The following is a 229,122-nucleotide window of genomic DNA, read 5'->3' as shown; positions in this document are numbered from 1 at the left end:
CCCTCGAATACGTGCCCCTCGCCTCGGGCGGCCAGGTCACGGCGGTCGACGCGAATGCCATGACCGTCGCCACCGACTTCGAGACCTACAAGGCCGACGTCGCCTGCATCATCCCGCCCCAGCGGGCGGCGCCGATCGCGAGCGCGGCCGGCGTCGCCGACCGCTCGGGCTGGTGCCCGATCGACCCCGTCACCTTCGAATCGCGGCTGGTGCCGGGCATCCACGTCGTCGGCGACGCCGCCATCGCAGGCGCCATGCCGAAATCCGCCTTCGCGGCGAACGCGCAGGCCAAGGTCTGCGCCGAGGCGGTGGTCGCGCTGCTGGCCGGGCGGACGCCGGAGCCGCCGAAGCTGATCAACACCTGCTACAGCCTGGTCGCGCCGGGCTACGGCATCTCGGTCGCCGGGGTCTACCATCCGGCGAACGGCGTGCTGGCGGACGTCGAGGGGGCCGGGGGCACCAGCCCGGTCGACGCGCCGGACGCCGTGCGCGAGAAGGAGGCGGTCTACGCCGAGGAGTGGTACCGCACCATCACCGCCGCGGTGTTCGGGTGAGGCGGGGGCTGGCCGTGCTCCTCGCCCTGACCCAGACGGCGCTCGCGCCCGCGACCATCGTCGGCGACGCGATCCCCGACCCGCTCGAGGGCCGCACCGGCGATGCCGCGCGCGGGCGGGCCATCGCCACCGACACCCGCAAGGGCCTGTGCCCGCTCTGCCATACCGGCCTCGGCGGCACGGCGCCGGCCGGCGATCTCGGTCCCGACCTCGCGCAGGTCGGTGCGCGGCTCTCCGAAGGCCAGTTGCGGCTGCGCCTCGTCGACGGGCGCGTCTTGAACCCCGCGACCCTGATGCCCTCCTATTACCGGACCGACGGCATCCGGGTCGCGGCCGCCTGGCGCGACCGGCCGGTGCTGGAGGCGGGCGAGATCGAGGACGTGATCGCCTACCTCGTCACCCTGAAGGGAGGATCCGCGACGCCATGACGGCCGTGCTCGACCGCCGCACGATCCTCGCCGGGGGCGCCGGCCTGCTCACCGTGGCGCTGGTGCGCCCGGGCAAAGCCGCGATCATCCGGCCGACCCGGGAGGCGACCGTGGAGGCGATCCGCCGCTTCACCGGCGGCGCGGCGATCCGGACCGGGCGCATCCACCTCGACATGCCGCCGCTGGTCGAGAACGGCAACACCGTGCCGCTCGCCATCACCGTCGAGAGCCCGATGAGCGAGACCGACTTCGTCCGCCGCATCGCGGTGTTCAACGACAAGAACCCGCAGCCGCACGTCGTCACGCTGCATCTCGGGCCGCGGGCCGGCCGCGCCGCGGTCAATACCCGGATCCGCCTGGCCGATTCCCAGACCATCACGGCGATCGCCGAGATGCAGGACGGCACCTACTGGTCGGCCACCGCCGACGCGATCGTGACGCTGGCGGCCTGCGTGGAAGGATCGTGACGATGGCCCGCGCCCTCATCAACCTGCCGAAGACCGCCAGGGCCGGCGCGGTGATCGAGATCAAGACCCTGATCTCGCACCCGATGGAAACCGGCTACCGCCCCGGCCCGGACGGCCGCCTGATCCCGCGCAACATCATCACGGAGTTCGTCTGTACCTACGACGGCGACGAGGTGTTTCGCGCCGAGCTGTCCCCGGCGAGCGCCGCCAACCCCTACCTGACCTTCACCGCCGTGGCGACGAAGACCGGCACGCTGCGCTTCACCTGGACGGGGGACAACGGGTTCTCGCAGACCGAGGAGATGCCGATCACGGTGACGTAAGAGGGCGCGACGCCGACCCCTCCCCCGCAGCGGGGGAAGGAGGGCTCGGAGGGCCGCGCTACCCCACCGCCTCCCCGTCCCGCAGGGCGCGCCGCAGCACCTTGCCGACATTGGTCTTCGGCAGGCTGTCGCGGAAGACGAAGCGGCGGGGCACCTTGTAGGCGGTCAGGCTCTCGCGGGCGTGGAGGCGCAGGGCCTCCGCCGTCAGGTCGGGGTCGCGGCGCACCACGTGGGCGACGACGCTCTCGCCGGTCTCGGCCGAGGGCTCGCCCACCACCGCCACCTCGACCACGCCCGGATGGGCGGCGAGCACGTCCTCGACCTCGTTCGGATAGACGTTGAACCCGGAGACCAGGATCATGTCCTTCATCCGGTCGACGATGCGGACCTGCCCGTCGGGCTCGATCAGGGCGACGTCGCCGGTGCGGAAGAACCCGTCCGGGGTCATCGCCCGGGCGGTCTCGTCGGACCGGCCCCAGTAGCCGGCCATCACCTGCGGCCCGCGCACGCAGAGCTCGCCGGGCTGGCCGACCGGCAGGGTGGTGCCGGCGGCGTCGCGGATGTAGACCTCCGTCGAGGGCACCGGGTAGCCGATCGTGCCCGACCAGTCGTGCAGGGCCGGCGGGTTGATCGAGACCACCGGCGAAGTCTCGGACAGGCCGTAGCCCTCGATCACCGGCTTGCCGGTCGTCGTCTTCCAGCGCCGGGCCACCGGCGCCTGCATCGCCATGCCGCCTGCGATGGAATATTCGAGCCGCGACCAGTCGACCTTGTCGATGTCGGGGTGGTTGAGCAGGGCGTTGAACAGGGTGTTGACGCCCGACAGGTTGGTGAAGCGGCTCTTGCGCAGGAGCGTCACGAAGCCCGGGATGTCGCGCGGGTTCGGCACCAAGAGGCAGCAGGCGCCGAGCCGCATCATGAAGAAGCAGCAGCAGGTCAGCGCGAAGATGTGGTAGAGCGGCAGCGCCGTGACCATCACCCGGCCCGGGCCCTCGTCGTCGCGCATGCCGAACCACACCCGGCTCTGCTCGACGTTGGCGGCGACGTTGCGGTGCGTGAGCATCGCCCCCTTCGACACGCCGGTGGTGCCGCCGGTATATTGCAGGAAGGCGAGGTCGTCGGGCCCGACCGCGACCGGCCGAAAGCTCGCCTTGCGACCGGTGGCGAGCACCGCCTTGAAGGCCGTGCGGCGCGAGGCCGGCAGCTCGAAGGGCGGCACCGCCTTCTTGACGTGGCGCGCCACCAGGGTAACGAGCGAGCCCTTCAGGCCGAGCCCGTCGCCGGCGCCCGCCACCACCACCCGCTCCAGGCCGGGCAGCTCCGGCAGCGCCTCGGCGACGGTGTGGCAGAAGTTCTCGAGGACGAAGAGCACCCGCGCGCCGGCATCGCGCAGCTGGTGGGTCAGCTCGCGCGGGGTGTAGAGCGGGTTGACGTTGACCACCGTGGCGCCGGCGAGCAGCGCGCCGACGAGGGCGATCGGGAAGGCCGGCACGTTCGGCATCATGATGGCGACCCGGTCGCCCTTGCCGATGCCTTGCGCCTGGAGCCAGGCCGCCACCGCCGCGCCCTCGCGCCGCAGGGCGGCGTAGGTCAGGGAGGCGCCGAAGCAGGTGATGGCCGGGCGGTCGGCGAAACGCTGCGCGCTGGTCTCGATCAGCTCGACCAGGGTGCCGAGACGGTCGGCCTCGATCTCCGCCGGGACGCCGGCCGGATAGGCGGCGAGCCAGGGCCGCGGCGGGGTGTTCGGTTCCATCGCGCTCGGCCCCTTGCCCATGAACTCCACCCTCCCCGATGCCGGATGCCTCGACGGGCCCCGGCTTGCCTCCGGGTTAGCGCCTCCCCGGGGTCGTTTCAACCGAGCGCCGGGTTCCGGCCGACGCCGGGGCGAGCATGCTCAGGGCGGCGTGCGGCAGGAACGCCGCCAGGACGAGGCCCAGCGCCAGCGGTGCCTGCCCCCCGAGCGGCAGGCGCGGGAAACCCGACAGGCCGAGATCCCGGGCCGAAGCCAGCAGCCACAGAGCCCAGGCGAGGGCGAGGACGCGCAGGGCTCCCCGTCCGAGGGCGCGCACCCAGGCGCCGCGCCGCGGCAGGCCGCGGGCGACGAGCGCGGCGATGCCGAGCGCGCTGCCGAGCACGATCGCGGCGATCACCGCCCCCAGCAGATGGGCCGCGGTCATCGTCTGGCCCGACAGGAAGGCGACGCCGCCGACCGAGAAACCGGCCCGCAGCACCAGCCCGCCATAGGTCGGGTGGAGCGACAGGCCGAGGACCAGGGCGAGGCCGAGGAGCGCACCGAGCCAGCCGCGCCACCCTGGCGCGGCGACGGGCAGCAGCGCGACCCGCGCCGCGCCGTACGCGATGGCGGAAAAGAACAGCGGGTAGCGGTCGGCGAAGAACCCGTAGGCCCACTGGCCGAACCCCGCCGCGTCGAGGCTGCGTTGCGTCACTCCCGCGGCGGCGGCGAGCGCCACCGCCGCCAGGGCAGCGGCGAGCGGGACGAGCGCCACGAGGCGCCCGCCGCCGGAGGTCGCGGAAGCGGTGCCCGGGAGGGCACCGGAGGCGGCGCTCACGCCTCGTAATGGTCGCGCACGAGCCGGTCGAGCAGGCGCACGCCCCAGCCCGAGCCCCAGGAGCGGTTGATCTCGGAGGCCGGCGAGCCCATGCCGACGCCGGCGATGTCGAGATGAATCCACGGCACGTCGTTGACGTAGCGCTTGAGGAACTGCGCCGCCGTGGCCGAGCCGCCGTGGCGGCCACCGGTGTTCTTCATGTCGGCGAACTTCGACTCGATCAGCTTGTCGAAGCCCGGCGCCAGCGGCATCCGCCACACCTTCTCGCCGGTGGCCTCGCCGGCCGCCGAGAGGCGCTGGGCCAGCTCGTCGTTGTTCGAGAACATGCCGGCGAATTCCTGGCCGAGCGCCACCAGGATCGCGCCGGTCAGGGTCGCGAGGTCGATCATGAAGCGGGGCTTGTAGGTCTGCTGGACGTGCCAGAGCACGTCGGCGAGCACCAGGCGGCCTTCCGCGTCGGTGTTGATGATCTCGATCGTCTGGCCCGACATCGAGGTGACGATGTCGCCCGGGCGCTGGGCCTTGCCGTCGGGCATGTTCTCGACGAGGCCGATGGCGCCGAGCGCGTTCACCTTGGCCTTGCGGCTGGCCAGCGCGTGCATCAGGCCGACCACGCAGGCGGCGCCCGCCATGTCGCCCTTCATGTCCTCCATGCCGCCGCTCCCCTTGATGGAGACGCCGCCGGAATCGAAGGTCACGCCCTTGCCGATGAAGGCCACCGGCGCCTCGGCGGCGTCCTCGCCCCCGTTCCAGCGCATGATGACGACCCGGGCCTCCTTGGCCGAGCCCTGCGCGACCGCGAGCAGCGCCCGCATGCCGAGCTTCTTCATGTCCTTCTCGTCGAGGATCTCGATCTCGACGCCGAGCTTCTCCAGCGCCTCGGCACGGCGGGCGAACTCTTCCGGGTCGAGGACGTTCGGCGGCTCGTTGACGAGTTCGCGGGCGAGGATCACGCCCTCGGCCAGCCCCTCGGCCCCGCGCAACGCCTTCTTGAGACCTGCATTCTCCGGCACCAGCAGGGTCAGGCGCCCGGCCCCGCCGGCCTCCTCGCCCTCGGGCGTCTTCTTGCTCTTGTAGCGGTCGAACTTGTAGGTGCGCAGGCGCGCACCCAGCGAGAACGCCGCGACCTCGTCCGAGCCCGGGGCGGTGCCGGGCCATTCGAGCACCACCGAGGCCGGGCGGCTGCCGAGCTTGCCCGCCGTGAAGCCGCCGAGCGTCGCCCAGTCGCGGCCGGCCTGCTCCTCGGCGCCGGTGCCGACCACCACCAGGCGCTCGGCCGACAGGCCGGCCGGGGCGGCGATCACGAGGGCGCTCGCGGCCTTGCCCTTGAAGCGCTCGGCGGCGGCGGCCCGCGCCACCAGGTCGGCGGCGCCGGGACCGGCGATCTCGGCCGCCCGCGGCGACAGGGCGAGGTCCTCGCCCACGAACAGCACGAGGTCGCCGCCGGCCCCGCCGGGCTTGGCCGTCGCGAGGGATTCGATCTCGATGCTGATGCCGTCCGCCATGGCGCTGCTTTCGTCCCGTCTTCTGGATCGCGTGCCTCTCGAGGGGCGCCGCGCCGGTCCTGTGTAGCGGGGGGACGCCCGCGAGCGCAACGCGGCCGGGTGTGGCGGGCCGACCGCGCCCGCCCGCAAAAGGCCGCACTTCGGGCGCTTGAGGGCGCCCGGTGCTTGTGCGGCCGGCGGGCGGCGCCTAACCAGCATCGACGCGGGAGGGGGCCCGACCGCAGCCGGCCGATGAAGCAGATCGAGCGATACATCTTCCGCATCGCCCTCGGGGCGTTCCTGTCGTGCCTGATCGGCCTCACCGGCGTGATCTGGGTGACGCAGGCCCTGCGCGAGCTCGACCTGATCACCGCCAAGGGCCAGACCCTGCTGATCTTCTTCCTGATCACCGGGTTGTCGCTGCCGACCCTGATCACCGTGATCGCGCCGGTCGCGCTGTTCATCGCGGTGGTCTACGCGCTCAACAAGCTCAACGGCGATTCCGAGCTGATCGTGATGAGCGCGGCCGGCATGTCGCCGCGCCACATCATGCGGCCGTTCCTGACGCTGGCGCTGATCGTCAGCGCGGCGATCGGCTTCCTGACCATCCAGGTCATGCCGTCGAGCTTCCAGGAGCTGCGCGACGTGCTCACCCGCGTGCGCGGCGACTTCATCGCCAACGTGGTCAAGGAGGGGCAGTTCACCAGCCTCGACAGCGGGATCACCTTCCACTTCCGCGAGCGGGCGCCGAACGGGGCGCTGCTCGGCATCTTCATGCAGGACCGGCGCGAGGTGGGTAAGACGGTGGTCTACCTCGCCGAGCGCGGCCAGGCGGTCGACCTCGACGGGCAGACCTACCTGGTGCTCGAGAAGGGCAGCATCCACCGCCAGCAGCCCAACAGCCGGGATTCCTCGATCATCACCTTCCAGCGCTACGCCGTCGACCTCGCGGCCTTCACGCCGCCGGACGCCGACACGATCTACAAGCCGCGCGAGCGCTCGACCGTGCAGCTCCTGTTCCCGAACCCGAACGAGACCTACTACAAGCTCACCAAGGGCCGCTTCCGGGCGGAGCTGCACGACAGGCTGTCGTCCTGGCTCTATCCCCTGGCGCTCGGCCTGATCGCCTTCGCGGCGCTCGGCGATCCCCGCACCACCCGGCAGGGCCGCGGTCTGGCGGTGGCGGGCGCGATCACCGCCGTGGTGGCCCTGCGCATCGCGGGCTTCGCCGCCTCGAGCGCGGCGGTGCGCAGCCAGGGCGCCGTCGCGGCGGTCTACCTCGTGCCGCTGCTCGCGATCGTGCTCTCGCTCGTCGTCGCCACCCAGGGCAACCGGGTGCGGGCCTTCAACACCGCCGTGGCGGCGCGGCTGCGCCGGCTCTCGGCGGCGCTGCCGGCACGGCGCCTGCGCATGCGGGCGGGCTGAGCCGCCATGCTGATCGGCTTCACGCTCGGCCGCTACCTGGCGGCCCGCTTCCTGCGGATGATCCTGGGGGTCTTCCTCACGGTCTTCGCCCTGGTCTACACCCTCGACTTCGTCGAGCTGATGCGCCGGGCCGGCGACGCCGAGGGCGCCTCGGCCGCCGTGATGGCGCGGCTCGCGCTGTACCGCACGCCGGCGGTGGCCGAGCAGGTCCTGCCCTTCGCGATCCTGTTCGGCGCGATGGCGGCGCTCCTCCAGCTCAGCCGCAAGCTCGAACTGGTGGTGGCCCGCGCCGCCGGCATCTCGGCCTGGCAGTTCCTGCAGCCCGGCGCGCTGGTGGCGCTCGGCATCGGCGCCTTCACGGTCGGGGTCTACAACCCGGTCTCGGCCGAGCTGAAGCAGCGCTCGACCGAGATCGAGGCCAAGATCTTCGCCCGCTCCGGAAAAGCCGCCTCCGGCAAGGAGCTGTGGATCCGCCAGCGCGGCATCGACGGCCAGGCGATCATCCGGGCCGAGACCGCGGTCGAGGGCACGGCGACGCTCGCGGGCGTCATGGTCTTCACCTTCGACGACAGCGGCGCCTTCACCCAGCAGATGCAGGCGGCCCGCGCCACCCTGCACGACGGCTACTGGGAATTGCAGGACGTGCGCGTGCAGGGGCCGGACCAGGAGCCGCAGAGCTACGACACCTACCTGATCGCCTCGACGCTCGACCCCTCGCAGGTGCGCCAGCGCTTCACCCCGCCGGAATCCGTGCCCTTCTGGCAACTCACCGAGACGATCGCCCGGACCGAGCGGGCGGGACTCGACGCCACGCGCTACCGCCTGCAGTACGACGTGCTCCTGGCGCGGCCGGTACTGTTCCTGGCGATGGTGCTGGTCGCGGCATCGGTTTCTTTAAGGTTCTTCCGCTTTGGTGGCATCGGCAAGATGGTGCTCGGCGGCGTCGCGGCCGGCTTCGTGCTCTACGTGGCACGGCAGGTGATGGAGGGCTTAGGAGCCTCTGGATTGGTCGCCGCGCCGGTGGCGGCGTGGTTCCCGGCCGTGGTAGGGAGTCTTCTCGGAACGCTCGCGCTTCTGCACCTGGAGGACGGCTGATGGCCACCCTCCGGCAAGGCGGCACGGGCATAGCGGGTGCAGGGATGGGTCGAGTCGTGCGTAAGGCCGCGGGTGCCGCGGTCACGGGATCCCTGACGGTTCTGCTGGCGGCCGCCGTGACGGTGGGCGCGAGCGAGCCCGCGCGCGCCCAGGGCACCCTGAACGACCGCCTGGCGGCGCGCACCGCCAAGAATCAGGACAAGCCCGGGGCCGGGAGCGAGCGCCTGCTCGTCGAGGCCAAGGAGCTCGTCTACGACAACGACAAGAACACGGTCTCGGCGGTCGGCAACGCCGAGCTGCATTACGGGCCGCGCACGCTGCTGGCCGACCGCGTCCGCTACGACCGCAACACCGGCCGGGTCTTCGCCGAGGGCAACGTCCGCCTCACCGACGAGACCGGCTCGGTCGTGACCGGCGACCGGATGGAGCTGACCGACGACTTCAAGTCCGGCTTCATCGATTCGCTGCGCGTCCAGCAGACCATCGAGCAGCGCGGTCGCCCGGCCCGGGTGCGGTTCTCAGCCCCGCGGGCGGAGCGGATCGCGGGCGAGACCACGACCTTCGAGTACGGCACCTACACGGCCTGCGAGCCGTGCAAGGACCACCCCGAGCGCCCGCCGCTGTGGCAGGTCAAGGCGGCGCGGATCATCCACAACAACGAGGAGCGCCGGATCTACTACGAGGATTCGTACCTCGAAGTGGCCGGGATCCCGATCGCCTACCTGCCCTACTTCTACTCGCCCGACCCGACGGTGCGGCGCGACACCGGCTTCCTGGCGCCGCACTTCGTCTCCTCGAACGTGCTCGGCTACGGCATCGGCACGCCGTTCTTCTGGAACATCGCGCCCGATTACGACCTCACGGTCGAGCCGACCTTCCTGTCGAAGCAGGGCGTGCTCGGCCAGGCCGAGTGGCGCCAGCGGCTGGCCAACGGCTTCTACAACGTCCGCGTCAGCGGCATCTTCCAGTCGACGCCGAGCGCGTTCCTGCCCGGCCCCCTCGGCTCGGGCGACCGCGACTTCCGCGGCTCGATCGAATCGGCCGGCCAGTTCTACCTCGCCCCGAACTGGCGCGCGGGCTGGGACGTGGTCGGCGTCACCGACAAGTGGTTCCTCGACAACTACCGCATCCGCAACCAGACGATCAGCACGGACTATTTCCGCGAGGCGGTCTCGACCGCCTTCCTGATCGGCCAGGGCGACCGCTCGTGGTTCGAGGCGCGGGGCTACTACTTCAAGGGCCTGTCGACCTTCGACTGGCAGAAGCAGCAGCCGATCGTCGCCCCGGTGATCGACTACGACAAGCGCCGCGACGGGCCCGACCCGATCGGCGGCGAGGTGCGGTTCCAGGCGAACTTCACCCACCTGTCGCGGGACGCGACCCAGTACACCCAGATCCCGCGCACCGGCACCTACCTGCTCAGCCCGAGCGTCAACGGAATCACCTTCCCGCTCTACAGCACCTGCTCGGTGTTCGAGCGCGGGCAGTGCCTGGTGAGCGGGCTGGCCGGCGACACCACCCGGGCGACCGCCCAGGTCTCGTGGCGGCGCACCTTCACGGACGAGTTCGGCCAGCGCTGGCAGCCCTTCGCCTACCTGCGCGGCGACGCCTTCTTCGTGAACCCGAACACGACCGGCTTCCAGAACCCGGAAGTCAGCAACCTGTTCTCGCCCGACTCGAATTTTTCCGGCCGGGTGATGCCGGCGGTCGGGCTCGAGTACCGCTATCCGTTCGTCGCCGATTTCGGGCCGCTCGGCGTACACACCATCTCGCCGGTGGCCCAGGTCATCGCGCGGCCGAGCGAGACCCATATCGGGCGGCTCCCCAACGAGGACGCCCAGAGCCTCGTCTTCGACGACACCTCGCTGTTCGCCTGGGACAAGTTCTCCGGCTACGACCGGGTCGAGGGCGGCGTGCGCGCCAACCTGGGCGCCGAGTACTCGATCACCGGCCGCAACGGCTTCTACCTGAACGCGATGGCCGGCGAGTCGATCGCGATCGCGGGCGTGAACTCGTTCCGCCGCGGCGACATCGCCAATGTCGGCCGCGATTCGGGCCTCGAGCAGACCCGTTCGGACTTCGTCACCCGCTTCCAGGTCTCGCCGAACCAGAACATCAGCTTCATCACCCGGGCGCGGTTCGACAACGACACCTTCGCGATGAAGCGCCTCGAAGCCGGCATCACCGCCAAGTTCGCGCCGTTCCTGCCGCTCGAAGGCTCGCTGATCTACGCCCGCTACGCGGCGCAGCCCGAGCTCGGCTTCGACCGCCGCCGCGAAGGTCTGCAGGCCTCGGCGCTCTACAATATCACCCCGAACTGGTTCGTGACCGGCTCGGTGCTGTTCGACCTGTCGCACTACCTCCAGGTGCGCGAGTTCTACGCCACGGCCGCGCAGTCCTATTTCCTCAACCCGGTCGGCACGGCGCCGATCTACGACAAGTCCGACAAGTTCTACGTCTCCTCGTCGGGCTTCGGCTTCGGCTACCGCGACGAGTGCACGACGATCTCACTCAACTACCTGTCCTCGCCGATCGAGACGGCGGCGGGCCTGCGCGAGCGCAACCAGACCTTCCTGCTCCGAATCGAGCTGCGCACCCTCGGCGAGGCGAATTTCCGCCAGAACCTCAACACCACCACGACGGCGGACGGCATCGCCACGGCGCGGTGACGGGTTGCCGGCGCCTGCCCTTCCGGCGGGCGCTCGCCCGGCGGGATCGCTTGGTCGGCAGGAGCGCGTGATAGGCAGGAGAACTTGCCCGACGGGAGCCGGGATGCGATGGCGCGCAGGACGAACCTGCGCAACGGCGCGCCGCCACGGACTGGAATCCCCGCGATGACCACAGCCCTCGCGCTGACACAGGGCGATCCGGCCGGGATCGGGCCCGAGATCACCCTGCGGGCCTGGCTCGCCCGCGAGGAGCACGGCCTGGCGCCGTTCTTCGTCATCGGCGACCCGGATTTCCTCGGATCGATCGCGGCCCGCCTCGGCCTCGCCGTGCCGCTCGCCGCGGTCGAGCCCGAGGGGGCGGCGGACGCCTTCGCCCGGGCCCTGCCGGTGGTGCGGCTGCCGGGCGGGCTCACGGTCGCGGCGGAGCCGGGACGGCCCGATCCGGCGAGCGCCGCCGGCACCCTCGCGTCGATCGACGAGGCGGTGCGGCTGGTCCAGGCCGGCCGGGCGCCCGCCCTCGTCACCAACCCGATCGCCAAGCACGTCCTGTACGAGGCGGGCTTCCGCCATCCGGGCCATACCGAATACCTCGCGGCGCTCGCCGCCGCGCCCGGCGCGAGCCCGCCGACGGCCGTGATGCTGCTGTGGTCGGAGGACTTGGCGGTGGTGCCGGTGACGATCCACGTCGCGCTGCGCCGGGTGCCGGACCTGCTCACCGCCGACCTCGTGGTCGAGACCGCCCGCATCGTCGATCGCGACCTGCGGAGCCGCTTCGGCCTGGCCGCCCCGCGCCTCGTGCTCGCCGGGCTCAACCCGCATGCCGGCGAGGCCGGCACCATGGGCACAGAGGACCGCGACGTGCTCGCTCCCGCGGTCGAGCGGCTGCGGGCCGAGGGCATCGCGATCACCGGGCCGCACCCGGCCGACACGCTGTTCCATGCCCGGGCGCGCGCGACCTACGACGTGGCGCTCGCCCCGACCCACGACCAGGCCCTGATCCCGATCAAGACGCTGGCCTTCGACGAGGGCGTGAACGTCACCCTCGGGCTGCCGTTCCTGCGCACCTCGCCGGACCACGGCACCGCCTTCGACATCGCCGGCAAGGGACTCGCGATGCCCGACAGCCTGATCGCGGCCCTCAAGCTCGCCGGCCGGCTGACGCGAGCCCGGGACGGAGTTGCCGCGTGAGCGCCCCGGACGGCCTGCCGCCCCTGCGCGAGGTGGTGCAGGCGCACGACCTGATGCCGCGCCGCTCGCTCGGCCAGAATTTCCTGTTCGACCTGAATCTCACCGGCCGGATCGCCCGCTCGTCGGGGCCGCTCGACGGGGTGACGGTGGTCGAGGTCGGCCCCGGCCCCGGCGGCCTGACGCGGGCGCTCCTGATGCACGGCGCCGCCAAGGTGATCGCGGTCGAGCGCGACCCCCGCGCCCTGCCGGCGCTTGCCGAGATCGCCGCGCATTATCCCGGCCGCCTCGAGGTGGTGGAGGCCGACGCGCTGGAATTCGACCCCCGCCCGCTGATCGGCGAGGGGCCGGCCCGGATCGTCGCGAACCTCCCCTACAACGTCGGCACGCAGCTCCTCACCGGCTGGCTGACCCAGGAGGCCTGGCCGCCCTGGTGGGACTCGCTGACCCTGATGTTCCAGCGCGAGGTCGCCGAGCGCATCGTTGCCGACGAGAGCGACCGGGCGAATTACGGCCGGCTCGGCGTGCTGTGCGGCTGGCGCACGCGAGGACAGATCCTGTTCGACGTGCCGCCCGCCGCCTTCGTGCCGCCGCCGAAGGTGACCTCGAGCGTGGTGCGGCTGGTGCCGAGACCCGAGCCCCTGCCCTGCCGGGTCCGGGCGCTCGAAACCGTGACCGGTGCCGCCTTCGGCCAGCGCCGCAAGATGCTGCGCCAGAGCCTGAAGGGCGCGACTCCCGACCCCGCCTTTCTGCTCGCCGCCGCCGGCATCCCGGAGACGGCCCGGGCCGAGGAGGTGCCGGTGGCGGGATTCGTAGCGATGGCCCGGGCGCTCTGACGCCCGAGCCTTCGGGATCGCCAAGCCTTCGGGATCGCCAAACCTTCGAGATGCAACCCAACGCGAAAAAGCCCCCGATCCAGACCGGATCGAGGGCTTCGCGAAGGTGGCGGGAAGCGTGGCTCCCCGCACGATCGACCGTTACCGCGTCTGCTGGATGGCCGAGACCACCCACTGGCCGCCGCGCTCGCGCAGGAACGTCCAGACCTCGGTCGCCTCGGGCGGGTTGGTCTCGACGACCTTGCCGCTGGCGCGCTCGATCAGCGCGTCGCGCAGGGTGTAGCGCATCGCCACGGTGGCGTAGTCGACCGGGCCCTCGCGCCAGGCCTCGGCGAGGTCGCCCTGCTGCAGCTTCACGTCGGCGATCTTGTTGACCACGCCGCGGGCGGCGTTGGCGCGGATCTCCTCGCCGAAGTAGCCGAACATCTCCGGCGTCGTCAGGCCGCGCAGGGTGGCGGCGTCCTCGGCGCCGTAGGCGAGCTGGACCTGGGTGAGGGTGCGCTCGAAGGCGTCGAAATCCTGCGGGCCGATGCCGACCTCGTCGCGCTTGGGCGGGCGTGCCTGCTGGGCCGCCGCGCCACCGCCGAGCATGCCGCCAAGGCCGCCGCCAAGGCCGCCCGTGTTGCCACCCGTGCCGCCGAGCGGGCCGCCGGAGGAACCGGAGGCCGGGCCGCTGCGGTTGTAGGCACCCGCCATGGCCGGCTCGGCCCGGCGACGGCGCAGGAAGCGCATCACCAGCACGACCGCGCCGACGAGCAGGCCGACCTGGATCAGCAGGCCGAGGAACGACGCGATGCCGCCGAGGCCGCCGAAGAAGCCGCCGCCGATCAGCGCGCCGAGCAGGCCGGCGCCGAGCAGGCCGGCGAAGAAGCCGCCGCCGAAGCGCCGCGCCGGGGCGGCGGGGGCGCCCATCGGCGAGCCGGGCTGGGTCATCGAGCGCTGCATCGGCGCGGGGGCACCGGGGGCGGTCGTGGTCGGGGCCGGCGCCGAATAGGTGCGGGAGCCGCGCGATCCCATCGAGGAGCCGCTGCCGGGACGCGCCTCGCCGGCCGTCGCCGCCACGGCCATCAGGGCCGCGAGGCCGAAGGCTGCAACCGTCCGGCGGCCGCGGGTGAAGGTGGTCATCATCGGTTCGTCTCGCCTCGTGCCATCACCAGTTGGGGCGCCGTCCGGGGGTCGGGGTCCCGCCCCCGCCACGCATATGGGGATGCGGGCGACGCAGTAGAAGGGAGGACTCGCCCCGGATGCCGTCCTGGTCATCACTACACAGGATGAAAAGTCACCGATCGGCGCCAGATCTGCCAAGCGATAAATTTTTGATCTGACGGGGATTAGCGCATAGTGCCACTTCGTTGCGGGCGCCGTTCCTCTGCCGCCGGGAAGGTCAGGCGGATCGACGTCCCCTCGCCGGGGGTGCTGCGGAGCGCTACGGCGCCGTTCTGGCGCTTCACCACCGCGTTGAGGATGGCGAGGCCGGTGCCGCGGCCGGGCTCGCGGGTGGTGAAGAACGGCTCCAGCGCCCGGCCCAGCACCTCCGGGGCCATGCCGGACCCGGTATCGGCCACCGTCAGGGCGACGTGGCGCCCGGCCGAGCCGTCCGCCGCCACGCCCTCGCCGCCGTGGTTGCGGGTCTGGATCGTGACGCGCCCGCCCGCCGGCATCGCTTCGGCGGCGTTGCGCAGCAGGATCTGCAGCACGAGCTCGGTCTGGACCGGATCGACGCAGGCGATCCACAGGTCGCCGGCGAGGTCGAGATCGAGGGCGATGTCTTCGCCCAGCACGGCCTCCACCCGCGACCGGTGATCCCGCAAAAATCCGTTGAGGTCGACCGGCCGCGGCTCGGGCCGGTGTTTTCGCGAGAAGGCCAGGAGGTGGCGGGTGAGCGCCGAGGCGCGCTCGGCCGCGTCGGTCGAGCGGGTCAGCGCCCGCTGCACGAAGGCGTCCGGGTGCTCGCCGAGGCGTCGGCGCAGGCCGTCGACGTAGCCGACGAGGATCTGCAGCAGGTTGTTGAACTCGTGCGCGACGCCGTTGGTGAGTTGGCCGAGCGCCTCGCGGCGCTGCGCCAGGCCGAGGGCCGCCTCGAGGTCGCGGCAGCGGGAGGTCTCGACGAGCTGGACCAGGCTGCCATCGCCCTCCCCGCTCACCGGGGAGACATGGAGCGCGGCCCACAGGGTCGCGCCGTCGCGGCGGCGCACCAGCACCTCGGCGCTGGCCGGGCTACCCTCGGCGAGGAGGGTCCGCAGGGCATCCTCGGCCTCGGTATCGGCAGCCAGCGCGGCAATCCTGCCGGGAACCGCGCCCAGCAGGGTCTCGGCCGCGTTATTGGCGAACAGGACTGCGCCCTCGGGGCCGGCCGCGACCACGAGGGAGGGCAGCGGCGCCGCCGCGAGCGCCGCGCACAGGGGCCGGAAGGCGCCGGAGCCTGAGACCTCGGAGCCTGCGACCTCGGGCGTCTCAGCCGGCACGGGCGGGGCCTCCATGATGGCGCGGCAGGGGCCGCCCGCCCGGCAGCCGCGGCGTCCGCGCGTTCTGGTGCATCACTCTAGAGCAAGTCCGGGCATGGTGAAAACCGGGGAACGGCGGGTTAACCGTCACGGATCCGTCGGCGCGGCGGCCTCGCCCCGGCCATCGTCCTCGACCAGGACCGTCGGCCCGAAGATCGCCTCGAAACGGCCGCGCAGCACCGCGTCGACCTCCGGCAGGGTGACCGGCCGTCCGAGATCGACGAGGCTCGTCACCCCGTGCTCGCGCACGCCGCAGGGCACGATGCCGGAAAAATGCGACAGGTCCGGCTCGACGTTCAGGCTGATGCCGTGGAAGGTCGCCCAGCGCCGCACCCGGATGCCGATCGCCGCGATCTTGTCCTCGACTCCCGGCCCCTTCTCCGGTCGGCGTACCCAGACGCCGACCCGGTCCTCCCGGCGCTCGCCCCGCACCGTGAACGCATCGAGCGTCGCGATCAGCCAGGCCTCCAGCGCGGCCACGTAGGCGCGCAGGTCCGGCCGCCGCCGGTTGAGGTCGAGCATCACGTAGGCCACCCGCTGCCCGGGGCCATGATAGGTGTACTGCCCGCCCCGCCCCGTGCGGTGGACCGGGAACCGCCCGGGCGCCACGAGGTCGGCCTCCCGGGCCGAGGTGCCGGCGGTGTAGAGCGGCGGGTGCTCGACGAGCCAGACGCGCTCGAGGGCGCGGCCCTCGGCGATCGCCGCCGCCCGCGCCTCCATGACGGCCTCCGCCTCGCGGTAGTCGAGGAGCGCGTCGCGCACGACCCATTCGACGGGAGGGCTGCCGGGCGCCGGCAGGAGGCTCCCCGGGGCGGTTCCGAGCCGGTCGTTTACCAAGGCTTCACCATAAGATCGGATTGTCGGGGCATCGGTTCGTGGTCAGGGTGGGTCTGTCCGTTGGCGGTTCTCGACATTCTCAAGGTTGACCTCGCGGTGGTGCTCGGGCGGACCCGGATGCCGATCCACATGCTGCTGCGCATGGGCCGCGGCGCGGTGATCGAGCTCGATTCGACCGACAGCGATATGGTCGAGATCCTCGCCAACAACCACCCGATCGCCCGCGGGCAGATCGTGGTCACGGGCAACCGCATCTCCGTGGAGGTGACCGAGCTGATCCGCAAGGCCGAGGTGGTGCGCGAGCCGGGCATCCGCATCGGCGACGGCGGCGCCGCCTTCCTGGGCGCCCTGTCGGACGCGCTCTGACGAGAATGTTTGCCAGTTCCGCATCGGGGCGCTTGCGTCCCCCGGGGGGGACTGGTATTCGCAGCCTCGCTTCGGACGGGTTTCAGCCCCGCCCCGCCGCTTCCGGCGAGACGAAGCGATCCGCGGCCGTGGCGGAATTGGTAGACGCGCTAGCTTGAGGTGCTAGTTGGGCAACCAGTGGAGGTTCGAGTCCTCTCGGCCGCACCATCTCTCCTTCGAGGTCCTGGACCGACGAGAGACGGGATGGAGACTGGCTCTGATCCGATCTCGTGGGATCGATCGGGATCCGGTTTGCGGATGCGCCGTGTTTCCTGCGCGTTCGAATATTAATGGGATTCATAGACAGTCGAACCGCTTTTGATGTTCGGCAAACTCCGCGGCCGTGGCGGAATTGGTAGACGCGCTAGCTTGAGGTGCTAGTTGGGCAACCAGTGGAGGTTCGAGTCCTCTCGGCCGCACCATCCCGCTTCTGCGCGGGATCGTGGGATCCTCACACCAGGATCATAGCTCCCCGTCTGGCGATTGGCGCGCGGAGCGAAAACCCCCAAATTTCTTCTGATTGTCCCGCGGCTCCGCGCCGTCTTCCTGGGCGCAGGCACTGGCCACCGGGCGGCGCGCCTGTTGTGCGTCGGGACGGCCCGCACCGGCCTTCCGGCGCGGGGATCGTCGCTCCCGACGATGGATCGTCTCGTCGGAGACCTGCCCGAGCTTTCTGCCCTGCCCCCCCGAGAGCCGCCGCCAGCGCCCCCGTGCATATCATCGATGACGGGGGCGACAGGCCGACCCAGATCCCGGCGGAGCTTGCCGGACGGCAACGCGCGTCCAACGGTACGCGCGCCGTCTACCCGGTGCCGAGCACGAGCGTGCGCGCCCGCTCTCAGTTGAGAAAGCGCGGCACCACGAAGCGAATGCCCAACAGACCGATCAGTGTCATCGCGCCGCTGACGATGAGGACGTACATGATGTCGGCATCCGCCCCGTAACCTGGATAGAACGCCGACCGGCACACCTTGACGATGTGCATGAGTGGGTTCCACTGCACATAATCATAAATAATTGCCGGCATCGCCTCGACAACGATGACCGTTCCGCTAGTAAAATAGATAATTAGGATAGGAACGATGACAATTATTTGCCATTGAACAAGCATTTGCGAAATAAATACGTTCAGGAATCCCATTCCAATCGCAAAAAATAGAGCAAGAAGCATGGACTCGCAAAAAGCAAATGAATTTCTGGGAATAATGTTAGCCCCGCAAAACGCCGCAATCGAGAATACCATGAAGATACTCAAGCTGCTGGTACAAAGTTCGACGATCGCGCGGGACATGACGACGTCGAAGAATTTTACCTGAGGAAAATAAATGAGCTGCCGATTCGTCATCGGGCCTTCCATCATCTTCCTGGACATGTAATTGAAGATAATATAAGGAGATAGGCCAGAAACCGCGAACAGCACGATGCTGTCACCAAGCGGCGAGGGCTTCTTTATGACGACGTAGGCGGCAGTGATGACGAGGATATGGGCGCAGGGCCACAAGACCGCGATACTGTATCCCCATATCGTCCCGCCGAAGCGGGTCCGGATGTCGCGCAGCATGAGGGCGCCGAGCACGTCCAGCTGGACCTCGAGCGCCGATTTCGCCTGATACGCCATCCACCGCTCCTGTCGGGCGATCCGCCCCCTGTCTCAGGGGCGCCGTACGCCGCCATTGCGGCAACCGGGTGACCGGTCACGCCTCGCCAGCGCCGGGCAGGTCCCTCGCCTCGCCGTGGTAGGAGCGGTTCGGCCGCATGTCGACGGCCGAGGCCATGCGGTTCGACATGTTGAAGAAGCTCGCCACGGCGGAGATGTCCCACAGGTCGCGCTCGGAGAAACCGGCGTCGCGAAGCGCGTCGCGGTCCTCCTCCTCGATCGTCCAGGGCGCCTCGGTCAGCGCCACCGCGAAGTCGAGCATGGCGCGGTGGCGGGGCGAGAGGTCGGCGGCGCGGTAGTTCATCACCAGCATCTCGGCCAGCACCGGATCGCCCGAGAGGCTGCGCACGGCGGCGCCGTGGGCGGTGAGGCAGTAGTAGCAGCGGTTCACGCTCGAGACCGCGACCGCGATCATCTCGCGCTCGAGCTTCGACAGGCCGGAAGGCGCCAGCATCAGGTCGTTGTAGAGCGCCGCGAAGGCCGCGAGCTTGGCGCTGTCGTGGGCGTAGGCCAGGAGCACGTTCGGCACGTAGCCGATCTTCTCCCGGCACTTGTCGAAATAGGCTTGCATCTCCGGCGACAGGTCGGGCGTGGGGGGAAGATCGAGGGCCATCACCCGCCCGTCGGTCTCCTGCGGGGTCGGCCGCTCCCCGGTCTCGGACTTGCCCCCCGCCGTCTTCCTGCCGCCGCTCATGTCCGTGCCCTCCCGGTGGTCGTGCCTCAGCTATAGGCAGTTTGCCTCCGGCAGGCGAGGCCGGGCTTGCGGGGGCCGAGGCGCTGTGCCACCGCTCCGCCCATCAACCTCGGCAGAGGACGAGCAGACGTGGAACCCTCGACCGCGACCGCGACAGCCGAAGCGAAAGCCAGCCGGACCGATCTGATCGCCGCCGCCGCGGCGCTGGCCGAAGACCGGGGCGGCCCCGGCGGCTTCGTCCGCGACCTCTTCGGCCGCGTCGCGCCGGAGGATCTCACCGCCTACACGCCCGAGGCCCTGGCCGATCTGGCGCTCGCCGCCCGGGCGCACCTGGCCGCCGCGCGGCCCGGCCGCACGACGAGCGCGGTGCGGGTCTCCGACGCCGAGGTCGAGCAGGGCGGGCGCCGGCGCGACCTCACGGTGATCGAGGCGGTCAACGCCAACCGGCCGTTCCTGCTCGATTCGACCCTCGCGGAAATCGTCGCCCGCGGCTACCGGCCCCGCCTCGTCGCCCACCCGATCCTCGGCGTCGAGCGCGATGCCGAGGGCGCCCTCAAGCGGGTCGTCGGCGAGACCACCGCGCAGGAGACCGGCGGCGAGGCCGGCGGGCTCGCCCGCGAGAGCTTCATCCACGTCCATCTCGACCGCATCGACGACGAGGCGGCCCGCGCCGCGCTCCATGCCAGCCTGACCCGGGTCTATGCCGACGTCGCCGTGACGGCGGCCGACCACACCGCGATGGTCGAGCACCTGGCCGAGGCGGCCGCCGCCTACACGGACGCGCCCTCCCCCCTGGCGCCCGAGGAACGGGCCGAGGCCCGCGCCTTCCTCGACTGGCTGCGCGACGGGCATTTCGTGCTTCTGGGCCTGCGCGAATACCGCGACGCGGACGGCGCCGACCATGCCGGCGTGCCCGGCAGCGGGCTCGGCCTCCTGCGCGACCCCGCCGTCGAGGTGCTGCGGCGCGGCGACGCCATGGTGGCGGTGACGCCCGAGATCCGCGCCTTCCTGGAAGGACCCGAGGCGCTGATGGTCACCAAGGCGAGCCTGCGCTCGCGGGTGCGCCGGCAGGCGCATCTCGACATGGTGGCGATCAAGCTGTTCACCGGCGAGGGCAGATCGGGCGAGGGCGGCCTGGCGGGCGAGTTGCGCCTCGTCGGCCTGTTCACCGGCAGCGCCTATGCGAGCCGGGCCGAGGAGGTGCCGTTCCTGCGCCGCAAGGTGGCGGCGGTGCTGAGCAGGGCCGGCCTCGACCCGACGAGCCATGCCGGGCGCTCCCTCGTCCACGTCCTCGAGACCTATCCGCGCGACGACCTCTTCCAGATCGAGCCCGGCCTGCTCCTGCGCTTCGCGCTCGCCATCGTGTCGCTCGCCGACCGGCCGCGGGTGCGGGTGCTGGCGCGGCCCGACAAGTTCGGCCGCTTCGTCTCGCTGATCGCCTACCTGCCGAAGGACCGCACCGACGCCCGGCTGCAGGCCCGGATCGGCGCCTACCTGGCCGAGGCCCTGGGCGGGCGCCTCTCGACCATCGCGCCCGACTATCCCGAGGGTCCGCTCGCGCGTCTCCACGTCATCGTGGCGACGCCGGACGCGCCGCCCGACGAGATCGACGCCGGCCGGCTCGAGGCCGGCATCGCGGAGCTCGCCCGGACCTGGGCCGATTCGCTGCGCGACGCTCTGTCCGAGTCCCGCGGCGGCGACGCCCGCGGCCTCGCCGCGGTCTACGCCGACGCCTTCCCGGCGGGCTACCGCGAGATGTATGCCGGCGCCCAGGCCCTGCCCGACATCGCCATCCTGGAGCGGATCTCGGAGGGCCAGCCCCGGGCGGTCGACCTCTTCCGGCGCCCCGGCGATCCCGAGACCCGCATCGGCCTCAAGGTGTTCTCCCGCGGCGCGGCGCTGCCGCTGTCCGAGCGGGTCCCGGTCCTGGAGAATCTCGGCTTCCGGGTCATCGACGAGCGCTCCTACCGGCTCAAGCCAGAGGGCGCCGGCGCCCGGGTCTGGCTGCACGACATGCTGCTGGAGCGCGCCGGCGGCGGGCCGGTCGACGTCGCGGCGGTCGAGGGGCCGGTCGAGGCGGCGCTGCTGGCGCTCGCCCGAGACCTCGCCGAGTCGGACGCCTACAACCGCCTGGTGCTGGAGGCCGGGCTCGGCTGGCGCGACGTCGCGCTCATCCGGGCGCTCGGCCGCTACCTGCGCCAGCTGCGCATCCGCTACGGCCAGGACTACCTCGCGACGACGCTCGCGCGCCATCCCGCCCTCGCCCGGCGGCTGGTCGCGCTGTTCTACGCCCGCTTCGACCCCCGCCGCGACGGCGACCGGGCGGGCGCCCAGGAGGCGGTGCGGGCCGAGATCGAGGCCGACCTCGGCCAGGTGACGAGCCTCGACGAGGACCGGATCCTGCGCCGCTTCGTCAACCTGGTGGAGGCGGCCCAGCGCACGAACTTCTTCCAGATCGGCCGCAACGGCCTGCCGCCCGGGACGATCGCGTTCAAGTTCCGCTGCGCCAAGGTCGAGGGGATGCCGCTGCCGCGGCCGCTCTTCGAGGTGTTCGTCTACTCGCCGCGCGTCGAGGGCGTGCACCTGCGCTTCGGCTACATCGCCCGCGGGGGCCTGCGCTGGTCGGACCGCCCGGAGGATTTCCGCACCGAGGTGCTGGGCCTCGTCAAGGCGCAGCAGGTCAAGAACGCCGTGATCGTGCCGGTCGGCGCCAAGGGCGGGTTCTTCCCCAAGCGCCTGCCCCCGGCCTCCGACCGCCAGGCCTGGATGCAGGAGGGCACCGAGAGCTACCGGATCTTCATCCGCACCCTGCTCTCGCTCACCGACAACATCGTCGACGGGGCGATCGTGCCCCCGCCCGCCACCGTGCGGCACGACGAGGACGACGCCTACCTGGTGGTGGCCGCCGACAAGGGCACCGCCACCTTCTCGGACGTTGCCAACGCCCTCTCGCTGGAGGCGCACCACTGGCTCGGCGACGCCTTCGCGTCCGGCGGCAGCCAGGGCTACGACCACAAGCAGATGGGCATCACCGCCCGGGGCGCCTGGGAGGCGGTGAAGCGTCACTTCCGCGAGGTCGACGTCGACATCCAGGCCGAGCCGGTCACGGTGGCGGGCGTCGGCGACATGTCGGGCGACGTGTTCGGCAACGGCATGCTGCTGTCGCGCTGCCTGAAGCTCGTCGCCGCCTTCGACCACCGCGACATCTTCCTCGATCCCGATCCCGATCCGGCCGTGGCCTTCGCCGAGCGCCGGCGTTTGTTCGATCTGCCGCGCTCGTCCTGGGCCGATTACGACCGGCAAAAAATCTCGGCCGGCGGCGGGGTCTTCTCGCGCCAGGCCAAGACCGTGCCGCTCTCGCCGCAGATGCGCGCCCGCCTCGGGCTCGACCAGGCCGAGGCGACCCCGGCGGACGTGATGCAGGCGATCCTGCGCGCGTCCGTCGACCTCCTGTGGTTCGGCGGCATCGGCACCTACGTGCGCGCGGCTGCCGAGAGCGACGACGAGGCCGGTGATCGCGCGAACGACGCCATCCGCATCACCGGCGCGGAGCTGCGCGCCCGGGTGGTGGGCGAGGGCGCCAATCTCGGCCTCACCCAGCGGGGCCGCATCGAAGCGGCGCGGCGCGGTGTGCGCCTCAACACCGACGCGATCGACAACTCGGCCGGCGTCAACACCTCGGACGTCGAGGTCAACATCAAGATCGCGCTCGCGACCCCGGAGCGCGACGGCCGCCTGAGCCCGGAGAGCCGCAACGCGCTCCTCTCCGGCATGACCGAGGCGGTGGCCGACCTGGTCTTGCGCAACAACCAGCTCCAGACGCTGGCCCTGTCCCTCGCCCAGCGCTCGGCGGCGGCCGAAACGGGCTTCGCCGCCCGGCAGATGCAGACGCTGGAGGCCGACGGACGCCTCGACCGCGGCGTCGAGTTCCTGCCCTCCGATGCCACCCTGGCCGAGCGGGCGCAGGGCGGCGAGGGCCTGACCCGGCCCGAGCTCGCGGTGCTGCTCGCCTACGCCAAGCTGTCGCTCAAGGACGCCCTCCTCGACAGCGCGGTGCCGGACGATCCCTACCTCGCCCGCGAGCTGGAGCGCTCCTTCCCGCCGGTGCTGGTGGCGCGCTACCCCGACGCGGTGCAGGGCCACCGGCTGCGCCGCGAGATCATCGCCACGAGCCTCGCCAACGCCATCGTCAACCGCGGCGGGCCGACGATCGTCAGCCGGCTCGCCGACGAGACCGGCGCCGAGGCCCCGGCCATCGCGGCGGCTTACGCGGTCACCCGCGACGCCTTCGGGCTGGTCGACCTCAATAAGGCGGTCGACGCCCTCGACGGCACGATCTCGGGCGACCAGCAGCTCGCCCTCTACGCCGAGCTGCAGGACCTGCTGCGCCAGCGCATGGTCTGGTTCATCCGCAACGGCAAGGCGACCTCCGGCGGCATCGAGGCGGCGGTGCAGCGCTACCGCGACGGCATCGCGGCGGTCTCGACGGCCCTCCCGGGCGCCCTGCCCCCGACGGCGGCCGAGGCCCTGGCCCGGCGCATCCGGTCGCTCGTCGACCACGGCGTGCCGGAGGAACTGGCCTCGCGCCTCGCCGCGCTCGGCGAGCTCGGCGCCGCGCCCGACATCGTCGAGGTCGCCGAGGCGACCGGGCGCCCGCCGGCCTCCATCGCCGCGACCCACTTCGCGCTCGCCGACCTGTTCCGCCTCAACGCCCTCGCGGCCGCCGCCCGGGCGGTACCGGTGGCCGACACCTTCGACCGCATCGCCCTGGAGCGGGCGGTCGCCGGCATCGCCTCGGCCCATCGGGCGCTCACCGCAGAGGCCGCGTCGTTCGAGGCCGAGGGGGCGGCTGCGGTCGAAGCCTGGAGCCAGGCCCGCGGCGCCTCGCTCGCCCGCATCCGCACCGCGGTCGGGGCCATCGCCGCCTCGGGCCTCACGGTGTCGAAGGTGTCGGTGGCGGCGAGCCTGCTGGGGGATCTCGCCAAGCAGGACCTGGCCAAGCAGGACCTGGCCAAGCAGGACCTGGCCAAGCAGAACCTGGCCAAGCAGAACCTGGCCAAGCAGAACCTGGCCAAGCAGGATCCGGCGCGGCCGTGACGGACCCGGCGACGACGGGTCGGTCGGTCGGCGGCCCGGACTTCGACGGCGAGTTCCGGTCCCGCTTCGCCGACCTGGTCGCCTGGCGCCGCGACGTACGGCGCTTTCGCACCGATCCGGTGCCGGACGACGCCCTGAGGGACTGCCTGGCGCTCGCGCGCCTCAGCCCCTCGGTCGGCAACAGCCAGCCCTGGCGTTTCGTGCGGGTCTCCCGGCCGGAGCGCCGCGCCGCGGTCGCGGCGAGCTTTTCGCGGTGCAACGAAGCGGCGGCGGGCGCCTACGACGACGAGCGCGCCGCCGCCTATCGCCGTCTCAAGCTCGCGGGCCTGCGCGAGGCGCCGGTGCATCTGGCGGTGTTCTGCGACGAGGCGACGGCGTCCGGCCACGGGCTCGGCCGCGCCACGATGCCGGAGATGCTGCGCTACTCCGTCGTCACGGCGGTCCACACCCTCTGGCTCGCCGCCCGCGGCCACGGGCTCGGCGTCGGCTGGATCTCGATCCTGTGCCCCGACGAGGTGACGGACGCCCTCGACGTGCCGCCGAGCTGGCGGCTCGTCGCCTATCTGTGCGTCGGCTACCCGGCCGAGGAGCATGCCGACCCGGAACTGGTGCGGTACGGCTGGCAGGCGCGGGAGGCGGACGCCGCGCTTATCGAGAGGTGAGCCGGGCGCAAGCCGGCCCTGCGTTCTTCGCATTCGCGTACATACCAGTAGGTACGATAGAAGGATCGAGGCTGCTCCCGCAGCCTCGGAGATCTCTCCCATGCCCCTGGTCACCCTCACCCTGAAGCGGAACCGCCCCGCGGAGGAGCGCCGCGCCATCGCGGACGCCGTCCACGCCGCCCTCGTCGCCAGCATCGGCATCCCGGCGGACGACCGGTTCCAGGTCGTCTCGAGCCAGTTCGACGACGTGATCTACGACCCGGCCTATCTCGGCATCCATCGCACCGACGACCTCGTGATGGTCCAGGTCCATCTCTCGACCGGGCGCAGCGTCGCGCAGAAGAAGGCGCTGTTCGCGGCCATCGCGACGAATCTCGGCGCGCTGGGCATCCGGCCCGAGGACGTGCTCGTCACCCTGGTCGAGATCGCCCGGGAGAACTGGTCGTTCGGTCAGGGCCTCGCCACCTACGCCGACGTTCCGCCGCCGCACCTGGCGGGCGCGGCCTGACGGCTGGCCGGGCGGCCCCCGGCGCGGCATATCGTGTCCGCCGGAGGGCCGTTCGGGGCGAGGCGAAGCGCAGGCTTTCCCCCGGACAGCCCCGCCGACGGCGAGAGACACGAGATGGCACGGCCAGGATCATCGAAGCGCGAGGCGATCGTCGCGGCGGCGAAGGCGCTGCTGTGGGAGCGGGGCTACGAGGCGACGAGCCCGCGCGACGTGCTCGACCGCAGCGGCGCCGGCCAGGGCAGCCTCTACCACCACTTTTCCGGCAAGCGGGAGGTGGCGGCGGCCGCGCTCGCCGAGATGGCCGAGGAGGAGATCGCGGTGATCGACGCTCTGTTCTCGCCCGATACCCCGCCCCTCGACCGCGTCGGGGCCTACCTGACCCGCGAGCGGCAGGCCCTGCGCGGCTGCCGGCTGGCGCGCCTCGCCAACGAGGCGGCGATGGAGGAACCGGCCCTGCGCGAGCCGGTCGCGGCCTATCTCGGCCATATCGAGGCGTCGTTGCGGGCGAGCCTGGAGGAGGCGAAGGCGGGGGCCGAACTCCTGCCCGGGATCGACCCCGCCAACCTGGCCGCCGCCCTGCTGGCGATCGTCGAGGGCGGCTACGTGCTCGCCCGCGTGCACTGGGACGCGGCGGCGATGCGCGCGGCGATCGACGGCGGCGTGCAGCTGCTCGCCGCCGTGAGCCGCCCTCAGGCGTGAGCCTGGGCCGCCGCCAGGATGCCGACGCCGACCGCGATGACGCCGATGCCGAGGATCATCAGCGGCGTCACCGGCTCGCCGAACAGGATCGCGCCGCCGAGCGCCGCGCCGACCATGCCGACGCCGGCCCAGATCGCGTAGACGATCCCGATCGGCAGCATGTCCATGCTGCTCGACATCAGCCAGAGCGCGGTGCCGTAGCCCAGCGCCACCAGGACGGTCGGGCCCGGGCGGGTGAGCCCGTCGGCGGCCTTGAGGGCGAGGGTCGCGGTGATCTCGGCGCCGATCGCCACCGCGAGGATCAGGAACGGGTTCATGCGCTCGCCGTCAGCGGCAGGTCCGGGGACGGGGCCGGCGCGACGAACATCTCGAGGTCGTCGGCGAACTGCTCGGCGATCTCGGGGGCGTTCTCCAGGCAGACCTTGAGGTAGTCCGTGAAGGCCGGCGGCGCCGCCAGGCCCTCGGCGAGCAGCCGCTCGTTCGAGAAGGTCAGGTCGAGGGAGCAGAAGGCGTAGTAGGCCCGCACCGCCCGCAGCATCGCCTGCTTCAGGGCACCGTCGAGGCCGAAGGTCTCGGCGAAGCGCCGGCGCAGCAGCGCCCGGTCGGCGGCGAGGTCGAAGCGGCTGAAGTCGTCGCGCGGGCCGCCCGCCGGATCGGCCGCCGCGAAGGCCTGCATCAGGTCGTCCCAGCGCGAGCGGGCACCGGCCCCGGCCGAGATGTGGTAGAGGTTGTGGGCGAGCGTCGGCTTGCGCAGGAGCCCGATGAGGCTCTCGGCGACCCAGTCGACCGGGACGATGTCGACGGCGCTCTCGGCCGCGCAGGGCACCAGGCGCAGGCGGTCGGCGGCGCGGATCACCCACAGGATGCTGGAGCTCGGCGCGGCTCCCAGCGTCGAGTGGCCGACCACGATCGAGGGGCGGGCCACGACGATCGGCAGGTCGGCGAAGCTGCCGGCGAGCGAGGTCTCAGCCGCGGCCTTCGAGACCGTGTAGGCGACGAGGTGACGGGCGTCGCGGGACGGGTAGTTCGCCTCCTCGACCAGGGACGGGGCTTCCGCGCCGCAGATCATCGCGGTGCTGACGTGCAGGAAGCGCACGAGGCCCGGCATGCCCCGCGCCCGGCGGGCGAGGGCCAGGGTGCCGTCGTGGTTGGTGCGGCTAACCCGCTCCTCGCCCCACCACGACGTGTCGGCGGCCAGGTGCAGGACGTGGGTGCAGGAATCGAGCCGAGGGTCGGCATCGAGGTCGGCGCGGGTGAAGTCGCCCGGCACCACCTCGACCGCGCGGGCGAGGCGCTGGGCGGTGAACGGGTCGGTGAAACGCGACAGCCGCGCGGCGATGCGCTGGCGGCCCTGCTCGGCGCTGGCGCAGCGCACGAGGCAGACCCATTCGGAGCCGTCGCGCCGGCTCAAGGCCTGGTGAAGAACGGCACCGCCCAGAAAGCCGGTTGCGCCCGTCAGTAATATCCGTGCCACGCTGGACCTCCCCACATTCATGGAGAGGTGCCACATATCAGCGGACAAATAACCCACTTCTGCGGCACCGAACTCGTGTTCATGCAGTATGTTGCCCGGGCGCAACCGTCTATTTCTCCTTGAGCTTAGACCATTCGTTGAAAAACCGCATCAGACATACAATAGATACAATAAGGCATAGTCCGTTCGGCCTATGAAGCGACATGCGCTGTCGTCATTCGACTGCGAGCCGGCAGGGCCGGCCGCGGCAGACATCTTTTGGAAACATTTCCGGGATGCGCGGGTGCGCGATTCAGGCGCGGCTGAGCAGGTGGGCGAGCAGCGCCCGCAGCTGGGCCGGCTTCAGCGGCTTGTGGACCAGCTCGCAGCGTGCCGCCCGGACCCGCGCCTCGACCTCGGCCGAGTGGTCGGCGGTGGTGATGACGGCCGGGATGTCGTGGCCGTGGACGGCGCGCAGCCAGGCCACGGTGTCGAGCCCGCAGGCGCCGCCGTCGAGGTGGAAGTCGGCGACGACGACGTCGGGGCTCCAGGTCGTGCCGAGGAGCCGCACCAGGCTCAGGTGGTCGCGGGCCGCGAAGGCGTTGGCGTCCCAGCCGTGGAAGAGCCGCGCCAGGGCCTCGAGCGCCGGCTTGTCGTTCTCGATCAGCGCGATGCGGGCGCCGGTGAGGCTCGTCGGCGGCACCAGCGAGGGGGCCGGCCGGGGCGGCTCGGCGGCGCAGGGGGTGAGGTGGAGGCTGAAGCGCGAGCCGTGCCCGACCCGCGATTCGAGGCTCAGGCCGTGGCCGAGCGCCTGGGCCGAGCGGCGCACGATCGACAGGCCGAGGCCCAGCGCGATCTCGCCGTCGACGCTCTCGCGCCCGCCGCGGTGGAACTCCTCGAAGATCAGCTCCTGGTCGCTCTCCGGGATGCCGGAGCCCGAATCGACCACGTCGATCCGCACCGTGTCGCCGCGCTTCCGCGCCGCCACCAGCACGCCGCCGGCCGCAGTGTAGCGGATCGCGTTCGAGGCCAGGTTCTGCAGGATGCGCTGGAGCAGCACGAGGTCGCTCTTCACCCAGGTCCGCCCGCCGCGCACCGAGAAGCGCAGGCCCTTGCGGGCGGCGAGCGGGCCGAAGCTCGCCTCCAGGCTCTCCAGCACGTCGGCGACCAGGACCGGGCGCACCACCGGCTGGATCAGGCCGGCATCGAGCTTGGAGATGTCGAGGAGCGTCTTGATCAGGTCCTCGATGGTCTGCAGACCGCGCTCGACCTGGCCGACGATGCCGCGGGCCTCCGGCCCCACCGGCATGTCGGCGAGCGCCGAGAGCGACAACCGGGCGGCGTTGAGCGGCTGGAGCAGGTCGTGGCTCGCGGCGGTGAGGAAGCGGGTCTTCGAGCTGTTGGCGCGCTCGGCCTCCTCCTTGGCGGCGGTGAGCGCCTGGTTCGAGCGCTCGAGGCTGCGCATCAGGGCGGTCAGCTCCTCGGTGCGGGTGCGGACCTGGCCCTCGAGGGTGATGGCGGTCTGGAACAGCGAGTAGGCGCTGCCGCGCTGGTCCATCCGGCGCTCGACCTGGGACATCAGCGCGGCGTTGATGCGCTCGAGCTTGGCGACGCGCACGCGCAGGGCGGCGGCCTCCGCCTCCGCCTCGGCGGCCGGGCGCGGGGGGGCGTCGTCCCGGGTCACGGGCCCGCCGGCCGGCCGATGGCGATGCCCGTGAAGGTCTGGTTCAGGTGCATCGAGCGGTACTGCTCGCCGTAGGTCTCGAAGCCGACGACGTTGTAGTGCCGGTAGAGCTCGGCGATGCTGTGGCGCGCCTGGTGGATCTCGGCGTCGAGGCGGCGCAGCACGCATTCGAAGCCGATCACCAGGTCGACGCCGCCGAGCCGCGCGTCGAGCCGGGCCAGCTCCTCGCGGGTCGCCTCGACCAGGTCCTTCTGGCGCGCGAGCGTCAGCACCACGCCGCTCTCGATCGCGCAGTGGAAGCTCAGCGACCGGTCGGGGTTGAGGTGGCGGATCGAGCGGCAGAAATAGTCGCCGCCGACCCGCACCACGAGGGGATGGGCGGCGAAGCTCGTCGGCGTCAGGGCGTCGGGATCGAGGCCGAGCGCGTTGGCGTACTCGACCGCCGCCGGCTCGGCGTTGAGCTCGCGCACGGTGCGCTGCTCCTGGTCGGTCTCGGTGACCACGAACTTGACGCCGGTCGGCTCGAAGTTGTCGTTCTTGAAGATCTCGACCGGGAAGTCGGTCTCGATCAGCAGCAGCACCGCGGCGCGGCGATGCACCTGGCCGTCGTGGATCAGCGCGGTCTCGGAGAAGGTCAGCTCGTCCCCGGCCGAGCCGCCGACCAGCGGCACCCCGTCGAGGCCGTAGCCGACCGCGGCGATCACCGACTCCTCGGCGTTGGCGAGCCCGTCGATGAGCGAGATGGCGAAGCGCTGCCCGCCGCGGGCGATCCGGTCGAGGTCGGCGCGCAGGGTGCGGATCGAGGCGGCGGCGCGCTCGGCGTCGAGGTTGTCGACCTTCTCCAGCACCGCGGAGGCGATGCGGAACCCCTCGTGCGGGAAGGCGATCACCACGAGGCCGCGGTCGAGCCCGGCCATCGGGCTGATCTCGCCCGAGGAGGTGCAGCCGGCGATCCGCACGTCCGGGAAGGCGCGGGCGAGCGCGGCGTTGAGCGCGGCCACGCCGTAGACCGGCGAGAAGAAGATCACCAGATGGGCGATGCGGCTGACGTCGAGGGAGGCGGCGATCGCCGCAACGGCAGCCTCGGCCCCGGCCGCGTCGGTCCAGGCGGTCTGGATGCCGCAGCGATGCGACCGGGTGCGCGTATCCTCGCCCGACACTGGCCGCGCAGAACTTCCCCGCGCCAAAAGCCCCCTCCCGCTCTTGCCGGATCCGGCCCGGCTTCGTTCGTTTGTCGAGTATGCGACCAGGGCGGACGGCTGGCAACGGCGGTCACCCGCGGCGTCGGGATTTAACCCTGACGGAAATCGCCCCCGTGGAACCGTCCCGCGTGCCGCGCCGGGACGAAACCGGGTGCGCAGGCGCGGCCGGTGCGGCGGCCGCGCCTGCGCGTCGGGAGCGGAAGGGCGATCGCCCCCGCGATCGGCGGCCGCGCCGCCCCACGCGACGCTGCCGCCAGATGCCCCGCGCGCCCCCGCCCACTCCGCGGTGAGGATGTCCTTCGGCCGCCGAGGTTGCCGGAGGATAGGACCGGGCCGCCGTCAGCCACCATAGGACCAAGGTGCAGGGATCGCCTGTCGACAACCGCCTCTTCGCCGCGGCTCCATACCAAAGCACGGTGGCTGCTCCGGTAGGCGGGTGGTAACTCTTTCCTCGACTTGCGGATGCGGCGGAATTGCTGCACCGCATCTACGAGTGCGTGCGCCGCACGGCGGTGCGCCTGCGAGAGGATGATCCGCTGCGATGGTGGGATTGACCGGCCGGGCCCCCGAGGTGTCTCTTCCGCGGCCGGACGGGGCGCCGCCCGTCGCGGAAGGGTCGGACATGCACCTGATCATCGTGGACGACCACCCGCTGTTTCGCGACGCGCTGAGCAGCGCGGTCCGCCTCGCCTTCCCGGCCGCCGATGTCGAGGAGGCTGACGGCATCGAGAGCGCCTGCGCGGCCCTCTCCCGCGGCCGCTCGATCGACCTGACCCTGCTCGACCTCACCATGCAGGGGGTGAACGGGTTCGACGGGCTGATCGCGATCCGCACCCGCTTCCCGCGCATCCCGGTCCTCGTCGTCTCCGGCCTCGACGACCCCCGCATCGTGCGCGAGGCCCTGTCGCACGGCGCCGCCGGCTTCGTGCCCAAGGCCGCCGGCAAGCCGGTGCTGATCCGGGCCATCACCGACGTGCTCAACGGCGCGGTCTTCGTGCCCGAGGGCCTGTCCGGCCCCGCCGAGGCCCCCGGCCGCAAGGCCGGCAAGCCGCCGATCGCCGAGCGCATCGCCGAGCTGACCCCGCAGCAGGTCCGCGTGCTGCTGATGATCCGCCAGGGCAAGCTCAACAAGCAGATCGCCCACGAGCTCGGCGTCGGCGATTCCACCGTCAAGGCCCACGTCTCCGAGATCCTGCGCAAGCTCGGCGTGATCAGCCGGACCCAGATCGTCATCGAGACCGCGAACCTCGACTACGACAACATCATGTCGACGCTGCCGTCGAACTGAGGAGCCGGCGGCCGGAATCGTCGGCGCGATCTCGCCTGCGGGTCGCCGCCCGGCCCTGCCGAAAACCCTACGACGAAAGTCGCATCCCGGCACGGCCGCCCTCTCCCGGGGCCGCATTGGCAGTGCGTAAGGTTTCCTTTACCCGAAAGTCGAAGGACGCCGCCGACGCCCGTTTCAGCCCGGCGGCACAGCCGGGAGGAACACCCCATGACTGCCGTCCGGAAGCACGGACCCTGGGCCCTCGTGGGCGCGCTGGGCGCGGCCGCGCTCGCGGTCGTCGCCACGCAGCGCGGCGAGAGCATCAACGCCCTCTGGATCGTCGTGGCGGCGGTGTCGGTCTACCTGATCGCCTACCGCTACTACTCGCTCTACATCGCCGACCGCATCATGCGGCTCGACCCGACCCGCCAGACCCCGGCGGTCCGGCACAACGACGGGCTCGATTACGTCCCGACCGACAAGTACGTCCTGTTCGGCCACCATTTCGCGGCGATCGCGGGTGCCGGCCCGCTCGTCGGCCCGGTGCTGGCCGCCCAGATGGGCTACCTGCCGGGCCTGCTCTGGATCCTGTCCGGGGTGGTGCTGGCCGGGGCCGTGCAGGACTTCATGGTGCTGTTCGTCTCGATGCGCCGCGACGGCCGCTCGCTCGGCGAGCTGATCCGCGCCGAACTCGGCACGATCCCGGGCGTCGTCGCCCTGTTCGGCGCCTTCCTGATCATGGTCATCATCCTGGCGGTGCTGGCGCTCATCGTCGTCAAGGCGCTGGCCGAGAGCCCCTGGGGCACCTTCACGGTGATGGCGACGATCCCGATCGCGCTGCTGATGGGCGTCTACTCGCGCTGGATCCGCCCGGGCCGCATCGGCGAGGTCTCGATCCTCGGCTTCGTGCTGCTGATGGCGGCGATCATCTTCGGCCAGAACGTCGCCGAGGACCCGGCGCTCGCCGCGATGTTCACCTTCACCGGCACGCAGCTGTGCTGGATGCTGATCGGCTACGGCTTCGTCGCCTCGATCCTGCCGGTGTGGCTGCTGCTGGCGCCGCGCGACTACCTCTCGACCTTCCTCAAGATCGGCACCATCGTGGGCCTGGCGCTGGGCATCCTGGTGCTGGCGCCCCACCTGCAGATGCCCGCGGTGACGAAGTTCGTCGACGGCACCGGGCCGGTCTGGTCGGGCTCGCTGTTCCCGTTCCTGTTCATCACCATCGCCTGCGGCGCGGTCTCGGGCTTCCACAGCCTGATCTCGTCGGGCACCACCCCGAAGCTGATCGACAACGAGGTCAACGCCCGCTTCATCGGCTACGGCGGCATGCTGATGGAGTCCTTCGTCGCCGTGATGGCGCTCGTCGCCGCCACCGTCATCGATCCGGGCGTCTACTTCACCATGAACGCGCCGGCGGCGGTCGTCGGCACCACGCCGGAGAGCGCGTCCGCGGCGGTCACCGCCATGGGCTTCCCGATCTCGGCCGAGACCATCAAGCAGACGGCAGCCGACGTCGGCGAGCACACCGTGATCTCGCGGGCCGGCGGCGCGCCGACGCTCGCGGTCGGCATGGCCCACATCATCTCGAACGTCATCGGCGGCAAGACGATGATGGCGTTCTGGTACCACTTCGCCATCCTGTTCGAGGCCCTGTTCATCCTCACCGCCGTCGACGCGGGCACCCGGGCCGGGCGCTTCATGCTCCAGGACCTGATCGGCGTCGCGGTGCCGGCCTTCAAGGACACCGCATCCTGGGGCCCGAGCATCGTGGCGACGGGCCTGTGCGTCGCGGCCTGGGGCTTCTTCCTCTACCAGGGCGTGACCGACCCGCTCGGGGGCGTGAACACCCTGTGGCCGCTCTTCGGCATCTCCAACCAGATGCTGGCGGCGATCGCGCTGACGCTCTGCACCGTCGTCATCTTCAAGATGAAGCGGGAGCGCTACGCCCTCGTCACCATCGTGCCGACGCTGTGGCTCGTCGCCTGCACCCTGACGGCCGGCCTGCAGAAGGTCTTCTCGGCCGATCCGCGGGTGGGCTTCCTGGCCCATGCCGACCGCTACGCGACCGCACTGGCCGAGGGCCGGGTGCTGGCGCCGGCGAAAAGCGCCGACCAGATGCGCCAGATCATCCTCAACGACCGGATCGACGCCGTGCTGGCGCTGGTCTTCGTCGGGGTCGTGGTGGCGATCATCGCCTTCGGCGTCCAGGCCTGCCTGAAGGCCTACCGCACCGACCGCTGGACCGCCGTCGAGGCGGACCCGCGGGCGATGCCGGCGGCGGCGGAGTGAACCCGATGGGCGCCGAGACCTTACGGGATCGCTGGGCGACCCTGACGCGCTGCGTCTGCGACGGGGCGCGCCTGATGGTCGGACAGGGCAACTACGACACCTACGTCGCCCATATCCGCAAGACCCACCCCGACCAGCAGCCGATGACCGCGACGGAGTTCTTCCGCGAGCGGCAGAACGCCCGCTTCGGCGTCGGCGGTCGCGGCGGCTTCCGCTGCTGCTGACGCCCCTCACCCGCGCGGGGCAGGTTAACCCTGCGCGGGCGAAACAACACGCAATTGCGGATCGGGTTCCGGCGAAGACGAAACCCGTTCATGTTTCTTTCAGGAGACACCCTTAGGCCTTGCGGCAGGAAGATGGCGACGACATCGCAAGTCGCCGCCGCCGCGACACGATCGGGTAAAGCCCGCCTTAACTAGGGCTGACCCGACAGCATGGCCGTAGCGCGCAATCGGCACGGCTTGGTTTGACGGGGCGGTGGTAATCAGAAGGCCCCTCCCCGACACCGCCGTACACGCCCGTGGCCACCCTCAGCCTTCCCGTCGCCGTCCCCTCCGCCCGCCCGGCCCTGCCGGCCCTGCTCGGCGACCAGCCGCTGCGCGGCATCGTGCTGGTGGTGCTCTCCACCGTCTTCCTGTCGAGCTCCGACGCCACGGCGAAGTACCTCACCGGACAGCTCTCCGGGATCGAGGTGGCGTGGCTGCGCTACGTCGGCTTCCTCACCGTCATGCTGGCGGCGGCCGTGGTGCGGGCGCACCTCAAGCGCGGCGCCTCGCCGTTCCGCAGCGCCCGGCCGGGCCTGCAGGTGGTGCGCGGCGTCGCCCTCGTCGGCTCGTCGCTGCTGTTCCTCGCCGGCCTGCGCATCCTGCCGGTGGCCGAGACCACCGCCATCGCCTTCGTCTCGCCGATCTTCGTCACCGCCCTGTCGATCCCGGTGCTCGGCGAGAAAGTCGGCGCCCGGCGCTGGGCCGCCGCCTTCGTCGGCCTCCTCGGCGTCCTGATCATCGTGCGGCCGGGCACCAGCGCCTTCCAGGCCGCGGCCCTGCTCCCGATCGTCTCCGCCCTGTTCTGGGCCGCCGCCCTCGTCGTCACCCGCAAGATCAACGGCTACGACGCGCCCCAGACGACCATGACCTGGTCGGCGGTGGTCGGCTTCGTGATCCTGTCGGTGCTCGTGCCCTTCGTCTGGGAGACGCCGAACCTCAACCAAGTCGCGATCGGCGCCGCCATCGGCTTCATCTCGACCGCCGGGCACTGGATCGTCACCATCGCGTACCGCCACGCCCCGGCTTCGACCCTGGTGCCGTTCTCCTACAGCCAGATCATCTGGGCCGGCCTTCTCGGCTTCACGTTCTTCGGCACCGTGCCGACCGCCTGGATGGGGCTGGGCGTCCTGGTGATCTGCGGCAGCGGCCTCTACACCGCCCACCGCGAGCGGATGCGCCGGGTGCCTGCCCCGACCGGGGTGCTGCCGGCGGGCGGGGTGCGCTGACGCCACTCCGTCGAACTCGCTCCAACCTCGAATCCATCAGGCGGCCGATCGCATCGGCCGCCTGAATCTTTCCGTGGCTTTCCATCGGCCTGCGGCCCCGCTCTCCGATTGACGCCAGGGCAGCGCAGCCGGACGATCGCCGGCGGAGGGCAGACCGGCTCTCCTGGGTGGAGGAGCGGCGTGAAGTACGTCATCGCCCTGCTTGCATCGTCCTTGACGTCCGTCGGCCTGTTCGAGGCCTTCCGTGCGATGCTGTCCGGCAGTTTGGCTCCCGCCATCGTTCCTCTGGCGGCGGGACCGGCCGCATGGGTTGTCGATGATCATTCCGCTCGTCTTGCCGCCGGTCGAGACGCACGTCACGGCCGGTCCGCGCTTCGCCTGGCTCGTCTGTGCGCAGGCGGGCCCGTCCCTGGCGATTCGTGACGGTCTCCCGCTCCGGCGCCTGCCGGGCGGCCACGGCGATCTCGTCCTCCTCGTCCTGCTATCCATTCCGATGGTCGCCGTGACCCTGGTGGCGGCCCGCTCCCTCTTCACGCGGGCGGAGATGGACGCCGCGTTCACGCGCGGCAGCCGGAACGGGCAGGTCGCCCAGGCGCGAAGGACTCCACCCGCCTGACCCCTCCCCCAGCCCTTCCAAGACGCCCCCAACCCCCGTAAGGACACGCCTCCCCGTCGCCCCGGAATCGCGGAGTCGCCATGTCCAGCATCACCCAGCGCATCGCCACCGAGCTCGGCGCGCAGGAATGGCAGGTCAAGGCGGCGGTGGAACTCCTGGACGGCGGCTCGACGGTGCCGTTCATCGCCCGCTACCGCAAGGAGGTGACCGGCACCCTCGACGACGCGCAGCTGCGCACCCTGGAGGAGCGCCTGCGCTACCTGCGCGAGCTGGAGGCCAGGCGCGCGGCGATCCTCGAGAGCGTCCAGTCCCAGGGCAAGCTCGACGACGCGCTGAAGGGCCAGTTCCTCGCCGCCGACACCAAGGCGCGGCTGGAGGACCTCTACCTGCCGTTCAAGCCCAAGCGCCGCACCAAGGCGCAGATCGCCCGCGAGGCGGGCCTCGGGCCGCTGGCCGAGGCGCTGCTCTCCCGCCCCGACCAGGTGCCGCTCGCCGCCGCCGCGCCGTTCGTCGACGAAGCGAAGGGCGTGGCGACGCCGGAAGCCGCGTTGGAGGGCGCCCGCTCCATCCTGGTCGAGCGCTTCGCCGAGAATGCCGAGCTGGTGGGCCAGTTGCGCGAGGCGTTCTGGACCCGCGGGCGCCTCGTCTCCCGGATGCGGGACGGGCAAGCGCAGGCCGGCGCCAAGTTCTCCGACTATTTCGACTTCTCCGAACCCCTGACCCGCCTCCCCTCGCACCGGGTCCTCGCCCTCTTCCGCGGCGAGAAGGAGGACGTGCTGGATCTGCGCCTCGACGAGGCGCCCGAGGGCGTGGACGCCCAGAGCCTCTACGACGGCCGCATCGCCCTCTCGGCCAGCATCCAGGATCGCGGCCGGCCCGGCGACCGCTGGCTGATGGAGGCGGTGCGCTTCGCCTGGCGCACCAAGCTGAAGCTCTCGATCGAGCTCGACCTGCGCGCCCGCCTGTGGGACGCGGCGGAGACCGAGGGCGTGCGGGTCTTCGCCGGCAACCTGCGCGACCTGCTGCTGGCAGCACCCGCCGGCGCCCGGCCGACCCTCGGCCTCGATCCGGGCTACCGCACCGGCGTGAAGGTCGCGGTGGTGGACGCGACCGGCAAGGTGGTGGCGACCGACACGATCTACCCGCACGAGCCCCGGCGCGACTGGACCGGCGCGCTGATGACGCTGGCCAAGCTCTGCCGGGCCCACAAGGTCGAGCTCATCGCCATCGGCAACGGCACCGCCTCGCGGGAGACCGACAAGCTCGCCGCCGAGCTGATCGCCAAGCAGCCGGAACTGATGCTCACCAAGGTGATGGTGTCGGAGGCCGGTGCCTCGGTCTACTCGGCCTCCGCCTATGCCAGCGCGGAACTGCCGGGGCTCGACGTGTCGTTGCGCGGCGCGGTCTCGATCGCCCGGCGGCTCCAGGACCCGCTGGCGGAGCTCGTAAAGATCGAGCCGAAGGCGATCGGCGTCGGCCAGTACCAGCACGACCTCGCCGAGGGGAAGCTGTCGCGCTCCCTCGACGCGGTGGTGGAGGATTGCGTGAACGGCGTCGGGGTCGACGTGAACACCGCCTCCGGGCCGCTGCTGTCGCGGGTCTCGGGCCTCACCGAGCGGGTGGCGCAGAACATCGTCAGCCACCGCGACGCCAACGGGCCGTTCCGCAGCCGCTCGGGGCTGAAGAAGGTCGCGGGGCTGGGACCGAAGGCGTTCGAATTGTCGGCGGGCTTCCTGCGCATCCAGGACGGCGACGACCCGCTCGACGCCTCGGGCGTCCACCCGGAAGCCTATCCGGTGGTGCGCCGCATCCTCCAGGCGACGAAGAGTGACATCAAGGCGGTGATCGGCAACGGCGGCGTGCTGAAGGGCCTGAACCCCAAGACCTTCACCGACGAGACCTTTGGGCTGCCGACCGTCACCGACATCATCGCGGAACTCGAGAAGCCCGGCCGCGACCCGCGCCCGAGCTTCAAGACCGCGACCTTCCAGGAGGGCGTCGAGAAGATCGGCGACCTCACGCCCGGCATGGTGCTGGAGGGCGTGGTCACCAACGTCGCGGCCTTCGGCGCCTTCGTGGATATCGGCGTGCACCAGGACGGGCTCGTCCACATCTCGGCCCTGTCCAAGACCTTCGTGAAGGACCCCCGCGCGGTGGTGAAGCCCGGCGACGTGGTGCGGGCGAAGGTGCTGGAGGTGGACGTGGCGCGCAAGCGCATCTCGCTCACCCTGCGGCTCGACGACGAGGTCGGCGCCCGCCCGTCCCGCGAGCCGGGCGGCCAGCACCGCGACGGGCCCCGCCGCGACGCCAGGCAGGACGCGGCCCGGCCGCAAGGATCCTCGCGGCCGCCAGGCCGCCGCGAGGAGCCGGCGGGCGGCGGCGCGCTGGCCGATGCCCTGCGCAAGGCGGGGCTCGACCGGGGGCCGCGGCGGTAACGGCGACGGACCACAGGGGGGAGGCCGCCCGGGGATCCCGGCGGCGTCTCGGCGCTCTACTGGATGTCCTCGGGCTTCACGACGATCCAGTTCTTGTCGGCGGTGACGGGCAGGCCGTTCGCGGCCTGCGCGGTCGCACTGGTCTTCATCATCTCCTCGATCTGAGTGCGGTACTTCGCCTTGCGATCGACCCAGACCCGGACGCCGCCCTTCGCGACGTCGACGTCGTGGAACAGCATCGGCCCGTCGCTCACCGGCGTGTCGCCGGCGACCAGCACCGCCTTCTTCCACGGATCGATGTAGGTCATGATCGCCGCGTACTTGCCGGCGTACCAGGTCGCCGGGGTCCACAGGTACGGCGTGACCTCGAGGGGCAGGTTGGCCTTCTCGTCGTAGCGGCCGTCAGCGACCTGCTTGCGCGTCGTCGTCAGCTCGCCGGTCATGCGGTCCTTGAGCAGCGTCGTCACGCCGATGACGTTCTCGGGCTTGACGTTGTAGCCGTAGCGCGGATCGGAGGCGACCATGCGCACGATCTCCTCGTGCGCCGCGCTCACCACGTAGACCTCGATGCCGTTCTCGCGCAGCTTGGCGTACAGCTCCTTGATGCCGGTGAAGATCCTGGGCGGCTGGACCTCGATCGTCTTGAGCGTGTCACCCTCGTAGTAGGTCGACGGGATGGCCTTCCCGTAGCTCATCAGCTCGTCGACGTAGCCCTTCAGCTCCTGGACGGTGAGACCGGAGAACGACTGCGCGATCCACGGATAGCACACCATGTCGTCGATCTCGCACAGCCGGTAATAGTAGCTGTTGAGGCTCTCCTTGACGTCGCCCCTGTCCTTGAACGGCATCAGCTTCAGCGAGGGATCGAGCTTTTCGCGGGTGAGCACGCCCTTCATCTCGAGGAAGGGCAGCAGCGACTCGGTCAGGTCGTAGCGATAGCTGGTGTTGTCCATGTCGAACACGGCGTACGCGCCCTTGTTCGCGTTCGCGGCGATCATCGCATCGATCTGCTGCGCCGCCTCCTTCGGCCAGTGATCGAGCCCGGCGGCCGAGGCCTGGCTGGCCAGGCCGAGAAACAGACAACTCACGAGCCACCTCGATGCGCGCAACATGGGACGCTCCCTGGTTCGGGATTGCAGGTCTTCGGGAAGGTTCGACACGCGTGAGCGGACAGAGACACCGGATGACGAAACAGATCTCATGTATTCGCGTGTCCAGTCCGGTCACGCGGCGTGTCATGCGAACGGCCCGTGCGGCCCTTCGTCGAGGATAGGCGGCGCCGAGATCATCGCCGGGGTTTCAGCCCCACGAATGTCCAAGCAATGAAACCCTTGGTCACGCGTCCAGCAAGCGATCGGCAATAACTTTAGGAGGTGTTGCAATTTAGCTACTTATATATAAAAAATCATACGATTTACAGCAAGCGGCCGAACATAGGTGCCAAGGTTTAATAAAAATCGTATTGCCGTGCCATTATATGTCATTCAATATTTATATAACTATGACATAGCGAGATATTTTAGGTTGTAAATTCCCGCATAAAAACACCCCAGAGGACAACAACTATATGAAATTATCCTTCGCGCACACTCTTAATCTCTAAATAAATTTGTTTCTGGCCAGCACCCTTCAGATCTGGGCTTTAACAACGAAATGCTTCACTCTGATGACAGGTAAAATTTCAGCGAGCATTCGCGATTTCGGTAGAACGGGAGAGATCACACGAATGAGACAGCAGAACTAATCTTGTCTTGCAGCAAGGCCTGCGGAGTGCAAGACCGGCAGGGCGGTAGAGCCAACTCCGTTACGGCAAGGAAAACCAAAAGACCGACGGCACCGGAGGGCGTCGATCGAGCATCGCGGCACGGTCGAGGGCGTGGCTTCGCCGGCCGAGCACAACGGGCATGCCCTGCGGCCCGGCGATGGATCGGGAGGCGCCGCCCGGCAGCACCGGACAGCTCGGCCCTCGTCGCGGGACGGGACCAGGCGAAGCCGGCGTGTCCTACTCCGCCACCGGCTCCTTCGCGCCCGTGTCCTTGGCACCCGTCTCCTTGGGCGCCACATCCTTGGCCGTCCCATCGCTCACCGTCGTGAACGTGCCCTCGAAGCGGCCGCGCTGGGTGTCGGCCGAGCAGGCGACGATCGAGCGGCCGGGTGGGGAAGCGGGGAAGCGGCAGGAGCCGACGGTCATCAGCGTGTCGCGGGTGATGCCGCCGTCGCTGCCCTTGACGGTCAGGATTACGGCGCTGACCGGCTGGAGCGCGTCGACCCCGACCTCCTCCTGCCGGTCCTGCGGCATGCCGGTGCCGCTGAAGCTGATCGTCGTGCCGTCGCTGGAGGTGAAGTCGAACGAGGTGCGCCGGCCCTGGACCAGGTTGGCGAGACCGTCGCCGCAGGTCGGGGTGACGTCCTTCCCGGCGATGACGAGCTTGTCGCAGGTGCCCTTGAGCACGTTGCGGGTCATGGGCTGGGCGTGGACCCCGGTGGCGCAGGACAGGCCGAGGAGCACGAGGACGGTGAGGAGGCGGGTCAGCATGGGTGGAATGTAGGCCTCCGCCGCGGGAAACCAACGTGGATCTAAGGGCCGAGCGTGGCGGCGATCGCCTCGGCCGCCCGCTCGCCCTCCGCGAAGGCGCCGCCCGCGGTGCCCCATTGCTCGCGCGACAGGGCCTCGCCGGCAAACCAGATCCGCTCGCCCACCGCCTCCTTGAGGAGGTCGCGGGCGCCGGTATGGCCCGGCGGCACCACCGCCCAGGAGCCGCGCGACCAGGGATCGTGGCGCCACTCGGTCACCGCCGGCACCGCGAGGTCGCGCAACGACCCGCGGCCGACCTGCTCGGCCAGGCTCTCGCGCACCAGCCGGCGCGCGCCGTCGGGGCCGGACCGGGCCGCGTCGAGGCGCGCGGCCATCGGCACGTCGAGCTCGAAATAGTGGAACGGCGTACCGTCGACGCGCGTCAGCAGGCCCGGCGGCTGGAGACGTCCGCCGATCAGGCTCGCCAGCCGGTCGCGGCCGCGGAACGGCGAAGACGGCCAGTGCAGCACGACGTGCTCGTAGATGCCGGTGGCGAACCCGTCGATCGCCGCGCGCACCGGCGCCGGCAGGTCGGGGGCGAACCGCAAGGCCGGGGCCGGCTCCTGCAGCACCATCATGGGGGCGGTGACGAGCGCCGCCCGGGCCCGCAGGGTGCCGCGGTCGCCGAGATCGAGGCTCACCCCCTCCCCGGCCCAGTCGAGGGCGGCCACCGGGGTCCCGAGCGCCACCGGCAGCCCGGCGGCGAGGCGGGCGAGGTAGGCGCCGTAGCCGCCGGCGATGAAGAAGTTGTCGCCGTATTCCATGCTGGGGAAGTCGTGCAGGCTGATCTCGGAGAGCGGCCGGCCCGAAACGAGGCCGTGCACCAGGGAGACCCGCTTGCCCCAGGGCCCGAGGCCCGGCGGCAGGGCGGTGGCCGCCGCACGATCCTCGCCGGAGAGGCGCGCGCCGTCGGTCATCGCCCGGTCGGCGACCGACCAGGCGCGGCCGAAGGCGGCCTCCTCGGCCGGACGTCCCGGGCGGCGCCCGACCCAGAGGTGGCTCTCCTGGGCGGCCCGGCGCAGGGGCTCGCCACGGGCGAGGCCCAGGCCCACCAGCGGGTTGATCGGCCCGGCATGGAGCCAGTGCGCGCCGAGATCGACCGGGTGGCCGCGCAAGGCGGTGGTGACGGTGCGCCCGCCGAGCCGCGGCCGGGCCTCCAGCACCGCGACCGACAGGCCGAGGGCGGCAAGCCGCCGCGCCGCGCCGATGCCGGCGGCGCCCGCGCCGATCACCGCCACGTCGGGCGAGGCGGGCAGGTCCGCCAGCGGCGGGACGCCGGTCGGCGGCAGGTGCTGGTGGGCGGCAGGCTCGTGAGCGGCGCGCGGCATCCGGGTCATCACCCCTTCGTCGATTCGAGGCCGGCCGCCGCCGCGATCGCGGCGAGCCAGGCGTCGAGCCGGGCGCGGCTCGTCGCCGGGACCGGGCAGCCGGCCTGGCTGCGGATGTAGAGCGCGAGGCTGGCGCGGCCCTCCCCCCGGCCGACGATCTCGACCGCGATCGTGTCGGGGCAGCGCAGCCAGGCCGTACGGGCGAGGTAGCGATCCTGCTCGCCCCAGCGGTCGGTGAAGACCAGGGCGGTGCGGGGCTGGGCCTCGGCGACCCGCCCGACGATCTCGCGCAGGCGCGCGCCCGGGACGGCGAAGTCCGGCGGCACCGCGTCGGCCTGCGCCAGAGGGCAGATGTCGGGCGCGCAGGCGAGGGCGTCGGACCGGGACGGCGTGCGGGCGAGGCGTGCGAACTCGACCGGGCCGAGATCCGGCGGTCCGAGCAGCGCGATCCACACCTCCTCGATGCCGCCGGGCTCCTCGCCGCGGGCGACCGCCAGCCCCCCGGCGGCCAGGACCGCGAGGAGGAGGGCGACGAGGACGAGCGCAGCCGGACGCCTGATCACGAACGCTCCCTCCACGAAGGTGCCCCGCACGGGGGCTCCCTCACGGCGCCGGCCGGAGGCGCCAGACCCGCAACGGCGTCTCCCGCACCGGGACCGGCTCCAGCCCGGGCAGGGTGACCTCGCCGCGCCCGAGGCGGACCGCGACGCTCGGCGTCTCGCCGGGCGTCGAGGGCGGGGCGCAGGCCACGATGTAGTCCGCTCCCGCCCGGGCGGCCACGCGCGGCAGAGCCGCGAGATCGCGAAACCCTTCGAGCGAGGCGACGAGGCCGGGCAACGCCCGGTGATACGGCGCCGCCACGACGGAATGGTGGCTGTGCAGCAGGAGGCTGGGGCCGAGGTCGATCTCGGCGAGGATCACCCCCGGCGGCAGGGCGTCGAGGGCGGAGATCGACCGGCGGGCCCCGCATTCCTGCCAGGCGGCGTGCTCGGTCGCGAAAGCCTTCTCGGTGGTGCCGAAGGCCTGCGGCACCGAGGCGACGAGGAGCCAGACCTTGCCGCAGAGCGCGAGCCCGAGCCCGATGGCGGCGAGGCGCCGGCGCGAGGACGCCCGGGAATCGCGCAGCAGCGCCACCGCCCGGTCGAGGACCGGGCCGGCGACCAGCGGCACGAAGGCGCCGGCGACGTAGAGGCCGCGGAACTGCGGCACGCCGAGCGCCACGCCGAGCCAGAGCGCCCCGGCCGCCACCGCCATCAGGCGGCGCTGCGCCGGTGCCCCGTCGCGCCAGGCCCACAGGCTCGCCACGACCGCGCCGATCAGCACCGGGACGTGGCCGGCGAGCACCGCGTCGGGTGCCAGGACGGCGAGCTGCCAGACCGGCCGCATCTCGCGCACCTTCACCAGCCACTCGTCGTGGACGAGGGCCGGCATGCCGGAGAACGGTCCGGCGGCGCAGGCCGGGAACATCAGGACGAAGCCGCCGACCGCGACCGCCCCGCAGGCGGCGAGGAAACCGGCCCGCGCGAGGCGGCCGCCGGGCACGAGAGCGGCCCCGCAGCCCGTGGCGAGCGCCGCCGCCGCGAGCCAGAGCCAGGGCGGGGAGAGCGCGTCGCAGGCCGGGACGGCCCAGGCGGCCGGACCGGTCTGGACCGCGAACAGGACCGGGGCGACGAGCCCGAGGCCGAGGCCGAAGCCGCGGAACGGCGCCAGGGCCGCGCGCCCGTCGCGCCACCACAGGCCGGCGAGCAGCAGCCCGGCGGCGGCGATGAAGGGCAGCGCCTCGAGCCCGACCGCGAGCGAGAACGCCGCGAGCGCCCCCGCCGCCGCGCCGTCCCTCGCGGTCGGGGCCGGCCGGGCGAGACACAGCGCCAGCGCCAGGACCGCGCAGATCTGGACGTTGTGGTGGTCGATGCGCCCGGGCGCGAACATGCCGGTGACGAACACCGCCTGCCCGGCGGCGAACAGCGCGAAGGCCGCCGCGCGCCAGCCGAAGGCGCGCGCCACCCCGCGATGGAGGATGGGCGCGTAGAGCCCGAGCAGCAGGAGCGGCCAGGCGGCCGCGACGATCCCGTCGGCGGCCTGACCAGCGAAGGGCCGGACCATCAGGATCAGGGCGGCGATCGGCGCATCGACGAGGCGCGACCAGTGCATCGGCGGCGCGCCGGCATGGCGGTGCTGGGCGAGGTCGAACCAGCCCTGGCCGGCGAGGAGGTCGCGCACCTGCACCAGCCGCATCGCGTCGTCGGTGTCGGGCAGGCGCAGCTCGCGCAGGACCGCCACGAGATCGGGCCAGGACAGGATCCCGGCGACGCTCGCCGCCACGATGAGCCACACCACCGCCGGCCGCTCGAAGGGCGAGCGGTCGGCCGCCTCCGGTCCGGGCCGGGCCTGGGTCAGCGGGGCGGCGGGCATGGCGGGATCCTTGACGAGCCTCGGACATCCGGTCGGACCGGGGTCGCATGCCGGCCTTACCCCCCGGTTAGCGGGCGCGGTTGAGCGGTTCTTTACCATCCGGCCGCTAAAGCATGGGGAGAGCGAGACCCGCCTTCACGCGTAGCGGCCGTGCCGGCCCCCGGAGTTGCCCGAGCGATGAGCCTTCACACCGAGACGCTGGTGATCGGCGGAGGACCGGCGGGCCTGACCACCGGCTACATGCTGACCAAGGCCGGCCGCGATGTCGTGGTTCTGGAACGCGACGCGACCCAGGTCGGCGGCATCAGCCGCACGGTGGAGTACAAGGGCTACCTGTTCGACATCGGCGGCCACCGCTTCTTCTCGAAGGCGAAGGAGGTGGTCGACCTCTGGAACGAGATCCTGCCCGACGACTTCATCGAGCGGCCGCGCCTGTCGCGGATTTACTACAAGGGCAAGACCTACGCCTATCCGCTCAAGGCCTTCGAGGCCCTGCGCAACCTCGGCATCGTCGAGAGCGGCCTTTGCGTCGCCTCCTATCTCTGGGCCCGCGCCCGGCCGATCAAGGAGCCGAAGAGCTTCCACGAGTGGGTCCGCAACCAGTTCGGCGAGCGGCTGTTCTCGATCTTCTTCAAGACCTACACCGAGAAGGTGTGGGGCATGTCCTGCGACGACATCTCGGCCGACTGGGCGGCGCAGCGCATCAAGGGGCTCGACCTCGGCGCGGCGATCCGCGACGGGGTGAAGCGCTCGCTCGGGCTGCACCGGCCGGCGGCCTCCGGCGACGGCGCCGTCATCAAGACCCTGATCGAGTCGTTCCGCTATCCCCGCCGCGGCCCCGGCATGATGTGGGATGCCGCCGCGGCCGCGATCCGCGGGAACGGCGGCCGGGTGCTGCTCGACCGGCGTGTCGACGGCCTGTCGTACGACGCCGCGACCAAGCTCTGGACCGTGAGCGCCCGGCGCGAGGACGGCAGCCGCGAGACCTTCACGGCCCGCAACGTCGTCTCCTCGGCGCCGATCCGCGAGCTCGTCGGCGCGATCCGCCCGGCGCCCCTGAGCACCTTCCAGGCGCGCAGCCTCCGCTACCGCGACTTCGTCACCGTGGCGCTGATCGCGCGCGCCAAGGACAGCTTCCCGGACAACTGGATCTACGTCCACGACCCGGCGGTGAAGGTCGGCCGGGTGCAGAACTTCCGCTCCTGGTCGCCCGAGATGGTGCCGGACGACGCCTATACCTGCCTCGGCCTCGAATATTTCTGCTTCGAGGGCGACGGGCTGTGGACCGCGCCGGATTCCGAGCTGATCGCGCTCGCCCGCCGCGAGATCGGCCAGATCGGCCTCGTCGATCCGTCGAGCGTCGTCGATGCCTGCGTGGTGCGCCAGCCCAAGGCCTACCCGGTCTACGACGACGCCTACCGGGCCCACGTCGCGACGATCCGCCGGGACCTCGAAGGCAGCTACCCGTCGCTCCACCTCGTCGGCCGCAACGGGATGCACAAGTACAACAACCAGGACCACGCCATGATGACCGCCATGCTGACGGCGCAAAACATCATCCTGGGCGAGCGGCGCTACGACGTATGGAACGTCAACGAGGATGCCGAGTACGGCGAGGCCGGGCTCTCGGGGGCGCAGGAGGCGCTCGGCAGCGAGCGGATGGTGCCCCGCAAGGTGGCGTGAGCCGGCCGGCGGCGCAGGTCCGGGGTGGTCGCGGGCGGCGAACGGGACGCACCCTGGCCGGTTCCGGGCCCCCGCGACGGCGGCGGAGCTTCACAGGACCTCGCCCCTCGACTAAGGAGCCGGCACGAGCCCCCGCACCCTCGGCCCGATGAAGACCCGCGGAAGGACCCCACGACCATGACCGGCTTCGACACCGTCGGCCTCACCCGGCCCGCCTCGCAGCTCGTGACCGTGTTCGGGGGATCGGGTTTCCTCGGCCGCCACGTCGTGCGGGCGCTGGCCAAGCGCGGCTACCGGATCCGGGTGGCGGTGCGCCGGCCCGACCTCGCGCAGTTCCTCCAGCCCCTCGGCCGCGTCGGCCAGATCGTCGGCGTGCAGGCCAACCTGCGCAACCCGGCCTCGATCGTGCGCGCCACCGAGCATGCCGACATCGTGGTCAACCTCGTCGGCATCCTGCAGGAGAGCGGCAGCCAGAGCTTCCAGCGCCTCCAGGCCGACGGCGCCGCCGAGATCGCCCGGGCCGCCGCGGCGGTCGGCGCGCCGATGATCCACGTCTCGGCCCTCGGTGCCGACGAGGCGTCCGCGTCCGCCTATGCCCGCTCGAAGGCGATCGGCGAGGCCCGGGTGCTCGAGGCGCGGCCCGACGCCGTGATCTTCCGGCCCTCGATCGTGTTCGGACCGGGCGACAGCTTCTTCAACCGCTTCGCGGGGCTCGCCCGGATGCTGCCAGTGCTGCCGCTCGCCGGCGCCGAGGCCCGGATGCAGCCGGTCTTCGCCGGCGACGTCGCCGAGGCGATCGCCCGGGCGGTCGAGGGCGGGCTCCAGGGCGGCCGGGTCTACGAGCTCGGCGGGCCGGAGATCCTGACCCTGCAGCAGCTCGTCGAGTACACCCTCAAGGTGACGATGCGCAGCCGCGTGGTGCTGCCGCTGCCGGCCCCCGCCGCCCGCCTCCAGGCCCGGATGATGGAGCTCGTCGACACCGCGACGCTCGGCCTCCTGCCCGACACCCTGAAGCTCACCCGCGACCAGGTCACCCTGCTCCAGAGCGACAACGTCGTGTCGGAGGCCGCGAAGGCCGAGAAGCGCACGATGGAGGGCATCGGCATCGCCCCGACGGCGATCGAGGCGGTGGTGCCGGGCTACCTCTGGCGCTTCCGCAAGGCCGGCCAGTTCGCCACCGGCCGCGGCACCCCCGAGATGGCGGCCACCCCGGACCTGATCGCCCCCGAGCCGATGGGCCCGGGTTCGCAGCACCACCCGGGCGACGCGAGCGGCCCGGCGATCGGCCAGCTGGCCGCGGGCGCCGGGCCGGCGCCGGGCGTGCGCTGGGGCAAGCGGCAGTAGGTCGGCGCGACAGCTTTGAAATAGAGAAGGGCGGCACCGCGGTGCCGCCCTTCTCTATTTCGTGTACGCCGCCCTGGCTGCCACCAAGGCTCTCCCGGACACGATGTGACGCGGGAAATATCCTCTCCCCGCGGGCGGGGAGAGGCCTTCACCCCCCTTTGTCGGGGGTGAGGCAGCCCGCAGGGCGAGGGTGAGGGGGTGCTTCCGAACGAGGCGTCTTCGGCACCTCCCCCTCACCCTCGCTCCGGCTTTCGCCTGCACTCGCTTCATCGACGGCAAGGTCGATGAAGCCCTCTCCCCGCCTGCGGGGAGAGGAGGGACCCGCGCCTTTTTCTCCACCGAACGGTTCATCGGCCTTGGGAAACGAGTGGGGGCGAGACGACTGTCGTCCCGCCCCACGAACCTCGTCAGATCGACCGCACGGCCCCGCCGTCGACCCGGATCATGCTGCCGGTGACGTAGGACGCGCGCTCCGAGGCCAGGAAGCACGCCACGTCGGCGAATTCCTGCACCTTGCCGTAGCGCTTGGCGGGAATCGCCGCGCGGGCGGCCTCGGCGATCTCGTCGCGCGACTTGCCCTGTGCCTTGGCGTTGGCGGTGTCGAGCTCGCCGGTGCGGTCGGTCTCGATGCGGCCGGGCAGGATCATGTTGACGGTGACGCCGTCGGCGGCGACCTCGGCCGACAGGGTCTTGGCCCAGCCGGCGATCGAGGCGCGCAGCGCGTTCGACATCACGAGGTTGGGAATCGGCTGCTCGACGCCGCTCGAGGCCACCACGACGATGCGGCCGAAGCCGGACTGGCGCATCCCCGGCAGGACGAGCCCGGCGAGGCGGAAGACCGGGGTCACCATCGCCTCGAATTGCGGCGTCCAGGCCTCGGGCTGCACGGTGAGGGCGGTGCCGGCCGGCGGACCGCCGGTATTGGCGATCAGGATGTCGACCCCGCCGAGATGCTCCTGCGCGGCCGCATGGATCGCCTCGACGTTGTCCTTCAGGGGACCCGCGAAGGCGTGGGCGCGGCCCTGGCCGCGGGCGTTGATCGCCGCCACCGCCTCGTCCAGGCGCTCGGCGGTGCGGGCGGTGAGCAGCACGTCCGCGCCCTCGGCCGCCAGGGCCTCGGCGATGCCGCGGCCGAGGCCGCGGCTGGACGACAGGACGAGGGCGCGCTTGCCCTTGAGACCGAGATCCATGGTGGGTCCTCCCGTGATGGGTCGAGCTTGTTCGAGGCAGGGACTAACACACGCACCTGTGCCCTCCCACCCACGACCTCATCCTGAGGTGTGAGCGAAGCGAGCCTCGAAGGAGGGCTCCAGGATACTCCGCGATCCCTGGAGCCCTCCTTCGAGGTCAGTCGATCTGCGATCGCCAACACCTCAGGATGAGGGGTGCGGATAGGAGAGATGGACGGAACCGCTCAGGCCGTCTCGCCGGCCAGGCGCTTGAGCCAGCCTTCCGCCTGCGCCCGCACGTTGTCCGGCGCGGTGCCGCCGTAGCTGGTGCGGCTCGCGACCGAGTTCTCGACGCCGAGCACCGCGAAGACGGCTTGCGTGATGCGCGGCTCCTCGGCCTGCATCACGGCGAGCGGCAGCGCCTCGAGGCCGATGCCGCGGGACGAGGCCTCGCCGACGAGGCGACCGGTGACGTGATGGGCATCGCGGAACGGCAGGCCGAGCTCGCGCACCAGCCAGTCGGCCAGATCCGTGGCGGTGGCGTAGCCGGAGCCGGCCGCCACCTTCAGGACCTCGGGCACGGGCTCGAGATCCCGGACCATGCCCGCCATGGCGGCGAGGCACAGCGAGAGGGTCTGGAGCGCGTCGAAGGTGCCCTCCTTGTCCTCCTGCATGTCCTTCGAATAGGCGAGCGGCAGGCCCTTCATGACGATGAGCAGCCCCGACAGGGCGCCGATGACCCGGCCGGACTTCGCCCGTACCAGCTCGGCGGCGTCGGGGTTGCGCTTCTGCGGCATGATCGAGGAGCCGGTGGTGAACCGGTCCGACAGCTTGACGAAGCCGAACTGGGCCGAGGTCCAGACCACGATCTCTTCCGCGAAGCGCGACAGGTGCACCGCCGCGATCGCCGCCGCCGAGAGGGCTTCGAGGGCGAAGTCGCGGTCGGCCACCGAATCGAGCGAGTTCGCCGTCGGCCGGTCGAAGCCGAGGCTGGCGGCCGTGGCGTGGCGGTCGATCGGGAACGAGGTGCCGGCGAGCGCCGCCGCACCGAGCGGGCATTCGTTGAGGCGGGCGCGGGCGTCGCGGAACCGGCCGCGGTCGCGGTTCAGCATCTCGACATAGGCCAGGAGATGATGGCCGAAGGTGACCGGCTGGGCCGATTGCAGGTGGGTGAAGCCCGGCATCACCGTGCCGGCATGCGTGAGCGCCAGCTCGGCCATCGCCTGCTGGAGGTCGGCGGCCTGGCCGTCGAGGGCGTCGAGGGTGTCGCGCACCCACAGCCGCATGTCGGTGGCGACCTGGTCGTTGCGCGAGCGGGCGGTGTGGAGGCGCCCGGCCGTCGGGCCGACGATCTCGCGCAACCGGCTCTCCACGCTCATGTGGATGTCCTCGAGCTCGCGGCGGAACTCGAAGGTGCCGGCCTCGATCTCGGACTGGACGGACTTGAGACCGGCCTCGATCTTCGCCACATCCTCGGCCGGCAGGATCCCCGCCTTGCCCAGCATCGCGACATGGGCGAGCGAGCCCCGGATGTCCTGGGGGGCGAGGCGCTTGTCGAAGCCGATGGAGGCGTTGATCTCCTCCATGATCTCGGCGGGGCCGCTCGCGAAGCGCCCGCCCCACATCCGGTTGCTCATGTCCTCACCTCGTCTCGCATCACCGCGAAAAGCCCGCCTCGCCCTGGTCGCGGGGGGGCTCGCCGCACTCCTCGGCCTCGGGGCTGCCCTATACGGGGTTGCGGGCGGGAGCAACGGCGGCGCCTGCCCGCTCGCCAAGGCCACGGCCGCCCGGGTCGCGCCGCTCGCCCGCGGCGAGGTCGCGGCGCTCCAGGTCGCCGCGAGCCCGAAGGCCGCGCCCGCCCTCGCCTTCACCGGGCCGGACGGGCAGCCGAAGACTCTCGCCGACCTGAAGGGCCGCACGGTGCTCCTGAACCTGTGGGCGACCTGGTGCGCGCCCTGCAAGGCGGAGATGCCGGCCCTCGACCGGCTCCAGGGTGAACTCGGGGGCCGGGATTTCGAGGTGGTGGCGCTCAACCTCGACACCCGCAACCCCGAGCGGCCGCCGCTCTGGATGAAGGAGAACGGCATCGCGCGGCTCGCCTACTACTCCGATCCGGGCGGACGGGCGCTGCCGGTGCTGCAGCAGGGCGGCGACGTGGTGGGCCTGCCCACCACCTTCCTGATCGACCCCGACGGCTGCGAGATCGGCGTGATGAAGGGCCCGGCGGACTGGGCGAGCGGGGACGCCCTGAGGCTGGTGCGGGCGGCGCTCGGGCGGGGGTGACGTCCGCCGAGTCGTGTCTCACGCGCGTTGATCCCGGGCGCCTTTCCTGGCACCCGGGCTCCATGCAGCCCTCCCCCTCCCCCCGGCGCCTGCCGCGTCCGCTCTCGGCCCTGCGCGGCCTGCTGGTCAGCAGTGCGGGCGGCGGGCTCGTCCTGATGGCGAGCGCGGTACTGGCGCTCGTCGTCGCCAACGGGCCCTTTGGCGAGGCCTATGCCCACGCGCTCCACGCGACGATCGGGCCCTTGAGCCTGCTGCACTGGATCAACGACGGCCTGATGGCCGTGTTCTTCCTGCTCGTCGGACTCGAGATCAAGCGCGAGATCCTCGACGGGGCCCTGCGCACCTGGCCCGACCGGGCCCTGCCGGGCATCGCGGCGCTCGGCGGCATGGCGGTGCCGGCCCTCGTCTATGCCGCGGTCAATGCGTCGTCGCCCGAGACCCTGCGCGGCTGGGCAATCCCCGCGGCGACCGACATCGCCTTCGCGCTCGGCGTGCTGGCCCTGCTCGGCTCCCGGGCCCCGGTCTCACTCAAGATCTTCCTCACCGCGCTCGCCATCCTGGACGACCTCGGCGCGGTGGTGATCATCGCCCTGTTCTACACCGCCGATCTGTCGGCGCCGATGCTGGCGCTGGCCGGCGCCGTCACGGCGATGCTGTTTGCGCTCAACCGCGTCGGACTTCGCCGGCTCGGGCCCTACCTGATCCTCGGCGCCGTCCTGTGGCTCTTGGTGCTGCGCTCGGGGCTGCACGCCACCGTGGCGGGCGTCGTCCTGGCGCTGGCGATTCCGCTGCGGGCGAGCCCCGGCCGGCCGGACGACCGCGAGTCGCCGCTCCACGCTCTCGAACACGCGCTCCAGCCCTGGGTCGCCTACGCGATCCTGCCGGTCTTCGGTTTCGCCAATGCCGGCGTGTCGCTCGCCGGGCTGACGCCGGGGGCCTTGCTCGCCCCGGTCACCCTCGGGGTCGCGGCGGGGCTGTTTGTCGGCAAGCAGGTCGGGGTGCTCGGCGGCGTCTGGCTCGCGGTGCGCACCGGGCTGGCCGCGAGGCCCGCCGGCGCCTCCTGGCGCCACGTCTACGGTGTGGCGCTGCTGTGCGGCATCGGCTTCACCATGAGCCTGTTCATCGGCGGCCTCGCCTTCGCGAATGCGCCGGAATTCGACACCGAGACCAAGCTCGGGGTCATCGTCGGCTCGGTGCTCTCGACCCTGGCCGGGGCGCTGGTGCTGTCGCTCGGGCCGCGGGCGACGGCGTAGCCGCCACCGCACCCGGGCAGGCCACCCGGCCCGCCACGGGGGCCCATCCCGGGCTCCGCACTCGCGGCCCCGGGATCAAACATCCAGGGCGGGCGACCCGGGAGCCGCCCTCAATTCCCCGGCTGCGAGGCCGCGACGCGGTTGCGGCCGTGGCCTTCGGTACGCTTGCCGGTCTCCGACGCCTTCTCGGCCGGCTTCGCCTCGCCCGACTTGACCTCGCCGGATTTGGCCGCCGGCTTGCCCTCGGTCGACTTGCTCTCAGTCGGCTTGCCCTCGGCCTTCTTCGCGCCCGCCGGATTGAGGCCGTCGACCTTCCCGTCGGCCTTGGCGTTCGCCGCCGCCGGATGGGCGGTCGGAGCGGTGTGGAGGTGGGCGTTCACCTTCCTGGGCAAGGGTGCGGCCGGCGAGATCGCCGCGACCGGCGCGGTCTCCGCCGCCGGCAGGGCGGCCGGCGCGACCGGGGGCGCCGCGGGCGCGCCGCCGAACAAGTTGCCGAGGAGCTTGCGGTAGGCGGCGGGATCGCCGTCGGCGCTCGCCACGGTGATCGGGCCCGCCGGGGCCGATGGAGCCGCCGCGGCCTCGGCCGCCTCGCGGGTCGGGATCGGGGCCGGATTGGTCGCGGGGGCCGCGAAGGCGAGCGCGGTCGGCTTCACCGCCCCGGGCTTGCCCTTCTCGTGCTTGGCATCGATCTTGGCGAGCAGGACCGGCTTCACCTTCGGCTCGATCGAGATCTCTTCCGGCGCGGCCGCCAGGGCCTCGGGCCGGCTGATCGTGCCCATGTTGGGCCGCGGCTGCGCCTGCTCGGCGAAGAGCTGGGTGCTCGGCGCGGTCTCGCGGAAATAAGGGTGCTGGCCGCCGTCCTGGTAGACGAGGCGGGTCGCCGCCGTGCCCTTGGCGACGAGCTCGGCTACCTCGACCTCGTCCTTCTGGCGCTTGGCGACGACGACCGGGTCGACCTTCGGGCTGCAGGCGCCGGCCGCGGCGTCCTGGCCGCCGAAGACGTAGCGGGTGCCGCACACCCCGACCCGCGGCTCCTCGTGCAGGGCCTCGAAGTAGTCCGACCCCTCCTTCAGGTTCTTCCAGAAGCCGATGTTGGGGTCGTTGCGGAACTTGGCGAGGTTCTGCGCCGTCATCCGGAACGGATAGGACTGGAACTGGAACGCCCGCTGCCCGCCCGCGAAGGCCTCGCGGGCGATGGCGTAGATCTCGGCGATCGCCTCGTCGGTCATGGCGAAGCAGCCGGCCGACGAGCAGGTGCCGTGCACCATCAGGTAGCTGCCGGTGCGGCCGTTGGCCCGGTCGAAGGCGTTCGGGTAGCCGGTATCGAACGACAGGTAGTAGGACGAGTTCGGGTTCATCTGCCCCATGGCGATGGGATAGAACCCTTCCGGCGCCTGGCGGTCGCCCTCCCGCACCTTCGGCCCGAGCTGGCCCGACCAGCGGCAGATCGGGAATGTCTTGAGGAGCGCGTACTGCCCGTCGGGCCCGCGCTTCCAGACCTCCATCTCCGATTCCTTCTTGAAGGCGCGGATCAGGATCGGGTCGCGGGGCGACATGTTCTTGGCCGTCATCAGGGCGACGGTCTTCTGGGGGATCGGCTCACGGGCGCGGGCGGAGCCTGCGGCGGAGAACCCGGCATCCTGGCACGCCCCGAGGGACAGGGCGGCGGCCAACGCGCTCGCCGCCAGCACCGGACGCATCGCCAGACGTCTCGCCAGACGCACCATGGGACAACCCCGCCTTCCCGCTCCAGACCCCGGCACCCTGACGCCGGGGACCGTTCTCCCCAACCCCATAGCTTCGTTAAACTTACCCGCCTCTTACCGCAAGAACGGTTAAGATTGCGCGGATTCGCTCAACAGGCGCGTCGGGCAAGACGCCGGCGCATGACGGCACGGGGTTCACCCGCGAAGACATCGGCCGCGTCTTCGGCAAAACCAAGGCCGGGACGTGTCTGGCACGCGCCGGTTGTGCGGAGCTGTGGATCGCGGGGATACGGGGCGAGGGATATGTGGCGCGGGGAGCGCCGGCGCTACAGGCTTCGCCCGATCTCCAGGAACTTCTGCGCCCGCTTGTCCCGCAGGGTGTCGGCGTCGAGGGACGCGAGCGGCTCGAGCGCGCCCGCGATCGCGTCGCCGGTCGCCCGGATGGCCGCCTGGCCGTCGCGGTGGGCGCCGCCGGTCGGCTCGGGCACGATCGCGTCGATGACGCCGAGGCGCAGGAGGTCCTGGGCGGTGATCTTCATCGCGGTCGCGGCGTCCTGGGCCCGGCCGGCGTCGCGCCACAGGATCGAGGCGGCGCCCTCCGGCGAGATCACGCTGTAGATCGAGTGCTCGAGCATCAGCACCGTGTTGGCGGTGGCGAGCGCGATGGCACCGCCCGAGCCGCCCTCGCCGATCACCACGGTGACGTTCGGGGTCGGCAGGCCGAGGCAGGCCTCCGTCGAGCGGGCGATGGCCTCGGCCTGGCCGCGCTCCTCCGCCTCGATGCCCGGATAGGCGCCGGCGGTGTCGACGAAGGTGAGCACCGGCAGGCCGAAGCGGCCGGCGAGCCCCATCAGGCGCACCGCCTTGCGGTAGCCCTCGGGCTTGGCCATGCCGAAATTGTGCCGGATGCGCGCCTCGGTGTTGGCGCCCTTCTCCTGGCCGATGACGCAGACCGGCCGGCCGCGGAAGCGGCCGAAGCCGCCGACCACCGCCTCGTCCTCGCCGAACACCCGGTCGCCGGCCAGCGGCTGGAATTCCTCGATCAGGCCGGCGCAGTAATCGACGAAGTGGGGCCGCTGCGGATGGCGGGCGACCTGCGTCTTCTGCCAGGGTGTGAGCCCGGCATAGAGCTCGGCCAGGGCCGCGGCGGCCTTGGCCTCGAGCCGGGTCACGTCCTCGCTGATCGCCACCGCGCCGTCGCGGTCGCCCAGCGCCCGCAATTCCTCGAGCTTCGCCTCGAGCTCGGCGACGGGCTTTTCGAAGTCGAGGTAGGAGCGCATCGGGACCTGTGTTGTGTCGGGCCGCATCGCGGTGGCTTTTTGCGCGAGGCGCGGGGTCTTTGGCACGGCGGCCGGCCCGGTCCTGACGTCCGGGCCGGGCGGCGCGGAGGGTTGGCGGAGGGGCCGGCGCATGTCAACCCGCGAGGCCCCGGCCGGGGCAGCGCCCGGCCGCGGCGCGAAAAGCAGGCGGGCCGCGCACGGCAAAGCTTGTCTCGAAGCCTTGTCTTGCGGCACTGCACCATCATCTTACGGCCGGGACGGGCGACGATTCCCTGGAGAGGCCATGGACGAGCCGGAGCGGGCGGAACGCGACGAGTGCCGGGTGCTGGTGCTCCAGGGCGGCGGGGCGCTCGGCGCCTACCAGGCCGGCATCGCCGAGGCGATGCAGGAGGCGGCGCTCTCGCCCGAATGGGTCGCCGGCATCTCGATCGGGGCGATCAACGCCGCGCTCATCGCCGGCAACCCGCCGGAGCGGCGCGTCGAGCGGCTGCGGGCGTTCTGGGACAAGGTGTCGTCCGGCATCACCGTCTCGCCGTGGTTTCCCGGCGAGCAGGCCCGGGAGGTGTTCAACGCCTGGAGCGCCGCCTTCGGGGCGGCGGTGGGCGTGCCGGGCTTCTTCGCCCCGCGCTGGCCGCCCGCCGCGCTCTACCCGCCGGGCGCCCCCCAGGCGCTGAGCTACTACGACACCGCCCCCTTGCGGCAGACGCTCGTGGAGCTGATCGACTTCGACCGGATCAACCGGCGCGAGACCCGGCTCAGCGTCGGCGCAGTCAACGTCCGCACCGGCAACTTCGTCTATTTCGACAACCACCGCGACCGGATCGGGCCCGAGCACGTCATGGCCTCGGGGGCGCTGCCGCCGGGCTTCCCGCCGGTCGAGATCGACGGCGAGCCGTACTGGGACGGCGGCATCGTCTCGAACACGCCGCTGCAATACGTCCTCGACGAGGAGCGGGCGCGCGACCTCGCGGTGTTCCAGGTCGACCTGTTCAGCGCCCGCGGGCCGGTGCCCCGCACCCTGGCGGAGGCGGCCGAGCGCGAGAAGGACATCCGCTTCTCGAGCCGTACCCGCCTCAACACCGACGACCAGATCGAGATCCACCGCGCCAAGACCGCGTTCCGGCGCCTGTTCGACAAGCTGCCGCAGGAGCTGCGCCAGGACCCCGACGTCGCGTTCCTCGCCGAGGTGAGCCACCAGAACGCGGTGACGATCCTGCAGCTGATCTACCGCGCCAAGAACTACGAGAGCGACGCCAAGGACTACGAGTTCTCGCGCGCCACCATGCTGGAGCACTGGAAGGCCGGGCGCCACGACATGCGCCGCTCCCTGCGCCACCGGCGCTGGATCGAGCGCTGCCGGCCCGACCAGGGCGTGACCGTGTTCGACCTCACCCGCGACGCGCGGGACTGAGTTTTTTGAAGGAAGGGACGCCGCATGACCCGCGACGAGATCCTGAAGGCCCCCTCGATGCCGGCCTTCAGCCCGAGCTACCCGCACGGGCCCTACCGGTTCATGCGGCGCGAATACCTCATCATCACCTACGAGACCGACCCGGAGGCTTTGCGCGCCGCGCTCCCCGAGCCGCTGGAGCCGGCGCCCGGCAACCTCGCCTTCTACGAGTGGATGAAGATGCCGGATTCCTCCGGCTTCGGCGATTACGAGGAGAGCGGCTCGGCCATCGTCGCGAGCTACAAGGGCGAGCCCTGCAACTACTCGGTCCAGATGTACCTCGACGACGAGCCGCCGATCACCGCCGGCCGCGAGATCTGGGGCTTCCCGAAGAAGTACGGCGTACCCCGGCTCAAAGTGACGAAGGACACGCTGACCGGCACCCTGCACTACGACGACGAGCGGGTGGCGATGGGCACGATGACCTACAAGCACCGCAGCCTCGAGGACCAGCTCGACAAGGTCCGCGAGGGCATCGGCCAGCTCAACGTCAACCTGAAGCTGATCCCGGACGTCGATGGCGGGGTGAAGGTGGCCCAGCTCGTCGGCTACCGGCTGCAGGACATCCGGGTCCACGGCGCTTGGGAGGGCGATGCGCGGCTGCACCTCATCCCCCACGTCAATTGCCGCGTCGCCGACCTGCCAGTGCGCCGGATCGTGCGGGCGCGCCACCAGATCGTCGACTTCACCCTGCCGTACGGCCACGTGCTGCACGACTACCTGGCCTGATACGCGATCCGGAACATGACATACGAGATCCGGAAGATGACTTGCGGATCTCGTATCACCAGCCAGCGCGGCGCCCGAGCGAAGCCGCTTTCCGCATCGCGAAGCGATCGATCGGAAAGCGTATGAGACCGTTCACCCCGAAAGCCCCCGATCCCCGGAGAGTGTTCCCATGTCGCTGCAATCCAAGACCGCCCTCGTCACCGGCTCGACCAGCGGCATCGGCCTCGCCATCGCGAAGGCGCTGGCCGGCGCCGGCGCCAACGTGGTGCTCAACGGCTTCGGCAAGCCGGAGGCCATCGAGGCGGCGCGCTCCGGCATCGAATCCGAGTTCGGCGTCAAGGCGCACTACTCCGGCGCCGACATGACCAAGCCCGAAGAGATCGCCGCCATGGTCGCGGAGGCCGAGCGGACCTTCGGCGCGGTCGACATCCTGGTCAACAACGCCGGCATCCAGTTCGTCTCGGCGATCGAGGAATTCCCGCTCGAGAAGTGGGACCAGATCATCGCCATCAACCTGTCCTCGGCCTTCCACACCATGCGGGCGGCGATTCCCGGCATGAAGAAGAAGGGCTGGGGCCGGATCATCAACACCGCGTCGGCGCATTCCCTCGTCGCCTCACCCTACAAGTCGGCCTACGTGGCAGCCAAGCACGGCATCGCCGGCCTGACCAAGACCGCGGCGCTGGAGCTCGCCACCCACAAGATCACCGTCAACTGCATCTCCCCGGGCTACGTCTGGACCCCGCTGGTCGAGGCCCAGATCCCCGACACCATGAAGGCCCGCGGCCTGACCAAGGAGCAGGTCATCGACGAGGTGCTGCTGAAGGCCCAGCCGACCAAGGAATTCGTCACCGTCGAGCAGGTCGGGGCGCTGGCCGCCTTCCTGTGCACCGATGCCGCAAGCCAGATCACCGGCGCCAACCTGCCGGTGGATGGCGGCTGGACGGCACAGTAACCGACCGGCGGGGGCCGGATCGGGGCCTTCCCGTCCGGCCGGCGCCGCGCCGCCATGCGCCAGGGACCCTCAGCGGTCGTCGTGCCGCCTGACGGCGATCGGAGCGAGCGTTCTCCGACGCGGCGGATCCCGGTTCGTCGGAGAGCGCCGTAAAGTCATAGACTTGGAACAGCTCCCAGCCGTAACGCCAAGGTGTACGACGCGGGTACGACGGTCGGGAGCGTGCCCCCTCCCCCCTCTGCGGGGGAGGGTGCCCGGCGGAGCCGGGCGGGAGAGGGGCAGCGCGACGCTGATCCAGCGGGCGCTTTTCAGAACGGTTCAGTCTTATCCGGAAGCGGTGTCCCCTCTCCCGGCCTGCTCCGCAGGCCACCCTCCCCCGCGGAGGGGGGAGGGGTTCCCCTCTCGGCCGTCGCGCCTGCACCGCATAACCTGCTGCGTCGTATGCCGTGCGGCCACTCGATCGGGCGCCGCTGTCGCGTAGAGATCCCTGAGCCGTCCTTCTCTGTCAGTCCGTCATTGACGAACCGACGCCTCTGAATGGGGTCGATGGTCGGACATAAGAATCGACGGAATATCTTATCTATCGATTTATAGAATATACGTTCCCGCGCCACCGTGGAATTTCTCTGCGCACTGCGGGCAGGCCGGCTCCGCCGACCCAACCGTCACGTCATGGGCCAGCTCTCCCTATCCGCTGGCCTGTGCGCCGCACCCCTGTTCATCGCTCGCGTCGCCCCCGGGCGATCGGGTGCACGACGGCCCCCTCCCCTTCATGCCTCGACCGCAAGTCGCCCGCCACGCGAGCGACGCTCTTCCGTTGCGTTACGGACTCTTAATGTTCCAGACAGGCAACCCAGATCCCGAGAGCGTATTATCACGATGTAGACGATGCGTTGATGTCGCGAACACAGATCGACACCAACTCAAGAGGAGGCACCATCATGTTCTCTCGCAAGTCTCTCGCCGCCGCCCTCGTCGCCACCACGGTCCTCGGCGGGGCCGCCTATGCGGCCGAGCAGGCGACCAAGCCCGCGGTGGTGCAGGAGACCGCGGCCCAGAAGGCGGTCGACAAGGATGTCGGCAAGCTGTCGAAGGACGGGGCCCAGGCCTTCCGTGACATGCACCTCGCCCGCATCGCCATCTTCGACGCCGATCCCGCCCAGGCCAAGAGCCTGATCGGCAAGGCGCAGGCCGCCCTGGCCAAGGCGAAGACCGACGACGCCGTGTTCACCAAGGCGGAGGCCGAGCTGAAGACCCCGGCCGAGATGGCGGTCGCGAAGGACAAGACCGCAACAGACAAGACGGCGGCCGCGGACACGACCGCCAAGAGCAACGACAAGGTGGCGTGGGTGCCGGTCGACGCCCAGATGACGCTGGGCGAGGACTTCGTGGCGACGCCCGAGAAGGCCGCGGCGGTGACCGAGGCGAACAAGAGCCTGGCGAAGGGCGATCAGAAGTCGGCGGTCGAGAAATTGAAGCTCGCCCATGTCGACGTGAACTTCGTCATGGCGGTGATGCCCCTCGACAAGACCGCCGCCGACGTGAACCAGGCCGCCACGCTGATCGGCCAGGGCAAGTACTACGAGGCGAACGCGGCCCTGAAGACCGCCGAGGACGGGATGCGCTTCGACGTGATCGACGCCGTCGGCCTGCCGCAGAAGGCCGCCGCCACCGGCAGCACTAAGACCGCCGCGCCGGCTCCCGCCCACGCCGACGGCAAGGCTGCCAAGTAAGCGAGCGGAAGTAAGCGAGCGGAAGTAAGGGAGCGCAAGTCAGCGAGGGGAAAGTAAAGGAGTGATGGACGAGGGCGCCCGGGACTGGGCGCCCTCCCCCGACTTCAGTCGCGGTCGAGGACGTCCTTCGTCTCGACGGTGGTGTCGTCCTTGAGCCGGTAGACCAGCGGTACGCCGGTATGCAGCTCGAGGCCCGGGATCGTCTCGGTGGTCAGCCCGTCGAGCACCATCACCAGGGCGCGCAGCGAGTTGCCGTGGGCGGCGACCAGCACGCGCTCGCCGCGCATCACCCGGGGCAGGATCTCCCGCATGGTGTAGGGCAGCACCCGGGCCACGGTGTCCTTCAGGCTCTCGCCGTTGGGCGGGGGCACGTCGTAGGAGCGGCGCCACACATGGACCTGCTCCTCGCCCCACTTGGCGCGGGCGTCGTCCTTGTTCAGGCCCGACAGGTCGCCGTAGTCGCGCTCGTTGAGGGCGGCGTCGGAATGGGTGGTCAGGCCGGACTGGCCGAGCTCCTCCAGAATCAGCGCGCAGGTGCGCTGGGCCCGGCCGAGGTCCGAGGTGAAGGCGACGTCGAACTGTACGCCCTTCGCCTTCAGCCGCCGCCCGGCCGCCCGCGCCTCCTCGACGCCGAGCTCGGTGAGCCCGGGGTCCTTCCAGCCGGTGAACAGGTTCTTCAGGTTCCACTCGCTCTGGCCGTGGCGCGCGAGGACGAGAAGACGCTCCATGATGCGATTCGCTCCGTTTCGAGGAAAAAGGGGTCAGAGGCCCAGCACGTCGTCCATGCCGTAGAAGCCGGGCTCGCGGGACTGGGCCCACAGGGCGGCCTTGACGGCGCCGGCGGCGAACAGCCCGCGGTCGCTCGCCAGGTGGGTGAGTTCGATGCGCTCGCCGGCGCCGGCGAAGATCACGCTGTGCTCGCCGACCACGCTGCCGCCGCGCAGCGTCGCGAAGCCGATCGTGCCGGGCTCGCGGGCGCCGGTATGGCCGTCGCGCACCGCGACCTTGCGGTCGGCGAGCGCGACGTTGCGGCCCTGCGCCGCCGCCTCGCCGAGGAGCAGCGCGGTACCGGAGGGCGCATCCACCTTGTGGCGGTGGTGCATCTCCAGGATCTCGATGTCGTACTCCTCGCCCAGCGTCGCCGCGACCTTGCGCACGAGGCCCGCCAGCAGGTTGACCCCGAGCGACATGTTGCCCGACTGCACGATGCGGGCGTGGAACGCCGCCGCCTTGAGCTTGGAAAAATCGTCCGGCGACAGGCCGGTGGTGCCGACGACGTGGACGATGCGGGCCTGGGCGGCGAGTTCGGCGTAGAACACGGTCGCGGCCGGGGCGGTGAAATCGAGGACGCCGTCGGCCTCGGCGAAGGCGGGCAGCGGGTCGTCGGTGACCGGCACGCCGAGCGGCGGCAGGCCGGCGAGCACGCCCGCATCCTGGCCGAGCGCCGGCGAGCCCTCGCGCTCGATCGCGGCCGACAGCGTGCAGCCCTCGGCCTCGGCGACGGCCTGGATCAGCATCCGGCCCATCCGCCCGGAGGCGCCGACGACGACGAGACGCATGGGTCACGCTCCTGATGCCGGCGGCTCCCGGCCGCCCCTTCCGGGGCCTCGTACAGGGGCGGACCGGTGCTGCCAAGGCGCCCGGGGAATATCGCGCAGGGGAAGGGATATGCGCGGGACGGCGGATGCCCCATCTTCTCCCGCAGTGCAGCATCGCGCCGGAGATCCCATGGCCTTTCGGTTCGTTCCCGGGCGTGCCTCGCGCCGCGCCGCCAGCGGCGCCGTGCGGATCCTGCGCGCCACCGCCAAGGCGAACGCCGCCGCCGCGCGCCAGACCGGCGCCCTGATGCGGCGGGGCACGGAGGCCATGAAGCCGGAGGCCCCGGCGCACAAGCCGCCGGGGCGCATCATCGAGGTCGATGGGGTGCGGGTGCACTGCATCGTCAAGGGCCGGGGCCGGCCGGTGGTGCTGATCCACGGCAACGGCACGATGGCGGAGGACTTCGTCATCTGCGGGCTGCTGGAGCAACTGGCCAAGTCCTACCGGGTCATCGCGATCGACCGGCCGGGCTTCGGCCATACCGAGCGGCCGCGGCACTGGGTCTGGAGCGCGGCCGCGCAGGCGCGGCTGATCGCGCATACGCTCGCAGCGCTCAAGGCCGAGCGGCCGGTGGTGGTCGGCCATTCCTGGGGCACCATCGTGGCGCTGGCGCTCGCTATTACAGAAGGCCTCGACCTGCGCGGGCTGGTGCTGCTCTCCGGCTACTACTATCCGGGCCGGCGCGCCGACGTGGCGATGATCGCGCCCTTGGCGGTGCCGGGCCTCGGCGACGCCGCCCGCGCCCTGGTGCCGGGGGCGGTCGGACGGGCGCTGGCGCCGCAGGTCTTCCGCCACGTCTTCAGGCCGCAACCCGTGCCGGACCGGTTCACCGCGCGCTTTCCCGTCTCGCTCTCGCTGTCGGCGACGCAGGCGCGGGCGAGTGCCGAGGACACCGCCGGCATGAACGGCGCGGTCGCCCTGCTGCAGCCGCGCTACGCGTCCCTGCGCCTGCCGGTGGCGATCCTGTCGGGGGATGCCGACGCGATCGTCGAGGCGGGCGAGCAGTCGTGCCGGCTGCAAGCCGAGGTCGCGGGCAGCACCCTGGCCCTGCTGCCGGGCCAGGGCCACATGATCCATTACTCCGCCAAGGCCCGGATCGTGCGGGCCGTCGACGCCCAGATGGCCCTTACGGGACGGACCCTGGCCTGGCGTTCGCAATGAGCGGCCCCAGGACGTCGGTGACGCCGGTCAGCGTGATCTGGGTGCCGACGCACAGCAGCAGGAAGGCGGCGAGCCGCCCGAGCACCCGGGCCCGGGCATGGCCGAGCCGCTCCACCAGCCGGTCGGCGGAGGCGTAGGCGAGGAGCACCATCAGGGCGATGACCAGGGAGGCGGCGGACGCTCCGGCGAGATAGGCGATCCGGTCGACGCCGCCATCGGGCCGCCCGGCGCCGAGCGCGATCGCCACCGCGATGGTGCCGGGGCCGGTGGTGAAGGGCAGCGTCAGGGGGAAGAACGCCACCTCGGCGAGCGCGGCGGGCTCGGGATGCGCCTCGCTGCCCTGGACCGGCTCGGCCTGAGCGGTCTTGCGCGCCTCGCGCTGCTCGGGCGCGGAGAGGAGGTTCCAGGCCTGGGCCGCCACCACGAGGCCGCCGGCGATGCGCAGCGCCGAGAGCGAGATGCCGAAGAAGCTCAGCACCGAGGCCCCGGCCCAGAGCGAGACCAGCATCACGGCGGCCGCATAGACGCCGATGCGGCGCGACAGCCAGGTGCGGTCGGCGTGGCTGCGGCCCGCCGTCACCTGCGCGAAGATCAGCGCCGCGCCCGGCGGGTTGACGATCGAGAACAGGGCCGAGAAGGCGAGGAGGAAGCTCTGCAGCGCGGCATCCGCGCCCGGGAACGGCATCGGTCAGGCCCCTCCCGGCACGGGGGCGGGCACCGGCACCAGGACCCGGGCGCCGAGCCGTGCGGTCTTGCGGGCCTGGACCGCCACCGGGCGGTGGAGCTGCTTGCAGGCCTCGACGACGTGCAGGCCCGCGAAGGGCAGCGACAGGCCGGTGCCGAGCCGCTCCCAGGCGCTGGCGGTGCGCAGCGTCAGCCAGCCCTCCACCGGGGGCACGTAGAGGGTCTCGGCCCAGTCCTCGGGGGAGAACAGGGTCTCGCGCATCAGCCGGCCGAGCTGCGAGCGGCTGTAGGGCTGGCCGTGGCCGAAGGGCGTGGCGTCGCGGCGCGCCCACAGGCCGCGGCGGTTGGGCACCGCCATGATCAGCCGGCCGCCCGGCGTGAGGACGCGCCAGACCTCCTGCATCAGCTCGGCCGGGCTCTCCACCGCCTCGACGGCATGGATCAGCACCACCCGGTCGACGGCGGAATCGGGCAGCGGCATCATGGTCGGGTCGACGAGGCACGAGGCCGAGCGGCCGGCGACCGGCCAGTTCGTCACCCCCTGCGTCGCCGGCATGAAGGCCAGCGTGCGCTCGGCGGCGTGGCGCACCGGGCCGAGATACGGCACCGCGTAGCCGAGGCCCATCACCCGCAGGCCCGAGACCGAGCCGAGCATGCGGTGGACCGTGCGGCCGACGAGCCGCTGCGCCACCTCCCCGAGGGGGCTGGCGTAGAAGGCGCGCAGTTCGGTGACGTCGAGGCTCATCGGTTCTCGCGACGTGCGGCGGGGGGCGCCGTCGGGGCCATGAATGGGGAGTGGCCCAGGCCGCGGCAAGGCGTCAACCCGCCGGCTGCCCGCACGCTCCCCGCTATTCGCCGGAACCGGCTCACCCTGCGGCGTCCCGCGCCCTATCTCCCGCTCCGAGAGACGCCGCGAAGCCGTCGCCGTGGGAACCGCCGCCATGCCCGAGACCCGTCCCCAGATCCGCACCTTCCCGTGCCGGAGCGACAATATCGGCGTGCTGATGCGCGATCCCGCCACCGGCGCCTGCGCGGCGATCGACGTGCCGGAGGCCGCCGCCGTTTTGCGCGCCCTCGACGAGACCGGCTGGACGCTGACCGACATCCTGGTCACCCACCGGCACGGCGACCACGTCGAGGGCATCCCGGAGGTCAAGGCGCGGACCAGGGCCCGGGTGACGGCCCCGGCCAAAGCCGGCAGCGCCGTGCCGCAGGTTGACGCCACGGTGCGGGAGGGCGACGTAGTGACGGTGGGCTCGCTCGCCGCCGCCGTCTGGGAGACGCCCGGGCATTGCGACGACCACGTCACCTACTGGTTCGAGGAGGCGGGGATCGCGTTCGCGGGCGACACCCTGTTCACCCTCGGCTGCGGCCGGGTGCTGGAGGGCCCGCCCCAGGTGCTGTGGCGCTCGCTGTCGCGCTTCCTGCCGCTGCCCGACGAGACCGTGATCTATTCCGGCCACGACTACGTCCTGTCGAACGCCCGCTTCGCGCTGGCCGCCGAGCCGGAGAACCGCAACCTGAAGGACCGTGCGGCGCTCGCGGAGAAAGCCAAGGCGGAAGGCCGCTTCCTGGTGCCGACGACGCTCGGCGAGGAGAAGGCCACCAACCCGTTCCTGCGCGCCGCCGAGCCGGCGCTCGCCCGCGCGGTCGGCATGGAGCCCGGCGCCGATCCGGCGGCGGTGTTCACGGCGCTGCGCGAGTGGAAGAACCGGTTCTGACGACGATGCAAAACCTGACGGCATCGGAGGTCGTGCGCCTCCTCGACCTCAAGCCGCATCCGGAGGGCGGGCATTACCGCGAGACCTTCCGGGACCCGCGCGAGATCGACGGCCGCCCGGCCTCGACCGCGATCTACTACCTCCTCGACGTCGGCGAGACCTCGGAGTGGCACCGGGTCGACGCCGCGGAGGTCTGGCTGTGGCATGCCGGGGCACCGATGGTGATCACCACGAGCCCCAACGGCCACGACGCCGAGGCGCGCCACCTCGGCCCCGACCTCGCCCGGGGCCACCGGCCGCAGCTCGTGGTGCCGGCCGGCCACTGGCAGACCGCCACCAGCCTCGGCGCCTGGACCCTGGTGAGCTGCACCGTGGCGCCGGGCTTCCGGTTCGAGGGCTTCGAGATGGCGCCGCCGGACTGGCGGCCGATGCCGCGGGGGTAGCGGCCGAAGCGCAAAGCTCAAGTGAGCGAAGGTTTAGCGTGCGTATCCGATAGCGCCACTCGCCGCTACGCTCAGTTTATTTCTATAATAAACTCGCAATATTTGAAATGAGAAGAGTTATAAACTCTGCTCATTTTTTATTTTTCAAATTTAGTTCACGATCGATCTCAGTGAGCTTGCGAATTTTTCCGCTTCTATACGATTCCTATCTTCCTCGAGCCATGCTTCAAGCAATCCTCGAAGTAGCTGATCGAACGAAAGGCCAAGATTTCTTCCGAGCTCATATATCCAGTCATGCGGATCAAGGCCCTGCAATGCGTGATTACCAATACTGAATTGCTGAGGCGTAATGCCAATATAACGCGAAGATCGTCCAGGATCGTTGAACGCCATCTGCTTCAGTGCTTCTTCCATCGGGACGTCCCCGGGAAGAAACACAGCTGGCCATAGGCCCTGCGATTCCTCCACTCGATTTTTTTGATCTCCGTCGTAAACCCCAACGACAGTAACTCGCTGTGCATACCTTGGGAACAATTCTCTCATAGACGTTATTTTTGACTCTCCTCCTATATCAAGCAAGTCAGATTTCAGCAGCAAAGCGATATCAAATTTACTTAATATATACTTTGCAAGTTCTCGACCAAGCCTATCTTCTGTTATAAAAACAGGAATAGATTTTGATTCGAGCCCTATAGTATGAAGAAGCTCCGCACATTCTTTCTTTTCTGCTAGTTGAGATCCAACTGCTGTTTGATATAATATTGCAATTTCGTTCTCAGCTAATTTTTTGACTAAATTTGGTGAGTGGGTAGATATAACGACTGATAAATTTTTTTCCACGCTTTGAACCACAATAAAATTCATGAGAGCAGCTTGAGCAACGGGAGATATATAAGTTTCTGGCTCCTCGATTATAACTAAGCTATTTTTCTGAGCCTTTCTAAGAGCTTGCATTAGTAAGACACATGAAATTTCACCAAGACTCATTGTCTTTATATCATAAAATGTACCGCGCTCACACACCTTAATATAATATTTTACTGGCAAAAATCCCTCTAATTCAAAAACTTCGACTGACGAATATGACTTACCAGTGATATATGAAAGCATAGAAATTTCTTTTTGCGAAAATTTAACAGGGTCAGTCCCATTTATAGTATCATTAATGCTTTCTATCTCGTATCTGAAAAAATTTTGCTGTGTTGTCGACTCTAACGATGTATCGACAAAAATCGCATTTATCTTTTTCTCGGGAATCTGGGCCATAACGCCGTTTGCTATATTTAACTGATAGCGCTCGTTATGGATTAACAAATCAATCGTGATTTCGCCAGAGCAAGTTCGATCGTGCGCTTTTATCTTTTCAAGATCTTCTTCTGTACTAACGAAAGCGCGTCGCATTATGGATAATATGGTACTTTTACCAACGCCGTTTAGACCACATATTGCTGTGATTGGCGCGTGAAAAGTAAGCAACGCATCAGATAGGCCCGAGATTCCCTCATATTTGATGGACATTACTCTTGAAGATCGCGCCTTGCCACTTCTAAGATCTTCGTACGCTCGGCTAATTTCTGCATGGCGCATCAGAATTTCCCCCATGCTTCGAGGTTGAGATGAGTTTCAAGAATTTCCTCGGCGCTGCAGGACTCTGGAAAGCGCAACTTATTGCACATTATTTTGAATACGTCTTGTCTAGGTAAGCTAAGAGGTAAATCTGAAATATCTATACCGATCTCAGAAGCGACAAAAAAGTTGAGAATGAAATCACGATAAATTACAGAACTTACATCTGATACACGCGAAGTAGATCTATCTGTGTATACCGATAGTAGCTCTGTCCACGTCGGCATCGACGCAAATAAACTTAACTTTTTTGCTCCTTCGGAGCTCAGTCGTGATCTTTTAGATTCAAAATTCTCCAGTAATTGTCGATCAAAATTAACGAGAAAATCTTTTTTATTGTATGATATATATGTCGCTACCAATATCATCCACGATAGCAACGAAGCTTTATTGTGTCGAACTGGCTTTGATTTACATCTCAAATCTGTAAAAACTTTTATTGTTTCAGATCCAAGATCAAAAACATTCTTATTAAATTCATTATCTGATCTGAAGCGATCTGATACAGATCCAGCGGTAAGCTTTTTTGTTAAATCTCTGGTTTCTATTGTGCAAAGCAATTTTGACAGCACATCATCGTAAGCCATTCTTGAGTTAGAAAATCCAATAGTCTCCTGTGTACTTCCCATTTTTTCAAATTCGACTACGAGTTTTTTTACCTGTTTTCTGACAGGGCCATAAAAAGCGTTTCTCTGTTCTGCTGCCGTGATACTCGTAAGAGTATTTAATCTATAAAATAGCTCACCTGGCTCTTCAGGTGCGTAGTCGCTTATGCGGATGATCCTAAGAGTAAAATTGTCAAATATCCTGCGAATATCAGCCGGTAATTGCGCATAAAACAGTCCATCTAATTGACTAATTTCATTGCTTACTGGAGCAATATAACCATCAACAGAAAAAAGATTTTGTGCGAAATCTCGAATTGCCGCTAGCCTTTGTTGTCCGTCAAGCACGTCCTGTTTATGCGTTCCAGGTATCACGATTGTATGTATCGGCGGTATATACCAATTTCTTAGAACGCTATCTATGAGTTTTTTCTTTTTATTTACAGTCCAGACTTCTCCTCTTTGAAAATCAGGTTGTAAATCTAAATCGCCTTGATTTATACGCCTAATGACAGTGTCAATATCAGGATCGGACGGAGAGAGTTTCATTTTCTTAACCCTTATTATAGCTGCTGCCTAAAAGAGAGGATAAAGAACCTCTGCAACCCTACATACATCTAAAATAGTTGCACTTCTCCTAATAGGGGAATTTACTATTCGTTAGCGAAAAATAGCTGCTTATGTATTTCGCAAATCATCTGTAAATTATAAGGTTCGTCTGAAATATGCATTGGCGTTAGAATTATTGATTATCAATATAAATCAAAATTTATTTAGAAAAATCATAAGTATTCAATAATATTTTATATGCCGTAAAATCGCACATGGCACGACAATTCAATTCGTATAAATTAAACGACAATTTTTACTGCGAAGGTGGTCAATTCACCAGCTGGATGAGGAATTTTTTCGCTGTAAGAGGCAACTAGCACGTCAGCCGATGCTCGCACTAGTCGGCGCCGGAGTATATCGGCGACCGGACCGAGCGCGCCCGCGCCTGCGGCCGGGAATAGGATTTCGGCTACCCCTCCGCCGTCTCTCGGCCGCTCCGGGTCGCCACCAGGGCGCCCGCCACGATGAGCCCGCAGGCGAGCGCCAGCGACCAGGTCGCCGGGGCGTAGCCGGCGGCGACGAGGATCAGGGTGGAGAGGACCGGGGCGGCGTAGGAGCCGACGCCGAGGAGGCGGATGTCGCCGCGCTTCACGCCGATGTCCCAGAGGTAGAACGCCGCCCCGACCGGCCCGAGGCCCAGCGCCGCGACCGCGGCCCATTGCGCCGGCCCGTCCGGCCACACCGTGCGCTCGACGGCGAGGTGGCAGATCAGGCTCAGGGCCGCGGTGGCGAGGCAGAAGCCCGCCACCGCGTCGGTCGGCACCGCGCCGACCCGGCGCGACAGCACCGAGTAGCCCGACCACAGGAAGGCGCAGGCGAGCGCCGCGGCGTAGCCCGGCAGGGCGGCGGCCTCGAAGGTGAGCGAGCCGCGGCCGAGGAACAGCGCCACGACGCCGGCGAGCCCGAGGAGCGCCCCGGCGAGGTGGGCCGCGCGCAGGCCGCCCTCCCCCGGCAGGAGCGCGGAAAACAGCACGATCAGGAGCGGCCAGAGGTAGCTGATCAGCCCGGCCTCCGCCGGCGGCGCGAGGCGGAGCGCCGCGAAGTAGAGCGCGTGGTAGCCGAACAGCCCGGCGATCCCGAGCGCCCAGACCGCGGGCGGCTGGCGCAGGGACGCGAGCCCGGACGGCCGCACGATCCAGCTGGCGCAGCCGAGGAGGCCGCCGACCAGGAAGGTCATCGCGGCGAGCTGGAACGGCGGCACCGCGCCGGAGGCCGCGGTGAAGAGCGCGAGCAGCGACCAGAGCAGGATGGCGCCGGAGCCGATCAGGGTGGCGGAGCGGATCGTCATGGGAAACGTCGTGGGAATCGTCATGCCGCTGGGGAAGACCCGAGGGAGGCCTATCATGCCGGGCCAGCCGGTCGACCGGAAAATACCGGGCCCATCGGTCCGTCGAGGGATTCCGGGCCTGCCGGCCTGGCGGGAAATCGGGTAGGACGGCCCTCCCCGCGGAGGGACCGTGCCCTGATCGAACTCGCCCCCGGCCTGATCCACGTCCCGGGCTACCTCGACGCCGAGGCGCAGGCCGCGCTCGCCGCGGATCTGGCGGAGGTTTTGCGCGAGGCGCCCGCCTTCACGCCGACGATGCCGCGCACAGGAAAACCGTTCTCGGTCCAGATGACGAATTGCGGACCCATCGGCTGGGTCTCCGACCGGGCGGGCTACCGCTACCAGGCGAGCCACCCGGAGACCGGCCGGCCCTGGCCGGCGATGCCGGCGGCGGTGCTGCGGGCCTGGGCCGCCCTCGCCGGCTGCCCGGCCGATCCCGAGGCCTGCCTCGTCAACCTCTACGCCCCCGGCACCCGGATGGGGCTGCACCAGGACCGGGACGAGGCGGAATTCTCGGCCCCCGTCCTGTCCCTGTCCCTCGGCGCGACCGCCCTTTTTCGCTACGGCGGCACCGCGCGCACCGACCCGACCCGCTCGGTGCGCCTCGTCTCCGGTGACGCGATGGTGATCGGCGGACCCTCGCGCCTGATCTTCCACGGCGTCGACCGCATCCTGGCCCCGAGCGCGGACCTCCTCTCCCCGGCGCCCGGGCCGGTCCTGCCCGCTCCGGTGCCGGCGGGCGGGCGGCTCAACCTGACCTTGCGGCGCGTCTCGGCGATCCGCCGCGCTTGACAGACCGGCGCGCGCGGCAGAGGCATCCACGTCCCGCGCGCGGCCCAATCCCCGGGCCGCGACGCGCCCCTCTTCCGAGCACCGCCCGCTCCCGGACGGTCTCCCCGCGAACCCAGAGACGAGTCTGATGCCGACGAGTCCCCTGTCGCTGCCGAGTCCCCTGTCGCTGCGCAGCCTGGCGCTCCTCACCGGCCTGATCGGCCTGCCGGCCGGCGCCCTGGCGGCCGATCCGGTCTACCCGCCGGGCTCGCGCTTCGGCTTCGAGCCGGCCAAGGAGATGGTGGTGTCGCGCCGCTTCACCGGCTTCGAGCGGCAGAGCAGCGGCGCCACGGTCTCGATCGTCGAGCTGCCGGCCCAGGCCTACAAGGACCTCGCCACCAACTTCACCGACGAAAACCTGAAGACCCAGGGCCTGGTGGTGAAGACCCGCGAAACGCTCAAGCTCGCCGACGGGCGCGAGGGCATGCTGTTCACCGGCGAGCAGCCGATCGAGCAGCCCGCCGGCGCGCCGGCCCTGCACAAGTGGGTCTTCCTCGTCGCCGACCCGACCGTCACCGGCATCGTCATCGGCCAGACCCTGCCGGGCGCCGAGAGCGACGAGGCGATGCGGACGATGCTGACGAGCGTGCGTGTGCGCCCGGCCCTGACCATCGACCAGCAGGTCGCGGCCCTGCCGTTCCGGGTCACCGAGACGGCGGGCTTCCGGCCCGTGCGGGTGCTCGGCGGCAACTCGGTGCTCTACACCGACGGGCCGAAGGACCAGATGACCAACCTCGACCAGCCGATCCTGGTGCTGGCCGAGGCGGTGCAGCCGGCCCCCTCCACCGACCAGCGCGACGCCTTCGCGAAGGCCGCGCTGTACTCGAACCAGACGATGAAGGACTTCGCGATCGAGCGGTCGCAGAGCTTCCGGCAGAACGGCGCCGACTGGCACGAGATCGTGGCCCGCGCCGTCGACGTCCCGTCCGGCACGCCGGTGGTGGTCTCCCAGACCATCCGCTTCCAGCCCGACGGCTACTTCCGCGCCGTCGGCGTGGTGCGCGCCCAGGACCGGGAGACGATGCTGCCGCGCTTCCGCAAGGTGGTGGACGCCGTCGCGTTCTGATCAGAGCCCCGGGGGCGAGGCCGGGCGGCCCCGCCCCCGTCACGCCGCGCGGGCGGGGACGCTGCGCACCGGCGCGTCGCCGGCGACGAAGTAGGGCGCGTCGCTGCGCGGCAGCGGCGCCCGGCCGCGGATGCGGTCGGCGATCTTCTCGGCCATCATGATCGTCGGCGCGTTGAGGTTGCCGGTGACGATCAGCGGCATGATCGAGGCGTCGACGACCCGCAGGCCCTCGAGGCCGTGGACCCGGCCCTCCCCGTCCACCACCGCCATCGCGTCCTCGCCCATCTTGCACGAGCAGGAGGGGTGATAGGCGGTCTCGGCGTGCTCGCGCACGAAGGCGTCGAGCTCGGCATCGGTCCGCCGCGCCGGGCCGGGGCTGATCTCGCGGCCGCGATAGGCGTCGAGCGCCGGCTGGGCGACGATCTCCCGGGTGATGCGGATCGCGTCGCGGAACTCGCGCCAATCCTGCTCCGTCGCCATGTAGTTGAACAGGATGCTCGGATGCTCCCGCGGGTCGCGGGAGGTCAGGCGGACCCGGCCGCGGCTCGGCGAGCGCATCGAGCCGACATGGGCCTGGAAGCCGTGCGCCTTGATCGGGTTGCTGCCGTTGTAGCTGATCGCCAGCGGCAGGAAGTGGTACTGCAGGTTGGGCCAGGCGAAGTCCGGGCCCGAGCGGATGAAGCCGCCGGCCTCGAACTGGTTGCTGGCGCCGATGCCGGTGCCGAGGAACAGCCACCGCGCCCCGATGGCCGGCTGGTTCCAGGGCCGCAGGGCCGGCGCCAGGGAGACGGGCTTCGTGCACTCGTACTGCACGTAGATCTCGAGGTGGTCCTGGAGGTTCTCGCCGACCCCCGGTAGGTCGAGGACCACCGGCACGCCGAGGCCGCGCAGGAGGTCCGCCGGGCCGACGCCCGAGCGCTGGAGGAGCTGGGGCGAGGCGATGGCGCCGGAGCAGACCAGCACCTCGCGGCGCGCCCGCGCCTCGGCCGGGCGCCCGCCCTGCAGGTAGGCGACGCCGCTCGCGCGCCGGCCCTCGAACAGGACCCGGTCGGTGAGCGCCCCGGTGACGATGGTCAGGTTCGGGCGGGCCCGCGCCTGGTCGAGGTAGCCCCGGGCGGTGCTGGAGCGGCGGCCCTTCGGGGTCACGCTCCGGTCCATCGGCCCGAACCCCTCCTGCTGGTAGCCGTTGAGGTCGGGGGTGCGCGGGAAGCCGGCCTGGACCCCGGCCTCCACCATGGCGGCGAAGAGCGGGTTGGCGCCGGGCTTCGCCGTCGTCACGCTCAAGGGGCCGTCGCCGCCGTGATAGGGGTCGGGCCCGGCGTCGCGGCTCTCGGCCTTGCGGAAATACGGCAGGCACTGGTCGTAGGACCAGCCCGACAGGCCCGGCAGCTGGGCCCAGCCGTCGTAGTCGAGGGCGTTGCCGCGGATGTAGCACATGCCGTTGATGAGCGAGGAGCCGCCGAGTCCCTTGCCGCGGCCGCATTCCATCCGCCGCCCGTTCATGTGGGGCTCGGGATCGGTGAGATAGGCCCAGTTGTAGCGCCGTCCCTGGAGCGGGTAGGCCAGCGCCGCCGGCATCTGGGTGCGGAAGTCGAGGCGGTGATCCGGGCCACCGGCCTCGAGCAGCAGCACCGTCGTGTCCCGGTCCTCGGTGAGCCGCGTGGCGAGCACGTTGCCGGCGGAGCCGGCGCCGACGATGATGAAGTCGTACTCGGGTGCGTCTGTCTGCGGCATGATCTCGGATCCGGTCTCGGGGGACGGGCGGCGCGGGCGGGTCGCGGCTCCTGCGTCAGAACACGGGGGCGAAGTCGCCGAGCTCGACCTGGATCGACTTCGTGCGGGTGAAGCGTTCGAGCGATTCGATGCCGTTCTCGCGGCCGAGGCCCGATTGCTTGGTGCCGCCGACCGGCATCTCGGGGGGCGACTCGCCCCAGGTGTTGATCCAGCAGATGCCGGCCTCGAGGCCGTGGACGACCCGGTGGGCGCGGACGAGGTCGCGGGTGACGACGCCGGCGGCGAGGCCGTACGAGGTGGCGTTGGCCCGGGCGAGCGCCTCGGCCTCGGTCTCGTAGCCGAGCAGGCACATCACCGGCCCGAAGATCTCCTCGCGCACGATCTCCATGTCGTCGCGGCACTCCCCGAACACCGTCGGCGCCACGTAGGCGCCGGCCGCGAGTGCCCCCTCCGGCGCGTGGCCGCCGACGAGGAGGCGGGCGCCCTGCTCGACGCCCGAGCGGATGAAGCCCAGCACCTTGTCGCGGTGGGCGTGGCTCGCCAGCGGCCCGAAATTCGTCGCCTCGTCGAGAGGGTCGCCCATGCGGATGCGCGCCACGCGCTCCAGCACCCGCGCGGTGAAGGGCTCCATCAGGTGCATCGGCACGAAGACCCGGGTGCCGTTGGTGCAGACCTGGCCGGAACTAAAGAAGTTCGCCGCCATCGCGATGTCGGCGGCGCGATCGAGGTCGGCATCGTCGAGGACGACGAGCGGCGACTTGCCGCCGAGCTCCAGCGTCACGTCCTTGAGGGTCGAGCGGGCGGTGCCCGCCATCACCTTGGCTCCGGTGGCGGTGCCGCCGGTGAACGACACCTTGGCGATCGCCGGGTGCTCGGTGAGCCAGGTGCCGATCTCGGTGCCCAGCCCCGGCAGGACGCTGAACACGCCCGCCGGCAGGCCGGCCTCGGCATAGATCCCGGCGAGCGCGAAGGCGGTGAGCGAGGTGACCTCGCTCGGCTTGAACAGCATCGCGTTGCCGGCGGCGAGCGCCGGGGCCGACTTCCACAGCGCGATCTGGATCGGGTAGTTCCAGGCGCCGATGCCGGCGACGAGGCCGAGCGGCTCGCGGCGCGTATAGGCGAAGGAGGTCTCCCGCAGGGGGATCTGCCGGCCCTCGATCGCGGCCGCGAGGCCGGCATAGTATTCGAGCACGTCGGCGCCGGTGACGATGTCGACGCTGCGGGTCTCGGCGATCGGCTTGCCGGTGTCGAGGGTCTCGAGGCGGGCGAGTTCGTCGTTGCGGGCGCGCAGGAGACCGACCGCCCGCATCAGCACCCGGCCGCGCTCGCGCGCCGGCGTGGCGGCCCAGGCCGCCTGCCCGGCCCGCGCGGCCTCGATCGCGTCTTCCAGGTCCTCGCGGGTCGTGTGCTCGACCTCGGCCAGCACGCGGCCGTCGGCCGGGTTGATCGCCTGGAAGCGGCGCCGTCCCGCCTCCGCGGCGGGGCGCCCGGCGAGGAAGGGACGGTGGATCGGAACGGACGGCATCGGTGACGACCTCGGGGAACGACCTCGGCGGAGGGGGATGTCGGGCGGGGCGCGGGCGACGGCCGCGCTCACGGATTCTGGAGCAACCCGCGATAGATCTCGCCGTGGTCGCACAGGCCGGCGAGGCGCCCGAGATCGTCCACGAAGACGATCGGGTAGGGCGAGCGCAGGCGCAGGTCGATCGCGGCCCGCAGCGGCAGGTCCACCGGGGCGACCACGAGGCCGGGGGTCTCGCCGTCGCCGGCCCCGCTGCCGTCGACGCGGCCGAGCGGCATCTCGCGCCCGCGGACCTGGGCCGAGACCGGGCGCTCGGCCCGGTCGAGGCGCAGGCGCACCTCGCCGCTGCCGTCGAGCAGCACGGCGTCGCCGTCGCGGCGCAGGGCGGCGGCGGGCGTCATCACGGCGCCGCTGTCGAACACCTCGAGGGGGTTCATGTGCTTGACGAACTCGGCCACGTAGGCGTTGGCCGGCCGCAGCACGATGTCGGAGGGCGTGCCGTACTGGACGACGTGGCCGCCCTCCATGATCGCGATGCGGTTGCCGAGCTTCAGCGCCTCCGACAGGTCGTGGCTGACGAACACGATGGTCTTGTTGAGCCGGCGCTGCAGCTCCAGGAGGTCGTCCTGCAGCTTGTCGCGGATCAGCGGGTCGAGGGCCGAGAACGGCTCGTCCATCAGCAGGATGTCGGCGTCGGTGGCGAAGGCCCGGGCGAGGCCGACGCGCTGCTGCATGCCGCCCGAGAGCTCCTGCACCATCTTGTCGGCCCAGGATTCGAGACCGACCATCGCGAGCTTCTCGTCGACGACGCGGTTGCGCTCCGCGGCCGGCACGCCGCGCAACTCGAGCCCGAACCCGACATTGTCGCGCACGCTGCGCCAGGGCAGCAGGCCGAATTGTTGGAAGACCATCGAGACGGTGTTGAGCCGCACCTCGCGCAGGGTCGCGGCCCGACAGCGGGTGACGTCGACCGGCTCGCCGCGGTGGCGCACCAGCACCGCGCCGCGGGCGACCTTGTTGAGCCCGTTGATCGCCCGCAGCACGGTCGACTTGCCGGAGCCCGACAGGCCCATCAGGACGCAGATCTCGCCCGGCCGCACGTCGAGGCTGACCTTGAACGTGCCCATCAGGACGTCGGTGCGCCGGCGGATCTCGTCGCGCGTCAGGCCCTCGTCGGACAGGGCGAGCGCCGCCTTGACGTTGCGGCCGAAGGCGATGTCGACGTCGCGCAGCGCGACGGCGCAATCGGGAGCGGGAGTGGCGGGGGCCGGGTCCGTCGGGACGGCCACCGGGGCGGCGTCCGAGAGGGTGCGCCGGTCCGTGTCGATCGCGGTCATCGGGCGGCCTTCCGTTTGCGTGGCGCCGGACGCTTGCACACGCGGTCGAGGATGACGGCGAGGATCACGATGGCGAGCCCGGCCTCGAAGCCCATCGCGATGTTGACGGTGTTGAGCGCGCGCACAACCGGCTTGCCGAGGCCGTCGGCGCCCACCAGGGCGGCGATGACCACCATCGACAGGCTCAGCATGATGCACTGGGTGATGCCGGCCAGGATGGTCGGCATCGCGCTCGGCAGCTCGACCTTGAACAGCATCTGCGTCCTCGTGGCGCCGTAGGCGAGCGCCGCCTCGCGCAGGCTCGGGGGCACCGAGGCGATGCCGAGCTGGGTCAGGCGGATCGGCGCGGGCAGCGCGAAGATCACCGTCGAGATGATGCCCGGCACCGTGCCGAGGCCGAACAGGACCAGGGTCGGGATCAGGTAGACGAAGGTCGGGATCGTCTGCATCAGGTCGAGCAGCGGCCGGATCGCCTCGTAGAACAGCGGCCTGTGCGCCCCCAGGATACCGACCGGCACGCCGATCAGCACGCAGACCGCCGTCGACCAGATCACCAGGGAGAGGGTCTCGATCGTCGCCTCCCAGTAGCCGAGGTTCACGACGAGGAGCAGCGAGGCGACGATGAAAAGCGCGAGCCCGATCGAGCGGTGCAGCAGGTAGGCCCCGAGCGCGAACAGCCCGATCAACATGAGCGGCGGCACCGCGATCAGCCCGTCGGTCAGCCCCTGCACCATCGCGCTGAGGACCGTCGAGACCAGGTCGAAGAACGACTGCGCATGGGTGTTCAGGAAGTCGACGAAGACCTTGAGCCAGATGCCGAGCGAGATTTTGTGGCCGACGATCCAGTCGTACATGGGGGGTGCACCCGCTTCATGGAATGACGGGGGACCGCCGGCCGCCGCCGACGGGCTCGGGGTGGCGGCGGGCGCCCCCCGCCGCGCGGCGTCAGTGGAGCCCGAGGCTCGCCCGGACCGCCGGCAGGGCGGGCTTGCCCTCGAGGGTCTCGACGCCGTCGAGCCAGCGCGACCAGGTGCCCGGATTGGCCTTCAGCCAGGTCTCGGCGGCCTTCTCGGGGGCCAGCCCGTCGAACAGGATCGAGCCCATCACCAGGTTCTCGGTCGGCAGGTCGAAGGTCAGGTTCCTGAAGAACCTGCCGAGGTTCGGGCACTGCTCGGCGAAGCCGGTGCGCAGGTTGGTGAAGATCTCGGCGCCGCCGTAGTTCGGCCCGAAGGTGTCGTCGCCGCCCGACAGGTAGCGCATCTTGAACTTGGTGTTCATCGGGTGGGGCTCCCAGCCGAGGAACAGGATCGGCTCCTTGCGCTGCACGGCGCGCTCAACCTGGGCGAGCATGCCCTGCTCGCTCGATTCGACCAGATCGAAGCCCCCGAGATCGTACTTGTTGTCCTTGATGATCCCGAGGATCACCCGGTTGCCGTCGTTGCCCGGCTCGATCCCGTAGATCTTGCCCTTGAGCTGGCGCTTGAACTTGTGGATGTCGTCGAAGCTCTTCAGGCCCTGGTCGTACAGATACTCGGGCACCGCGAAGGTGTATTTGGCCCCGGTGAGGTTCGGCCCGATCACCTCGACCTCCTTCTTGTCGAGGTAGGGCTTCCGGTCGGCCTCCATCGTCGGCATCCAGTTGCCCAGGAAGACGTCGATGTTCCTGGCACCGAGGGACGCGTAGGTCACGGGGACCGACAGGATCTTGGTCTTGGGCGCGTAGCCCATGCCGCTCAGCACCCGCGAGGCGAGGGCCGTCGTCGCCGTGATGTCGGTCCAGCCGACATCGGAGAACCGCACCGCCTTGCAGGAGGCCGGATCGGCCGCAGCCGCCGGCGTGGCCAGCAGGGACGCGCCCAGGAGCGCACGAGCCAGGATATTTCGCATGACACCTCCGACCACACCCCAGCCGGGCTTCCCGCCGGCCAGCCCCGTTGAACGGACATTCAATACGCTGATTTTCCCAAAGTCACGCAAAATTTTTCATCATTCCTTGCATCATCGTGCGGCTTTCGGGAGTTTTGTTGTGCGTCGCAGCATGTCAAGCGAAGTCATCGGGGGGCATGGGCATTCCCTCCTGCCACGGGCGGCCTTGTCGTCTGTGAGGTTTTGAATGATCATTCAATCCGTCGTCGGCGGTGCGGCCACCCACGGGGCGAGGGGCGGATGAATAGGCAAGAGACACGGCAAGAGACACGGCGAGAGACCCTGCAGAGCTTCGAGGCGGCCCGGCGTCGGCACCTGATCGAGGCGACGATCGAGACCCTGGCGGAGGTCGGCTTCAAGGCCGCCTCGCTGAGCGAGATCGCCCGGCGGGCCAACGTCTCGACGGGCCTCTTCGCGCATTACTTCGGCGACAAGGACGGGCTGCTCGAAGCGACCCTGCGCTTCATGGCCGCCCGCCTCGCCCGCGCGACCGCGGCGCGGCTGGCGGCGGCCGCGACCCGGCGCGACCGGCTCTTCGCCGTCGGCGACGCGGCCCTCGCCGACGAGGAGTTCGACCGGCGCACCAGCGCCGTCTGGCTCGCCTTCTGGGGCCAGATCACCCATTCGACGCGCTTCCAGCGGGTGCAGCACGTCTACCAGCGCCGGATGGTCACCAACCTGAGCCACGCCCTGCGCGGCCTGGTGCCGGAGGAGTGCGTGGCGACCTACGCGACGATGATCTCGGCGATGATCGACGGGCTCTGGTTGCGCTCCCACGTCGCGGCGGGCCGCGACGGGAGCGAGGGCGACGCCGCGCGGGCGCGCCGGACGGTCCACGCGCTGGTCGACGGGCTGCTGGCGGGCACCTCGCTCCGGCCGGGATCCGGGGAAGCGCCGGCGATCCGCGTCTCCCGCCCCGCCGACGCGGCCCCCCTCGTGCGCCACCTCAGCCCGGCGACGGGCGAGGAGATGGCGCGCTTCTCCCCGGCGCGCGCGGCCGAGATCGACCGCGCGGTCGAGGACGCGCATCGCGGCCTTTCGGCCTGGAAGGCCCTCGGCGCGCCCGGGCGGGGACGGGTCCTGCGGCTCTGCGCCGAAAGGCTGCGGGCGGACGGCGCGGACCTCGCCCGCCTGGAGAGCCGCGAGACCGGCCGTCCGTTGCGCCACACCGCCGGCCCCGACCTCGCGGAGGCGCTGCGCCTGCTGGACGCGGCCGCCGCCCTCGCCGAAGGGAGCGGCACGACCTGGACCGATCTCGGCGACGGCCGGGTGGCCCGCCTGCGACGCGCGCCCGCGGGGGTCGTCGGCGCCGCACTGCATTGGAGCGCGCCCGTCCCCGGGCTGTGCGCGCGGGCCGACGCGCTCGCCCGCGGCAACGCCCTCGTCGCCTGCGCCGATCCGCGCGCCACGCGGACGCTGTCCCGCCTCGCCGCGCTCCTCGTCGGCGCGGGCTTTCCCGAGGGCGTGCTGACGGTCCTGGCCGGCGACGCCGAGAGCGCGCGCCTCCTGCGCGGCCATCCCGGGCTCCTCGCCGAGCCGAACCCGTCGCGCGGGGCGGACGAACTCGATCTCGGCGCCGGAATCGGGGCGCCGAAGGCCGGGACGATCGTGCTGCCCGGCGCCGATTCGGCCCGCGTCGCGGCCGCGATCCTCGGCGGCGGCCGGAGCTGGACCGGCTCCACCTTCGCGAGCCAGGCCCGCCTCCACGTCCACGCGCAGGCGCTGCCCGGCCTGCTCGACGCCCTGCGGGCCGGGGCGGCCGCGAGGCGCGTCGGCGATCCGCTCGACGGGGCGACCGAGATCGGCCCCCTGGTGTCGCGCGAGATCGGGACCGGCCTCGACGCGGCGCTGTCAGCCGACCTCGCGGCCGGCGCCAGGCTGGTCGCCGGCCGGCCCCCGGGCTCGGCCTGGCCGGGATTCCTGGTGCTCGACCGCTGCACTGAGGCGATGCGGCTCGTGCGCGGCCACGCCTTCGCGTGCGTCGTGGTGCCGATCCCGTTCGACGACGAGCGGGCGCTCGCCGCCCGCCTCGCGCGGGAGCGGGGGCACGGCGGCGAGGCGCGATCGTTCGGTCTCTTCTCCGGCGATCCCGCGCGGGCCTGGCATCTGGCGGACGCCCTCGAGGCGGATCTCTGCGTCATCGACGGCGATCGGCCGGGCCGGGATGCGGTGGCCGGCCCCGTCGACCGGGCGGATGGCGGACGGGAGCTGGATCGCGCGTTGCGCGTCGTCGGCCCCGCCTTCGGTCCGGCTGGATGAGGTGCGCCCGGCCGTCGGCCGGGCGCTCGCGAGCGGACCGCGGACCGTCACCCTTCTAAATCGATGCGCTGACAGTACTCCTGGGGATCGATCTTGTTGAAGCCCTCTATCAGAGCAGGAATTTTCCATTTATATTCTATTACATCACCATCGAAATCTATGTAATAAGCGCCGATCAGTAGCATGTATCAAATTTTAGCCTTTTCGCGTCGGGGCGCCGGGCGGCGCGGTGGGTGACAGCCCGACGTCGGACAGTGAGTGTTGCACGAATACATCGACTTGCCGTACGTCACTTTTCATCCCGTTTGAACGCGTGACAGGATGCCGCTGCTGCGAAACAAATGAAGTGCTCAGGATGATTTCTTTGCCGAAGGCGAAGATCCGCGGAGCCAAACACCACGCCAGTATCTACGCCTCGATCATGGGCGACCGCTGTGCTGTTTTCCTCCAGCTTCCGGACACTCCGATGTCGACTCGCCTTTCCTTGCTGGCCGTTCCACTTGCCCTGACCTTCCCGTCGGTGAGCCGCGCGGCCGACGCGCCGGTGCCGAAACAGGCCCCGACCGTGGTGCCGACGCTGCCGGCGGTCGACCCGCAGATGGTCTCGGCGGCCTTCGGCTTCCGCTTCGTGTCGGATTACAACTCGCGCGGCATCTCGCAGACTAACCGTCATCCAGGCGCCCAGGGCTACCTCGAGTTCCACATGCTCGACGGGCTGTTCTACGCCGGCCTCGCCGGCGCGCAGGTCGACCTGCCGAACCGGCCCACGATGGAGATGGACTTTTCCGCCGGCATCCGGCCGACCTTCGGCGCCTGGTCGTTCGACCTCGGCTACCTGTTCTACAACTATCCCGGCGAACGCGCCCTGATCGGTCCGGACGGTACGATCTACACCGCCAACAACGCCGATTACTACGAGTTCGTCGGCAAGGCCACCTACGCGGTGAACGACGCCCTGACGCTCGGCCTCAACGTCTACCACTCGCCGAGCTACTTCGGCACCCACGCACCGGGCACCTACGTCTCCGGCGTCGCCAAATACACCATCCCGGAGGGCGCCTTCGGGGTGATGCCGAGCGGCTTCCTCGTCTCGGCCGAGGTCGGCCAGTACTTCCTCGGCACGACGCGCGCCTCGTTCGGCGTGTTCAAGCTGCCCGACTACACGTACGGCAACGTCGGCATCGCCTACACGGTCAAGAACTTCACCATCGACCTGCGCTACCACAACACCAGCATGACGAAGAGCGAGTGCGGGCTGATCACCGCCGACCCGCGCAGCATCCTGAACGGCACGTTCCGCTCCAACTGGTGCGGCGCCGCCGTGGTGGCGACGGTCTCGGTCGACGTGACCTCGAAGGATCCGGGCATCTTCGCCGGCCAGGCGACCCTGGCCCCGTCGGTCCCCGGCCGCACCAGCGACGCGGAAGGGCCGGCGGTGCGCTGACCGGGCGGGCCGGGCGCCGCCGCCGTGTCGCAGAGCCACGCTCGCCTTGCCGCTTGACGCAGAGACGTCACCGATCTGTAATTCTCGCGGGTCCGGCAAGAAGACCCGCGAGGATCGCGCCGCCATGCCCTATCGGAACCGGCAGATCCTGACGCTCCTGCTCGGTGCGGCGCTTGTGTCGGGACCGGCGGCGGCGGGGGATGGCCGGCTCGCCGCGCTCTACCCGCAGGACGGGCGCCGGGCGATGGCCGGGCCGGACTTCGCCCGCTTCCCGGGGGCCGGCATCCTGTTCTGCCGCGACGCGGGCGGCGTGCCCAAGCGGGCCGCGGCGGCCTGGCTGATCGCCGGGCCGCGGGTGGTGATGCTGAACGCCCATAATTTCCGCAGCCGGCGCCTCGAGGTCACCCGCGCGGTGGCCGATTGCTTCTTCCAGATCGCCGGCCGCAACCACGATTTCGAGCCGGACAGCCTGCACCTCGGCGTTGCGCCCGGGGCGAGCGCCCTGCACATCACCGACGACTGGGCGCTCCTGTCCTTGCGCGAGCCGGTCACCGCGGTGGCCGCGCAGCCGGTGCCGGATGCCGCCGCCCGGCTGCCCACCGGCGGCGGGACGGTGCCGGTGACGATGGTCTCCCCGGCCGGCCACGAGAATTTCGGCAGCGCGACGAGCCTCGAGGCCTGCGCCATCCGGCAGGTCGACCGGCCGGGCGAGGACGGGATCCGCATGGCCCGGCACGATTGCAACAACGGCTACGGCGGCTCGGGCTCCGGCCTGTTCGACGCGGCCGGGAACCTCCTCGCCATGCACAGCGCCTCGCTGTCGATGAACTCGCGCCGCGCCTACGACGGCGAGTTCCACTACGGCTCGGCCCTGCTGCTCGAAGGCCCGCTCCTCGACGCCCTGCGCGAGGCGGCGGCGCGGACCCGGTAGGTCCGGGTCAGCCCGGCCCGATCAGGCCGGGCACCACCGTACCGTTCGGGCCGAAGCGCTCCTGCGCCTGGCGGCAGCTCGCCTCCGGGTCCTTCTGGTAGGCGTGGGTGTAGGTGGCCGAGCGGATCAGCGCCTCGCCGTGCGACAGGGCCGCGAGATCGGTGCCGAGCCGCTGCACGACCTTCCGGAACCGGGCGTAGTCCGGCTTCGCGCCGGGGCAGGATTCGGCCACGAACCGGACCAGGCCCGAGAGCTTGACCGCGTCGTTGCTGACGGCGTTCGGCGTCTCGGCGGCGAGGACCGGGCTCGACGTCAGGGCGAGGAGGAGGGCGGCGCGGCGCATCGGGGCTGTCTCCGGAAGGGGGCGGATCATCGGGGCGACGAAGGGCGGAGGACTTCGGGGGGAGGGTCTTCGGTGCCGGCGGTGCTCCGCTCGGCGGGATCGGGCCCGCCCTGGGCCCCGTAGCTCTCGCGAAGCCGGTCGAGGGCGGTGCGGTTGTCGGCGCCGGCGGTGCGCAGGTTGACGTATTGCTGGCACAGGGCGCCGTAGAGCTGCCGGCGCCCGGTCGGAGCCGCGACCGCGGTGAGGCCCGAGACCAGGGTCTCGGGGTCCGGCACGCTCGCGACCATGCGGGCGACCTGCGCCGTGCGGTTGGCGATCATCCGCTCGTCCTCGATGAAGTGCGGGCGGGCGAGGGACAGGGCCGCCCGGAGGGCCGCGACCGTGGCGTCGGCGGCCGGCACCGGATGGCCCGCGGCACGGGCGGCGAGCCACAGCGCCGGGTCGGTGCGGTCGTCGGCGCCGAGCCAGTCGGAGCGGCCGGCCGTGTCGCGGCGGGCGACGACCGGGGGAACCTCCTCGCGGGCCGGCTCGTCGCCGCAGCCGGCGAGCACGAGGAGGACCGGGAGCGCCGCACGCGCAAGGATCGCCACGATACGCCTCACCGGAGCGAGGCCGCGAGGCCGCGGGGACCGTCGGCCAGGGGCAGCCGCGCGAGTTCCCGGCGCGCCTGCGGATCGACGAAGGAGAGGTCGCCCGAGAACCAGTTGGCCACGGCGACGCGGCCGTCCTCCAGCGCCAGCACGCCCTCGGGGTAGCGCCCGACCGGAACCTCGCCGAGGGTCGAAAGGCCGTCCGCCGCGATCACCGCGACGGCGCCGGCATGCTGGCGGCTCACCACCACGAGGCGGCCGTCGGCCGTCGCGGCGACGCCGTAGGGCATCGCCCCGACCGGCACGGTGGCGAGCGCCGTCAGCGTGGCGGTCGCGATCACCGTGAGGTCGCCGCTGCGCACGTTGGCGACGTAGAGCCGCGCGCCGTCCGGGCTCAGCGCCAGGGCGAAGGGCCCCTCGCCCGCCGGCACCGTGCCGACGCTCCGCATGGCGGCGGTATCGATCGCGACGACCCGCCGGTGCTCGCGGTCGGCGACGTAGAGCCGTCCCCCCGTCCGGTCGAGGACGAGGCCGGCGGGATCGGCGACCGGCACCGCCGGCCCCGTGGCCGCGCCGGTGCGGGGGTCGCGCCGCACCACCTCGCCCCGGCGCCAGTCGCCGACATAGAGCGCCGATCCGTCCGGCGCCGCCGCGATGCCGAAGGGCGATCCCGGGTGGTCGAGGCGGGCGACGACGCGGCCCGCGGGCCCGTCGATCACCGTGATCGCCCGATGGTCCGGGTGGGTGACGTAGACCCGCCCCCCCGGCCCGGTCGCGAGCCCGGCGGGGCCGGGCCCGACCGGGATCGTGGCGACGACCCGGTTCGTCGCGGGATCGACCCGCGACACCACCCCGGCCTCCTGGCCCGCGACGTAGATCTCGCCCGCCAGGGCGCCGTGTGCCCAGGCCAGATGGGCGAAGGCCGGATGGGCAAAGACCAGGACGGCGAGGAGGCGGGCCCGCCTCACCGCCTGCTCTCCACCTTCGCCTTCAGGCCGGCGAGGCCGGCCTCGAGATACGCCTTCATCGCCGCCCGGCCGGCCGCGTCGCTCAGTTCCTCCGGCGGCTCGTTGCCGGTGTCGCCGCGGTAGAAGCGGCCGAACCACGCCACCTTGCTGCCCGTCCCGTCCGGCGTCACCGTGAGGGTGGCGGAGTAGGACGACACCGGCAGGGCCTTCAGGTCGGGATCGTCGAGGCGGTAGGAGTAGCTGCGCTGGGCGGCGTCGTACTCGTCGAGGCTCTCGTGCAGGGTCCCGCCGTTCTTCAGCGTCAGGGTCCGGGTGTCGCCGTTCTTCGTGCCGTCGCCCGTGCTCGTGCCGCTCGCGACGAGCGGGTTCCAGTCGGCCACCGCCCCGAACTTGCCGGCGACGGCCCAGACCGCGTCGGGCGGCGCCGCGATGGCGACGTCGGCCTCGATCTTCTGCGGGGTCGGCCCGTGGGCCAGCGCCGCGGACAGGCCGGCGCCGATCGTCAGCACGACCAGGGCGGCGCGGCGGGGCGGGCGAATGGGGAAACGACGCATGATCACGCTCCGTGACGAAGGCGGGAGACGGCCCCGGCCAGGCGCGCGCGCCACGGCAGGAAGCCGAACAGGACGGACAGGAGGGCGAGCGCCCCGGCGCCGAGCACCGGACGCGGGTCGAGGAGGACCGGCCGCGGCCGGGGCGTCGCCGCCGCGGTGAGCGCCGCGGCCAGCCCCGCCGGATCGGCGAGGGGCGCGTAGGCGAGGCCGGTCTCGGCGGCGAGGCCGCGCAGGTAGGTCTCGCGCACGGTCGAGAGATGCTCGGTGCCGGGCGCCGCGACGCCGCCGAAGGGGGCGTTGCGCGGGTTGTAGCCCTCGCGCGTCTCGGCGCCCGGAGGCGGCGGGCCGAAGCGGTTCTCGTGCGGCACGTCCTCGGGCCCGTAGAACCCGATCTCCCGGCCGCGATCGTCGTAGCGGGGGATCGGCGACGGGACGTGGCCGCCGGCCCCGACGATCAGCCCGCGCACCGCGCCGGGTTTGCCCTCGAAGGCGGGCCCGCCCCGGGCCGGCAGGGGCGGCGCCTCGTGGCCGTCGGTGACGAAGACGAGGTCGCTGCCGAGCTCGCCCGCGAGGGCGACGGCGCGAAACAGTCCGGCGGCGATCCGGCTGTCCCCCTCCCAGCCCATGCGCCAGTCGAGGCCGGCGATCGCCCCGTCGAGGGCGGCGAAGTCGGCGCAGGTGTCGATCGGCTCGAACAGCAGGAAGGTGCGGCGCTCGGCGAACAGCCCGAGGCCGAGCCGCGAGCCGCAGGGCAGGTCCGCGGCGAGCACCCGCAAGGCAGCCTTGGCCCTGTCGAGTCGGCTCGCCGGCTTGCCCCCGAGGGTTTCGTCGCGGGTGTTCATGCTGCCGGTGATGTCGACCACCACCACCGCCTCGACCCGCCGGCCGGTCACCGGCAGGCGTGGCGCCACCGCGGTGAGGAGGGTGAGGCCGAGGGCGCAGGCGAGCAGCCGTCCGCGGGACTCGCCGAGGAGGCGCGCGACGGCACCCGACAGTGGGTTCGGGGCGGTCACGGCAGCCCCCGCGGCTGGCCCGGGATGTCGGTCCAGATCTTTTTCGGGTCGGCCGGCATCTCCTCGCCCCGCTCGCGACCCCGCTCGGGGAAGTCGCGCACCAGGCGCGAGGCGACGTCGAGGTTGAACTTGGCGTCCCAGGCCTCCGGCCGCAGGGCGAGCGCCCGGCGATAGGCCTGGCGCGCGAGGCCGACCAGGGGGGCGGCGGGGTCGAGCTCACCGGCCTCCAGCTTGGCGAAGGCCTGCCGCAGCCGCGCATTGGCGAGCGAGACCTGGGCGCGTCCGCGCAGGTCCGCCGAGCCGGTGCGGTCGAGGGCGGCGACGAGCGGCTCGGCCTCCTCGAACCGCTCCAGGGCGGCGAGGAAGCGGATGCGGGCGAGGAGCAGTTCGGGCGGCGCCTCGGCGCCCACCGCCCGGTCGGTACCGGCCTCGAGCGCCGCGATGGCCCGGTTGGCGCGCGCATCGCGCCAGGCGAGGCCCGCGCAGACGATCGCCCCGGCGGCGGCGATGAGCGGCAGCGCGACGAGGAGGCCCGAGCGGACGGGCCCCCGGGCCCGGCGCCAGAGCGCAGCGATGGAGTGAGCCGCGACGGGCTTGATCCTGGTCCTCATGCGGCGCGCCGGGTGGTCTGGGACGGGCCGGGCGCGGCCTCGCGGGAGGCGGGGCGCCGACCGGCGAGGTCGGTCTCGGCGAGCTTGCCGGCGACGAGGAGCCCGAGCGCCAGGGCGGCGAGGCCGTAGGCGAACCCCGAGAGGTCGCGCTGCGGGCGCCGCTCGACGAAGGCGATCGGCTTGCGCTCGAGCCGGTCGATCTCGCGGATCGCCTCGTCCACGGCCTGCGCGTTCTCGGCCTCGAAGGCGCGGTAGGGCACGCCGAGGCTCTTGAAGAACAGGTCGAGGTGGCGCTCGGGCGCGGCCTGCGGTGAATCCTCTCCGGCCGGCCTGTCGGCGAGGCCCGGGGAGCCGGCGGTGCGCAGGAACAGCCAGTACAGGGTCGGGTGGATCTTCGTGAATTCCTCGCGCAGGAGCGGCTGCACCCGCCGGTCGATGACCGCGGCGCCGTCCGAGACGAGGAGCAGCACGCGGGAGGCCTGCGGCGCGCCCGGCCCGAACTGCGACAGCGCCAGGCCGAGACCGCGGGCGACGTTGGTCGCCTCCAGGCCGGGCCGGTCGATCGCCCGGATCGCCGCCCGCACGGCCTCGTGCCGGTCGGTCATCGGCAGCACCGCCATCGGCGAGGTCGAGAAGGCCGAGACCGCGACGAGGTCGTGGGCGCGCCGCCCGACGAAGGCCTCGAGGATCCGCCGGGAGGCGGCGGCCTTCGATTCCTCGGCCCCCGAGGGCTGACGGCCGGCGAAGGTCTCGTTCATGCTGCCGCTGCGGTCGATCAGCAGCGAGACCTGCGCCCCCTCCCCGGTCCGCGCGACGCTCTCGCCCGCGAGCCGCGGCCCGGCGAGCGCCAGGACGAGGAAGCCGATCGCCGCCATCCCGGCGAGGGTCAGCACCGCGTCGACGAGGCGCGACAGCCCGTCCGCCGGCACCAGGGCGAGCGAGGGCACCGGCACGCGCCGCTGCGCCGTGGCGACGAGCGGCAGCAGGGCGAGCGGCAGCAGCCAGAGCCAGCCCGGCGCCGTCACGCCGAATCGGGCGAGCAGGCTCACGGTGCGGCCTCCGCCCCGCCCGGCGCCCCCGCCCGCTCTGCGGCGGCGAGCCGGCGCGCGGTGGCGACGAGGTCCGGGAACGGCCAGTGGCGCCGCGCCGCCGCGGGGTCGCGGCCGAAGAAGGCGGCGCGGGAGGCGGCGAAGAACCGGTCGAGCGGCTGCGCCAGCGCAGCGTAGGCCGGGTGCCGGGCGAGGAAGGCGGGCAGATCCTCGCCCATCACCCGCCGCCCGTCGGTGCGGTCGAGGCCGCGATGGAGCGCCAGCAGCGCGTCGCGATAGGCGGCCTCGTCGCCGGACCGGGCGGAGAGGCGGCGCACCTGCCGGGCGGCGGCCGCGAAGGCCCGGGCCGGGCGGCGATGGAGCGGCCACCAGGCCCGGTCGCGGGCGAGGAGCGCGAGGCCGGCGAGGCCGAGCGCCGCGAAGGCCCAGGCGAGGGCGCGGGCCGGCCCGGGATCGCGCCGCGGCACCGGGCTCTCGGGCCGCATGTACTCGGTGGGATCGGCGACGGGCGGCGGCTGGACCTCGCGCAGGGGCGAGACCAGGATCGGCCAGCTCGGAACCTCCGCGACCGCGCTCGTCGTCGAGCGCGCGGCCTCGCTGGCGAAGGTCACGGTGAAGGCCGGGATGTCGAGGCGGCGCACGTCGAGGGCGGCGTAGAAGGTCTGGTAGGTCAGCGAGAGCCGCCACAGCCGGTTGCCGTCCCGCAGCGGCCCGGGGGCCACCGCGACCGACCCGAGATCGAGCCAGTAGGTCAGCGGCCCGGGCTTCGGCAGGGAGGCCGCCTGCGGGGCGAACCCGTCCGCGGCCTCGATCTCGACCGTGGCGTCGAAGCGGTCGCCGAGAAACAGCCCGAACGGCCGCGGGCTGCGCACCGTCACGGTGCCGATCTGGGCGGCGGCGGGCAGGGCCGGGAGCAGCAGCGCCGAGGCGGCCAGGGCACCGGACATTGCGAGCCGGATGGACGGCCGGCTCCAGACCGGCGGCGGGGTCGCACGAGCCCTCATGCGGCGGTCCCGAGGAGGTGACGGGAAAAGTCGTCGCCGTCGAAGCGGCCGGCGAGGCGGTAGGGCGGCCGGCCGTGCCGCAGGGCGAGGCGGCGCAGGGCCTCGCGGCGCTCCGCCTCGCGGGCGAGCCAGCGCGCCCGCAGGGACGGGCGCATCAGCACCCGGCGGCGCCCGCCGCCCTCCAGGTCCTCCAGCTCGATCAGCCCGAAGGCCGGCAGGCCCGCGTCGAGGGCGCCGTCCTCGATCGTCACCGGCACCACGTCGTGGCCCTGCAGCGCCTCGAACAGGCCCGCCAGCACGGGGGCGGGCAGGCGGAAATCCGAGATCGCCAGCACGAGCTTGCGCCGGCCGGAGAGCCCGGCGGCGGCCTGAACCAGCCCGGCGGCGCTCGCCCCGCCCGGCATCACGGCGGCGAGGGCATCGGCCACCGCCTCGGCGGTGCCGCGGCGGCGGGAGGCCGGAACGAGGGTCTCGGCCCGCGCGCCGCAGGCCACCAGCCCGAAGGCGTCGCCGATCCGGATGGCGGAGCGGGCGAGCGCGGTGCACAATTCGGTCACCAGCGCCCAGGCCTCGCCCTCGCCGCGAAACCGCATCGAGGCCGAGACGTCGACCAGCGCCCAGACCTCCAGGGCGCGGCTCTGCTCGAAGCGACGCACCACCGTGCCCTCGAACGGGTCGCGCAGGGTCGCCCGCAGGTCGATGCGGCGCGCATCCGGGTGGCGCCAGAACGGCACCTGGTCGCGGAAGGTGCCGAGCCCGCCGGTGTCGCGGGCGCGGTGCGCGCCCGGCCCCGGCCCGGCGGCGGGCCCGCGCAGGCGGTAGACGATGTCGGGGCTCACGGGGCCGGCACCGTGGCGAGCACCGCGCGGCAGAACTCGGGCAGGATCCGCTCCCGGCGCATCTCGTAGACCGGCTCGAGGAAGATCCGGTGCGCCATCGTCTCGTGGAACACCGCGCGCAGGTCCTCCGGCAGCAGCACGTCGCGGCCCTCGAGCCAGGCCCGGACCCGGGCGGCGCGGATCAGGAAGGCGATGCCGCGCGGGCTGGCGCCGCCCTGGACGAGGGAGTCCATGGCGACGTCCGGCAGGACGATGCCGGACCTGGCCGGCTCGCGCACCACCGACCACAGCCGGACGACGTAGTCCTCCAGGGCCGGGCTCGCGTGGATGCCGTGCTGGAGCGCCGCCGCGATGCCGGAGACCGCCCCCTGGTCGATCACGTCCGGGGCGACCTCGGCGACCAGCGTGTCGGTGTCGTGGAACCGCGGGTCGAAGGCGAGGCGCCGGCGCAGATCCGGATCGGTCGGCGCCTCCATGCCGATCTCCATCAGGAACCGGTCGCGGGCCGCCGCCGGCAGCTCGAAGGTCTCCTCGCGCTCGACCCGGTTGCGGTCGGCGAAGACCTGGAGATGGGGAAACCGGTACTCGCGGTCGAAGGCCTGGACGCTGCGCTCGGCCATCAGGCGCAGGAGCAGGGAATGGACCTGCGGCCGCGCCCGGTTGATCTCGTTGAAGAAGAACACCGAGAGGTCCTGCGACCGGCGCAGCACCGGGCCGGGCTCGATCCGCGGGCGGCCGTCCTCGGCGAGGTAGGTGTGGTAGATCAGGTCGGCGGGCATCATGTCGACAGTGCCCTCGACGCGCTCGTAGGCGCCGCCGAGGGCTCTTGCCACTGCCCGCAGCAGGGTGGTCTTGCCGACGCCGACATCGCCCTCCAGCAGGACGTGCCCGCGAGCGAAGATCGCGATGGTCACGAGGCGGATCGCCCGCTCCTGGCCGACCACCGCCTTGGCGATCTCCGCCTCGAAGCGCAGGGCGGCCTGGCGCCAGTCGGTCAGGGCCGCGTCGGCCGGCCTGATCTGGTTCATGCGGATCGCGGACTCCGGAATCGGTCGCAGGGGAAGCGGGGTGCGGCGCGCTGGAGCATCGCCCGATCGCGCTGCGATCGGGCGATGGCTTGGATCTTCGATCCCACCGCATCGTCCACGGCGAACCGGGATCGACGTCGCCGGACAATGCTTTCGAGATTTATTGGGCCGCGATCTTGTTGACGTCGTATTCCCACTTGCCGGTCTTCTTGAAGGCCTCGACGCGCTTCTTGTTGCGCTCCTCCATCGCCTTGATGGAATCGGCCTGCTTGTTCAGCTCCTTGGGATCGTGCTTGGGATCGTACTTGGTCCCGGCGATCTTGGCCGGGAAGCCGGGCTTGGGCTCCCAGCAATCGCCGGGCGCCTTGCACTTGGTGCCGTCATAGGCGAGGGCCGGCAGGGCCGAGCCGGCGACGAGGGCGAGGACGGCGAGGGTCAGGCGCATGGTGTTCCTCCTGTCGGATTGTCGTTGGGGCCGTGCGGATCGGGGGCCGGAGCGGATGGCGGCTCGGGCCCCGTCGGCCCGGGCCGTGCGGCGGCCCGGGATCGGTCGCCGTCAGGACTTGCCGGTCTTGGCGCACATCCCGGGCGCGTCGTCAGGGAAGGTCTCGCCGAGCTTGTAGGGCGTGTACTTCTTCTTCTGCTCGTCGTTCAGCCACTCGGCGTCGGCCACCGGGCCGGCATAGAGGTGGCGCACCCAGGCGGTGACCTGAAGCATGTCGTCGAGGGTCAGGCTCTCGTTGTGCGGGCCCATCTGGCCGTTGGCGCCGCCGAAGACCGTCGCGAACAGGCCGGCATCGGTCGTGTTCTGGGGGTAGGTCCAGTAATTGTCGGCGAGGCCGGGGCCGATCTTGCCCTCGCCGATATGGCCGTGGCAGCCCGAGCAGGCGGCCAGGAAGGTCTGCTCGCCCTTCTTCAGGCAGCTCGCATCGGTGATGTAGGGGTTGTGGCCGGTGGCGAGGAACTGCTTCACGCCGGGCGTGTCACGCCCTTCCGGCAGCACGTCGGAGAGGTCGAGCTTCTCGCCGGTGACGACGTTGCGCAGGTCCACGGCGCTGCCCTGGGCCGTGGTGGGCCGCGGCAGCGCGCCGAGGCCGGCGATGACGATGACGAGCCCGAGGCTGGCGCCGAGGGCGGTCCTACGCTGGATCATGACGGAACGCTCTATGGGGGAGAGGGGCCGCGCCCGGCGGACCGAGGGGCGCGGGGAAGGCGGGGAGGATCAGGATCCGGTCGGCACCGTCGGCACGCCCTCGTCCTTCAGGATCGCCTCGATCGCCGGGCGGGCCTTGACGAGGGCCTGGTCGAGGGCGGCGAGCAGCGCCTCGTCGTCGCGGCGCACGCCCATCGACTGGTCGAACCGCATCGCGACCTTCTGGCCGTCGCCGCGGGCGGCGTCGTCGGCGACGAGCGTCATGCGCAGCGGCACGCTCGAGGCCTTGACGAAGCGGGCGACGTCGGGACCGAAGGGCACCGCGACGTCGGCCTTGCCGCTCGCGACCTCGCCGACGAGGCGGGCCGGATCGATCTGGGTGTACTGGTTGCGCGGCGAACGGAAGTTCACCAGCGAGTAGAGGTAGGCCATGTCCTCCTCGTAGCGGCCGATGTTCTTCAGCATCACCTCGCTCGGCGAGCCGAACGGCACCGCGACATGGCCGACCTGCTTGAGCCGCGGATCGGACCAGGAGGTCACGTCGAGCCCGTCCTGGGCCCGGGTCACGAAGACGTAGCCGCTGCGGTAATACGGCTTCGTCGTCAGCACCCGCGGGTCGCCGGTATCGAGCCCGGCGACGACGTCGCAGAGCTTCTTGTCGAGGAAGTCGCGCACCAGGTAGATCGCGGGCTTCTCCGACCAGACGAACTGGACCTCGCGCCCCATCGCCTCGGCGACCGCGCCGGCGATGCGGTTCTCGAGCCCGCTGCCGTCCTTGAGCGACAGGGGCGGCTGGGCGGCGGAGGCGCAGACCCGCAGCACGCCCTCGTCGGGGCGGCTCTGGGCGGCGGCCGCGGCCTCGCCGGGGCCCGTTTGCCGGATCTGGGCGGGCGGGGCGGGCGCGGGCTGGGTCTGGGCGAAGGCCGGGGCGGTCAGCGCGGCGGCGAGGGCCGTCAGGCCCGCCAGGCGCAGGCGGGATCGTCCGAACGATCTCAACATGATCGGATCCGTCGTCACGAGGTGAGGCAGCGGGACGCTCCTCCCCGCGGGGGGGAGGAGCGCTGGATCGGCGGATCAGTTCGCCGAGTACTCGCCGACGTTCGGGTCGTCGTACGGGCCCTTGCCGTCGAGGGAGAACACCGTCACGCCGCCGCCCATCTGGGTGTAGTTGGCGAGCTTCTTGAAGGCGCCGACGGCACCGAGGCCGGCGGTCGGATCCTGCAGGTCGAAGACCAGGCCGACGCCCGGCCAGCCGCCGACGCCGTAGTAGATCGCGACGTATTGCGTGCCCTTGTGGGTGTAGGTGATCGGGTAGCCGATCGCGCCGGACGGCAGCTTCGACTTCCAGAGCAGCTCACCCGTGTCGGAGTTGCGCGCCTTGATGTAGCCGTCGAGGGTTCCGTAGAAGACCAGGTTGCCGGCCGTCGCCGTGGTGCCGCCCCAGACCGCGAAGCGCTCCATCTTCTCCCATTTGAACTTGCCCGTGATGGCGTCGTAGGCCTTGATCTGGCCCAGCCCCTCGGCGTTCTGGCGGTCGCCCTTCGGGCCCGGATACATGTTCAGCGTCGCGCCGACGAAGAACTGGCCGGCCCGGTAGGGCAGCATGAAGGGCTCCCAATCCATGCAGATGTGGTTGATGCCCATGAAGAAGAGCTTGCGGTTCGGATCGTACGAATCGTGGCCCTGGTTGTGGTAGCCCATCGCCGAGGGACAGATGTCCTTGGCGAGGTGGTCCATCCGGGTGCCGTATTCGGGGTCGCGCACCGGCAGGCCGGACTTCAGGTCGACGGTCTTGAAGACGTTGACGGTGTCGTCGATCTTGTGCGCCGAGACGAGATCGCCGTTGGTCCGGTCGAGCGTGTAGACGATGCCGTTGCGGTCCGGGTGGGTCAGGAGCTTGCGCTCCTTGCCGGCGAGGTCCTTCTGGGTCGACAGCATCATCACGTTGACGCCGGCATAGTCCCACTCGTCGTGCGGCGTCTTCTGGTAGCCGAACTTGGCCTCGCCCGTGTCGGCGTCGCGGCCGAAGATCGTCATCGTCCACTTGTTGTCGCCGGGACGCATCGTCTCGTTCCACGGCGCCGGGTTGCCGGTGCCGAAGTAGATCAGGTTGGTGCCGGGATCGTAGGCGTACCAGCCCCAGTTGGTGCCGCCGCCGATCTTCCAGGAATCGCCCTCCCAGGTCGAGGTGCCGAGGCCCTTCTGGCCGTAATGGGCGTTCTGGATGTTGAAGTCCTTGGCGAGCAGCAGGTCGGAATCCGGGCCGGTCGCGTAGGCGCGCCACTTCTGCTCGCCGGTCTTGACGTCGTAGGCGGTGAGGTAGCCGCGCACGCCGAGCTCGGCGCCCGACGAGCCGATGATCACCTTGTCCTTCACCACGTAGGGGGCGATGGTCAGCGTCGAGCCGACCTTGATGTCGGAATTCTCGATCTTCCACACCGTCTCGCCGGTCTCGGCGTTGAGCGCCGCGACGTGGCCGTCGAGCAGGGTCTTGAGGATCAGGGCCGGGGTCTTGCCGTCGCCCGGCCAGTAGGCGAGGCCGCGGTTGACGAGATCGCAGCAGGCCACCGAGCGCGCGGCCGGGTTCTGCTTCGGCTTGTCCTGCCACAGGATCTTGCCCGGATCGTCGAGGCCGAGCGCGAAGGTGTTGTTCGGGAACGAGGTGTGGACGTACATCTTGCCGTCCACGACCAGCGGCGCGCCCTCGTGACCGTTGAGCAGGCCGGTCGAGAACTGCCAGGACACCTTCAGATTCTTGACGTTCTTGTCGTTGATCTGGGTCAGGCCGCTGTAGTTGTCCGAGTCGTAGTTCTTGCCCGGCATCACCCAGTTGTCGTCGCTCTTCGACAAGTCGACGAGCTTGTCGTTGGCGAGCGCGGCATGCGGCAGCGCGAGCGGCGCCAGCGCCATCAGGGCTGCCACGGAAACGGAGTTCACAAACTTGCCCATGTTCAGCGTCTCCAATCGGCGTCTCACGTTCACGCGGCCGGCGGGCCGCACGTCGGAGCGTGTTCGCATGATGAGAAATGCCGGGCCCGAGAGAGAATGGCCGAGCCTGCGGCTCGTTCATAGATTTCTCTCATCAAGATCCCTTATGAATAACTTATTACATTTGCTCACCGAAGTCACCCTAGCATCGAGTCATTCCGATGTCTTCCGCAGAGTCGATCTATAGATCGGGAACAAGCGGCAATGCATCTGGGCTATTATCTCGAACTATGTCTCGCCGGCCCGAGGCCGGACGCGGGGAAGGGGCGTCTTAGCGGCTTCACAAGCGATTGGAATCTCGGCGGATCCCGGCGCGGGACCGATCGCTCTTGCAATGCCGCAGAACCAACGCTGCACTGCAGCAAGGTCGAAATCTCGATTCGTCCCGCCTCGGCAAACTTGTAGCCTATTGACAGCAATGGCCTTTCTTGGCACCGCCCGGCCCTAGCGCGCCCGCGCACGGGAGTCCTCGAAGCGCCCCGCGCCGGATTGCGGCGGCACGGCCAAAGCAGCACGGTGACATCGGCATGGCGAAGATCGTGGCTCTCCACTACTTCGCCGTCGTCACCCGGTGCAGCTCGCTGCGCGACGCCGCCAGCCAGCTCGACATCCACCCCAACGTGCTGGCGCGCCACATCTCGCAGCTCGAATACTACATGGACGCGCCGCTGCTCGAGCGCGGTCCGCTCGGCATCCGGCTCACCGCCGCCGGGGAGCTGCTCGCCGCCAAGCTCGACCGCACGATCAACGAGCTCGACCACGTCGTTCGCCTGATCGACGACCTGAAGGGGCTGCGCGGCGGCGTCGTCGGCGTCCACGCCGCCGAGGGCATCGCCTCGGCGATCCTGGTGCCGGTGCTCGCCGCCTTCGCGAGCCGCCACCCGCATGTCCGGGCGCGGTTGCGCACCGGCACCGCCAAGGACGCGATGCGGGCGCTCGAGGACGCCTCCTGCGACCTCGCCCTCACCTTCTTCGCCCCGGCCTCCGACGCGGTCAGGGTGGTGCAGCGCATCTGGCTGCCGCAATTCATCGTCGCGCCGCCCGACCATCCGGTGACCCGGGCCGGCGGCGCGGCGCTCCCGGCGCTCGCGGGCTACCGCTGGGTCCTGCCGGGTCCGGATTTCGGCGCCCGCACCTTCTTCGACCGGGTCGCGGCCGAGGCCGGATGCCGGATCGTCCCGACCTTCGAGGCCTCCTCCCTCGACCTGCAGCGCACCCTGGTGGCGCAGGCCGGGGCCCTGGCGGTGCTGCCCCGCGCGGCGGTCGCCGACGAGCTCGCCGCCGGCACCATGGCGGCGGTCCCCTTCCCCGAGGCGATGCCCGTCGAGACCTCCCTCGACCTCTGCGTCCCGGCCGACCGCCAGCCGAGTTTCGCCGCCGAGCGCCTGCGCCGCGACCTCGAGACCGCCCTCAAGCGCCTGCGCGCCTGACTGCACCGCGGTTCGTCACCTAACGGCAGGCGTGCAACGAAAAGCGGTGCACCGGTCGCACGCTTTCGTCGTAGTCAGCCCGCACAGGCTCCCGCATCCTGCCCCGATCCGCAGCGGCAAGGTCGCGTGACTATTTCGGTGGTCTCTCCGCCGCTTTCCTAGACTTGTCGAGCGCACAGATTTGGGGCGCCGTCGATCAGCGTCGCAGGTCGCACGCGAACTGGTCTGTCGATTGCATGGTCGGCGCCGCGACGGATGCGGTCCGACGCGCTGGTTTCGCCGCCGCACCGGCGGCTCGATTGTGAGGGAGACAACTTGATGGCGTTTCGTCGGTCCGTTCTCGGCCTGGTCGCGGCAAGTGCCGCCCTGCTCGCGCCCGTCGGCGCGCCGGCGCAGACGCTCAAGGCGGTGATGCATTCGGACGTCAAGATCGTCGACCCGATCTGGACCACCGCCTACATCGTCCGCAACCACGGCTACATGATCTACGACACGCTGTTCGCCCTCGACGCGAAGGGCGAGGTCAAGCCGCAGATGGTCGACACCTACACGGTCTCGCCCGACAACCTGACCTACACGTTCACCTTGCGCGACGGGCTTAAGTGGCACGACGGCAAGCCGGTGACGGCGGAGGACTGCGTCGCCTCGATCAAGCGCTGGAGCGCCCGCGACTCCCTCGGCCAGAAGCTGATGACCTTCGTCGAGGGCATGAGCGCCGACGACGCCAAGAGCTTCACCGTCAAGCTGAAGTCGCCGACCGGGCTGCTGCTGTTCGGCCTCGCCAAGCCGTCCTCGAACGTGCCCTTCATGATGCCCAAGCGGGTCGCCGAGACCGACCCGAACCAGCAGATCTCGGACTTCACCGGCTCCGGCCCGTTCGTGATGAAGACCGACGAGTGGAAGCCCGGCGACAAGATCGTTTACACCAAGTTCAAGGACTACAAGCCGCGCTCCGAGCCGGCCTCGGGGCTCGCCGGCGGCAAGGTGGTCAAGCTCGACCGGGTCGAGTGGCTGGCGATCTCCGACCAGCAGCAGGCGGTGAACGCGCTGCTCGCCGGCGAGATCGACGTGATCGAGCAGCCGGCCTACGACCTGATTCCGCTGATCAAGGCCGATTCCAACGTCGCCCTCATCGACTACAACCCGCTCGGCCTGCAATACTCGATGCGGCCGAACCACCTGATCAAGCCCTTCGACAACCCGAAGGTGCGCCAGGCGCTGACCTACGCCCTCAACCAGACCGACTTCCTCCAGGCGGCGGTGGGCGATACCGACTACTACAAGGCCTGCAAGGCGCTGTTTGTCTGCGGCTCGCCGCTCGCCACCGAGAAGGGGATGGACGGGCTGCTCGAGTCGAACTTCGCGAAGTCGAAGCAGCTCCTGAGGGAGGCGGGCTACGACGGCACGCCGATCGTCCTCCTGCACTCGACCGACCTTCAGACCCTGACCAATCTCGGGCCGGTGGCCAAGCAGCTCCTCGAGAAGGGCGGCTTCAAGGTCGATATGCAGTCCTCGGACTGGCAGACCGTGGTCTCGCGCCGGGTGCGCAAGGATCCGGCCGACAAGGGCGGCTGGAACCTGATGAACACCTCCTGGGTCTCGGCCGACATCCTGAACCCGGTGATGTCGAGCTTCGTGAACATGAGCTGCGACAAGGCCCCGTTCGGCTGGCCCTGCGATTCCGAGATGGAGAAGCTCCGCGACGACTTCGCCCGCGAGGTCGACCCGGGCAAGCAGAAGGCGATCGCCGAGGCCGTGCAGGCCCGCTGGCGCGAGGTTGTGCCCTACATCCCGCTCGGCCAGTTCTACATCCCGATCGCCGCGCGCAAGAACGTCACCGGCATCCTGACCGCCGCCGTGCCGGTGTTCTGGAACGTCGAGAAGAAGAAGTAGGGCGATGGCCGGCTATGTCCTGCGGCGGTTGCTCGCCGCCATTCCGGTGCTGGCGATCGTCGCGGTGCTGGTGTTCCTGATGCTGCGGCTCACCCCCGGCGACCCAGCGGCGGTGATCGCCGGGGACAACGCCTCGAGCGAGCAGATCGCGCAGGTGCGCCAGAAGCTCGGCCTCGACCAGTCGCTGCCGGCGCAGTTCGCGATCTGGATCGGCAACCTCCTCCACGGCAATCTCGGCGAGTCGTTCTTCTTCAAGAAGAGCATCGGCGAGCTGATCCTCGGGCGGATCGAACCGACCCTGTCGCTCGCCGCCGCCACGATGCTGATCGCGGTCTGCGTCGCGATCCCGCTCGGGGTCGTGGCCGCCTACCGGCACGGCTCCTGGCTCGACCGGATCGTGATGGGCATGTCGGTGCTCGGGTTCTCGGTGCCGGTCTTCGTGATCGGCTACCTCCTGATCTACGTCTTCTCGATCACGCTAGGCTGGTTCCCGGTCCAGGGCTACCAGCCGCTCTCCGCGGGCCTCGGGGGCTACCTGCACCGCCTGGTCCTGCCGGCCGTGACCCTGTCGGTGGTCTACATCGCGCTCATCGCCCGCATGACCCGGGCGAGCGTGCTGGAGGTCCTGAACGAGGACTACATCCGCACCGCCCGGGCCAAGGGCCAGGTCGAGCGCAAGATCCTCTTTCGCCACGCGCTCAAGAACGCCGCGGTGCCGATCGTGACGGTGGTCGGCATCGGCATCGCGCTCCTCATCGGCGGCGTGGTGGTGACCGAGAGCGTCTTCGCCATCCCCGGACTCGGCCGCCTCACGGTCGATGCGGTGCTGGCCCGGGACTATCCGACGATCCAGGCGCTGATCCTGATGTTCTCGGGCGTCTACGTCCTCATCAACCTCCTGATCGACCTCACCTACAGCCTGTTCGACCCGAGGATCCGCCATTGAGTGCCGAGCCGACCCTGCTGGCGCCCGCCGCGGCCGCGCCCCTGCCGCCCGGCCGCACCCTCGCCGCGCGCCTCCTGCGCAACCCGGTCGTCGCGATCGGCGCCGGCTTCCTCCTCCTGATGGCGCTGATCGGGGCCTTCGCGCCGGTCCTCGGCACGCTCGACCCGGGCGCGATCAACCCGGCGACCCGCAACCGCCCGCCGGGCTTCGAGCGCACGATCCGGGCCGAGGACGGCTCGACCTCGACCTTCCGTCACCGGATGGGCACCGACAGCCTGGGGCGCGACGTCTACAGCCGGGTGCTCTACGGCGCCCGGGTCTCCCTCGCCATCGCCGTCTCGGTGGCGGCCCTGTCGCTCGCCGTCGGCCTGCTGCTCGGGCTCGTCGCCGGCTACATCCGCCCCCTCGACGGGCCGATCATGCGGCTGATGGACGGGCTGATGGCGATTCCCGGCATCCTGCTCGCCATCGCGGTGGTGTCGCTGTTCCGGGCCGGCCTGCCGGCGGTCATCGCCGCGATCGTGGTGCCGGAGATCCCCCGGGTGGTACGGCTGGTGCGCTCGATCGTGCTCTCGGTGCGGGAGGAGCCCTACGTCGAGGCCGCGATCATGGCCGGCACCCGCCTGCCGCTGCTGATGGCGCGCCACATCCTGCCCAACACCGTCGCGCCCCTGATCGTGCAGGGCACCTTCATCGCCGCCTCGGCGATCCTGGTCGAGGCGGTGCTCTCGTTCCTCGGCATCGGCATCCCGCCGGAGACGCCGAGCTGGGGCAACATCATGGCGGAGGGCCGCAACCTGTTCCGGGTCTACCCCCACAACATCCTGTATCCGGGCATCGTCCTCGGCCTCACGGTGCTGGCCGTGAACATGCTGGGCGACGGCCTGCGCGACACCCTCGATCCGAAGATGACCGGCCGATGAGCGCTGCGCCCTCCCCCGTTCTCGAGATCGAGAACCTCGCCATCGCGCTGCCGGGCGGCGGCGACCGGTCGCGCGCCGTCGACGGGGTCTCGTTCACGGTCGCCCGCGGCGAGATCGTCTGCGTCGTCGGCGAATCCGGCTCCGGCAAGTCGGTCACCGCCTTCTCGGTGATGGGTCTCCTCGCCAAGGTGCTGAAGCCCGTCGACGGCGCGATCCGGCTCCTCGGCGAGGACGTGCTGACGGCAACCCCCCAGCGCCTGCGGGCCCTGCGCGGCGACCGCATGGCGATGATCTTCCAGGAGCCGATGACGGCGCTGAACCCGGTGCTGACCGTCGGCGACCAGATCGAGGAGGTCCTGCGCATCCACACCGACCTCGGCGGCAAGGAGCGCCGGGCCAAGGTGCTGGCGATGCTGGAGGCCATGCACCTGCCCGACCCCGAGCGGATGCACGCCTCCTACCCGCACCAGCTCTCCGGCGGCCAGCGCCAGCGGGTGATGATCGCCGCCGCCCTCATCCTCGACCCGGCGCTGCTCATCGCCGACGAGCCGACCACCGCCCTCGACGTCACCACCCAGGCCCAGATCCTGAAGCTGATCCGCGAGATGCAGGAGCGCCGCGGCACCGGCGTCCTGTTCATCACCCACGATTTCGGCGTGGTGGCGGAGATCGCCGACCGGGTGGTGGTGATGCAGCGCGGCCGCGTCGTCGAGCAGGGTCCGGCCGCCCAGGTGCTGGAGCGGCCCCAGCACCCCTACACCAAGATGCTGATCGGCGCGGTGCCGACGATGACGCCCGCCCGGCGCCCGCCGGTCACCGGCGCCCTGGCGCTGGAGACCGCCGCCCTCGAGAAGACCTATCGCAGCGGCGGCCTGTTCAAGAAGGAACGCGTCGTCCACGCCGCCGCCGACGTGGCGCTGCGCATCCGCCGCGGCGAGACGGTCGGCATCGTCGGCGAGTCGGGCTCGGGCAAGTCGACGGTCGCCCGCTGCATCGCCCGGCTGATCGCCCCGAGCGGGGGCCAGATCATGGTCGGCGACCGGGACATCGCCCGCCTGCCCGAGCGCCGGCTGCGGCCGATGCGCCAGAAGATCCAGGTCGTCTTCCAGGATCCGTTCCGCTCGCTCAACCCGCGCCGCACGGTCGGGGCCTCGATCATCGAGGGGCCGGTGAATTTCGGCACCGGCCCGGAGGCCGCGACCGCCAAGGCCCGGGAGCTGATGGGCCTCGTCGGGCTCGATCCCTCGGCGCTCGCCCGCTACCCGCACCAGTTCTCCGGCGGCCAGCGCCAGCGCATCGCGCTCGCCCGGGCGCTCGCCATGGAGCCCGAGATCCTGATCGCCGACGAGGCGGTCTCGGCCCTCGACGTCTCGGTGCAGCGCCAGGTGCTCGCCCTCCTCGACGACGTGCAGCGCCGCTTCGACCTCGCGATCCTGTTCATCACCCACGACCTGCGGGTGGCGGCCCAGATCTGCGACCGGCTGATCGTGATGCAGCGCGGCCGCATCGTCGAGGAAGGCCCGACCGCCGAGGTCTTCGCCCGGCCGAAGGCCTCCTATACCCGGGCTCTGATCGAGGCGGCGCCGGGGCGGGAGTTCGGGCGGGGGAACGCGCCTCTTCAGGAAGCGGCTTCCGCCTGATGCAACCGAACGAAGATGAAACGCGGGATCCCCTCTCCCATGTGGGAGAGGGGGACGCGCTTTGTCTTGAAGCGACTATTGCAGTTCTAGCGTAAACAGAACAGGACCATACCAATGACCCTCGCCATGACCTGGGAGGAATGGGCGCAGCACGACGCCTGCGGGCTCGCCGCGCGGGTGCGCGCCGGCGAGGTGACGGCGGCGGAACTGGCCGCCCAGGCGGCGGCCGGCGTGGCGCTGACCAACCCGGCGACGAGCGCCGTGATCGAGCTGTTCGACGATTGCATCGCCGACCCGGCGACGGACGGCACCAACCTCGACGGCGCCTTCGCAGGCGTGCCGTTCCTGATGAAGGACCTCGGGCCGACCCTGAAGGGCCGGCTGCAGGAGATGGGCTCGCTCCTGATGCGCGGCAACCGCGCGACGAGCGACAGCCACCTGACGGGTAGGATGCGGCAGGCCGGCCTCAGCCTCGTCGGGCGCACCACCACGCCGGAATTCGGCGTGTGCAGCTCGGCCGAGAACCCGGCGGTCTACGTCACCCGCAACCCCTGGAACCTCGACTACACCACCTGCGGCTCCTCGGCGGGATCCGCCGCCGCGGTGGCCTCGGGCGTGGTGCCGATGGCGCACGCCACCGACGGCGGCGGCTCGATCCGCATCCCGGCGGGCGTCAACGGCAATCTCGGGCTCAAGCCCTCCCGCGGCGTGTTCTCGATCGCGCCCTACGGCTCGGACCTGACCAGCGTGGTGTCGATCCAGGGCTGCCAGTCGCGCACCGTGCGCGACACCGCGACCTTCGTCGACCAGTGCCGCGGCGGCGCTCCGGGCGAGTTCATGCCCTACTGGACCGCGCCCGAGCCCTACGCCACGCTGATCGAGCGCGATCCCGGGCGCCTGCGCATCGCGCTGTCGCACGAATGGGGCGATTACCGCGCCGCGCCCCAGCACGTCGCCGAGCTGGAGCGGATCGGTCGCTTCCTCGAAGGCCTCGGCCACCACGTCGAGTGGGCGCTGCCGGCGGTCGACATCCGGGCCGCCTTCGAGGCCCAGACCACCTGCTACATCACCAACTTCGCCCAGACCATCAACGGGCTGCTGGCCCTCAAGGGCCTCGAGCGGCCGCCCGAGGACCTGATCGAGCCGATGAACATCCGGATCTGGGAAGCCGGGCGCCACGCGAGCTACGCGGAGCGGACGGCGATGCAGGCGGCGTTCAACACCACGGCCCGGGGCTTCGGCGCCTTCTTCGAGGCGTGGGACATCATCCTCACCCCGATCACCGCCGTGCCGACGCCGCGCGTCGGCACCACCGAATACCTGACGATCAGCGACGAGCCGTCGGTCCACGCCTGGTTCGAGAACCTGTGGCGCAACTTCGCCTACACGCCGCTCGCCAACCTGTGCGGCCTGCCGGCCCTGTCGATGCCGCTCGCCTGGAACGAGCACGGCCTGCCGCTCGGCATCCAGGCGCAGGCGCGCCAGGGCGCCGACGGGCTGCTGCTCCAGCTCGCCGCCCAGGTCGAGCGCGCCATCGGGGGGAAGTGGAACGACGGCAAGCGGCCGGGCGTCCACGTGGCGGCGGGGTGAGGGCCGGCCCCTCGACAGGATCGTGGAATCAGGGTCATCCCGGGGCCGAAGGCGGGCCCGGGACGACGTCGCGAGCATGAGGCGCGCCGCCCCGATCCGGCTCCGTCTCGAAGACCATCTCCCAGAGGAGACCCATCCGTGAAGCTCTTCATCGCCGCGCTCGGCACCGAGACCAACACCTTCTCGCCGATCCCGACCGGGCGCGCCGCCTTCCTCGAGGACCTCTACGTCGAGACCGGCGCCTCCCGCACCTCGGATCACTGGTTCGCCGGGCCGCTCAAGGTCTGGCGCACGATGGGCGAGGCCGCCGGCTACGCGGTGGTGGAGAGCCTGGCGGCCTTCGCCCCGCCGGGCGGGCCGACGCGCCAGGACGTGTGGGTGGACCTGCGCGACCGGGTGCTGGCCGACCTCAGGGCCGCCGGCCCGGTCGACATGGTGCTGTTCGACCTCCACGGCGCGATGGTCGCCGAGGAGCAGGACGATTGCGAGGGCGAGCTCGTCGCCGCGGCCCGGGAGATCGTGGGCAAGGGGGTGACGGTGGGGGTCGAGCTCGACCTGCATTGCCACCTGAGCGAGCGCATCGTCGCGGCCTCCGACGTGCTGCTCACCTACAAGGAATACCCCCACATCGACGTCGACGACCGGGCGCGCGACCTCTTCCGCCTCTGCGACGACGCGCGGGCGGGCCGGATCCGGCCGACGATCGCCGTCGCCGATTGCCGGATGCTGGCGGTGTGGCGCACGCCCAACCAGCCGACCCGCGGCTTCGTCGACCGGATGAGCGCGGCGGAGGGGCGGGACGGCATCCTGTCCCTGTCGCTCGCCCACGGCTTTCCCTGGGCCGACCTCCCGGATGTCGGTGCCAAGGTGGTGGCGGTGACGGACGGCGACCCGGACCTGGCCCGGGCCACCGCCGAGGCGCTCGCCCGCGAATTGTGGGAGATGCGCGAGGCGACCACCGACCGGCTCCTGACCCTCGACGAGGCGGTGCAGGTGGCGCTGAAGCCCGCCGAGGGCGTGACGGTGCTGGCCGACGTCTCGGACAATGCCGGGGCGGGATCGGCGAGCGATTCGACCTTCCTGCTGCGCGCCCTCGTCGAGGCCGGCGCGACGCGCTGCGCCATCGGCAGCTTCTGGGATCCGGTCGCGGTCCGGCTCTGCCGCGAGGCCGGCCTCGGCGCGCGCCTGGCCTTGCGCGTCGGCGGCAAGACCGGGCCGATGTCGGGCGATCCCGTCGATCTCGCCGTGCGGGTGATCGGCATCCAGGCGGACGCGGTCCAGACCTACGGCAACGGCAAGCAGCCGATGGGCGATTGCGTGATGGTCGAGGCCGGCGGCCTGCACATCGTGCTCAACGCCCTGCGCACCCAGGTCTTCCAGCCCTCGGCCTTCGAGCAGTTCGGCGTCTCGCTCACCGACTACGCCACCGTGTTCGTGAAGTCGGCCCAGCACTTCAATGCCGGCTTCGCGCCGCGGGCCGACCGCATCCTCCACGTCGCGGTGACGGGCAGCGCCAACCCCGACTTCGCGGCGCTCGTCCTGCCGCGGGCCGGCCGGCCGCTCTGGCCGATCGTCGCCGATCCGTTCGCCTGAGCCGGGCTGGCGGCGGTCAGCGCTCGACCGCCGCGAGCCGGCCGGCCTCGTCCATCCGGCAGCGGACCCATTCGCCGTTGGCGAGGCTGCAGCCGGTGACCGCCATGATGAACACCCAGTGGCAGACGACGAGGGTGTGGGCCCAGTCCGGATCTTCGGCCATCGCCGTGCCGAAGGCCGCCACGCGGGCCTCGAACAGGTGGTCGGGCTCCTGGTCCGCCTCGTCGGCCCCGCGCCACCAGACCTCGTCCATGTGGTCGAGATCGAGATGCGGCCAGGCGCGGGCGAGGTCGGTCCGGCAGGTGCCGGTGTCGCAGCTCGCGCCCCGGCGCTCGCGCACCATCGGGGTGACGAGGATCGGCAGGCCGAGGCGGTCGGCCACCGGCGTCGCGGTCTGGAGCGCCCGGGTCAGGGGGGAGCACAGGATGCGCCGCACCCCCTCCCCCGCCAGGGCCCGGGCGGCGGCCTCCGCCTGCCCGTGGCCGAGCGGCGTCAGGGGCGCATCCACGATGCCGGGATCGACCCCCGTCGCGTGGAAATGCAGGTTGAACTCACTCTGGCCGTGGCGAAGCAGGATCATCGGGCCAAGGTAGGGCGCGCCGTCGTGCCGGCCCCGCGACGCGCAGCCGCGAGGCCGGCCGATCCCCTACTCCGACGGTGACACCGGCCGGTCCGGCGCCTCGGCCTCGCCTCCGGCCGCCGACCCCATCAGCCCGCGCAGGGTCGCGGCGAGGTCGGCCATGCCGAGGCCGGCCTTGGGCAGGATGCGGTCGGCCCGGCCGGCGAGACGGCGGCGGTCCTCGGCGGTGACGTCCTTGGCGGTCAGGACGACGACCGGGATGTCGCGCCACTCGGGCTTGTCGCGCAACGCCCGCAGGAAGCCGAAGCCGTCCATCTCCGGCATCATCAGGTCGAGGAGGACGAGGCCGGGCTTTCGCACCCCGACGGCCTCGAGGCCGGCGAGCCCGTTCTCGGCGCTCGCCACCCGCCAGCCCTCACGGGTCAGCATCGTGGTCATGCGCTCGCGCACGTCGGGATCGTCGTCGACCACGAGGACCGGACCCTCGTGGATGGCGGGGCGGAAGCGCTCCATCGCCTCCTTGAGCGCCCCCCACTCCACCGGCTTGTGCAGGTAGTCGGTCGCGCCGAGCGAGAAGGCGAGGTTCTGCTCGTCGAGCACGGTGACCATGATCACCGGCGTCGCGCCGAAGTCGGGGTCGGCCCGCAGGGCCCGCAGCACCGCCCAGCCGTCCATCCGCGGCATCGTCACGTCGAGGAGGACGACGCGGGGGCGCAAGGCCCGCGCCTGCTCCAGCCCGGCGCGGCCGTCCGGGGCGGTGGCGACCTGGAACCCGTCGCGCTTCAGGAAGCGGACGAGCAGGTCGCGGGACGCCGGGTCGTCGTCGACGACGAGGACGAGGTTCGAGCCGGCCTCAGGCCGGGGCGCGGCGGCGGGCTCCGCCGCGTCAGGTCCCGTCGGGGCAGCCTCGGCCTGGTCGCGCGCCTCGTAGAGGGCCGGCAGGTCCAGGGTGAAGGTGGTGCCCTCCCCGGGCCGGCTCGCCACCGCGATCTCACCGCCGAGCATCCGGGCGAAGGCCCGGGTGATGGCAAGCCCGAGGCCGGTGCCGCCGAAGCGGCGGGTGGTCGAGGCATCGGCCTGGGTGAAGCGCTGGAAGAGCCGCGCCTGCTGCTCCTCGGTCATGCCGATGCCGGTATCGGTCACGGCGAAGCGCAGGACGTCGCCGCCCGGCCGGTGCTCGCGCACCGCCGACAGCGTGATCCGGCCGTCCTCGGTGAACTTCGCCGCGTTGCTGAGCAGGTTGATCAGGCACTGCCGGAGCTTGGTCGCGTCGGTATGCGCCTGCCCGAGCCCGTCGCCGAGGCGCAGGTCGAGGGTGTTGCCCTTCTTGAGCACCAGGGCGTCGACCGTGGTGGCGACGTCGCGCAGGGTCTCGGCCACGTCGAGGTCCTCGGCGTAGACCTCCATCCGCTCGGCCTCGATCTTCGAGAGGTCGAGCACGTCGTTGATGAGGCCGAGCAGGTGGCGGGCATTCGCCTCGATCTTGCGCATGTCGGCGAGCAGGCTCTCCTCGCCGAGATCCTCCATCTCCTCCTGCAGCATCTCGGCGTAGCCGATCACCGCCGAGAGCGGCGTGCGCAGCTCGTGGCTCATGTTGGCGAGGAACTGGCTCTTGGCACGGTTGGCCTCCTCGGCCGCCACCTTGGCGGCTTCGAGCGCCAGCTCGGCCTCCTTGCGGGCGGTGACGTCGGCATGCGCGCCGACCCACTCGCGCACCCGCCCGTCCTCCTCCAGGATCGGGACGGCGCGGCCCTCCATGTAGCGCCACACCCCGTCGTGCCGGCGCAGGCGGTGCTCGATGGCGTAGAGCGTGCGGCCCGTCACCGCCCGCTCCCAGGCCTCCCGCGTCGCCTCGCGGTCGTCGGGATGGACCGCCGCCAGGAAGCCCTGGCCGGCCGCCTCGGCGGGGGCCTGGCCGGTGAAGCGGGTCCATTCCGAGGCGCTCTCGCGGAACGCCCCGTCCGGCGTGGTGGTCCAGACGATGGCCGAGGTCGCCTCGGTGAGCGAGCGGAAGCGCTCCTCGCTGTCGGCGCGGCGGCGCTCGGCGAGCTTGGCGAGCGTCACGTCGTCCATGACGATGCCGACGCCGTCGGCCCGCTCGGTCTCCGGGCCGCGGCCGCGGCCGCGCAGCGGGAAGAAGCTGACCTCGAAGTGGCGCACCCCGCCCGGCGCGCTCGGCGCCGGCACGCCGACCTCGATGTTGGCGGTGACGAGGCCGTTGTCGCGGGCCGCCGCGAGCTTGGGCGCCAGGGCGTCGCGCAGGGACGGCAGCAGCGCCCAGATCGGCGCGCCGACATCGGCACCGAAGCCGCGCTCGCTCATGTTGCCGAGCGCCCGGTTCATGTGGCGCAGGTTCAGGTCGCGGTCGAGGAAGCCGAGGCCGACCGGCGCGTTCTCCAGGACGCTCTCGAGGAGGTCGGCCATGCGCTGGCTCTCGCGGCGGCGCACCAGGGCGAGGCGGGCGAGCAGGCCCGCCGCCGCGAGCGCCGACAGGAGGGTGACGAGGGAGAGGATCGGCGTGCGCAGGGCATTCGCCTCGGCCAGCCGGCGCATCCCGGCCGCGGCGTCGTCCTGGACCTCCCGGGTGAGGGCGCGCACCGCGTCCATGGCGCGCTTGCCCTCCCCGGTCTGGATCAGCGCCAGGGCCGCGTCGCGCCCGTCGGCCCCCTCGCCGCCGGCCCGGCGCGCGGCGACGACGCGGCCGGCATACTCCGTCTCGGCGTCGATCACGGCACGGCGGCGCGCGCGCAGGGCCCGGTCGGGCGTGTCCGCGTCGAGCCGGTCGAGCTCGCCGCCGATCCGGCCGAGGGCCGCGGTGTAGGGGTCGAGGTAGTCCTCGCGGCCGGTGAGCACGAAGCCGCGCTGGCCGGTCTCGAGGTCCTTCATGCTGGAGAGCACGCGCTCGCTCTGCGCCAGGACCCGGCCGAGCCGCTCGGTCTCCTCGCGGTTGCGGGCGGCCTCGACGTAGTTCCAGCCCCCGGTCGCCACCGCGATGGCGAAGAGCAGGAAGGCGAGCGGCGATCCCGGGACGCGCCGGCCGGGGGCGAGGAAGCGCCACCTCTGCGTCGTCTTCGCTTGCATCGTCTCGGTCTCGAGGCTCATGACGGGGAGGGTTTCCGTTCGAGGGCGCGGCCGGGGCGGAAGCCGGGTCCTCCGGCTTGTGGCACGGTTTGCCGTGCGGGCCCTCCCGAAAAGCGCCCGGCCCCGAAACCACCCCGCCCCGAAATCGCCCCGCCCCGAGAGGCGGGGCGGGACGATCATGCAGTGTCGTCGAGGTCGCGGCCGCGGGTCTCGGGCAGCATCCAGGCCGCCACCGTGCCGACGAGGCTGAAGGCGGCGAGGTAGTAGGCCGGCGCCATCCGGTCCCCGGTCGCGGCGATCAGCCAGTTGATCACGTAGTTGGTGCTGCCGCCGAACACCGAGACGGCGAGCGCGTACACGATGGCGAGGCCGGAGCTGCGCACCGAGCGCGGCAGCGATTCCGGGATGCCGACGATGATCGCCGCCGCGTTGATCGAGGACAGGGCCGAGAGCAGGAAGGTCACCGCGTAGACCGCGAGCGGCCCCGGCGCCCGCAGGAGCCAGGCGAAGGCCGGCACCGCGAGCAGCAGGATCAGCACCCGGGGCCAGATCATCACCGGGCGCCGGCCGACCCGGTCGGCGAGAAACCCGCCCAGCAGCGGAAACGCCACCGAGGCGAGGCCGAGCGCGATCGGCACCGCCGTCGCGGCGGTCTCGGACAGGCCGAGCGTCGCCCCGGCATAGACCGGCATGTTGGTGCCGACGGCGTTCGAGACCGTCGAGGCGGCGACGACCAGGAAGGTCAGGGCGAGCAGGCGGCCGTGGTCGCGCAGGAGCCGGCGGATCACCGCGCCCGTCGAGGCGGCGGCCTGCGGGTCGGCCTCGGCGCCGCCGGTCTCCGGCAGGTGGCTGCGGATGATCAGGCCGACCGGCACGACGGCGAGGCCGACGAGGAACATCACCCGCCAGCCCCACTGCGCCATGGCGGCGTCGCCGACCGTCAGCGCCAGCGCCGTGGCGAGCAGCCCGGCGAAGAGGGCCGCGCAGCCCTGGCTGGCGATCTGCCAGCTCGTGACGAAGCCGCGGTGCCGGGGCGGCGCGGCCTCGAGCAGGTAGGCGGTGGAGGGACCGACCTCGCCGCCGAGCGCCAGCCCCTGGATCAGCCGGCCGGCGATGACGATGGCCTGCGCCCAGCCGCCGATCTGCGCGTAGCCGGGGCAGGCCGCGAGCATCAGCATGCCGAGCGCCATCAGGGCGATGGTGACCAGCATGGCGGGCTTGCGCCCGGCCCGGTCGGCGAGCGCGCCGATCAGCGCGCCGCCGATCGGCCGCATGACGTAGCCGACGCCGAACAGCGCGAGCGAGGCGAGCAAGCTGTGGCTCGCGTCGGAGGCCGGAAAGAACGCCTCGCCGATCGCCTTGGCGAAGAAGGCGTAGACGGTGAAGTCGTAGAATTCGAGGGCGTTGCCGAGCACGACGGCGCCGACCGCCTTGCGGTCGAGGCGCGGGGCCGGCGGATGGGCGGGAGCGATCGCGTCCATGCCGGGGCTCAGCGGCCGGGCTCGCGCTTGATCCCGCCCGTCACCGGCGCGGCGCCCGCCGCCACGGCGGCGTCGTAGCCGGCCAGCCACAGGGTGCGGGCCTGCGTCCCCTCGGCATACGGGCAGGCCTCGCGGGCGAGCCCCTTGCCGGGGGCGGCCTCGCCGAGGGCGCGGGCGTCGAGGTCGTCGGGCGGGGTCTGCATCGGGGGTCTCCGGTCGTGTCCGTGCAGGCGATCTAGGGCGCCCGGACGAAAGCCGAACCGCCGCGAGCGGTCCCACGCACGACCGGGGCCGGATAATCCTCGTCGCCGGCTGCCGCGAAGGCGCGTCGATCTTCTCTCGACTCGTCTCAATTAAGAATATCTCTTCAGTTGATCAGCGAGATGATTTCTGCAAAATCTCGACACGGTCGAGTTATCGAAGCATTCGACACATCTTCACAAGACGAGAGGGAGCGTGCCGGCACGACCGGGCGCCTCGGGGGACGACCATGCGCAAGACGATCGTGTTTCGCTCGAGCCTCGCCGGCGCCGCGCTCGCGGCCCTGCTGCTGCCCGCCGGCCCCACCCCGGCGACAGCCGGCGCGGCGGCCGGCGCGAAAACCGGCACGACGGCGGCGTCACCGGTCCGGGACGCCGAGGCGAGCCCGCTGGTCTCGACCGAGTGGCTGGAGAAGAACCTCGATTCCGGTAAGCTGCGCATCGTCGAGGTCAGCGTCGATCCGGGCGTCTACGAGCGCGGCCACATCCCGGGCGCCCACAACGTCGCCTGGCACACCGACCTCGTCGAGACGGTGAGCCGCGACATCGCCGGGCCGGACAAGTTCGCCGCCCTCGCCCGACGCCTCGGGATCGACCGCGACACCACGGTGGTGCTCTACGGCGACAACAACAACTGGTTCGCCGCCTGGGGCGCCTAAGTGTTCGCGCAATACGGCCTCGTCGACACCGTCAAGCTGCTCGACGGCGGGCGCAAGAAGTGGGAGGCGGAGAAGCGGCCGCTCGACACCCGCACGCCGGAGGTCGCGGCCTCCGCGTTCGCCGTCGCCCCGGCCTCGACGGCGCTCCGGGCCCGGTTCACCGACGTGCTGGCGGTGGCGCGCAAGGAGCGCGACGAAAAGATCCTCGACATCCGCTCGCCCGACGAGTTCTCCGGCAAGATCATCGCGCCGGCCGGGGTGCCGGAACTGGCGGTGCGCGCCGGCCACATCCCGGGCTCGGTCAACGTGCCCTGGGCCAGGGCCGTGAACCCGGACGGGACCCTGAAGCCCGTCGAGGAGCTGCGCAAGCTCTACGCCGAGGCCGGGATCGACGGCTCGAAGCCGGTCATCACCTCCTGCCGCATCGGCGAGCGCTCGAGCCATTCCTGGTTCGTGCTGAGCCGGGTGCTCGGCTATCCGGCCCGCAACTACGACGGCTCGTGGACCGAATACGGCAACGCCGTCGGCGTGCCGGTCGTCAACCTCGCCGGCACGGTCTGGGGCGGCAAATGACGGCGAGCGCGGCGGTCACCGCGGCCGCCCCCGCAGGCGAAGGATTCCGCGTCGGCGTCTCCTTGAGCCTCGCCGGCCTGCTGGCGGGGAGCGCCTGGCACCTCTCGGGCGAGGCGGGCAGCGGGCGGCTGGCCCTGTCGCTGATCTTCGGGGCGCTGTTCGGCTTCGTGCTCCAGCGCTCGCGCTTCTGCTTCCTCTGCGTCTGGCGGGATCTCCTCGACCGGGGCGACCCGCGCGGGGTCCTGGGCATCCTCGCCGCGCTCGCCGTGGGCATGGCGGGCTACGCCGTGGTGTTCGGGGCCTGGCTGCCGGACCCGTCGGGGACGCGGCTGCCGCCCGGCGCCCATATCGGCCCGGTCGGGCCGGTGCTGGCGCTCGCCGGCCTCGCCTTCGGGGCCGGCATGGCGATCTCGGGCTCGTGCCTGAGCGCGCATCTCTACCGCCTCGGCGAGGGCTCGGCGACGGCGCCGTTCGCGCTCCTCGGCGCCGCCCTCGGCTTCGTCCTCGGCTTCCTGACCTGGAACCCGCTCTACCTCGCGGGCATCGCCGGGGCGCCGGTGACCTGGCTGCCGCGCCATCTCGGCTATGCCGGCAGCCTCGCCGCCGGGCTCGCGGTGCTGGGGGGCGCCGCCCTGTGGCTGCTGCGGCAGCCGCTCCCCGCCGCCCCGCCGCCGGCGGCCGCCGATCCGTGGCGGGCGGTGTTCGTGGCGCGCTGGCCGACCTGGCTCGGGGGGCTCGCCGTCGGGGCGATCGGGACGCTGTCCTACCTGCGGCTCGGCCCCCTCGGGGTCACGGCGGATTTCGGCGGACGCAGCCGGCAGGGGGCTGCCGCCCTGGGGCTGCTGCCGGAACGGCTGGAGGGGCTCGACGCCTTCCGCGGCTGCGCCACGGCGCTCGGCGACGCGCTCCTCACCCCGAACGGACTGTTCGTCGGCGGGCTCGTGGTCGCCTCGTTCGCGGCGGCGCTCGCCGCCGGCCAGTTCCGGCCGGCCCGGCCCGGGCGGGGCCATGTGCTGCGCGGCCTGTCCGGCGGGGTGCTGCTCGGCTGGGGGGCGATGACCGGGCTCGGCTGCAGCATCGGCACGCTCGTCTCCGGCATCATGGCGGGCGCCCTGTCGGGCTGGGTGTTCGGGATCGCGATGCTCGCCGGCATCACCGTCACGCTCGGCCTCGGCCGCCGGCTCGGCTGGCTCGCCTGACCGGCCCGGCGTGGCGGGCGGCGCGGGACGGCCCTATACGGCGAAACGATTCCCGCCCGAGACGGAGCCGCCCCGTGCCGCCCTCCCCGCCTGTCTCCGAGACCTCCACCTCCGAGACCTCCACCTCCGAGCCCCCCACCTCCGAGAGCTCGACTCCCGAGACGCCTCTTCCCGGGGCCGGCAGCAAGCCCGCGCGGCGCGCCGGCTTCCTGGCCCGGTGCCGGCCCGCCACCCGCCGCATCCACGCGCCGATCCTCGACCTCGCGGCCTCCCGCGGCCATCTCAACCCCCGCGGCCTCGGCCGGGCCCGCGCCTGTTCGGATCTCGGCTCGCTCGGGCAGAGCAGCGTCGGCTTCGAGACGCTGGCCGACTACGCGGCCGCCGACGAGGCCGGCCGGGCGCCCTATGGCGGCGCCGAGTACGGCATCGTCCAGTCGCCGGAGGCCGACGCGGTCGGCCGCAAGTTCGCGGCCCTGCATGGCGGGGCCGGCGCGGTCGTCTGCGCCTCGGGGCTCGCCGCCATCGTGACGGTGCTCGACGCCTTCGCGCCCAAGCTCGTCCTGATCCCGGACGGGATCTACTTCCCGGCCTGGCGCTACATGAGCGAGACCGGCCGGGCGGAACTCCTGACCTATCCGGCGGGCGCCTCGGGCGCCGAGGTCGACGCCCTGATCCGCGAGGCCGGCCGGCGCGCCGCGCCCGCCGACACGATGCTCTACCTCGAGGCGCCGGGCAGCGGCACGTTCGAGATTCCCGACATCGCCGGGATCGTCGAGGCGGCGGCACGGGCGGGCCTGCGCACCGTGATGGACAACACCTGGGCGAGCCACGTCCGCTTCCGGCCCCTCGACCACGGCATCGCGATCGCGATCCAGGCCACGACCAAGCACGAGGGCGGCTACGGCGACACGCCGAGCGGCATCGCGGTGGCCCGCCACGAACCCGACCTCGCGCGCCTGCGCCGGCAGCTGCGGATCAGCGGCCACGGCGCGGTCTCGCCCCAGACCTGCACCCGCCTGTCTCACCGGGTCGACGGCACGCAGGCCCGGCTCGACCGGCATGCGGCGAGCGCCGCGACGCTGATGCGGTGGTTCGAGGGCCAGGCCTTCACCGCCGACATCCTGAGCCCGGCGCGGCCGGCGAGCCCGTGGCACGCCCGCTTCACGCGGTATTTCGGCGCCGGCAACGGGCTGTTCACGGTGGCGTTCGACGAGGCGCTGCCCGCCGAGCGGGTCCACGCCTTCGTCGACGCGCTGTTGCTGTTTCGGGTCGCCGAGAGCTGGGGCGGCCACGTCTCGCTGGTGCTGCCGGTCCATCCGCGCCGCGACTCGGCGCTGCTGCCGAAGGGCGCGATGTTCCGCTTCCATGCCGGCCTCGAGGAGGCCGACGACCTCGTCGCCGACCTCGCCCAGGCGGCGCGCGCGGCGTTCTAGCCCGGGTAGCCGTAGCGGGCGCGGGCGGCGGCGAGGAGGTGCAGGGCCTCGCCGTCGCGGCCGGCGGCGCAGGCCGCGGAGGCGTTGGCGAGGTCGGCCGAGAAGCGCTTGCCGACCGGGGTGTTGAGGTTGCCGGTGGCGACGTCGCTGTCGACGATGGCCTGGGTCCGGGCGATGGCGGGACCGCAGCCGGAGCCGGCGGGCAGGCCCGCGGCCGGCAGGGCCGCGACCGGGGCGATCGCGGCCACCGGCGGGGCGGTCGTCTTCGACTGGCAGGCGGCGAGGGCGAGAAGGGCCGCGAGGGCGAGCCCGGGCTTCAGCTGCGACACGGGTGAGGCTCCACCTTGAGGGCGCTGGGAGATTGCGCTCATGCGGCCAAGCTTGTGGCAAGCGCGGCCGGGGCGGTCAATCGTGGGAGCCGATGCCGCTCCCGACGCCGCCCATGCGCGACCGGCCCGCATCGCAGGCCCCTGCCGACCGACCGACGGGCCCGGTCCGGGCCGCGAGGCCGGGACGCGCCTACGACGCCCGGGCGGCGCGGCGTGCCTCACCCGTCGCCATCGAGACCGGGCGGTCGGGGTCAGTCGTATTCCAGCCCGACGGAGTGCTCGAACGCGGTGCCGCTGGTCGTCTTGCCCTTGGGGTCCGCGACCGAGATATCGCGAAAGCCTCGCCCCATCAGCTCCCGGACCTTGTCGAGCGCCTGCAGGTCCGTCCCGCAGGCGAAGGTCACCGCGCGGCCGGTCGGGTCGGTTCCTGTTACCTTGTACACGCTCGGTCCCCTGTTCGACGTCGAGCCCGGGGCGGATGGGATGCGCCCGCTCGTCCGTCACCTGTCGCCTTCGTGGCAGGGCCGAACCTCAGGCTCCCGGCGTCCAGTCGATCTTGGGCTTCTGCGACAGGATGCGCTCGAAGTAGTCGGCCACGGCCTGCGCGCCGTTCGCATGCATCATGGCGACCGGGTGGGCAAGATAGGCGCGGGCTAGGTCGAGGGGAATGTCGCCCGCTTGCAGCGCGCCCAGCACCGCATCGATGAACGCGTCGTTGGCCTCGTTGAAGTCCGACGAGAGCTTCTTGCGGTCGTTGAGCGCCTTGATCGGCATCGTGCGGGTCCGTGATCTTGAGGGAGGGGCCAGAACCCGAGCGCGACCGGCTCCGTCACGTCGGCGGCTGAAACCGAAAAGGGCTCGACGATTCGTGCCTCGCCATCCCGGAGGCCATGCCATCTCGGGGCGTCGACCGCCTCGCTCCGGCGACACCCAAGCAGCACCGAACCGTAGCCAGGCAGCGCTCGAACGAATGAATTGTCAAGGAAAATGGCGCACCCGACACGATTCGAACGTGTGACCTTTGCCTTCGGAGGGCAACGCTCTATCCAGCTGAGCTACGGGTGCTGACCGCGAAGCCTCTGTAGCCCGGCCCGATCCGGAGCGCAACAGGGAAAGGGTCAGCCAGCAGGGCAATCGCTTCAGCCCTCGAGCGGGTTTGAGCTGCGCGGGGATGAGGATCGTGGTTGAGCAGGGGCTTGTCGCTCTGCGAGGCCCCCATGCCATCATCGCTGTCGATCCTGGATCATTCCTCAGCCTTGGAAGACCCGCGCCAGCATTGGCGGGTGATCTACCCGCTGCCCGACATCCTGCTGCTGGTGTTGTGCGCGACGCTCTGCGGCATGGACGATTTCGTCGAGTTCCGGCTGTGGGGTGACCAGTGCCTGAGCTTCCTGCGTCGTTTGCTCCCCTACGCGCGGGGCCTGCCCGCCCACGATACCCTCACGACGTCATCAACGCGCTCGACGCCGGCCTCTTCAAGACCTCGTCACCGCTCGGCGCCGACCGCCTCGGGCCTGCCATCCGGCAGTACCGGGCGATCGAGAACGGACTGCACTGGATCCTCGACGTCGCCTTCCACGACGATCAATCGCGCATCCGCACCGCTCATGCTCCGCAGAACATGCTGACGGCCCGCCACATCGCGGTGACCGTGGCAGCCCGCAAAAAGGGCAACGACTCCATGCGCCTCGGCCGCAAAACCGCAGGCGGGGACGACGACTATCTCGTCAGGCTCGTTGCCCCATGGCACTTCGCCCAATTGCCCTGCGAGCCCCCGACCAGCGTGCCGAGCCCGTCGGCCCGCAGGCCGCGGGCGAGGTCGGCCCGGGTCACCGGCCGGCCGGTGATCTCGCCGAGCGCCAGGAACTTCCCGGTCGATTCGATCATCACGACGCACATCGTGGCGACCGGCACGAGGTGGAAGTGCGGCCAGCCGAAATGAATCGGCAGCACCGGGGCGAACCAGGCCGCCGCCGCGACCTTCTCGAAATGCATGAGCCCGAGGCAGGCCTCCATGACCGGGCCGGCGACGATGCCGGCGAGCACCGCGACGTTGGCGAGGAAGCCCCGGCCCCAGCGGATGAGCGCGAGGATCGTCAGCAGAACCAGGAGGGCGATGCCGAGGCCGCCGGCCTGCGCGTAGTTCGGGTCCGGGAAGGCGACCGGCACGCCGTCGACGATCCTCGTGATCGTCGGCTGGCCGCCGCCGGCCCAGTTGATGCCGACCCGCATCAGCGAGATGCCGATGATTAGGATGATGGTGCCGGTGACGACCGGCGGAAACAGCGGCAGCAGGCGACTGACATAGGGGCCACCAGGAGGCCGAACAGGCCGGCGGCGATGACCGAGCCGTAGATACCGAGCAGCCCGACCCCGGGGGGCGCCGCCATCGACAGCATCGGGCCGACCGACGCGAAGGTCACGCCCATCATCACCGGCAGGCGGATGCCGACGCCCGGGAACCCCGCCGACTGGATCAGGGTCGCGAGGCCGCGGGCGAACAGGTCGGCGCCGATCAGGAAGGCGACGTCCTCGGGCGGAAGACCGAGCGCGCGGCCGACGATCAGCGGCACCGCCACCGCGCCGGCATACATGACGAGCACGTGCTGCAGCGCCAGGGGCAGCAGGCGGGCCGGCGGCAGCCTCTCCTCGACGGCGTCGGCGGGCTCGACTGGCATGGGGCGTGTCTCGTCTGTGGCGGGCGGATCGGCGCGGACGGATCGACTGCGGCCCCCTTGCGGAAACCCGTGCCCTCATCATCGCGCATCCCTGCCGGCCCGCAAGCGGCGTGCCAGGGAAACCCGGCGGGCGAGGCCGGGGCGCACGCGAGGGACCGGGTTGCGCAGGGGACCGCCTGGGTATTTGTTCACCATTCCGGGCCGACATTGCCGTCGCGGCCGGCAGCCCGCGGCTCCGCGCCGGAGCCCGGGCGCGGCCGCATTCCGTCGTGACGTTCGAGCGAAGAGACCATGCGAACCATCGTGTATGCCGACGGCGGCTGCGATCCCAATCCCGGCCCGGGCGGCTGGGGCGTGGTGATCCAGGCCCCGGACGGCCCGATCGAGCTGTGCGGGGGCGAGACGCAGAGCACCAACAACCGCATGGAGCTGACCGCGGCGATCCGGGCGCTGGAGCACTTTCCCGAGGGCGCCGCGATCGAGATGCGGTGCGACAGCCAGTACGTGGTGAAGTCGGTCACCGAGTGGATCCGGGGCTGGAAGCTCAAGGGCTGGCGCACCACCACCGGCCCGGTGAAGAACGTCGAGCTGATGCAGCGCCTCGACGAGCTGGCGGCGCGGCGCGACGTGCGCTGGGTCTGGGTGAAGGGCCATTCCGGCGAGGCCGGCAACGAGCGCGCCGACCGGCTGGCGGCCCAGGGGCGGCGCCAGGCCCTCGGGCTGCCGCCCCGGGCCGACATCGCGCCGGCGCGGACATCCGCCGCCACGACCAAGACGGCTGTGCCGGCAGCCGCCCCGGCGTCCGCCGCTCCCCCGGCCGAGCCCGCTCCCCGCGGCACCTCGATCCCGGTGGACGGGGCGCTGGGCCTGCGCCTGTCGCGCGCCGCCAAGCAGGCCGGCACCACGCCGCAGGCCTATGCCGACGAGGTGCTGCGCCTCGCCGTCGATCTCGGCCCCGAGGGGCTCGCGCTCCTGCGCGACGCGAAGGCCCGGAAGCTGCCGGCGGCGTGAGGCGCGAGGGAGCCGGTCTCACGCGCTCCGGGGGAACGGCACCACCGTATCGTCGCCCGGTTCGGCGCCGCGCATGACCGTCTCGATCATCCGGGCCAGTGCCGCCTGGTCGTAGGGCTTGGCGAGCCGCGGCAGCTGGGCTCCCTCGCCGGATCCGAGATCGGCGTAGCCGGTGGCGAGGATGACCTTGAGGCCCGGGCGTTCGGCGAGGATGCGCGCGGCGAGCTCGACGCCGGTCATCTCCGGCATGGCGTGGTCGGTCAGCACCAGGTCGAGGGTGCGGGCGCGGCGCATCAGCGCCAGGGCTTCCCGGCCGGACCGGGCCTCGATCACCCGGTGGCCGAGGTCTTCCAGCATCGCGGCGCTGTTCTCGAGCACCAGGGGATCGTCGTCGACGACGAGGACCACCTGGGATGGAAGCAAGGCCTGGGACGGCGGGACGCGGGGGCCTGCGGCGGAACGCGGCGACGGATCGGCGACGGCCTGCGCCGCCACCGGCAGCCAGATCTCCGCGGTGGTGCCGGCCCCCGGCCGGCTGCGCAGCGCCAGGCGGCCGTGCGACTGGGCCGCGAGCCCGTGCACCATCGAGAGGCCGAGCCCGGTGCCCTTGCCGACGCCCTTGGTGGTGAAGAACGGCTCCTGCGCCCGGGCGAGGACGGCCTCGTCCATGCCGGTGCCGGTATCGGCGACCGACAGGCACAGCATCGTGCCGGCCTCGTCCGGACCGGCTCCCTCCCGCTCGGCCCCTTCGTCCTCGCCCGCCCGCGCGGCGATCGTGACGGTGCCGCCCCCCGGCATCGCGTCGCGGGCGTTCACCACGAGGTTGAGGAGGGCGAGTTCGAGCTGGTGGGCATCGACCAGGGCGGGCGGCAGCCGCAGCGGGAAGCGCGTCTCGATCCGGATTTCCGGCCCGATCGAGCGCTGCAGGAGGTCGGCCATCCCGCGCACCAGCCGGGCGAGGTCGACGGGCTCCGGCCGCAGCTCCTGGCGCCGGGCGAAGGCGAGCATGCGCTGGGTCAGCGCCGCGCCGCGCTCGGCACCCTGGACGGCGTTGTCGAGGAGGCGCAGCAGGCGGGGATCGTCGGGCAGGCGCTTGCGCATCAGCTCCAGGCTGCCCAGCACCGCCATCAGCAGGTTGTTGAAGTCGTGGGCGACGCCGCCGGTGAGCTGGCCCACGGCTTCCATCTTCTGGGCCTGGGCGAGGGCTCCTTGCGCCTGCGCCAGGGCCTCCTGGGCTCGGCGGCGCTCGGTGATGTCGCGGGTCACCTTGGCGAAACCGACATGCGCCCCGTCGCCGTCGCGGATCGGATCGATGACGACGCTGGCCCAGAACCGGGTGCCGTCGCGGCGCAGGCGCCAGCCCTCGGCCTCGAACTTCCCCTCGGCGAGCGCGGTCGCGAGCGCCCGGGCCGGAACGCCCTGCGCCCGCTCCTCCTCGGTGTAGAAGCACGAGAAATGGGTGCCGACGATCTCCTCGGCCTCGTAGCCCTTGATCCGGCGGGCGCCGGCATTCCAGTTCGCCACCATGCCGTCGCGGTCGAGCATGAAGATCGCGTAGTCGGTCACGCTCTCGAGCAGCAGGCGGTAGCGCTCCTCGCTGGCCCGCAGCGCCGCCGCCTCCCGGGCGGCGTTCTGGGAGAAGCGCCGGTCGATCGCGGCGGCCGAGAGCGCGAGGACGAGGACCAGCACGGTCACCGCGGTGACGCCGACGGCGAGGCGGGCCTGGCCGAACCCGGCCGCGGCGGCGTCGGGCAGCGCCGCGGCGTGATGCGCGACCGTCAGCCCCTGCATGCCCGAGAAGTGCATGCCCGCGATGGCGAGCCCCATCACCCCGGCCGCGGCGACCCGCAGGCCGACGCCGCTCTCGGCGAGCGCCAGCCGGATCGCCGCCGTGGCGGCCACGACCGCCACCACGACGGAGGCGGCGACCCAGGCCGGATCGTACCGGAGGGGGCCCGGCAGGTGCATCGCCGCCATGCCGGTGTAGTGCATCGAGACGATGCCGAGCCCGGTGACGAGGCCCGCGAGCGCGATCCGCGCCGTCCGAGGCCGGGTCCCGTCCCCTCCCTCGCGGCCGGGTCCTTTCGCGATCGAGAGGCCGAGCGCCGTCACGGCGACCGGCACGGCGAGCGACAGGAGCGTGAGGCCGAGGTCGTAGGTGATCTCGATGCCGGGCAGGCGGAAGGCCAGCATCGCCACGAAGTGCATCGACCAGACGCCGCCGCCGAGCACCAGGGCGGCGGCCATCAGCCAGGCGCGGCGCGCCCAGCCGGTCGCGGCCTTCATCCGGTCGGCGAGGTCAAGGGCGACGAAGGCGGCCAGCATCGCGATCGCGACCGAGAGGCCGACGAGAGCGGGATCGTGAAGGCCGGCATGCGCCATCGTGCACCTCGGGGCGGGCGCGGACGTTCCCGGCTCGGCGGAGCCGGGAACGTCGATCGGGTTACTCTACTTCAGGCTGCGCGGCCGCGCGACGGACGGGGCCGGCCACCCACCCCTATCTCGAGGCCGATTTCTCCGGGAAACTACCAGGTCGTCGGCTTCGGGTTGCGCTCGTCGAAGCCCTTCTGGTGCCAGTACGGGTAGATCGGGGTCTCGTGGCTCGCCGCGTCGAGGCGGGCGATCTGGGCCGGGTCGAGGCTCCAGCCGACGGCGCCGAGATTCTGCTTCAGCTGCTCCTCGTTGCGGGCGCCGATCACGATGTTGGCGACCGTCGGGCGCGAGAGGAGCCAGTTGAGCGCCACCTGGGCCACGCTGCGCCCGGTCTCGGCGGCGAGTTCGTCGAGGACGTCGACGACCCGGAACAGCGCCTCGTCGGAGACCGGCGGCCCGCCCTCGGCCCCGCCCGCCGCGATGCGCCCGCTGGTGTCGGCGCCGCGGCGGATCTTGCCGGTGAGGCGGCCCCAGCCGAGCGGGCTCCAGACCATCAGGGCGACGCCCTGGTCGAGGCCGAGGGGCATCAGCTCCCACTCGTAGTGGCGGCCGACCAGCGAGTAGTAGCCCTGGTAGGCGACGTAGCGGGCGAGCCCATAGCGCTCGGAGGTCGAGAGCGCCTTCATCAGCTGCCAGCCGGAGAAGTTGGAGGCGCCGATATAGCCGATCTTGCCCGCGCGGACGAGGTCGTCGAGGGCCCGCAGGGTCTCGTCGACGGGGGTGAGCGCGTCGAAGCCGTGCATGAAGTAGACGTCGATGTGGTCGGTGCCGAGGCGCTTCAGGCTCGCCTCGCAGGCGCGCACCAAGTGATAGCGCGACGACCCCTTGTCGTTCGGGCCCTCGCCCATCGGGAAGGTCGCCTTGGTGGAGATCAGCGCCCGGTCGCGCTTGCCCTTCAGCGCCTGGCCCAGGATCTCCTCGGAGGCCCCCTGCGAGTAGATGTCGGCGGTGTCGAAGAAGTTGACGCCGGCCTCCAGGCAGAGATCGACCATCCGGCTCGCCTCGGCGACGTCGGTCCGGCCCCAGCGCTGGAAGAACTCGTTGCCGCCCCCGAAGGTGCCGGTGCCGAGGCTCAGGATCGGCACCTTGAGGCCGGAGCGTCCGAATTGGCGGTAGTCCATGGAGGAAGCCCTCGTCCGTGGGCCGGGCGATGCGCCCGGATGCTCGTGGGATGAGGGGGTGTCTTAGGTCTCGTGCAGGCGACGACAAGCCGGGCCGATGCCGGGCGGGGGCGCGTCAGGCCGCGGTCACGCGACCTGACGCAGGCCCGGCCCCGCGATCACCACCCGGTCGCGGCCCTGGGCCTTGGCCTGGTAGAGCGCCCGGTCGGCGAGTTCGAGCAGGGTCTCGAAGTCGCCGTCGCCGCGGACGACGCCGACGCTGACCGTGACCGCGAGGCCCGGCACCAGGTCCGGACGCATCGCCGCCACCGCTTGGCGCACGGTCTCGGCGATCCGGGCCGCCTCCCCGACGGTGAGGCCGGGCAGGAGGCAGGCGAATTCCTCGCCGCCGAGGCGCCCAAACGCCGCGTCGCCGGGCAGAACCTGGCGGGCGGCGGCGCAGAAGCCGACCAGCACCGCGTCGCCGACCGCGTGGCCGAAGGTGTCGTTGACCCGCTTGAAGTGGTCGAGGTCGAACAGCAGCAGGGCGGTGGGCCCGGCCGCCAGGATGCGGCGGGCCTGCCCGGAGAGCGCCCGGCGGTTGGCGATGCCGGTGAGCGGGTCGGTCTCGGCGGCGCGGCGCTGCTCGGCCTCGAGCCGCTCCTTGGCGAGCGCCATGAACAGGACCGCGACCGCCACGGTGTAGAGCAGGGCGACGAAGCACAGGGCCGCGACCCAGAACGGGTCGGTCGGGGTCCCGACCGGCGGCACCGGCAGGACCAGGGTGGCGGGAATCCGCGCCCAGGACAGGAGCGCCTCGCTGGCGAGCAGGATCGCCGCCGGGGCCCGCGAGGGCAGCCGCTCGCCGCGGTGGTGCCACAGGGTGCGGGCGGCGAGCCCGCAGTACAGCCCCGCCACCGCCGAGGCGAGGATCACCCGCGCGCCGAGCGAGGCGTAGAACGGCGGCACCAGGCAGGCGGCGAGCCACAGGACGGCACCGGCGCCGGTCTGCCGAACGGCGACGCGGCGGCCCTCGAACGAGCGCGCGCCGGCCCAGATCAGCCCGAAGGCGAGCAGCATCGCGGCGTTGGCAAGGCCGATCGAGAGCCAGTCCGGGATGTGGCCGCGCAGGCCGAACAGCGCGACCGCGCCGGCGCCGACGATCTGGGCGGCGCCCAGGAAGCCGAGGGCCCGGGTCTGCCGGGACTGCGACCAGGACAGGAGGTAGAGGCCGCCCATCACGACCATCACGAAGATGGTCACGGTCACCAGGGTCGGCGCGTCCAGCTTCATCCCGTCCGCGCCCCGCCCGACCTCGATTCCGGCGACCCTACCATGGCCGCGCGTCCGGTTGTTGCCGATTCGGCCGGTACAACCCCCGAACGGGGGATGACGGGTACTTTTTCCCGATGGTGGGCCTAGTCGGCGAGGCGGCGGAAGCGCCAGGCGACCCGGGTGCCGTCGCCGACCGTCAGGTGGAGAACAATCTGCTCGGTGCGGCGGGCGCCGTTGAGGGCGGCGAAGAACACGCTCTCCTCGATCATCGGGTCGATCTCGTCGGCCTCGAACAGCCAGGGCGCACCGGCCCCGGTAAGGCGCACGCCGCGCCCGACCCGGCTCGCCCGCACGCTCGGGTGCAGGTGGAAGCGGATCGCGGCCTCGACCGGCTCGCGCCGGCCCTTGCCCTCGTGCGGGCCGGTGGCGCGCACGAAGCCGTCATGACCCTCCAGCAGGGCGCCGTCGGGGTGGAGGCGCCAGCGCCGCTCGTGCAGCAGACCGAACACCGGGGCGTAGCCGTCGTGCCGGGCGGCGAGCACGTCGACGCCCGCCGCATCGGTGCCACGCTCGACCGCGACCTCGGCGGGCCCGCGCACGACGATCGATCCCATCCGGGCCTTGAGCCAGCTGGCCAGGGGATGGATCAGCCCGGCCTGCTTCACGCCGAGGAAGCGGCAGGACGAGCTGTCGGCGAGGCAGGCGGTGGAATGGGCCGCGGTGGTGCGGGACAGCGCGCGCAGCTCCTCGCCGGTCGCCGGCATGCCGCAATTCACCACCAGCCGCTGCGGGCCGCAGGACAATTCGAACGACAGGCAACCTGCGCCGGCCCGGGCCGAGAAGGCCGGCGGCGGGGCGGGCCCGACATCGGCGACGACGAGGGTGCCGCCCCCGCCCTCGAGGCGGGCATAGCCCGAATGGGGCGCGTGCATCAGCGGCCGGGCGAGCGCCCCGTCGTAGACCAGCAGGGTCGCGAGCTGGTCGGCCGCGGTCGCCCCCATGCCGTTGTGGTGGCCGAGCGAGGCGTCACCGTGGCGCAGGAGCCGCAGGAGCGGCAGCATCCGGTCGACGGCGTTGAGCAGGGCCTCCGGCGGGGCGGTGTCGCGGCTGAGGAAGCTCTGGCGCAGCGGCAGCAGGTCGAGGAGCAGGTCCTTGGCGAAGCCCGGATCGCGGCTGCGGTGGCCGCCGTCGGGCAGGATCTGGCGGGTCAGCTCGCGGTGGAGGAGCCGCGTGCCCCGGCGCAGCACCGGATCGAACCCCTCGCAGCACAGACCCGCATAGGCGAGCGCCACCGCGGCGAGCAGCCGGTCGCCCGGCAGGATGCCGCGGCGCAGCGCCCGGTCGAGGGCGTGGGTGCAGCGCCCGATCTGGCGCAGGAACGCCTGGTAGAAGGCGTGGTCGGCGCCCTCCAGCACCAGGGGCGACTGGCTGAGCAGCGAGATCAGGCGGCGCGCCACCACCGCCGGGCGCTCGGCGAGATCGCGGTCGCCGCGCCCGGCCATGAAGTCCTGCACGAAGGCCCGGGCGTTGGCGCGCGACAGCGCGCTCTCGGCGGCGCGCAGGTGGCGCAGCCAGCCGAAGCCGTAGAGCTGCTCGCCCCATTCCGCCGAGGGCGGCGCGAAATCGAACGGCGAGCGCCCGCCGGTGGCGAGCGCCCGGCCGGCGAACACGAACAGGCCGGCATAGATGTCGGCCGCGATCGTGGCGTCGCTGGTGCGCAGGTCCTGCGGCGCGATGACGAGGCCGGTCGGACGCAGGCGCGTCAGCGCCGAGGGCCGCGAGGTCGCGCGGGCCGCGACGCGGCGCAGCGAGCGGCCGGCCGCGCGCCCGACGAGCCGGTAGAACCGCCAGCGGTCAGGCCCCCAACCCACGCCACCTCCTGCCCGGCCGCCGCCCCGCGGCGCCGGCCCCCGTCAAGGAATGGTCAAGGATCATCGTGGGGTCAAACCACCGAGTGGCGCCGTGAACAGGGATTCCGGTCGGGCCGCCGCGTTCCGGCCCTCACGCGTCCCGGCGCTCCAGGCGGACGGCGTAGAATCCGTCGAGCCCGCCGCGGCTCCCGGCCCCCTCGCCGGGCCAGTGCGACGGCAGCGTGCGCAGGTCGCCGGCCGCGGTGACGAAGGCAGGATCCCCAGCCTCCCCGGCGGTGACCGGGCGGCGCACGAAGGCGGGGTTGCGCTTCAGGAACGCCTCGGCCTGGGCCTCGCCCTCCTCCGGCTCGAGCGAGCAGGTGCAGTAGACGAGGCGCCCACCCGGGCGGACGAGCCGCGCCGCCTTGTCGAGGAGCCGGCGCTGGAGCGCGACGAGGCGCAGGAGGTCGTCCTCGCGCTTGCCCCAGGCGACGTCCGGGTGGCGGCGCAGGGTGCCGGTGGCGCTGCAGGGCGCGTCGAGCAGCACCGCGTCGAACAGCCTGGCCTCCGACAGGGTCAGGGCGTCGGCGGCGAGCACCTCCGCGGTCAGGCCGAGGCGGGCGAGGTTTTCGTTGAGGCGGCGCAGGCGCGCGGCCGAGCGGTCGACCGCCAGCACCTCGGCGCCCGCCGCGGCGAGCTGGGCGGTCTTGCCGCCGGGCGCGGCGCACAGATCGGCGACCTGCTCCCCCGGCCGCACGCCGAGGAGGTGGGCCGGCAGGGCCGCGGCGGCGTCCTGGACCCAGAAGGCGCCCTCGGCAAAGCCCGGCAGCTCCGGCACCGGCGTGCGGGCGTCGTCGAGGCGCAGGCTGCCGGCGCCGGACAGGCGCTGCCCGACGAGCCCCTCGGGCACCGGCACGCCCGGGCGCAGGGTGAGGTCGAGCCCGGCCCCGCGGGCGTTGGCCGCCGCGATGGCGCGGGCCGTCTCCTCGCCGTAGGCGGCGACCCAGCGCCTGGCGAGCCAGGCCGGGGTGTTGAGGGCGAGCGGCTCGGCGTCGCCCTCCTGGCGGATCGCGTCGCGCTCGCGGGCGATCCGGCGCAGCACCGCGTTGGCGAGACCGGCAAGGTGCTGGAGGCCGGGCTCCGACTTCGCCAGGCGCACCGAGAGGTCGACGGCGGCGTGGTCCTGGACGTTGAGGTAGAGGATCTGCGCTGCGCCGGTGGCGAGGAGGGCGACGAGGCCCGGCTGGTCCTCGGGCAGGCCTTTGGCCAGTCGCGCGTGCAGGGCGTGGCGGATCACCCCGAGATGCCGGAAGGTCGTCGCCGCGATGGCGCGGGCGAGCCCCGCATCCTGGGGCGGCAGGGCGGCGCGCTGGGTCGCCGGCTCGATCGCGTCCTCGAGCGCGGTGCCGCGGTTCTTGCCGATGAGGTCCGCCACGGTCTCCCAGGCGAGGCGCCGCGCCGGCAAGCCGGCGACCGCGTTGTCAAATCCGTCCATCCCCACTCCACCCGCGCCGGGGCGGATCGTCGCCCGCGCCCCGACCTTGACGCTGCCCGCCGCGCCCTCCACCTCGGAGGGATCGCGCGGCCTTTCGGCCGGGGTGGCATCCGGCCGCCCGAGATGCAAGCGCCGCGACACGAGAGACCGACCGATGAGCGAGAGCGACGCCCCTTCCCCCGAGCCGGTCGCGAGCGGGCCCGAGGCCCCGTCCAGGGTCCTATCGCCCGCCGCGCAGCGCGCCCTGGCGGAGGCCGAGGCGCGCCGTGCCGCGATCGACGCCCACGCCGCCGAGATCCGGAGCGAGCGCGAGATCAACGGGCGCGGCGGCCTGGAGCCGGTGCGCTACGACGACTGGGAGGTGAAGGGCCTGGCGTCGGACTTCTGACCGGATTTCATTCGAGGAGACGCGACGATGGGCTTGCTCGACGGCCTGCTCGGCCATGGCAGCGACGCGGCGCCGGAGGCGGTGGCGCAGGAACTCGACGGGATGCTCGTCCCGGGCGAGACCGTGCAGGTCGCCTTCCGGGTGATCCGCGACCTGATGGTCTTCACCGACCGGCGGATGATCCTGGTCGACAAGCAGGGCGTGACCGGCCGCAAGGTCTCCTACCTCACGGTGCCCTACCGGGCGATCACCTCGTTCTCGATCGAGAATGCCGGCAGCTTCGACATGGATTCGGAGCTGACGATCTGGGTCTCGGGCCGGCCCGAGCCGATCGCCCGCACCCTCAAGCGCGGCGCCGACATCCGCGGCATCCAGCGGGCGATCGCCGCGACCCTGCGCTGACCCACCAGGCACGGGAACGCCGTCCCTCCGCTTCCGTTGGGGTCGCGAGACGTCCCCGACAGGAGCAGGATCATGGGCGACACGACGATCGACAAGGTGTCCGGCGCACAGGCGCCGCAGGGGCCGGACGGCCAGCGTCGCCTCGCGGCCGGCAAGCAGGTCGCGATGCGGATGTGGGTCGACGAGGCGCCGACCGACGACAAGCCGAGCGCGGCGCGCCCCTACGAGACCGTCGGCTACGTGGTCTCGGGCCGGGCCGAGCTGGTGGTCGAGAGCCGGACCGTGCGGCTGGAGCCCGGCGATTCCTGGCTGGTGCCGGCGGGCGCCGAGCACACCTACCGCATCATCGAGCGCTTCACCGCCATCGAGGCGACCTCGCCGCCCGCGTGAGGCACGGGGCGCGAGGGCCGGGACGCCCTCAGCGCGTCACCACCACGGTGGTGCCGACCTGGACGCGGCCGTACAGGTCGGCGACATCCTGGTTGAACATCCGGATGCAGCCGTAGGACGCGAAGGTGCCGATCGAGCCCGGACGGTTGGTGCCGTGGATGGCGTACTCGCCCCGGTCGAGGGTGAGCGCGGCCACCCCCATCGGGTTGCTCGGCGAGCCGCCGGCGATCACCTCCGGCAGGCGGGGATTGTCGCGCTTCACCTCGTCGGGCGGCGACCAGGCCGGCCGCAGGTACTTTCCGTCGATGCGGGCGTAGCCGGTCCATTGCTTGCCGGCCTTGCCGACCGCGACGGGATAGCGGATCGCCGTCCCGTCGCCGTTGACGAAGTACAGCCGCCGCTCGGCGGTGCGCACCACCACCGTGCCGGCCTCCGTCGCCGCGTCGAACGCGACCAGTTCCCGCGCGGCGGCCGGGCCGGCCGCCAGCACTGCCGCGGCGAACGCCGCCGCGGCCCATCCACTCTGCTTGTGCATCCCTGCGGTCCTCGAGCGTGACCTTCATCAGCCAAGCGACAATCCGCCGGGAAACCTGTCGTTCCGGTTGGCAAAGATGCTTGCCGACCGGTGAAGGACCGGCCGGCGCGCGGGAGCGTTAAGGGGCGGTTCGCGGGATCGGTCGAGATCGCCGCGATCCGGTCACGAAGAATTGGCGACGGCGCCCGGCCTCACGCGACATCCGATCGATTGCGTCGCCATGCGGCTTCCGGCGTCGCTCGTGCGCCGCGCCGGCAGCCGGTACGAGAATCCGGACGCAATCGTCCGGATCCCGGATCACACCACCCGCAGGGGCTTCTCCAGCACCCGCAGCACCTGGGCGAGGTCGTGCCCGCGCTTGAGGATGCGGCCGGTCTCGGCGATCACCGCGTAGGCGCCCTGGCGGCGGGCGAGGCGCGGGTCCTTCTCGATCCGGTAGAGCGGCCGCTCCGAGGTGCGGCGGTGGATCGCGAACACCGCTTTCTCGCGGTTGAAGTCCATCGTGTAGTCGCGCCACTCGCCCTCGGCGACCATCCGTCCGTAGAGGTTCAGGATGATCCGCAACTCGTCGCGATGGAACGACACCTGCGGCGGCACGGCCCGGGGGAAGGGCACGACATGCGCACCGGACGGGGAACCGGTGCTCCGGCTATCGGCAGTCTCTCCCTCGCTCATCGCTTCTCCTGCCTGTCAGGGTGATTCGCCCGTCGGGATGATTCGCGAACCCGCCCGGTTCACGGGAATCCGACCGGGCGCCGGGTGGTGAGCCGGCGAACGGCCCGCCTCCCGCCATGATGGGAGTCCGAAATCCGCCCCGCAAGGGTTGCGTCCGGGCGACACCGGTCCGGGAACACGCCAGCACGCAGTGAAAAACCCGCTCGGCGGGGACGTGCCGGCCACAGAACCGCCCGAATCACGCCCCGCGCCGGCCTTGATGCGCGCGCAAGACGGTATCGACCTCTCGGCCCGGCCTGGCGGCCGCCCCGGCCCTCGCGGCCGCCGCGGTGACGACGGGCAGGGCATCCTCCTGAGGTTTCGAGACCCAAACGACTTCAGGGCCGCCTCCTCGGAGCGCGGTCCCTTTTTTGCGCCGGGGCCCGCAGGGCCGTCAGGGCTGGGACCACATCTGCGCGGTGAGCGCGCGGGCCCGGGTGATGCGGATCTCGTCGAGGGTCCAGAAGCCGATTGCCAGGGCGCCGGCCAGGAGCCCGATCGGCAGCGCGAGCGCCAGGTAGTGGTTCTGCCGCGGCGGCGTGGTCATGCATCCTCCTCGTGTCGGGCGTGAGGCTTACCACGAAAACGCCCGCAACGGCCTCCGGTGCCGATGCGGCACCCGGCGCCCGGGAGGGATTTCGAAACCCCAGTTGCGGCACACCTCGCCCATGCGCCCGTTCGATGCCCGCCACGCCACCCGCTATCCCGTCGTCATCGGCTGCGACGAGGTCGGCCGCGGCGCGCTCTGCGGTCCGGTGATCGTGGCGGCGGTGCATTTCGACCCCGCCGCCCTGCCCCCGGACCTGCTCGAGGCCCTCGACGACAGCAAGCGCCTCGACGCCGCCACCCGCGAGCGCCTGGCGCCGCGGATCATGGAGGCGGGCCGCGTCGCGCTGGCCGGCGGCTCCCGCGACCTGATCGACCGGATCAACGTGCGCGCCGCGACCCTCGACGCGATGCGCCGGGCGGTGGTGCGCCTCGGCATCGAGGCCGAGGTGGCGGTGGACGGGCGCGACGTGCCGCCCGGCCTGCCCCTGCCGTGCCGGGCCTTCGTCGGCGGCGACCGGCTGGTGCCGCAGATCGCCGCGAGCTCGATCGTCGCCAAGGTGGTGCGCGACCGGCTGATGCGCGCGCTCGCCCGGCGCCACCCGGCCTATGCCTGGGAGCGCAACGTCGGCTACGGCACCGCCGCGCACCGGGCCGCGATGGCGAGCCTCGGCGTCACCCGCCACCACCGCCTCAGCTTCAAGTCGCGCGCCTCGTAGCCGAGCGCATGCGCGTCGCGCGCTTCCGCTGCGGGGTGGGGGCATCGTAAGCTTCCCCCGACGCGCACGGGCCGAAGGCCGACGCACCGAGGGAGGATACGACGTGACCCAGACGAGCCGGAGGGCTGCCCGATGAGGCCGATGTCGCGCCGGGTGATGAACCTCGCCCACTCGCTCACCCAGGCCGCCGCGCGCCACCCGGACCGACCGGCGATCGTGTGGGGCGAGCGGAGCTGGACGTGGCGCGCCTTCGACGCCCGGGTCTCGGCGCTGGCGGCGGCGCTTCGGGCGCGCGGGATCGCCAAGGGCGACCGCCTGCTGGTGCACGCCCGCAACGGCAACGCCATCCTGGAGATCATGTACGCGGCGTTCCGCCTCGGCGCCGTGTTCGTGCCGACGAACTTCCGGCTGATGCCCGGCGACGTGTCGTACCTCGCGAGCCAGTCGGGCGCGACCGCCTTCCTGTGCCACGCCGACTATCCCGAGCACGTCGCGGCGGTGCGGGAGGCCTGCCCGTCGCTGCGCCACGTCGTCGTCATCGGCGAGGGACCGGCCGAGGGCGAGGCCTACGAGGCCGTGGTGGCCTCCGGCGAGGGGCAGACCGTTGCGAATGAGGGCGTCGAGCACGACGACCCGTGCTGGTTCTTCTACACCTCCGGCACCACCGGCAAGCCGAAGGCCGCGGTGCTGACCCACGGCCAGATGGCCTTCGTGATCACCAACCACCTCTGCGACCTGATGCCGGGCACGAGCCCGGAGACCGACGCCTCGCTGGTGGTGGCACCGCTCTCGCACGGGGCGGGCGTGCACGCGGTGGCGCAGGTCGCCCGCGCGGTGACCTCGGTGCTGCCGGGCTCGGAGCGCTTCGACGCCGCGGAGGTCTGGGGATTGGTCGCGCGCCACCGCGTCACCAACATGTTCACCGTGCCGACGATCCTGAAGATGATGGTCGAGCACCCGGCGGTCGACGCCCACGACCACGCGTCCCTGCGCTACATCATCTACGCGGGCGCGCCGATGTACCGCGAGGACCAGAAGCGGGCGTTGCGCAGCCTCGGCAAGGTGATCGTGCAGTATTTCGGCCTCGGCGAGGTTACCGGCAACATCACGGTGCTGCCCCCCGCCCTGCACGAGGCCGAGGACGGCCCGGCAGTGAAGATCGGCACCTGCGGCTTCGAGCGCACCGGGATGCAGGTGCAGATCCAGGACGGCGAGGGCCGCGAGGTCGCTCCCGGGGAGACCGGCGAGATCTGCGTCTGCGGGCCGGCGGTCTTCGCCGGCTACTGGGAGAACCCGAAGGCCAACGCCGACGCCTTCCGGGACGGCTGGTTCCGCACCGGCGATCTCGGCTTCCTCGATGCCGAGCGCTTCCTCTACATCACGGGCCGCGCCTCCGACATGTACATCTCGGGCGGCTCGAACATCTATCCGCGCGAGATCGAGGAGAAGATCCTGGCCCATCCGGCGGTGGCCGAGACGGCGGTCCTCGGCGTTCCGGACCCGACCTGGGGCGAGATCGGCATCGCGGTGTGCGTCCCGCGCGAGGGCATGGCGCTGTCCGAGGACGACGTGATGGCGTTCCTGTTCGACAAGGTCGCCCGCTACAAGCTGCCCCGCCGGGTCATCCTGCGCGAGTCGCTGCCGAAATCCGGCTACGGCAAGATCACCAAGAAGATGGTGCGCGAGGAGCTGGAAGCCGCCGGGCTGCTGGGCGAGAGGGCGCAGGCGTGAGCGGCGCCGATCCGACGCGGCCCGGTTTCGCCACCCTGGCTCAGCCGGGCCCGGCCCGGCCCGAGCGCTGGCTGGCAGCCGGCGGCGCACGCCTCCACCACGCCTTCGCCCTCGCACCGGGGCGGACCCTCCTCGAGGCCGTCGCCGGGCCGCTCGGCGAGACCGGGATCCGCGGCGGCGTGGTGCATCTCGCGAGCGGGAGTTTGTCTCCCTTCGCCTACGTGATGCCGGCGCTCTCCGCCGACCCGCGCTTCGCCGCCTATTACAGCGAGACCCACCGGCCCGACGGCGAGACGCGGCTCGAGCGCGCCAGCGCCACCTTCGGCGAGCGCGACGGCGCGCCGTTCCTGCACGTCCACGGCACCTGGATCGAGCCGGACGGCCGCCGCCGTGCCGGCCACCTGCTGCCGACGGAAGTCGTGATCGCGGACGCGGTCCGGGCGGAGGCCTGGGGGACGGCGGAGGCCGCCTGGCAGGTCCTGCCGGATGCCGAGACCAACTTTCCGCTGTTCACTCCCGTGGCCTCCGGTGACGCGCTGTCCGCCTGCCTGCTCCTGAAGATCCAGCCGAACGAGGAGATCCACGGCGCGATCGAGGCGGCATGCCGGGCGCACGGGCTCGCGGCGGCGCGGGTGCGCGGCATCGGCAGCATCGTGCGGCCGACCTTCGCCGACGGGCGGGTGATCCCGACCGATGCCAGCGAGGTGCTGATCCGCGACGGGACCGTGCGGGACGGGGTGGCACGGCTCGACATCGCGGTGGTGGACGTCGCGGGGGCCATCCACGAGGGCGTCCTGCACCCGGGCGCCAACGCCGCCTGCATCACGTTCGAGCTGTGCCTGACGGCGGAGTGAGGCCGTCGCGCTCGACGGCGTAGACCCGCACCAGCTCGTCGCGGCCCCTCGCCGGCGCGTGGATCACCGTCTCGCGCCGGAACGTCAGGCCGCAGGCCCGCATGACCGCGAAGGAAGCGGCGTTCTCCGGGTGCGCGCTGGCCTCGATCCGGTCGAGGTCGAGCCAGTCGAACGCGGCGGGCAGCACGGCGCCCGCCGCCTCCCGCAGGAATCCGCGGCGGTGATGCGCCTCGCCGAGCCAGTAGCCGAGGATCGCGGTCCGCGGATCGGTCCGGTGCAGCATGATCCAGCCGAGGAGTTCGCCCCGCGCCGTGATCGCGAGCGACAGGGCGTGGCCCGCAGCCGCCTGCTCTCGCGCCGTCGCGATCCGCTCGCGGGCCATCGCGACGGTGTAGGGCAGCGGCCAGGAGGCGAGCCAGCGGCTCACCGCCGGGGTCATCATGGCGCTGGTCGCCTCCGCGTCCTCCGGGGCGACGAGGCGCAGGTGGAGGCGGGGCGTGTCGAGAGCGGGCGGGGCGAGGCGGGTCATGTCGCCAGGGTAGCAGACTTTGCCCTTGGGTAAGCAGCGAACGAACCACGCTACGGGCCGCCGGGTCGTCCGAGGAAGGACGGGGTGCGAAAAAATCCCGGGATCGGGATCGGCGCGGATCGGTGGTTTCCGCTCGTGTCTCGGGGCGAGCGCCAGATCGACTCGAGAACCTCCTTATCGCCCTTGCCGTCCGTTCCCCATCCGTCGTGTCAGGTCGGCCGGCACGCCGCCTGGCCGGGCGCCGGCAAGACCAGGTGGCGACAGATCGGCGTCGAACGCGTCAGGGGCACACCTGCGAGCCCGCTTGGAATGAATTGAAGATATCATTCCACTCTAGGTCTTAAACCTGTCCGTCGGGCGGGCTCAGATACTACGCCCATCGCAAACACGAACTTGATTAACAGCCATATCGAAGGAACTCGGCATGCTCGCTCGATGCCGAGTTCCCTGTCGACGCGTCAACGGCGGCGACGCATCACGGCCTCACTGCGTCAGCGGGCAACCGCTGGCCTTGGCCGACAGGAAGGCCTTGTCGCCCGGAATCGTCGCCAGCAGCTTGTAGTAGTCCCACGGCGCCTTCGACTCGGCCGGCGACTTGACCTGGAACAGGTACATGTCGTGGACCATGCGGCCGTTGGCCTGCACCGTGCCGCCGCGGCCGAAGAAGTCGTCGACCTTCAGTTCGCGCATCTTGGCCGCCACCGCGTCGGTGTCGTCGGTGCCGGCGGCCTTCACGGCCTTCAGGTAGTGCAGCACCGAGGAATAGGTGCCGGCCTGGATCATGTTCGGCATCTTGCCGGTCTTGGCCATGAACCGCTTGGCGAAGGCCCGGGCCTGGTCGTCGAGGTCCCAGTAGTAGCCCTCCGTCAGCACGATACCCTGGGCCGCCTTGAGGCCGAGGCCGTGGACCTCCGAGAGCGTGAACAGCAGGGCCGCGAGCCGCTGCCCGCCCTGGACGATGCCGAATTCCGCCGCCTGCTTGATCGCGTTCGAGGTATCGAGCCCGGCATTGGCGAGCCCGATGATCTTGGCGCCCGACCCCTGCGCCTGCAGCAGGAACGAGGAGAAGTCCTGGGCGCTGAGCGGATGGCGCACCGCGCCCACCACCTTGCCGCCCTTCTGGGTGACGTATTGCGTCACGTCGGCCTGCAGCGCCGTGCCGAAGGCGTAGTCGGCGGTGAGGAAGAACCAGGTATCGCCACCGGTCTCGACCAGCGAGCCGCCGGTGCCCACCGCGAGCGCATGGGTGTCGTAGGCCCAATGGAAACCGTAGGGCGTGCACTGCTTGCCGGTGAGATCGGACGTGGCGGCGCCGTCCACGATGGTGATCTTGCGCTTCTCCTTCGACAGGCCCTGCACGGCGAGCGCCACCGAGGAGGTGGTCAGCTCCATGATCGCGTCCACCTTGTCGGTGTCGTACCACTGGCGGGCGACGTTCGAGGCGATGTCGGGCTTGTTCTGGTGGTCGGCGTCGACGATCTGCACCGGCACGTCGAGGACCTTGCCCCCGAAATCCTCGACCGCCATCCTGGCCGCCTCGACCGAGCCGCGGCCGCCGAAATCGGCGTAGACGCCCGACTGGTCGTTGAGGATGCCGATCTTCACCACGCCGTCGGAGGCGCCCTTCGGCGCGGTCGTCTGGGCCTGGGCGGCGACGGCGAAAGCCAGCCCCGCGGCGAGGGCGGTGGTGCGGGCGAGCGCCCGGCTCGAGCGTGTCATCATGTTCCTCCCCGGGCCGCGGTTGTTTCCCCGCCGGCCGTCGTCCTTGCTGATCGCAGCACGGCAGCTAGGGCGGTGCCGGGGCGGGAATCAAGCGGCGTCGTCCGCCCCCTCCCCCCGTCTTTCGCAGCACGGCCACGCTCGTGCCGGGCGATGGCTGCCTTTTGGGTGCACGGCTCCCTATATGGGCCTATAAGGCGCCCGCGGCGCGCGCCACTACCGCTACGATCGATCGCAGGTTCACGATGCTGGGTTCCCTTGCCAAGAAGATCTTCGGGTCGTCCAACGACCGCCGGGTGAAGGGATACCGACCCCGCGTCCAGGCCATCAACGCCCTCGAGCCCGAGCTGGCCGCCCTGTCCGACGAGGCCCTGCGCGCCCGCACCGACGCGCTCAAGGCCGAGCTCGCCGCCGGCAAGACTCTCGACGACATCCTGGTCCCGGCCTTCGCCACGGTGCGGGAGGCGGCCAAGCGCGTGCTCGGCCAGCGCCACTTCGACGTGCAGATGATCGGCGGCATGGTGCTGCACGAGAGCGGCATCGCCGAGATGAAGACCGGCGAGGGCAAGACCCTGGTGGCGACGCTCGCCACCTACCTCAACGCCCTGTCGGGCAAGGGCGTCCACGTCGTCACGGTCAACGACTACCTCGCCCGCCGCGACGCCGAGTGGATGGGCCGGGTCTACCGGTTCCTGGGTCTCACCACCGGCATCATCGTGCACGGGCTCGACGACGCCGAGCGCAAGGCGGCCTATGCCTGCGACATCACCTACGGCACCAACAACGAGTACGGCTTCGATTACCTGCGCGACAACATGAAGTACGAGCTGGGCCAGATGGTCCAGCGCGGCCACAACTTCGCGATCGTCGACGAGGTCGATTCGATCCTGATCGACGAGGCGCGCACGCCGCTCATCATCTCCGGCCCGATCGACGACCGCTCCGACCTCTACACCACGATCGACGCGATCATGCCGCGCCTGGTGCGCGAGGATTACGACCTCGACGAGAAGCAGCGCACCGTCTCGCTGACCGAGAACGGCAACGAGCACATCGAGGAATTGCTGCGCGAGGCCGGCATCCTCAAGGAGGGCGACCTCTACGACGCCCACAACGTCACTCTAGTCCACCACGTCAACCAGGCTCTCCGGGCCCACACCCTGTTCACCCGCGACAAGGACTACATCGTCCGCAACGACGAGGTGGTGATCATCGACGAGTTCACCGGCCGCATGATGCCCGGCCGGCGCTACTCGGAGGGGCTGCACCAGGCGCTCGAGGCCAAGGAGCGGGTCGAGATCCAGCCCGAGAACCAGACGCTGGCCTCGATCACGTTCCAGAACTACTTCCGGCTCTACAAGCACCTCGCCGGCATGACCGGTACCGCCTCGACCGAGGCGGACGAGTTCCACGAGATCTACAACCTCGAAGTGGTCGAGATCCCGACCAACAAGGAGGTCGAGCGCGTCGACGAGGACGACGAGGTCTACCGCACCGTCGACGAGAAGTACGCCGCGATCATCAAGGAGATCGACAAGGCGCATGCCCGGCTGCAACCGGTACTGGTCGGCACCGGCTCGATTGAGCGCTCGGAGCACATCGCCGGCCTTTTGGTGAAGCACGGCTACACGCCGCTCGACTACAGCGATCCGTCGGCGCTGGAGGACGTCTACGCGGCGGCCCGCGAGGGCCGGGTGACCAAGCGCTTCGCGGTGCTGAACGCCCGCTTCCACGAGCAGGAAGCCTACATCGTGGCCGAGGCGGGCGTGCCCGGCGCGATCACCATCGCCACCAACATGGCCGGCCGCGGCACCGACATCAAGCTCGGCGGCAACCTCGACATGCGCATCGAGCAGGAGCTCGCCAACGTCCCCGAGGGGCCGGAGCGCGATGCCCGCATCGCGACCCTGAAGGCCGAGATCGATCAGAACCGCGCCAAGGTCCTGGCCTCGGGCGAGCCCGCCGACCCGGAGGCGGGACGCAAGACCGCGCTGCCCGGCGGCCTCTACATCGTCGGCACCGAGCGCAACGAGAGCCGGCGCATCGACAACCAGCTGCGCGGCCGCTCCGGCCGCCAGGGCGATCCCGGCCGCTCGAAGTTTTACCTCTCGCTTCAGGACGACCTGATGCGGATCTTCGGCTCCGACCGCATGGACGGCATGCTCCAGCGCCTCGGGCTCGAGGAGGGCGAGGCGATCATCCATCCGTGGATCAACAAGGCGATCGCCAAGGCGCAGCAGAAGGTCGAAGCCCGCAACTTCGACATGCGCAAGAACGTGCTCAAGTACGACAACGTCATGAACGACCAGCGCAAGGTCGTGTTCGAGCAGCGCCGCGAGTTCATGGCGCAGGAGAGCGTGCGCGAGACCGTCGACGAGATGCGCCAGGGCGTGATCGACGACGTGGTGGCGCGCCACATCCCGGAGGACGCCTATCCGGAGCAGTGGGACATCGCGTCCTTGCGCGAGAGCGTGACCCGCGACCTCAACCTCGACGTTCCGGTCGAGGACTGGGCCAAGGAAGAGGGCATCGCCGACGAGGAGATCCGCGAGCGCCTGCGCAAGGCCGCCGACGAGGCCTACGCCGAGCGCACCGCCCGCAACACCCCGGAGGTGATGGCCTACGTGGAGAAGCAGGTGCTGCTCCAGAGCCTCGACCACCTCTGGCGCGAGCACCTCGTCACCCTCGACCACCTGCGCCAGGTGATCGGCTGGCGCGGCATCGCCCAGCGCGATCCCCTCAACGAGTACAAGTCGGAGGCGTTCGACCTGTTCAACAGCCTCGTCGGCTCCCTGCGCGAGCAGGTCACCGGCCAGTTGATGCGGGTCGAGATCATGTACCAGGAGCCGGAGCAGCCGAGCCTGCCGCCGATGTTCGCCCAGCATCTCGATCCGGTCACCGGCGAGAACGAGTTCGCCTTCGCGGAGGGCGCGGCCGGGGGCGGGGGCGGCGCCTACGAGTTCGCCGGCCAGGCCTTGGCCGCCGACGCGCCAGTGCTCGAGCGCAACCCCGACGATTCCACCACCTGGGGCCGCGTCGGCCGCAACGAGCCCTGCCCCTGCGGCTCGGGCAAGAAGTACAAGCACTGCCACGGCCGCTTCGCCGCGGACGAGTGAACGGGCCCCGAGGTCTTTCTCCGCACGCAGTGCGTATGCCCCTCCGCGCAGGGCTGTCCGAGGGGAAAAGAATAGCACTCCTCCCCTCTCCCGTGTGGGAGAGGGGCTGGGGGTGAGGGTGACACGCTTCAGTATGAAACGCTGAGTGTCGTGCTGGCAGCGGAACGGTCAGCGCTTTGCTCGGCAGCGTGTCACCCTCACCCCTACCCCTCTCCCACACGGGAGAGGGGATACCGCGCTTGATTTTAAAAGGTATTTTTCCCCGGACAGTCCTGCCGCCCGCGACGAGCGGGGAAACTCGCGCCTTTCTTTCCCCGGACAGCCCTGCTCGCCCGGGCAGAGGCCGTGATTATCACATCGCCCGCATCGTCCGGTCCACGGCCGCCTGCACGCCGCCGAAGCGGCCGGACATGCGCTCGCTCACGCACATCTGCACCGTGGTGCCGTAATACAGCATCCCGTAGCTCTTCTGCTTGCGGCAATCGTAGATCGGCTCGGCGACGAGCGCGCCGGCGATGACGGCCGGTACCGCCAGGATCTTCGCGACGGTTCCGAGCCCCCGGAGCCAGCCGCCCCCGGTCCGTCGATCCGACACGAGGACGATCTCGATGGTGCGCACCTCGCGCGCGTCCGGGCGGTCGGCGAAGCCATCCTGACCGTGCACCGGACGTAAAGAATCCGGCTCGAAACGCTGAGGGAACCGGTCGGGCACGATGGCGGGCGCTGATGCCCTGATCATCCCGCTGCGCTGCGAGAAGATCGTCCGGCGGAGTTCAGCGTTCGTCGTCGCCATGGCGGCACCTCATCCCGATGTGAGGCATCCTGTGCCTCGGTTTCCGGGATCTGTGCGTGCGGCGTGCCAACGGTAACCGATTGGAAACCATATCGGATCGGCACATGTCGCAGCGTCAAGAGCGAACAGTGGTACCGCCGCCGGCCCGCTCGTTCCGTGGTTGTATCAGGACGGGTCAGGGACGGCGCCTCCCGCCCCCTCCCCGGCGAGCGGCTTCTCGTAGCGCCAGGCGGTGGTGCCGTCCTCGTAGTAGTCCGGCACGGTCTCGAAGCGGCGGTAGCCGCTGCGCTCGTAGAGGCGGATGCCGGCGCCGTTGTCCTCGCGGACCTCGAGCCGCAGCCGGTCGCACTCCCGCGCCAGGGCCTCGGCCTCGGCGGCCGCGAGCAGCACCCGGCCCAGCCCCGTGCCGGCCCGGCTCGGCGCCACCGCGATCGAGGACAGCCGGGCGCGCCGGCTGCCGCGGCGGCGCTCGATCGTGGCAGCGCCGACCAGGACCGCGTCGTCGAGGGCGACGAGCAGCGAGATCGACGGCGAGCCGATGGCGTGGCGGATCGCCCGGCGCTCCGCCCGGTCGGTGGCGAAGGCCGCGGCCTCGAGCGCCACCAGGGCGTCGAGGTCCTCGGGGCGCGCCGGCCGGATGGTGACGGCCGGCGCGGGAGCGGCGCGCGCGCTCACGCGGCCTTCCACGGATAGGTCCAGGTCTCGGTCAGGGTCTGGCCGCGCGCGCGCAGGAAGGCGCGCAGCTCCGTCGATTGGCCGCCCCCGTCGAGCCGCACGTCGATCGCGGCGCGAAAACCCTTCACGTGGAGGTTGGGCACCAGGGAGATTGCGGTGATCTTGCCGGCGGTGGTCGAGGGCACGATCTCGACCGCCTTCGGGTCGGTGAGCCAGTAGGCGAGGTCGCCGCCGGAGAAGTCGACGAGGAACCGCCGGGTGCGCGGCTCACTGGCATCCGCCGTGCCGCCGCTCGCCGTCGTGCGGGCGACGTAGGTGTTCACCACCCGTCCGCCGGGATGCAGGTCGTCGGTCTCGGCGAGCGAGCGGATCTTGTAGGACAGCTCCACCGCCTCGCCGGGCTTGTAGGGATGCTTCGGCTGCCAGGAGGCGACGATGTTGTCGTGGGTCTCGTTCTCGGTCGGCAGCTCGACGAGGCGCACCGTGCCCTCGCCCCACTCGCCCTGCGGCTCGACCCAGTAGCCCGGGCGGCGGTGGTAGAACGCCTCGAGGTCCTGGTAGTCCTCGAACACCCGGTCGCGCTGCATCAGCCCGAACCCCTTCGGGTTGCGGTCCTCGAAGGCCGAGACCCAGCGCTCCTTGGGGTTGCGCAGGGGCCGCCAGATCCACTCGCCGCCGCCCGACTGCATCAGGAGCCCGTCGGAATCGTGCAGCTCGGGGCGGTAATCGTCCGAGTGGTGGCGGTCGTTCTCGCCGATGAAGAACATCGAGGTCAGCGGCGCGAGGCCGACCGTCGCCATCTCGCGGCGCGGAACGAGCGTGCAGCGCACGTCGACCACGGTCTCGTCGCCTGGATAGACGAGGAACTGGAACGCGCCGGTGCAGGACGGCCCGTCGAGGAGCGCGTAGATCACCGCCCGGTCGGCGCCCTTCGGCGGCATCTCGATCCAGAACTCGCGGAAGACCGGGAATTCCTCCGGCCCGCCGACGCCCTCGACGTTGACGGCGAGCCCCCGGGCCGAGAGCCCGTAGAGCTGGTCGCGGCCGAGGAAGCGGTAGTAGCTGGCACCGAGGAACGAGATCAGCTCGTCGAGCACGCCCGGCTTGTTGAGCGGATAATGCAGCCGGAAGCCGGCGAAGCCGAGATTGACCGGCAGCGGCTTGTCGATGGTGGTGCGGCCGTAATCGAACAGGGCCGGCTGATAGGGCACCGGCGTCGGCACCCCGTCGCGCACCACGTTCACGACGACCGGGCGGGTGTAGAGGAAGCCGAGATGGAAGAGCTGGAGCCGGAACGGCCCGTCCTGGTCTCCCAGCAGGGCCTTGTCCGGCCGGAAGCGGATGTCGCGCCAGGCATCGTAGTCGAGGGAGGCGAGCGGCGCCGGCAGCGGCGCGACGGTGGCCTCGAACGGGGCGCCGGCCAGGGCACGGGCGCGCCGCACCACCTCGTCGAAGCGGAAGCGCGGCGGGCCGGAGGGCGCCGGGGCGGGCTCGGGCGGCGGCAGGGCGCTTGGGCCGGGCTGGGTCGGCCCGACCTGGGCGGAGGCCGCCCGGCTGAGGGCGGCGGAGGAGAGCAGGCCGGCGAGGAGCGCGCGGCGCGAGGGCGAGATCGTCATGGTGTCCCGGAGGATAGGGCGCGGGTCCTGAACGCGCGCCTCTTTGCTGTCTGTCGCCGGGTTGAATGGCGTGTCCGGCGCCGCTTGAGAAGGCCCCGCGACGCGACGGCCTCTCTATGGGGCGTGGCGCGCGGGCCACGCCGGGGAAATCCGGCGAAAAACCCCGTGACGGGGCTTGCGGCGGGGGGCCGTGGTCCGTATCTACCGCCTTGCCCAATTTCGCACGTGCCTGTGGCCGCGTGCCGGTTGGTGGGCATCCGGACAAGAGGCCGGACAGCCGCCAGGGGTCTTAAAGGATCGATGGCCGGGAAGGGTGGATCCCTCCGGCCGGCATCCAGGTGGAAACACCGGACCCCGACAACAACCGGCAGCCGGAGGCAAAACCGGCGAACCCCGCTCTCCACGGGGGACGCAGCTTAAAGCAACGACGAACGGGCTTTTTTGGTCTCGTCGGCCCTCCAAAGGCCGACACCGAAGAGGCTTGTTTCTCCTTGCCCCGAGTGCGGATCGGGTTTCCCCGTTCCAAGCAAAGGCAGCTTCCGGGTGCTCTGTGCCCGCGACGTACGGCGTGTCTCCACAGCACGTCCTCGCCGCGCCGCATCGCCCCCTGACGCCGGACGGCCGACGCGCGCCGTCTTGATCTCGACATCGGGTTCCCGCGGGAGCCCTCTCGAACCTTTGGTGGGGCTGATCATGACCGATCGCATCCGCGATTTCCTGCGCGTGCGCCGCGAGCTCGGCCGGGACGAGGGCCCCGTGATGGTCCTCGACCTCGACGTCGTGCGCGACAACTACACCGCCTTCGCCCGCGCCCTGCCGGACACCCGGGTGTTCTACGCCGTCAAGGCGAACCCGGCCCCCGAGGTGCTGCGCGCGCTGGCCGAGATGGGCTCTTGCTTCGACACCGCCTCGGTGGTCGAGGTCCAGATGGCGCTCGCCGCCGGTGCCACCGCCGACCGGGTGTCGTTCGGCAACACCATCAAGAAGGAGCGCTGCATCGCCCGCGCGCTGCAGCTCGGCGTGCGGCTCTTCGCCGTCGACTGCCAGGCCGAGGTCGATAAGATCGCCCGCGCCGCCGACGCGGTCAAGGTCGCCCGCGAGGACGTGCAGGTGTTCTGCCGCATCCTGTGCGACGGCGCCGGGGCCGAGTGGCCGCTCTCGCGCAAGTTCGGCTGCGTGCCCGAGATGGCGGTGGACGTGCTCGAGCACGGCACCCGGGCGGGCCTGCACGCCTACGGCGTGTCGTTCCACGTCGGCTCGCAGCAGGGCAACACGGAAGCCTGGGACGGGGCGCTCGCCTCGGCCGCGACGATCTTCCGCGAATGCGCCGATCGCGGCATCCATCTCTCGATGGTCAACCTCGGCGGCGGCTTCCCGACCAAGTACCTCAAGGCGGTGCCGGGCGTGGAATCCTACGGCGACGCGATCTTCCGGGCGCTGACCAAGCATTTCGGCAACCAGCTCCCCGAGACGATCATCGAGCCGGGCCGCGGCATGGTCGGCAATGCCGGCATGATCGAGGCCGAGGTCGTCCTGGTCTCGCAGAAGTCGGACGCCGCCGACGAGGTGCGGTGGGTCTACCTCGACATCGGCAAGTTCGGCGGCCTCGCCGAGACGATGGACGAGTCGATCCGCTACCGCATCCTCACCGAGCACGACGAGGACCGTACGGTCCCCTGCGTGCTCGCCGGCCCGACCTGCGACTCGGCCGACGTGCTCTACGAGAAGACCCCGTACCCGCTGCCGATCTCGCTCGCGATCGGCGACAAGGTGCTGATCGAGGGCGCGGGCGCCTACACCACCACCTACGCGGCGGTGGCGTTCAACGGCTTCCCGCCGCTCCAGTCCTACGTGATCTGATCCGGGTCTCCCGTCGGGGTCCGGGGCCTACGCGGCGCTGACCCTACGGAACGAAGCGCCGGGTTCCCCGTTCTAGGGAGCCCGGCGCAACGACGCCTCTCACTCGTCATCCATCCTCAAGTCCCGGACGGCCCGCCGATGCGGCGGGTGCGAGGGCTGTCCTTTGCCCGTCTTCTGTCAGTCTCGGGAGGGTACGGCCATGATCCAGATCCGCGACGAGCGCGCCGCCGATGTCGCCGCCCGCGAGCACCTGCTCGATGCGTGCTTCGGCGAGGCCCGCTTCACCAAGACCTGCGAGCGCCTGCGCGAGGGCCGCCTTCCCGCGGACGGCCTCGCCCTCGTGGTCGAGCTCGACGGCCGCCTGGTCGCCACCGTGCGGCTGTGGGACGTCGATGCCGGCGGCACGCCCGCCCTGATGCTCGGGCCGATCGCCGTCGAGCCCGGCCTCCACGGCCTCGGCATCGGCCACACGCTGATGCGCGCAGCACTCGCCCGCGCCGCCGCCCTCGATCACCGCGCCGTGATCCTGGTCGGCGACGCGCCCTACTACGCCCGCTTCGGCTTCACCCGCGAGCGGGTCGGCGGCTTGCGCCTGCCCGGCCCCTACGCACCGGAGCGCTTCCTCGCCCTCGACCTCGTGCCGGGCACGCTGGACGGCGCCGACGGCATGGTGCGGGCGACCGGCCGCCACGACCCGGCGGCGGTCGTCACGCCCGCCGAGGCCTTCCGCGCCGCGGCCTGACCGCCGGGCGGGGCCCCTCCCCCGTCCCGGCCCTTCACGAGCCCGCCCGCGACCGGCGCGGGATCCCCTCCCGGACGGGAGCGCGGATCCCGCGCCGTTTGCGTTGCCGGTCCTGCCGCATGGCAGGGGCCACTACGGTCCATGCCGTTGGGTAAGATCGCGCGCCCGACGACGTCGTCGGTTGACCCATCGTGGAGCGGCGGCTACGACTGTGTCGATAGAAACATGTCCCGCCGTCCGGCCGTGCGATTCGCCACGACGACAGACCGGTCATCGTATTCCGCGCGCCGACGATCCTGAGCCGGATCAAGAACAGCGATCGGCCGACCGCCCGTTGCTGTCACCGACACGGAAGAGGAGCCCGCGATGTGGCGACAGGGTGATATCTTCATCCAGGCGATCCCGGCCCTGCCGCCGGAGGCGTCCGGGCGGCCGCTGCCCCACACGGTGCTGGCCCACGGCGAGATCACCGGCCACAGCCACAGGGTCGCCGATCCCGCCGCCCTGTTCGCCGGCGACGGCTGCTTCTACCTCGACGTGCCGGCGGACGGGACCCGCGTCGTCCATGACGAGCACGGAACCATCACCCTCGATCGCGGCACCTACCGGGTCTGGCGGCAGCGGGAATACACGCCCGTGCGGATCGTCACCGTGCAGGACTGAGCCGTGACGGCGAGGTCCGAACCCGGTTCCGAGGCGCCCGTGGCACGCGCTCCCGTCCGGCGCGCCCTCGGCCCGCGGGAGCGCCTCCTCGACCACCAGGCCGGAACGGCGTTCGACCGGCTCGACATGACCGGCAACGAGGCCGCCCGCACCCTGCCGGCGGGCCTCGTCTGCCATCGGCTCCTGGCACCGGAGAGCCGCCTGGAACGGCTCGACGAGCTGGCGTGCCGCGAGCTGGTGGTCGACGGATCGGCCGTCGAGCGGATCGGCGACGGGGTGCGGGTCGATTACCGGCTTTCCGCCCGCGCCTGCCACCGGCTGAAGGCCCTCCCGGCCGGCCTGCGCGCCGGCATCGTCGATCTCGGCGACTGCCTCGCCCTCGAGACCCTGCCGCCGGGCCTGTCGCCGGCCTTTCTCGACCTCGGGGGCTGCACCGCCCTCGAACGGCTTCCCGACGACCTCGCCCTGCGCGGCGGCCGGCTGAACCTGCGCGACTGCGCGCTGATCGAGGCCCTGCCGGCGCGCGGGCGCGTCGCCCAGCTCGACATCGCCGGCTGCGGCCGGATCGACCGGGTGCCGGAGGGGTTTCGCGTCACCTCGTGGATCGACGTCGCGGGCTCGGGCCTGACCGCGCTGCCGGCGCATCTGGCGGGCATCGGCCTGCGCTGGCGCGGCGTACCGGTGGATGCGCGCATCGCTTTCCGGCCGCACGAGCTCGGGATCGCCGAGATCCTGGGCGAGCGCAACGCCGAGCGCCGCCGGGTGATGCTGGAGCGCTTCGGTTTCGAGGCTTTCATGGCGGCGGCGGAGGCCGAGCTGCTCGACGCCGACCGCGACCCCGGGGGCGAGCGCAAGCTTCTGCGCGTGATCCTGGAGAACGACGAGCCGCTGGTCTGCGTCTCGGTCGCCTGCCCGTCGACCGGGCGGCGCTACTTCCTGCGCGTCCCGCCCCACGTCGCCACCTGCCGCCAGGCGGTGGCCTGGACCGCCGGCTTCGACGACCCGGCCGACTACGCCCCCCTGGTCGAGACCTGACGCCCTCGCCCTGTCCCCCGACACCCGCCCCACTGCCGACGCGACGAGGAGCCGGATCCGTGCCCTACGAGAACCTGACCACCTTCTTCGGCAAGCCGGTCGAGGACTTCCAGGCCGGCGCGGAGGCGTGGGACGTCGCCCGGGCGGTGGCGCGCCTGCGCACCGAGTACGACTCGCAGGACACCGTGCCGATGCTGCTGGCCGACTACGCCGCCCTGCCGGGGGTCGAGGCGACCGAGGCCCTGGTCATCGGCTACTGGCAGGGAGACGATTCCGAGAGCTCGTCGCAGGCGATCGTCGAGGCACTGGTCACCTACGCCGAGCGCCTGCCCAACCTGCGGGCCCTCTTCCTCGGCGACATCGTCTCGGAGGAGAACGAGATCTCCTGGATCAACCAGAGCGACCTCTCGGCCCTGTGGCCGGCCTTCCCGCTGCTGGAGCACATGCAGGTGCGCGGCGCCAACGACCTGTCGCTCGGCCGGTTCGAGGCGCCGCGCCTGACGACCCTGATCGTCGAATCGGGCGGCCTGCCGCGCCGGGTGGTGCAGGAGGCGCTGGCCGCCGGGGCGCCGGAGCTGCGTCACCTCGAATTGTGGCTCGGCACCGACAATTACGGCGGCGACAGCACGGTGGAGGACTTCGCCGATCTCTTCGCCGGCCGGCTGTTCCCGAAGCTCGGCACCCTGGCCCTGCGCGACTGCGACTACGCCGACGCCCTGGCGGCCGCTTTGGCCGGGGCGCCGATCCTGGAGCGCATCGCCACCCTCGACCTGTCGATGGGCAACCTCACCGATGCCGGCGCCGAGGCGCTGCTCGCCTCGCCGTCCGTCGCCCGGCTGTCGCGGCTCGACCTGCACTACCATTTCCTCAGCGACGCCATGATGGCCCGGCTGGAAAGGCTCGGCCCGGCCGTCGACCTCTCGGAACAACAGGAAGAGGAGGAGTACGGCGGCGAGATCTACCGCAGCGTCGCCGTCTCGGAATGATGCGGGGATTCCCGCCCGCTGGATCCCCGGTCGGCCTCCCGGCGATCGGCCCCTGCGCGATCCTCGGCGTCGCCGGCGACGAACGCGTCGCGGGCTTCGACGCCGCCCTGGCCGGGGCCGGATTGCCGCCGGCGCGGCTGCTCGACTACGCCGACTTCGCGGCGGAGCCGGCGCGGCTCGCCGCCCTCTTTCCCGAGGGGTATGGTCTCCTGCGGATCGACTCGCCGGGCAGCGCGCCGCGCATCCGCCGGGCGCTCGCCCGCCTCGCCGGGGCGGAGCCCGAGGCCGACGAGGATGCGACGCGCCTGCACCCCGACCATGCGGTGCAGGGCGGGCTCGCCGCGGCGCTCGACCTCGCCCGCCGGCTCCTGCCGCCGTGGGTCGCCGCCACCCACGAGGCCGGCACGGTGGCGCTGTTCTACGACAAGCGGGCCTGCCACGCGGCGATGCGGGCGGCGGGAGTGCCGGTGCCCCGCGCCCTGGCGCCCGCCGGCGGCGTCGCGGCCCTGATCGAGGCGATGCGGGCGGCCGGGCTCTCCCGGGTGTTCGTCAAGCCGCGCTTCGGATCGGGCGCCGCCGGGATCGCCGCCGTGACGGTCGGGCCCGGCGGCATCGAGGCCGTGTCCGCGGCGGAACGGGGCGCGGGCGGGACGCTGCATCACTCCCGCCGGCTGCGGCGCGTCCGGGGCATGGAGGCGGTCGCCCTCCTCGACGCGATCCTGGCGCGGGACGCGCATGTCGAGCAGTGGGTGCCGAAGGCGGCCGTGCAGGGGCGGCCCTGCGATCTGCGGGTGCTCGTCGTCGCCGGCGAGGTCGCCCACACGGTGCTGCGCCTGGGCGCCGGCCCGATCACCAACCTCGACCTCGGGGGATGCCGGGCCGAGGCCGACCTCCTGCGGGCGCGGGTCGCCCCCGCCGCCTGGGCGGCGATGCTGGACGATTGCCGGCTTTTCGCCGGCCTGTTCCCGAACACCTTCCAGGTCGCCCTCGACGTAGCCTTCACGGCGAGCCTGCGCCGCCACGTCGTGTTCGAGGCCAACGCCTTCGGCGACCTGATCCGGCGCGTGCGCCATCAGGGCCTCGACCCCTATGCCTGGCAGGTGGCGCGGCTGCCGGCCTGGCTCGCGGCGCGGCGGTCGCCCGGGCTCGCCGCATGATCCGCGCCGCCGCCCTCGTCGGCACCCACGACATCCTGCTGATGACCCTCGATTCGCTGCGCCACGATGTCGCCGCGGCCGCGCTCGCGGCCGGGCGTACGCCGCATCTCGCCCGCCTCCTCCCGGCGGCGGGCTGGGAGCGGCGCCACACCCCGGGCAGCTTCACCTTCGCGGCGCACCAGGCCTTCTTCGCCGGCTTCCTGCCGACGCCGGCCGCGCCCGGCCCCCACCACCGCCACTTCGCCCTGCGCTTCGAGGGCAGCCGCACCACCGGGCCGGACACCGCCCTCCTCGACGGGCCCGACATCGTCGCGGGGCTCGCCGCCCGCGGCTACCACACGGTCTGCATCGGCGGGGTCGGGTTCTTCAACGGGCGCACACCGCTCGGCCGGGTCCTGCCGGGGCTGTTTTCCGAGAGCCACTGGCGGCCGGCCTTCGGGGTGCAGGCGCGGGATTCCACCGCCGCCCAGGTCGCCTGCGCGGTCGAGCGCGTCGCCGCTCTCGATCCGGCGCGGCGGCTGTTCCTGTTCATCAACGTCTCGGCGACCCACCACCCGACCCGCCACTACCTGCCGGGCGCGACCCGGGAGGGCCCGGAGACGCAGGCCGCCGCGCTCGCCCATGCCGACGCCGCCCTGCCGCCGCTCTTCGCGGCGCTCGCCCGGCGCGGGCCCGCCCTCTGCATCCTGTGCGCCGACCACGGGACCGCCTTCGGCGAGGACGGCCATCACGGCCACCGCCTCGGCCACGCGACCGTGTGGGACGTGCCCTACGCCGAGTTCATCCTGGACGCCGCGGGAGACGACGCATGAGGCCGCGACCGAATCCCGCCGCCGCGCTCCTCGCCGGCCCGGCCTATGGCGGCTACCAGTACGCCTACCCGCACAAGACCGCCTACCGGCCCCTCGCCCGGCCGGTGCCGCTCGCCGAGGCCTGGGCGGAGGAACCGAAGGACGCGCTGTTCCTCTACGCCCACGTGCCGTTCTGCGCGATGCGCTGCGGCTTCTGCAACCTCTTCACCCTGACCCGCGGCGAGGGGCAGGTCCGCCCCTATCTCGACGCCCTGCGGCGCCAGGCCGAGGCGGTGGCGGCGAGCTTGGGGCCCGTCCGCGTCGCCCGGATGGCGCTCGGCGGCGGCACCCCAACCTTTCTGGCGCCCGCCGAGCTCGATCGGCTGCTGCGCGACCTGCGCGACACCCTCGGGGCGGATCCGGCGCGGGCCCCGACCTCGGTCGAGACCGCCCCCGGCACCACCACGCCGGAGCGGCTGGCGGTGCTGCGGGCGCACGGGGTCGAGCGGATCAGCATCGGGGTCGAGTCGTTCCGGGACGACGAGGCCCGCGCCCTGGGCCGGCCGCAGGCGAGGGACACCGTCGAGGCGGCGCTGCGGGCGATCCGCGACGCGGGCTTCCCGGTCCTCAACCTCGACCTGATCTACGGCGCCGCCGGCCAGACCCCGGAGAGTTTTTCGGAATCGGTCGCGGCGGCCCTGGCCTGGGCGCCGGAAGAGATCTTTCTCTATCCGCTCTACGTCCGGCCGCTCACCGGGCTCGGCCGGCGCGGCGCGCCGCCCGAGGACGACCGGGCCTGGGACGCGCGCCGCCTCGCGATCTACCGCGCCGCCCGCGACCGGCTGCGCGCGGCGGGCTACGGTCAGGTCTCCATGCGGATGTTCCGGCGCGGGGCAGGCCACGACCGGGGCCCGGCCTACGATTGCGCCCGCGACGGCATGGTGGGGCTGGGCGCCGGGGCGCGCTCCTATACCGCCGGCCTGCACTACTCCACCGCCTACGCGGTCGGGCAGCCGGGCGTCGCCGCGATCGTCGCCGACTACGTCGCCCGCGACGCCGCCCGGCACGGCCGCGCCGATTACGGCGCCCGGCTCGACGACGAGGATCGCCGCCGCCGCTTCGTGCTGATGCACCTGCTCCAGGCCGCGGGCCTCTCCCTGCGAGCCTATGCCGACGCCTTCGGGACACCCCTCCTCGACGACCTGCCGGACCTGGCCGGCCTTCCCGAGGCGGGGCTGGCGACGCTCGAATCCGGGATTCTCGCCCTGACGGAGGCCGGCCTCGAACGCTCGGACGCGATCGGCCCCTGGCTCCAGGCGGCGGGCGTGCGCGAGCGGATGCGCGCCTACGCGCTACGCTGACCATGACCCCGCACCTCGACATCCTGTACCGGGGGCCGCTCTCGAGCTGCAACTACGCCTGCCCGTACTGCCCCTTCGCCAAGCGGCGCGACAGCCGCGAGACCCTGGCGCGGGACGCGCGCCAGCTCGCCCGCTTCGTCGCCTGGGCCGAGGGGCAGACGCAGCGCAGCCTCGGCATCCTGTTCACCCCCTGGGGCGAGGCGCTGATCCGCCCCGCCTACCGGGACGCGATGGCGCGCCTGAGCCGGCTCGCGCATATCCGCAAGGTCGCGGCGCAGACCAACCTGTCCTGGCCGACCGCCTGGCTCGACGCCTGCGACCCGGCGCGCATCGCCTTCTGGTGCACCTTCCACCCCGGCGAGACGCCGCTCGACCGCTTCCTCGACCGCTGCGCCGCCCTGGATGCCCGCGGTATCCGCTACAGCGTCGGGATCGTCGGCAAGCGCGAGCACATGCCGGCGCTGGCCGAGCTGCGCCGACACCTGCGGCCAGAGGTCTATCTCTGGGTCAATGCCTACCGGGACGAGGGGGCGGGCTACGACGCCCCGGACGACCTCGCGCTGATCCGGTCGATCGACCCGCTCTTCGACGTCAACCGCGCCGGCATCCGCAGCCGCGGCCTGGCCTGCGCCACCGGCGAGACCGTGATCAGCGTCGACGGCGACGGCGAGATCCGCCGCTGCCACACCGTCAAGGCCCGGATCGGCAACCTGTACGACCCCGGCTTCGACGCCGCCCTGACGCCCCGGCCCTGCCCGCTGGCGCAGTGCCGCTGCCATATCGGCTACGCCCACATGCCGCATCTGGGCTTTCGCGAGGCGTTCGGGGCGGGGCTGCTGGAGCGGGCGCTGCCCCTGCCCGTCGCGCCGCTGGCCGGGCCGGCAGGGGCGTAGGACCACCGTCGGTCCCCGCACGGATCCGCACCGTCCCTCACCGCCCCGCCAGGTCGCCATCCCCGCCGGCACCGGCGCGGACGCCCGCGTCCGGGTGCGGCCGGACACTGGGCGAAGCGTCCCGTGGCGACGCTTTCGGCTCTGCGCGAGCCTCCAGATCGACCGGTCCCCGAGCCGGTCGATCAAGGATGGAGGCCTCCCGTGATACCCGTATCGAACCCGCGCCCGATGCCGCGCAACCTCCTCGTCGCTCCCCTCGTCGCCGCCGCGCTGGCGCTCCTCGGCGGCTTGCAGGCCAAGGCCGAGGAGGCCGGCACCCTTCTCCTGCGCCACGGCGGCGGCGCGCCGGTCGCCGCCCCGCTTCTCGCCGCCGACGCGGCGATCACCGTGAGCGGGCCGACCGCGCGGGCGACCATCACCCAGGCCTTCCGCAACACCACGTCGGACTGGGTCGAGGGCACATACCTGTTTCCCCTGCCGGAGGACGCGGCGGTGGACGCGATGCGCCTCGTCGTCGGCGACCGGGTGATCGTCGCCGACATCCGCGAGCGGGGGGCGGCGCGACGCGACTACGAGGCCGCCCGGGCCGAGGGCAAGGCGGCGGCGCTCGTCGAGCAGCAGCGGCCGAACCTGTTCACCAACGCGGTCGCCAATATCGGCCCCGGCGAGACCGTGCTGGTCCAGATCCAGTACCAGCAGGGCGTGCGCCGCTCCGGCGACACCTATTCCCTGCGCCTGCCGACCGTCGCCGCGCCGCGCTACAACCCCGCCCCGCCCGCCGTGCAGGAGGTCGCGACCGGCCGCCCCGCCCCCGATCCGGTGCCCGACCGGGACGCGATCACCGCCCCGGTGCTGGATCCCGCCCGCCACGCGCCGGTGAACCCGCTGACCCTCTCGATCGACCTCAAGGCCGGCTTCTCCCTCGGCCGGGTCGAGAGCGCGACCCACGCCATCACGATCGACGCCCCGTCCGAGCGCGAGCGCCGCATCGCGCTGCGCGACGGCGCCACCGCGGCCGACCGGGACTTCGAGCTGACCTGGACGCAGGCGCCCGGCACGAGCCCCGGCCTCGGCCTCTTCCGCGAGCGCGTGGCGGGGGCCGATGCGGTGCTGGCCGTCGTCACCCCGCCCGTCGCCGCGGCGCAAGCCGCGTCCCAAGCCGCGTCCCTGCCGCGGGACGTGATCTTCGTCATCGACAATTCGGGCTCGATGGGCGGCACCTCGATCCGCCAGGCCAAGGCGAGCCTGCTCGTCGGCCTCGACCGCCTGCGCCCGGGCGACCGCTTCAACGTGATCCGCTTCGACGATACGATGGAGACGGTCTTCCCCGACCTCGTCGCCGCCGACGAGACGCACCTGGCGCAAGCCAAGAGCTTCGTCGGTGGGCTCGAGGCGCGGGGCGGGACCGAGATGCTGGCGCCGCTCAAGGCCGCCCTGCGGGATGCCGACCCGGAGGAGACCGGGCGGGTGCGCCAGGTCGTGTTCCTCACCGACGGGGCGATCGGCGACGAGGGCCGGATCTTCTCGGCCATCGCCGAGGCGCGCGGGCGCACCCGGCTGTTCATGGTCGGCATCGGCTCGGCGCCGAACGGGCACCTGATGCGCCACGCCGCCGAGCTCGGCCGTGGCACCGTCACGCTGATCGGCTCGGTCGACCAGGTCGCCGACCGGATGCGCGAGCTCCTGGCGAAGCTCGAGAGCCCGGTCGTCACCGACCTCGCCGCGACCTTCTCGGAGCCGGCCGAGGCGACCCCGACCGCGCTGCCCGACCTCTATCGCGGCGAGCCGGTGACGATCGCGGCGCGGATGCGCGAGGCCAAGGGCACGCTCACCCTCACCGGCCGGATCGGCGGCCGGCCCTGGCGCACGGTGCTGGACCTGTCTCAGGCCGAGGACGGCGCCGGCATCGGCAAGGTCTGGGCCCGGGCCCGGATCGGCGAGGCCGAGACCGCGCGGATCACCGGCCGCCTGACCCCGGAGGCGGCCGACGCGGCGATCCTGCGGCTCGCCCTCGACCACGGCCTGACGACGCGGCTCACCTCGCTCGTCGCGATCGACGCCACGCCGCGCCGGCCGGCCGGCGCGCGCCTCGCCCGCACCGACCTGCCGCTCAACCTGCCGGCGGGCTGGGACTTCGAGGCGGTGTTCGGGACCGACCAGCCGCGGGCGCCCGCCCCCGCCCCGATCCTGCGCAAGGCCGCGCTGGCCCCCGCCGCCACCGGGTCGATCGCCCTGCCGCAGACCGCGACCGATTTCGAGGCGCGGCTGATGCTCGGAGCCGTCCTCCTCGGCCTCGCCCTGCTCGTGCGCGGCCGGCGGGCCGCCCGGTGAGGGCGCGCACGCTCCTCGCGGCCGCCCTGGCGTCGGGCGGCCTGATCCTGGCGGCGCAGGGCGCCTGGATTCCCGCCAAGGCCGCGCTCGCGCAGGCGCTGCTGGCCCGCGCCTTCGCCCGCGGGATCGAGGCGGGGGCGCCCGTGCGCCCCTGGCCCGCCGCCGACACGGCGCCGGTCGCCCGCATCGCCTTCCCGACGCTCGGCGAGGCCCACATCGCGCTGGCCGGGTCGAGCGGGCAGGCGCTCGCCTTCGGGCCGGGCCACGTCGAGGGCACGCCGGAGGCCGGCGAGCCGGGCATCGCGGTCTACGCCGCCCACCGCGACACCCAGTTCCGCAGCCTCGGGCGCCTCCTCCCCGGCGATCCGGTCGAGGTGCGGGGGCTGGACGGGCGGGTCGTCCGCTTCCGGGTCACCGGGCGCCGGATCGTGCGGTTCGACCGGTCCGGCCTCGATCCGGCGGCGCCGGGCCGGCGCCTGGCGCTCGTCACCTGCTGGCCCCTCGACGCCGTCGTGCCGGGACCCGAGCGGCTGGTGGTCGAGGCGGTGGCCGAGGAGGCGCCGAGCGCCGGCCCGGGAGGATCGCGACCATGAGGCGGCGCGCCTTGACGGTTCCGCGGCCGTGCGGTTTCGTGCGGGTCCGTCCGGGATCGGCTCGGTCTCCGGCCGGAGCCCGCCCGGGTTCCACGGGACGAAACCGCATGCCGACCGAGACCGCGATCGAGACCGACGAGGCCGCCCTGCCGGAGGGGCAGAGCCTCGCCGTCGCCGACGCGGTGCGGGAGGCCCTGGCGCGGCGGCGGATGTCGCGCCTCGCCCTGGCGGATGCGGCGCGCATCAGCATCTCGACCCTGGAAAAAGCCCTGTCCGGCCGCCGGCCGTTCACCCTGGCGACGACGATCCGCCTCGAGGAGGCGCTCGGCCTGTCGCTGCGCCAGGCCGCCCCGCGCCGGGAGGTGCTCCCCCGCGAGGCGCCGGAGGCGTTCGGCTCCTACACGCGCGCGGCGGTGGCCTTTCTCGAAGGGCGCTACCTGACGCTCCGGCCGTCCTTCGGCCAGGAGGGAGCGATCTTCGCCTACGTCACCGAGATCGCCTGGGACGCGGGCGGCGCCCGGCTGGTCTTCCGCGAGGCCGAGCGGCTCGACGCGCCCTTCGCCCAGTCCGGCACCGTCGCGGTGCCGAACCAGTCGGGTCACATCTACCTCGTCACCGAGTTCCAGGGGCAGTACCGCCTCGCCGTGCTGGGCCGGCCGACGATCCGAGGCGAGCTGTTCGGCATCCTCACTACCCTGGTCTCGGGCCGCGGCGCCCAGCTCACCCCGGCCGCCGCCCCGATCGCGCTGGTGCCGGAGCGCTCCGCCCCGGAGGCGGTGCAGTACGGCCGGATCGCCCCCGGCATGGCCTGCGAGCCGGCCTACCGGGCGATCCTCGACCAGGTGCGGGCGGACGGGTTCGCGGTCTTTCCGGGGCGGGACCCGGGGTGAGGCGGGGATCGCCTCACTCCTCCCCCTCCACCAGCGACCATTCCCGCACCCGCGCCAGATGGTCGTAATCCGAATACGCCTTGGCGTATTTCGGGTAGGGCCGCGACAGGTAGGAGGCCTCGCCGGCCATGAAGGCGCCGACGAGCTGGCGTAGGCCCGCGACATGCGCCTCGACCAGCTCGGGCAGGCTGCGCCCGTCGCCGCGCGGGGGCTTCAGGGGTGCGGGATCGAGGGGCGTCTTGCCGCCGCCGGCCCGGATGTAGAGGAGGTCGGGCGTGTCGGCGGCGGCCTCCAGGCCCCGGAAGGCGCCGGCCTGCAGCATCGCGGCTTCCAGCGTCAGCTGGGGCGAGAAGCCGGCGAAGACCTCGCGGGCGCTCGGCGGCTGGCCGGTCTTGAAGTCGATGATGGTGTGGCCGCCGTCGCGGCGGGTCTCGATCCGGTCGGCGCGGGCGCGCAGGGTCAGGACGTGGCCGCCCGGGATGGCGAGCGCCCAGCGCCCGCCGACCTCGGGCGCGACCCGCCTCATGCCCGGGCGGCGCTCGGCCTCCCAGGCCAGGAACGCCTCGGCGAGGCGCACGAAGCGCGGCCACCACTCGGCGTAGAGCTCCGGATAGGCGTCGGAGATCGGCGCGAAGGCGTTGGCGGCGAGCGCGTACAGGACCTCTTCGGCCTCGTCGAGGGCTGGCAGGCCCTCGGGAAACCGCTCGGCGAAGCCGCCCAGCACCGCGTGCACGATGGTGCCGCGGTCGCTGGCGCCCGGCTGCACCGCCACCGGCTCCAGGGCGTCGAGGCCGAGCACGTGGCGGGCGAAGATCCCGTAGGGGTCGCGCACCAGGGTCTCGATCTCGGTGACGCTGAGCGAGCGCGGAAACAGGGCCGGGTCGGGCCGGGGCGCCGGCCGGCGCGGGCGCGCCAGCACGGGGAGGTCGGCAGGGCCGATGCCGGCATCGATGGCGGCGGCGAGCGACCGGAAGCGCTGCCCGCCCTTCACCAGGCAGGTCCAGGCCGCCTCGCCGGCGAAGGCGCGCAGGCGCTGCAGGAAGCGCGACGGCACCGTCGGCGCACCCTCGCGCTTGTGGGCGCGGGTGACGATCGCATCCGGGCAGCCGAGGGCCTGGACGAAGTCGTGCGCGGTCTGGCCGAGGCGCCGCTCCGGCGGGGCCAAGCCGACCCGGGCGCGCATCGGCCGGTTGAGGAAGGCGTCGGTCTCGGCCTTGGGCGGCCAGACGCCCTCGTCGAGGCCGCCGAGCACCACCCGGTCGACGGTGAGGAGCCGGGCCTCCAGCAGGCCGAGGATGCGCAGCCGCGGGTGCGGGCTGGCGTTGCGCCGCGACACCACCCGCTCGCGGGCGAGCGCGGTGAAGAAGGCGGCGTAGTCCGAGAACCGGCCGGCGAGCAGGCCGGGCTCGGCCAGCTCCATGTCGTCGAAGAGCGCATCGAGCACCGCCACCGAGGCGTCGGGTTCCCCCTCCTCCCCTGCGCCCTCCTGCCCGTCCTCCTCCGGCCCCGCCATCAGGAGGTCGCAGGTGGCACGGTGGCGCTGCGCGATGGCGATCAGGTCGTCGGGCGCATCGTCCGCGTCGGCGGCGAAGCCGCGGAAGGCGACCGCGAGGCGCAGCAGCAGGGCCTCGGCCGCCTCCCAGTCCTCGGAGGTGAGGCGCCGGCGCGGCCGGGGATCGTGCGGGCGCTCCTCGGTGCGGGCGAGCCGCAGGGCGTCGGCGATGCCGTCGAACCCCTTGGCCGGGGCGGGACCGCGCAAGACGCCGATCTCGAGCGCGCTCGCCGCGCGCTCCACCTCGGGCCGGGTCAGCCCGAGGTGCACCAGCGGATGGGCGAGGAGCGCCAGCACCCGCTCGGGCTTGGCGTCCAGCGCCGCGACGTCGGCGGCGAGGCGTGCGAGCCGCCCGGCCGGGCTGCGGGCCAGCGGCTCGCCGGCCGAATCGTCGGCGACGATGCCCCAGCGCCGGAGTTCCGCGGCGACGCGCAGCGCCAGCGCCCGGTCGGGGGTGATCAGGGCGGCGGTCCGGTCCGGCCGCTCCAGCGTCTCCCGCAGCGCGACCGCGATGGCGAGAGCCTCCTCGCGCTCGTCGGCGGCCTCGACCACCCGGATCCCGGCGGTCCCGTCGCGAGCCAGCCGTTCGCGGAACGCCGGGTCGAGGTCGGCCCAGGCATCGGTCGTCTCGGCGGGGCGCAGGGCCTGGGACAGGAGGCCCGCCCGGGCCGCGGCGGCCGGGCTCGGCGTGCCGAGCGGCACGACCTCGGCGCGCTCGACCGCGAGGAAATCCCTGCCGACCAGGCGGTGCAGCACCGCTTGCGGATGGGCGTGGGCTGCCGCCTCGCCGTCGCCGGCGGGGTCGATCGCGCTCCAGCCGGCCTCGTCGAGGTCGCGGTCGAGGCCCGGCAGCACCACGGCGCCGCGGGGCAGGCCGGCGATGGCGGCGATGAGCCGGGCGGTGGCCGGCACCGAGCCGGTCGAGCCGGCGACGATCACCGGATCGGCCGGGCGCTCGCGGACGAGGCGCGCGGCCTCCGCCAGCACCAGGGCGCGGCCGCGCTCGACCGGATCGCTCACCCCGCGATCGGCCAGGATCTTCGGCCAGTGCTCGGCGGCGATGCGGACGAAATCGAGGGTGAGGGAGAAGTAGCGCGAATGCTCGGCCTCGACGGCGCCCGCGATGTCGTCCCAGGGCAGGCCCTCGACGGTGAGCGAGTCCATCAGCCCTTCGAGATCGGCGGCGAGCCCGACCGCGTCGGCCGGCGAGGACGGCACCCGGAACGGCACCTCGTCGCCGAGCGGCAGGAGCCCGCGGTCGACGGTGCCGGCCCAGGCCTGGACCAGGCGGGCGAGGATCAGCCGGCGCTCCAGGGCGGGGATCGGCGGGCGCAGGATCTCTTCGCGGCGCTCGCCCGGCGGCGCCGACAGCAGGTCGAGCTCGGCCTCGTCGGCCTCGCCGAGCGGCACCATCCGGGGGAGCAGCGCGGCCGGGCCGCATTCCCGCGCCAGGATCGCCGCCAGCGCCCGGGCGGCGCGGCGGGTCGGCAGGTAGAGGGTGACCGCGGCGAGCCCGAACGGCCCGCCGGCGAGGTCGCCGACGAGGCGGCCCGACAGCAGCGCCTCGGCCAGGGTGTCGAGGAAGGGCAATCCCGGCGCGATGGTGAAGACGTGGCCGTCCCGGCTCACGGAAGTGTTTTCGCGAGGGCCCTTGGTGCCGCTCTTCACGCCGCTCTTGGCGCTGCTCTTCACGCTGTTCTTGGCGCGGCTCATGGCTCGGTCTCGCGCATCAGGTAGCGCACGGTCTTCGCCCCGCCGTGGATGTCGGCGCGGCCGACCTCCGCGAAGTCGAGGGCGGCGTGGAAGGCGTCCGAGCCCGGGTTCGGCGGCAGGCGGTTGACCTCGCAGGCGATGCGGTCGTGGCCGGCCGCGGCGGCCCGCGCGAACAGGGTCTGGTAGAGCGCCCGCGCCAGCCCGCGGCCGCGCGCCGCCGGGGCGGTGACGATCCGGTCGACGTAGACGAAGCGGGGATAGCGCTCCCGGAACCAGCGGAAGTTGGGGCTGGCGTAGGCGGCGTCCTGGTCGAGGGCGATCAGGAAGGCCGATAGCCCCTCGGGCCCGGTCACGGCGGCGGCGAGAAAGGCCTGGTCGCGGAGCGCCCGCAGGGCCGCTTCGTCGAGATGCGAGGTCTCCGCGACGTGGGCGGCGTTGAGCGCCAGCACCGCGCCGAGGTCGTCGAGGGGGCCGATCGAGGAGCCGGGGGTCATGGCGGGGTCCGTGTGAGGGGCCGGCGGGGTCGCGGCCTCGGAAGGCCGCCGGACCAAGGCGCGGGGGTCTCTCCTCTCCCCGCGGGCGGCAGGGCTGTCCGGGGAAAAGACTGGTGTGCCTCCCCTCTCCCATGTGGGAGAGGGGCCGGGGGTGAGGGTGACACGCTTCAGTATCGAACTCGAAGCGTCGTGCGGGCAGCGGGCAGCGGGACGGTTCAGTATTCTGGGGAACCGTAGCACCCTCGCGCGATCTCCGATCGCCCCTACCCCTCTCCCACACGGGAGAGGGGATCCCGCGCTCGATTTTGAAAGGGATTTTCCCCAGACAGCCCTGCCGCGGGCGGGGAGAGGGAGAAACCCGCGCCTCTTCTTTTTCGAACCGTTCTGCACGTTCGAGGGATGAGCCTTCCACCGAGGACGGCCGCCCTCCTCCACCCGCTCAAGGCTGCGCCGCGCTCGCCTTCACCCGCTCCTCGGCCTCGCGCAGGGCCTCCGGCGTGCCGACATGGAGCCACTGCCCGTCGAGGCGAAGCCCGAACAGGCGGTCCGCCGCGATCGTGCGGTCGAACAGCAGGTTGAGGGAGAACGAGCCCTCCGGCGTATCGGCGAACAGCTCGGGCTTCAGGATCGCGACGCCGGCATAGACGAAGGGCGAGACCTCGCGCTCGGCCCGGCGAGTCAGCCGGCCCTCCTTGTCCATGTTGAAGTCGCCCGGGCCGTCATAGCCGAGGCTGGTGGCGGCGGAGGCCAGGAGGAGCAGCATGTCCATCCGCTCCGGGTCCCAGGCGGCGACCAGGCGGCGCAGGTTCGGCTGCGGCCCTTCGAGCCAGAACGAATCGGAGTTGAGCACCATGAACGGCGCCGTCCCGAGGAGCGGCAGCGCCTTCTTCACCCCGCCGCCGGTCTCGAGCAGCTTGTCGCGCTCGTCCGAGATGGTGATGGCCGGGCCGCCGCGGCGGCGCACGAGATGCGCCTCCATCAGGTCGGCGAGGTAGTGCACGTTCACCACCGTCTCGGGGATGCCGGCCTCGGCGATCCGGTCGAGGGCGTAGTCGACCAGCGACTTGCCGGCGACCTCGACGAGGGGCTTGGGCGTGGTGGCGGTGATCGGGCGCATGCGCTTGCCGAGGCCCGCGGCCAGCACGAAGGCGCGCGTCACGGCGGGGGGCGGGGTGTCGGTCATCGGTGCGGCGCTTCGTGATCGGTCAGGATTCGGCCGGGCAGAGGCGCGGCAGGTGCTGCGCGTACCAGGCCCGGACGCCGGCGAGCGCCGGGTGGGCGAGGTTGCGGGCGAGGTAGCCCTCGATGCGCGGCAGGTGGGCGAGGTAGCCCGGCTTGCCGTCGCGCCGGTCGAGGCGGGCGAAGATGCCGAGGATCTTGGTCGCCCGCTGCGCCGCCAGCACCGCGTAGGCGCGGGCGAAGCCCTGCATGTCGAACTCGGCGTCGCGCATCCGGCGCTCGCGGGCGTAGAGGCCGAGCAGGCGCAGCTCGAACTCGGCGCTGGCATCGACCCGGGCATCCTGCAGCAGCGAGGCGACGTCGTAGGCCGGGTGGCCGAGCACCGCGTCCTGGAAGTCGATCACGCCGATGCGCTCGATCCCGTCGCGCTCGGGCAGCCAGATCAGGTTGGGCGAGTGGTAGTCGCGCAGGGTCCAGGTCCGCGCCTCGGATTCGAGGGGTTCCAGCGCCTCGCTCCAGGCGGCGACGAACGACGCGCGGGCGTCCGGCGCCAGCGGCGCGTTGGCGACGAAGGGCGCGTACCATTCGGGCAGCAGCTCGGCCTCGAACAGCAGCGCCTCGCGGTCGTAGGGCGGCACCTCGTGGTCGCGGCCCTCGGCCACCGGCAGCACCGTCGGCAGCGTGGTGCCGTGCAGGCGCGCCAGCACCTTGACCGCCTCGGCGTAGCGCTCGGGCCGCGGGCCGCTCTGGTCGACGACGGGCTCGCTGCCGAGATCCTCGAGGATCAGGAGGCCGGCCTCAAGGTCCTCGCCGAGGATCTTCGGGGCCGAGAGGCCGAGCGCCCTGAGGCCGCGATCCATCGCCACGAAGGCGTGCACGCTCTCGGCGAGGTGGACGATGGCGCTGTAGGGCTTGCCGTCGCGCACCGGCGGGCCGTCGGCCCTGGGCGGCGAGATCATCAGCACCGCCTTGGCGCCGTCCGGGTTGGTCAGGCGCTCGTAGGTGCGGCTCGAGGCGTCTCCCTGCATGTGGGTGCGCTCGGCCTCGCCCCAACCGGAGCGGTCGAGGAGCACGCGCAGCGCGCGGGCCCGCATCAGCCGGCCGCCCAGGCCCCCGCCGCCGATCAGGCGCACGAGCCGGGCGTCGTCGCCGAATTCCGGCTTGAGGGAGAGGTCGATGGCGAGCGTCGGGCCTTGGCGCGGCGGCAGCCGGTCGGGCCACTCGACGAGCGCGATCGCCCGCTCGGTCAGCTCGTCGAAGCCGAGCTCGACCAGCTCGTCGGGCCCGCGCAGGCGGTAGAGGTCGGCATGGACCACCGCCTGCCCGTCCCGGCCCTCGTAGGGCTGGACGAGGGTGAAGGTCGGGCTCGGCACCTCGAGCCCGGGATCCCCGACGATGTCGCGGATGATCGCCCGGGCCAGCGTCGTCTTGCCGCCGCCGAGCCCGCCCGAGAGCGCCACCAGGTCGCCGGGCCGCAGGATCTCGGCGAGGAAGCGGCCGAGATCCTCGGTCGCGCTCTCGTCCGGCAGCACGATCTCCCAGGGTGTGCGCTCGGCCATGCCCTCCTGGTCCACTCCGCCATCCTCGCTCACGGGCCCGTCCGGGGCCAATCCCGCCGGTGATAGCGCATGAACCTTAAACTTTCCCGGCCCTCCCCGGGGGACCGCGACGATGCGCCCGGGACGATCCTTCCGCGCGGCCTACTCGGCCGCCGCCAGATGGGCTTCGCCGTCGCCGACCGGGAAGGTGCAGGTCACCCGGGTGCCGGTCCCGGGCGCCGACGCGATGTCGATGCGTCCGCCATGCAGCTCCACGAAGGAGCGCACGATCGAGAGCCCCAGGCCGACGCCGCGGTGGCGGGTGCCCAGCGTGTGGCTCTCGAAGCGCTCGAAGACCCGCGCCATCACCTCGGGCGGCATGCCGCGGCCCTGGTCGGCCACCTCCAGCACCAGGCTCTCGCCGTCCTTGCGGGCGCAGACCCGCACCTGCTGGCCCGGGGCCGAGAAGCCGACGGCGTTCGACAGGAGGTTGAACAGGATCTGGCGGATGCGCTTGCCGTCGGCGACGAAGCTGCCGATGTCGGCCGGCACGTCGAGGACGAGGGCGATGTCGGCCTCCGCCAGCCGGTCGCCGATGCCCCGCACCGCCGCCGCGATCGTGGTCTGCACGTCGACCCGCTCGCGCGTCAGCTCCATCGAGCCGGCATCGATCGAGGCGAGGTCGAGGATGTCGTTGATGATGACGAGGAGCGCCGCCGAGGAGCGCATGATGTGGTCGGCGTATTCGCGCTGGCGCGGATTGAGGGCGCCGACGGTCTCGTCGCCGAGGAGCTCCGTGAAGCCGATGATGTTGGTGAGCGGCGAGCGCAGCTCGTAGGAGACGTGGTGCACGAACTCGTCGCGCAGCCGCGTCGTGCGCTCCAGCGCCTCGTTCTTGTCGGTCAGCGCCCGCTCGACGTTGACGCTCGCCGTCACGTCGATGTGGGTGAGCAGCGTCGCCCCGTCGGGGAGCGGCTCGGCGGCGCAGTCGAGCATGGTGCCGTCGGCGAGCGCCAGGCGGCAGGTCAGGCCGTGGCGGGCATCGACGAGGCCGGTCACCGCCTCGCGGATCTGGGTCCAGGGCTCCTCGGCCGGGCTCAAGGTGCGGCAGGCCGCGATCACCTGGTCGATATGGGGCTGGACCTCCAGCATCTCCGGGGTGATGCGCCAGACCTGGGCGAAGGCCCGGTTGGCGAATTTCAGACGCCCGTCGGTGCCGAACACCGCCACCGGCTCGCGCAGGGTGTCGAGCGTCTCGCTCTGCACCTGCATCAGCACGTTGTAGCGCGATTCGAGGTGGACCCGCTCGGAGACGTCCTCGAACAGGTAGGTCAGCCCCCCTTGCGGGTTCGGGTCGGCGAGGACCCGCAGGGTGCGCCCGTCGGGCAGGTGCCACCAGTTCTGCTGCGCTTCCGCCGCCCGGTAGGCGCCGAGCACCCCGGCCTTCCAGCTGCGGAAATCCGCCTGCTCGGGCAGCTTGCGGGCGTTGCGCAGGGCGTCGAGGATCTCGCCGTCGAGCGGCCGGCTCTCCAGGAAGCCGGGATCGAGGTCCCAGAGCTGGCGGTAGGCGGCGTTGTGGAAGATCAGCTGCTGGCGCGCGTCGAACATCGCCACCGCGGTGGGCAGCTGGTCGAGGGTGCGGACGTTGGCGTCCATCTGGCGCTGCAGGTCGGCGCGCACGCTCTCCAGCTCCGAGACGTCGACCGCGATGCCGACGGTGCCGGAATCGGTCGCCACCTCGGTGACGTCGAGGATGCGGCGCGCGCCCGCTACCACGGCCGAGACCCGGAGCGGGTTGCCGGCGCCGCGGGAGCGGCGGCGATCCGCCTCCTCGCGGGCGGAGCGCTCCAGCAGCTCGGCGCTCTCCCGCACCGCATGGTCGACGTCGCCGGCCTCCGCGGCGGTGACGTAGGCGGCGTTGGCCCAGGCCAGGCGGCCGTCGCGGCCGCGGCGCCAGACCGGCTGGGGAATCGCGTCGAGGAGGCCGGCGAGCGCCGACAGCCCGTGGCGGGCCTCCTCCAGGGTGGCGCGCAGCTCGACCAGTTCGCGCCGCTCGCCGGTGAGCTCGCGCAGGCGCAGCAGCGCCTGGCCGCCGACCGCCTGGCCCTGCGCCTCGACGGTGCGGCCCTGGAGGGTGTGGACGGTGCGGCGGAAGCGCTCGCCGCGCCCGCACAGCGCCTCGACCGCGGCGTCGAGGGCGGCGGCGTCGGCGGGCACCAGCCAGGACCCGAAGGCGAGCACGCGGCGGGGCGAGCCGGCCCGGGCGGCCTCGGCGGTGATGCCGACGTCGCCCTCGATCCGCGGCTCGCCGCGGGCATCCCAGGTGACGACGACCTGCGGCTCGGAGCCGAGCAGCAGGTCGGCCCGGTCGTGGGCGCCGCGCAGCTCGGCGAGTTCGGTCGTCAGGGTGAGCTCGCGCCGGGTCCAGCGGGCCCGCTCGCGCAGGTAGAGCAGCGACAGGATGGTGGCGAAGATCGTCAGCCCGATCAGCACCGCGAAGCCGACAGCGTTGTGCGCGTGCAGCCCCGGGGCCGTCTCCGCCGCCTGGGCGGCGGCCGCCAGGCCGAGTGCGCCGCCCAAAATGCCGGCGCCCGCGCGGCCGCCGAGCCGCCGCGACGTTCGTCCAACCCCCATGACCCGTCCGTCTCCACGCGAACCGGCGCGCCGGTCCTCGACCGGACCGGCACGCCTTTGCGACCTCAACGCTACGCCTGATGAACGCCGGGACCGTCCGCGACCGCGAATCGGCACCCCTCACCATAGATTCGGCGCGAGCTTAGCGCGGCGCGGATTCGGCCCGGAAGGGGTGAATTGCGGCAAGGCCGACGATGGCGGCGCGGAGCACCGTCAAGAGCACAGAAATGCCACACCGATGACAGAACAAAGAAAGAACATTCGATAGGTTGAAAAACACACAACCGTGAACGACGAGCGTACACGCAAAAAGAAGAGCCCGGCCTCGCGGCCGGGCTCCCACCCCGTCATTGGATGACGACGCTGCCGATCAGTAGCGGTAGTGATCGGGCTTGAACGGACCGGAGGTCTTCACGCCGATATAGGCGGCCTGATCGTCGCGCAGCTTGGTCAGCTTGACGCCGATCTTCTCGAGATGAAGCGCCGCGACCTTCTCGTCGAGGGCCTTGGGCAGAGTATAGACCTTCTTCTCGTACTTGCCCGGGCTGGTCCAAAGCTCGATCTGGGCCAGCGTCTGGTTGGTGAACGAGGCCGACATCACGAAGGACGGATGGCCCATGGCGTTGCCGAGGTTCACCAGGCGGCCCTCCGACAGGAGGATGATGCGGTGGCCGTCGGCGAACTCGATCTCGTCGACCTGCGGCTTGATGTTCTGCCACTTCAGGTTCTTGAGACCCGCGACCTGGATCTCGTTGTCGAAGTGGCCGATGTTGCAGACGATGGCCCGGTCCTTCATCGCCCGCATGTGGTCGAGGGTGATGACGTCCTTGTTGCCGGTGGCGGTCACGAAGATGTCGGCGCGCGGCGCGGCATCCTCCATGGTGGTGACCTCGTAGCCTTCCATCGCGGCCTGGAGCGCGCAGATCGGATCGACCTCCGAGACCATCACGCGGCAGCCGGCGTTGCGGAGCGAGGCGGCCGAGCCCTTGCCGACGTCGCCGAAGCCCGCCACCATCGCGACCTTGCCGGCCATCATCACGTCGGTGCCGCGGCGGATGCCGTCGACCAGCGACTCGCGGCAGCCGTAGAGGTTGTCGAACTTCGACTTGGTGACCGCGTCGTTGACGTTGATCGCCGGGAAGAGGAGCTTGCCCTCGTTGGCGAGCAGGTACAGGCGGTGCACGCCGGTGGTGGTCTCCTCGGAGACGCCCTTGATCGCGTCGGCGAGGCCGGCGAACCAGCCCTTCGGCTTCTCGGCCAGCATGCGCTTGAGGAGCGCAAAGAAGATCTCCTCCTCCTCCGAGCCCGGCTTGTCGAGGAAGGCGGTGTCGCCGTTCTCGGCGCGCAGGCCGAGATGCACGAACATCGTGGCGTCGCCGCCGTCGTCGAGGATCATGTTCGGCATGCCGCCGTCATGCCACTCGAACAGCTTGGCGGTGTAGTTCCAGTAATCCTCCAGGGTCTCGCCCTTGATGGCGAAGACCGGGATGCCGGCGGCGGCGATCGCGGCGGCGGCATGGTCCTGGGTCGAGTAGATGTTGCACGACACCCAGCGGATGTCGGCGCCGAGAGCCTTCAGCGTCTCGATCAGCACCGCGGTCTGGATGGTCATGTGCAGCGAGCCGGCGATCTTGGCGCCCTTCAGCGGCTGGCTCGCGGCGTATTCCTCGCGCACGGCCATCAGGCCGGGCATCTCGGTCTCGGCGATCGCGATCTCCTTGCGGCCGAAATCGGCCAGGGCGATGTCCTTGACGATGTAGTCCTGCGCGCTCGGCATTGGTCCGTCTCCCGTGTCGTCCGGTTCGACGGGGCCTATAGCAGCCGCCCGGCGGGGAGGCAATCAAGATATAAAGATGTCTTTATGCGAGCGGTTCGAGGCGGGCCGGCTCGCATCCCTTAGCGTGCTTGCATGCCTCTTGCAGACGTCAGGCGCGTAACGCGGCCGGACCCGGCCGCGCGCCTGCCGGGGTTCATCGATGCGTCACGCCTCCCTCTCGCGCCGCCAGTGGCTCGCCGGAGCCTCCGCCCTCGCGGCGCTCGGGCCCACCGGCACCGTCCTCGCGCAAGGGGCGGCCCCCGCCGGCCCGGCGGGGGCGCCGTCGGGCCACCTCACCTACGGCATCTCGCTGTTCGACCTGCCGCTCACCACCGGCCAGCCGGACCGGGGTGCCGGCGGCTACCAGTTCACCGGGCTCACCCTGTACGATCCCCTGGTCGCCTGGGAGCTCGACGTCGCCGACCGGCCGGGCAAGCTGGTGCCGGGGCTCGCCACCGCGTGGGAGAGCGACGCCGCGGATCGCCGCAACTGGATCTTCCGCCTGCGCGAGGGGTCAAGTTCCACGACGGCTCAGGGTTCGACGCCGACGCGGTGATCTGGAACTTCGACAAGGTGCTGGACGCCAAGGCGCCCCACTACGACCAGCGCCAGGCCTCGCAGGTGCGCCCGCGCCTGCCCTCGGTCGCCTCCTATAAGAAGCTCGACCCGATGACGGTGCAGGTCACCACCAAGGCGGTCGACGCGCTGTTTCCCTACCAGATGCTGTGGTTCCTGATCTCGTCGCCGGCGCAGTACGAGGCGGTCGGCCGCGACTGGACCAAGTTCGCGTTCCAGCCCTCGGGCACCGGCCCCTATCGGCTGTCCGCCTTGGTCCCGCGGGTGCGGCTCGACCTCGTCCCGAACGAGACCCACTGGAACGCCAAGCGGATGCCGCGGCTCGCCAAGCTGACGCTGGCCTGCATTCCCGAGGACCTGGCGCGGGCGAACGCCCTGCTCTCCGGCAATGCCGACCTGATCGAGCTGCCCGCCCCCGACGCGGTGCCGCGCCTCAAGGGTGCGGGCATGCGGGTGACCGGCAACGACACGCCGCATGTCTGGAACTACCACCTGTCGATGCTGGAGGGCAGCCCGTGGCGCGACCTGCGCCTGCGCAAGGCCGCCAACCTCGCCATCGACCGCGACGGGGTGGCGGCGCTGATGGGCGGGCTCGCCACCCCGGCCGTCGGCCAGGTGCAGCCCTCGAGCCCGTGGTTCGGCAAGCCGGGCTTCCAGATCCAGTACGACGTCGACCAGGCCCGCAAGCTGGTGCGGGAAGCCGGCTACTCGCCCCAGAACCCGCTGCGCACCACCTTCCTCATCCCGACCGGCGGCTCGGGCCAGATGCTGTCGCTGCCGATCAACGAGTTCGTGCAGCAGAGCTGGGCCGAGGTCGGGATCGCGGTCGAGTTCCGGGCGGTGGAGCTCGAGGTCGCCTACACCGCCTGGCGCCAGGGCGCCGCCGACCCGTCGCTGAAGGGCGTCACCGGCAGCAACATCGCGTACGTCACCTCCGACCCGCTCTACGCCATCCTGCGCTTCTACGATTCGAAGCAGGTCGCCCCGATCGGCGTGAACTGGAGCCACTACCGCAACCCGGAGGTGGATCGGCTCTGCGACGCGGTGCGGGCGAGCTTCGACCCGGCCGAGCAGGACAAGATGCTGGCGCGCATCCACGAGATCGTGGTGGACGACGCGGTGCAGGTCTGGGTCGTGCACGACACCAACCCGCACGCGCTCTCGGGGAAGGTGAAGGGGTACACCCAGGCGCAGCACTGGTTCCAGGACCTGACGACCCTGGGGTGAGGGCGGCTGACCGGGTATGAACAAGTATGCTATGTTCATACCCACGCAGACGTGGCGGATGGAGGGTGCCATGGCGCAGATCGAGCGCATGACAGTCGTCTTTCCCGAGCCGATGGCGTCGCAGATCCGCGCCGCCGTCGAGGCAGGGGAATATGCATCGACGAGCGAGGCGGTCCGCGATGCTGTGCGCCTGTGGTCGGACCGGCGGCAGTTGCGTGCCCAGGATCTCGATCGGCTGCAGCAGGCCTGGGATGCCGGCAAGGCCAGCGGATCGGCTGGTGAGGTCGACTTCAAGGCCCTGAGGCAGGAGGCGCGCCAGCGGCTTGCCGCGTCGCACAACGATCGTGAGCGTTAGGGTCACATGGTCGAGATCGGCGCGCGACGCTCTTCTCGACATCTACCTGACGATCGGCCTGCACAACCAGAACGCGGCCGAGCGCGTCTACGATCGCCTGGAGGAGCGGGCCGAACAGTTGCGGGAGCATCCCAAGATGGGACCGAGACGGCCGGACATCCGGCCCGGGGCGCGGGTCCTCGTGGAGCCGCCCTACCTCATCCTCTACGAGATCGTGCCCGACACGGACGACGCGCCCGTCGCGGCCATCCAGATCGTTGCCGTTCTCGATGGGCGCAGAGACTTGACCCTAGGAATTTGAGGGGGCCTGCCCGAACACCCGCGCCACGTCCCCCTCCCCCATCACCCGGTACTGACCGGGCTCCAGGTCCGCCGGCAGGTCCAGCGCCCCCACCCGGTCGCGGTGCAGCGCCGTCACGTGGTTGCCGACCGCCGCGAACATCCGCCGGACCTGGTGGTAGCGCCCCTCCGTCAGGATCACGGCGGCGCTCGTGGGCCCGTGGACCTCAAGATCGACCGGCAGGAGCGGCTTCTCCTCGCCATCCAGCATCAGGGTGCCGGAGGAGAAGATCGCGCCCTCGTCGCCGCGCAGGGGGTGGTCCAGGGTCACCTGGTAGCGCTTCGAGACGCTGGCCTTGGGCGAGATGATCCGGTGCAGGAGCGCGCCATCGTCGGTCAGCAGCAGCAGGCCGGAGGTCTCCTTGTCGAGGCGGCCGACGGTGGAGAGCGGCGGCTCGCGGCGGCGCCAGCGCGGCGGCAGCAGGCCGTAGACGAGGGGGCCGGCCTCCTTGTGCGAGCAGGTGACGCCGAGCGGCTTGTGCAGCATCAGCGCCACCCCGGGGAGCGGGTCGAGGGGCCTGGTCTGGACGGTGAGACGGGCCGGCAGGTCGGGATCGAGGGCGATGCGCCGGTCGGCGTCCAGCAGGGGCGCGCCGTCGAGCACGATCGTGCCGGCCCGGGCCAGCATCTGGATCTCGCGGCGCGAGCCGTAGCCGAGATTGGCGAGCAGCCGGTCGAGCCGGGCCGACGGGACCTTGGCCTTCCCGCTCATCGCGTGCGGCTCATTTGCGCGCCTCGTGGATCTTGTAGCCCTGTGCGGCGGCGCGCTGCGTCACCTCGCGAAACACCTCGCCCAGCGTCGCCTCGTAGGGCAGGTGGGTGTTGGCGGTGAGCCACAGCGTGCCGCCCGGCCGCAAGGCCGCGGCGGCGCGGCGGATGAAGGCCTGGCCGAGCGCCCGGTCCTCGGCGCCGCCGTCGTGGAAGGGCGGGTTCATCACCACGAAGTCGAGGCGCTCCGGCACCGCATCCGTAGCGCGGGCATCGGCCCAGGTCACCGTCACGCGCGGCTCGTCGACGTTGCGCCGGGACGCTTCGACCGCCCGGCGGTCGTTGTCGACGAGGGCGAGCGCAGTCACCTTGGGCGAGGCCAGCACGGCGTGGGCGAGGATGCCGAGGCCGCAGCCGAGATCGGCGCCGCGCCCCGACAGGGCGGGCAGGGTCTCGATCAGCAGGGCGGTGCCGGGATCGATCCGGTTCCACGAGAAGATGCCCGGCTGCGTCCACAGCCCGAGGCCGTCGTCGCGCCGCGGTGCGCCCTCGGCGATCGCGGCGTCGAGCCCGGACGGCGCGTCGGGCCGGACCGTGCGGACGATCCGGTGATGGCTCTTGGCGCTCTCGTCGAGGCGGCAGCCGAAGCCCGAGAGCTCACGGGCGAGCCGCGAGCCGCCCTTGTCCTTCGGGGCGAGCACGGTCAGCGCCCCGCCGGGGGCGAGGGCGCGCAGCGCCAACGCCAGGGTGTAGCGCCGCTCGAGGGTGCCGGGCGGGGCCAGCACGGTCAGGCTGTCGAGGGCGCCGGGGGCGAGGTCCTCGAGGGACTCGCCTCCGGGGACCAGGGGGGAGAGCTGCACCGCGCCGTCCGGGACGGCGGCGAGCTCGGCGGGCGGATGGCCGTAGACGCCCGGCCGGGCGATCGGGTCGGTCACGTCAGCCGCGGGGGAATTCCAGGCCCATCTCGCGGTAGCGCTCCGGGTCGTCGGCCCAGTTCTCCCGCACCTTCACGAACAGGAAGAGGTGGACCTTGGTCTCGGCCGCCTCCGCGATGTCGATCCGCGCCGCCTGGCCGATGGCCTTGATGGTCTGCCCGCCCTTGCCGAGAACGATCGAGCGCTGGCTCTCGCGCTCGACGAAGATCGTCTGCTCGATCCGCACCGAACCGTCGGGCCGGACCTGCCACTGGTCGGTCTCGACGGTCGAGGAATAGGGCAGTTCCTCGTGCAGCCGGTCGTAGATCTTTTCCCGGGTGATCTCGGCGGCGAGCATCCGCAGCGGCGCGTCGGAGACCTGGTCCTCCGGGTAGAGCCAGGGGCTCGGCGGCATCCGGCCGGCCAGCTCGCGGCGCAGGTCGTCGACCCCGTCGCCGGTGAGCGCCGAGATCATGAAGATGCGCTCGAACTTCACCCGCTCGTTGAGTGCGGCGGCGAGCGCCAGCAGGCGCTCGCGGGCCATCAGGTCGATCTTGTTGAGCACCAGGTATTTCGGGCGCTTCAGGTCCGGCATCCGGGTGAGGATCGCCTCGACCTCCTCGTCCACGCCTTTCCGCGCGTCGATCAGCAGGCAGACCGCGTCGGCGTCGGCCGCGCCGCTCCAGGCCGAGGTCACCATCGCCCGGTCGAGGCGGCGCTTGGGCGCGAAGATGCCGGGGGTGTCGACGAGGACGATCTGCGCGTTGCCCTCCATGGCGATGCCGCGCACCAGCGCCCGGGTGGTCTGCACCTTGCGCGACACGATCGACACCTTGGTGCCGACGAGGCTGTTGAGCAGGGTCGACTTGCCGGCATTCGGCACGCCGATCAGGGCGACGAAGCCCGCCCGGGTGTCTTTGGGCTGTGCGGGTTGGGGCTGTGCGGGTTGGGGCGCCGCCGCTTCGGGCGGCGCGGTGTCGGGGGCGGCGGTCTCCGGCAGTCCGGAATCGTCGGTGTCGGGTGTGGTGTCGTCGTCGATCATTCTGGTTGCTCCCCGGGCTCGTCCCCGGTCCACAGCCCCTCGCGCAGCAGGAGCGCGCGCGCGGCCGTCTGCTCGGCCAGCCGCTTGGAGCCGCCGATGCCGAGGCCGGGCGCGGTCCCGGTGACCCGGGCCTCGATGTGAAATTGCGGCGCGTGGTCGGGCCCGGACCGTTCCACCACCACGTAGGTCGGGGTCGGCCAGCCCTGCGCCTGCGCCCATTCCTGGAGCGCCGATTTTGGGTCGCGGCTGCGGGTCCCCTCGGTCTGGCGGTCGGCCTCGAAGGCCCGGTCGATCACCGCCTTGGCGGCGCCGTAGCCGGCATCGAGGAAGATCGCCCCCAGGATCGCCTCGCAGACGTCGGCGAGGATCGCGGCGTTGCGCCGGCCGCCGCCATGGACCTCGCCGCCGCCGAGGTTCAGGTGCGGCCCGACCTCCCAGGCAGTGGCGACGATGGCGCAGCTCTCGCGCCGCACCAGGCTCGACAGGCGGCGCGACAGGTCGCCCTCGTCGGCGCCGGGCAGCGCATTGTAGAGCCCGTCGGCCACCGCGAGCCCGAGCACCCGGTCGCCGAGGAATTCGAGGCGCTGGTAGCTGTTCTTGCCGTTGGTCGCGCTGACATGGGTCAGCGCCCGGATCAGCAGGTCGCGGTCGGCGAAGCGATGGCCGATGCGCTCCTCGAGCACCGCGAGGTCGGGCCGCCGCCGCATCCCGCGCTTGCGCCGCGGCGGGGCCTCGCCCGGCCCCGCGGTGCCGGAAACCGGGAGGGCGGCGTCGGGCTGGGTGTCGGCCCGCTCCGCGGGCTCGGCGTCGCTCACGCTCGGGCTCCCGTCAGTGGATCGGCTTGAACAGGCGGTTCCAGCGCACCGTCCACGGCCAGTTCCAGATCTGCCAGGCGGCCGCGCCCTCGTCGATCGAGAAGAAGATCACCTCGGCCCGGCCGATCAGGTTCTCGTACGGCACGTAGCCGACATTGCCGAGATCGCGCGAATCGGTCGAGTTGTCGCGGTTGTCGCCCATCATGAAGAAGTGGTTCGCTGGCACGGTGTAGACCTGGGTGTTGTCCCACAGGCCGCGGTCGCCGTCGCGCTCGATGATCTCGTGGGTGACGCCGTTGGGCAGGGTCTCGCGGTATTGCGGCACCAGGGTCGGCTGGCCGAAGGCGTCGGTAGTCGAGTAATCGGCGATGCGCTCGCGCTTGACCGCCCGGCCGTTGATGTTGAGCACGCCCTCGATCACCTGGATCCGGTCGCCCGGCAGGCCGATCACCCGCTTGATGTAGTCGGTGGCGTTGTCCTTCGGCAGCTTGAACACCACGATGTCGCCGCGCTTGGGCTCCGCGCCCCAGATCCGGCCCTTGGCCTCGAACGGCAGGTACTCGCTCAGCGGCAGCGAGTACTTCGAGTAGCCGAGCGAGTACTTCGACACGAAGAGGTAGTCGCCGATCAGGAGGGTCGGGATCAGCGAGCCGGACGGGATGTTGAACGGCTGGAACAGCAGGGTGCGGACCACCAGGGCGATCAGCAGCGCCTGGACGCCGACCTTGACGGTCTCCTTGATCGAGTCCCAGAGGCCGGCATCCTTGCCGCGTTTCAGGTCCTGGTCCGTGCGTGCGCGATCCATGCTCGTCTCTCCGGCGGTCCGTGCAGAATACGCCTGGGCACCCGCCGAGGGCACGCGGCCGGCTTTTTGCGCGGTGCGGGGGGTCTAGACCAACGCTTGCCCGCCCGCAACGCGGCGCGGCAGAGTGGGCGAATCGGTCCGTTCGGCCTCGTCCCCCGGCGACGGCGCGCCGCTCAGGCGGGAATCTGCCCCTCGGGCAGCGCCTCGATGATCACGAATGCCTGGGCGAGCGGGGGATCGTCGGTGAGCGTCACGTGGACCACCGGGCGATGGCCCGGCGGCATCAGGGCGGCGAGGCGCTCGGCGGCGCCGTTGGTGAGCCGCAGGGTCGGGCGGCCGCCCGGCAGGTTCACCACCTCCATGTCGCGCCAGAACACGCCGTGGCTCATGCCGGTACCGAGCGCCTTGGAGCAGGCCTCCTTGGCGGCGAAGCGCCGCGCGTAGGAGGGCGCCCGGGCGGCGCGGCGGTCGCTGCGGGCCCGCTCGCCCTCGGTGAAGACCCGGTGGGTGAAGCGGTCGCCGAAGCGCTCGAGCGAACGCTCGATGCGGCGGATGTCGCAGAGGTCGGAGCCGATGCCGACGATCATGCGGCGCTCGCGACGCGCGCGGCGTCCATCGCGGCCCGCATCGCCCGGATCGCCGCCGGCAGCCCGTCGAAGATCGCCTCGGCCATCAGCGCGTGGCCGATGTTGAGCTCGCGCACCTGCGGCAGGGCGGCGACCGGGCCGACGCTGTCGACCGTCAGGCCGTGCCCGGCATGGATCTCGAGGCCGAGGGCGTGGCCGTGCTCGGCGGCGCGGGCGAGGCGGGCGAGCTCGGCCCGCACCGCGCCCGCATCCCCGGCGATCACCGCCTCGCAATAGGTGCCGGTGTGCAATTCGACCACGGGGGCGCCGAGCGCCCGGGCCGCCTCCATCACGTGCACCTCCGGCTCGACGAAGAGCGAGACCCGCACCCCCGCCTCGACGAGGCGGGCGATCGCGGGCGCGAGGTGCTGGCGGCCGCCGACGATGTCGAGCCCGCCCTCGGTGGTGCGCTCCTCGCGCTTCTCCGGCACCAGGCAGGCGGCATGGGGCTGCAGCCGCAGGGCGATGGCCACCATCTCGTCGGTCGCCGCCATCTCGAAGTTCAGCGGCCGGTCGATCTCGCGCCGCAGCCGCTCGACGTCGGCGTCGCGGATGTGGCGGCGGTCCTCGCGCAGGTGGGCGGTGATGCCGTCGGCCCCGGCCGCGATCGCCGCGTGCGCCGCCCGCACCGGATCCGGCATCGTGCCGCCGCGGGCGTTGCGCAGGGTGGCGACGTGATCGACGTTGACGCCGAGGCGAAGGGGCGAGGCGGGCATCGGGCGGGCTCCGGACAATGCCCGCGATGTAGCGTCGTCCCTCCGGCGCCGCCACCCGCACGGTTGGGCAATCTCCCTTGGGCAATCTCCCTTGGGCAATCTCCCGACCCGTCCGGCCCCGCCTGCGGAACAACACTCCCCCGCAATCCGTACGGGACCGTGCGCATCCGCCTGGACAACCTCGCCCGGTGCGCCGCACTGTGCGGCCTCCGCGGCGCGGGCCCGCCGGTTCGCCCGGCGCGGGCCGCACCCCGCCGCGACAACCCGACGACCGATGCTCGGGCGGGCCGCGCGGCCCGCCCCGGAGGCCCACGATGTCTGCTCGACGGCTCGACCGCGGCGGTGACGCGCCCGCCCGGCTGCCCCTGCCGCCCCGCCCCCACACCTTCGCCGCGTTCGTCCCCCATCCCGGCGCGTCGCCGGGATCCGCGCGGCCGGAACTCCCGGCCTCGGCGGCGGTTGCCCGGGGGATGCGTCGCATGACCCTGAGAGAGGCCTGCTTGCACGGAACCCTGCGGTTGATCCTGACGGCCTGCGCCGTGCTCTCGGTCGCCGGAGCGGCCCACGCGCAGCAGGGCTCGGCCCCCGCGGATGCCGTGAAGCCTCCGGCGGCGGCGCCCGCCCCCGCCACGCAGCCCTCCGCCGTCCAGGCTCCCGCTCCGGCGGCGCAAGCCCCCGCGAGCCCCGCCGCGAGCCCGGCACCGGCCGCGCCCGCGAACCCGCCGGCCGCGACCCAGGCGCCGATGCCCCAAGCCCCGGCACCGCAAGCCCCGGCGGCACAGGCTCCCGCGGCACAAGCTCCGGCCGCTCCTGCCGCACAGGCGCCTGCGATCCCGCCCGGCACGCCGGCGACGGTCCTCGACACCCAGGATTACGACAGCGTGATCGGCAAGCCGGTGCGCAGCGCCGCCGGCGAGGACATGGGCCGGATCATCGACATCATCGTCGACCGGGACGGCAAGCCCCGCGCCGCCATCATCGATTTCGGCGGATTCCTCGGCGTCGGCTCGCGCAAGATCGCGGTCGACTGGCGCGCCCTGCACTTCTCGGCCGACAACAAGCCGGGCCGGGCGGTGCTGCAGCTCAACCGCAACCAGGTGCGCGTCTCGCCCGAGTACAAGCCCGGCGACCCGATCGTCGTGCTCGGCCCGGCCGGTCCGGTGCCGGGCCCGGCGGCGCCCGCCCCGACCGCGCCCGCCGGCACCGCGACGCCCCCGGCGGCCGCGACGGCGCCGGCCGCCCCCACCCCCGACGCCGACCAGGCCGCGGCGCGTAACCCCCCGGACAAATGACGCGCCCGCGCCAGGCCCACCGCCGCCCCCTCGCCCACCGTGACCGGGAGGTCCCTCGTTCCGAGATGCGACCGGACCCCCGCCAGGACCCGAGGCAGGATGCGTCGCGCCAGGACCCGCTCCGGGCCGGCGCGGCGGTCCGGCGCGGCGAGAAGCCGGCGCCCTCGCCGACCAGCAGCCGCGGCCTCGACGCCTTCACGTTCTTCGTCGCCAACCTGCAGACGGGCTTCGGCCCGTTCGTGGCGGTCTACTTCACCTCCCAGAGCTGGACCCAGTCCGATATCGGCCTGGTGCTCACCATCGGCGGGCTGTTCAGCCTGTTCGGGCAGGTGCCCGGCGGCGCCTTCGTCGACTGGGTGCGCTCCAAGCGCTTCGTCGCCGCCCTCTCGGTGGCGATCATCGGCGCCTCCGCGGCCGGGCTGGCGCTGTTTCCGACCTTCCTGATCGTCGCGCTCTCGATGGCGGCGCACTCGATCGCGAGCTGCACGCTCACCCCGGCCATCGCCGCGATCAGCCTCGGCCTCGTCGGCCATGCGGGCCTCGGCGAGCGCCTCGGGCGCAACGCCCGCTTCTCCTCGATCGGCAACGCGCTCGCCGCCGCCGGCATGGGCGCCTGCGGCTACTACCTGTCCAGCGAGGCGGTGTTCTACGTCACGGCGGCGCTCGCCATCCCGACGCTCGCGGCCCTGTGGTTCGTCCGCGCCAGCGAGATCGACATGGTGCGGCCGCAGGCGCCCGAGGGCGGCGCGGCGCCGGGCGGCTGGGCGAGCCTCAAGCTGCTGCTCACCAACCGGGCACTCCTGTGCTTTGCCGCCTGCATCACCCTGTTCTTCGTCGCCAACGCGGCGATGCTGCCGCTGGTCGGCAGCGTGCTCACGGTGCGGGCGAGCCACACCGCCACCATCCTGATCGCCGCCTGCATCATGGCGCCGCAGGTGGTGATGGCGCTGATCGCCCCGGCGGTCGGCCGGGCCGCCCAGGCCTATGGCCGGCGCCCGCTCCTCATCCTGGGCTTTGCCGCGCTGCCGATCCGCGGCCTCCTGTTCGCCTACACGGACGCGCCCGAATTGCTGGTGGCGGTGCAGGTCTTCGACGGGATCTCGGCGGCGGTGCTCGGCGTGATGGTGCCGTTGATCGTCGCCGACTGCACCCGCGGCACCGGCCGCTTCAACATGGCGCTCGGCGCCGTCGGCACCGCCATGGGGCTGGGGGCGGCGGCCAGCACCACCCTGTCGGGCTACATGGCCGATCATTTCGGCTCGCACGCCGCCTTCGTGGGCCTCGCCGGGGTGGCGTGCGTCGCGCTCGTCCTCGTGGTGGCGATCATGCCCGAGACCCGCCGCGCGGCGACGGCACCGGGCACCCAGGATTGAACGGGCAGGATTGAACGGGCGGACGGGCGCGCGGCGGGTGCGGTGCAGCGCCCGCTCAACTCCCGTTCAGGAACGACGGAGTACGACGGCGCGGCACCGTTTGCCTGCAACACACTCTTTGCCTGCAACACACTCTTTGGCTGCAACACATGGCGACGCTTGCGCGTTGCGAGAAGCGGGTGGGGCTTGCGATGGGAGCGGGACGAGGGTGCGGCGGGGTTCTTGCATCCCGTTCCTCTCCCGACCGTGGGCCGCACGCGTGCGAAGAACCGGGATCGATCGCCACGATGGATGACCTCTGCGCGTACGCCAACCGGCCCTGGGCCTTCGTGGCCCGCTACCTGCGGCGCCGCATCGTGCCCCACGCGGCCATCCTGGTCGCGGTGCTCGGCGCCGTGGCCTGCTCGGTCAGCACCCAGTACGGCCTGAAGGGCGTCGTCGACGCCCTCGGCAAGGGACCCGAGAACAACCATCTGATCTGGCCGGCCCTGACCGTGCTGATCTGCTTCATCGCCGCCGACAACATGCTGTGGCGGGTGGCGAGCCTGATCGCCAGCTTCACCTTCGTGAAGGTGACGGGCGACGTCCGCCGCGACCTTTTTCAGCACCTGACCGGCCACTCGCCGTCATACTTCGCCGACCGGCAGCCCGGCACCCTCGCCAGCCGCATCACGGCGACCTCGAACGCGATCTTCACCGCCGAGAACATGTTCGTCTGGAACGTGATGCCGCCCTGCGCGGCGGCGTTCGGCGCGATCCTCTACGTCGGCAGCGTCAGCGTCCCGATGGCGCTCGGCCTGCTGGTGATCTGTGGCGGCGTGGTGGTGCTGATGTTCCGCATCGCCGCCGCCGGCAAGCCGCTGCACCACGACTTCGCCGAGAAGGCGGCTTCCGTCGACGGCGAGATGGTCGATCTCGTCAGCAACATGCCGCTGGTGCGGGCCTTCTCGGCCTACAAGCGCGAGTTCGCCCGCTTCGACCAGACCATCGGCACCGAGATGAAGGCGCGCCGCCGCTCGCTGCTCTACCTCGAGCGCCTGCGGATCATGCACGCCCTGATCACCGTCGCGGCGGTGCTCGGCCTGCTCTACTGGGCGATCCAGATGTGGCAGGCGGGCAGCGCCACCGCCGGCCAGGTCGTGCTGGTCTGCACACTCGGCATCACCATCCTGGCGGCGACCCGCGACCTCGCGGTCGCCCTCGTCGACGTCACCCAGCACACCGCCCGCCTGTCCGAGGCCCTGCGTACCCTGCTGCAGCCGCACGACCTGCGCGATCACCCGGAGGCCAAGCCCCTCGTCGGCGAGGGCGCGCGCATTACCTTCGACAAGGTCGCGTTCAACTATCCCGACGGCCGCGAGGTGTTCTCGGCCTTCGACCTCGACATCCAGCCCGGCCAGCGCGTCGGCCTCGTCGGCCGCTCGGGCGGCGGCAAGTCGACCCTGTTCACCCTGCTCCAGCGCTTCTACGACCCGCAGAGCGGTCGCATCCTGATCGACGGCCAGGATATCGGCCGGGTCACGCAGGAGAGCTTGCGCGAGGCGATCACGGTCGTGCCGCAGGACATCTCGCTGTTCCACCGCTCGTTGCGCGAGAACATCCGCTACGGCCGGCCGGAGGCCACCGACGAGGAGGTATGGGCCGCCGCCGAAGCCGCCCGCTGCACCGACTTCATCAACGACCTGCCGGGCGGCTTCGACACCATCGTGGGCGACCGCGGCGTCAAGCTCTCGGGCGGCCAGCGCCAGCGCATCGCGGTGGCCCGCGCCATCCTGAAGAACTCGCCGATCCTGCTCCTCGACGAGGCGACCTCGGCGCTGGACACCGAGTCGGAGGAGGCGATCCGCGAGGCGCTCGGCAACCTGATGAAGGGCCGGACCACCATCGCCATCGCCCATCGGCTCTCGACCCTGAAGGACTTCGACCGGATCGTCGTGCTCGACGGCGGCCAGGTGATCCAGGACGGTTCCCCCGACCGCCTCGTCCACCTCGACGGGTTCTATCGCGACCTGATCCAGCGCGAGACGATCAAGCTGTCGCGCGAAGCGGCCTGAAACCCGCGAGGCCGGCGCTCGTCCGGTCCCGCCAGCGACGGACATGAGCGTGGCATCCTCCTCCCGGTCGGGAGGTGGGTGCCACGCTTTTTTGTTGCGGTTGCGTGATCGGCCCGCATGGCGGAACGAACGCAAGCACCGGGACCGGCGTCCCATGCCGGGGCGACCACACGTATACCCCTAGCCTGCATCCGACGTGCCCGTTTCAATCGGGCCGCCGGGATTTGTGCGGTGCAGTGAACCTTTCGCTGCGCCGGCCGTTGATTTTGCGTGCCGCCCACCGCCAGGGGCGCGTCAGCGCGCGGCGGCGGGCATCGTCCACTCCCGACAATCGAGGACCATCGATGCTGAAGACCATCACCTACGCGATGATCGGTGTCCTGGCCTGCGGACTCGTGGTGGCCGTCGTCGGCGCCTCCGGGACCCTGCTGCCCGGCTAGCAAGAAATTGCGCGGCCCGCACCCGGAGTTCTTACTCCCGGAGGCCTTGGGGCGGGCCCGTCCATCGGCATCGCAGGCGGCCCGAATCCGGGACGACCGGCCTCCTTCAGCCCATACCAACCGATCGGTTGCCGCGACGGGATGCCCCGAAATCGGGGTCTGCTCCGCGCTGTTCTATGAAGCGCAAGTCGACAATGGCGGCCACATCCAGTTCGTGCGCAACACGAACGACGCGATCGATGCGTACCGGGCCGCGGCCTCCGGGCTGATGCATGTCGGCGCGCGACGGCACCTCTCGATCGTGCTCGATCTCGTGGAACGGTGGAACGGTAACGCCGCGCTGATGAACGGCATGGTCGACCGGCCCGACCCTTACCGGGGGCCGCACCGCCCGTTCTTCGATCGCTGCGACGGGGCCTTCTTCGCCGAAGACGAGACGCCGGTCAGCCGGCTCGCGGCGGATTGGATCGGGTCGGCCATGCACGTCGCCCGGGTGCCGATCGAGGACTCCCTCGGCTACAAGACCGGGGCGAGAGTCTATACCGTCTACAGCCGCGGTTGAGGCAACGTGCTTCGCGGCCGGTCCTAGAGCGCTTCACGATCGCGTTGCAACACGGTACACGATAGCGATGTGAACCCGCGATGATTGTCTCTCCCACTCGCAACCTCATCCTGAGGTGTTGGCGATCAGAGATCGCACGCGATCGAAGATCGACTGACCTCGAAGGAGGGCTCCAGAAATCGCTGCGATTTCTGGAGCCCTCCTTCGAGGCTCACTGCGTTCGCACCTCAGGATGAGGTTGCGGGTGGGAAAGCCTTAATGCCCAAAAGCTTCACGCCCGTGTCGTGTACCGTGGCGTTGTAATCGCGAAGCTCTCTAGGGTTTTGATTTCGCCGCATTTTCTTCGACGAACCGGCATCCACTTCGTCGAAAAATGCTCTAACCGGCGCGCGGCGCTCCGTCCGGCAGGACCGGGGACGACCGGTCCGCGAAGGTCCAGAGCCGGTGGCCGAGGAAGTTCCAGAACACCACCACCCCGGTCGCGACCACCTGGGCGGCCGTGTAGTGCAGGGCAAAGCCGCGGGTGAGCCCGGCCATGATCAGCCAGGTCAGCCCGAAGCCGATCGCGGCGACTACCCCGAAACGCCAGGTCGCCTCCGCGTGGGGCCGGTCGCTGGCATAGGTCAGGCGCCGATTGAGCCCGTACGAGACCACGGCGCCGACGAGGTAGCCGGCGAGCGCCGCCGGCACCGGGTCGGCGCGACCGGTCTCGACCAGGGTGGCGAGCACGGCATAGTGGACCGCGAGCGCCGCGAGGCTGACCCCGAGATACGACGCGAACTGGCGCCCCAGCGCGGCCAGCGCCTCGACGGGCCGCAGGTTCGATTCCGGTTCGCTCGCCACGACGCCACTCGTCATCACCGGGCGAACGGACGGCGCCCTCCCCCCTGTCTAGCGCCCGGCACTGAACCGAAGATGACCCGAACCGGGCGAAATCCGGGTCGTTCCGCAAGTCCCGATTGGCAAGTTCCGATCGGCAAGCCCCGATCGGCAAACCCCGCTCACCCCTGCAGCCGGGCCGCGACCTTCCGGCTGAGCCAGCGCGGCATCAGGCGGGCGGCGATCACCGCCGCCCGGTTGGCCGCGCCCGGGATCACCACCGCCCGGCCGGCGAGATAGCCGGCGACCGCCGCGCGGGCCACCGCCTCGGCGCTCATCACGTTGCCGGTGAAGCGCTTCGCCCCGCCGACATCGGCGCGCCGCGAGAACTCGGTCGCGGTGGCGCCGGGGCAGACCACCGTCACCACGACGCCGTGGGGCCGTGCCTCCTCGTAGAGCGCCTCCGACAGGTTCAGCAGGTAGGCCTTGGTGGCGTAGTAGGCCGCCATGTTGGGACCCGGCAGGTAGCCCACCACCGAGGCGACGTTGAGGATGCCACCACTTCCCCGCGCGATCAGGCCGGGCAGCACCAGGCGCGCCAGGATGGTGGGGGCGGCGACGTTGACCGCCACCATCTCGGCCTGGTCGCGCGCCGGCAGGTCGGCGAAGCGGCCGCGCAGGCCGAAGCCCGCATTGTTGACGAGGGTGTGGAGAACGAGGCCGCGGGCCTCGATCGCCGCGACCAGCCCCTCCGCCCCGCCCGGGGCCGCGAGGTCGGCCGGTACCACGACCGCCGGGACGGGAAGCTCGCCCGCCAGCGCCTCCAGGCGCTCGGTGCGCCGGGCGCTCAGCACCAGCGGGCGCCCCTCCCCCGCGAAGGCGCGGGCGAACTCGGTGCCGATCCCGCTCGACGCGCCCGTGACCAGCGTCCAGCGCGCATCTGCCCCCGTCCGCCCTGCCGTCATGTCCCGGTTCCCGGCCACGCCCTTCCCCTGATCTGCACGCCTATGCTAAGGGCGCCCAACGCAATCCCCGCCGCTTCCGGACGTTCCGCTCCCGCCTCGACGCCTCACGCGCCCCGAGGACGGGCCTCTGGAACGAGGCAGCGCGCCGCACGAGTCTGAAGCGTCCGATGCCCAAGCGCACCGATCTCTCCTCCATCCTCATCATCGGCGCGGGCCCGATCGTCATCGGCCAGGCATGCGAGTTCGACTATTCCGGCACGCAGGCCTGCAAGGCCCTGCGCGAGGAAGGGTACCGGATCATCCTGGTCAACTCGAATCCGGCCACGATCATGACCGATCCGGATCTCGCCGACGCGACCTACGTCGAGCCGATCACCCCGGAGATCGTCGCCCGCATCATCGAGAAGGAGCGGCCCGACGCCCTCCTGCCGACCATGGGCGGCCAGACCGCGCTGAACTGCGCCCTCTCGCTCAAGCGGATGGGCGTGCTGGAGAAGTTCGGCGTCCAGATGATCGGCGCCACCGCCGAGGCGATCGACAAGGCGGAGGATCGCAGCCTCTTCCGCGACGCGATGACCAAGATCGGGCTCGAGACCCCGAAATCGGCGCTCGCCAATGCCTCGGCCGCCAAGAAGGCGGACCGGGAGAAGTACCTCGCCGAGGTGGCCCGCATCGAGGCCGCCGAGAGCGATCCGGACGCCCGCAAGGCCGCGCTCGCCGCCTTCGAGAAGAAGTGGGCGTCCGGAGAGAACGACCGGCGCAAGCGCTACGGCGAGCATGCGCTCGGCCAGGCGCTGGTGGCTTTGGCCGAGGTCGGCCTGCCGGCGATCATCCGGCCGTCCTTCACCATGGGCGGCACCGGCGGCGGCATCGCCTACAACCGGGAAGAATTCCTCGACATCGTCGAGCGCGGCATCGACGCCTCGCCGACCAACGAGGTCCTGATCGAGGAATCCGTCCTCGGCTGGAAGGAATACGAGATGGAGGTCGTCCGCGATCGCGCGGATAACTGCATCATCGTCTGCTCGATCGAGAACGTGGACCCGATGGGCGTCCATACCGGCGACTCGATCACCGTGGCGCCGGCGCTGACGCTGACCGACAAGGAATACCAGCGCATGCGCGACGCCTCGCTCGCGGTGCTCCGCGAGATCGGCGTCGAGACCGGCGGCTCGAACGTGCAGTTCGCCGTCGACCCGGCCACCGGCCGGATGATCGTGATCGAGATGAACCCGCGCGTCTCGCGCTCCTCGGCGCTGGCCTCGAAGGCGACCGGCTTCCCGATCGCCAAGGTCGCGGCGAAGCTCGCCGTCGGCTACACCCTCGACGAGATCGCCAACGACATCACGGGTGGCGCGACGCCGGCCTCGTTCGAGCCGACGATCGACTACGTCGTCACCAAGATCCCGCGCTTCGCCTTCGAGAAGTTCCCGGGCGCCGAGCCGACGCTGACCACCGCCATGAAGTCGGTCGGCGAGGCGATGGCGATCGGCCGGACCTTCGCGGAGTCGCTCCAGAAGGCCCTGCGCTCGCTCGAGACGGGGCTCACTGGCCTCGACGACATCGAGATCGAGGGCCTCGGCAAGGGCGACGACCGCAACGCCATCAAGGCGGCGATCGGCACCCCGACCCCGGATCGCCTGCTCAAGGTGGCGCAGGCGCTGCGGCTGGGCGTCAGCCACGAGGAGGTGCACGCCTCCTGCAAGATCGACCCGTGGTTCCTGGAGCAGCTCCAGGGCATCATCGACCTCGAGACCAAGGTGAAGCGCTTCGGCCTGCCGAAGACCGAAGGCGCCTTCCGCCAGCTCAAGGCAGCGGGTTTCTCGGATGCGCGCCTGTCGGTGCTGGCCGGGATCGAGGAAGGGGCGGTGCGCGCCGCCCGCCGGGCGCTGTCGGTGCGGCCGGTCTTCAAGCGGATCGACACCTGCGCGGCCGAGTTCAAGTCGCCGACCGCCTACATGTACTCGACCTACGTCGCGCCCTTCGCGGGCACCGTCGCCGACGAGGCCCAGCCGACGGACGCCAAGAAGGTCATCATCCTCGGCGGCGGCCCGAACCGGATCGGCCAGGGCATCGAGTTCGACTATTGCTGCTGCCACGCCTGCTTCGCGCTGACCGATGCGGGCTACGAGACCATCATGGTCAACTGCAACCCGGAGACGGTGTCGACCGACTACGACACCTCGGACCGGCTCTACTTCGAGCCGCTGACCGCCGAGGACGTGCTGGAGATCATCGAGACCGAGCGCCAGGCCGGCACGCTGCACGGCGTGATCGTGCAGTTCGGCGGCCAGACCCCGCTGAAGCTGGCGCGCGCGCTCGAGGAGGCCGGCGTGCCGATCCTCGGCACCTCGCCGGACGCGATCGACCTCGCCGAGGACCGCGACCGCTTCAAGCGCCTTCTCGACAAGCTGCACATGAAGCAGCCGAAGAACGGCATCGCCTACTCGGTGGAGCAGAGCCGGCTGATCGCCGCCGATCTCGGCCTGCCCTTCGTGGTGCGCCCCTCCTACGTGCTCGGCGGGCGCGCGATGGCGATCATCCGCGACGAGACCCAGTTCGCCGACTACCTGCTCGACACCCTGCCGAGCCTGATCCCGTCGGACGTCAAGGCGCGCTACCCCAACGACAAGACCGGCCAGATCAACACGGTGCTGGGCAAGAACCCGCTCCTGTTCGACCGCTACCTGTCGGACGCGATCGAGGTCGACGTCGATGCGGTGTCGGACGGCAAGGACGTCTACATCGCCGGCATCATGGAGCACATCGAGGAGGCGGGCATCCATTCGGGCGATTCCGCCTGCTCGCTGCCGCCCCGTTCGCTGTCGCCGGAGACCATCGCCGAGCTGGAGCGCCAGACCCGCGGGCTGGCGCTGGCGCTGGAGGTCGGCGGCCTGATGAACGTGCAGTACGCGATCAAGGACGGGGTGATCTACGTCCTGGAGGTCAACCCGCGCGCCTCGCGCACCGTGCCGTTCGTCGCCAAGGTGATCGGCGAGCCGATCGCCAAGATCGCCGCCCGGGTGATGGCCGGCGAGCCCCTCGCCTCCTTCGGCCTCAAGCCCAAGACCCTGCCGCACATCGCCGTGAAGGAAGCGGTGTTCCCCTTCGCCCGCTTCCCCGGGGTCGACGTTCTGCTCGGACCGGAGATGCGCTCGACCGGCGAGGTGATCGGCCTCGACCGCGGCTTCGGCGTCGCCTTCGCCAAGAGCCAGCTCGGCTCCGGTACCCAGGTGCCGAAGAGCGGCACGGTCTTCGTCTCGGTGCGCGACGACGACAAGGCGCGCATCCTGCCGGCGATGAAGCTGCTCTCGGAGCTCGGCTTCGCGGTGCTCGCCACCGCCGGCACGCAGCGCTACCTCGCCGAGAACGGCGTGGCCTGCACCCGCATCAACAAGGTGCTGGAGGGCCGGCCGCACGTGGTCGACGCGATCAAGAACGGCGACATCCACCTGGTGTTCAACACCACGGAAGGCGCCGGCGCCCTGTCCGACTCGCGGTCGCTCCGCCGGGCCGCCCTCTTGCATAAAGTGCCGTACTACACCACTCTCGCCGGAGCGATGGCGGCCGCGGAGGGGATCAAGGCCTATCTCGGGGGTGATCTCGAGGTCCGGGCTCTGCAGGAATATTTCGCGGCTTAAGTCGTAACGCCGCGGACGAGCCCTATTTCATCCCCTCGCGCCCGCGCGAGACATTCGGAAACAGGCCCGGTCGGGAGGCTCACCCTCCCGCCGGGCCGATTATTTGTGACGCGAGACGACGACGATGGACAAGGTTCCGATCACGGTACGGGGATTCGCGGCGCTCGAGGCGGAGCTGAAGCGTCGTCAGCAGGAGGAGCGTCCGCGGATCATCCAGGCGATCGCGGAGGCCCGCGCGCTCGGCGACCTGTCGGAGAACGCCGAGTACCACGCCGCCAAGGAAGCGCAGTCCCACAACGAGGGCCGGGTGCTGGAGCTGGAGAGCCTGATCTCCCGCGCCGAGGTCATCGACGTGTCGAAGCTCTCGGGCACGAAGGTCAAGTTCGGTGCCACCGTCAAGCTGATCGACGAGGACACCGAGGAGGAGAAGACCTACCAGATCGTCGGCGAGCCCGAGGCCGACGTCCATGCCGGCCGGGTCTCGATCACCTCGCCGATCGCCCGCGCGCTGATCGGCAAGGGCGTCGGCGACACCGTCGAGGTCGTCACCCCGGGCGGCGGCAAGTCCTACGAGGTCGTCGGCATCCAGTTCGGCGCCTGACGCACCGAAGGCCGGCGCCCGGAAGGGGGTCCGACGGGCCGGGTCGCACCGGCCGATCGGCGAAGCGTTGCCGGAGCGGCAGCCGAGGGCTATCTCGACCGTGACGAGGCAGCCCCGCCGGGTGCCGTGGAGACGAGGCCGATGCTGCGCTGGTGCAAATCCCTGATCGCGGCCGCCCTGGCGGCGGCCGCCCTCCCCGCCGCCGCGCAGGACGCCACCCTTCCGCCGGCGACCCGCTTCTCGTCCATCCAGGTCGACGTCCGCCCCCTGCTCGCCACCGGCCTGAGCGTCTATGCCGAGGGGGTTCGCGGCGAGCTGCAGGCGGCGCTCGCGCAGGCCTTCGCCGGTCGGGTCGGCGGCCCCGGCCCGACGCTGGTGGTGCGGGTGACCGGCCTCTCGCTCAACCCCTATGCCGGAAGCGAGAACCGCGGCGGCCTGGGCGGCAACGCCACCAACACCGACTACCTCGAAGGCGAGGCCCTGGTGGTCGACCGCGCCGGCACCGTGCTGCTGCGCCACCCCCAGCTCTCGGCCACCAATGCCAGTTCCGGCGGCGCCTGGTACGACCCGGCCTCGGAGGGCCGGCGCGTCGCCTACATCGCCGGGCATTACGCTCAGTGGCTGCGGCGCGGGCTGGGGCTGGATTGAGGCTCCGCGGGCCCGTCCCGGATCGTGCCGGCCATCCGGCGCGAGCCTGAAGGCGCAGGACCGGACCGTGCGGCGTCGCGCCCGTCGGGAACGGATGGCGAGCGCCGGGCGGGCGCGAGGCCGCTACTGGCCCCCACCGCGCGTCCGCGCTAGCACGGGCTCCCTCCCCTCAGCCGGAGCCTGCGCCTTGCCCGAGACCCGCCAGCCGCCGCCCCGCTTCAACGGCGCCCGCTACTGCCTGGAAGCCAATGCCCGGGAGCGCGGCGGCAAGCCGGCACTGGTCATGGTCGGCGACGAAGGGCACACCGACGTCATGACCTTCGCGCAGGTCAACCGCGCGGTGCTGGGCGTCGCGGCGGGCCTGCGCGGTCTCGGCCTGCCCGCGGGCGCCCGGGTGATGATCCGCATGGGCAACGACGCGGATTACGTCATCGTCTATTTTGCGGCGCTCGCCGCCGGACTGGTGGCGCAACCCTCCTCGCCCCAGCTCACGGCCGGCGAGGCGGCGTTCCTGATGCAGGATTCCGGCGCCGCGGTGATCGCGGCGGCCGACGACTGCCCCCTCGACCCGGAGGCCTGCCGCGGCCGGATCGTGCTGCGGCGCGACGACATCGCCCGCCTGCGGGCCGGCCCGCCCCTCGAATCCTACGCCGACACCGCTGCCGACGACCCGGCGACGCTGGTCTACACCTCCGGCACCACCAGCCGGCCGAAGGGCGTGCTGCACGCCCACCGCACCCTGTGGGGCCGGCGGCCGATGCACGATTTCTGGCTCGGCTTGCGCGAGGACGACGTGGTGCTGCATGCCGGCACCATGAACTGGACATACACGCTCGGCGTCGGCATCCAGGATCCCTGGGCGCGGGGCGCCACCACGGTGCTCTACAACGGCAGACGCGACCCGGCCTTGTGGCCGGCGCTGATCGCCCGCCACCGCGCCACCCTGTTCGCCGCGGTGCCGAGCCTCTACCGGCAGATCCTCAAATACGCCGATCTCGCCGCCCACGACCTCTCCTCGCTGCGCCACGGCATCACCGCGGGCGAGGCGCTCTCGCCCCAGCTCCTCGCCGAATGGCGGGCGGCGACCGGCACGCCGCTCTACGAGGCGCTGGGCATGAGCGAGATCTCGACCTACGTCTCGACGAGCCCCCTGGTCCCGATCAAGCCCGGTTCGCCGGGCAAGCCGCAGCCGGGGCGCCGCGTCGCGATCCTGCCCGTCGAAGGCGCACCCGAGCCGCTGCCGGCGGGCGAGGTCGGGCTTCTCGCCATCCACCGCTCCGACCCGGCCCTGATGCTCGGCTACTGGAACCGCCCCGAGGAAGAGGCGGCGGTGATGCGCGGCGAATGGTTCACCGGCGGCGACCTCGCCGCGCTCGATTCCGAGGGCTACGTCTGGTTCGAAGGCCGCAACGACGACATCATGAACGCCTTCGGCTACCGGGTGTCGCCGAACGAGGTCGAGAGTGTGCTGATCGGCCATCCCGACGTGCAGGAGGTCGCGGTGACCGAATTGCCCGTCCGCGACGACGTCCGGGTGATCGCCGCCTTCGTGGTGCCGAAGGCCGGGGCGGAGCCGGCGCGCGACGCGATGATCGCCTGGTGCGGCGAGCGGCTCGCCGCCTACAAGTGCCCGCGGGAGGTGATCTTCGTCGAGACGCTGCCGCGCACCCCCAACGGCAAGGTGCAGCGCAAGCGCCTGGCGGCGGCCTGACCGGTGCCGCGGCCGCCCTGCGCCGCGGCGCCCCCTCACCCCGCGACGGCTTTTCTCGGCGCCGCGCTGCGGGCCAGCACCACGAGCGCCCGCCCGGGCAGGTGGAACGTGCCCCCGGCCTTCAGCGCCTCCCGGGCGACGGGCCGTCCGTCCATCGCCGTGGTGTCGAAGAGCGGCGTCCACGGCCCGCCGACGACCCGGGCGAGCTGGAAGTCGATCGCCGCTTCCCCCGCATTGGCCAGGACGAGGAGGCGGCGCCCGTCGGGCGCGTCGTTGCCGATCTGCATCCCGAAGGCCCGGCGCTCGGCGTCGCCCCAGGCGGCCTCGTCCATCTCGGCGCCGCAGGGCGAGAGCCAGTGCACGTCCTTGAGGCCCCCCGGCGCCACGGTCTCGCCGGTGAGGAACCTGCGCCGCCGCAGGGCCCGGTGGTCGCGGCGCAAGCCCAGCAGGTTGCGCACGAAGGCGGTCAGCGCCGGGTCGCCGCCGTCGTTCTCCCAGTCGACCCAGGACGTGGCGTTGTCCTGGCAATAGGCGTTGTTGTTGCCGCCCTGGCTGCGCGAGCGCTCGTCGCCCATCAGCAGCATCGGCACGCCCTGCGCGATCAGGATCGTGGCGAGCAGGTTGCGCTTCTGGCGCGCGCGCAGGGCCAGGATGTCGGGATCGTCGGTCGGCCCCTCGACCCCGTAGTTGCGCGAGACGTTGTGGCCGTGGCCGTCGCGGTTGCCCTCGCCGTTGGCCTCGTTGTGCTTCTCCTCGTAGGCGACGACGTCGGCGAGCGTGTAGCCGTCGTGCGAGGCGATGAAGTTGATGCTGGCCGACGGCCCGCGTCCGGAGGCGGAAAAGATCTCCTTCGAGCCCGTCAGCCCCTGCGTCAGCTTCGGCAGCTGGCCGGCATCGCCGCGCCAGAAGCCCCGGGCGGCATCGCGGAACTGGTCGTTCCAGTCGCTCCAGCCGACCGGGAAGCCGCCGAGCTGGTAGCCGCCCATGCCGATGTCCCACGGCTCGGCGATGAGCTTGACCCGCGACAGGACCGGGTCCTGCGCCATCGCCTGCAGCACCGCGGCCCGGGGGGTGAAGTCGCGCGGCGAGCGGGCGAGGCTCGAGGCGAGGTCGAAGCGGAACCCGTCGATCCGGTAGGACTCGACCCAGTGGCGCAGAGAATCGAGCACCATCTGCATCACCCGCGGCACCGCGACGTCGAGGGTGTTGCCGCAGCCGGTGCAGTCGATGTCGCGGCGCGGGTCGTCGGGGTTCAGCTTGTAGTAGCTGGCATTGTCGATGCCGCGGAACGACAGGCTCGGCCCGGTATGATCGCCCTCGCAGGTGTGGTTGTAGACCACGTCCATCAGCACCTCGATGCCGGCGGCGTGGAGCTGGCGGATCGCGGCCTTCAGGCCGGCGGCCCCGCCGGCGCCGTAGAAGCGCGGCTCGGGCGCGAAGTAGTTGAGCGGCGAGTAGCCCCAGAAGTTGGTCAGGTCCTTCTCGACCAGGAAACGGTCGTCGACGAAGGCCTGGATCGGCAGGAGCTCGACCGCCGTGACGCCGAGGCGCACGAGATGGTCGACGATCGCGGGGTGCCCGAGCGCCGCGTAGGAGCCGCGCCAGGGCAGCGGCACGCCCGGATGGGTCTGGGTCAGGGCCCGGACATGCGCCTCGTAGATCACGCTGTCGACCAGCGGATGGCGCAGCGGCGGGTCGTCGTGGACCGGTGCCTCGGGCGCGGTGACGATCCCCTTCGGCATCATCGGGGCGCTGTCGCGCCGGTCGAGCACGTCCTCGCGGTGGCTGCCGCGGCGAAACGGATGGAGCGCGTCGTGCCAGCGCACCCGGCCGTGGATCTCGCGGGCGTAGGGGTCGAGGAGGAGCTTGTGCGGGTTGAAGCGGTGGCCGCGCGCCGGTTCCCAGGGGCCGTGGACCCGGTAGCCGTAGAGCTGGCCCGGCAGCACGCCGGTGAGATGGCCGTGCCAGACGTCGTCGGTGCGGCGCGGCAGGCGGACCACGTCGGTCTGCACCCGGCCCGTCGGGTCGAACAGGCACAGATCCACCGCCGTGGCGTGGGCGGAGAACAGCGCGAAATTGACCCCGCGCCCGTCGAAATGGGCGCCGAGCGGCGCCGGTGCGCCGTCATCGAGTGCGATCATCCGGTCCGTCTTTTCCTCGGGCGCGAGCCTGTCTCGCCCCGACCATGCCCGTGGAGCGGCCGGCTGCCAAGCTGACGCCGGGCCCCGCTCTCATGCGCCGCCGCCCTCAGGCCGCCGCGCTCGCCGGCTCGCGGGAGACCAGGGCCACCGCCTCGCGCAGGGTGTGCAGGCCCGCATCCGGCCGGGTGCCGGCGACCGACAGGTGGCGGCGATAGGGCCGCGCGCCGGGCCGGCCGTTGAACAGGCCGAGCATGTGGCGGGTCATGGCGTGCAGGCGCAGGCCCTCCTGGAGCCGCGCCGCGATGTAGGGCTCGTAGGCCTCGATCGCCGCGAACGGGTCGGCCACCGGTGCCGGCTCGCCGAACAGCACGGGATCGACGCCGAGAAGCAGGGCCGGCTCGGCATAGGCCGCGCGACCGAGCATCACCCCGTCGAGGGCGATCCCGTCCCGCGGCGCGAGCTCGACCTTCGCGGTCGCCAGGTCCTGCAGGCCGCCGTTGAGGGCGACCGGGAGGTCGGGATTGGCGGCCTTGAGCCGGTGGACCCGGCCGTAATCGAGGGGCGGGATGTCCCGGTTCTCCTTGGGCGACAGGCCCTTGAGCCAGGCTTTGCGGGCATGCACGACCAGCGCGTCGACGCCGGCCGCCCGCACCGACGCGGTCAGCGCGTCGAGCGCGGCTTCCGGATCCTGGTCGTCGACCCCGATGCGGCACTTCACCGTGACCGGCACCGAGACCGCCGCCTTTATGGCTGCCACGCACTCGCCGACGAGGGCCGGCTCGCGCATCAGGCAGGCGCCGAAGCGCCCGTCCTGCACCCGGTCGGAGGGGCAGCCGACATTGAGGTTCACCTCGCGGTAGCCGAAGCCTTCCGCGATGCGCGCCGCCGCTGCGAGGTCGCCCGGATCCGACCCGCCGAGCTGGATCGCCACCGGATGCTCGGCGGCATCGAACCCGATCAGCCGCTCGCGCGGCCCGTGCAGCACCGCCCCGGTCGTCACCATCTCGGTATAGAGCAGCGCGCGGGCCGAGAGGGTGCGGTGGAACGCCCGGCAGTGGCGGTCGGTCCAGTCCATCATGGGGGCGACGGAGAAGCGCCAGGCGCTCGGATGTCCGGATCGCTCGACCAAAACCGTCACCTAATCCCGTCCCGTGCCGCATCGCCGCCCGCGAGGATGGTTCGGTCCCGTCCTCACCGGCGACCGGGTTGTATCGCGCCCGAGCGCGCGAGGGTACCCCGGGCCCGGCATCGGTCGCGGGCGTCGGCCCGCGGCCCGTCACGCCGCCTTCACCCCGCCCAAGAACGCATCGACCTCGCCGCGCAGGCCCGTCGCGGTGCCGGCCAGCGCCTCGGCGGCGGCGAGCACCCGGGCGGCGGCCTCGCCGGCCCCTTCGGCGTCGCGGCGCACGTCGCGGATGCCGGTCGAGACCACCTGGGTGCCCTGGGCGGCCTCGCCGACGTTGCGGGCGATCTCCTGGGTCGCCGCGCCCTGCTGCTCCATGGCGGCGGTGATGCCGGTGGCGATCTCGGACATCTCGCCGATCACGCCGCCGATCGCCCGGAGGGCCGCCACGGCCTCGTGGGTCGCCTCCTGGATGCGGGCGATCTGGCCGCCGATCTCCTCGGTGGCCTTCGCGGTCTGGCCGGCCAGTTCCTTGACCTCGGCGGCCACCACCGCGAAGCCCCGTCCCGCCTCGCCGGCCCGGGCCGCCTCGATGGTGGCGTTGAGCGCGAGCAGGTTCGTCTGCCCGGCGATGCCCTGGATCAGGGTGACGACCTCGCCGATGCGCTCGGCGCCGGCGGCGAGCGCCGCGATGACGGCATCGGTCTCCCGGGCGCGGCCGACGGCGCCGGTCGCCATCGTCGCCGAATGCGCGACCTGGCGGGCGATCTCGCGGATCGAGATCGCCATCTCCTCCGTGGCCGCGGCGACCGTCTCGACGTTGGCCGAGGTCCGGGCGGCGGCCTCGGCGACCTCGGCCGACCGGGCGTTGGTGCGTGCGGCCGCCGCCGACATCGACGTCGCGGTGCCCTGCATGGTGTCGGCGGCCTGCGCCAGTCCTTCCGTCGAGGACGACATCGTCGCCTCGAAGTCCGCGGTCAGCGCCCCGAGCCTGCGGGCGCGTCCGGCCTCGGCACGGGCGGCCTCGGCGGACTCGGCGTCGCTCCGCGCCTTGGCGGCCAGCGCCTCCCGGAAAACCCCCACCGCCCGCGCCATGCCGCCGATCTCGTCGCGCCGCTCCTGCCCTGCGACCGCGACCGAGAGGTCGCCGGCGGCGAGCGCCCGCATCGCGGCGCCGAGCTGCCCGATCGGCCGCACGATGCCGCGGGCGAGCCACAAGGCCGCCGCGATGCCCAGCGAAGCGGCGAGCGCCACGCCGACGAGGAGCAGGATCTCGGCGGCGCGCCGCTCGGAGCCGATCCGGGCGATCTCGCCGTCGCCCGCCGCCTGGGCGGCGGTGACGAGGGTGGCCAGATGCCCGTCGCGCTGCCCGAGGATCGCGCGTTGCGCGGCGTTCGCCGCGACGACCCCGGGCACCTGGCCCTTGAGGCCCTGCACCTTCGCGACCAGCGCCTCGATCGCCTGGCGCGCGGCCGAATCGGTCTCGAACCGGCGGATCGTCTCGATCGCCGTCGTCAGCGCGTCGGCGCTGGCGACGACCGCGCCGCCCTCGTCCTTGGCCGGAGAATCCTTGGCCGCGAACAGGGCGATCTCGGCGATCTGGAGCGACTTCGAGGCCTCGATCGCCTCCGCGCTGGCGGCGAGGAGCGCCGCCGCCCGCTCGACCCGGTCCTGCTGCTCCTGCAGGCGGGCCTGGACCGCGCTGCCGGCGTCGCTCTGGACCTGCTCGACCTCGCGCAGGGCCGCCATGATGGCGGCGAAGGCGGTCGCGATCTTGTCGCCCCGCCCGGCCTCGTCCGGAGCCAGGTCGATGGCGTCGAAGTAATCGTCCAGGGCGTCGCCGGCGGCCTTGGCCGGGGCCCGCATCGCGTCCTGCCCGCCGAGCCGCTTCAGGATCCCGGACAGGAGCCGGTACCTCTCCGCGACCACCGCCCGGTCGCCCGCGGGGGCCTGCTCGGCGTTGCGCATCTCGAGCGCGCCGCGGACCGCCGAGCCCGCGAGCGAACCGGCGGTGGCGGCCTCCTTGAGCGCCTCGACGCTGTCCTGGAGCGCCCGGCTCGCCGCCGCCAGGCGTGCCTTCTGCGCGCTGCCGATCCGGCCGGCGGCCGCCTGCAGATCGGCGATCAGGCGGAGGTGCTCGGCCTGGATCCGCGCCTTGCCGTCCTGCTCGGCCGCGTAGCTGCTGCGGGTCTGCGCGAAGGCGTCCATGCCGCGCGCCATCGCGTCGGCGCCCGGAACGGCGGCGAGGCCGGCACGGGCCTGGGCGAGCCCGTCCGTCACCGCCTGCTCCCGTTTGCCGCTGGGATCGTGCAGCGACCGCTCGGCGGCCAGCGCGAGGTCGCCCACGCGGCCCGCGAGCATCTGGGCCGCGTTCGCGGTGTCCACGCGCTGGGCGAAGCCGGACAGGCTGACCCAGCCCGAGGCGGCGACGCCGGCGGTCAGCGCCAGCATCACCGAGAAGCCGCAGAGGAGGCGCGTCTTGATCGTCATCGGACCGTGAACCCGGGTCTTCCTGTCACCGGGATCTTGGCTATGACAGCTGGCTTAAGTCCGACTTAAGACTTCGACGGACGGTTGATCTTGCACTGCACAAAAATCGCAGGTCGCAACAGGTGATCGGCGATGCCGCTCCGAATGCCGACGACCTGAATTCCAGGCTCCATCGACTTGCGGCCGCAGGATCGCGAGGAGCTGTCCGATCCCGTCCGCGCCGTCATCTTGAGACGCACACTCAGGAAGCCCGGAAGGCGGAGACCCCAGAGGTCCCGCCCCCCCGGAGAGCCGCGCTTCGCCTCGACATCCCAAAACGAGATTGCCGCCGGGATGACGTCCAAGGATCGGCCGCGCGGGCGCTCAGTGACCGTGCTTGCAGTTCGGGCCGTGGACGTGCCCGTGATCGTGGTGCTGGTGGTCATGCGCGTGGTCATGCGCATGGCCGTGATCGTGATGGGCACGATCGTGGCCGTGAGCATGATGACCGTGGCCATGATCGTCGTGGCCGTGAGCATGGTTGTCGTGCCCGTGATCGTGCCCGTGGTTATGGTGGTCGTGCCCGCAGGTGCTGTGGTCGTGGGCCTCCACCTCCTTCTCGGGGCGGAACGGGCGCTGGAGCGCGGCGGCGGTGCAGCCCTGGCCACGGACCAGCTCGGCCACGACCGGGTCGTCGAGGACGTAGACGGCGTCCGCCGTCACCTCGGCCTGGACGTGGTTGCTGCCGAGCTGCCAGGCGAGGCGGGTCAGCCGCAGCGGGTTCTCGGCCGTGACCGCGAGGAGCGCCTGCGGGGCGGCGAGGATGCGCACCAGCTTGCCGTCCTCGAGGCGCACGGCGTCGCCGTCCTCCAGCGTCGTCGCCCGGTCGAGGTCGAGCCGGAAGGCGAGGCCGCCCCGCGCCGTGAGGTCGGCGCTGCGGACCGAGCGGGCGGCATGGTCGAGGGCGACCTCGTCGGCGACGGCATCGGGGCGCACGGCGGCTTTGCGGACGATGGTGGTGGCACGCTGCATCGGGATCCTCGCGGGCGTTCGAGCCGGGGGCTTGTCCGGCTCCCTGTAGAGCATTTGACGGGCGGGCGGCAGGCCCCGGGCCGTGTGGCCTCGGCGTCGCACCTTGACGATTCGTTACCCATCGGCCCCGGCCGCCGGGAACTCTTTGACGGCCAAGCTCATTTGAGGTTCAGCCGCGATACGGCTAAGCTCAGGGGCAGGGCGTGGGGCCGGAACCCGGTGCCGGACGCCGAAACAAGCACGAGGGGAAGACTCCATGAAGAAGCTCATCGCCGCCACGCTCGCCGGCGCCCTGGCGCTGTCGCTCGGCGCCTGCAACACCCCCGGCGATCGCGCCGCCGGCGGCGCCGCCCTCGGCGGCCTGACCGGTGCGGCGATCGGCGCGGCGGCCACCGGCCGGGCCGGCGGCGCGCTCGCGGGCGGCCTGATCGGCGCGGCCGGCGGCGCCGTGGTCGGCGCGGCCACCGCCCCCCAGTGCCCCTATGGCACCTACCGCGACCCCTACGGCAACGTCTACTGCCGCTGATCGCGACGGCCTGAACGCGCCCGGCGGATCGGCCGCCGGGTGCGCTTCCACATTCCGCGAACGGCCCGGGGGCGCTACAAGGGCGGCATGACGCCCTTGCTCCCCCGAGTCGCACCCTGCCGGGTCGCCTCCCCCCAACGCCCGGACGAGACCCGGAGGCCCGCGTGAGCCAGGGCGTCTGGACCCAGGGCGTGTGGGGCAAGCTCGGCGGCGCCGGCATCGGGCTCGCCGCCGGCGGTCCGCTCGGGGCGCTGATCGGCGCGGTGGCCGGTCACTTCCTCCTCGACCGCGAGGGCTCGCTGCTCGGGCCCACCCCCCGCGAGGTGGTGTTCACCACCGGGCTCGTCGCGCTCGCCGCCAAGATGGCGAAGTCGGACGGGGTGGTGACGCCCTCCGAGGTCGCGGCCTTCGCCGACATCGTGCAGGTCCCCGATGACGAGCGCGCCGGAGTGGAGCGCCTTTTCGATCTCGCCAAGCGCACCACCAGCGGATTCGAGGGCTATGCCCGCCAGGTCGCCGAGGCCTTCCGCGACGAGCCGGCGCTCCTCGAGGACGTGCTCGACGGCCTTTTTCACATCGCCAAGGCGGACGGCGCGATCCACGAGAGCGAGGCGCGCTACCTCGCCGAGGTGGCGGCGATCTTCGGCTTCGACGATGCGCGCTTCGCCGCCGTCACGGCCCGGCACGTCCGGCTCGCCGACGATCCCTACGAGGTGCTGGGCGCCGCCCGCGACCTGACCGACGCGGAGTTGAAGGCGCGCTACCGCGCGCTCGTGTCCGAGAACCATCCCGACCGGGCGATCGCCCGCGGCCTGCCGCCCGCCGCCGTCGCCATCGCGACCCGGCGGCTCGCCGCGATCAACGCCGCCTACGACCGCATCGCCGCCGAGCGGCAGCTGAGCTGAGCTGATGAGCCTCACCCCCGACAGCCCGGTCGCCACCCAGGTGGTGCCCTCCCCCAACCACGACGAGCGGACCCTGCCGGTCGACGCGCTGATCCTGCACTATACCGGGATGGCGAGCGGATCAGAGGCGCTGCTGCGGCTCTGCAACCCGCTCTCCAAGGTGTCGTCGCACTACCTCGTCCTGGAGGCCGGGCGGGTGGTGCAGATGGTGCCGGAGGCCCGCCGCGCCTGGCATGCCGGCCTCTCGGCCTGGGAGGGCGTGCGCGACATGAATTCGCGCTCGATCGGGATCGAGATCGCGCATCCGGGTCACCGCGACGACGGCACCGTGGCACCGTTCCCGGAAGAGCAGATGGCGGCGGTGACGGCGCTCTGCCGCGACATCCTCGGCCGCTGGCCGATCCGCGCCGAGCGGGTACTCGGGCATTCCGACATCGCGCCCGAGCGCAAGATCGACCCGGGCGAGAGTTTTTCCTGGGAGAGCCTGCACCGGAACGGGATCGGCCACTGGGTGCCACCGGCCGCGCTCCGCGACGGGCGGTTCTTCTCGCAGGGCGATGCCGGCCAGCCGATCGAGGCGCTGCAATCGATGTTCGCGCTCTACGGCTACGACGTGCCGGTGAGCGGCACCTTCGATGCCCGGACGAAGGCCGTGGTGGCCGCCTTCCAGCGCCACTTCCGCCCCGCCCAGGTCGACGGGGTGGCCGACGCCTCGACCATCACGACCCTGCGCGACCTGCTGGCGGGAAAGCCGGCGTGACGCAAGAAAGGGGGCGCTCGCGGGCGCCCCCTCGATGCTCACCCGTGGCTGCTGCCGAGCCGCTCGCGCGGCGTCTCGGCATGGGCCTGCGGCGGTACGGCGACCGGTGCTTCCGCCGCGCCGCGGGTGCGCCACAGGCTGTAGATCACGCCGCCCGCGAGCAGGACCACCGTCACCACCAGCGCCACCCAGGGCTGGATCTCGATCAGCTCGAAGGTGTCGGCGATCACGATCTTGAGGCCGATGAAGATCAGGATCAGGGCCAGTGCGGTCTTGAGGTAGGCGAAGCGGTCGACCATCGCGGCGAGCGCGAAGTAGAGCGCGCGCAGCCCCAGGATCGCGAAGATGTTCGAGGTGTAGACCACATAGGTGTCGGTGGTGATGGCGAAGATCGCCGGCACGCTGTCGACGGCGAAGATCACGTCGGCGCCGTTAACCAGCACCAGCGCCATGGCGAGCGGGGTCAGCCACAGCACCGGCTTGCCGGTCTTCGGGTCCGGCCGGCGGGTGGTGAAGTTCTGGCCGTCGAGCTCGTCGGTCACCCGCATGTGCTTGCGCATGAAGCCGGTGAAGCGGTCGGCGGACTTGTTCTCGCCCTCCTCCTCGTCGCCCGAGACCAGCATCTTGACGCCGGCATAGATCAGGAAGGCGGCGAAGATCGTCAGCACCCACTCGGCCTGGTGGACCAAGGCGGCGCCGAGCCCGATCATCAGGCCGCGCAGCACGATCGCCGCCAGGATGCCCCAGAGCAGGACGCGATGCTGCGCGTTGCGGGGAATGCCGAGATAGCCGAAGATCACCGCGATGACGAAGACGTTGTCCATCGACAGCGACTTCTCGACCACGAGGCCGGCGAGGTATTCCTGGCCCGCCTGCGGGCCGATGTACCACCAGACCCAGCCGCCGAAGAGGAGGCCGAGGGTGAGGTAGAAGGCGGTGAGGAGCAGGCTCTCCTTCACGCCGATCTCGCGGCTCTTGTCGCGGTGCAGGAGGCCGAGATCGAGGGCGAGCAGGATGAAGATGACGGCGTGGAAACCCAGCCACATCCACACGGGCTTGCCGAGCCACGTCATGTACAGGAAATCGACCATCGCGGGACCGTGATGCTTCAAGGAGGAAAGCATCGGCTCCGACATCACGAGCGCAAAAAGCGCAGCTCGCCAGAGGGGCCCGCAGCCGATGAAGCGGACTTATGTCCCCGATGGCGGCGGATCAAGGGCAGGCCGGGCCGGCCCCCCCGCACTTATTTTCTCCGTGCTGCCGATACGGCAGGTTGACAGGGCCGCCGGGGCACGGCCTTGGGGCGTCCCATGAGCGAGATCGATGGTGGTGCGCGCGGCCCGGGGAATGCGGCCCGCGCGGCGGTGATCGGCGGCGGGCCGGCGGGCCTCGCGGCGGCCGAGGTCCTGGCTGCGGCCGGGCTGGCGGTCACGGTGATCGAGCGGATGCCCTCCCCCGCCCGCAAGCTGCTGATCGCCGGGCGCGGCGGCCTCAACCTGACCCACAGCGAGCCGCTGGAGCGGTTCCTGGCCCGCTACGCCCCGGCCGAACCGCGTCTCGACGCGGCGATCCGGACATTTTCGCCGCAGGCCCTGCGCGACTGGTGCGCGGGGCTCGACCAGCCGACCTTCGTCGGATCGAGCGGCCGGGTGTTTCCCGAGGCCTTCAAGGCCTCGCCGCTGCTGCGGGCCTGGCTCGCGCGCCTGGCCCAGTCCGGCGTGACCCTGCGCACCCGCACCCGCTGGACCGGCTGGGACGCGGACGGGGCGCTGAGCCTCGCGGGCGAGGCCGGCCCCGAGAGCCTGCGGGTGGACGCGGCTGTGCTGGCGCTCGGCGGTGCGAGCTGGCCGCGCCTCGGCTCGGACGGCGCCTGGGTGCCGGTGCTGGCGGCCGAGGGAGTGGCGGTACGCCCGTTCCGACCGGCCAATGCGGGCTTCACGGCCGCGTGGTCGCCCCTCTTCGCCGAGCGCTTCGCCGGCGCGCCGCTCAAGCGGATCGCCCTCGGCCTCGGGTCCGAGACGGTGCGGGGCGAGGCGGTGATCACCCGCGACGGGATCGAGGGCGGGGCGGTCTACGCCCTGTCGCGACCGATCCGCGAGGCGATCGAGGCGGCGGGCGAGGCGGTGGTGCGCGTCGACCTGCGGCCGGACCTCGACGTGGCGTCGCTCGCCCGCCGCCTCGCCGGGGCGCGGCCGAAGGAATCCCGCGCGACCGTGCTGCGCAAGGCCGCGGGCCTCTCCCCGCCGGCCGCCGGACTGCTGCGCGAGGCGGTGCGCGACCTGCCGGCGGATCCCGGGGCGCTCGCCGCGCTGATCAAGGCGGTGCCGCTGCGGCTCACCGGCCTGCAGCCGATCGCGCGGGCGATCTCGAGCGCCGGCGGCGTCGCCTTCGCGGACCTCGACGCGCGGTTCATGCTGCGGGCACGCCCCGGCACGTTCCTGGCCGGCGAGATGCTGGACTGGGAAGCGCCGACCGGCGGCTACCTGCTCCAGGCGAGCTTCGCCAGCGGCCGGGCGGCCGCCGCCGGCGCGCTGGACTGGCTGGCCGAGCGCTGACGCATCCTCGTATCCTGGGTACGGATCACCGATGGGTCCGGACGACGCCTCGCGGCGTCACCCCGGGGCCGCGAAGCGGAACCCAGGACGACGGTGAGGCTGTCGATCCGGTAGAGAATGCCGACGGATCGATCAGAGCTTCGCGCAGAACCCGACCATGCCGGAGCTGTCGGGCGGGCACATCGCCACCGCCTCGCCGCTCTCGCGACGGGTGAAGGTGGGGTTGCCGCCGCGCAGGCAGTAGGACGACACGAAGGTCTCGCCCTCGTCGCAGACGAGCTCGCAATGCGGCTTGGCGCAGCCGTCGGTGCGCAGCATCCGGAACGGCGAAGCCCCCGTCGGGGCCATGGCCTGCGATCCGGCCTGACCCGGGGCTCCAGCCGGACCCTGCGGGCCGGCCGGCCCCTGCTCGCCCTTCGGCCCGGCCTCGCCCCGCGCGCCCGCCGCGCCCTTCGCACCTGCCTCGCCCTTGGGGCCTGCCTCCCCCTTGGGGCCGGCGTCACCCTTGGGACCCATGTCACCCTTGGGACCCATATCGCCCTTCGGGCCCGCCGGCCCGGCGAGGCCGGCGACGCCCTGCGGCCCGGTCGGGCCCGGCTCGCCCTTCGCCCCCGGCGCGCCGGTGGCGCCGCAATTGGCGATCGCGATCTCGCGGGAGGCCTCGCCGGCCTTGAGCGTCGCGACGCAGTTCTGCGGCACGTAGGGCACCTTCAGGGTGAAGCGCCCGCGCTTGTCGGAGGTGACCGGGATGTCGTCGTCGAGGGTGACCACCACCCCGGCCTTGCCGACGCTGCCCGACACGGTGAGGTCGCCGGCCTCGATCCGGGCATCCCAGACCGTGATGGCGGATTGCCCCGCCGGGGCGGCGCGCGAGCCCGCGGGCTGCGGCTGTGCGAGGCCCGCGCCGGACAGGAGGGCGCAGGCGGGCAGGACCGCGGACAGGATCAACGCAGCGCGGAGAGGACGCATCGGCTAGCCCCAGAGGCGTGACGGACGGGCCCGCGCTCGAGAAAAAACCGGATCGGCGGGCGCCGCACCTTGGGGTGCCGCCAAGCTGCGGTCAACTACGCAGGCACCCGCCGGATCGCCCCTGTCAGGCCTCGTCGTCGAGCACGCCCTCGAGGGCGTAGTGCCGCACGGTGTGCCGGTTGGCGATCAGCTCGTCGATCGTCGGCTCGCCCTTCAGCGCCCGGGCGATGGCGAGCTTCGTCGCCTCGTAGTTGGTGCGGTAGAGGTCCTTGCGGTCGAGGTTCGGATCCTCGGGGCAGCGCGGGTCGAGCCAGATCATGATGATCATGCACAGCTCGTCGAGCCCGTCGCGGGGCAGGATGCCCTCGATGATGCAGTCGACGATGGCATCACCCGTGGCGGCCTGGACCACGCCGCCGAGCAATTCGACGTATTCCGCGGTGTGGATCGTCGCCTTGGTGGTCATCATCGTGGCGGGGCGGACGAGCTGGTTGAGGTCGCGCACCACGAACATCCGGGTGTGGCCCTGGACCTGGCCCATCATCGAGGCGAAGGCCTGGCCGACCGGGCCGCGCACCGAGCCGATCAGCACCTCGGGCATCGCGTCGGTGTACTGGCCCTCGGCCGCCAGCACCGTGGCCTCGCCGGTGCGGAAGATGATCTCGCTCATGGTTCGATTCCTCGGTTCGGATCCCGGCGCGGGTCGACCACGGCGGCGGCCGCAGCGTCAACCGCGGCGAACCCATCGACCTGTCCGGAAATTGGTCTATAGGGCCGGGACGGGTCCCGATGGCCCACAGAGCTGATGCGGACGGATGAGCGACCGAGACTGGACCCTGCGGGTGACGCCGACCGAGGCGGGCGTGCGGCTCGAACTGGACCTCGCCGACCTCGACGGCGCGCCGGTCACGGCGGCGATCGCCCTCGACCGGGCCGAGGCGCGCCACTTCGCCCGGGCCATGCTGGCCGCGGCCGGCGACGCCGCCGAGCGCACCTTCCCGCACCCGCCGCTCGCCGACGAGGCGTGATCGCCGGCGGCGCGAGCCGTCAGTACCGGCCGGGCAGGCGCGGCACCTTGGTGCCGGGCTTCTCGATCGGCTCGGCGCAGGAATAGACGAACTCGGTCTGCAGGTCGGTGAACACCGTCTCGCCGACGATGGTGCAGGTCTCCCGCGCCGTCTCCTTGAGGTAGGTCGCGGCCGCCTCCGAGAAGCGGCGCCGGCGGGTCAGCGCCGGGTCCTTGCCCTCCAGGCCGCAGCCGGCGATCTCCCGCAGGCTGTTCGAGACGATCAGGACCTTGCGCTGCTGGCGCTGGTCGTAGACCTCGTAGGGGTCGTTGCAGCCGATCGTCACGACCTGGGGCGGCAGGCCGACATAGGTCTTCGAGATGTAGGAGAACTCGGTGCAGCCGGCCGCCGCCGCGACGGCGCCCGCCACGGCGACGAGGGCGAGCCTCCCTGGTCCTGTCCGCATCCCCGATCCTTCCCGCCCGATCCCATCGGCGCCCTCGAGCCCAAGCTTTGAGCCGGGGCGGGCGCGGCGGTCAAGCCCGGGTCAGGAGGTGGGCTCGTCCTCCTCCACTGCCTCGTCAGCCGGCAGCGACGGCTGCGCGGTCGCGGCTTGCACGAAGTCGTCGTCCAGCGGGCCGACGAGATCCCGGAGCCAATCCCAGTTCCCCGGGATGTCTACCGGCATCTCGACCGGCTCGTCCAAGGCCGCCTCGACGTCATCATCGAGCGATTGCACTCGCTCCTGAAGCCAATCCCAGCGTCCCGACGCCGGCTTGTCGGGCTCGACCATGCGCACCTCCGGGGTTGCGGCCCATCATGTCCGACGCCCCCCTGAGGCAAATGCCCCTACTCCGCCGCCACGCGATAGCGCGCCGTATCGTAGTTCAGCACCGGCCCGAGCCAGCGCTCGACCTCGGCCACGTCCATCCCCTTGCGGGCGGCGTAATCCTCGACCTGGTCGCGCTCGACCTTGGCGACGCCGAAGTAATGCGCGTCCGGATGGGCGAGGTAGAGGCCCGAGACCGAGGAGCCCGGCCACATCGCGTAGGATTCGGTGAGCTTCACGCCGATGCGCCGCTCGGCCTGGAGCAGGTCGAACAGCGTGACCTTCTCGGTGTGGTCGGGCTGGGCCGGGTAGCCAGGGGCCGGGCGGATGCCGGCATAGGGCTCGGTGACGAGTTCGGCCGGCGAGTAGGCTTCGTCGGCTGCGTAGGCCCAGAATTCCCGGCGCACCCGCTCGTGCATCCGCTCGGCGAAGGCCTCGGCGATGCGGTCGGCCAGCGCCTTGACCAGGATCGACTTGTAATCGTCGTTCTGGCGCTCGAAGCGCTCGGCGATCCGCACCTCCTCCAGCCCCGCCGTGACCACGAAGCCGCCGACATGGTCGGGGAGCCCGGTTTCGGCGGGCGCCACGAAGTCCGACAGGCAGGTATTGGGGCGCCCGTCGCGCTTCGAGAGCTGCTGGCGCAGGCCGTGGAAGGTGGCCAGCGTCTCGGTCCGGCTCTCGCCGGTGAACAGCCGGATGTCGTCGCCGACCGCGTTGGCCGGCCAGAAGCCGATCACCGCCTTCGGGTTGAACCAGCGCTCCTCGACGATCTGGCGCAGCATGGCCTGCGCGTCCTCGAACAGGGCGCGGGCGGCCGGCCCCTGCTCGGGTTCGTCGAGGATCGCCGGATAGCGGCCCTTGAACTCGTAGGTCTGTAGGAACGGCGTCCAGTCGATGTAGGGGACGAGCTCCGCCACCTCGTAGCTGCGAAAGACCCGCGTGCCGGTGAAGGTCGGCTTGACCGGCGTGTAGGCCGACCAGTCGGCTTTGAAGGCGTTGGCGCGCGCTCGTGTGAGGGCCAGGCGCTGCTTGTCGGCCTCCGAGCGGGCATGGGCGTCGGCGACGCGCTTGTACTCGGCGCGCACCGCCTCGATCGTCTTGCCCTTCGAGTCCGGCGAGAGCAGGTTCGAGACCACGCCGACGGCGCGGCTGGCATCGGTCACGTAGACCGCCTGGCCCTTGGCGTAGGCCGGGTGGATCTTCACCGCGGTGTGGACCCGGCTCGTCGTCGCGCCGCCGATGAGCAGCGGCACGTCGAAGCCCTCGCGCTCCATCTCGGCCGCGACGTGGACCATCTCGTCGAGCGACGGCGTGATGAGGCCCGACAGCCCGACGATGTCGACGTTCTCCTTGCGCGCCGTATCCAGGATCTTGGCTGCCGGCACCATCACGCCGAGATCGATGATCTCGTAGTTGTTGCAGGCCAGCACGACGCCGACGATGTTCTTGCCGATGTCGTGGACGTCGCCCTTCACGGTCGCCATCAGCACCTTGCCGGCGGATTGCCGCCCGCCGACGCCGCCATTGGCCGCCTTCTCCGCCTCCATGAACGGCATCAGGTAGGCCACCGCCTGCTTCATCACGCGGGCCGACTTCACCACCTGCGGCAGGAACATCTTGCCCGCCCCGAACAGGTCGCCGACCACGTTCATGCCGGCCATCAGCGGGCCCTCGATGACGTGGAGCGGACGGGCGGCCGCGGCGCGCGCCTCCTCGGTATCGGCCTCGATGTACTCGGTGATGCCGTTGACGAGCGCGTGCTCCAGGCGCTTCTCGACCGGCGCCTCGCGCCAGGCGAGGTCGGCGGTCTTGTCGCGCGCCTGCCCGCCGCCTTCCTTGAAGCGGGCGGCGGCGTCGAGCAGGCGCTCGGTCGAGTCCTTGCGGCGGTTGAGGACCACGTCCTCGCACAGCTCGCGCAGCTCCGCCGGCAGCTCGTCGTAGACCGCGAGCTGGCTGGCATTCACGATGCCCATATCCATGCCGACCTTGATCGCATGGTACAGGAACACCGCGTGCATCGCCTCGCGCACCGGCTCGTTGCCGCGGAAGGCGAAGGACAGGTTCGAGATGCCGCCCGAGATGTGGGCGTGGGGCAGGGTCTCGCGGATGATCCGCGCCGCCTCGATGAAGGCGACGCCGTAGCCGTCATGCTCCTCGATCCCGGTCGCCACCGCGAAGACGTTGGGATCGAAGATGATGTCCTCGGGGGGAAAGCCGACCTTCTTCGTCAGCACCTCGTAGGCGCGGGTGCAGATCGCGACCTTGCGCTCCAGCGAATCGGCCTGGCCCTGCTCGTCGAAGGCCATCACCACCACGGCGGCGCCGTAGGAGCGGCAGATCCTGGCCTCGTGGATGAACTTCTCCTCCCCCTCCTTGAGGGAGATCGAGTTCACGATCGCCTTGCCCTGCACGCATTTGAGGCCGGCCTCGATGACCGGGAACTTCGAGGAATCGATCATCACCGGCACCCGGGCGATGTCGGGCTCGGCGGCGACGAGGTTGAGGAACTCGACCATGGCCTTCTGCGAATCGAGCAGGCCCTCGTCCATGTTGACGTCGATGATCTGGGCGCCGGCGGCGACCTGATCGCGGGCCACATCCAGCGCGGCGGCGTAGTCGCCGTTGGTGACGAGCTTGCGGAAGCGCGCCGAGCCGGTGACGTTGGTGCGCTCGCCGACGTTCACGAACGGGATCTCGGGCGTCAGCGTGAACGGCTCGAGGCCCGAAAGGCGCATCAGGGGCTTCACGCTCGGCACCCGGCGCGGCGCCTTGCCGGCCACCGCTTCGGCGATGGCCCGGATGTGGTCCGGCGTGGTGCCGCAGCAGCCGCCGACCATGTTGACGAGGCCGCTCTCGGCGAACTCGCCGACGAGCTTGGCCATCGCCTCCGGGCTCTCGTCGTAGAGGCCGAACTCGTTCGGCAGGCCGGCATTCGGATAGGCGCAGACCAGCGTGTCGCAGGTGCGCGAGAGCTCGTCGATATGCGCGCGCATCTCGCGGGCGCCGAGCGCGCAGTTGAGGCCGAAGGTCAGAGGGTCTGCGTGGCGTAAGGAATGCCAGAAGGCGGTCGGGGTCTGGCCCGACAGGGTGCGGCCCGAGAGGTCGGTGATGGTGCCCGAGATCATGATCGGCAGGCGAATGCCGGTCTCCTCGAAGACCTGCCAGGACGCCGCCACCGCGGCCTTGGCGTTCAGCGTGTCGAACACCGTCTCGATCAGGATCAGCTCGGCGCCGCCGGCGATCAGGCCGCGGACCTGCTCGGCATAGGCCTCGCGGACCTGGTCGAAGGTCACGGCGCGGTAGCCGGGATTGTTGACGTCCGGCGAGATCGACAGGGTGCGGTTCGTCGGGCCGATGGCGCCGGCGACGAAGCGGCGCCGTCCGTCCTGCTTCTCGGCGAGAGCCGCCGCCTCGCGGGCGAGCCGCGCGCCCTGCGCGTTCAGCTCGTGGATCACGGCTTCCATGCCGTAATCTCCTTGAGCGATCGTGGTGCCCGAGAAGGTGTTGGTCTCGACGACGTCGGCGCCGGCCAGGAAGTAGTCGAGGTGGATCTGCCGGATCGCGTCCGGCTGACTGAGGATCAGGAGGTCGTTGTTGCCCTTCTGGTCGTGGGCGTGATCCCGGAAGCGCTCGCTGCGGAAATCCGCCTCGGTGAGGCCGAGGCGCTGGATCACCGTGCCCATCGCCCCGTCGAGGACGAGGATTTTCTCCGCCGCGCGCCGGCGCAGGGCGGTCAGGATGTCGGCACCGTCGGCGGGGCGGAAATCGGTCATCGGGATGGGGTTCCAGCGGGTCGGTCGAGGTATGGAATCGGTCCGGGCCGCGTCATGCGGCCCGGAAGACTGTCAGCGATGTCGAGAGCCGGGGGGATCAGGCCGCCGCCTTCTCCGCCGCCGCCGGCGCGGCCCGCAAGCCCAGCAAGTGGCAGATCGCGTAGACGAGGTCGGCGCGGTTCATGGTGTAGAAGTGGAAGTCGGTGACGCCGCGGTCGACGAGGTCCAGCACCTGCTCGGCGGCGACCGCCGCGGCCACCAGCTTGCGGGTGGCGACGTCGTCCTCCAGCCCCTCGAAGCGGGCGGCGAGCCAGTCCGGCACCGAGGCGCCGGTGCGGCGGGCGAAGTTCGCGGCCTGCTTGAAGTTCTGCACCGGCAGGATGCCGGGGATGATCGGGATGTCGATCCCCCGCGACTGCACCCGGTCGAGGTAGCGGAAGAACAGGTCGTTGTCGAAGAAGAACTGGCTGATGGCGCGGTCGGCGCCGCAATCGACCTTGGCCTTCAGCGCGTCGAGGTCCTGGTCGAGGGAGCCGGCCTCGGGGTGGCGCTCCGGATAGGCCGAGACCGAGACCTCGAAGTCGCCGATGCGCTTGATGCCGGCGACGAGATCGCAGGAACGCTCGTAGCCGCCCGGATGCGCCGTGTAGGCGGTGCCGACACCGTCCGCCGGGTCGCCGCGCAGGGCCACGATGTGGCGCACGCCGGCCTCGTGGTAGGCGCGCACCACGTCGTCGACCTCGCCCTTGGTGGCGGCCACGCAGGTGAGGTGGGCGGCGGGCTTCAGCTCGGTCTCGCGCACCAAGCGCGACACGGTGTTGTGGGTGCGCTCGCGGGTCGAGCCGCCGGCGCCGTAGGTCACCGAGACGAAGCTGGGGCCGAGCGGCGCCAGGCGCTCGATCGACGACCACAGGGTCGCCTCCATCTCGGGGGTCTTGGGCGGGAAGAACTCGAACGAGACCCGGATCGGGCGGCGGCTCTCGCGGCTCGGGCGGAAGGCGGTGGGGTACATCGGCGGCCTCGGCGAAAGGGTGATGGCGGATCTTCAGGCGACGGCGCGGTCGGGCATCCCAGAGGCCGCCTGCACGTGATGGGCGAGCCAGAGCGTCACGGTGAGCTGGTGCTCCGCGCCCCCGGAGGGCGCGAGGTGGCGCAGCCGCACGTCGGCGAGCCCGGCCTCGGACAGCCAGCCCGACACCTGCTCGGCGGCGAAGCCGAGGCGGCGATGGGCCTCGTCGGCCCGCAGGAATTCCAGGCTGTGGGGCGCGAAATCGACGACGAGGAGGCGACCGCCGGGCGCGACGAGGCGCGCGGCCTCGCGCAGCGCCCGGGCCGGATCGTCGAGGTAGTGCAGCACTTGGTGGATCAGCACGAGGTCGAAGCTCGCCCGGCCGAAGGGCGGCGCGTGGATGTCGCCCTGGCGCAGGTCGATCCGGGTCAGGCCCTGGCGCTCCAGGTTGGCGCGGGCGACCGACAACATGGCGTGGTTGGCGTCGAGCCCGGTCGCCTTCGCGGCCCGGGGGGCCAGCAGCCCGAGCATCCGGCCGGTGCCGGTGCCGAGATCGACGAGGCTGCCGATCGGCCCGCTCCCGAGCGCGTCGAGCACCGCCGCCTCGACGGTGGCCTCCGGCACATGGAGCGAGCGCACCCGGTCCCATTGCGGCGCCAGCCGGGCGAAGAACGTCTGGGCGGCGTCGGCGCGCTGCGCCCGCACCGCCTGGAGCCGGGCCCGGTCCTCGGAGAGCGGCGGCGCCGTACCGTCGAGGGCGGCGATGAGCGGCGCAACCAGGCCCGCCACGCCCTCGCGCAGGCGGAAGAACGCCCAGGCGCCCTCGCGGTGGCGCACCACCAGCCCGGCCTCGACCAGGAGCTTGAGGTGGCGGGAGATCCGCGGCTGGGACTGGCCCAGGATGTCGGTGAGGTCCGAGACCGACAGCTCACCGTCGCCGAGCAGCACCAGGATGCGCAGGCGCGTCTCCTCCGCCGCGGCGCGCAGCACGCCCAGGGCGTCGGCGAAGGGGACGGTGGCGGTCATATCGTAGGGCTCCTCGCCTCCGATGCGAAACATAAAGATATCTTTATGTGAGGAATACCAAGGGTGCAAGCGGCGTTTCGCGGATGGGATCGTGGCGGAGAGGGGTGGAGCGCGCGCAATCACGGAGGCGAGAGCTACGCCGGCTCAGGGCGGAGCGGTGCGGGATAGGGACAAAGCGCGGGTTTCCCCCTCTCCCCGCGGGCGGGGAGAGGCCTGAGCTCCGAAGGGGCTCGGGGAGCTGCGAACCGTAGGTTCGCCGCGAGGGTGAGGGGGTGGTGCAGGATGAGCCTCCTCCGGCACCACCCCCTCACCCTCGCTCCGGCTTCGCCTCCGCTTGCCGTGTCTCCTGAACGGCGGGTGGGATCTTCGATCCCCAGGCCCTCTCCCCGCCCGCGGGGAGAGGAGAAGCTCTGCGCCCTTTATTTTCCCGAAGCCCCGCGTTGACCGACACCGGGCCCCTCCATTATGTTCCCGCTTCGTTCGGGCCTCTCCGCCCGCCCAGGAGCGTCCCGCTGCCATGGCGCAGGCCACCTCCCCCGGCCCATCCTCCGGCACCCATCCTCGCGGCAAGACGCTGTTCTTCTTCGAGAAGCCCTCGGCGATGCGCCAGGTGCAGCGGTTCTTCCGCTCGCCCAGCACGGTCTGCGTCGCGGCCGAGGGGCACCTCCTGGAGGTGGCAGAGCCCGGGGAGATCCGGCCGGACTGGAAGCCCTGGCGCTTCGACGCGCTGCCGATCGCCATGGAGCGGCTGCCGGTCGCCCCCGGTCATGGCCGCTCGGGCCAGTCGCACGCGCCGAAGCTCGCGGCGATCCGCCAGGCGCTCAGCGGCGTCGAGCGGGTGATCATCGCCACCGATCCGGGCCGCGAGGGCTCGATGATCGCCTGGGAGGTGCTGGAGCACCTCGGCTGGCGCGGCCGGGTCGACCGGCTGCGGCTCGGGGCCCTGGACGAGATCTCGATCCGCCGCGCCTTCGGGCTGCTGGCGCGCGAGGACGATTCCGGCGAGCGCGACTACGCCGCCTATCTCGAGGCCCTATGCCGGCAATACGAGGACTGGCATCTCGGCCTCAACGGCACCCGGGCGGTGTCCCTGCGCCTGCGCCCGCCGGCCTTCCGCGAGCCCTGGCGCTTCGGCGGGGTGCAGACGCCGACGCTCGCCATCCTGGCCGATCTCGAGGAGCGCATCCGCACCTTCGTGCCGCGCGACTTCTACAAGATCGCCCTGCCGGTGACGACGGAGAGCGGCGCGCGCCTGACGCTCTGGCACGCGCCGAAGGACAAGATCTTCGAGATCGCGGACGCCGAGACGATCCGGGACGCCGCCGCGGGCTGGGCCGGCCCGCTCGCGGTGGTGCAGAAGGACGTGCGCCGGGCGCCGCCCAAACTCTTCTCCAAGGATACGCTGGCGCGGGCCTGCGCCAAGCGCTTCGGCTGGGACCCGCAGGTGACCGCGCGCCACGCGCAGGCGCTCTACGACAAGGGCTATCTCAGCTATCCCCGCACCGAATCGGTGCACCTGCCGGAATCGCAAGGAAAGGACGCGGCCGCGGTGCTGGCGGCGATCGCGGTGGCCGACAAGGACCTCGCGGCCCACAATCCGGCGACGCCGCAGATCCGCCGCGGGCCGAAGGGCCATTACGTGAAGGATCCGGGCGAGCACCACGCCATCGTGCCCCTGCGCAAGGTGCCGGGCCCGGGCGACGTGGCGCCGGAGGCGCTGCGGCTGTGGCTGCTCGTCGCCAAGAACTTCCTCGCCGCCCACATGGCCGACGGGATCGACGCCCGCACCACGGTGACCGCCGAGGTCGCGACGCCGCTCGGGCAAAAGCGATTCGTCATCACCGGCAGCGTGGTGAAGGTGCCGGGCTGGCGCGCCCTCTACGGCACCGAAGCCGACGAGGACGAGGTCGTGCCCGGCAAGGCCAAGGCCGACGACGAGCCGACCACCGGGCGGCTGCCGCCGGTGCGCGACGATGAGGCTGGCACCGGCGGCGAGCCGACGATCGAGACCGCCCGGACCGAGCCGCCGCGGCGCATCACCCGGGGCGAATTGCCGGTGGTGATGGGGCGCCTCATCGACCAGATCGAGGACCCGGCCCTGAAGCGGGCGCTCGAGAACCCCGCCAACCCGACCGAGCCGAAGGGGCTCGGCACCGCCGCCACCCGCGACGCGGTGCTGCCGAAGCTGATGAAGAGCCACTACGTCACGCTGCTCAAGGGCAAGGACCCGCCGATCACCGTGACGGAGGTGGGCCTCGCCTTCGTCTCCGCGGTGCGCCGGGTGTTTCCGGCCTATGGCGATCCGGTCGGGCGGGCGGTGTTCGAGTCGGAGCTCGCCGAGATCGGCCGGGCGGCGACGAAGGCGGAGGCCGTCCGTCGGGCCGAGGTGTTTCGCCAGCGCACCCGCGAGCGGGTCGAGGCGCTGATCGGCGCCGTCTCGGGGGCCGATCGCCTGGAGGTGGACGCCGAGGCGCCGTCCCGCGGCGGCCGCGCGCCGACCGCCGCGATGGTGTCGTTCGCCAGGTCGCTCGCCGCCCGAAAAGGCATCCCCCTCCCCCCGGAGGCCACCCGCGAGGTCGGCGCCTGCCGGGTCTTCCTCAACACCCATGCGGGCCCCAAGATCGGGGGAGCGACGAGCGGGACGGAGGCCGGGAGCCCGGCCGGCGACGGCGCGACCCGCCCGCCGACCCCGGCGATGCTGCGCTTCGCCGCCTCGCTCGCCCGCGAGAAGCGGATGGAGGGGCTGCCGCCCGAGATCGAGACCGATTTCGCCGCCTGCCGCGCCTTCCTCGACGCCCATGCGGGCGGGGACGGGTCGCGCGGCGGTAAGGCCCCTGCCCGCGAGGGTCCGGCGAAGAAGGCCCCTGCCAAGAAGGCCCCTGCCAAGAAGGCCCGGGGCCCGCGCGCGGCCGCGAGCCCAAGCCGCGCCCCGCGCCGACGCCGCGCCGCCGGCGAGGCGTGAGGGCGCCGGCAAACAATCGCCCGCGCGCCCGCACGAGACGGCTGGACAGGCGAACCGGGCGTCTCTATACCGCCGCTCAACGCCGCTGCCCCACGCAGCCGGCGGGCCCGGGTAGCTCAGTTGGTAGAGCATGCGACTGAAAATCGCAGTGTCGGCGGTTCGACTCCGTCCCCGGGCACCACTTTCACGTACCTGACGCAAGTGGTGCCGTCCTCGGCAGAGGACGATCTGTGGTGCTTGGACCGTCGCCCTCGCGCGACCGGTGCGCCCGGGTAGCTCAGTTGGTAGAGCATGCGACTGAAAATCGCAGTGTCGGCGGTTCGACTCCGTCCCCGGGCACCATTCCTTCGAATATCTCGAACATTCAGTTGATGCCGGCAAGTAAGCTGACCAAGCTTTCATGCGCTTGCGCTTGCTTCAATGGATGATGGCTCGGCGTCATCACGCAAATCGAGCCATCGTCATTATCCCTTCCCCGTCATCCTGGGGCTCGTCGAAGACGAGAACCCGGGATCCATAACAGCCGACATGGAAGAAAGAAGGCGAAGATCGCTCCGCCTCACTCTGAACCGTCAGCGTTCATGGATCCCGGGTTCCGCTGCGCGGCCCCGGGATGACGCAGAGGATATCAGGTCTTCCGGCGAGATCGACAGGTTCGGGTTCGTCAGATCCAGGTTCGTCAGATCCAAGTCCATCACGCCCTTACCGCCGGCGCCTTCGCCGCCGACCCCTTGCCGCCCGACGCCGTCCGGTTCTGCCACAGGTTCAGCGGCACGATCAGGATCGCGGTGGCGAACACCCACCAGGCCGGGCGCACGTCGTAGGCGAAGTCGAGGTTGGCGGAGAGGACGGCCGAGGCCGGCACGCCGGTGGCGAGCGCGTACCACAGCGCCTCCAGCCCCGCCGTCGCGAGGCCGGCGGCCACGCTGAGCCCCAGGAGCGGCAGCGGCGCGGTCGGCACCTTGAAACGGTGCATCAGCCGCCAGCCCATCAGGGCGAGGAAGAGCCCGCTCCAGTAGACCGGGTTCGAGACGTCGATCTTCGATTGCAGGAAGAAGTGCAGCAGCGCCAGCGCGGTGAGCGGGTAGACCAGTCGGTGCAGCCGCGGCCAGGCCTTGCCGAGGCGGCGGATCATCCCGTCCGTCGAGGTGACGCCGAGCACCACGAGCCCGAGCAGACCGGCGAACCCGATGGTGAGGTAGATGCGGAAGACGATCTCGCTCGCCACCCGGGCGAGGTCGAACTTCTGGTCGGCGATATAGAGCGTGAAGTGGAACAGCGCGTAGGCGAGCGCGGTGAGCCCCAGCATCCGCCGCACCAGGATGAGCTTGGGCGCATTGGCGATGCGCCGCATCGGCGTAATCGCGAGCGACAGGATCAGGAACCGCACCGACCAGTCGCCCATGGCGTGCAGATAGGCGGTGAGCGGCTTGGCGCCGAGCCGGTCGAGGGCGTAGGCCACCGTGAACCACAGGCCGGGCGCCAGCGCGAGCAGGAAGACCGCGAGCTTGAACCGCGACAGGCGGCCGGCGCGGTCGAGCCACGGCCATGAAACGGCGCGGGCGGCAGGGCGGGCAGCTTGGCGGGACGGCATCGGGCGGGGATCGGCGATCCGGGGTTGGACGGTCATGCGGGAACCGGGTGCAGTGCGAGATACGCCACAGATAAGCCGCGAGCGCCGGTTTGACCCGGGCGGCCGGCCACACGATGGCGTGAGAGGCGGCACCCCGTGGAGATCCGCCGTGTCGCGCACCGCCCTCGCCGCCCTCCTGCTCCTCGCGGCGCCGGCCGCGCACGCCGCCTGCACCGCCCCGACGCCGCCGCCGGCGAGCGAGAAGCCGGTCAAGCCCGCCCTGCCGCAAAAACCCGCCTGCCTCGATGCCAAGGGCGGCTGCCCTGGCTGGGAGGCCTACACCTACAACGACGGGATCAAGGCCTACAACGCGCAGCTCGCCCCGTTCCGGACGAGCGCCGAGGCCTATGCCCGCAAGCTCAAGGCCTATGCCGACGGCAGCGTCGCGTACGCGAATTGCGAGATGCAGTCGATGCAGTGACGGCGGCGTGGTCAGCTCGCGCCCATGGCCGGCCTGCCGCAAGCCCGCATGGATGTCGACGCAGGGCAATCGGGTGAATGCTGGAGGTGGCCAAGAGCCTGAAGCTCTGAAACGATCGTCCGCCCTGACGTGGCTCGAGAGCGAGCGATGGACGAGGCGAGCGAGCCGGGAGTCGCCATGTTGGAGGCGACGGTGTTCGTCGATCCTTTCGCGGACCTGCCCGACCCGCGCCAGCCCGGCAAAGTCGCCTATCGCCTGGACGAGGTTCTGTTCAGCGCCACGCTTGGCCGGGGCTGAAAAGCCTCATCGTCGTCGACCGCACCCGTGATACGAGCACCCGTGACGCGGCAACCAGGATCGAGCGTGAGACCCGCTGCTACCTGACCTCGTCACCGCTCGGCGCCGACCGCCTCGGGCCTGCCATCCGGCAGCACCGGGCGATCGAGAACGGACTGCACTGGATCCTCGACGTCGCCCTCCACGACGATCAATCGCGCATCCGCACCGCTCATGCTCCGCAGAACATGAAGACGGTCCGCCACATCGCGGTGACCGTGGCAGCCCGCAAAAAGCGCAAGGACTCCATGCGCCTCGCCCGCAAAACCGCAGGCTGGGACGACGACTATCTCGTCAGGCTCGTTGCCCCATGACACTTCACCCGATCGCCCTGGGTCAGCCAGTCCGCTCGAGGGGATCCGGGCGAAGGCTCCGACGAAAAAGGTCACACGGTCGAAACGCGTCGGCTGCGCCGGGGGGGAGGCAACGACGCCGGGACAGGCCGACGGTGCGGGCGGCGCGGCATGCCGCCGGTGCGCCGGCCAGGCGCGTCGCCGAGACCTGTCCGGTGGACGGCACCCTGATCCCGCGCGCCGCTTGCACGGGTCGCTCGTGACGCGCGGCGAGCGCCCGGCTGCGGCGTGTCTCCGGTCAGGCCCGCGCCCCGGCCCGGGCGACCTTGCCGGCGTCCTTCAGGTTGGCCACGTCCCGGCACAGGCTCATGACGCGCCGGATCTGCGCCTCGGGCAGGATGCCGTCGGCGAGGTCGGTGAACTTGCGCTCGAGGTCCGCGTCGCTCATCGGGTTCTCGACGCTGCCGACCGCGTGCTCGATGTGGCGCGTCAGCGTGCGCCCGTCCGCGAGCGTGATCGTCAGGTCGACCTGCTCGGGCTTCACGCCCGGGGTGACGGTCGGCACCACCTTGGCGCGCAGGGCCGTCACGACGGGGTCGCGCACCGCCCGGTCGCTGAACTGCTTCTCGCCGCCCGCCCCCTCGACGAGGGCCACCGCCACCGCGTGGGTGATGCTGAACTTGCCCTCGAGCCCGGTGCGCGGCGCGGTCTTGCCGGTGAGCTCCAGCACCAGCGGATGCACCTTGAGGTCGACGCGCTGGATCTGCTCAGGCGTCAAGCGGTTCTCGGTGCGCAACTGCACCGCCGCATCGATCGCCGGATGCATGACGATGCCGCAGGCGAAGGGCTTGTAGGTGTTGAGCGCCGCCTCGTAGCGGCTGCCCAGCCCCTCGGTGATCTCGCGGTAATCCTGCTTCGTCGAAAGGGTGTTGGCCCAGCCGCGCCTGGCCTCGATCATCCCGTCCGAGCTCGTGTAGTTCTTCGAGGCCAGGATCGCCGCGAACAGCCCGTTGGCGGCGGCACGGCCGGGGTTGAAGCTCTTGTTCATCGAGCCGAACGACTCGCGCAGGCCCACCGGCTGCGAGGCGGCGAGCCCCAGAGCCCAGACCATCTGCTGCTCGGAGAGCCCCAGCAGCCGGCCCGCGGCGGCGGCGGCCCCGAACACGCCCGCCGTGCCGGTGATGTGCCAGCCGACGTCGTAGTGGTTGGGATAGACCGCGTTGCCGATCCGGCACTCGGTCTCGACGCCGAGCACGAGCGCGTTGAGGAACTCGGCGCCGGAGACCGGACGCATTTCGGCCAGCGCCAGGATCGCCGAGGCGACCGGTCCGGCCGGGTGGATCACGGTCTTCAGGTGGGTGTCGTCGTAGTCGAAGATGTGGCTCGACACGCCGTTGAGGAACGCGGCGTTCATGATGTCGAAGCGTTCGCTGCGCCCGAACAGCCCGGCCTGCGGCGGCCCGGAGAAGGGCTGGAGCGCCGAGACCGCGACGTCGAGGGTCTCGTGGTGCGAGCCGCCGATGGCGACGCCGACCCAGTTGAGGAAGGTGCGGGTGCCCTCGCGCCGCACCGCCTCGGGCAGGTCCTCGAAGCGGGCCGTCGTCACGTAGCGGGCGAGCGTGCGGGTGACGTCGTGCGGCGGGGTCGACCGGGCGGGCGGCGCGACGGGGTCGGAGGCGGCCTGCGCCGTGCTGCCCGCGAGCGCCAGGCTCGCGGCGCCGAGGAGCGTGCGGCGGTCGATACGGGTCATGGCGTCCTCCTCCGGTTCGTCGTCATCCCGACCGTGCCCGCGACGCGGCGTGTGGCGGGAGCGGACGAACCCCGGGCAAGGCCCGAGGTTCGTCCGGTTGAATCGCGAGCGCCACGGGCGCGTTCCGGTTGCCCCTCACTTCGGTCGTCTGCGGCCCCGGCGAGGCCGTGCCACGGGCGTGCCTTGCGGGACGCCGGCCTGTCGCATCAGGGCTTCGACGACGACCTCGGGCATGTCCACCTCGTCGAGGCTGGGCAGGCTCCGCGCCTGGATGTCGTCGGCATAGAGCGCGGCCGCCAGGGAGTGGCGGATGGGCAGGCGGTTGCCGCGGGCGGCGGCCTGCGTGCAGAATGCGACCAGATCCTCTTGCGGCTCGACGATGATGCCGAAGCCGGCGTGGAACGACCCGGCCTCGAACAGCCGCATGCCGATCACCTCCCCATCGGAGGCGGAGGCTTCGAGACTCTCGTCGACGAGCCAGAGGCGGCGTCCGGCGGCGAGCAGGTCCTCGAGCCATAGACCGGCCTGGGCGTGCCGCCCGGCCACCCGGAAGATCGACACGAACGCGCCCTCCATTCGGCGGGCGACCTCCTGCTCGCCCGGGTCGAGAGCGGCGAGGCGATCGCGCAGGAAGCCGTCGAAGACGCGCCGGCCGCGCTGGTTGGGCTCGAACAGCGCCACGTCGCAGAGCATATTGAGGACCGTGTCGTCCGCGAGGTGCGCCTCGTCGAGGAGGCCGAGATGCTTGGCGGCCCGGTTGAGGTCGGGCTTCCTGCAGGCATCCACGGCCTGCGCGAGGACGGCCTGGATCGCGCACCGGATCGGCCGATACTGGGCAAGGATGGTGCCCCGGGCTGTCGCCTTCTCGCCGGTCATGATCGTTCTCCCGCCCGCCAGGAGATAGGTCGCATGGAGAATATTCGGGAGCGGGCATCACCTAGGCCGGCGCCCGGGACAACGACTATCTCGACCTCGTCGAGCCGGCCTTCATCGCCTCCGGGCCGAACGGAGCGGACAGGTTCCGCTTCGGCGCCGTCGCCGCAAGCCTCGACGGCGCCTGCAGCCGAACCGATGTCGACTTCCGCTTCCAGGGCTCGGACGAGGGCGACGAGGTGTTCGGCGACGGCTGGGCCGAGTGCGACGGTGCCGACACGATCCACGGCGAGATCGCCTTGCGGAACGGCGACGAGACCACCTTCAAGGCCCGCCGCTGGCCGAGGCCGTGACGCGGCGCTCGGGGTCGACCGGAACGGCGCAAGCCTTGGCGGCAGTCTCGAGCCGCGTTCGCACCGACGGGCTTGCCGGCGCCACCATGTAGCCCGCGATGCGGTCGCCGATCATGATCGAGCTGTGACGTGGCTGGACGAGCCAGTGCAGCCCGATGAGGGCGCAGAGCACCGCGTCGAGCCGGTCCTGGTCGGCCTTGCGCGGGGTTGCGATCCGCGCCAGGTCGTCGGCCCAGTCCGCGAGCCCGGCGATCCTGGACTCGACCGCTTGCCGCCGCACCGCCGCGATCACCGCCTGCCAGCCCGCCAGCGTGAAGGTCTTGCGGCGGGCCGGGTTGTAGCGCGGTCCGCGCAGGCGGCCGTCGAAGGCGGGATCGAGGGACGGCATCGCCAGGGCGGGAAAGACCTCCATCAGGTAGAGGCCGCGGATGGCCTCCCGCGAGGCCTCCGGATCCTCCGTCGCGCCGAGCCGCTCCTTGAAGCGCCAGAGCGGGGCCGCGTCGTCGAACATCCCGGCCTTCCCGCGGTTCGCCGGCTGCACGCCGCCGCCGAGCCAGGAGATCAGGGAGGCCGCGACCCGATCGACCGGGCGCATCCCGGTCGCGTTCGGAACCAGGGTCGGCTGGTCGAGGGCGACGAGGCGCAAGTCGCTGATGGCGCTCTCCGCCTCGATCGCCGCGCGAGCCTCGTCGAACGAGGCGAGGCGCGGCGGCACGAGGGTGCGGCGGCCGGCCCGGTCGATGCGAATCGTGCAGATCGCACCCGGCGCACGAGGGTTGTCGGTCCAGGCCGAATCGAACCCGATAATGCTGGTCGTCCCGACCACGCTCACGGGCCGGCACTCCGCATGAGCATGGACCCCTCACCCAGCACATCGTGTTCGCGAAACCCGTCACCGAGCCGCTTCCGGTCCGTGACCCTGATCGAGTCACCAGGCCCTGTCGAGCTGCAGCCCTCGACCAGCGCCGAGGCCGGCGAGGGACTCGTGAAGAAAATGTCCTTGGTCAAGCTCAGGCAGCCGCCCTGCGGCGCGAGGGCGTTCTCGCCGGCGAACTGCTCGCGCAACTTGCCGAGGTTCACTGGCAAGCCGTCGGTCGTGGTCGGGCTGACGAGCGAGCCGGCGCGGAGCACGTCGCCGCCGCCGATCATGTCGAGATAGGCCTTGTGGGTTTCGCTGCGCGGTCGTGCGGTCGCATAGAAGCTCTGCCGCACGGGCGCCCGAACTGGCGCCATGGGCACGCCCGCCGGAGCTGCGGACCGGATCAGGCCCGCAGAACATGGCGGCGTGCCACATGTTTTTCCGGAAGCGTCGCTCCCCCTCTTCCGGCCTGCTTCGCAGGCCACCCTCCCGTGCGGGGGGTCGGGCGAAGGCGCTCCCCGCGCGAACTCAGTACTTCCGCACCAGGCTCACCAGCCGGCCCTGGATCCGCACCCGATCCGGCCCGAGCACCCGGGTCTCGTAGGCCGGGTTGGCGGCCTCGAGCGCGATCGACGAGCCTCGGCGCCGCAGGCGCTTCAAGGTCGCCTCTTCGTCGTCGATCAGCGCCACGATGATGTCGCCGGTATTGGCGGTCTCCTGGCGGCGGATCACCACGAGGTCGCCGTCGAGGATGCCGGCCTCGATCATCGAGTCGCCGCGCACCTCCAGGGCGTAGTGCTCGCCGCTGGCCAGGAAGTCCGGCGACATCGCCACCGTGCGGCTCTGGCTCTGGATCGCCGAGATCGGCGTACCGGCGGCGATCCGGCCCATCACCGGTACGCTGACCGAGTGGCCGTTCTCATCCGAGGCCGTCGCCATGGCGGGGATGCCGGCTTGCCGCTTCGGCTCGTGGGCGCGCCCGCCCTCGACGACGCTCGGGTTGAACCGCACCACCTCGGCCCCGGCCGCGGGAGCCGTCGCCGGCCCCGTCACCGTATCGGGGATGCGGATCACCTCGATCGCCCGGGCCCGGTTCGGCAGACGGCGCAGGAAGCCGCGCTCCTCCAGGGCGGTGATCAGGCGGTGGATGCCCGATTTCGACTTCAGGTCGAGGGCGTCCTTCATCTCGTCGAAGGACGGGGGGACACCCGTCTCGCGCATTCTCTGCTGAATGAAGCGGAGCAGGTCCAACTGCTTACGCGTGAGCATGTGACTCTCTCATCCCCGCGCTGCCGCGCTCCGGAAACAAATCGCGAACATGGTAAGCGTTCCGCAAGTGTTCCGCAAGCGGCTTTGAAAAAACGGGATGTTGGGGCGGAAGAAGCCGAGTACCACGCGCCATCGGACGCGGCTCCAGGGTCCAGACTCAGCATCGCCTCTCGCGGCTGGACAAGAACCCGGCCGTGCGGGCGTTCATCGCGGATCGTCTCGGCACCGACGACGTCGAAACCATACGCCGTGCGGCGATTGTCCGGTTCGAAGAGGAAAGCGTGCCTTCGCGCTCCGCCACGAACCCTTTCGCGATCAGACGACGCGCGGCCGGCGCCCGGACCGGCCACCGAAAGCGCAACCGGACAACGCCCCGACCACCCCGATCCGACCGGCGGGACCACAGATCATTCCGCTCGATCCCGGAATTCCTTCGCCAGTTATTGATCACCACCGCCAGAGAGCCGTGACGGGTACGGGAGCGTCGAGGTTACCGTCCGGGAGACTCGCGCCCATCTCGGCGTCGAGACCCAGCGCCAGTGGTCGGGCCGGGTGATCGCCCGCACCACCCCTGCCTGCTCGCCCTGCTCTCCGCAATCTCCTGTCGGCAGCGCGTCGGCCCGCTCGCGAACGCCGCAAGGCGGTGCAGGCCGCCCGGTACCCGAAGGCGCAACCCGCCCTCCCGGATACGCTCGCTGGCGTGAGCGCGTTTTGGCGACATCCCGGCTCCAGCGGCACAGAACGAAACCGTGCTTCGCCCCTGCCGCCGCCCGGGGCCCGCCCTCCCTGCAACGCAGCCTGAAGGCCAAAGTCGAGCTTAGTGCCCGCCCTCGTGGCCGTGGCTGGTGCCGATCACGCAGAGCGCCAGACCGGCGATACCGCCGATCGTGCCAAGCGGGGTCTGGTAGCGCCAGGAGGCGTAGTAGCCGGCACTGCCGATCACGACCCCGAGCAGGGTGAGCACGATGCCGCGGGCCGAGACTCCCGGCTTGTCCCGGTGCGGTCGGATGGCGTTCTGGTGCATCGCAGTCAAAGTCCCTCGCCGCACCGTGTCGATCCGCCGGCCCCCGGGGGGACCGCGGGAGCCGGGGGGCGGCCGCCCTCTCCCGCCGGGGAAACGCGGGAGACGCGGATTGGCTCACGGCGCCGGATCGACGGCCGGACGCGCGCGGCCGGGCTTACGGGAGAGCCCGGTCGCGCGTTGCGCTCAGCGGCCCTCGCCGCCGATGCGGGAGAAGTCCGCGACCTCCCGGGTCGCCGCCCGGAGCGCGTTGAGGAGCGCTAGGCGGTTGGCGCGCAGGGCCGGCTCGTCGGCGTTCACCGTCACCTTGTCGAAGAAGGCGTCGACCGGCGCACGCAGGGTCGAGAGCGCCCGCATCGCCCCCTCGAAATCCTCCACCGCCACGGCCTTGCCCGCCTCGGCGCCGGCCATCCGCAGGGCCTCGGCCAGGGCCGATTCCTCGGGCAGGCGCAGGAGGCTCTGGTCCGGCGCCGCATCGTAAGCGCGACCGTCCTTCTTCTCCTCGATCCGCAGGATGTTGGCGGCGCGACGGGAGCCGGCGAGCAGGTTCTTGCCGTCCTCGGTGTCGAGGAAGCGGCCGAGCGCCTCGACCCGGCGCACCACCATCAGGAGGTCGTCCTGCCCGGGCAGCGCGAAGACGGCGTCGATCAGGTCGTGGCGGGCGCCTTGGTCGCGCAGGTAGACCTTCAGCCGGTCAACGAAAAACGAAAAAAGGCTCTCACAAACCTCACGCGACTGTTTATCGATTTTTTCGTACTTACCCAAGCTTTTTCCGAAATAATCGTCATCAATAGCAGATTTGGCCACCTCATAGGACGGCTCACTTAAATCCATGCCTGCAATTGCAGAAAGGGCTTTCAATCTTGCGGCCGAATCATATTTTCGTGCGATTTCCAATGCGACGGGCATATGTGCGGCGCGGACGATGTAATCCAACCGCATTTTTATATTATTTTCGAGTAGGAGGCGAATTACACCTAGCGCCGCCCGCCGCAGGGCATACGGATCCTTACTGCCAGTAGGCTTCTCATCGATTTCCCAGAAACCTGCAAGCGTATCGAGCTTGTCGGCGAGCGCCACCGCCACCGAGACCGGCTCGGACGGCACCCGGTCGCTGGGCCCGAGCGGCTTGTAATGATCCTCGATCGCGGCGGCGACCGCCGGGTCCTCGCCCTGCTCGGCGGCGTAGTAGCGGCCCATCAGGCCCTGCAGCTCCGGGAACTCGCCGACCATCTCGGTGACGAGGTCGGCCTTGGCAAGCCGCGCCGCCCGCTCGGCGAGATCCGGGTCGGCCCCGACGACCGGCGCCAGCGCCCGGGCGAGGGCCGCGATCCGCTCGACGCGCCTGGCCTGGGTGCCGAGCTTCTCGTGGAACACGATGTTGCCGAGCTTCGGCAGCCGGTCTTCCAGACGGGTCTTGCGGTCGGTCTCCCAGAAGAACGCCGCGTCGGAGAGGCGCGCGCGCACCACCCGCTCGTTGCCGGCGACGATCGCGGCACCGCCGTCGGAGGCCACCAGGTTCGAGACCAGGATGAAGGCGTTGGCCAGGCGCTCGCGCCCGTCCGGGCCGGGCGCGCCGCGAAGCACGAAGCACTTCTGGTTCGCCCGGATGGTCGCGCGGATCACCTCCGGGGGGATGGCGAGGAAGCGCTCGTCGAAGGCGCCCATCAGGGTCACCGGCCACTCGACGAGGCCGGCCACCTCCTCCAGCAGACCCTCGTCCTCGACGAGGTCGAGGCCGCGCGCGAAGGCGAGGTCGCGGGCGTCGTGCAGGATGATGTCCTTGCGCCGGTCGGCGTCGAGCACCACGAAGGCCCGCTCCAGGGCCGGCAGGTAATCGGCGAAGCGGCGCACCTCGATCGCCTGCGGCGCCAGGAAGCGGTGGCCGCGGGTGGTGAACCCGACCTCGACCCCGTCGATGGCGAAGGGGACCAACTCGGGCGTCTCGGTCTCGGGACCGAAGCTCGCGACGATCGAGTGCAGCGGACGGACCCAGCGGAGCGAGCCCGGCTCGCGCGAGGCCGCGCCCCAGCGCATCGATTTCGGCCAGGGGAAGCTCTTGACGATCGCCGGGATGATCTCGGCCAGCACTTCGATGGTCTCGCGGCCGGGCCGCTCGATCACCGCGACGTAGAACTCGCCCTTCTTCGGGTCGGAAACGACCTTGGCCTCGTCGAGGCTGGCGAGGCCGGCGCTCTTCAGGAAGCCCTGGACGGCGCCCTCGGGAGCGCCGACGCGGGGCCCTTTGCGCTCCTCGCGCACGTCCTGGCCGCGGGCCGGCAGACCGGCGACGTGGAGGGCGAGGCGGCGGGGCGTCGCGAAGGCCTTGGCGCCCTCGTACAGGAAGCCGCGCTCGACCAGCGCGTCGGTGACGAGCTTGCGCAGGTCCTCGGCCGCGCGCCGCTGCATGCGGGCGGGGATTTCCTCGGAGAAGAGTTCGAGCAGCAGGTCGGGCATCGGGCGGCCTCGAGGCCCTTCGTCGGGAGGGCCCGGAATCGGGAAGGGGAGGATGGCGGGGTGTAGCGCCGGGCGGCGCGGATGTCAGGCGGCGGGCGCTTCCGCGAGGCCGCCCGCATCGGTGCGCCGCCAGGCCTCGCCGCAGGCTTTTGCCAGTTCGCGCACCCGCAGGATGTAGCTCTGCCGCTCGGTGACCGAGATCACCCCGCGCGCGTCGAGCAGGTTGAAGACGTGGCTGGCCTTGATGCACTGGTCGTAGGCCGGCTGCGCCATGCGGTGGCGCGGATCGTTGCTGTCCGCCCCCGGCTCGCCGGCTTCGAGGTAGGCCCGGCACGCGGCCTCGGCGTCGCGGAACTGCCGAAAGAGCATCTCGGTGTCGGCGGCCTCGAAGTTATGGCGCGAGTATTCCTGCTCGGCCTGCAGGAAGACGTCGCCGTACGTGACCTTCTCGTCGCCCTCGCGGCCGTTGAAGTTGAGGTCGTAGACGTTCTCGACGCCCTGGACGTACATCGCCAGGCGCTCGAGGCCGTAGGTCAGCTCGCCGGCGACCGGTGAGCATTCGAAGCCGGCGACCTGCTGGAAGTAGGTGAACTGGCTCACCTCCATCCCGTCGCACCAGCATTCCCAGCCCAGGCCCCAGGCGCCGAGCGTCGGGCTCTCCCAGTCGTCCTCGACGAAGCGGATGTCGTGGAGCGCGAGGTCGACGCCGATCGCCTTGAGCGACGCGAGGTAGAGCTCCTGCAGGTTCGGCGGGTTCGGCTTCAGGATCACCTGGAACTGGTAATAGTGCTGGAGCCGGTTCGGGTTCTCGCCGTAGCGCCCGTCCTTCGGCCGGCGCGAGGGCTGGACGTAGGCCGCCTTCCAGGGCTTGGGGCCCAGTGCCCGCAGGGTGGTGGCCGGATGGAACGTGCCGGCGCCCACCTCCATGTCGTAGGGCTGGAGGATCACGCAGCCCTGCGCGGCCCAGAACCGCTGGAGCGTCAGGATCAGGCCCTGGAACGAGCGGGTCGGCTGGAGGTCGGCGTCGATGGCGGTCATGGGCGGGGGCTTGCGGCTCGGGCGGGGTCGGATCGTGCCGCGACCCTTGGGAACCGGCGGCGCCCGAGTCAAGCGCGCGTGCGCCCCCGCACGAACCCGAAGCGGGGCTGGAACCGGAAAACGGTCAAGCTCGTTGACAGTACAGATCCGAACACGATGCCGCCGGGTGCGGTGCAAGACTAGGGGAGATTGTCCGTGACCCACCGCCTGACCTTGGTCGCCGCCGCCGCACTGCTCTCCCTGGTCGCGACCCCGCTGGTGGTGCGGGCGGGCGCGGATGCCCCGAAGACCGAGCCGACGGCCGCCGTCGAGGCGGCCAAGCCCGCCGCCGCCGAGGCGCCGCCCCCCGCCTGCCGCACGGTGCGGGTGGTCTATGCCGGCTACGGCACGCCGGCCTGCGGGCGGTAAGGCGGCGCCGAGCCTCGGGCCCAGGCCTGAACCTGGACCCGACCTCGCCGCGACCGGACACTCTTGCGAGACGACACGAGATCCCGGGGCCGCGCGCGCGGCCCCGGGATCTCGCGTTTGCCGGGGGGATTCGCCCGGCACAACCCTGCACCCGATGCGATCTACCGTCGGTTCGGCGATGGCGGTAAGACGGTCGTCGCCGCTCAAGCGCGACCGCGCGACGCCGACGTGGAAGAGACTTCTTTCCTCTCGCATCGCCGCAGAACCGACGCGCGTCCCGGGAGACACGCCATGTCCATCTCGACCGACCCCGCCGATCCCCGCGCCGCGATCCGCCGGGGCGCCATGACGCCGTTCCAGGTTGGCGGTGGCGGTCTGCGTGCTGATCTGCGGTATTATGCAGCAAGCTCACCGGAAAGCGTTGAGGTGAGATGGCAAGGCGCGGTCTGAAATTTGTCAGTGCGGGATATCAAGCGGATTTATCAACACGGCGCGTTGCAAGTTGGCATAATGGCTTGACATGCGCCCTGGACGGCGACAGTTTGCATCTTGCGCAGAGTGCCGCCTATGACCGACCCGAACCCCATCGACGCGCTAATTCAAAGGCGCAACGCCAACGTGACCAAGGCCACTCGGCTTTCTGAGCAGCTTGTGGCTTTGCGTCGTGAGAACGACGAGATTGATATCGCGATAAAGGCTCTTGATAGGCTCGGCTTCAAGGGGGCGCCCCCCGGCAAGCCCGCGGAGAGCACCGCTGCTGGGCTTGTTCAAGCCAAGCTAATAGATATAACCGTTCCTGATATGATCTTTGCTATCATCGGCGATGATATCATTGGCGACGGCGTTGATGCATCAACAATAATCGCCGAGATTAAGCGGCGCTATATGCCGGATCCAGATCCAAATATTATTCGACCAACGCTCTGGCGCCTAACGAAGGCAGGGCGACTGATGAAGATGGGCGGTAAATACTTTCTTCCAGATCCGTCCTCCATTGAGGAGGAGGAGGAAGAAGACGAGTCTGAGTCCGATGACTCCTCATCTTCTAAAAATGGGCCGGCCGGCGGTGGTGCGTCGGCCGGCCCAGATGCCGAGTCAGAATATGAGGACGATATCCTCTAAAATCTGACTCTCCGTCTCACCCCGCGTCCGGTCGGGCGCCAACGAGGAGAACGATATCGCGTCATTCACCCCCTCTAAGAGAGGGGAGAAGCCGGGTCAGCGGTTGCAACGCCAACCCGGCGACGAACATGCAAACTACCGGCTTGGAGGCTGACAGGCTGCGATGCTCCGCACAGCTAATGTCGCACGTCTGAGTCCAGCCTTCAAGCCGGGTAACCCAAAATCGCAGTTTAGCGAAAGGTTTACCTATGCCTTATGAGTTCCCGTGCGACCGCCTAACGGCTTGCCACATCCTCCACGCCGTGAAGGTTCTCGGGTGGAGCCAAGCACGAGCGTCCCACTATTTCTGCGTTAACGGCGGCACGGTCAGTAAGATCGTGCGCGGCCTCGCGCATCACGGGGCGGGGCCGCTGCCCTTCTGATCTAAGGGGTTACCAGCCCCGGTAAAAAAAGCCCGGCCGGGCTCTCCGCCAGCGTTAGCCCGGCCTCCTCAAACGCACGCTTCATCGCCAGCAGGTTGTTGGCAAGTGGCGGGCGGCGCGCAGGACCGCCGAGGGATCGGCCTCGGCGGCAGGCTCCGGCGGGCCCGGCGGGCGATGGTCGCCCCGGGCGCGGAAGTGCTGGAAGTTGCGGTGGCCGGCGGCCCGGGCCAGCATGTTCAGCATCTCGACGTGGCTCGGCGGGCTCGCCCGCGACGCCCATTGGGCGCGCAGCGATTTGGCCAGCGCCGACACGTCGCGGGTCGCGAAGGGGATCGGGTCTCTCGGCACGGTTCATCTCCGGATGCCGACCTGGGATCAGGTGTCGAGGGTCACCGGCTTGCGACGCGGCACGGGAACGAAGGCATGCCGAAGGACAACGGGCAGGTTTAGCTCCCCTCCTCGGGGCGGTGACGCCTGGGTGACTGCCGACCCGGAACCCATCGTAGCGGGTTTGCCCGCCGCGGCAACTCCCTGCGGGGGCCCTGGCGCACCTCACGCCGCCAGGCACGCCCGGGCCACCCGCAGGTAGTTGCCGCCGAGGATGCCGGCGGTCTCGTCCGGGGTGAACCGGGCGAGGAGGTGGGCGGCGAGGTCGGGCAGGGCCGCGTAATCCGGCAGGGCGCTCGGGCCGACGAGGCCCATCATGTCGGTACCGAGCCCGACATGGTCCGCCCCGACCACGTCCGCCATCCGGGCGATGCCCTCGGCCAGGGCCGCGAGGTCGGGAAACAGGCCCGCGGGCGGCCACAGGCCGATGACGCCGCCGGTCGCCGCGACGATCCGGGCATGGGCAGGGGTGATGCGGCGGGTCCAGGGCCGCGACCGCGTCGTGAGCGAGGTGTGCGAGAGGACGAGGGGCTTCGTCGCCACCTCGGCCGCGCGGCGCACCAGCGCCTCGGTCCCGTGCGCCACGTCGACGATCACCCCCAGCGCCTCGCACGCCCGGATCACCGCGGCGCCGAACCCCGTCAGGCCGCCATGGACCGGGGGCTCGGTCTGGATGTCGCCGAGCGCGTTCGCCCGGTAATGCGTGAGCTGGAGGTGGCGCAGGTCCGCCCGCCGGTAGGCCTCCTCGAGGGGGCCGAGGTCGCCCTCCAGGAAATCCGCGCCTTCCGCGGCGACGAGGATCGCAGGCTCGGCGGCCCGGGCCGCCGCGAGGTCGGCGGCGTTGCGCACCAGGCGCAGGCCCTGCTCGCGCACCAGGGCGTGCAGGCGGGCGAAGCCCCGCTCGGCGTAGGATCGCAGTTCGCCCGGCTCGGGCTCGCGGAAGGCGCGGATGCGGCCCTCCGGCGTCACCCGATGGGTCGGCGAATCCGATACGATCGCCAGGCAGGCGACCGCAAGGCCGCCGGCCCGCATCGGCGGCGCCAGCGGCGTGAACGGCGCGTGCCCCTCCGCCTGGCGCACCCGCAGCACGCGGCCGGCATGGCTGTGGCAGTCGATCGTCGGGCGCGCGGCGAGGAAGGCCGCGGCCCGCGCGCGGCGGGCCTCGGTCACCGCGTCGGTCGCGGCCTCGGATGCGGCGGCCGGCGCGGCATCCTGCGCGGCGGCGGCGACCGGCAGGCAGAGGAACGAGGCCGCCGCGACGAGGCCGCGGCGGGAGAGGCCCCGATGGGAGAAGCCCGGACGAGGCGGCGCGCGGTCGGGCACGACCACGGCGGCGTCGAGCCGGTAGCGCCAGCCGCACGGATCGTCGTGCAGGCGGCGAAAGCGGCCGTGCAGGGTCACCGCCCGGCCGTCGAGCGGGATCGGCCCATCGGCGCGCACCTCGATGCAGGCGGCCGGATGGCCCGGCAGGCAGCCGCCGCAGCAGGCGGGCTCCGGCACGAGCAGGCAGTAGCGCGCCTCGGCCGCCTCCGTCGCGGCGACCGGCCAGCCGGTGACGGTGACGAGGCGTGCATCGGCCCGGTCGGCCGCGCCGTCGAGGAGCGCGGTCCAGGGCAGGAGCGGCGCGGGTGGGAGCGGCGCGGTCATTTCCTGAGTTTCTGTCCGACGAGGAGGAGTCGCCGCAGCGCCGCCGCGGCGACCCAGCTGCCGGCCAGCGCGACCGCGAAGGCCGCACACCCCTTCGCGACGGGACCGGCCGTCAGCCCGAGCAAGCCGGCCTGCACCCATGTCACCACGGGATAGTGCAGCAGGTAGATCGCGAAGCCGTTCGCCGCGAGGCTGTCGAGGACCGGGCGACGGCCTCCGGCGACGCGCAGGAAGACGGCCGGCAGGGCGAGGCAGGCGGCGGCGCAGAACGCCACCTGCGCCGCGCCGACGAGCGCCAGCGTCGCGAAGCCCGGCAGGTGCAGCGCCCGGCCGAGTTGGGGCGCCGCCGCGAAGGCGGCCGCGGTCGCGACGGCCAGTGCGGCCCAGGCCCCGCAGCGGCGGGCGAGCGCCCGCCCGAACCCGGCCACCGCCGCCGGGCCGCCCCGTCCGAGCCAGGCCCCGGCGGCGAAATACGCGGCGTAGAGGCCGATGCGGCTGCCCTGGACGGCGAGCGGCCCGATCGCGAACCAGCGGACCGGGCCGACCGCGAGGAGGAAGGGCAGGAAGGCGGCCGCCGTGACGGCGACGAGCCCCGCGAAGGACCGACCCGGCCGCCCTGTATCCGCGGCGCGAGGGAGCGCCGGTCCGCGCGCGACCATCAGGGCGGCGCCGGCGTCGAACAGCAGCAGGACGCCGATGAACCAGGGCGGACCGCTCGGCCACGGCCCGGTCGTGACCGTCGCGAGCCAGAAATCCGAAAAACCCGGCGCGCCGCCGGCCTGGAGGAAGGAGGGGTAGTAGGCGAGCGGCATCAGCGTGAGGACGGCCGCGCAGAACGGCAGGCCGAGGCGCGAGAGCCGCCCCCGCAGGTAGGCCTTCGCGCCGTGCCGCGCGAGGCCGTCCCGGACGAACAGGCCCGAGAGCCCGAACAGCAGCGGCATGAAGAACCCGTCGTTCAGCATGACGAGGCGGTCGAACCCAATCCAGCGCGCGGAATCGACGATCGGCGCGGTCGACAGGGCGTAGTGGACCCGGTCGACATGACCGAAGGTGCAGTAGGCCAGCACCGCGTGGTGCAGCACGACGAGGCCGACCACGAACCCGCGCATCCGGTCGAGCGCGACGAGGCGCCCGGCCGGCTCGGCGGGGGAAGGGCGGGCGGTGCCTGGCATCGTCGCGGGGTCGGTTGACGCAGCGTCCCGTTGTAGGCCCGGCCCGGGCGCGGGGCCAGCCGCCCCGCGCATGATGGCCGGATGACGCGGGGGCACTATGTCCGGTCGCCTGCGACCCGGCGAGACGCTGCCGACGGGGCGCCCGCGACGAGAGGGGTCCCGGTGAAGGTCATCCATGACGATCCGCCGATGCGCGAGGAGATCGCGGCCGGCTTCTATCCCGCCTTCGAGGATCGCTGGCGCCGGGCCGAGCTCGCCGGGCGCTGGCTGATGCTGGCCTTCGTGGTCGTCTGCGCCCTCGGCCTCCTCGGGCGCGGGCCCCTCAGCGAGCACACCCGCTCCAACCGCGACGGATCGATCGTGATCCACTACGAGCCGGTGGCCCGGTTCGGGGCGCCGACGATCGTGCGCCTCGACACCCGGGTGCCGCCCGGCGGCGATCAGGTCGCGGTGACGATCGCCAAGGAGCTCGTCGACCTGTTCGGGCTCGAGAGCATCACGCCACGGCCCCAGACCTGGCAGGTGGCGGGG

194 protein-coding genes, 5 tRNA genes and 4 pseudogenes (2 of these 203 cut by a window edge) are annotated in these 229,122 nt (G+C 71.5%); 94 read left to right on the top strand and 109 right to left on the bottom strand.

Annotated elements, in window-relative coordinates; translation table 11 throughout:
- The 4 genes in view from BMX97_RS04025 to soxZ are tightly spaced (at most 14 nt apart) and all read left to right on the top strand, a layout consistent with a single transcriptional unit that may run on beyond the window.
- Positions 1-554 carry the final stretch of an NAD(P)/FAD-dependent oxidoreductase gene (locus BMX97_RS04025; protein ID WP_091745627.1) on the top strand. Its footprint begins 700 nt before the window's first position, so the window shows 554 of its 1,254 coding nt (coding positions 701-1,254); the start codon falls outside the window, past its left edge; it ends in the stop codon at positions 552-554.
- A 14-nt stretch (positions 555-568) separates the two neighbouring features.
- Positions 569-982 (top strand): sulfur oxidation c-type cytochrome SoxX, encoded by a 414-nt coding sequence (gene soxX / locus BMX97_RS04020; protein ID WP_244538269.1) that lies wholly within the window; start codon positions 569-571, stop codon positions 980-982.
- Positions 979-1,449, top strand: a complete 471-nt coding sequence (locus BMX97_RS04015; RefSeq protein WP_091745623.1) for a SoxY-related AACIE arm protein — start codon at positions 979-981, stop codon at positions 1,447-1,449. The genes soxX and BMX97_RS04015 overlap by 4 nt, the downstream gene beginning before the upstream one ends.
- 2 nt (positions 1,450-1,451) lie before the next feature.
- On the top strand, positions 1,452-1,772 hold the full coding sequence (gene soxZ / locus BMX97_RS04010; RefSeq protein ID WP_091745621.1) for a thiosulfate oxidation carrier complex protein SoxZ: 321 nt from the start codon (positions 1,452-1,454) through the stop codon (positions 1,770-1,772).
- 58 nt (positions 1,773-1,830) lie between these two features.
- Here the strand turns inward: soxZ and BMX97_RS04005 are convergent, their stop codons facing one another.
- Genes BMX97_RS04005 through BMX97_RS03995 form a run of 3 tightly spaced genes read right to left on the bottom strand, consistent with a single transcriptional unit; the run spans position 1,831 to position 5,847 of the window.
- Complete coding sequence (locus BMX97_RS04005) at positions 1,831-3,546, bottom strand: AMP-binding protein (RefSeq protein ID WP_280142785.1); 1,716 nt, start codon at positions 3,544-3,546, stop codon at positions 1,831-1,833.
- A gap of 55 nt (positions 3,547-3,601) precedes the next feature.
- Positions 3,602-4,342, bottom strand: a complete 741-nt coding sequence (locus tag BMX97_RS04000; protein WP_244538268.1) for a hypothetical protein — start codon at positions 4,340-4,342, stop codon at positions 3,602-3,604.
- Positions 4,339-5,847, bottom strand: coding sequence for a leucyl aminopeptidase (locus BMX97_RS03995; protein ID WP_091745619.1), 1,509 nt, complete (start codon positions 5,845-5,847; stop codon positions 4,339-4,341). Before BMX97_RS03995 ends, BMX97_RS04000 begins: the two co-directional genes overlap by 4 nt.
- Before the next feature lie 231 nt (positions 5,848-6,078).
- Here BMX97_RS03995 and lptF point away from each other — a divergent pair, with 231 nt between their 5' ends.
- The 5 genes from lptF (at position 6,079) to rsmA (ending at position 13,036) form a co-directional block, all read left to right on the top strand.
- Positions 6,079-7,251, top strand: a complete 1,173-nt coding sequence (gene lptF, locus BMX97_RS03990; RefSeq protein ID WP_091745617.1) for an LPS export ABC transporter permease LptF — start codon at positions 6,079-6,081, stop codon at positions 7,249-7,251.
- Positions 7,252-7,257: 6 nt separating this feature from the next.
- Positions 7,258-8,346 carry an LPS export ABC transporter permease LptG gene (gene lptG, locus BMX97_RS03985; protein WP_091745613.1) on the top strand — a complete coding sequence of 363 codons (1,089 nt, stop codon included), beginning with the start codon at positions 7,258-7,260 and terminating at the stop codon, positions 8,344-8,346.
- Positions 8,346-11,015, top strand: a complete 2,670-nt coding sequence (locus BMX97_RS03980; RefSeq protein ID WP_244538267.1) for an LPS-assembly protein LptD — start codon at positions 8,346-8,348, stop codon at positions 11,013-11,015. The genes lptG and BMX97_RS03980 overlap by 1 nt, the downstream gene beginning before the upstream one ends.
- A 165-nt stretch (positions 11,016-11,180) precedes the next feature.
- Positions 11,181-12,203: a 4-hydroxythreonine-4-phosphate dehydrogenase PdxA gene (gene pdxA, locus BMX97_RS03975; RefSeq protein WP_091745609.1), complete on the top strand. Its 1,023-nt coding sequence runs from the start codon at positions 11,181-11,183 to the stop codon at positions 12,201-12,203.
- A 53-nt stretch (positions 12,204-12,256) separates the two neighbouring features.
- Positions 12,257-13,036, top strand: a complete 780-nt coding sequence (gene rsmA / locus BMX97_RS03970; protein ID WP_244538279.1) for a 16S rRNA (adenine(1518)-N(6)/adenine(1519)-N(6))-dimethyltransferase RsmA — start codon at positions 12,257-12,259, stop codon at positions 13,034-13,036.
- Between the two features lie 141 nt (positions 13,037-13,177).
- On the opposite strand, the gene BMX97_RS03965 is transcribed toward rsmA, so the two are convergent.
- From BMX97_RS03965 to lipB, 3 genes are all read right to left on the bottom strand, one after another.
- Complete coding sequence (locus BMX97_RS03965) at positions 13,178-14,164, bottom strand: TIM44-like domain-containing protein (protein ID WP_091745605.1); 987 nt, start codon at positions 14,162-14,164, stop codon at positions 13,178-13,180.
- Between the two features lie 203 nt (positions 14,165-14,367).
- Positions 14,368-15,501 carry an ATP-binding protein gene (locus BMX97_RS03960; RefSeq protein WP_244538266.1) on the bottom strand — a complete coding sequence of 378 codons (1,134 nt, stop codon included), beginning with the start codon at positions 15,499-15,501 and terminating at the stop codon, positions 14,368-14,370.
- Between the two features lie 126 nt (positions 15,502-15,627).
- The gene (gene lipB, locus BMX97_RS03955; protein ID WP_091745601.1) at positions 15,628-16,377 is read right to left on the bottom strand and encodes a lipoyl(octanoyl) transferase LipB; all 750 of its coding nucleotides are present in this window, start codon (positions 16,375-16,377) and stop codon (positions 15,628-15,630) included.
- A gap of 60 nt (positions 16,378-16,437) precedes the next feature.
- On the opposite strand from lipB, the gene BMX97_RS03950 reads away from it, so the two are divergent.
- From BMX97_RS03950 to BMX97_RS03940, 3 genes are all read left to right on the top strand, one after another.
- Positions 16,438-16,743 carry a FliM/FliN family flagellar motor switch protein gene (locus tag BMX97_RS03950; protein ID WP_048428740.1) on the top strand — a complete coding sequence of 102 codons (306 nt, stop codon included), beginning with the start codon at positions 16,438-16,440 and terminating at the stop codon, positions 16,741-16,743.
- 122 nt (positions 16,744-16,865) lie between these two features.
- A tRNA-Leu gene (locus tag BMX97_RS03945) sits at positions 16,866-16,950 on the top strand.
- Positions 16,951-17,119: 169 nt separating this feature from the next.
- Positions 17,120-17,204: transfer RNA gene (locus BMX97_RS03940), tRNA-Leu, on the top strand.
- A 416-nt stretch (positions 17,205-17,620) separates the two neighbouring features.
- On the opposite strand, the gene BMX97_RS03935 is transcribed toward BMX97_RS03940, so the two are convergent.
- Both BMX97_RS03935 and BMX97_RS03930 read right to left on the bottom strand, forming a co-directional pair.
- Positions 17,621-18,400, bottom strand: coding sequence for an ABC transporter permease (locus BMX97_RS03935; protein ID WP_091745599.1), 780 nt, complete (start codon positions 18,398-18,400; stop codon positions 17,621-17,623).
- Positions 18,401-18,476: 76 nt separating this feature from the next.
- Positions 18,477-19,133: a peroxidase-related enzyme gene (locus BMX97_RS03930; RefSeq protein ID WP_091745597.1), complete on the bottom strand. Its 657-nt coding sequence runs from the start codon at positions 19,131-19,133 to the stop codon at positions 18,477-18,479.
- Positions 19,134-19,262: 129 nt separating this feature from the next.
- On the opposite strand from BMX97_RS03930, the gene BMX97_RS03925 reads away from it, so the two are divergent.
- From BMX97_RS03925 to BMX97_RS03910, 4 genes are all read left to right on the top strand, one after another.
- Positions 19,263-24,230: an NAD-glutamate dehydrogenase gene (locus tag BMX97_RS03925; protein ID WP_091745595.1), complete on the top strand. Its 4,968-nt coding sequence runs from the start codon at positions 19,263-19,265 to the stop codon at positions 24,228-24,230.
- Positions 24,227-24,892, top strand: a complete 666-nt coding sequence (gene bluB / locus BMX97_RS03920; RefSeq protein WP_091745593.1) for a 5,6-dimethylbenzimidazole synthase — start codon at positions 24,227-24,229, stop codon at positions 24,890-24,892. Before BMX97_RS03925 ends, bluB begins: the two co-directional genes overlap by 4 nt.
- Positions 24,893-24,992: 100 nt before the next feature.
- A complete protein-coding gene (locus BMX97_RS03915) occupies positions 24,993-25,400 on the top strand; it encodes a tautomerase family protein (protein WP_091745591.1) in 408 nt (135 codons plus the stop codon).
- A 114-nt stretch (positions 25,401-25,514) separates the two neighbouring features.
- Positions 25,515-26,099 (top strand): TetR/AcrR family transcriptional regulator, encoded by a 585-nt coding sequence (locus BMX97_RS03910; protein WP_091745589.1) that lies wholly within the window; start codon positions 25,515-25,517, stop codon positions 26,097-26,099.
- Here BMX97_RS03910 and BMX97_RS03905 read toward each other — a convergent pair.
- The 4 genes from BMX97_RS03905 to BMX97_RS03890 all read right to left on the bottom strand — a co-directional run bounded on the left by BMX97_RS03905 (position 26,090) and on the right by BMX97_RS03890 (position 30,396).
- Complete coding sequence (locus BMX97_RS03905; protein ID WP_091745585.1) at positions 26,090-26,416, bottom strand: DMT family transporter; 327 nt, start codon at positions 26,414-26,416, stop codon at positions 26,090-26,092. The two genes, BMX97_RS03910 and BMX97_RS03905, sit on opposite strands and share 10 nt — an antisense overlap.
- On the bottom strand, positions 26,413-27,573 hold the full coding sequence (locus BMX97_RS03900) for an SDR family oxidoreductase (RefSeq protein WP_244538265.1): 1,161 nt from the start codon (positions 27,571-27,573) through the stop codon (positions 26,413-26,415). Before BMX97_RS03900 ends, BMX97_RS03905 begins: the two co-directional genes overlap by 4 nt.
- Before the next feature lie 292 nt (positions 27,574-27,865).
- On the bottom strand, positions 27,866-29,131 hold the full coding sequence (locus BMX97_RS03895) for an ATP-binding response regulator (RefSeq protein WP_091745907.1): 1,266 nt from the start codon (positions 29,129-29,131) through the stop codon (positions 27,866-27,868).
- A 101-nt stretch (positions 29,132-29,232) separates the two neighbouring features.
- Positions 29,233-30,396, bottom strand: a complete 1,164-nt coding sequence (locus BMX97_RS03890) for an FIST N-terminal domain-containing protein (protein ID WP_091745581.1) — start codon at positions 30,394-30,396, stop codon at positions 29,233-29,235.
- Between the two features lie 664 nt (positions 30,397-31,060).
- On the opposite strand from BMX97_RS03890, the gene BMX97_RS03885 reads away from it, so the two are divergent.
- The 6 genes from BMX97_RS03885 to BMX97_RS03860 all read left to right on the top strand — a co-directional run bounded on the left by BMX97_RS03885 (position 31,061) and on the right by BMX97_RS03860 (position 38,540).
- Entirely contained in the window at positions 31,061-31,726 is a 666-nt protein-coding gene (locus BMX97_RS03885) for a response regulator (RefSeq protein ID WP_091745579.1), read from the top strand.
- Positions 31,727-31,933: 207 nt separating this feature from the next.
- Positions 31,934-33,997: a carbon starvation CstA family protein gene (locus tag BMX97_RS03880; RefSeq protein WP_091745577.1), complete on the top strand. Its 2,064-nt coding sequence runs from the start codon at positions 31,934-31,936 to the stop codon at positions 33,995-33,997.
- A 5-nt stretch (positions 33,998-34,002) separates the two neighbouring features.
- Positions 34,003-34,221 carry a YbdD/YjiX family protein gene (locus BMX97_RS03875; protein WP_060848690.1) on the top strand — a complete coding sequence of 73 codons (219 nt, stop codon included), beginning with the start codon at positions 34,003-34,005 and terminating at the stop codon, positions 34,219-34,221.
- Between the two features lie 296 nt (positions 34,222-34,517).
- Positions 34,518-35,489 carry a DMT family transporter gene (locus BMX97_RS03870; protein ID WP_091745575.1) on the top strand — a complete coding sequence of 324 codons (972 nt, stop codon included), beginning with the start codon at positions 34,518-34,520 and terminating at the stop codon, positions 35,487-35,489.
- A gap of 316 nt (positions 35,490-35,805) precedes the next feature.
- Positions 35,806-36,105: a hypothetical protein gene (locus BMX97_RS03865; protein ID WP_091745573.1), complete on the top strand. Its 300-nt coding sequence runs from the start codon at positions 35,806-35,808 to the stop codon at positions 36,103-36,105.
- A gap of 80 nt (positions 36,106-36,185) precedes the next feature.
- Positions 36,186-38,540: a Tex family protein gene (locus tag BMX97_RS03860; protein ID WP_091745571.1), complete on the top strand. Its 2,355-nt coding sequence runs from the start codon at positions 36,186-36,188 to the stop codon at positions 38,538-38,540.
- A 56-nt stretch (positions 38,541-38,596) separates the two neighbouring features.
- On the opposite strand, the gene BMX97_RS03855 is transcribed toward BMX97_RS03860, so the two are convergent.
- The 5 genes from BMX97_RS03855 to BMX97_RS03835 all read right to left on the bottom strand — a co-directional run bounded on the left by BMX97_RS03855 (position 38,597) and on the right by BMX97_RS03835 (position 44,855).
- Positions 38,597-39,628, bottom strand: coding sequence for an HAD family hydrolase (locus BMX97_RS03855; RefSeq protein WP_280142784.1), 1,032 nt, complete (start codon positions 39,626-39,628; stop codon positions 38,597-38,599).
- A gap of 914 nt (positions 39,629-40,542) precedes the next feature.
- Entirely contained in the window at positions 40,543-41,076 is a 534-nt protein-coding gene (locus BMX97_RS03850; RefSeq protein ID WP_177202117.1) for a hypothetical protein, read from the bottom strand.
- A gap of 41 nt (positions 41,077-41,117) precedes the next feature.
- The gene (locus tag BMX97_RS03845) at positions 41,118-42,443 is read right to left on the bottom strand and encodes a flavin monoamine oxidase family protein (RefSeq protein ID WP_091745904.1); all 1,326 of its coding nucleotides are present in this window, start codon (positions 42,441-42,443) and stop codon (positions 41,118-41,120) included.
- An 8-nt stretch (positions 42,444-42,451) separates the two neighbouring features.
- Positions 42,452-43,006, bottom strand: coding sequence for a hypothetical protein (locus BMX97_RS03840; protein WP_244538264.1), 555 nt, complete (start codon positions 43,004-43,006; stop codon positions 42,452-42,454).
- Between the two features lie 40 nt (positions 43,007-43,046).
- Positions 43,047-44,855 carry a hypothetical protein gene (locus BMX97_RS03835; RefSeq protein WP_091745567.1) on the bottom strand — a complete coding sequence of 603 codons (1,809 nt, stop codon included), beginning with the start codon at positions 44,853-44,855 and terminating at the stop codon, positions 43,047-43,049.
- 177 nt (positions 44,856-45,032) lie between these two features.
- Here BMX97_RS03835 and BMX97_RS03830 point away from each other — a divergent pair, with 177 nt between their 5' ends.
- The gene (locus tag BMX97_RS03830; protein ID WP_091745565.1) at positions 45,033-46,538 is read left to right on the top strand and encodes an NAD(P)/FAD-dependent oxidoreductase; all 1,506 of its coding nucleotides are present in this window, start codon (positions 45,033-45,035) and stop codon (positions 46,536-46,538) included.
- A gap of 177 nt (positions 46,539-46,715) precedes the next feature.
- Positions 46,716-47,882: a complex I NDUFA9 subunit family protein gene (locus BMX97_RS03825; RefSeq protein ID WP_091745563.1), complete on the top strand. Its 1,167-nt coding sequence runs from the start codon at positions 46,716-46,718 to the stop codon at positions 47,880-47,882.
- 407 nt (positions 47,883-48,289) lie between these two features.
- On the opposite strand, the gene BMX97_RS03820 is transcribed toward BMX97_RS03825, so the two are convergent.
- Both BMX97_RS03820 and argH read right to left on the bottom strand, forming a co-directional pair.
- The gene (locus BMX97_RS03820; protein ID WP_091745561.1) at positions 48,290-49,072 is read right to left on the bottom strand and encodes an SDR family oxidoreductase; all 783 of its coding nucleotides are present in this window, start codon (positions 49,070-49,072) and stop codon (positions 48,290-48,292) included.
- A gap of 224 nt (positions 49,073-49,296) precedes the next feature.
- The gene (gene argH / locus BMX97_RS03815) at positions 49,297-50,688 is read right to left on the bottom strand and encodes an argininosuccinate lyase (RefSeq protein WP_091745559.1); all 1,392 of its coding nucleotides are present in this window, start codon (positions 50,686-50,688) and stop codon (positions 49,297-49,299) included.
- On the opposite strand from argH, the gene BMX97_RS03810 reads away from it, so the two are divergent.
- Entirely contained in the window at positions 50,687-51,334 is a 648-nt protein-coding gene (locus tag BMX97_RS03810) for a thiol:disulfide interchange protein TlpA (protein ID WP_091745558.1), read from the top strand. The two genes, argH and BMX97_RS03810, sit on opposite strands and share 2 nt — an antisense overlap.
- Before the next feature lie 62 nt (positions 51,335-51,396).
- Entirely contained in the window at positions 51,397-52,587 is a 1,191-nt protein-coding gene (gene nhaA / locus BMX97_RS03805; protein WP_091745556.1) for a Na+/H+ antiporter NhaA, read from the top strand.
- A gap of 110 nt (positions 52,588-52,697) precedes the next feature.
- Here nhaA and BMX97_RS03800 read toward each other — a convergent pair whose 3' ends face one another.
- Both BMX97_RS03800 and BMX97_RS03795 read right to left on the bottom strand, forming a co-directional pair.
- Positions 52,698-54,287 carry a L,D-transpeptidase family protein gene (locus BMX97_RS03800; RefSeq protein ID WP_244538263.1) on the bottom strand — a complete coding sequence of 530 codons (1,590 nt, stop codon included), beginning with the start codon at positions 54,285-54,287 and terminating at the stop codon, positions 52,698-52,700.
- A 332-nt stretch (positions 54,288-54,619) separates the two neighbouring features.
- Positions 54,620-55,573 carry an acetyl-CoA carboxylase carboxyltransferase subunit alpha gene (locus BMX97_RS03795; RefSeq protein ID WP_060848678.1) on the bottom strand — a complete coding sequence of 318 codons (954 nt, stop codon included), beginning with the start codon at positions 55,571-55,573 and terminating at the stop codon, positions 54,620-54,622.
- 283 nt (positions 55,574-55,856) lie between these two features.
- Between BMX97_RS03795 and BMX97_RS03790 the strand changes: the two genes are divergently transcribed.
- From BMX97_RS03790 to BMX97_RS03775, 4 genes are all read left to right on the top strand, one after another.
- Positions 55,857-56,984: a patatin-like phospholipase family protein gene (locus BMX97_RS03790; protein WP_091745553.1), complete on the top strand. Its 1,128-nt coding sequence runs from the start codon at positions 55,857-55,859 to the stop codon at positions 56,982-56,984.
- A gap of 24 nt (positions 56,985-57,008) precedes the next feature.
- On the top strand, positions 57,009-57,752 hold the full coding sequence (locus BMX97_RS03785) for an acetoacetate decarboxylase (RefSeq protein ID WP_091745551.1): 744 nt from the start codon (positions 57,009-57,011) through the stop codon (positions 57,750-57,752).
- Positions 57,753-57,921: 169 nt separating this feature from the next.
- Complete coding sequence (locus BMX97_RS03780; protein ID WP_091745548.1) at positions 57,922-58,707, top strand: 3-hydroxybutyrate dehydrogenase; 786 nt, start codon at positions 57,922-57,924, stop codon at positions 58,705-58,707.
- A gap of 941 nt (positions 58,708-59,648) precedes the next feature.
- Positions 59,649-60,440, top strand: coding sequence for a YfdX family protein (locus tag BMX97_RS03775; RefSeq protein ID WP_091745546.1), 792 nt, complete (start codon positions 59,649-59,651; stop codon positions 60,438-60,440).
- Positions 60,441-60,544: 104 nt separating this feature from the next.
- Here BMX97_RS03775 and BMX97_RS03770 read toward each other — a convergent pair whose 3' ends face one another.
- Both BMX97_RS03770 and dapB read right to left on the bottom strand, forming a co-directional pair.
- On the bottom strand, positions 60,545-61,168 hold the full coding sequence (locus BMX97_RS03770; RefSeq protein ID WP_091745544.1) for a 2,3-bisphosphoglycerate-dependent phosphoglycerate mutase: 624 nt from the start codon (positions 61,166-61,168) through the stop codon (positions 60,545-60,547).
- A gap of 33 nt (positions 61,169-61,201) precedes the next feature.
- A complete protein-coding gene (gene dapB / locus BMX97_RS03765) occupies positions 61,202-61,999 on the bottom strand; it encodes a 4-hydroxy-tetrahydrodipicolinate reductase (protein WP_091745542.1) in 798 nt (265 codons plus the stop codon).
- Positions 62,000-62,168: 169 nt separating this feature from the next.
- On the opposite strand from dapB, the gene BMX97_RS03760 reads away from it, so the two are divergent.
- Positions 62,169-63,200, top strand: a complete 1,032-nt coding sequence (locus BMX97_RS03760) for an alpha/beta fold hydrolase (RefSeq protein ID WP_091745540.1) — start codon at positions 62,169-62,171, stop codon at positions 63,198-63,200.
- Here BMX97_RS03760 and BMX97_RS03755 read toward each other — a convergent pair.
- Together BMX97_RS03755 and BMX97_RS03750 are read right to left on the bottom strand one after the other, a co-directional pair.
- A complete protein-coding gene (locus BMX97_RS03755) occupies positions 63,166-63,885 on the bottom strand; it encodes a MarC family protein (protein WP_091745538.1) in 720 nt (239 codons plus the stop codon). The two genes, BMX97_RS03760 and BMX97_RS03755, sit on opposite strands and share 35 nt — an antisense overlap.
- Positions 63,886-63,888: 3 nt before the next feature.
- Positions 63,889-64,629, bottom strand: coding sequence for a class I SAM-dependent methyltransferase (locus BMX97_RS03750; RefSeq protein WP_091745536.1), 741 nt, complete (start codon positions 64,627-64,629; stop codon positions 63,889-63,891).
- A gap of 196 nt (positions 64,630-64,825) precedes the next feature.
- Here BMX97_RS03750 and gloB point away from each other — a divergent pair, with 196 nt between their 5' ends.
- Together gloB and BMX97_RS03740 are read left to right on the top strand one after the other, a co-directional pair.
- The gene (gloB, locus tag BMX97_RS03745; RefSeq protein ID WP_091745534.1) at positions 64,826-65,605 is read left to right on the top strand and encodes a hydroxyacylglutathione hydrolase; all 780 of its coding nucleotides are present in this window, start codon (positions 64,826-64,828) and stop codon (positions 65,603-65,605) included.
- A 5-nt stretch (positions 65,606-65,610) separates the two neighbouring features.
- Positions 65,611-66,048: a cupin domain-containing protein gene (locus BMX97_RS03740; RefSeq protein WP_091745532.1), complete on the top strand. Its 438-nt coding sequence runs from the start codon at positions 65,611-65,613 to the stop codon at positions 66,046-66,048.
- Positions 66,049-66,198: 150 nt separating this feature from the next.
- Here BMX97_RS03740 and BMX97_RS03735 read toward each other — a convergent pair whose 3' ends face one another.
- The 3 genes from BMX97_RS03735 to BMX97_RS03720 all read right to left on the bottom strand — a co-directional run bounded on the left by BMX97_RS03735 (position 66,199) and on the right by BMX97_RS03720 (position 70,179).
- A complete protein-coding gene (locus BMX97_RS03735; protein ID WP_177202116.1) occupies positions 66,199-67,635 on the bottom strand; it encodes an ATP-dependent nuclease in 1,437 nt (478 codons plus the stop codon).
- Positions 67,635-68,828, bottom strand: a complete 1,194-nt coding sequence (locus BMX97_RS03725) for a DUF262 domain-containing protein (protein ID WP_091745895.1) — start codon at positions 68,826-68,828, stop codon at positions 67,635-67,637. The genes BMX97_RS03735 and BMX97_RS03725 overlap by 1 nt, the downstream gene beginning before the upstream one ends.
- 472 nt (positions 68,829-69,300) lie before the next feature.
- Positions 69,301-70,179 carry an aromatic amino acid exporter YddG gene (locus BMX97_RS03720; RefSeq protein WP_091745530.1) on the bottom strand — a complete coding sequence of 293 codons (879 nt, stop codon included), beginning with the start codon at positions 70,177-70,179 and terminating at the stop codon, positions 69,301-69,303.
- A 174-nt stretch (positions 70,180-70,353) separates the two neighbouring features.
- Between BMX97_RS03720 and BMX97_RS03715 the strand changes: the two genes are divergently transcribed.
- Both BMX97_RS03715 and BMX97_RS03710 read left to right on the top strand, forming a co-directional pair.
- Positions 70,354-71,010, top strand: coding sequence for an alpha-ketoglutarate-dependent dioxygenase AlkB (locus tag BMX97_RS03715; protein ID WP_091745892.1), 657 nt, complete (start codon positions 70,354-70,356; stop codon positions 71,008-71,010).
- Between the two features lie 160 nt (positions 71,011-71,170).
- Entirely contained in the window at positions 71,171-72,115 is a 945-nt protein-coding gene (locus BMX97_RS03710) for a hypothetical protein (protein ID WP_091745889.1), read from the top strand.
- Positions 72,116-72,154: 39 nt separating this feature from the next.
- Here the strand turns inward: BMX97_RS03710 and betA are convergent, their stop codons facing one another.
- The 5 genes from betA to BMX97_RS03685 form a co-directional block, all read right to left on the bottom strand.
- The gene (gene betA / locus BMX97_RS03705; RefSeq protein WP_091745528.1) at positions 72,155-73,849 is read right to left on the bottom strand and encodes a choline dehydrogenase; all 1,695 of its coding nucleotides are present in this window, start codon (positions 73,847-73,849) and stop codon (positions 72,155-72,157) included.
- A 55-nt stretch (positions 73,850-73,904) separates the two neighbouring features.
- Positions 73,905-75,374, bottom strand: a complete 1,470-nt coding sequence (gene betB / locus BMX97_RS03700) for a betaine-aldehyde dehydrogenase (protein ID WP_091745526.1) — start codon at positions 75,372-75,374, stop codon at positions 73,905-73,907.
- A 68-nt stretch (positions 75,375-75,442) separates the two neighbouring features.
- The gene (gene choV / locus BMX97_RS03695; RefSeq protein WP_091745524.1) at positions 75,443-76,708 is read right to left on the bottom strand and encodes a choline ABC transporter ATP-binding protein; all 1,266 of its coding nucleotides are present in this window, start codon (positions 76,706-76,708) and stop codon (positions 75,443-75,445) included.
- Complete coding sequence (gene choW / locus BMX97_RS03690) at positions 76,705-77,562, bottom strand: choline ABC transporter permease subunit (protein WP_091745522.1); 858 nt, start codon at positions 77,560-77,562, stop codon at positions 76,705-76,707. Before choW ends, choV begins: the two co-directional genes overlap by 4 nt.
- Positions 77,563-77,653: 91 nt before the next feature.
- A complete protein-coding gene (locus tag BMX97_RS03685) occupies positions 77,654-78,595 on the bottom strand; it encodes a choline ABC transporter substrate-binding protein (RefSeq protein ID WP_091745520.1) in 942 nt (313 codons plus the stop codon).
- A gap of 279 nt (positions 78,596-78,874) precedes the next feature.
- On the opposite strand from BMX97_RS03685, the gene betI reads away from it, so the two are divergent.
- The 3 genes from betI to BMX97_RS03670 all read left to right on the top strand — a co-directional run bounded on the left by betI (position 78,875) and on the right by BMX97_RS03670 (position 83,268).
- The gene (betI, locus tag BMX97_RS03680; protein ID WP_091745518.1) at positions 78,875-80,893 is read left to right on the top strand and encodes a transcriptional regulator BetI; all 2,019 of its coding nucleotides are present in this window, start codon (positions 78,875-78,877) and stop codon (positions 80,891-80,893) included.
- Positions 80,894-81,359: 466 nt separating this feature from the next.
- A complete protein-coding gene (locus tag BMX97_RS03675) occupies positions 81,360-82,337 on the top strand; it encodes a TorF family putative porin (protein WP_091745516.1) in 978 nt (325 codons plus the stop codon).
- 124 nt (positions 82,338-82,461) lie between these two features.
- Positions 82,462-83,268 (top strand): trypsin-like peptidase domain-containing protein, encoded by an 807-nt coding sequence (locus tag BMX97_RS03670; RefSeq protein WP_091745514.1) that lies wholly within the window; start codon positions 82,462-82,464, stop codon positions 83,266-83,268.
- A 7-nt stretch (positions 83,269-83,275) separates the two neighbouring features.
- On the opposite strand, the gene BMX97_RS03665 is transcribed toward BMX97_RS03670, so the two are convergent.
- The 14 genes from BMX97_RS03665 to BMX97_RS03600 form a co-directional block, all read right to left on the bottom strand.
- Positions 83,276-83,611: a hypothetical protein gene (locus BMX97_RS03665; RefSeq protein WP_244538262.1), complete on the bottom strand. Its 336-nt coding sequence runs from the start codon at positions 83,609-83,611 to the stop codon at positions 83,276-83,278.
- Positions 83,612-83,637: 26 nt separating this feature from the next.
- A complete protein-coding gene (locus BMX97_RS03660; RefSeq protein ID WP_091745512.1) occupies positions 83,638-84,201 on the bottom strand; it encodes a hypothetical protein in 564 nt (187 codons plus the stop codon).
- A gap of 8 nt (positions 84,202-84,209) precedes the next feature.
- On the bottom strand, positions 84,210-85,169 hold the full coding sequence (locus tag BMX97_RS03655; RefSeq protein ID WP_244538261.1) for a YncE family protein: 960 nt from the start codon (positions 85,167-85,169) through the stop codon (positions 84,210-84,212).
- Positions 85,166-85,723 carry an SRPBCC family protein gene (locus tag BMX97_RS03650; RefSeq protein WP_091745510.1) on the bottom strand — a complete coding sequence of 186 codons (558 nt, stop codon included), beginning with the start codon at positions 85,721-85,723 and terminating at the stop codon, positions 85,166-85,168. The genes BMX97_RS03655 and BMX97_RS03650 overlap by 4 nt, the downstream gene beginning before the upstream one ends.
- Positions 85,724-85,725: 2 nt before the next feature.
- Entirely contained in the window at positions 85,726-86,736 is a 1,011-nt protein-coding gene (locus BMX97_RS03645) for a vWA domain-containing protein (RefSeq protein ID WP_177202115.1), read from the bottom strand.
- On the bottom strand, positions 86,733-87,347 hold the full coding sequence (locus BMX97_RS03640) for an MxaK protein (RefSeq protein WP_177202114.1): 615 nt from the start codon (positions 87,345-87,347) through the stop codon (positions 86,733-86,735). Before BMX97_RS03640 ends, BMX97_RS03645 begins: the two co-directional genes overlap by 4 nt.
- Complete coding sequence (locus BMX97_RS03635) at positions 87,344-88,396, bottom strand: vWA domain-containing protein (protein ID WP_091745508.1); 1,053 nt, start codon at positions 88,394-88,396, stop codon at positions 87,344-87,346. Before BMX97_RS03635 ends, BMX97_RS03640 begins: the two co-directional genes overlap by 4 nt.
- Positions 88,393-89,400: a nonribosomal peptide synthetase MxaA gene (locus tag BMX97_RS03630; protein ID WP_244538260.1), complete on the bottom strand. Its 1,008-nt coding sequence runs from the start codon at positions 89,398-89,400 to the stop codon at positions 88,393-88,395. Before BMX97_RS03630 ends, BMX97_RS03635 begins: the two co-directional genes overlap by 4 nt.
- The gene (locus tag BMX97_RS03625) at positions 89,397-90,239 is read right to left on the bottom strand and encodes a DUF58 domain-containing protein (protein WP_244538259.1); all 843 of its coding nucleotides are present in this window, start codon (positions 90,237-90,239) and stop codon (positions 89,397-89,399) included. Before BMX97_RS03625 ends, BMX97_RS03630 begins: the two co-directional genes overlap by 4 nt.
- Complete coding sequence (locus BMX97_RS03620) at positions 90,236-91,267, bottom strand: AAA family ATPase (RefSeq protein ID WP_091745504.1); 1,032 nt, start codon at positions 91,265-91,267, stop codon at positions 90,236-90,238. The genes BMX97_RS03625 and BMX97_RS03620 overlap by 4 nt, the downstream gene beginning before the upstream one ends.
- A 160-nt stretch (positions 91,268-91,427) precedes the next feature.
- On the bottom strand, positions 91,428-91,712 hold the full coding sequence (locus BMX97_RS03615) for a methanol dehydrogenase [cytochrome c] subunit (RefSeq protein WP_091745502.1): 285 nt from the start codon (positions 91,710-91,712) through the stop codon (positions 91,428-91,430).
- Positions 91,713-91,823: 111 nt separating this feature from the next.
- Positions 91,824-92,420 carry a cytochrome c(L), periplasmic gene (gene moxG / locus BMX97_RS03610; protein WP_091745500.1) on the bottom strand — a complete coding sequence of 199 codons (597 nt, stop codon included), beginning with the start codon at positions 92,418-92,420 and terminating at the stop codon, positions 91,824-91,826.
- A gap of 69 nt (positions 92,421-92,489) precedes the next feature.
- The gene (moxJ, locus tag BMX97_RS03605; protein WP_091745875.1) at positions 92,490-93,419 is read right to left on the bottom strand and encodes a methanol oxidation system protein MoxJ; all 930 of its coding nucleotides are present in this window, start codon (positions 93,417-93,419) and stop codon (positions 92,490-92,492) included.
- Positions 93,420-93,494: 75 nt separating this feature from the next.
- Complete coding sequence (locus tag BMX97_RS03600) at positions 93,495-95,369, bottom strand: methanol/ethanol family PQQ-dependent dehydrogenase (protein ID WP_091745498.1); 1,875 nt, start codon at positions 95,367-95,369, stop codon at positions 93,495-93,497.
- Positions 95,370-95,935: 566 nt separating this feature from the next.
- Between BMX97_RS03600 and BMX97_RS03595 the strand changes: the two genes are divergently transcribed.
- The 7 genes from BMX97_RS03595 (at position 95,936) to BMX97_RS03565 (ending at position 105,423) form a co-directional block, all read left to right on the top strand.
- Entirely contained in the window at positions 95,936-96,838 is a 903-nt protein-coding gene (locus BMX97_RS03595) for a LysR family transcriptional regulator (protein WP_091745496.1), read from the top strand.
- Between the two features lie 318 nt (positions 96,839-97,156).
- On the top strand, positions 97,157-98,731 hold the full coding sequence (locus BMX97_RS03590) for an ABC transporter substrate-binding protein (protein WP_091745494.1): 1,575 nt from the start codon (positions 97,157-97,159) through the stop codon (positions 98,729-98,731).
- Between the two features lie 4 nt (positions 98,732-98,735).
- A complete protein-coding gene (locus BMX97_RS03585; RefSeq protein ID WP_060850098.1) occupies positions 98,736-99,677 on the top strand; it encodes an ABC transporter permease in 942 nt (313 codons plus the stop codon).
- Positions 99,674-100,600, top strand: coding sequence for an ABC transporter permease (locus tag BMX97_RS03580; RefSeq protein ID WP_244538258.1), 927 nt, complete (start codon positions 99,674-99,676; stop codon positions 100,598-100,600). Before BMX97_RS03585 ends, BMX97_RS03580 begins: the two co-directional genes overlap by 4 nt.
- Entirely contained in the window at positions 100,597-102,240 is a 1,644-nt protein-coding gene (locus BMX97_RS03575; protein WP_091745492.1) for an ABC transporter ATP-binding protein, read from the top strand. Before BMX97_RS03580 ends, BMX97_RS03575 begins: the two co-directional genes overlap by 4 nt.
- A gap of 114 nt (positions 102,241-102,354) precedes the next feature.
- Positions 102,355-103,830 carry an amidase gene (locus BMX97_RS03570; RefSeq protein WP_091745490.1) on the top strand — a complete coding sequence of 492 codons (1,476 nt, stop codon included), beginning with the start codon at positions 102,355-102,357 and terminating at the stop codon, positions 103,828-103,830.
- 138 nt (positions 103,831-103,968) lie between these two features.
- Complete coding sequence (locus tag BMX97_RS03565; protein ID WP_091745487.1) at positions 103,969-105,423, top strand: M81 family metallopeptidase; 1,455 nt, start codon at positions 103,969-103,971, stop codon at positions 105,421-105,423.
- Between the two features lie 16 nt (positions 105,424-105,439).
- Here the strand turns inward: BMX97_RS03565 and BMX97_RS03560 are convergent, their stop codons facing one another.
- From BMX97_RS03560 to BMX97_RS03545, 4 genes are all read right to left on the bottom strand, one after another.
- Entirely contained in the window at positions 105,440-106,003 is a 564-nt protein-coding gene (locus BMX97_RS03560; RefSeq protein ID WP_091745485.1) for a histidine phosphatase family protein, read from the bottom strand.
- Between the two features lie 66 nt (positions 106,004-106,069).
- The gene (locus BMX97_RS03555) at positions 106,070-109,084 is read right to left on the bottom strand and encodes a response regulator (protein ID WP_091745870.1); all 3,015 of its coding nucleotides are present in this window, start codon (positions 109,082-109,084) and stop codon (positions 106,070-106,072) included.
- Positions 109,085-109,260: 176 nt separating this feature from the next.
- Entirely contained in the window at positions 109,261-110,565 is a 1,305-nt protein-coding gene (locus BMX97_RS03550; RefSeq protein ID WP_091745483.1) for an MFS transporter, read from the bottom strand.
- Between the two features lie 8 nt (positions 110,566-110,573).
- Complete coding sequence (locus tag BMX97_RS03545) at positions 110,574-110,768, bottom strand: Rmf/CrpP family protein (RefSeq protein ID WP_091745480.1); 195 nt, start codon at positions 110,766-110,768, stop codon at positions 110,574-110,576.
- A 287-nt stretch (positions 110,769-111,055) separates the two neighbouring features.
- Between BMX97_RS03545 and BMX97_RS03540 the strand changes: the two are divergent.
- From BMX97_RS03540 to BMX97_RS03530, 3 genes and pseudogenes are all read left to right on the top strand, one after another.
- Positions 111,056-112,057: pseudogene (locus BMX97_RS03540) on the top strand (sulfurtransferase).
- Positions 112,054-113,256: a YeeE/YedE family protein gene (locus BMX97_RS03535; RefSeq protein ID WP_091745478.1), complete on the top strand. Its 1,203-nt coding sequence runs from the start codon at positions 112,054-112,056 to the stop codon at positions 113,254-113,256. The pseudogene BMX97_RS03540 and the gene BMX97_RS03535 overlap by 4 nt, the downstream one beginning before the upstream one ends.
- A gap of 74 nt (positions 113,257-113,330) precedes the next feature.
- The gene (locus BMX97_RS03530; RefSeq protein WP_091745476.1) at positions 113,331-114,689 is read left to right on the top strand and encodes a PLP-dependent transferase; all 1,359 of its coding nucleotides are present in this window, start codon (positions 113,331-113,333) and stop codon (positions 114,687-114,689) included.
- Here the strand turns inward: BMX97_RS03530 and BMX97_RS03525 are convergent.
- From BMX97_RS03525 to BMX97_RS03510, 4 genes are all read right to left on the bottom strand, one after another.
- Positions 114,686-115,018, bottom strand: a complete 333-nt coding sequence (locus BMX97_RS03525; protein WP_091745474.1) for a hypothetical protein — start codon at positions 115,016-115,018, stop codon at positions 114,686-114,688. The two genes, BMX97_RS03530 and BMX97_RS03525, sit on opposite strands and share 4 nt — an antisense overlap.
- A 251-nt stretch (positions 115,019-115,269) precedes the next feature.
- Positions 115,270-115,461 (bottom strand): hypothetical protein, encoded by a 192-nt coding sequence (locus tag BMX97_RS03520; RefSeq protein ID WP_091745472.1) that lies wholly within the window; start codon positions 115,459-115,461, stop codon positions 115,270-115,272.
- Between the two features lie 88 nt (positions 115,462-115,549).
- Positions 115,550-115,792 (bottom strand): hypothetical protein, encoded by a 243-nt coding sequence (locus BMX97_RS03515; RefSeq protein WP_091745470.1) that lies wholly within the window; start codon positions 115,790-115,792, stop codon positions 115,550-115,552.
- Between the two features lie 214 nt (positions 115,793-116,006).
- Positions 116,007-116,083, bottom strand: a tRNA-Arg gene (locus tag BMX97_RS03510).
- Positions 116,084-116,235: 152 nt separating this feature from the next.
- On the opposite strand from BMX97_RS03510, the pseudogene BMX97_RS03505 reads away from it, so the two are divergent.
- Positions 116,236-116,501, top strand: a pseudogene (locus BMX97_RS03505) (transposase family protein); the annotation flags it as partial.
- 287 nt (positions 116,502-116,788) lie between these two features.
- Here the strand turns inward: BMX97_RS03505 and BMX97_RS03500 are convergent.
- Positions 116,789-117,696, bottom strand: a pseudogene (locus BMX97_RS03500) (solute carrier family 23 protein); the annotation flags it as partial.
- A gap of 291 nt (positions 117,697-117,987) precedes the next feature.
- Here BMX97_RS03500 and rnhA point away from each other — a divergent pair.
- Positions 117,988-118,707 (top strand): ribonuclease HI, encoded by a 720-nt coding sequence (gene rnhA, locus BMX97_RS03495; protein WP_091745467.1) that lies wholly within the window; start codon positions 117,988-117,990, stop codon positions 118,705-118,707.
- A gap of 18 nt (positions 118,708-118,725) precedes the next feature.
- Here rnhA and BMX97_RS03490 read toward each other — a convergent pair whose 3' ends face one another.
- From BMX97_RS03490 to BMX97_RS03470, 5 genes are all read right to left on the bottom strand, one after another.
- Positions 118,726-121,089: an MHYT domain-containing protein gene (locus BMX97_RS03490; RefSeq protein ID WP_091745465.1), complete on the bottom strand. Its 2,364-nt coding sequence runs from the start codon at positions 121,087-121,089 to the stop codon at positions 118,726-118,728.
- 143 nt (positions 121,090-121,232) lie between these two features.
- Positions 121,233-122,261, bottom strand: coding sequence for an aldo/keto reductase (locus tag BMX97_RS03485; RefSeq protein ID WP_091745463.1), 1,029 nt, complete (start codon positions 122,259-122,261; stop codon positions 121,233-121,235).
- Positions 122,262-122,387: 126 nt separating this feature from the next.
- The gene (locus tag BMX97_RS03480) at positions 122,388-123,533 is read right to left on the bottom strand and encodes a GGDEF domain-containing protein (protein ID WP_091745461.1); all 1,146 of its coding nucleotides are present in this window, start codon (positions 123,531-123,533) and stop codon (positions 122,388-122,390) included.
- Between the two features lie 125 nt (positions 123,534-123,658).
- Positions 123,659-125,386: a heparinase II/III family protein gene (locus BMX97_RS03475; protein WP_091745459.1), complete on the bottom strand. Its 1,728-nt coding sequence runs from the start codon at positions 125,384-125,386 to the stop codon at positions 123,659-123,661.
- Positions 125,387-125,516: 130 nt separating this feature from the next.
- The gene (locus tag BMX97_RS03470; RefSeq protein ID WP_091745457.1) at positions 125,517-126,860 is read right to left on the bottom strand and encodes an RsmB/NOP family class I SAM-dependent RNA methyltransferase; all 1,344 of its coding nucleotides are present in this window, start codon (positions 126,858-126,860) and stop codon (positions 125,517-125,519) included.
- A 154-nt stretch (positions 126,861-127,014) separates the two neighbouring features.
- Here BMX97_RS03470 and BMX97_RS03465 point away from each other — a divergent pair, with 154 nt between their 5' ends.
- The 3 genes from BMX97_RS03465 (at position 127,015) to BMX97_RS03455 (ending at position 128,040) form a co-directional block, all read left to right on the top strand.
- Positions 127,015-127,248 carry a DUF1674 domain-containing protein gene (locus BMX97_RS03465; protein WP_060849893.1) on the top strand — a complete coding sequence of 78 codons (234 nt, stop codon included), beginning with the start codon at positions 127,015-127,017 and terminating at the stop codon, positions 127,246-127,248.
- A gap of 27 nt (positions 127,249-127,275) precedes the next feature.
- Positions 127,276-127,650, top strand: coding sequence for a PH domain-containing protein (locus BMX97_RS03460; protein ID WP_091745455.1), 375 nt, complete (start codon positions 127,276-127,278; stop codon positions 127,648-127,650).
- A gap of 72 nt (positions 127,651-127,722) precedes the next feature.
- A complete protein-coding gene (locus BMX97_RS03455) occupies positions 127,723-128,040 on the top strand; it encodes a cupin domain-containing protein (RefSeq protein ID WP_091745453.1) in 318 nt (105 codons plus the stop codon).
- A 28-nt stretch (positions 128,041-128,068) separates the two neighbouring features.
- Here the strand turns inward: BMX97_RS03455 and BMX97_RS03450 are convergent, their stop codons facing one another.
- The 3 genes from BMX97_RS03450 to BMX97_RS32680 all read right to left on the bottom strand — a co-directional run bounded on the left by BMX97_RS03450 (position 128,069) and on the right by BMX97_RS32680 (position 129,836).
- Positions 128,069-128,575 carry a L,D-transpeptidase gene (locus tag BMX97_RS03450; protein ID WP_091745451.1) on the bottom strand — a complete coding sequence of 169 codons (507 nt, stop codon included), beginning with the start codon at positions 128,573-128,575 and terminating at the stop codon, positions 128,069-128,071.
- Between the two features lie 297 nt (positions 128,576-128,872).
- Positions 128,873-129,250 (bottom strand): DUF2794 domain-containing protein, encoded by a 378-nt coding sequence (locus BMX97_RS03445; RefSeq protein WP_091745449.1) that lies wholly within the window; start codon positions 129,248-129,250, stop codon positions 128,873-128,875.
- 433 nt (positions 129,251-129,683) lie between these two features.
- Positions 129,684-129,836, bottom strand: a complete 153-nt coding sequence (locus BMX97_RS32680) for a hypothetical protein (RefSeq protein WP_177202113.1) — start codon at positions 129,834-129,836, stop codon at positions 129,684-129,686.
- A gap of 121 nt (positions 129,837-129,957) precedes the next feature.
- Between BMX97_RS32680 and BMX97_RS03440 the strand changes: the two genes are divergently transcribed.
- From BMX97_RS03440 to BMX97_RS03430, 3 genes are all read left to right on the top strand, one after another.
- Complete coding sequence (locus BMX97_RS03440; RefSeq protein ID WP_091745447.1) at positions 129,958-130,554, top strand: ribonuclease HII; 597 nt, start codon at positions 129,958-129,960, stop codon at positions 130,552-130,554.
- A 132-nt stretch (positions 130,555-130,686) separates the two neighbouring features.
- Positions 130,687-132,285 carry an acyl-CoA synthetase gene (locus tag BMX97_RS03435; protein ID WP_091745445.1) on the top strand — a complete coding sequence of 533 codons (1,599 nt, stop codon included), beginning with the start codon at positions 130,687-130,689 and terminating at the stop codon, positions 132,283-132,285.
- Positions 132,282-133,139 (top strand): PCC domain-containing protein, encoded by an 858-nt coding sequence (locus BMX97_RS03430; RefSeq protein WP_091745443.1) that lies wholly within the window; start codon positions 132,282-132,284, stop codon positions 133,137-133,139. The genes BMX97_RS03435 and BMX97_RS03430 overlap by 4 nt, the downstream gene beginning before the upstream one ends.
- Here the strand turns inward: BMX97_RS03430 and BMX97_RS03425 are convergent.
- On the bottom strand, positions 133,108-133,668 hold the full coding sequence (locus tag BMX97_RS03425) for a GNAT family N-acetyltransferase (RefSeq protein WP_091745441.1): 561 nt from the start codon (positions 133,666-133,668) through the stop codon (positions 133,108-133,110). The two genes, BMX97_RS03430 and BMX97_RS03425, sit on opposite strands and share 32 nt — an antisense overlap.
- A 483-nt stretch (positions 133,669-134,151) precedes the next feature.
- On the bottom strand, positions 134,152-135,387 hold the full coding sequence (locus tag BMX97_RS03420; protein WP_091745867.1) for an ABC transporter substrate-binding protein: 1,236 nt from the start codon (positions 135,385-135,387) through the stop codon (positions 134,152-134,154).
- A 245-nt stretch (positions 135,388-135,632) separates the two neighbouring features.
- Here BMX97_RS03420 and secA point away from each other — a divergent pair, with 245 nt between their 5' ends.
- On the top strand, positions 135,633-138,503 hold the full coding sequence (gene secA, locus BMX97_RS03415) for a preprotein translocase subunit SecA (RefSeq protein WP_091745439.1): 2,871 nt from the start codon (positions 135,633-135,635) through the stop codon (positions 138,501-138,503).
- A 352-nt stretch (positions 138,504-138,855) separates the two neighbouring features.
- Here the strand turns inward: secA and BMX97_RS03410 are convergent, their stop codons facing one another.
- The 3 genes from BMX97_RS03410 to BMX97_RS03400 form a co-directional block, all read right to left on the bottom strand.
- Positions 138,856-139,296 (bottom strand): hypothetical protein, encoded by a 441-nt coding sequence (locus BMX97_RS03410; protein WP_143074554.1) that lies wholly within the window; start codon positions 139,294-139,296, stop codon positions 138,856-138,858.
- A 165-nt stretch (positions 139,297-139,461) separates the two neighbouring features.
- A complete protein-coding gene (locus BMX97_RS03405) occupies positions 139,462-139,971 on the bottom strand; it encodes a GNAT family N-acetyltransferase (protein ID WP_244538257.1) in 510 nt (169 codons plus the stop codon).
- Entirely contained in the window at positions 139,968-141,587 is a 1,620-nt protein-coding gene (locus BMX97_RS03400; RefSeq protein WP_091745433.1) for a glucan biosynthesis protein G, read from the bottom strand. The genes BMX97_RS03405 and BMX97_RS03400 overlap by 4 nt, the downstream gene beginning before the upstream one ends.
- Positions 141,588-142,280: 693 nt before the next feature.
- On the opposite strand from BMX97_RS03400, the gene BMX97_RS03395 reads away from it, so the two are divergent.
- The 12 genes from BMX97_RS03395 to BMX97_RS03340 all read left to right on the top strand — a co-directional run bounded on the left by BMX97_RS03395 (position 142,281) and on the right by BMX97_RS03340 (position 154,889).
- Positions 142,281-143,447 carry a type III PLP-dependent enzyme gene (locus BMX97_RS03395; protein WP_091745863.1) on the top strand — a complete coding sequence of 389 codons (1,167 nt, stop codon included), beginning with the start codon at positions 142,281-142,283 and terminating at the stop codon, positions 143,445-143,447.
- 199 nt (positions 143,448-143,646) lie between these two features.
- Positions 143,647-144,189 (top strand): GNAT family N-acetyltransferase, encoded by a 543-nt coding sequence (locus BMX97_RS03390; RefSeq protein ID WP_091745431.1) that lies wholly within the window; start codon positions 143,647-143,649, stop codon positions 144,187-144,189.
- A gap of 366 nt (positions 144,190-144,555) precedes the next feature.
- A complete protein-coding gene (locus BMX97_RS33510) occupies positions 144,556-144,852 on the top strand; it encodes a hypothetical protein (protein WP_091745429.1) in 297 nt (98 codons plus the stop codon).
- Positions 144,853-144,891: 39 nt separating this feature from the next.
- Positions 144,892-145,887, top strand: coding sequence for a DUF6745 domain-containing protein (locus BMX97_RS03380; RefSeq protein ID WP_091745426.1), 996 nt, complete (start codon positions 144,892-144,894; stop codon positions 145,885-145,887).
- 59 nt (positions 145,888-145,946) lie between these two features.
- Entirely contained in the window at positions 145,947-146,873 is a 927-nt protein-coding gene (locus tag BMX97_RS03375) for an STM4015 family protein (RefSeq protein ID WP_177202112.1), read from the top strand.
- Complete coding sequence (locus BMX97_RS03370) at positions 146,870-148,030, top strand: STM4014 family protein (protein WP_091745424.1); 1,161 nt, start codon at positions 146,870-146,872, stop codon at positions 148,028-148,030. Before BMX97_RS03375 ends, BMX97_RS03370 begins: the two co-directional genes overlap by 4 nt.
- On the top strand, positions 148,027-148,842 hold the full coding sequence (locus BMX97_RS03365; protein ID WP_091745422.1) for an STM4013/SEN3800 family hydrolase: 816 nt from the start codon (positions 148,027-148,029) through the stop codon (positions 148,840-148,842). The genes BMX97_RS03370 and BMX97_RS03365 overlap by 4 nt, the downstream gene beginning before the upstream one ends.
- Positions 148,839-150,182: an STM4012 family radical SAM protein gene (locus BMX97_RS03360; protein WP_091745420.1), complete on the top strand. Its 1,344-nt coding sequence runs from the start codon at positions 148,839-148,841 to the stop codon at positions 150,180-150,182. The genes BMX97_RS03365 and BMX97_RS03360 overlap by 4 nt, the downstream gene beginning before the upstream one ends.
- Before the next feature lie 2 nt (positions 150,183-150,184).
- A complete protein-coding gene (locus BMX97_RS03355) occupies positions 150,185-151,075 on the top strand; it encodes an STM4011 family radical SAM protein (protein ID WP_091745418.1) in 891 nt (296 codons plus the stop codon).
- Between the two features lie 228 nt (positions 151,076-151,303).
- Entirely contained in the window at positions 151,304-153,406 is a 2,103-nt protein-coding gene (locus BMX97_RS03350; protein WP_091745416.1) for a marine proteobacterial sortase target protein, read from the top strand.
- Positions 153,403-153,999 carry a class GN sortase gene (locus BMX97_RS03345; protein ID WP_091745414.1) on the top strand — a complete coding sequence of 199 codons (597 nt, stop codon included), beginning with the start codon at positions 153,403-153,405 and terminating at the stop codon, positions 153,997-153,999. The genes BMX97_RS03350 and BMX97_RS03345 overlap by 4 nt, the downstream gene beginning before the upstream one ends.
- Positions 154,000-154,106: 107 nt before the next feature.
- A complete protein-coding gene (locus tag BMX97_RS03340; protein ID WP_091745412.1) occupies positions 154,107-154,889 on the top strand; it encodes a helix-turn-helix domain-containing protein in 783 nt (260 codons plus the stop codon).
- Between the two features lie 13 nt (positions 154,890-154,902).
- Here the strand turns inward: BMX97_RS03340 and addB are convergent, their stop codons facing one another.
- The 6 genes from addB to ahcY all read right to left on the bottom strand — a co-directional run bounded on the left by addB (position 154,903) and on the right by ahcY (position 165,776).
- The gene (gene addB / locus BMX97_RS03335; protein WP_091745410.1) at positions 154,903-158,154 is read right to left on the bottom strand and encodes a double-strand break repair protein AddB; all 3,252 of its coding nucleotides are present in this window, start codon (positions 158,152-158,154) and stop codon (positions 154,903-154,905) included.
- The gene (locus tag BMX97_RS03330) at positions 158,151-158,648 is read right to left on the bottom strand and encodes a GNAT family N-acetyltransferase (RefSeq protein WP_091745408.1); all 498 of its coding nucleotides are present in this window, start codon (positions 158,646-158,648) and stop codon (positions 158,151-158,153) included. The genes addB and BMX97_RS03330 overlap by 4 nt, the downstream gene beginning before the upstream one ends.
- A 439-nt stretch (positions 158,649-159,087) precedes the next feature.
- Positions 159,088-159,831 (bottom strand): nucleotidyltransferase family protein, encoded by a 744-nt coding sequence (locus BMX97_RS03325; RefSeq protein WP_091745406.1) that lies wholly within the window; start codon positions 159,829-159,831, stop codon positions 159,088-159,090.
- 22 nt (positions 159,832-159,853) lie between these two features.
- The gene (gene tsaE, locus BMX97_RS03320; RefSeq protein WP_177202111.1) at positions 159,854-161,386 is read right to left on the bottom strand and encodes a tRNA (adenosine(37)-N6)-threonylcarbamoyltransferase complex ATPase subunit type 1 TsaE; all 1,533 of its coding nucleotides are present in this window, start codon (positions 161,384-161,386) and stop codon (positions 159,854-159,856) included.
- A 141-nt stretch (positions 161,387-161,527) separates the two neighbouring features.
- Complete coding sequence (locus BMX97_RS03315; protein ID WP_091745403.1) at positions 161,528-163,999, bottom strand: sensor histidine kinase; 2,472 nt, start codon at positions 163,997-163,999, stop codon at positions 161,528-161,530.
- Between the two features lie 370 nt (positions 164,000-164,369).
- Positions 164,370-165,776, bottom strand: coding sequence for an adenosylhomocysteinase (ahcY, locus tag BMX97_RS03310; protein ID WP_091745400.1), 1,407 nt, complete (start codon positions 165,774-165,776; stop codon positions 164,370-164,372).
- Between the two features lie 199 nt (positions 165,777-165,975).
- Here ahcY and BMX97_RS03305 point away from each other — a divergent pair.
- The 3 genes and pseudogenes from BMX97_RS03305 to BMX97_RS03295 all read left to right on the top strand — a co-directional run bounded on the left by BMX97_RS03305 (position 165,976) and on the right by BMX97_RS03295 (position 168,274).
- Positions 165,976-167,618 (top strand): annotated as a pseudogene (locus BMX97_RS03305) (ABC transporter substrate-binding protein).
- 70 nt (positions 167,619-167,688) lie between these two features.
- On the top strand, positions 167,689-167,973 hold the full coding sequence (locus BMX97_RS03300; RefSeq protein WP_091745860.1) for a ribbon-helix-helix domain-containing protein: 285 nt from the start codon (positions 167,689-167,691) through the stop codon (positions 167,971-167,973).
- On the top strand, positions 167,963-168,274 hold the full coding sequence (locus BMX97_RS03295) for a type II toxin-antitoxin system RelE/ParE family toxin (protein ID WP_091745398.1): 312 nt from the start codon (positions 167,963-167,965) through the stop codon (positions 168,272-168,274). The genes BMX97_RS03300 and BMX97_RS03295 overlap by 11 nt, the downstream gene beginning before the upstream one ends.
- Here BMX97_RS03295 and BMX97_RS03290 read toward each other — a convergent pair.
- The 7 genes from BMX97_RS03290 to BMX97_RS03260 all read right to left on the bottom strand — a co-directional run bounded on the left by BMX97_RS03290 (position 168,263) and on the right by BMX97_RS03260 (position 173,938).
- A complete protein-coding gene (locus BMX97_RS03290) occupies positions 168,263-169,024 on the bottom strand; it encodes a pseudouridine synthase (protein ID WP_091745396.1) in 762 nt (253 codons plus the stop codon). The genes BMX97_RS03295 and BMX97_RS03290 overlap by 12 nt on opposite strands.
- Positions 169,025-169,034: 10 nt before the next feature.
- A complete protein-coding gene (locus tag BMX97_RS03285; RefSeq protein WP_091745393.1) occupies positions 169,035-169,955 on the bottom strand; it encodes a class I SAM-dependent methyltransferase in 921 nt (306 codons plus the stop codon).
- Position 169,956: 1 nt separating this feature from the next.
- Entirely contained in the window at positions 169,957-170,976 is a 1,020-nt protein-coding gene (gene era, locus BMX97_RS03280; protein WP_091745390.1) for a GTPase Era, read from the bottom strand.
- Positions 170,973-171,683, bottom strand: coding sequence for a ribonuclease III (gene rnc, locus BMX97_RS03275; protein ID WP_091745858.1), 711 nt, complete (start codon positions 171,681-171,683; stop codon positions 170,973-170,975). The genes era and rnc overlap by 4 nt, the downstream gene beginning before the upstream one ends.
- Before the next feature lie 121 nt (positions 171,684-171,804).
- On the bottom strand, positions 171,805-172,596 hold the full coding sequence (gene lepB, locus BMX97_RS03270) for a signal peptidase I (RefSeq protein ID WP_060847231.1): 792 nt from the start codon (positions 172,594-172,596) through the stop codon (positions 171,805-171,807).
- Positions 172,597-172,769: 173 nt separating this feature from the next.
- Positions 172,770-173,183: a holo-ACP synthase gene (acpS, locus tag BMX97_RS03265; RefSeq protein ID WP_091745388.1), complete on the bottom strand. Its 414-nt coding sequence runs from the start codon at positions 173,181-173,183 to the stop codon at positions 172,770-172,772.
- Positions 173,180-173,938 carry a pyridoxine 5'-phosphate synthase gene (locus BMX97_RS03260; protein ID WP_060847233.1) on the bottom strand — a complete coding sequence of 253 codons (759 nt, stop codon included), beginning with the start codon at positions 173,936-173,938 and terminating at the stop codon, positions 173,180-173,182. Before BMX97_RS03260 ends, acpS begins: the two co-directional genes overlap by 4 nt.
- Before the next feature lie 479 nt (positions 173,939-174,417).
- Between BMX97_RS03260 and BMX97_RS03255 the strand changes: the two genes are divergently transcribed.
- The 4 genes from BMX97_RS03255 (at position 174,418) to BMX97_RS31920 (ending at position 179,659) form a co-directional block, all read left to right on the top strand.
- Positions 174,418-175,230: a PRC-barrel domain-containing protein gene (locus tag BMX97_RS03255; protein ID WP_091745386.1), complete on the top strand. Its 813-nt coding sequence runs from the start codon at positions 174,418-174,420 to the stop codon at positions 175,228-175,230.
- Positions 175,227-176,603, top strand: a complete 1,377-nt coding sequence (locus BMX97_RS03250) for an MFS transporter (protein ID WP_091745384.1) — start codon at positions 175,227-175,229, stop codon at positions 176,601-176,603. The genes BMX97_RS03255 and BMX97_RS03250 overlap by 4 nt, the downstream gene beginning before the upstream one ends.
- A gap of 287 nt (positions 176,604-176,890) precedes the next feature.
- Positions 176,891-178,657 carry an ABC transporter ATP-binding protein gene (locus BMX97_RS03245; RefSeq protein ID WP_091745382.1) on the top strand — a complete coding sequence of 589 codons (1,767 nt, stop codon included), beginning with the start codon at positions 176,891-176,893 and terminating at the stop codon, positions 178,655-178,657.
- A 486-nt stretch (positions 178,658-179,143) separates the two neighbouring features.
- The gene (locus BMX97_RS31920; RefSeq protein WP_177202110.1) at positions 179,144-179,659 is read left to right on the top strand and encodes a DMP19 family protein; all 516 of its coding nucleotides are present in this window, start codon (positions 179,144-179,146) and stop codon (positions 179,657-179,659) included.
- A gap of 378 nt (positions 179,660-180,037) precedes the next feature.
- On the opposite strand, the gene BMX97_RS03235 is transcribed toward BMX97_RS31920, so the two are convergent.
- A complete protein-coding gene (locus tag BMX97_RS03235; protein ID WP_244538256.1) occupies positions 180,038-180,502 on the bottom strand; it encodes a GtrA family protein in 465 nt (154 codons plus the stop codon).
- A 158-nt stretch (positions 180,503-180,660) separates the two neighbouring features.
- On the bottom strand, positions 180,661-181,443 hold the full coding sequence (locus BMX97_RS03230; protein WP_091745376.1) for an SDR family NAD(P)-dependent oxidoreductase: 783 nt from the start codon (positions 181,441-181,443) through the stop codon (positions 180,661-180,663).
- Between the two features lie 167 nt (positions 181,444-181,610).
- On the opposite strand from BMX97_RS03230, the gene carB reads away from it, so the two are divergent.
- From carB to BMX97_RS03210, 4 genes are all read left to right on the top strand, one after another.
- A complete protein-coding gene (gene carB / locus BMX97_RS03225; RefSeq protein WP_091745374.1) occupies positions 181,611-185,084 on the top strand; it encodes a carbamoyl-phosphate synthase large subunit in 3,474 nt (1,157 codons plus the stop codon).
- A gap of 124 nt (positions 185,085-185,208) precedes the next feature.
- Positions 185,209-185,685 carry a transcription elongation factor GreA gene (gene greA, locus BMX97_RS03220; RefSeq protein WP_060849819.1) on the top strand — a complete coding sequence of 159 codons (477 nt, stop codon included), beginning with the start codon at positions 185,209-185,211 and terminating at the stop codon, positions 185,683-185,685.
- A gap of 141 nt (positions 185,686-185,826) precedes the next feature.
- On the top strand, positions 185,827-186,333 hold the full coding sequence (locus tag BMX97_RS03215; RefSeq protein ID WP_091745372.1) for a hypothetical protein: 507 nt from the start codon (positions 185,827-185,829) through the stop codon (positions 186,331-186,333).
- A 187-nt stretch (positions 186,334-186,520) separates the two neighbouring features.
- Entirely contained in the window at positions 186,521-188,044 is a 1,524-nt protein-coding gene (locus tag BMX97_RS03210; protein ID WP_244538255.1) for an acetate--CoA ligase, read from the top strand.
- 35 nt (positions 188,045-188,079) lie between these two features.
- Here BMX97_RS03210 and glgX read toward each other — a convergent pair whose 3' ends face one another.
- The 4 genes from glgX to BMX97_RS03190 all read right to left on the bottom strand — a co-directional run bounded on the left by glgX (position 188,080) and on the right by BMX97_RS03190 (position 194,809).
- Positions 188,080-190,185, bottom strand: coding sequence for a glycogen debranching protein GlgX (glgX, locus tag BMX97_RS03205; protein WP_091745368.1), 2,106 nt, complete (start codon positions 190,183-190,185; stop codon positions 188,080-188,082).
- A gap of 106 nt (positions 190,186-190,291) precedes the next feature.
- Entirely contained in the window at positions 190,292-191,323 is a 1,032-nt protein-coding gene (gene dusA, locus BMX97_RS03200; RefSeq protein ID WP_280142783.1) for a tRNA dihydrouridine(20/20a) synthase DusA, read from the bottom strand.
- 138 nt (positions 191,324-191,461) lie between these two features.
- Positions 191,462-193,798: a methyl-accepting chemotaxis protein gene (locus BMX97_RS03195; protein WP_091745363.1), complete on the bottom strand. Its 2,337-nt coding sequence runs from the start codon at positions 193,796-193,798 to the stop codon at positions 191,462-191,464.
- A gap of 363 nt (positions 193,799-194,161) precedes the next feature.
- A complete protein-coding gene (locus BMX97_RS03190; RefSeq protein ID WP_091745360.1) occupies positions 194,162-194,809 on the bottom strand; it encodes an urease accessory protein UreE in 648 nt (215 codons plus the stop codon).
- A gap of 256 nt (positions 194,810-195,065) precedes the next feature.
- Here BMX97_RS03190 and BMX97_RS03185 point away from each other — a divergent pair, with 256 nt between their 5' ends.
- From BMX97_RS03185 to BMX97_RS03175, 3 genes are all read left to right on the top strand, one after another.
- Entirely contained in the window at positions 195,066-195,335 is a 270-nt protein-coding gene (locus BMX97_RS03185; protein WP_048426387.1) for a hypothetical protein, read from the top strand.
- A gap of 164 nt (positions 195,336-195,499) precedes the next feature.
- Positions 195,500-196,240 carry a J domain-containing protein gene (locus tag BMX97_RS03180; RefSeq protein WP_091745358.1) on the top strand — a complete coding sequence of 247 codons (741 nt, stop codon included), beginning with the start codon at positions 195,500-195,502 and terminating at the stop codon, positions 196,238-196,240.
- Between the two features lie 4 nt (positions 196,241-196,244).
- Positions 196,245-197,000, top strand: a complete 756-nt coding sequence (locus BMX97_RS03175; RefSeq protein WP_091745356.1) for an N-acetylmuramoyl-L-alanine amidase — start codon at positions 196,245-196,247, stop codon at positions 196,998-197,000.
- Positions 197,001-197,038: 38 nt separating this feature from the next.
- Here the strand turns inward: BMX97_RS03175 and BMX97_RS03170 are convergent, their stop codons facing one another.
- On the bottom strand, positions 197,039-198,091 hold the full coding sequence (locus BMX97_RS03170) for a TerC family protein (protein WP_091745354.1): 1,053 nt from the start codon (positions 198,089-198,091) through the stop codon (positions 197,039-197,041).
- Positions 198,092-198,310: 219 nt separating this feature from the next.
- On the opposite strand from BMX97_RS03170, the gene BMX97_RS03165 reads away from it, so the two are divergent.
- Positions 198,311-199,555: a TIGR03862 family flavoprotein gene (locus BMX97_RS03165; RefSeq protein ID WP_091745353.1), complete on the top strand. Its 1,245-nt coding sequence runs from the start codon at positions 198,311-198,313 to the stop codon at positions 199,553-199,555.
- A 132-nt stretch (positions 199,556-199,687) separates the two neighbouring features.
- On the opposite strand, the gene BMX97_RS03160 is transcribed toward BMX97_RS03165, so the two are convergent.
- Both BMX97_RS03160 and BMX97_RS03155 read right to left on the bottom strand, forming a co-directional pair.
- Entirely contained in the window at positions 199,688-200,524 is an 837-nt protein-coding gene (locus tag BMX97_RS03160; RefSeq protein ID WP_091745351.1) for a collagen-like domain-containing protein, read from the bottom strand.
- Positions 200,525-200,648: 124 nt separating this feature from the next.
- Positions 200,649-201,194 carry a formaldehyde-activating enzyme gene (locus BMX97_RS03155; RefSeq protein WP_091745349.1) on the bottom strand — a complete coding sequence of 182 codons (546 nt, stop codon included), beginning with the start codon at positions 201,192-201,194 and terminating at the stop codon, positions 200,649-200,651.
- A gap of 145 nt (positions 201,195-201,339) precedes the next feature.
- On the opposite strand from BMX97_RS03155, the gene BMX97_RS03150 reads away from it, so the two are divergent.
- Positions 201,340-201,552, top strand: coding sequence for a hypothetical protein (locus tag BMX97_RS03150; protein ID WP_060849809.1), 213 nt, complete (start codon positions 201,340-201,342; stop codon positions 201,550-201,552).
- A 19-nt stretch (positions 201,553-201,571) separates the two neighbouring features.
- Here the strand turns inward: BMX97_RS03150 and BMX97_RS03145 are convergent, their stop codons facing one another.
- From BMX97_RS03145 to BMX97_RS03125, 5 genes are all read right to left on the bottom strand, one after another.
- Positions 201,572-201,997: a hypothetical protein gene (locus BMX97_RS03145; protein ID WP_060849808.1), complete on the bottom strand. Its 426-nt coding sequence runs from the start codon at positions 201,995-201,997 to the stop codon at positions 201,572-201,574.
- A gap of 81 nt (positions 201,998-202,078) precedes the next feature.
- Positions 202,079-202,324: a hypothetical protein gene (locus BMX97_RS03140; RefSeq protein ID WP_091745348.1), complete on the bottom strand. Its 246-nt coding sequence runs from the start codon at positions 202,322-202,324 to the stop codon at positions 202,079-202,081.
- 56 nt (positions 202,325-202,380) lie between these two features.
- The gene (metH, locus tag BMX97_RS03135) at positions 202,381-206,133 is read right to left on the bottom strand and encodes a methionine synthase (RefSeq protein ID WP_091745346.1); all 3,753 of its coding nucleotides are present in this window, start codon (positions 206,131-206,133) and stop codon (positions 202,381-202,383) included.
- 97 nt (positions 206,134-206,230) lie between these two features.
- Entirely contained in the window at positions 206,231-207,145 is a 915-nt protein-coding gene (metF, locus tag BMX97_RS03130; RefSeq protein ID WP_091745344.1) for a methylenetetrahydrofolate reductase [NAD(P)H], read from the bottom strand.
- 33 nt (positions 207,146-207,178) lie between these two features.
- Positions 207,179-208,168, bottom strand: a complete 990-nt coding sequence (locus BMX97_RS03125; protein WP_091745342.1) for an ArsR/SmtB family transcription factor — start codon at positions 208,166-208,168, stop codon at positions 207,179-207,181.
- Between the two features lie 517 nt (positions 208,169-208,685).
- Here BMX97_RS03125 and BMX97_RS03120 point away from each other — a divergent pair.
- From BMX97_RS03120 to BMX97_RS03110, 3 genes are all read left to right on the top strand, one after another.
- Entirely contained in the window at positions 208,686-211,130 is a 2,445-nt protein-coding gene (locus BMX97_RS03120; RefSeq protein ID WP_143074552.1) for a type IA DNA topoisomerase, read from the top strand.
- A 105-nt stretch (positions 211,131-211,235) separates the two neighbouring features.
- A tRNA-Phe gene (locus tag BMX97_RS03115) sits at positions 211,236-211,311 on the top strand.
- A gap of 85 nt (positions 211,312-211,396) precedes the next feature.
- A tRNA-Phe gene (locus tag BMX97_RS03110) sits at positions 211,397-211,472 on the top strand.
- A 352-nt stretch (positions 211,473-211,824) separates the two neighbouring features.
- Here the strand turns inward: BMX97_RS03110 and BMX97_RS03105 are convergent.
- Positions 211,825-212,724, bottom strand: coding sequence for a protein-methionine-sulfoxide reductase heme-binding subunit MsrQ (locus tag BMX97_RS03105; protein ID WP_091745340.1), 900 nt, complete (start codon positions 212,722-212,724; stop codon positions 211,825-211,827).
- Positions 212,725-212,872: 148 nt separating this feature from the next.
- Here BMX97_RS03105 and BMX97_RS03100 point away from each other — a divergent pair, with 148 nt between their 5' ends.
- Positions 212,873-213,184 (top strand): hypothetical protein, encoded by a 312-nt coding sequence (locus BMX97_RS03100; RefSeq protein ID WP_091745338.1) that lies wholly within the window; start codon positions 212,873-212,875, stop codon positions 213,182-213,184.
- 147 nt (positions 213,185-213,331) lie between these two features.
- Positions 213,332-213,481, top strand: coding sequence for a transposase family protein (locus BMX97_RS31915; protein ID WP_143074551.1), 150 nt, complete (start codon positions 213,332-213,334; stop codon positions 213,479-213,481).
- A 92-nt stretch (positions 213,482-213,573) separates the two neighbouring features.
- On the opposite strand, the gene BMX97_RS33505 is transcribed toward BMX97_RS31915, so the two are convergent.
- The 9 genes from BMX97_RS33505 to BMX97_RS03055 form a co-directional block, all read right to left on the bottom strand.
- Entirely contained in the window at positions 213,574-213,909 is a 336-nt protein-coding gene (locus BMX97_RS33505; RefSeq protein WP_244538254.1) for a hypothetical protein, read from the bottom strand.
- A 202-nt stretch (positions 213,910-214,111) separates the two neighbouring features.
- Complete coding sequence (locus tag BMX97_RS03095) at positions 214,112-215,563, bottom strand: MmgE/PrpD family protein (protein WP_091745335.1); 1,452 nt, start codon at positions 215,561-215,563, stop codon at positions 214,112-214,114.
- A gap of 135 nt (positions 215,564-215,698) precedes the next feature.
- The gene (locus BMX97_RS03090; RefSeq protein WP_091745333.1) at positions 215,699-216,439 is read right to left on the bottom strand and encodes a DUF7986 domain-containing protein; all 741 of its coding nucleotides are present in this window, start codon (positions 216,437-216,439) and stop codon (positions 215,699-215,701) included.
- Between the two features lie 321 nt (positions 216,440-216,760).
- A complete protein-coding gene (locus tag BMX97_RS03080; protein WP_091745331.1) occupies positions 216,761-217,621 on the bottom strand; it encodes a DUF429 domain-containing protein in 861 nt (286 codons plus the stop codon).
- Positions 217,618-218,001: a DUF4357 domain-containing protein gene (locus BMX97_RS03075; protein WP_177202109.1), complete on the bottom strand. Its 384-nt coding sequence runs from the start codon at positions 217,999-218,001 to the stop codon at positions 217,618-217,620. Before BMX97_RS03075 ends, BMX97_RS03080 begins: the two co-directional genes overlap by 4 nt.
- A gap of 175 nt (positions 218,002-218,176) precedes the next feature.
- Positions 218,177-218,917 carry a transcriptional repressor LexA gene (gene lexA, locus BMX97_RS03070; RefSeq protein ID WP_091745327.1) on the bottom strand — a complete coding sequence of 247 codons (741 nt, stop codon included), beginning with the start codon at positions 218,915-218,917 and terminating at the stop codon, positions 218,177-218,179.
- Between the two features lie 817 nt (positions 218,918-219,734).
- Complete coding sequence (locus BMX97_RS03065) at positions 219,735-219,941, bottom strand: hypothetical protein (RefSeq protein WP_091745326.1); 207 nt, start codon at positions 219,939-219,941, stop codon at positions 219,735-219,737.
- A gap of 183 nt (positions 219,942-220,124) precedes the next feature.
- Positions 220,125-222,395 (bottom strand): glycine--tRNA ligase subunit beta, encoded by a 2,271-nt coding sequence (gene glyS / locus BMX97_RS03060; RefSeq protein ID WP_091745324.1) that lies wholly within the window; start codon positions 222,393-222,395, stop codon positions 220,125-220,127.
- Between the two features lie 84 nt (positions 222,396-222,479).
- Entirely contained in the window at positions 222,480-223,433 is a 954-nt protein-coding gene (locus BMX97_RS03055; RefSeq protein WP_091745322.1) for a glycine--tRNA ligase subunit alpha, read from the bottom strand.
- Positions 223,434-223,628: 195 nt separating this feature from the next.
- Between BMX97_RS03055 and BMX97_RS03050 the strand changes: the two genes are divergently transcribed.
- From BMX97_RS03050 to BMX97_RS31905, 3 genes are all read left to right on the top strand, one after another.
- The gene (locus BMX97_RS03050) at positions 223,629-223,841 is read left to right on the top strand and encodes a hypothetical protein (protein ID WP_091745320.1); all 213 of its coding nucleotides are present in this window, start codon (positions 223,629-223,631) and stop codon (positions 223,839-223,841) included.
- Positions 223,842-224,132: 291 nt separating this feature from the next.
- Entirely contained in the window at positions 224,133-224,291 is a 159-nt protein-coding gene (locus BMX97_RS32675; RefSeq protein WP_177202108.1) for a hypothetical protein, read from the top strand.
- Positions 224,292-224,408: 117 nt separating this feature from the next.
- Positions 224,409-224,963: a hypothetical protein gene (locus BMX97_RS31905; RefSeq protein WP_143074548.1), complete on the top strand. Its 555-nt coding sequence runs from the start codon at positions 224,409-224,411 to the stop codon at positions 224,961-224,963.
- 503 nt (positions 224,964-225,466) lie between these two features.
- Here BMX97_RS31905 and BMX97_RS03045 read toward each other — a convergent pair.
- From BMX97_RS03045 to BMX97_RS03035, 3 genes are all read right to left on the bottom strand, one after another.
- On the bottom strand, positions 225,467-225,733 hold the full coding sequence (locus BMX97_RS03045) for a glyoxalase superfamily protein (RefSeq protein WP_091745317.1): 267 nt from the start codon (positions 225,731-225,733) through the stop codon (positions 225,467-225,469).
- A gap of 204 nt (positions 225,734-225,937) precedes the next feature.
- Positions 225,938-227,419, bottom strand: a complete 1,482-nt coding sequence (locus BMX97_RS03040; RefSeq protein ID WP_091745314.1) for a dipeptidase — start codon at positions 227,417-227,419, stop codon at positions 225,938-225,940.
- A complete protein-coding gene (locus BMX97_RS03035; RefSeq protein ID WP_091745312.1) occupies positions 227,416-228,591 on the bottom strand; it encodes an acyltransferase family protein in 1,176 nt (391 codons plus the stop codon). The genes BMX97_RS03040 and BMX97_RS03035 overlap by 4 nt, the downstream gene beginning before the upstream one ends.
- Positions 228,592-228,753: 162 nt before the next feature.
- On the opposite strand from BMX97_RS03035, the gene BMX97_RS03030 reads away from it, so the two are divergent.
- Positions 228,754-229,122 carry the 5' portion of a hypothetical protein gene (locus BMX97_RS03030; RefSeq protein WP_060846763.1) on the top strand. Its footprint extends 153 nt past the window's final position, so 369 of the gene's 522 nt are visible here — the first part of the coding sequence; it begins with the start codon at positions 228,754-228,756; its stop codon lies off the right edge, out of view.

Source organism: Methylobacterium sp. ap11, from assembly GCF_900110515.1.
Taxonomy (GTDB): Bacteria; Pseudomonadota; Alphaproteobacteria; order Rhizobiales; family Beijerinckiaceae; genus Methylobacterium; species Methylobacterium ajmalii.
Note: the sequence above shows the minus strand (reverse complement) of the source record. Positions and strands in the feature narration are given on the sequence as shown.

Bases quoted from the DNA above. Each gene is read 5' to 3' on its own strand.
- BMX97_RS04015 (WP_091745623.1), top strand. From the start codon at position 979: ATGACGGCCGTGCTCGACCGCCGCACGATCCTCGCCGGGGGCGCCGGC.
- soxZ (WP_091745621.1), top strand. From the start codon at position 1,452: ATGGCCCGCGCCCTCATCAACCTGCCGAAGACCGCCAGGGCCGGCGCG.
- BMX97_RS04005 (WP_280142785.1), bottom strand. From the start codon at position 3,546: ATGGGCAAGGGGCCGAGCGCGATGGAACCGAACACCCCGCCGCGGCCC.
- BMX97_RS03995 (WP_091745619.1), bottom strand. From the start codon at position 5,847: ATGGCGGACGGCATCAGCATCGAGATCGAATCCCTCGCGACGGCCAAG.
- lptF (WP_091745617.1), top strand. From the start codon at position 6,079: ATGAAGCAGATCGAGCGATACATCTTCCGCATCGCCCTCGGGGCGTTC.
- lptG (WP_091745613.1), top strand. From the start codon at position 7,258: ATGCTGATCGGCTTCACGCTCGGCCGCTACCTGGCGGCCCGCTTCCTG.
- BMX97_RS03980 (WP_244538267.1), top strand. From the start codon at position 8,346: ATGGCCACCCTCCGGCAAGGCGGCACGGGCATAGCGGGTGCAGGGATG.
- pdxA (WP_091745609.1), top strand. From the start codon at position 11,181: ATGACCACAGCCCTCGCGCTGACACAGGGCGATCCGGCCGGGATCGGG.
- rsmA (WP_244538279.1), top strand. From the start codon at position 12,257: ATGCCGCGCCGCTCGCTCGGCCAGAATTTCCTGTTCGACCTGAATCTC.
- BMX97_RS03965 (WP_091745605.1), bottom strand. From the start codon at position 14,164: ATGATGACCACCTTCACCCGCGGCCGCCGGACGGTTGCAGCCTTCGGC.
- BMX97_RS03935 (WP_091745599.1), bottom strand. From the start codon at position 18,400: ATGGCGTATCAGGCGAAATCGGCGCTCGAGGTCCAGCTGGACGTGCTC.
- BMX97_RS03930 (WP_091745597.1), bottom strand. From the start codon at position 19,133: ATGAGCGGCGGCAGGAAGACGGCGGGGGGCAAGTCCGAGACCGGGGAG.
- BMX97_RS03915 (WP_091745591.1), top strand. From the start codon at position 24,993: ATGCCCCTGGTCACCCTCACCCTGAAGCGGAACCGCCCCGCGGAGGAG.
- BMX97_RS03910 (WP_091745589.1), top strand. From the start codon at position 25,515: ATGGCACGGCCAGGATCATCGAAGCGCGAGGCGATCGTCGCGGCGGCG.
- BMX97_RS03905 (WP_091745585.1), bottom strand. From the start codon at position 26,416: ATGAACCCGTTCCTGATCCTCGCGGTGGCGATCGGCGCCGAGATCACC.
- BMX97_RS03895 (WP_091745907.1), bottom strand. From the start codon at position 29,131: ATGTCCCAGGTCGAGCGCCGGATGGACCAGCGCGGCAGCGCCTACTCG.
- BMX97_RS03885 (WP_091745579.1), top strand. From the start codon at position 31,061: ATGCACCTGATCATCGTGGACGACCACCCGCTGTTTCGCGACGCGCTG.
- BMX97_RS03880 (WP_091745577.1), top strand. From the start codon at position 31,934: ATGACTGCCGTCCGGAAGCACGGACCCTGGGCCCTCGTGGGCGCGCTG.
- BMX97_RS03875 (WP_060848690.1), top strand. From the start codon at position 34,003: ATGGGCGCCGAGACCTTACGGGATCGCTGGGCGACCCTGACGCGCTGC.
- BMX97_RS03865 (WP_091745573.1), top strand. From the start codon at position 35,806: ATGATCATTCCGCTCGTCTTGCCGCCGGTCGAGACGCACGTCACGGCC.
- BMX97_RS03860 (WP_091745571.1), top strand. From the start codon at position 36,186: ATGTCCAGCATCACCCAGCGCATCGCCACCGAGCTCGGCGCGCAGGAA.
- BMX97_RS03850 (WP_177202117.1), bottom strand. From the start codon at position 41,076: ATGCTGACCCGCCTCCTCACCGTCCTCGTGCTCCTCGGCCTGTCCTGC.
- BMX97_RS03845 (WP_091745904.1), bottom strand. From the start codon at position 42,443: ATGCCGCGCGCCGCTCACGAGCCTGCCGCCCACCAGCACCTGCCGCCG.
- BMX97_RS03835 (WP_091745567.1), bottom strand. From the start codon at position 44,855: ATGCCCGCCGCCCCGCTGACCCAGGCCCGGCCCGGACCGGAGGCGGCC.
- BMX97_RS03830 (WP_091745565.1), top strand. From the start codon at position 45,033: ATGAGCCTTCACACCGAGACGCTGGTGATCGGCGGAGGACCGGCGGGC.
- BMX97_RS03825 (WP_091745563.1), top strand. From the start codon at position 46,716: ATGACCGGCTTCGACACCGTCGGCCTCACCCGGCCCGCCTCGCAGCTC.
- BMX97_RS03820 (WP_091745561.1), bottom strand. From the start codon at position 49,072: ATGGATCTCGGTCTCAAGGGCAAGCGCGCCCTCGTCCTGTCGTCCAGC.
- BMX97_RS03810 (WP_091745558.1), top strand. From the start codon at position 50,687: ATGTCCTCACCTCGTCTCGCATCACCGCGAAAAGCCCGCCTCGCCCTG.
- argH (WP_091745559.1), bottom strand. From the start codon at position 50,688: ATGAGCAACCGGATGTGGGGCGGGCGCTTCGCGAGCGGCCCCGCCGAG.
- nhaA (WP_091745556.1), top strand. From the start codon at position 51,397: ATGCAGCCCTCCCCCTCCCCCCGGCGCCTGCCGCGTCCGCTCTCGGCC.
- BMX97_RS03800 (WP_244538263.1), bottom strand. From the start codon at position 54,287: ATGCGTCCGGTGCTGGCGGCGAGCGCGTTGGCCGCCGCCCTGTCCCTC.
- BMX97_RS03795 (WP_060848678.1), bottom strand. From the start codon at position 55,573: ATGCGCTCCTACCTCGACTTCGAAAAGCCCGTCGCCGAGCTCGAGGCG.
- BMX97_RS03790 (WP_091745553.1), top strand. From the start codon at position 55,857: ATGGACGAGCCGGAGCGGGCGGAACGCGACGAGTGCCGGGTGCTGGTG.
- BMX97_RS03785 (WP_091745551.1), top strand. From the start codon at position 57,009: ATGACCCGCGACGAGATCCTGAAGGCCCCCTCGATGCCGGCCTTCAGC.
- BMX97_RS03780 (WP_091745548.1), top strand. From the start codon at position 57,922: ATGTCGCTGCAATCCAAGACCGCCCTCGTCACCGGCTCGACCAGCGGC.
- BMX97_RS03775 (WP_091745546.1), top strand. From the start codon at position 59,649: ATGTTCTCTCGCAAGTCTCTCGCCGCCGCCCTCGTCGCCACCACGGTC.
- BMX97_RS03770 (WP_091745544.1), bottom strand. From the start codon at position 61,168: ATGGAGCGTCTTCTCGTCCTCGCGCGCCACGGCCAGAGCGAGTGGAAC.
- dapB (WP_091745542.1), bottom strand. From the start codon at position 61,999: ATGCGTCTCGTCGTCGTCGGCGCCTCCGGGCGGATGGGCCGGATGCTG.
- BMX97_RS03760 (WP_091745540.1), top strand. From the start codon at position 62,169: ATGGCCTTTCGGTTCGTTCCCGGGCGTGCCTCGCGCCGCGCCGCCAGC.
- BMX97_RS03755 (WP_091745538.1), bottom strand. From the start codon at position 63,885: ATGCCGTTCCCGGGCGCGGATGCCGCGCTGCAGAGCTTCCTCCTCGCC.
- BMX97_RS03750 (WP_091745536.1), bottom strand. From the start codon at position 64,629: ATGAGCCTCGACGTCACCGAACTGCGCGCCTTCTACGCCAGCCCCCTC.
- gloB (WP_091745534.1), top strand. From the start codon at position 64,826: ATGCCCGAGACCCGTCCCCAGATCCGCACCTTCCCGTGCCGGAGCGAC.
- BMX97_RS03740 (WP_091745532.1), top strand. From the start codon at position 65,611: ATGCAAAACCTGACGGCATCGGAGGTCGTGCGCCTCCTCGACCTCAAG.
- BMX97_RS03735 (WP_177202116.1), bottom strand. From the start codon at position 67,635: ATGCGCCATGCAGAAATTAGCCGAGCGTACGAAGATCTTAGAAGTGGC.
- BMX97_RS03725 (WP_091745895.1), bottom strand. From the start codon at position 68,828: ATGAAACTCTCTCCGTCCGATCCTGATATTGACACTGTCATTAGGCGT.
- BMX97_RS03720 (WP_091745530.1), bottom strand. From the start codon at position 70,179: ATGACGATCCGCTCCGCCACCCTGATCGGCTCCGGCGCCATCCTGCTC.
- betA (WP_091745528.1), bottom strand. From the start codon at position 73,849: ATGCCGCAGACAGACGCACCCGAGTACGACTTCATCATCGTCGGCGCC.
- betB (WP_091745526.1), bottom strand. From the start codon at position 75,374: ATGCCGTCCGTTCCGATCCACCGTCCCTTCCTCGCCGGGCGCCCCGCC.
- choV (WP_091745524.1), bottom strand. From the start codon at position 76,708: ATGACCGCGATCGACACGGACCGGCGCACCCTCTCGGACGCCGCCCCG.
- choW (WP_091745522.1), bottom strand. From the start codon at position 77,562: ATGTACGACTGGATCGTCGGCCACAAAATCTCGCTCGGCATCTGGCTC.
- BMX97_RS03685 (WP_091745520.1), bottom strand. From the start codon at position 78,595: ATGCGAAATATCCTGGCTCGTGCGCTCCTGGGCGCGTCCCTGCTGGCC.
- betI (WP_091745518.1), top strand. From the start codon at position 78,875: ATGAATAGGCAAGAGACACGGCAAGAGACACGGCGAGAGACCCTGCAG.
- BMX97_RS03675 (WP_091745516.1), top strand. From the start codon at position 81,360: ATGTCGACTCGCCTTTCCTTGCTGGCCGTTCCACTTGCCCTGACCTTC.
- BMX97_RS03670 (WP_091745514.1), top strand. From the start codon at position 82,462: ATGCCCTATCGGAACCGGCAGATCCTGACGCTCCTGCTCGGTGCGGCG.
- BMX97_RS03665 (WP_244538262.1), bottom strand. From the start codon at position 83,611: ATGCGCCGCGCCGCCCTCCTCCTCGCCCTGACGTCGAGCCCGGTCCTC.
- BMX97_RS03650 (WP_091745510.1), bottom strand. From the start codon at position 85,723: ATGCGTCGTTTCCCCATTCGCCCGCCCCGCCGCGCCGCCCTGGTCGTG.
- BMX97_RS03640 (WP_177202114.1), bottom strand. From the start codon at position 87,347: ATGAGGACCAGGATCAAGCCCGTCGCGGCTCACTCCATCGCTGCGCTC.
- BMX97_RS03630 (WP_244538260.1), bottom strand. From the start codon at position 89,400: ATGAGGGCTCGTGCGACCCCGCCGCCGGTCTGGAGCCGGCCGTCCATC.
- BMX97_RS03620 (WP_091745504.1), bottom strand. From the start codon at position 91,267: ATGAACCAGATCAGGCCGGCCGACGCGGCCCTGACCGACTGGCGCCAG.
- BMX97_RS03615 (WP_091745502.1), bottom strand. From the start codon at position 91,712: ATGCGCCTGACCCTCGCCGTCCTCGCCCTCGTCGCCGGCTCGGCCCTG.
- moxG (WP_091745500.1), bottom strand. From the start codon at position 92,420: ATGATCCAGCGTAGGACCGCCCTCGGCGCCAGCCTCGGGCTCGTCATC.
- moxJ (WP_091745875.1), bottom strand. From the start codon at position 93,419: ATGTTGAGATCGTTCGGACGATCCCGCCTGCGCCTGGCGGGCCTGACG.
- BMX97_RS03600 (WP_091745498.1), bottom strand. From the start codon at position 95,369: ATGGGCAAGTTTGTGAACTCCGTTTCCGTGGCAGCCCTGATGGCGCTG.
- BMX97_RS03595 (WP_091745496.1), top strand. From the start codon at position 95,936: ATGGCGAAGATCGTGGCTCTCCACTACTTCGCCGTCGTCACCCGGTGC.
- BMX97_RS03590 (WP_091745494.1), top strand. From the start codon at position 97,157: ATGGCGTTTCGTCGGTCCGTTCTCGGCCTGGTCGCGGCAAGTGCCGCC.
- BMX97_RS03585 (WP_060850098.1), top strand. From the start codon at position 98,736: ATGGCCGGCTATGTCCTGCGGCGGTTGCTCGCCGCCATTCCGGTGCTG.
- BMX97_RS03575 (WP_091745492.1), top strand. From the start codon at position 100,597: ATGAGCGCTGCGCCCTCCCCCGTTCTCGAGATCGAGAACCTCGCCATC.
- BMX97_RS03570 (WP_091745490.1), top strand. From the start codon at position 102,355: ATGACCCTCGCCATGACCTGGGAGGAATGGGCGCAGCACGACGCCTGC.
- BMX97_RS03560 (WP_091745485.1), bottom strand. From the start codon at position 106,003: ATGATCCTGCTTCGCCACGGCCAGAGTGAGTTCAACCTGCATTTCCAC.
- BMX97_RS03555 (WP_091745870.1), bottom strand. From the start codon at position 109,084: ATGCAAGCGAAGACGACGCAGAGGTGGCGCTTCCTCGCCCCCGGCCGG.
- BMX97_RS03550 (WP_091745483.1), bottom strand. From the start codon at position 110,565: ATGGACGCGATCGCTCCCGCCCATCCGCCGGCCCCGCGCCTCGACCGC.
- BMX97_RS03545 (WP_091745480.1), bottom strand. From the start codon at position 110,768: ATGCAGACCCCGCCCGACGACCTCGACGCCCGCGCCCTCGGCGAGGCC.
- BMX97_RS03535 (WP_091745478.1), top strand. From the start codon at position 112,054: ATGACGGCGAGCGCGGCGGTCACCGCGGCCGCCCCCGCAGGCGAAGGA.
- BMX97_RS03515 (WP_091745470.1), bottom strand. From the start codon at position 115,792: ATGCCGATCAAGGCGCTCAACGACCGCAAGAAGCTCTCGTCGGACTTC.
- rnhA (WP_091745467.1), top strand. From the start codon at position 117,988: ATGCGAACCATCGTGTATGCCGACGGCGGCTGCGATCCCAATCCCGGC.
- BMX97_RS03490 (WP_091745465.1), bottom strand. From the start codon at position 121,089: ATGGCGCATGCCGGCCTTCACGATCCCGCTCTCGTCGGCCTCTCGGTC.
- BMX97_RS03485 (WP_091745463.1), bottom strand. From the start codon at position 122,261: ATGGACTACCGCCAATTCGGACGCTCCGGCCTCAAGGTGCCGATCCTG.
- BMX97_RS03480 (WP_091745461.1), bottom strand. From the start codon at position 123,533: ATGAAGCTGGACGCGCCGACCCTGGTGACCGTGACCATCTTCGTGATG.
- BMX97_RS03470 (WP_091745457.1), bottom strand. From the start codon at position 126,860: ATGGACGGATTTGACAACGCGGTCGCCGGCTTGCCGGCGCGGCGCCTC.
- BMX97_RS03465 (WP_060849893.1), top strand. From the start codon at position 127,015: ATGAGCGAGAGCGACGCCCCTTCCCCCGAGCCGGTCGCGAGCGGGCCC.
- BMX97_RS03460 (WP_091745455.1), top strand. From the start codon at position 127,276: ATGGGCTTGCTCGACGGCCTGCTCGGCCATGGCAGCGACGCGGCGCCG.
- BMX97_RS03455 (WP_091745453.1), top strand. From the start codon at position 127,723: ATGGGCGACACGACGATCGACAAGGTGTCCGGCGCACAGGCGCCGCAG.
- BMX97_RS03450 (WP_091745451.1), bottom strand. From the start codon at position 128,575: ATGCACAAGCAGAGTGGATGGGCCGCGGCGGCGTTCGCCGCGGCAGTG.
- BMX97_RS03445 (WP_091745449.1), bottom strand. From the start codon at position 129,250: ATGAGCGAGGGAGAGACTGCCGATAGCCGGAGCACCGGTTCCCCGTCC.
- BMX97_RS32680 (WP_177202113.1), bottom strand. From the start codon at position 129,836: ATGACCACGCCGCCGCGGCAGAACCACTACCTGGCGCTCGCGCTGCCG.
- BMX97_RS03440 (WP_091745447.1), top strand. From the start codon at position 129,958: ATGCGCCCGTTCGATGCCCGCCACGCCACCCGCTATCCCGTCGTCATC.
- BMX97_RS03435 (WP_091745445.1), top strand. From the start codon at position 130,687: ATGAGGCCGATGTCGCGCCGGGTGATGAACCTCGCCCACTCGCTCACC.
- BMX97_RS03425 (WP_091745441.1), bottom strand. From the start codon at position 133,668: ATGACCCGCCTCGCCCCGCCCGCTCTCGACACGCCCCGCCTCCACCTG.
- BMX97_RS03420 (WP_091745867.1), bottom strand. From the start codon at position 135,387: ATGACACGCTCGAGCCGGGCGCTCGCCCGCACCACCGCCCTCGCCGCG.
- secA (WP_091745439.1), top strand. From the start codon at position 135,633: ATGCTGGGTTCCCTTGCCAAGAAGATCTTCGGGTCGTCCAACGACCGC.
- BMX97_RS03410 (WP_143074554.1), bottom strand. From the start codon at position 139,296: ATGGCGACGACGAACGCTGAACTCCGCCGGACGATCTTCTCGCAGCGC.
- BMX97_RS03400 (WP_091745433.1), bottom strand. From the start codon at position 141,587: ATGACGATCTCGCCCTCGCGCCGCGCGCTCCTCGCCGGCCTGCTCTCC.
- BMX97_RS03395 (WP_091745863.1), top strand. From the start codon at position 142,281: ATGACCGATCGCATCCGCGATTTCCTGCGCGTGCGCCGCGAGCTCGGC.
- BMX97_RS03390 (WP_091745431.1), top strand. From the start codon at position 143,647: ATGATCCAGATCCGCGACGAGCGCGCCGCCGATGTCGCCGCCCGCGAG.
- BMX97_RS33510 (WP_091745429.1), top strand. From the start codon at position 144,556: ATGTGGCGACAGGGTGATATCTTCATCCAGGCGATCCCGGCCCTGCCG.
- BMX97_RS03370 (WP_091745424.1), top strand. From the start codon at position 146,870: ATGATGCGGGGATTCCCGCCCGCTGGATCCCCGGTCGGCCTCCCGGCG.
- BMX97_RS03365 (WP_091745422.1), top strand. From the start codon at position 148,027: ATGATCCGCGCCGCCGCCCTCGTCGGCACCCACGACATCCTGCTGATG.
- BMX97_RS03360 (WP_091745420.1), top strand. From the start codon at position 148,839: ATGAGGCCGCGACCGAATCCCGCCGCCGCGCTCCTCGCCGGCCCGGCC.
- BMX97_RS03355 (WP_091745418.1), top strand. From the start codon at position 150,185: ATGACCCCGCACCTCGACATCCTGTACCGGGGGCCGCTCTCGAGCTGC.
- BMX97_RS03350 (WP_091745416.1), top strand. From the start codon at position 151,304: ATGCCGCGCAACCTCCTCGTCGCTCCCCTCGTCGCCGCCGCGCTGGCG.
- BMX97_RS03340 (WP_091745412.1), top strand. From the start codon at position 154,107: ATGCCGACCGAGACCGCGATCGAGACCGACGAGGCCGCCCTGCCGGAG.
- addB (WP_091745410.1), bottom strand. From the start codon at position 158,154: ATGAGCCGCGCCAAGAACAGCGTGAAGAGCAGCGCCAAGAGCGGCGTG.
- BMX97_RS03330 (WP_091745408.1), bottom strand. From the start codon at position 158,648: ATGACCCCCGGCTCCTCGATCGGCCCCCTCGACGACCTCGGCGCGGTG.
- BMX97_RS03325 (WP_091745406.1), bottom strand. From the start codon at position 159,831: ATGACCGACACCCCGCCCCCCGCCGTGACGCGCGCCTTCGTGCTGGCC.
- tsaE (WP_177202111.1), bottom strand. From the start codon at position 161,386: ATGGCCGAGCGCACACCCTGGGAGATCGTGCTGCCGGACGAGAGCGCG.
- BMX97_RS03315 (WP_091745403.1), bottom strand. From the start codon at position 163,999: ATGGGGGTTGGACGAACGTCGCGGCGGCTCGGCGGCCGCGCGGGCGCC.
- ahcY (WP_091745400.1), bottom strand. From the start codon at position 165,776: ATGCCGAGCGCGCAGGACTACATCGTCAAGGACATCGCCCTGGCCGAT.
- BMX97_RS03300 (WP_091745860.1), top strand. From the start codon at position 167,689: ATGGCGCAGATCGAGCGCATGACAGTCGTCTTTCCCGAGCCGATGGCG.
- BMX97_RS03290 (WP_091745396.1), bottom strand. From the start codon at position 169,024: ATGAGCGGGAAGGCCAAGGTCCCGTCGGCCCGGCTCGACCGGCTGCTC.
- era (WP_091745390.1), bottom strand. From the start codon at position 170,976: ATGATCGACGACGACACCACACCCGACACCGACGATTCCGGACTGCCG.
- rnc (WP_091745858.1), bottom strand. From the start codon at position 171,683: ATGCGGCGGCGGCCCGACCTCGCGGTGCTCGAGGAGCGCATCGGCCAT.
- lepB (WP_060847231.1), bottom strand. From the start codon at position 172,596: ATGGATCGCGCACGCACGGACCAGGACCTGAAACGCGGCAAGGATGCC.
- acpS (WP_091745388.1), bottom strand. From the start codon at position 173,183: ATGATCGTCGGCATCGGCTCCGACCTCTGCGACATCCGCCGCATCGAG.
- BMX97_RS03260 (WP_060847233.1), bottom strand. From the start codon at position 173,938: ATGCCCGCCTCGCCCCTTCGCCTCGGCGTCAACGTCGATCACGTCGCC.
- BMX97_RS03255 (WP_091745386.1), top strand. From the start codon at position 174,418: ATGACCCTGAGAGAGGCCTGCTTGCACGGAACCCTGCGGTTGATCCTG.
- BMX97_RS03250 (WP_091745384.1), top strand. From the start codon at position 175,227: ATGACGCGCCCGCGCCAGGCCCACCGCCGCCCCCTCGCCCACCGTGAC.
- BMX97_RS03245 (WP_091745382.1), top strand. From the start codon at position 176,891: ATGGATGACCTCTGCGCGTACGCCAACCGGCCCTGGGCCTTCGTGGCC.
- BMX97_RS03230 (WP_091745376.1), bottom strand. From the start codon at position 181,443: ATGACGGCAGGGCGGACGGGGGCAGATGCGCGCTGGACGCTGGTCACG.
- carB (WP_091745374.1), top strand. From the start codon at position 181,611: ATGCCCAAGCGCACCGATCTCTCCTCCATCCTCATCATCGGCGCGGGC.
- greA (WP_060849819.1), top strand. From the start codon at position 185,209: ATGGACAAGGTTCCGATCACGGTACGGGGATTCGCGGCGCTCGAGGCG.
- BMX97_RS03215 (WP_091745372.1), top strand. From the start codon at position 185,827: ATGCTGCGCTGGTGCAAATCCCTGATCGCGGCCGCCCTGGCGGCGGCC.
- glgX (WP_091745368.1), bottom strand. From the start codon at position 190,185: ATGATCGCACTCGATGACGGCGCACCGGCGCCGCTCGGCGCCCATTTC.
- BMX97_RS03195 (WP_091745363.1), bottom strand. From the start codon at position 193,798: ATGACGATCAAGACGCGCCTCCTCTGCGGCTTCTCGGTGATGCTGGCG.
- BMX97_RS03190 (WP_091745360.1), bottom strand. From the start codon at position 194,809: ATGCAGCGTGCCACCACCATCGTCCGCAAAGCCGCCGTGCGCCCCGAT.
- BMX97_RS03185 (WP_048426387.1), top strand. From the start codon at position 195,066: ATGAAGAAGCTCATCGCCGCCACGCTCGCCGGCGCCCTGGCGCTGTCG.
- BMX97_RS03175 (WP_091745356.1), top strand. From the start codon at position 196,245: ATGAGCCTCACCCCCGACAGCCCGGTCGCCACCCAGGTGGTGCCCTCC.
- BMX97_RS03170 (WP_091745354.1), bottom strand. From the start codon at position 198,091: ATGGTCGATTTCCTGTACATGACGTGGCTCGGCAAGCCCGTGTGGATG.
- BMX97_RS03165 (WP_091745353.1), top strand. From the start codon at position 198,311: ATGAGCGAGATCGATGGTGGTGCGCGCGGCCCGGGGAATGCGGCCCGC.
- BMX97_RS03160 (WP_091745351.1), bottom strand. From the start codon at position 200,524: ATGCGTCCTCTCCGCGCTGCGTTGATCCTGTCCGCGGTCCTGCCCGCC.
- BMX97_RS03155 (WP_091745349.1), bottom strand. From the start codon at position 201,194: ATGAGCGAGATCATCTTCCGCACCGGCGAGGCCACGGTGCTGGCGGCC.
- BMX97_RS03150 (WP_060849809.1), top strand. From the start codon at position 201,340: ATGAGCGACCGAGACTGGACCCTGCGGGTGACGCCGACCGAGGCGGGC.
- BMX97_RS03145 (WP_060849808.1), bottom strand. From the start codon at position 201,997: ATGCGGACAGGACCAGGGAGGCTCGCCCTCGTCGCCGTGGCGGGCGCC.
- BMX97_RS03140 (WP_091745348.1), bottom strand. From the start codon at position 202,324: ATGGTCGAGCCCGACAAGCCGGCGTCGGGACGCTGGGATTGGCTTCAG.
- metH (WP_091745346.1), bottom strand. From the start codon at position 206,133: ATGACCGATTTCCGCCCCGCCGACGGTGCCGACATCCTGACCGCCCTG.
- metF (WP_091745344.1), bottom strand. From the start codon at position 207,145: ATGTACCCCACCGCCTTCCGCCCGAGCCGCGAGAGCCGCCGCCCGATC.
- BMX97_RS03125 (WP_091745342.1), bottom strand. From the start codon at position 208,168: ATGACCGCCACCGTCCCCTTCGCCGACGCCCTGGGCGTGCTGCGCGCC.
- BMX97_RS03120 (WP_143074552.1), top strand. From the start codon at position 208,686: ATGGCGCAGGCCACCTCCCCCGGCCCATCCTCCGGCACCCATCCTCGC.
- BMX97_RS03105 (WP_091745340.1), bottom strand. From the start codon at position 212,724: ATGCCGTCCCGCCAAGCTGCCCGCCCTGCCGCCCGCGCCGTTTCATGG.
- BMX97_RS31915 (WP_143074551.1), top strand. From the start codon at position 213,332: ATGGACGAGGCGAGCGAGCCGGGAGTCGCCATGTTGGAGGCGACGGTG.
- BMX97_RS03095 (WP_091745335.1), bottom strand. From the start codon at position 215,563: ATGACCCGTATCGACCGCCGCACGCTCCTCGGCGCCGCGAGCCTGGCG.
- BMX97_RS03090 (WP_091745333.1), bottom strand. From the start codon at position 216,439: ATGACCGGCGAGAAGGCGACAGCCCGGGGCACCATCCTTGCCCAGTAT.
- lexA (WP_091745327.1), bottom strand. From the start codon at position 218,917: ATGCTCACGCGTAAGCAGTTGGACCTGCTCCGCTTCATTCAGCAGAGA.
- BMX97_RS03065 (WP_091745326.1), bottom strand. From the start codon at position 219,941: ATGCACCAGAACGCCATCCGACCGCACCGGGACAAGCCGGGAGTCTCG.
- glyS (WP_091745324.1), bottom strand. From the start codon at position 222,395: ATGCCCGACCTGCTGCTCGAACTCTTCTCCGAGGAAATCCCCGCCCGC.
- BMX97_RS03055 (WP_091745322.1), bottom strand. From the start codon at position 223,433: ATGACCGCCATCGACGCCGACCTCCAGCCGACCCGCTCGTTCCAGGGC.
- BMX97_RS32675 (WP_177202108.1), top strand. From the start codon at position 224,133: ATGTCCATCTCGACCGACCCCGCCGATCCCCGCGCCGCGATCCGCCGG.
- BMX97_RS31905 (WP_143074548.1), top strand. From the start codon at position 224,409: ATGACCGACCCGAACCCCATCGACGCGCTAATTCAAAGGCGCAACGCC.
- BMX97_RS03040 (WP_091745314.1), bottom strand. From the start codon at position 227,419: ATGACCGCGCCGCTCCCACCCGCGCCGCTCCTGCCCTGGACCGCGCTC.
- BMX97_RS03035 (WP_091745312.1), bottom strand. From the start codon at position 228,591: ATGCCAGGCACCGCCCGCCCTTCCCCCGCCGAGCCGGCCGGGCGCCTC.